The 230,686-nt window shown below is 69.8% G+C and carries 205 protein-coding genes, 5 tRNA genes, 1 other RNA gene, 1 pseudogene and 3 riboswitches (2 of these 215 cut by a window edge); of the genes and pseudogenes, 88 read left to right on the forward strand and 124 right to left on the reverse strand.

What is annotated here, in order from left to right:
- The 4 genes from ABZ833_RS16825 to ABZ833_RS16840 form a co-directional block, all read left to right on the forward strand.
- Positions 1-50: the 3' portion of a GH1 family beta-glucosidase gene (locus tag ABZ833_RS16825; RefSeq protein ID WP_361046925.1), read on the forward strand. 1,372 nt of this gene lie to the left of the window's left edge; 50 of the gene's 1,422 nt are visible here — the last part of the coding sequence; the start codon falls outside the window, past its left edge; its stop codon occupies positions 48-50.
- A gap of 102 nt (positions 51-152) precedes the next feature.
- Positions 153-1,832: an aspartate-alanine antiporter gene (aspT, locus tag ABZ833_RS16830; RefSeq protein ID WP_361046928.1), complete on the forward strand. Its 1,680-nt coding sequence runs from the start codon at positions 153-155 to the stop codon at positions 1,830-1,832.
- Positions 1,833-1,855: 23 nt separating this feature from the next.
- Positions 1,856-3,559, forward strand: coding sequence for an aspartate-alanine antiporter (gene aspT / locus ABZ833_RS16835; RefSeq protein WP_361046931.1), 1,704 nt, complete (start codon positions 1,856-1,858; stop codon positions 3,557-3,559).
- Positions 3,560-3,610: 51 nt separating this feature from the next.
- Entirely contained in the window at positions 3,611-5,260 is a 1,650-nt protein-coding gene (locus ABZ833_RS16840) for a bifunctional aspartate transaminase/aspartate 4-decarboxylase (protein WP_361046933.1), read from the forward strand.
- An 83-nt stretch (positions 5,261-5,343) separates the two neighbouring features.
- Here the strand turns inward: ABZ833_RS16840 and ABZ833_RS16845 are convergent.
- The 3 genes and pseudogenes from ABZ833_RS16845 to ABZ833_RS16855 all read right to left on the reverse strand — a co-directional run.
- A pseudogene (locus ABZ833_RS16845) lies at positions 5,344-6,231 on the reverse strand (chitinase); the annotation flags it as partial.
- 303 nt (positions 6,232-6,534) lie between these two features.
- Positions 6,535-7,920, reverse strand: coding sequence for a HAMP domain-containing sensor histidine kinase (locus ABZ833_RS16850; RefSeq protein ID WP_361046936.1), 1,386 nt, complete (start codon positions 7,918-7,920; stop codon positions 6,535-6,537).
- Positions 7,917-8,606, reverse strand: a complete 690-nt coding sequence (locus tag ABZ833_RS16855) for a response regulator transcription factor (RefSeq protein WP_249589774.1) — start codon at positions 8,604-8,606, stop codon at positions 7,917-7,919. The genes ABZ833_RS16850 and ABZ833_RS16855 overlap by 4 nt, the downstream gene beginning before the upstream one ends.
- A 78-nt stretch (positions 8,607-8,684) precedes the next feature.
- Here ABZ833_RS16855 and ABZ833_RS16860 point away from each other — a divergent pair, with 78 nt between their 5' ends.
- Entirely contained in the window at positions 8,685-9,215 is a 531-nt protein-coding gene (locus ABZ833_RS16860) for a hypothetical protein (protein WP_361046940.1), read from the forward strand.
- A 21-nt stretch (positions 9,216-9,236) separates the two neighbouring features.
- On the opposite strand, the gene ABZ833_RS16865 is transcribed toward ABZ833_RS16860, so the two are convergent.
- The gene (locus tag ABZ833_RS16865; protein ID WP_249589772.1) at positions 9,237-10,097 is read right to left on the reverse strand and encodes a fused MFS/spermidine synthase; all 861 of its coding nucleotides are present in this window, start codon (positions 10,095-10,097) and stop codon (positions 9,237-9,239) included.
- A gap of 66 nt (positions 10,098-10,163) precedes the next feature.
- On the reverse strand, positions 10,164-10,658 hold the full coding sequence (locus ABZ833_RS16870; protein WP_361046944.1) for a hypothetical protein: 495 nt from the start codon (positions 10,656-10,658) through the stop codon (positions 10,164-10,166).
- A gap of 267 nt (positions 10,659-10,925) precedes the next feature.
- On the opposite strand from ABZ833_RS16870, the gene ABZ833_RS16875 reads away from it, so the two are divergent.
- Positions 10,926-12,392, forward strand: coding sequence for a tetratricopeptide repeat protein (locus ABZ833_RS16875; RefSeq protein WP_361046947.1), 1,467 nt, complete (start codon positions 10,926-10,928; stop codon positions 12,390-12,392).
- 54 nt (positions 12,393-12,446) lie between these two features.
- Here the strand turns inward: ABZ833_RS16875 and ABZ833_RS16880 are convergent, their stop codons facing one another.
- The gene (locus tag ABZ833_RS16880; protein ID WP_361047506.1) at positions 12,447-13,040 is read right to left on the reverse strand and encodes a histidine phosphatase family protein; all 594 of its coding nucleotides are present in this window, start codon (positions 13,038-13,040) and stop codon (positions 12,447-12,449) included.
- A gap of 265 nt (positions 13,041-13,305) precedes the next feature.
- Between ABZ833_RS16880 and ABZ833_RS16885 the strand changes: the two genes are divergently transcribed.
- The 7 genes from ABZ833_RS16885 (at position 13,306) to ABZ833_RS16915 (ending at position 19,933) form a co-directional block, all read left to right on the forward strand.
- On the forward strand, positions 13,306-14,313 hold the full coding sequence (locus tag ABZ833_RS16885; protein WP_361047508.1) for a phosphatase PAP2 family protein: 1,008 nt from the start codon (positions 13,306-13,308) through the stop codon (positions 14,311-14,313).
- Entirely contained in the window at positions 14,264-15,418 is a 1,155-nt protein-coding gene (locus ABZ833_RS16890; protein ID WP_361047511.1) for a hypothetical protein, read from the forward strand. The genes ABZ833_RS16885 and ABZ833_RS16890 overlap by 50 nt, the downstream gene beginning before the upstream one ends.
- A 196-nt stretch (positions 15,419-15,614) precedes the next feature.
- Entirely contained in the window at positions 15,615-17,210 is a 1,596-nt protein-coding gene (locus ABZ833_RS16895; RefSeq protein WP_361046949.1) for a hypothetical protein, read from the forward strand.
- Complete coding sequence (locus ABZ833_RS16900) at positions 17,207-18,562, forward strand: AAA domain-containing protein (protein ID WP_361046951.1); 1,356 nt, start codon at positions 17,207-17,209, stop codon at positions 18,560-18,562. The genes ABZ833_RS16895 and ABZ833_RS16900 overlap by 4 nt, the downstream gene beginning before the upstream one ends.
- Positions 18,563-18,683: 121 nt before the next feature.
- Positions 18,684-19,049, forward strand: a complete 366-nt coding sequence (locus ABZ833_RS16905) for a hypothetical protein (protein WP_249589766.1) — start codon at positions 18,684-18,686, stop codon at positions 19,047-19,049.
- A gap of 187 nt (positions 19,050-19,236) precedes the next feature.
- Positions 19,237-19,869 (forward strand): bifunctional DNA primase/polymerase, encoded by a 633-nt coding sequence (locus tag ABZ833_RS16910; protein ID WP_361046954.1) that lies wholly within the window; start codon positions 19,237-19,239, stop codon positions 19,867-19,869.
- Positions 19,860-19,933, forward strand: a tRNA-Lys gene (locus ABZ833_RS16915). The genes ABZ833_RS16910 and ABZ833_RS16915 overlap by 10 nt, the downstream gene beginning before the upstream one ends.
- Positions 19,934-20,053: 120 nt before the next feature.
- Here the strand turns inward: ABZ833_RS16915 and ABZ833_RS16920 are convergent.
- A complete protein-coding gene (locus ABZ833_RS16920; RefSeq protein ID WP_361046957.1) occupies positions 20,054-21,334 on the reverse strand; it encodes a M6 family metalloprotease domain-containing protein in 1,281 nt (426 codons plus the stop codon).
- Between the two features lie 327 nt (positions 21,335-21,661).
- Here ABZ833_RS16920 and ABZ833_RS16925 point away from each other — a divergent pair, with 327 nt between their 5' ends.
- Positions 21,662-23,473 (forward strand): EAL domain-containing protein, encoded by a 1,812-nt coding sequence (locus ABZ833_RS16925; protein WP_361046959.1) that lies wholly within the window; start codon positions 21,662-21,664, stop codon positions 23,471-23,473.
- Positions 23,474-23,476: 3 nt separating this feature from the next.
- Here the strand turns inward: ABZ833_RS16925 and ABZ833_RS16930 are convergent, their stop codons facing one another.
- The 3 genes from ABZ833_RS16930 to ABZ833_RS16940 form a co-directional block, all read right to left on the reverse strand.
- Positions 23,477-24,574, reverse strand: a complete 1,098-nt coding sequence (locus ABZ833_RS16930; protein WP_361046962.1) for an LLM class flavin-dependent oxidoreductase — start codon at positions 24,572-24,574, stop codon at positions 23,477-23,479.
- A gap of 389 nt (positions 24,575-24,963) precedes the next feature.
- Entirely contained in the window at positions 24,964-25,701 is a 738-nt protein-coding gene (locus ABZ833_RS16935; RefSeq protein ID WP_361046965.1) for a decarboxylase, read from the reverse strand.
- A 12-nt stretch (positions 25,702-25,713) separates the two neighbouring features.
- The gene (locus ABZ833_RS16940; RefSeq protein WP_361046968.1) at positions 25,714-26,550 is read right to left on the reverse strand and encodes a decarboxylase; all 837 of its coding nucleotides are present in this window, start codon (positions 26,548-26,550) and stop codon (positions 25,714-25,716) included.
- 343 nt (positions 26,551-26,893) lie between these two features.
- On the opposite strand from ABZ833_RS16940, the gene ABZ833_RS16945 reads away from it, so the two are divergent.
- Entirely contained in the window at positions 26,894-27,850 is a 957-nt protein-coding gene (locus tag ABZ833_RS16945; protein ID WP_361046972.1) for a D-2-hydroxyacid dehydrogenase, read from the forward strand.
- 65 nt (positions 27,851-27,915) lie between these two features.
- Positions 27,916-29,319 carry an amidase gene (locus tag ABZ833_RS16950; protein WP_361046975.1) on the forward strand — a complete coding sequence of 468 codons (1,404 nt, stop codon included), beginning with the start codon at positions 27,916-27,918 and terminating at the stop codon, positions 29,317-29,319.
- Between the two features lie 25 nt (positions 29,320-29,344).
- Here ABZ833_RS16950 and ABZ833_RS16955 read toward each other — a convergent pair whose 3' ends face one another.
- Complete coding sequence (locus tag ABZ833_RS16955) at positions 29,345-29,845, reverse strand: DUF3830 family protein (RefSeq protein WP_249589757.1); 501 nt, start codon at positions 29,843-29,845, stop codon at positions 29,345-29,347.
- 175 nt (positions 29,846-30,020) lie between these two features.
- On the opposite strand from ABZ833_RS16955, the gene ehuB reads away from it, so the two are divergent.
- The 12 genes from ehuB (at position 30,021) to ABZ833_RS17015 (ending at position 41,241) form a co-directional block, all read left to right on the forward strand.
- The gene (gene ehuB / locus ABZ833_RS16960; RefSeq protein WP_361046979.1) at positions 30,021-30,893 is read left to right on the forward strand and encodes an ectoine/hydroxyectoine ABC transporter substrate-binding protein EhuB; all 873 of its coding nucleotides are present in this window, start codon (positions 30,021-30,023) and stop codon (positions 30,891-30,893) included.
- Positions 30,890-31,636, forward strand: coding sequence for an ectoine/hydroxyectoine ABC transporter permease subunit EhuC (gene ehuC, locus ABZ833_RS16965; protein ID WP_361046982.1), 747 nt, complete (start codon positions 30,890-30,892; stop codon positions 31,634-31,636). Before ehuB ends, ehuC begins: the two co-directional genes overlap by 4 nt.
- A gap of 44 nt (positions 31,637-31,680) precedes the next feature.
- Positions 31,681-32,298 (forward strand): ectoine/hydroxyectoine ABC transporter permease subunit EhuD, encoded by a 618-nt coding sequence (gene ehuD, locus ABZ833_RS16970; RefSeq protein ID WP_249593012.1) that lies wholly within the window; start codon positions 31,681-31,683, stop codon positions 32,296-32,298.
- Positions 32,288-33,100, forward strand: coding sequence for an ectoine/hydroxyectoine ABC transporter ATP-binding protein EhuA (gene ehuA / locus ABZ833_RS16975; protein ID WP_361046985.1), 813 nt, complete (start codon positions 32,288-32,290; stop codon positions 33,098-33,100). The genes ehuD and ehuA overlap by 11 nt, the downstream gene beginning before the upstream one ends.
- 187 nt (positions 33,101-33,287) lie before the next feature.
- Positions 33,288-34,046, forward strand: a complete 759-nt coding sequence (locus ABZ833_RS16980; RefSeq protein WP_361046988.1) for an IclR family transcriptional regulator C-terminal domain-containing protein — start codon at positions 33,288-33,290, stop codon at positions 34,044-34,046.
- 49 nt (positions 34,047-34,095) lie between these two features.
- Positions 34,096-34,169 (forward strand) — tRNA-Lys (locus tag ABZ833_RS16985).
- Positions 34,170-34,393: 224 nt separating this feature from the next.
- Positions 34,394-35,068: a DedA family protein gene (locus tag ABZ833_RS16990; RefSeq protein WP_361046991.1), complete on the forward strand. Its 675-nt coding sequence runs from the start codon at positions 34,394-34,396 to the stop codon at positions 35,066-35,068.
- Positions 35,069-35,079: 11 nt separating this feature from the next.
- Positions 35,080-36,297: a histidine kinase gene (locus ABZ833_RS16995; protein ID WP_361046994.1), complete on the forward strand. Its 1,218-nt coding sequence runs from the start codon at positions 35,080-35,082 to the stop codon at positions 36,295-36,297.
- Complete coding sequence (locus ABZ833_RS17000) at positions 36,297-36,932, forward strand: response regulator transcription factor (protein WP_361047512.1); 636 nt, start codon at positions 36,297-36,299, stop codon at positions 36,930-36,932. The genes ABZ833_RS16995 and ABZ833_RS17000 overlap by 1 nt, the downstream gene beginning before the upstream one ends.
- Before the next feature lie 117 nt (positions 36,933-37,049).
- Entirely contained in the window at positions 37,050-38,291 is a 1,242-nt protein-coding gene (locus ABZ833_RS17005) for a sensor histidine kinase (RefSeq protein WP_361046996.1), read from the forward strand.
- Positions 38,224-38,895, forward strand: a complete 672-nt coding sequence (locus ABZ833_RS17010; protein WP_249589749.1) for a response regulator transcription factor — start codon at positions 38,224-38,226, stop codon at positions 38,893-38,895. The genes ABZ833_RS17005 and ABZ833_RS17010 overlap by 68 nt, the downstream gene beginning before the upstream one ends.
- 156 nt (positions 38,896-39,051) lie before the next feature.
- The gene (locus ABZ833_RS17015) at positions 39,052-41,241 is read left to right on the forward strand and encodes an MMPL family transporter (RefSeq protein ID WP_361046999.1); all 2,190 of its coding nucleotides are present in this window, start codon (positions 39,052-39,054) and stop codon (positions 41,239-41,241) included.
- Here the strand turns inward: ABZ833_RS17015 and ABZ833_RS17020 are convergent.
- The 9 genes from ABZ833_RS17020 to ABZ833_RS17060 all read right to left on the reverse strand — a co-directional run bounded on the left by ABZ833_RS17020 (position 41,216) and on the right by ABZ833_RS17060 (position 49,938).
- Positions 41,216-41,497, reverse strand: coding sequence for a hypothetical protein (locus ABZ833_RS17020; protein WP_361047002.1), 282 nt, complete (start codon positions 41,495-41,497; stop codon positions 41,216-41,218). The genes ABZ833_RS17015 and ABZ833_RS17020 overlap by 26 nt on opposite strands.
- 62 nt (positions 41,498-41,559) lie before the next feature.
- The gene (locus ABZ833_RS17025; RefSeq protein WP_361047005.1) at positions 41,560-42,237 is read right to left on the reverse strand and encodes a response regulator transcription factor; all 678 of its coding nucleotides are present in this window, start codon (positions 42,235-42,237) and stop codon (positions 41,560-41,562) included.
- Positions 42,198-43,499, reverse strand: coding sequence for a sensor domain-containing protein (locus ABZ833_RS17030; protein ID WP_361047008.1), 1,302 nt, complete (start codon positions 43,497-43,499; stop codon positions 42,198-42,200). The genes ABZ833_RS17025 and ABZ833_RS17030 overlap by 40 nt, the downstream gene beginning before the upstream one ends.
- 98 nt (positions 43,500-43,597) lie before the next feature.
- A complete protein-coding gene (locus tag ABZ833_RS17035; protein WP_361047010.1) occupies positions 43,598-45,292 on the reverse strand; it encodes a long-chain-fatty-acid--CoA ligase in 1,695 nt (564 codons plus the stop codon).
- A gap of 43 nt (positions 45,293-45,335) precedes the next feature.
- On the reverse strand, positions 45,336-45,791 hold the full coding sequence (locus tag ABZ833_RS17040; protein WP_361047012.1) for a DUF3592 domain-containing protein: 456 nt from the start codon (positions 45,789-45,791) through the stop codon (positions 45,336-45,338).
- A 127-nt stretch (positions 45,792-45,918) separates the two neighbouring features.
- Entirely contained in the window at positions 45,919-46,521 is a 603-nt protein-coding gene (locus ABZ833_RS17045; protein ID WP_361047014.1) for a lytic polysaccharide monooxygenase, read from the reverse strand.
- 115 nt (positions 46,522-46,636) lie between these two features.
- Positions 46,637-47,314, reverse strand: coding sequence for a nucleoside/nucleotide kinase family protein (locus tag ABZ833_RS17050; RefSeq protein WP_361047017.1), 678 nt, complete (start codon positions 47,312-47,314; stop codon positions 46,637-46,639).
- Positions 47,301-48,479 (reverse strand): SPFH domain-containing protein, encoded by a 1,179-nt coding sequence (locus ABZ833_RS17055; RefSeq protein WP_361047020.1) that lies wholly within the window; start codon positions 48,477-48,479, stop codon positions 47,301-47,303. Before ABZ833_RS17055 ends, ABZ833_RS17050 begins: the two co-directional genes overlap by 14 nt.
- Positions 48,480-48,621: 142 nt before the next feature.
- Complete coding sequence (locus tag ABZ833_RS17060) at positions 48,622-49,938, reverse strand: peptidoglycan-binding protein (protein WP_361047022.1); 1,317 nt, start codon at positions 49,936-49,938, stop codon at positions 48,622-48,624.
- Positions 49,939-50,181: 243 nt separating this feature from the next.
- Between ABZ833_RS17060 and ABZ833_RS17065 the strand changes: the two genes are divergently transcribed.
- The 4 genes from ABZ833_RS17065 to ABZ833_RS17080 all read left to right on the forward strand — a co-directional run bounded on the left by ABZ833_RS17065 (position 50,182) and on the right by ABZ833_RS17080 (position 55,298).
- A tRNA-Lys gene (locus ABZ833_RS17065) sits at positions 50,182-50,255 on the forward strand.
- A gap of 78 nt (positions 50,256-50,333) precedes the next feature.
- Positions 50,334-51,065: a FadR/GntR family transcriptional regulator gene (locus ABZ833_RS17070; RefSeq protein ID WP_361047024.1), complete on the forward strand. Its 732-nt coding sequence runs from the start codon at positions 50,334-50,336 to the stop codon at positions 51,063-51,065.
- A gap of 304 nt (positions 51,066-51,369) precedes the next feature.
- Entirely contained in the window at positions 51,370-53,361 is a 1,992-nt protein-coding gene (locus ABZ833_RS17075; protein WP_361047027.1) for a glycosyltransferase family 2 protein, read from the forward strand.
- Entirely contained in the window at positions 53,358-55,298 is a 1,941-nt protein-coding gene (locus tag ABZ833_RS17080) for a kelch motif-containing protein (protein ID WP_361047030.1), read from the forward strand. Before ABZ833_RS17075 ends, ABZ833_RS17080 begins: the two co-directional genes overlap by 4 nt.
- A gap of 138 nt (positions 55,299-55,436) precedes the next feature.
- Here the strand turns inward: ABZ833_RS17080 and ABZ833_RS17085 are convergent, their stop codons facing one another.
- On the reverse strand, positions 55,437-56,471 hold the full coding sequence (locus ABZ833_RS17085; protein WP_361047033.1) for a glycoside hydrolase family 6 protein: 1,035 nt from the start codon (positions 56,469-56,471) through the stop codon (positions 55,437-55,439).
- A gap of 161 nt (positions 56,472-56,632) precedes the next feature.
- Between ABZ833_RS17085 and ABZ833_RS17090 the strand changes: the two genes are divergently transcribed.
- From ABZ833_RS17090 to ABZ833_RS17100, 3 genes are all read left to right on the forward strand, one after another.
- Positions 56,633-57,388 (forward strand): ANTAR domain-containing protein, encoded by a 756-nt coding sequence (locus ABZ833_RS17090; protein WP_361047035.1) that lies wholly within the window; start codon positions 56,633-56,635, stop codon positions 57,386-57,388.
- 335 nt (positions 57,389-57,723) lie between these two features.
- Positions 57,724-57,846: riboswitch (cobalamin riboswitch) on the forward strand.
- Positions 57,847-57,875: 29 nt separating this feature from the next.
- Positions 57,876-58,097, forward strand: coding sequence for a CbtB-domain containing protein (locus ABZ833_RS17095; protein WP_361047037.1), 222 nt, complete (start codon positions 57,876-57,878; stop codon positions 58,095-58,097).
- Positions 58,098-58,117: 20 nt separating this feature from the next.
- Positions 58,118-58,954, forward strand: a complete 837-nt coding sequence (locus ABZ833_RS17100) for a CbtA family protein (RefSeq protein WP_361047039.1) — start codon at positions 58,118-58,120, stop codon at positions 58,952-58,954.
- Here the strand turns inward: ABZ833_RS17100 and ABZ833_RS17105 are convergent.
- From ABZ833_RS17105 to ABZ833_RS17165, 13 genes are all read right to left on the reverse strand, one after another.
- A complete protein-coding gene (locus ABZ833_RS17105) occupies positions 58,935-59,612 on the reverse strand; it encodes a class F sortase (protein ID WP_361047041.1) in 678 nt (225 codons plus the stop codon). The genes ABZ833_RS17100 and ABZ833_RS17105 overlap by 20 nt on opposite strands.
- A gap of 15 nt (positions 59,613-59,627) precedes the next feature.
- Entirely contained in the window at positions 59,628-60,167 is a 540-nt protein-coding gene (locus ABZ833_RS17110) for a hypothetical protein (RefSeq protein WP_361047044.1), read from the reverse strand.
- Between the two features lie 77 nt (positions 60,168-60,244).
- On the reverse strand, positions 60,245-61,024 hold the full coding sequence (locus ABZ833_RS17115; RefSeq protein ID WP_249589729.1) for an HAD-IIA family hydrolase: 780 nt from the start codon (positions 61,022-61,024) through the stop codon (positions 60,245-60,247).
- Positions 61,025-61,105: 81 nt separating this feature from the next.
- A complete protein-coding gene (locus ABZ833_RS17120; RefSeq protein ID WP_361047046.1) occupies positions 61,106-62,602 on the reverse strand; it encodes an alkaline phosphatase family protein in 1,497 nt (498 codons plus the stop codon).
- A gap of 190 nt (positions 62,603-62,792) precedes the next feature.
- Positions 62,793-63,869 (reverse strand): 2-aminoethylphosphonate ABC transporter substrate-binding protein, encoded by a 1,077-nt coding sequence (locus ABZ833_RS17125; protein ID WP_361047049.1) that lies wholly within the window; start codon positions 63,867-63,869, stop codon positions 62,793-62,795.
- 32 nt (positions 63,870-63,901) lie between these two features.
- Complete coding sequence (locus ABZ833_RS17130) at positions 63,902-64,699, reverse strand: ABC transporter permease subunit (protein WP_361047051.1); 798 nt, start codon at positions 64,697-64,699, stop codon at positions 63,902-63,904.
- On the reverse strand, positions 64,686-65,570 hold the full coding sequence (locus ABZ833_RS17135) for a 2-aminoethylphosphonate ABC transporter permease subunit (protein ID WP_361047054.1): 885 nt from the start codon (positions 65,568-65,570) through the stop codon (positions 64,686-64,688). The genes ABZ833_RS17130 and ABZ833_RS17135 overlap by 14 nt, the downstream gene beginning before the upstream one ends.
- A gap of 43 nt (positions 65,571-65,613) precedes the next feature.
- Positions 65,614-66,690, reverse strand: a complete 1,077-nt coding sequence (locus ABZ833_RS17140; protein WP_361047056.1) for an ABC transporter ATP-binding protein — start codon at positions 66,688-66,690, stop codon at positions 65,614-65,616.
- Complete coding sequence (locus ABZ833_RS17145) at positions 66,687-67,397, reverse strand: phosphonatase-like hydrolase (RefSeq protein ID WP_361047058.1); 711 nt, start codon at positions 67,395-67,397, stop codon at positions 66,687-66,689. Before ABZ833_RS17145 ends, ABZ833_RS17140 begins: the two co-directional genes overlap by 4 nt.
- Before the next feature lie 17 nt (positions 67,398-67,414).
- Entirely contained in the window at positions 67,415-68,539 is a 1,125-nt protein-coding gene (locus ABZ833_RS17150) for a TIGR03364 family FAD-dependent oxidoreductase (RefSeq protein WP_361047061.1), read from the reverse strand.
- Positions 68,540-68,687: 148 nt separating this feature from the next.
- Positions 68,688-69,482: a GntR family transcriptional regulator gene (locus ABZ833_RS17155; RefSeq protein WP_361047063.1), complete on the reverse strand. Its 795-nt coding sequence runs from the start codon at positions 69,480-69,482 to the stop codon at positions 68,688-68,690.
- A gap of 89 nt (positions 69,483-69,571) precedes the next feature.
- Positions 69,572-70,450 (reverse strand): hypothetical protein, encoded by an 879-nt coding sequence (locus tag ABZ833_RS17160; RefSeq protein ID WP_361047065.1) that lies wholly within the window; start codon positions 70,448-70,450, stop codon positions 69,572-69,574.
- 737 nt (positions 70,451-71,187) lie between these two features.
- A complete protein-coding gene (locus tag ABZ833_RS17165; RefSeq protein ID WP_361047515.1) occupies positions 71,188-72,330 on the reverse strand; it encodes an ROK family transcriptional regulator in 1,143 nt (380 codons plus the stop codon).
- 98 nt (positions 72,331-72,428) lie between these two features.
- On the opposite strand from ABZ833_RS17165, the gene ABZ833_RS17170 reads away from it, so the two are divergent.
- Complete coding sequence (locus ABZ833_RS17170; RefSeq protein WP_361047068.1) at positions 72,429-73,511, forward strand: Gfo/Idh/MocA family oxidoreductase; 1,083 nt, start codon at positions 72,429-72,431, stop codon at positions 73,509-73,511.
- Positions 73,508-73,975, forward strand: coding sequence for a heme-degrading domain-containing protein (locus ABZ833_RS17175; RefSeq protein WP_361047070.1), 468 nt, complete (start codon positions 73,508-73,510; stop codon positions 73,973-73,975). Before ABZ833_RS17170 ends, ABZ833_RS17175 begins: the two co-directional genes overlap by 4 nt.
- Before the next feature lie 138 nt (positions 73,976-74,113).
- Here the strand turns inward: ABZ833_RS17175 and ABZ833_RS17180 are convergent, their stop codons facing one another.
- The 4 genes from ABZ833_RS17180 to ABZ833_RS17195 form a co-directional block, all read right to left on the reverse strand.
- Positions 74,114-74,971 (reverse strand): fumarylacetoacetate hydrolase family protein, encoded by an 858-nt coding sequence (locus tag ABZ833_RS17180; RefSeq protein WP_361047073.1) that lies wholly within the window; start codon positions 74,969-74,971, stop codon positions 74,114-74,116.
- 141 nt (positions 74,972-75,112) lie between these two features.
- On the reverse strand, positions 75,113-75,889 hold the full coding sequence (locus ABZ833_RS17185; protein WP_361047518.1) for a YidC/Oxa1 family membrane protein insertase: 777 nt from the start codon (positions 75,887-75,889) through the stop codon (positions 75,113-75,115).
- A 140-nt stretch (positions 75,890-76,029) separates the two neighbouring features.
- Positions 76,030-76,350: a DUF6412 domain-containing protein gene (locus tag ABZ833_RS17190; protein ID WP_361047076.1), complete on the reverse strand. Its 321-nt coding sequence runs from the start codon at positions 76,348-76,350 to the stop codon at positions 76,030-76,032.
- A gap of 114 nt (positions 76,351-76,464) precedes the next feature.
- Positions 76,465-77,319, reverse strand: a complete 855-nt coding sequence (locus ABZ833_RS17195) for a class E sortase (protein ID WP_361047078.1) — start codon at positions 77,317-77,319, stop codon at positions 76,465-76,467.
- Positions 77,320-77,503: 184 nt separating this feature from the next.
- Here ABZ833_RS17195 and ABZ833_RS17200 point away from each other — a divergent pair, with 184 nt between their 5' ends.
- The 4 genes from ABZ833_RS17200 (at position 77,504) to ABZ833_RS17215 (ending at position 81,345) form a co-directional block, all read left to right on the forward strand.
- Positions 77,504-78,526: an SEC-C domain-containing protein gene (locus ABZ833_RS17200; protein WP_361047080.1), complete on the forward strand. Its 1,023-nt coding sequence runs from the start codon at positions 77,504-77,506 to the stop codon at positions 78,524-78,526.
- A gap of 82 nt (positions 78,527-78,608) precedes the next feature.
- Positions 78,609-79,076: a very short patch repair endonuclease gene (locus tag ABZ833_RS17205; protein ID WP_361047082.1), complete on the forward strand. Its 468-nt coding sequence runs from the start codon at positions 78,609-78,611 to the stop codon at positions 79,074-79,076.
- Positions 79,077-79,084: 8 nt separating this feature from the next.
- A complete protein-coding gene (locus ABZ833_RS17210) occupies positions 79,085-80,047 on the forward strand; it encodes a DNA cytosine methyltransferase (protein WP_361047084.1) in 963 nt (320 codons plus the stop codon).
- Between the two features lie 125 nt (positions 80,048-80,172).
- Complete coding sequence (locus ABZ833_RS17215) at positions 80,173-81,345, forward strand: DNA cytosine methyltransferase (protein WP_361047086.1); 1,173 nt, start codon at positions 80,173-80,175, stop codon at positions 81,343-81,345.
- A 24-nt stretch (positions 81,346-81,369) separates the two neighbouring features.
- Here ABZ833_RS17215 and ABZ833_RS17220 read toward each other — a convergent pair whose 3' ends face one another.
- From ABZ833_RS17220 to ABZ833_RS17230, 3 genes are read right to left on the reverse strand one after another with little or no spacing between them, the layout of a single operon-like run.
- Positions 81,370-82,257, reverse strand: a complete 888-nt coding sequence (locus tag ABZ833_RS17220) for a DUF6339 family protein (protein WP_361047088.1) — start codon at positions 82,255-82,257, stop codon at positions 81,370-81,372.
- Entirely contained in the window at positions 82,254-83,246 is a 993-nt protein-coding gene (locus ABZ833_RS17225; protein ID WP_361047091.1) for a hypothetical protein, read from the reverse strand. The genes ABZ833_RS17220 and ABZ833_RS17225 overlap by 4 nt, the downstream gene beginning before the upstream one ends.
- The gene (locus ABZ833_RS17230; RefSeq protein ID WP_361047094.1) at positions 83,243-85,372 is read right to left on the reverse strand and encodes a helix-turn-helix transcriptional regulator; all 2,130 of its coding nucleotides are present in this window, start codon (positions 85,370-85,372) and stop codon (positions 83,243-83,245) included. Before ABZ833_RS17230 ends, ABZ833_RS17225 begins: the two co-directional genes overlap by 4 nt.
- Before the next feature lie 426 nt (positions 85,373-85,798).
- Between ABZ833_RS17230 and ABZ833_RS17235 the strand changes: the two genes are divergently transcribed.
- The 5 genes from ABZ833_RS17235 to ABZ833_RS17255 all read left to right on the forward strand — a co-directional run bounded on the left by ABZ833_RS17235 (position 85,799) and on the right by ABZ833_RS17255 (position 98,045).
- A complete protein-coding gene (locus ABZ833_RS17235) occupies positions 85,799-86,155 on the forward strand; it encodes a hypothetical protein (RefSeq protein ID WP_361047096.1) in 357 nt (118 codons plus the stop codon).
- A 166-nt stretch (positions 86,156-86,321) separates the two neighbouring features.
- The gene (locus ABZ833_RS17240; protein WP_361047098.1) at positions 86,322-91,076 is read left to right on the forward strand and encodes a DEAD/DEAH box helicase; all 4,755 of its coding nucleotides are present in this window, start codon (positions 86,322-86,324) and stop codon (positions 91,074-91,076) included.
- A gap of 5 nt (positions 91,077-91,081) precedes the next feature.
- On the forward strand, positions 91,082-92,983 hold the full coding sequence (locus tag ABZ833_RS17245; protein ID WP_361047520.1) for a UvrD-helicase domain-containing protein: 1,902 nt from the start codon (positions 91,082-91,084) through the stop codon (positions 92,981-92,983).
- The gene (locus ABZ833_RS17250) at positions 92,980-96,207 is read left to right on the forward strand and encodes a helicase-related protein (protein ID WP_361047522.1); all 3,228 of its coding nucleotides are present in this window, start codon (positions 92,980-92,982) and stop codon (positions 96,205-96,207) included. The genes ABZ833_RS17245 and ABZ833_RS17250 overlap by 4 nt, the downstream gene beginning before the upstream one ends.
- On the forward strand, positions 96,204-98,045 hold the full coding sequence (locus tag ABZ833_RS17255) for a DUF1998 domain-containing protein (RefSeq protein WP_361047100.1): 1,842 nt from the start codon (positions 96,204-96,206) through the stop codon (positions 98,043-98,045). Before ABZ833_RS17250 ends, ABZ833_RS17255 begins: the two co-directional genes overlap by 4 nt.
- Here the strand turns inward: ABZ833_RS17255 and ABZ833_RS17260 are convergent.
- Entirely contained in the window at positions 98,039-98,710 is a 672-nt protein-coding gene (locus ABZ833_RS17260; protein ID WP_361047103.1) for an ATP-binding protein, read from the reverse strand. The two genes, ABZ833_RS17255 and ABZ833_RS17260, sit on opposite strands and share 7 nt — an antisense overlap.
- Positions 98,711-98,914: 204 nt before the next feature.
- On the opposite strand from ABZ833_RS17260, the gene ABZ833_RS17265 reads away from it, so the two are divergent.
- Together ABZ833_RS17265 and ABZ833_RS17270 are read left to right on the forward strand one after the other, a co-directional pair.
- On the forward strand, positions 98,915-99,760 hold the full coding sequence (locus tag ABZ833_RS17265; RefSeq protein ID WP_361047106.1) for a helix-turn-helix transcriptional regulator: 846 nt from the start codon (positions 98,915-98,917) through the stop codon (positions 99,758-99,760).
- A complete protein-coding gene (locus ABZ833_RS17270) occupies positions 99,760-99,957 on the forward strand; it encodes a DUF397 domain-containing protein (protein ID WP_361047109.1) in 198 nt (65 codons plus the stop codon). Before ABZ833_RS17265 ends, ABZ833_RS17270 begins: the two co-directional genes overlap by 1 nt.
- Before the next feature lie 157 nt (positions 99,958-100,114).
- Here ABZ833_RS17270 and ABZ833_RS17275 read toward each other — a convergent pair whose 3' ends face one another.
- Entirely contained in the window at positions 100,115-101,398 is a 1,284-nt protein-coding gene (locus ABZ833_RS17275) for an NAD(P)/FAD-dependent oxidoreductase (protein WP_361047112.1), read from the reverse strand.
- Positions 101,399-101,575: 177 nt separating this feature from the next.
- On the opposite strand from ABZ833_RS17275, the gene ABZ833_RS17280 reads away from it, so the two are divergent.
- Positions 101,576-101,893, forward strand: coding sequence for a hypothetical protein (locus ABZ833_RS17280; RefSeq protein WP_361047115.1), 318 nt, complete (start codon positions 101,576-101,578; stop codon positions 101,891-101,893).
- A gap of 56 nt (positions 101,894-101,949) precedes the next feature.
- On the opposite strand, the gene ABZ833_RS17285 is transcribed toward ABZ833_RS17280, so the two are convergent.
- The 3 genes from ABZ833_RS17285 to ABZ833_RS17295 all read right to left on the reverse strand — a co-directional run bounded on the left by ABZ833_RS17285 (position 101,950) and on the right by ABZ833_RS17295 (position 104,999).
- A complete protein-coding gene (locus ABZ833_RS17285) occupies positions 101,950-102,474 on the reverse strand; it encodes a hypothetical protein (protein ID WP_361047118.1) in 525 nt (174 codons plus the stop codon).
- Positions 102,475-102,553: 79 nt separating this feature from the next.
- On the reverse strand, positions 102,554-103,558 hold the full coding sequence (locus tag ABZ833_RS17290) for a helix-turn-helix domain-containing protein (RefSeq protein ID WP_361047121.1): 1,005 nt from the start codon (positions 103,556-103,558) through the stop codon (positions 102,554-102,556).
- Between the two features lie 229 nt (positions 103,559-103,787).
- A complete protein-coding gene (locus ABZ833_RS17295) occupies positions 103,788-104,999 on the reverse strand; it encodes a DUF445 domain-containing protein (RefSeq protein ID WP_361047525.1) in 1,212 nt (403 codons plus the stop codon).
- A gap of 436 nt (positions 105,000-105,435) precedes the next feature.
- On the opposite strand from ABZ833_RS17295, the gene ABZ833_RS17300 reads away from it, so the two are divergent.
- Complete coding sequence (locus ABZ833_RS17300; protein WP_361047123.1) at positions 105,436-106,755, forward strand: SGNH/GDSL hydrolase family protein; 1,320 nt, start codon at positions 105,436-105,438, stop codon at positions 106,753-106,755.
- A 68-nt stretch (positions 106,756-106,823) separates the two neighbouring features.
- Here the strand turns inward: ABZ833_RS17300 and ABZ833_RS17305 are convergent, their stop codons facing one another.
- Genes ABZ833_RS17305 through ABZ833_RS17320 form a run of 4 tightly spaced genes read right to left on the reverse strand, consistent with a single transcriptional unit; the run spans position 106,824 to position 110,205 of the window.
- Positions 106,824-107,546, reverse strand: coding sequence for a DUF1707 domain-containing protein (locus ABZ833_RS17305; protein WP_361047126.1), 723 nt, complete (start codon positions 107,544-107,546; stop codon positions 106,824-106,826).
- Positions 107,547-107,555: 9 nt separating this feature from the next.
- On the reverse strand, positions 107,556-108,521 hold the full coding sequence (locus ABZ833_RS17310) for an ABC transporter ATP-binding protein (protein ID WP_361047129.1): 966 nt from the start codon (positions 108,519-108,521) through the stop codon (positions 107,556-107,558).
- A 6-nt stretch (positions 108,522-108,527) separates the two neighbouring features.
- Complete coding sequence (locus ABZ833_RS17315) at positions 108,528-109,373, reverse strand: ABC transporter permease (protein WP_361047526.1); 846 nt, start codon at positions 109,371-109,373, stop codon at positions 108,528-108,530.
- A 10-nt stretch (positions 109,374-109,383) separates the two neighbouring features.
- Positions 109,384-110,205: an ABC-2 family transporter protein gene (locus ABZ833_RS17320; RefSeq protein WP_361047131.1), complete on the reverse strand. Its 822-nt coding sequence runs from the start codon at positions 110,203-110,205 to the stop codon at positions 109,384-109,386.
- Between the two features lie 209 nt (positions 110,206-110,414).
- Between ABZ833_RS17320 and ABZ833_RS17325 the strand changes: the two genes are divergently transcribed.
- Positions 110,415-112,940, forward strand: coding sequence for a transglycosylase domain-containing protein (locus tag ABZ833_RS17325; RefSeq protein ID WP_361047134.1), 2,526 nt, complete (start codon positions 110,415-110,417; stop codon positions 112,938-112,940).
- Positions 112,941-112,950: 10 nt separating this feature from the next.
- Here the strand turns inward: ABZ833_RS17325 and ABZ833_RS17330 are convergent, their stop codons facing one another.
- The 3 genes from ABZ833_RS17330 to ABZ833_RS17340 all read right to left on the reverse strand — a co-directional run bounded on the left by ABZ833_RS17330 (position 112,951) and on the right by ABZ833_RS17340 (position 114,182).
- A complete protein-coding gene (locus ABZ833_RS17330) occupies positions 112,951-113,271 on the reverse strand; it encodes an SMR family transporter (protein ID WP_249589693.1) in 321 nt (106 codons plus the stop codon).
- 49 nt (positions 113,272-113,320) lie between these two features.
- Positions 113,321-113,390: riboswitch (guanidine-III (ykkC-III) riboswitch) on the reverse strand.
- 62 nt (positions 113,391-113,452) lie between these two features.
- On the reverse strand, positions 113,453-113,755 hold the full coding sequence (locus ABZ833_RS17335; protein WP_107101836.1) for a co-chaperone GroES: 303 nt from the start codon (positions 113,753-113,755) through the stop codon (positions 113,453-113,455).
- Positions 113,756-113,852: 97 nt separating this feature from the next.
- Positions 113,853-114,182, reverse strand: coding sequence for a DUF3618 domain-containing protein (locus ABZ833_RS17340; protein WP_361047137.1), 330 nt, complete (start codon positions 114,180-114,182; stop codon positions 113,853-113,855).
- A 154-nt stretch (positions 114,183-114,336) separates the two neighbouring features.
- Here ABZ833_RS17340 and bcp point away from each other — a divergent pair, with 154 nt between their 5' ends.
- From bcp to ABZ833_RS17365, 5 genes are all read left to right on the forward strand, one after another.
- Complete coding sequence (gene bcp / locus ABZ833_RS17345; RefSeq protein WP_249589691.1) at positions 114,337-114,804, forward strand: thioredoxin-dependent thiol peroxidase; 468 nt, start codon at positions 114,337-114,339, stop codon at positions 114,802-114,804.
- A 123-nt stretch (positions 114,805-114,927) separates the two neighbouring features.
- Positions 114,928-116,424 (forward strand): glycine betaine/L-proline transporter ProP, encoded by a 1,497-nt coding sequence (gene proP, locus ABZ833_RS17350; RefSeq protein WP_361047141.1) that lies wholly within the window; start codon positions 114,928-114,930, stop codon positions 116,422-116,424.
- Positions 116,425-116,573: 149 nt separating this feature from the next.
- Positions 116,574-117,215: an HNH endonuclease signature motif containing protein gene (locus ABZ833_RS17355; RefSeq protein ID WP_361047144.1), complete on the forward strand. Its 642-nt coding sequence runs from the start codon at positions 116,574-116,576 to the stop codon at positions 117,213-117,215.
- Positions 117,212-117,892 (forward strand): HNH endonuclease signature motif containing protein, encoded by a 681-nt coding sequence (locus ABZ833_RS17360; RefSeq protein WP_361047146.1) that lies wholly within the window; start codon positions 117,212-117,214, stop codon positions 117,890-117,892. The genes ABZ833_RS17355 and ABZ833_RS17360 overlap by 4 nt, the downstream gene beginning before the upstream one ends.
- A 20-nt stretch (positions 117,893-117,912) precedes the next feature.
- Positions 117,913-117,996 (forward strand) — tRNA-Leu (locus ABZ833_RS17365).
- Between the two features lie 65 nt (positions 117,997-118,061).
- Here ABZ833_RS17365 and rdgB read toward each other — a convergent pair.
- From rdgB to ABZ833_RS17385, 4 genes are all read right to left on the reverse strand, one after another.
- Positions 118,062-118,667 (reverse strand): RdgB/HAM1 family non-canonical purine NTP pyrophosphatase, encoded by a 606-nt coding sequence (rdgB, locus tag ABZ833_RS17370; RefSeq protein ID WP_249589689.1) that lies wholly within the window; start codon positions 118,665-118,667, stop codon positions 118,062-118,064.
- 49 nt (positions 118,668-118,716) lie between these two features.
- Positions 118,717-119,112: a hypothetical protein gene (locus ABZ833_RS17375; RefSeq protein WP_361047149.1), complete on the reverse strand. Its 396-nt coding sequence runs from the start codon at positions 119,110-119,112 to the stop codon at positions 118,717-118,719.
- Between the two features lie 129 nt (positions 119,113-119,241).
- Positions 119,242-119,985: a ribonuclease PH gene (gene rph / locus ABZ833_RS17380; RefSeq protein ID WP_361047152.1), complete on the reverse strand. Its 744-nt coding sequence runs from the start codon at positions 119,983-119,985 to the stop codon at positions 119,242-119,244.
- Positions 119,986-120,090: 105 nt separating this feature from the next.
- On the reverse strand, positions 120,091-120,324 hold the full coding sequence (locus tag ABZ833_RS17385; RefSeq protein ID WP_249589685.1) for a PTS glucose/sucrose transporter subunit IIB: 234 nt from the start codon (positions 120,322-120,324) through the stop codon (positions 120,091-120,093).
- 223 nt (positions 120,325-120,547) lie between these two features.
- Between ABZ833_RS17385 and ABZ833_RS17390 the strand changes: the two genes are divergently transcribed.
- The 3 genes from ABZ833_RS17390 (at position 120,548) to ABZ833_RS17400 (ending at position 124,385) form a co-directional block, all read left to right on the forward strand.
- Positions 120,548-121,861, forward strand: a complete 1,314-nt coding sequence (locus ABZ833_RS17390; RefSeq protein ID WP_361047155.1) for a PTS transporter subunit EIIC — start codon at positions 120,548-120,550, stop codon at positions 121,859-121,861.
- Positions 121,862-122,127: 266 nt separating this feature from the next.
- Positions 122,128-123,393 (forward strand): PTS transporter subunit EIIC, encoded by a 1,266-nt coding sequence (locus tag ABZ833_RS17395; RefSeq protein ID WP_160505266.1) that lies wholly within the window; start codon positions 122,128-122,130, stop codon positions 123,391-123,393.
- A gap of 89 nt (positions 123,394-123,482) precedes the next feature.
- A complete protein-coding gene (locus ABZ833_RS17400) occupies positions 123,483-124,385 on the forward strand; it encodes a hypothetical protein (RefSeq protein WP_361047159.1) in 903 nt (300 codons plus the stop codon).
- Positions 124,386-124,397: 12 nt separating this feature from the next.
- Here the strand turns inward: ABZ833_RS17400 and ABZ833_RS17405 are convergent, their stop codons facing one another.
- On the reverse strand, positions 124,398-125,150 hold the full coding sequence (locus ABZ833_RS17405) for an MBL fold metallo-hydrolase (protein WP_361047162.1): 753 nt from the start codon (positions 125,148-125,150) through the stop codon (positions 124,398-124,400).
- A 224-nt stretch (positions 125,151-125,374) separates the two neighbouring features.
- Here ABZ833_RS17405 and ABZ833_RS17410 point away from each other — a divergent pair, with 224 nt between their 5' ends.
- Positions 125,375-125,836, forward strand: a complete 462-nt coding sequence (locus ABZ833_RS17410) for a type II toxin-antitoxin system PemK/MazF family toxin (RefSeq protein WP_361047165.1) — start codon at positions 125,375-125,377, stop codon at positions 125,834-125,836.
- Between the two features lie 62 nt (positions 125,837-125,898).
- On the opposite strand, the gene ABZ833_RS17415 is transcribed toward ABZ833_RS17410, so the two are convergent.
- From ABZ833_RS17415 to clpS, 10 genes are all read right to left on the reverse strand, one after another.
- Positions 125,899-126,852 (reverse strand): cysteine synthase, encoded by a 954-nt coding sequence (locus tag ABZ833_RS17415; RefSeq protein WP_249589679.1) that lies wholly within the window; start codon positions 126,850-126,852, stop codon positions 125,899-125,901.
- Between the two features lie 6 nt (positions 126,853-126,858).
- Entirely contained in the window at positions 126,859-127,137 is a 279-nt protein-coding gene (locus ABZ833_RS17420; RefSeq protein WP_249589678.1) for a MoaD/ThiS family protein, read from the reverse strand.
- A 138-nt stretch (positions 127,138-127,275) separates the two neighbouring features.
- The gene (locus ABZ833_RS17425; RefSeq protein WP_336605789.1) at positions 127,276-127,377 is read right to left on the reverse strand and encodes a putative leader peptide; all 102 of its coding nucleotides are present in this window, start codon (positions 127,375-127,377) and stop codon (positions 127,276-127,278) included.
- A 69-nt stretch (positions 127,378-127,446) separates the two neighbouring features.
- Positions 127,447-128,250, reverse strand: a complete 804-nt coding sequence (locus ABZ833_RS17430; RefSeq protein WP_361047170.1) for an ABC transporter ATP-binding protein — start codon at positions 128,248-128,250, stop codon at positions 127,447-127,449.
- Positions 128,247-129,242, reverse strand: a complete 996-nt coding sequence (locus ABZ833_RS17435; RefSeq protein WP_361047531.1) for an iron ABC transporter permease — start codon at positions 129,240-129,242, stop codon at positions 128,247-128,249. Before ABZ833_RS17435 ends, ABZ833_RS17430 begins: the two co-directional genes overlap by 4 nt.
- A 116-nt stretch (positions 129,243-129,358) precedes the next feature.
- Positions 129,359-130,342: an ABC transporter substrate-binding protein gene (locus ABZ833_RS17440; protein WP_361047173.1), complete on the reverse strand. Its 984-nt coding sequence runs from the start codon at positions 130,340-130,342 to the stop codon at positions 129,359-129,361.
- Positions 130,343-130,384: 42 nt separating this feature from the next.
- Positions 130,385-130,532, reverse strand: a riboswitch (cobalamin riboswitch).
- Complete coding sequence (locus ABZ833_RS17445; protein WP_361047176.1) at positions 130,505-130,927, reverse strand: M67 family metallopeptidase; 423 nt, start codon at positions 130,925-130,927, stop codon at positions 130,505-130,507. (Overlaps the previous riboswitch by 28 nt.)
- Positions 130,928-131,010: 83 nt before the next feature.
- A complete protein-coding gene (locus ABZ833_RS17450) occupies positions 131,011-132,483 on the reverse strand; it encodes an amino acid permease (RefSeq protein ID WP_361047179.1) in 1,473 nt (490 codons plus the stop codon).
- Between the two features lie 352 nt (positions 132,484-132,835).
- The gene (locus tag ABZ833_RS17455) at positions 132,836-133,432 is read right to left on the reverse strand and encodes a DUF2017 domain-containing protein (protein ID WP_361047182.1); all 597 of its coding nucleotides are present in this window, start codon (positions 133,430-133,432) and stop codon (positions 132,836-132,838) included.
- An 11-nt stretch (positions 133,433-133,443) separates the two neighbouring features.
- A complete protein-coding gene (clpS, locus tag ABZ833_RS17460) occupies positions 133,444-133,758 on the reverse strand; it encodes an ATP-dependent Clp protease adapter ClpS (protein WP_160505277.1) in 315 nt (104 codons plus the stop codon).
- An 80-nt stretch (positions 133,759-133,838) separates the two neighbouring features.
- On the opposite strand from clpS, the gene ABZ833_RS17465 reads away from it, so the two are divergent.
- On the forward strand, positions 133,839-135,167 hold the full coding sequence (locus tag ABZ833_RS17465; protein WP_249589671.1) for a nicotinate phosphoribosyltransferase: 1,329 nt from the start codon (positions 133,839-133,841) through the stop codon (positions 135,165-135,167).
- 126 nt (positions 135,168-135,293) lie between these two features.
- A complete protein-coding gene (locus ABZ833_RS17470; RefSeq protein ID WP_361047186.1) occupies positions 135,294-135,878 on the forward strand; it encodes a nicotinamidase in 585 nt (194 codons plus the stop codon).
- A 19-nt stretch (positions 135,879-135,897) separates the two neighbouring features.
- Here ABZ833_RS17470 and ABZ833_RS17475 read toward each other — a convergent pair whose 3' ends face one another.
- Together ABZ833_RS17475 and ABZ833_RS17480 are read right to left on the reverse strand one after the other, a co-directional pair.
- Positions 135,898-136,227 carry a hypothetical protein gene (locus ABZ833_RS17475; RefSeq protein WP_361047188.1) on the reverse strand — a complete coding sequence of 110 codons (330 nt, stop codon included), beginning with the start codon at positions 136,225-136,227 and terminating at the stop codon, positions 135,898-135,900.
- Positions 136,228-136,383: 156 nt separating this feature from the next.
- Positions 136,384-138,798, reverse strand: coding sequence for an immune inhibitor A domain-containing protein (locus ABZ833_RS17480; protein ID WP_361047191.1), 2,415 nt, complete (start codon positions 138,796-138,798; stop codon positions 136,384-136,386).
- Between the two features lie 474 nt (positions 138,799-139,272).
- Here ABZ833_RS17480 and ABZ833_RS17485 point away from each other — a divergent pair, with 474 nt between their 5' ends.
- Positions 139,273-139,566: a hypothetical protein gene (locus tag ABZ833_RS17485; RefSeq protein ID WP_361047533.1), complete on the forward strand. Its 294-nt coding sequence runs from the start codon at positions 139,273-139,275 to the stop codon at positions 139,564-139,566.
- A gap of 63 nt (positions 139,567-139,629) precedes the next feature.
- On the opposite strand, the gene ABZ833_RS17490 is transcribed toward ABZ833_RS17485, so the two are convergent.
- Both ABZ833_RS17490 and ABZ833_RS17495 read right to left on the reverse strand, forming a co-directional pair.
- Positions 139,630-140,268: an RDD family protein gene (locus tag ABZ833_RS17490; protein ID WP_361047194.1), complete on the reverse strand. Its 639-nt coding sequence runs from the start codon at positions 140,266-140,268 to the stop codon at positions 139,630-139,632.
- 201 nt (positions 140,269-140,469) lie between these two features.
- Positions 140,470-142,008 (reverse strand): RDD family protein, encoded by a 1,539-nt coding sequence (locus tag ABZ833_RS17495; protein ID WP_361047197.1) that lies wholly within the window; start codon positions 142,006-142,008, stop codon positions 140,470-140,472.
- Positions 142,009-142,239: 231 nt separating this feature from the next.
- Here ABZ833_RS17495 and ABZ833_RS17500 point away from each other — a divergent pair, with 231 nt between their 5' ends.
- Positions 142,240-142,719, forward strand: coding sequence for an SsgA family sporulation/cell division regulator (locus ABZ833_RS17500; protein ID WP_249589665.1), 480 nt, complete (start codon positions 142,240-142,242; stop codon positions 142,717-142,719).
- A gap of 46 nt (positions 142,720-142,765) precedes the next feature.
- Here the strand turns inward: ABZ833_RS17500 and ABZ833_RS17505 are convergent, their stop codons facing one another.
- Entirely contained in the window at positions 142,766-144,136 is a 1,371-nt protein-coding gene (locus ABZ833_RS17505; RefSeq protein WP_361047201.1) for an FAD-linked oxidase C-terminal domain-containing protein, read from the reverse strand.
- A gap of 98 nt (positions 144,137-144,234) precedes the next feature.
- On the opposite strand from ABZ833_RS17505, the gene ABZ833_RS17510 reads away from it, so the two are divergent.
- Positions 144,235-145,776: a tetratricopeptide repeat protein gene (locus tag ABZ833_RS17510; protein WP_361047204.1), complete on the forward strand. Its 1,542-nt coding sequence runs from the start codon at positions 144,235-144,237 to the stop codon at positions 145,774-145,776.
- A gap of 555 nt (positions 145,777-146,331) precedes the next feature.
- Here the strand turns inward: ABZ833_RS17510 and nthA are convergent.
- The 4 genes from nthA to hppD are packed head-to-tail and all read right to left on the reverse strand — an operon-like array spanning position 146,332 to position 148,750.
- Positions 146,332-146,919, reverse strand: coding sequence for a nitrile hydratase subunit alpha (gene nthA / locus ABZ833_RS17515; RefSeq protein WP_361047207.1), 588 nt, complete (start codon positions 146,917-146,919; stop codon positions 146,332-146,334).
- Positions 146,919-147,197 (reverse strand): SH3-like domain-containing protein, encoded by a 279-nt coding sequence (locus tag ABZ833_RS17520; protein WP_361047209.1) that lies wholly within the window; start codon positions 147,195-147,197, stop codon positions 146,919-146,921. Before ABZ833_RS17520 ends, nthA begins: the two co-directional genes overlap by 1 nt.
- The gene (locus tag ABZ833_RS17525; protein ID WP_361047212.1) at positions 147,190-147,528 is read right to left on the reverse strand and encodes a hypothetical protein; all 339 of its coding nucleotides are present in this window, start codon (positions 147,526-147,528) and stop codon (positions 147,190-147,192) included. The genes ABZ833_RS17520 and ABZ833_RS17525 overlap by 8 nt, the downstream gene beginning before the upstream one ends.
- A 52-nt stretch (positions 147,529-147,580) precedes the next feature.
- Positions 147,581-148,750 (reverse strand): 4-hydroxyphenylpyruvate dioxygenase, encoded by a 1,170-nt coding sequence (hppD, locus tag ABZ833_RS17530; RefSeq protein ID WP_361047214.1) that lies wholly within the window; start codon positions 148,748-148,750, stop codon positions 147,581-147,583.
- Positions 148,751-148,883: 133 nt separating this feature from the next.
- Here hppD and ABZ833_RS17535 point away from each other — a divergent pair, with 133 nt between their 5' ends.
- The 6 genes from ABZ833_RS17535 (at position 148,884) to ABZ833_RS17560 (ending at position 154,011) form a co-directional block, all read left to right on the forward strand.
- On the forward strand, positions 148,884-149,354 hold the full coding sequence (locus ABZ833_RS17535; RefSeq protein ID WP_160505290.1) for an Lrp/AsnC family transcriptional regulator: 471 nt from the start codon (positions 148,884-148,886) through the stop codon (positions 149,352-149,354).
- Between the two features lie 129 nt (positions 149,355-149,483).
- Positions 149,484-150,131, forward strand: a complete 648-nt coding sequence (locus ABZ833_RS17540) for an ABC transporter permease (protein ID WP_249589660.1) — start codon at positions 149,484-149,486, stop codon at positions 150,129-150,131.
- A 73-nt stretch (positions 150,132-150,204) separates the two neighbouring features.
- On the forward strand, positions 150,205-151,413 hold the full coding sequence (locus ABZ833_RS17545) for a betaine/proline/choline family ABC transporter ATP-binding protein (RefSeq protein ID WP_249593001.1): 1,209 nt from the start codon (positions 150,205-150,207) through the stop codon (positions 151,411-151,413).
- Between the two features lie 5 nt (positions 151,414-151,418).
- Entirely contained in the window at positions 151,419-152,327 is a 909-nt protein-coding gene (locus ABZ833_RS17550) for an ABC transporter permease (protein ID WP_361047537.1), read from the forward strand.
- Positions 152,324-153,295, forward strand: coding sequence for a glycine betaine ABC transporter substrate-binding protein (locus tag ABZ833_RS17555; RefSeq protein WP_361047218.1), 972 nt, complete (start codon positions 152,324-152,326; stop codon positions 153,293-153,295). The genes ABZ833_RS17550 and ABZ833_RS17555 overlap by 4 nt, the downstream gene beginning before the upstream one ends.
- Positions 153,296-153,411: 116 nt before the next feature.
- A complete protein-coding gene (locus ABZ833_RS17560) occupies positions 153,412-154,011 on the forward strand; it encodes a helix-turn-helix domain-containing protein (RefSeq protein ID WP_361047221.1) in 600 nt (199 codons plus the stop codon).
- A 145-nt stretch (positions 154,012-154,156) separates the two neighbouring features.
- Here ABZ833_RS17560 and ABZ833_RS17565 read toward each other — a convergent pair whose 3' ends face one another.
- The 4 genes from ABZ833_RS17565 to ABZ833_RS17580 all read right to left on the reverse strand — a co-directional run bounded on the left by ABZ833_RS17565 (position 154,157) and on the right by ABZ833_RS17580 (position 159,420).
- Positions 154,157-154,963: a S16 family serine protease gene (locus tag ABZ833_RS17565; RefSeq protein WP_361047224.1), complete on the reverse strand. Its 807-nt coding sequence runs from the start codon at positions 154,961-154,963 to the stop codon at positions 154,157-154,159.
- A 111-nt stretch (positions 154,964-155,074) separates the two neighbouring features.
- Positions 155,075-155,716 (reverse strand): helix-turn-helix domain-containing protein, encoded by a 642-nt coding sequence (locus tag ABZ833_RS17570; RefSeq protein WP_361047227.1) that lies wholly within the window; start codon positions 155,714-155,716, stop codon positions 155,075-155,077.
- Positions 155,717-156,041: 325 nt separating this feature from the next.
- On the reverse strand, positions 156,042-157,838 hold the full coding sequence (locus ABZ833_RS17575; RefSeq protein ID WP_361047230.1) for a DEAD/DEAH box helicase: 1,797 nt from the start codon (positions 157,836-157,838) through the stop codon (positions 156,042-156,044).
- Positions 157,839-157,950: 112 nt separating this feature from the next.
- Positions 157,951-159,420: an MFS transporter gene (locus ABZ833_RS17580; protein WP_361047233.1), complete on the reverse strand. Its 1,470-nt coding sequence runs from the start codon at positions 159,418-159,420 to the stop codon at positions 157,951-157,953.
- 186 nt (positions 159,421-159,606) lie between these two features.
- Between ABZ833_RS17580 and ABZ833_RS17585 the strand changes: the two genes are divergently transcribed.
- Positions 159,607-159,678, forward strand: a tRNA-Cys gene (locus ABZ833_RS17585).
- A 92-nt stretch (positions 159,679-159,770) separates the two neighbouring features.
- Here ABZ833_RS17585 and ABZ833_RS17590 read toward each other — a convergent pair.
- The 12 genes from ABZ833_RS17590 to ABZ833_RS17645 form a co-directional block, all read right to left on the reverse strand.
- On the reverse strand, positions 159,771-160,295 hold the full coding sequence (locus ABZ833_RS17590; protein ID WP_283779169.1) for an AAA family ATPase: 525 nt from the start codon (positions 160,293-160,295) through the stop codon (positions 159,771-159,773).
- An 11-nt stretch (positions 160,296-160,306) separates the two neighbouring features.
- On the reverse strand, positions 160,307-162,619 hold the full coding sequence (locus ABZ833_RS17595; protein WP_361047236.1) for a molybdopterin cofactor-binding domain-containing protein: 2,313 nt from the start codon (positions 162,617-162,619) through the stop codon (positions 160,307-160,309).
- Positions 162,616-164,262, reverse strand: a complete 1,647-nt coding sequence (locus tag ABZ833_RS17600; RefSeq protein ID WP_361047239.1) for a 2Fe-2S iron-sulfur cluster-binding protein — start codon at positions 164,260-164,262, stop codon at positions 162,616-162,618. The genes ABZ833_RS17595 and ABZ833_RS17600 overlap by 4 nt, the downstream gene beginning before the upstream one ends.
- Positions 164,259-165,161: an FAD binding domain-containing protein gene (locus ABZ833_RS17605; protein ID WP_361047242.1), complete on the reverse strand. Its 903-nt coding sequence runs from the start codon at positions 165,159-165,161 to the stop codon at positions 164,259-164,261. The genes ABZ833_RS17600 and ABZ833_RS17605 overlap by 4 nt, the downstream gene beginning before the upstream one ends.
- A gap of 297 nt (positions 165,162-165,458) precedes the next feature.
- Complete coding sequence (locus ABZ833_RS17610) at positions 165,459-167,084, reverse strand: beta-N-acetylhexosaminidase (RefSeq protein ID WP_361047244.1); 1,626 nt, start codon at positions 167,082-167,084, stop codon at positions 165,459-165,461.
- Between the two features lie 130 nt (positions 167,085-167,214).
- A complete protein-coding gene (locus tag ABZ833_RS17615) occupies positions 167,215-167,523 on the reverse strand; it encodes a DUF3039 domain-containing protein (protein WP_249589642.1) in 309 nt (102 codons plus the stop codon).
- Between the two features lie 90 nt (positions 167,524-167,613).
- The gene (locus tag ABZ833_RS17620) at positions 167,614-168,165 is read right to left on the reverse strand and encodes a hypothetical protein (protein WP_361047246.1); all 552 of its coding nucleotides are present in this window, start codon (positions 168,163-168,165) and stop codon (positions 167,614-167,616) included.
- Complete coding sequence (locus ABZ833_RS17625) at positions 168,162-168,890, reverse strand: hypothetical protein (protein ID WP_361047249.1); 729 nt, start codon at positions 168,888-168,890, stop codon at positions 168,162-168,164. Before ABZ833_RS17625 ends, ABZ833_RS17620 begins: the two co-directional genes overlap by 4 nt.
- A gap of 32 nt (positions 168,891-168,922) precedes the next feature.
- Complete coding sequence (locus ABZ833_RS17630) at positions 168,923-169,504, reverse strand: hypothetical protein (RefSeq protein ID WP_361047252.1); 582 nt, start codon at positions 169,502-169,504, stop codon at positions 168,923-168,925.
- 12 nt (positions 169,505-169,516) lie between these two features.
- Positions 169,517-170,815, reverse strand: coding sequence for a putative T7SS-secreted protein (locus ABZ833_RS17635; RefSeq protein WP_361047254.1), 1,299 nt, complete (start codon positions 170,813-170,815; stop codon positions 169,517-169,519).
- Positions 170,812-171,126 (reverse strand): hypothetical protein, encoded by a 315-nt coding sequence (locus tag ABZ833_RS17640; RefSeq protein ID WP_249589637.1) that lies wholly within the window; start codon positions 171,124-171,126, stop codon positions 170,812-170,814. Before ABZ833_RS17640 ends, ABZ833_RS17635 begins: the two co-directional genes overlap by 4 nt.
- Positions 171,127-171,292: 166 nt before the next feature.
- Positions 171,293-171,901, reverse strand: a complete 609-nt coding sequence (locus ABZ833_RS17645; RefSeq protein WP_249589631.1) for a YqgE/AlgH family protein — start codon at positions 171,899-171,901, stop codon at positions 171,293-171,295.
- A gap of 245 nt (positions 171,902-172,146) precedes the next feature.
- Between ABZ833_RS17645 and murA the strand changes: the two genes are divergently transcribed.
- Positions 172,147-173,487, forward strand: a complete 1,341-nt coding sequence (gene murA / locus ABZ833_RS17650) for a UDP-N-acetylglucosamine 1-carboxyvinyltransferase (RefSeq protein ID WP_249589630.1) — start codon at positions 172,147-172,149, stop codon at positions 173,485-173,487.
- An 81-nt stretch (positions 173,488-173,568) separates the two neighbouring features.
- Here the strand turns inward: murA and ABZ833_RS17655 are convergent, their stop codons facing one another.
- The 6 genes from ABZ833_RS17655 to ABZ833_RS17680 all read right to left on the reverse strand — a co-directional run bounded on the left by ABZ833_RS17655 (position 173,569) and on the right by ABZ833_RS17680 (position 180,482).
- Positions 173,569-173,850, reverse strand: coding sequence for an HU family DNA-binding protein (locus ABZ833_RS17655; protein WP_016645140.1), 282 nt, complete (start codon positions 173,848-173,850; stop codon positions 173,569-173,571).
- Between the two features lie 295 nt (positions 173,851-174,145).
- Positions 174,146-175,579 (reverse strand): NAD-dependent malic enzyme, encoded by a 1,434-nt coding sequence (locus tag ABZ833_RS17660; RefSeq protein ID WP_361047260.1) that lies wholly within the window; start codon positions 175,577-175,579, stop codon positions 174,146-174,148.
- A 377-nt stretch (positions 175,580-175,956) separates the two neighbouring features.
- Positions 175,957-178,323: a UvrD-helicase domain-containing protein gene (locus tag ABZ833_RS17665; RefSeq protein ID WP_361047263.1), complete on the reverse strand. Its 2,367-nt coding sequence runs from the start codon at positions 178,321-178,323 to the stop codon at positions 175,957-175,959.
- A gap of 82 nt (positions 178,324-178,405) precedes the next feature.
- Positions 178,406-179,218: a zf-HC2 domain-containing protein gene (locus ABZ833_RS17670; protein WP_361047266.1), complete on the reverse strand. Its 813-nt coding sequence runs from the start codon at positions 179,216-179,218 to the stop codon at positions 178,406-178,408.
- Positions 179,215-179,799, reverse strand: coding sequence for a sigma-70 family RNA polymerase sigma factor (locus tag ABZ833_RS17675; RefSeq protein WP_249589626.1), 585 nt, complete (start codon positions 179,797-179,799; stop codon positions 179,215-179,217). The genes ABZ833_RS17670 and ABZ833_RS17675 overlap by 4 nt, the downstream gene beginning before the upstream one ends.
- Positions 179,800-179,894: 95 nt before the next feature.
- Positions 179,895-180,482, reverse strand: a complete 588-nt coding sequence (locus ABZ833_RS17680) for a CGNR zinc finger domain-containing protein (RefSeq protein ID WP_361047269.1) — start codon at positions 180,480-180,482, stop codon at positions 179,895-179,897.
- A 167-nt stretch (positions 180,483-180,649) separates the two neighbouring features.
- Here ABZ833_RS17680 and ABZ833_RS17685 point away from each other — a divergent pair, with 167 nt between their 5' ends.
- Positions 180,650-181,222, forward strand: coding sequence for an anthrone oxygenase family protein (locus ABZ833_RS17685; protein WP_361047271.1), 573 nt, complete (start codon positions 180,650-180,652; stop codon positions 181,220-181,222).
- Here the strand turns inward: ABZ833_RS17685 and ABZ833_RS17690 are convergent.
- From ABZ833_RS17690 to ABZ833_RS17705, 4 genes are all read right to left on the reverse strand, one after another.
- Positions 181,174-182,337 (reverse strand): uroporphyrinogen-III synthase, encoded by a 1,164-nt coding sequence (locus ABZ833_RS17690; protein WP_361047274.1) that lies wholly within the window; start codon positions 182,335-182,337, stop codon positions 181,174-181,176. The two genes, ABZ833_RS17685 and ABZ833_RS17690, sit on opposite strands and share 49 nt — an antisense overlap.
- A gap of 132 nt (positions 182,338-182,469) precedes the next feature.
- On the reverse strand, positions 182,470-183,816 hold the full coding sequence (locus ABZ833_RS17695; RefSeq protein ID WP_361047277.1) for a nitrate/nitrite transporter: 1,347 nt from the start codon (positions 183,814-183,816) through the stop codon (positions 182,470-182,472).
- A 169-nt stretch (positions 183,817-183,985) separates the two neighbouring features.
- A complete protein-coding gene (locus ABZ833_RS17700) occupies positions 183,986-184,702 on the reverse strand; it encodes a hypothetical protein (protein ID WP_361047279.1) in 717 nt (238 codons plus the stop codon).
- A 130-nt stretch (positions 184,703-184,832) separates the two neighbouring features.
- Positions 184,833-185,477, reverse strand: a complete 645-nt coding sequence (locus ABZ833_RS17705) for an alpha/beta hydrolase (RefSeq protein WP_361047281.1) — start codon at positions 185,475-185,477, stop codon at positions 184,833-184,835.
- Between the two features lie 50 nt (positions 185,478-185,527).
- Here ABZ833_RS17705 and ABZ833_RS17710 point away from each other — a divergent pair, with 50 nt between their 5' ends.
- The 4 genes from ABZ833_RS17710 to ABZ833_RS17725 all read left to right on the forward strand — a co-directional run bounded on the left by ABZ833_RS17710 (position 185,528) and on the right by ABZ833_RS17725 (position 192,652).
- Complete coding sequence (locus ABZ833_RS17710; RefSeq protein WP_361047283.1) at positions 185,528-186,526, forward strand: LysR family transcriptional regulator; 999 nt, start codon at positions 185,528-185,530, stop codon at positions 186,524-186,526.
- Between the two features lie 745 nt (positions 186,527-187,271).
- Positions 187,272-187,394, forward strand: a complete 123-nt coding sequence (locus ABZ833_RS17715) for a hypothetical protein (RefSeq protein ID WP_361047285.1) — start codon at positions 187,272-187,274, stop codon at positions 187,392-187,394.
- A gap of 64 nt (positions 187,395-187,458) precedes the next feature.
- Positions 187,459-192,039, forward strand: coding sequence for a DUF6531 domain-containing protein (locus ABZ833_RS17720; protein WP_361047287.1), 4,581 nt, complete (start codon positions 187,459-187,461; stop codon positions 192,037-192,039).
- 460 nt (positions 192,040-192,499) lie between these two features.
- A complete protein-coding gene (locus ABZ833_RS17725; protein WP_361047289.1) occupies positions 192,500-192,652 on the forward strand; it encodes a hypothetical protein in 153 nt (50 codons plus the stop codon).
- Between the two features lie 261 nt (positions 192,653-192,913).
- On the opposite strand, the gene ABZ833_RS17730 is transcribed toward ABZ833_RS17725, so the two are convergent.
- From ABZ833_RS17730 to ABZ833_RS17740, 3 genes are all read right to left on the reverse strand, one after another.
- Entirely contained in the window at positions 192,914-193,633 is a 720-nt protein-coding gene (locus tag ABZ833_RS17730; RefSeq protein WP_361047292.1) for a hypothetical protein, read from the reverse strand.
- A gap of 305 nt (positions 193,634-193,938) precedes the next feature.
- The gene (locus tag ABZ833_RS17735; protein WP_361047294.1) at positions 193,939-194,598 is read right to left on the reverse strand and encodes a hypothetical protein; all 660 of its coding nucleotides are present in this window, start codon (positions 194,596-194,598) and stop codon (positions 193,939-193,941) included.
- 264 nt (positions 194,599-194,862) lie between these two features.
- Complete coding sequence (locus tag ABZ833_RS17740) at positions 194,863-195,417, reverse strand: MarR family transcriptional regulator (RefSeq protein WP_361047296.1); 555 nt, start codon at positions 195,415-195,417, stop codon at positions 194,863-194,865.
- Positions 195,418-195,556: 139 nt separating this feature from the next.
- On the opposite strand from ABZ833_RS17740, the gene ABZ833_RS17745 reads away from it, so the two are divergent.
- Entirely contained in the window at positions 195,557-196,498 is a 942-nt protein-coding gene (locus ABZ833_RS17745; protein WP_361047299.1) for an EamA family transporter, read from the forward strand.
- Between the two features lie 65 nt (positions 196,499-196,563).
- On the forward strand, positions 196,564-197,211 hold the full coding sequence (locus ABZ833_RS17750) for an NAD(P)H-binding protein (protein WP_361047302.1): 648 nt from the start codon (positions 196,564-196,566) through the stop codon (positions 197,209-197,211).
- On the opposite strand, the gene ABZ833_RS17755 is transcribed toward ABZ833_RS17750, so the two are convergent.
- From ABZ833_RS17755 to ABZ833_RS17775, 5 genes are all read right to left on the reverse strand, one after another.
- On the reverse strand, positions 197,195-198,679 hold the full coding sequence (locus ABZ833_RS17755) for an RICIN domain-containing protein (protein WP_361047304.1): 1,485 nt from the start codon (positions 198,677-198,679) through the stop codon (positions 197,195-197,197). The two genes, ABZ833_RS17750 and ABZ833_RS17755, sit on opposite strands and share 17 nt — an antisense overlap.
- Positions 198,680-198,909: 230 nt before the next feature.
- A complete protein-coding gene (locus ABZ833_RS17760) occupies positions 198,910-200,223 on the reverse strand; it encodes an acyltransferase (protein ID WP_361047307.1) in 1,314 nt (437 codons plus the stop codon).
- The gene (locus ABZ833_RS17765; protein ID WP_361047541.1) at positions 200,220-202,328 is read right to left on the reverse strand and encodes a glycosyltransferase; all 2,109 of its coding nucleotides are present in this window, start codon (positions 202,326-202,328) and stop codon (positions 200,220-200,222) included. Before ABZ833_RS17765 ends, ABZ833_RS17760 begins: the two co-directional genes overlap by 4 nt.
- 131 nt (positions 202,329-202,459) lie before the next feature.
- Positions 202,460-203,158 (reverse strand): hypothetical protein, encoded by a 699-nt coding sequence (locus tag ABZ833_RS17770; RefSeq protein ID WP_361047309.1) that lies wholly within the window; start codon positions 203,156-203,158, stop codon positions 202,460-202,462.
- 230 nt (positions 203,159-203,388) lie between these two features.
- Complete coding sequence (locus tag ABZ833_RS17775; RefSeq protein WP_361047312.1) at positions 203,389-204,393, reverse strand: LysR family transcriptional regulator; 1,005 nt, start codon at positions 204,391-204,393, stop codon at positions 203,389-203,391.
- Positions 204,394-204,476: 83 nt separating this feature from the next.
- On the opposite strand from ABZ833_RS17775, the gene ABZ833_RS17780 reads away from it, so the two are divergent.
- A complete protein-coding gene (locus ABZ833_RS17780) occupies positions 204,477-205,784 on the forward strand; it encodes an MFS transporter (RefSeq protein ID WP_361047314.1) in 1,308 nt (435 codons plus the stop codon).
- Here the strand turns inward: ABZ833_RS17780 and dacB are convergent.
- The 8 genes from dacB to ftsE all read right to left on the reverse strand — a co-directional run bounded on the left by dacB (position 205,708) and on the right by ftsE (position 212,632).
- The gene (dacB, locus tag ABZ833_RS17785; protein WP_361047317.1) at positions 205,708-207,300 is read right to left on the reverse strand and encodes a D-alanyl-D-alanine carboxypeptidase/D-alanyl-D-alanine-endopeptidase; all 1,593 of its coding nucleotides are present in this window, start codon (positions 207,298-207,300) and stop codon (positions 205,708-205,710) included. The two genes, ABZ833_RS17780 and dacB, sit on opposite strands and share 77 nt — an antisense overlap.
- 108 nt (positions 207,301-207,408) lie before the next feature.
- Positions 207,409-208,224, reverse strand: a complete 816-nt coding sequence (locus ABZ833_RS17790) for a collagen-like protein (protein WP_361047319.1) — start codon at positions 208,222-208,224, stop codon at positions 207,409-207,411.
- A complete protein-coding gene (locus ABZ833_RS17795; RefSeq protein WP_361047322.1) occupies positions 208,221-208,493 on the reverse strand; it encodes a hypothetical protein in 273 nt (90 codons plus the stop codon). The genes ABZ833_RS17790 and ABZ833_RS17795 overlap by 4 nt, the downstream gene beginning before the upstream one ends.
- A gap of 180 nt (positions 208,494-208,673) precedes the next feature.
- Positions 208,674-209,062: a transfer-messenger RNA gene (gene ssrA / locus ABZ833_RS17800) on the reverse strand.
- Between the two features lie 119 nt (positions 209,063-209,181).
- Entirely contained in the window at positions 209,182-209,703 is a 522-nt protein-coding gene (gene smpB / locus ABZ833_RS17805) for an SsrA-binding protein SmpB (RefSeq protein ID WP_361047325.1), read from the reverse strand.
- An 18-nt stretch (positions 209,704-209,721) separates the two neighbouring features.
- Positions 209,722-210,903, reverse strand: a complete 1,182-nt coding sequence (locus ABZ833_RS17810) for a S41 family peptidase (RefSeq protein ID WP_361047328.1) — start codon at positions 210,901-210,903, stop codon at positions 209,722-209,724.
- A gap of 78 nt (positions 210,904-210,981) precedes the next feature.
- Positions 210,982-211,899 carry a permease-like cell division protein FtsX gene (gene ftsX / locus ABZ833_RS17815; RefSeq protein ID WP_249589606.1) on the reverse strand — a complete coding sequence of 306 codons (918 nt, stop codon included), beginning with the start codon at positions 211,897-211,899 and terminating at the stop codon, positions 210,982-210,984.
- A gap of 43 nt (positions 211,900-211,942) precedes the next feature.
- Positions 211,943-212,632 (reverse strand): cell division ATP-binding protein FtsE, encoded by a 690-nt coding sequence (ftsE, locus tag ABZ833_RS17820; protein ID WP_030788113.1) that lies wholly within the window; start codon positions 212,630-212,632, stop codon positions 211,943-211,945.
- A gap of 240 nt (positions 212,633-212,872) precedes the next feature.
- On the opposite strand from ftsE, the gene ABZ833_RS17825 reads away from it, so the two are divergent.
- Positions 212,873-213,064: a hypothetical protein gene (locus ABZ833_RS17825; protein ID WP_160505338.1), complete on the forward strand. Its 192-nt coding sequence runs from the start codon at positions 212,873-212,875 to the stop codon at positions 213,062-213,064.
- 107 nt (positions 213,065-213,171) lie between these two features.
- Here ABZ833_RS17825 and ABZ833_RS17830 read toward each other — a convergent pair whose 3' ends face one another.
- The 4 genes from ABZ833_RS17830 to ABZ833_RS17845 form a co-directional block, all read right to left on the reverse strand.
- On the reverse strand, positions 213,172-213,825 hold the full coding sequence (locus ABZ833_RS17830; RefSeq protein ID WP_361047332.1) for a hypothetical protein: 654 nt from the start codon (positions 213,823-213,825) through the stop codon (positions 213,172-213,174).
- A 271-nt stretch (positions 213,826-214,096) separates the two neighbouring features.
- Positions 214,097-215,203 carry a peptide chain release factor 2 gene (gene prfB / locus ABZ833_RS17835; protein WP_249589604.1) on the reverse strand — a complete coding sequence of 369 codons (1,107 nt, stop codon included), beginning with the start codon at positions 215,201-215,203 and terminating at the stop codon, positions 214,097-214,099.
- 200 nt (positions 215,204-215,403) lie between these two features.
- Complete coding sequence (locus ABZ833_RS17840; protein WP_361047335.1) at positions 215,404-216,642, reverse strand: serine/threonine-protein kinase; 1,239 nt, start codon at positions 216,640-216,642, stop codon at positions 215,404-215,406.
- A 141-nt stretch (positions 216,643-216,783) separates the two neighbouring features.
- Entirely contained in the window at positions 216,784-218,421 is a 1,638-nt protein-coding gene (locus ABZ833_RS17845) for a serine/threonine-protein kinase (protein ID WP_361047338.1), read from the reverse strand.
- 417 nt (positions 218,422-218,838) lie between these two features.
- Between ABZ833_RS17845 and ABZ833_RS17850 the strand changes: the two genes are divergently transcribed.
- The 6 genes from ABZ833_RS17850 (at position 218,839) to ABZ833_RS17875 (ending at position 229,486) form a co-directional block, all read left to right on the forward strand.
- Positions 218,839-222,096 carry an FHA domain-containing protein gene (locus tag ABZ833_RS17850; protein ID WP_361047341.1) on the forward strand — a complete coding sequence of 1,086 codons (3,258 nt, stop codon included), beginning with the start codon at positions 218,839-218,841 and terminating at the stop codon, positions 222,094-222,096.
- A 368-nt stretch (positions 222,097-222,464) separates the two neighbouring features.
- The gene (locus ABZ833_RS17855; RefSeq protein ID WP_361047344.1) at positions 222,465-223,859 is read left to right on the forward strand and encodes an ABC transporter substrate-binding protein; all 1,395 of its coding nucleotides are present in this window, start codon (positions 222,465-222,467) and stop codon (positions 223,857-223,859) included.
- Between the two features lie 73 nt (positions 223,860-223,932).
- Entirely contained in the window at positions 223,933-225,213 is a 1,281-nt protein-coding gene (locus ABZ833_RS17860) for a sugar ABC transporter permease (RefSeq protein WP_361047544.1), read from the forward strand.
- Positions 225,210-226,091 carry a carbohydrate ABC transporter permease gene (locus ABZ833_RS17865; protein WP_361047347.1) on the forward strand — a complete coding sequence of 294 codons (882 nt, stop codon included), beginning with the start codon at positions 225,210-225,212 and terminating at the stop codon, positions 226,089-226,091. Before ABZ833_RS17860 ends, ABZ833_RS17865 begins: the two co-directional genes overlap by 4 nt.
- 160 nt (positions 226,092-226,251) lie before the next feature.
- A complete protein-coding gene (locus ABZ833_RS17870) occupies positions 226,252-228,501 on the forward strand; it encodes a bifunctional glycosyltransferase family 2 protein/CDP-glycerol:glycerophosphate glycerophosphotransferase (RefSeq protein ID WP_361047349.1) in 2,250 nt (749 codons plus the stop codon).
- A 73-nt stretch (positions 228,502-228,574) separates the two neighbouring features.
- Positions 228,575-229,486 carry a class I SAM-dependent methyltransferase gene (locus tag ABZ833_RS17875; protein ID WP_361047351.1) on the forward strand — a complete coding sequence of 304 codons (912 nt, stop codon included), beginning with the start codon at positions 228,575-228,577 and terminating at the stop codon, positions 229,484-229,486.
- Positions 229,487-229,523: 37 nt separating this feature from the next.
- Here ABZ833_RS17875 and ABZ833_RS17880 read toward each other — a convergent pair whose 3' ends face one another.
- A protein-coding gene (locus ABZ833_RS17880) for a glycosyltransferase (protein ID WP_361047354.1) crosses the window boundary here: on the reverse strand, positions 229,524-230,686 show its 3' portion. The gene runs 22 nt beyond the window's last position; 1,163 of the gene's 1,185 nt are visible here — the last part of the coding sequence; its start codon lies beyond the right edge, outside the window; the stop codon is at positions 229,524-229,526.

Here is a 230,686-nt window from a genome sequence, read left to right on the forward strand (position 1 = left end):
CGGCGGTCGCGGCCGCCGGTGAGCTGCCGCTGGAGGGCGCCGTGGGCTGACCCCGCGGGAAACGGACCAGGAGCCGAGTGGCACCCCGGCACTCGGCTCCTTAGGTTTCCCGTATGCCACATATCGTCATAGATCAGGCACGGTGAGCGCCGGTGGGCGTACTCCGTGATCACCCCGAGTTCGCGCTGTTCATCTGCCTCGCCCTGGGCTACCTGGTGGGCAAGGTACGCGTCGGCCCCATCACCCTGGGCGGCATCTGCGGCACGCTGATCGTCTCGCTGCTGCTCGGCGCCTGGGCCAAGGTCGTCGTCTCCGACGACGTCAAGACGATCTTCTTCGCGCTCTTCATCTTCGCCCTCGGCTATCTCGCGGGCCCCCAGTTCTTCTCCAACCTCAACCGCGAGAGCCTGCGCTTCTTCGCGCTCTGCGGGATCGAGCTCGTCTGTGTCCTCGGCATCGCGCTCGGCCTCGCCAAGGCCTTCGACCTGGACGTCGGCACCGCGTCGGGCATCCTGGCGGGCGCGGCCACCGAGTCGGCCGTCGTCGGTACGGCGACCGAGGCCATCGGCAAGCTGGACGGGCTCACCCCGGACCAGATCACCCAGTACCAGGGGCACGTCGCCACCGCGTACACGGTCTGCTACCTCTTCGGCCTGATCACCATCGTGCTCTACACCAGCCAGATCATGCCGATGATGCTGCGCATCAACCTGCGGGACGCCTCGCGCGAGCTGTGGGAGAAGATGCGCGGCGCGGGCGGCGGCCTGGAGTCCGACGAGCGCCAGGCCCTGCCCGGCATGGTCGGCCGCACCTATCTGGTGACCACGGGCGACGGCAGGACCGTCGGCGACCTGGAGTCCGAGCTCGACGGCCGGGTCACCGTCGAGGCCGTCAAACGCGGCAGCAAGCTGCTCACGCCCGCGCCCGGCCTCGCGCTCACCCTCTCCGACCTGGTCCTCGTGGTCGGCCGCCGCGCCAACGTCATCGAGTCCGGGCACCTCATCGGCCCCGAGACCCCCGGCATCCCCGGCGTCGACACCCCGCTCGCCACCGCCCAGGTCGCCGTCACCGAGAAGGCGTCGGACGGCCTGAGCGTGGACGAGCTGCAGCGCGCGCATCCCGAGTTCATCAAGGACGGCGTGTACGTCACCGACGTACTGCGCGGTGATCAGCACCTGCCCGCGGCCGGCGGCACCACCGTGCGCCGCGGTGACGTGCTCACCCTGGTGGGCGCACGCTCCGGCCTGAACAAGCTGGTCGCCAGGATCGGCGCGGTCGTCAAGAACGACGCCACCGACTTCATCTACCTGGGCCTCGGCATCGCGGCGGGATCCCTGCTCGGCCAGGTCGTCGTGCACTTCGGCGACGTGCCGATGTCGCTCGGCACGGGCGGCGGCTGTCTGATCTCCGGGCTGCTCTTCGGCTGGTTCCGCTCCCGCAAGCAGACCTTCGGGGCGTTCCCGCCGCAGGCCGCCAACACCCTCAAGGACATGGGCCTGGCGATCTTCATCGCCTGTACGGGGCTCGTCTCGGGACCGCAGGCCTGGCCGCTGCTCAAGGAGTACGGGGCGCTGCTCCCGTTCGCCGGGATCGCGATGGTCCTCGTGCCCGCGACGATCTCGCTCGTCGTCGGCCGCAAGCTCCTGAAGATCGAGAAACCGCTCCTGATCGGCGCCATCGCGGGACAGCAGTGCTCGACCCCGGCCATCACCTCCGTCACCCAGGTGGCCCAGAGCTCGGTCCCGCTGCTCGGCTACACGATCACCTACGCGCTCTCGAACTTCCTGCTCCCCCTGACCGGGCCGATCCTCGTCGGCGTACTCGGCGCCTGAGACGGCGCACCGGAGGGTAGAAAATGATCGACTTCCTCAACCGGAACATCTTCCAGCCCCACCCCGAGCTGCTCGTCTTCATCACCGTGGCCATCGGATTCCTCTTCGGGAAGCTGCGCTACAAGGCCATCGGGCTCGGCGCGGTCACCGGCTGTCTCATCGCGGGTCTGCTGCTCGGGGCGCAGTTCAAGGTCGAGATCGACGGGACGGTGAAGAACCTCTTCTTCACGATGTTCCTCTTCGCCCTCGGCTACAAGGTCGGCCCGCAGTTCTTCCGGGGCCTGAAGAAGGACGGCCTTCCGCAGGTCCTCAACGCCGTCGTGGTCTGTGTGACAGGACTGCTCGTCTGCTGGGGCTTCGCCGCGATGCTCGGCTACGGCCCCGGGCTCTCGGCGGGACTGCTCGGCGGGGCGCTCACGCAGTCCGCCGTCATCGGTGTCGCGGGCGACGCGATCTCCAATCTGCCGGGGCTCAGCTCCGCGCAGGTCAAGAGCGAGTCGAACCTGGTCGCCATCGGGTACGCGGTGACGTACCCGCTGGGCACGATCCTCTGCGCGATGCTGCTCGCCAACGTCCTGCCCAAGCTCTACCGGCGCGACCTGGCCGCCGAATCGGCCGCCCTGGCCAAGGAGTTGGATGCCCCCGGCGACAACCCGGACCTGGCCGAGGGCTACTACGAGGTCGTCCTGCGCGCCTACACCCTCCAGCGCCCCGACCTCGCGGGGCGCACCATCGAGGACTTCGAGAACCAGCAGCGCGAGCTGGGCCGCCGGGTCTACATCACGCGCGTACGCAGGGAAGGGAACATCCTCGACCACGACCAGCAGACCGCCCTGCGCGAAGGGGACGTCCTCGCGCTGAGCGCACTGCGCGGTTCGCTCGTCGAGTTCGATCCCCGCACGCACATCGGCTCCGAGACCGACGACGTCGAACTCCTCGGCTACCAGACCGAGTCACTGCACGTCGTCGCCTCCGAGAAGGCCCAACTCGGCAAGAGCATCGGTGACTTGCGCCGTGAGCCGTTCATGGTCGGTGTGTACGTGTCCAAGCTGTACCGCTCGGGCGCCGAGTTCCCCTACCGGCTCTCCACGAAGCTGGAGCGCGGCGACACCCTGATCCTCACCGGGCCCAAGCGCCTGGTGGACCCGGCGGGCAAGGAGCTCGGCAAGCCCGTGCCGACGTCCTTCGCCACCGACATGCTCTGGGTGGGCCTCGGCATCTTCCTCGGCGGCTGCATCGGCATCCCGGCGCTGACCGCGGGCGGCGTGCCGATCTCGCTCTCCACGTCCGGCGGCGCGCTCATCATGGGCCTGGTCTTCGGGTGGATCCGCGGCAAGTACCCGACGTACGGGAACGTGCCGCCGGGCGCCCAGTGGTTCATGGACACCCTCGGGCTCTGCCTCTTCGTCGCGGTCGTCGGCATCAACGCCGGGCCGAGCTTCACCTCGGGCCTGTCGACGGCGGGCTGGGGCCTGCTCCTGTTCGGCGCGATCGCCACGCTGATCCCGCTGATCGTCGGCTTCCTCTTCGGGCACTACGTCCAGAAGATCCGCTTCCCGATCCTGATGGGCGTGCTCGCGGGCGGCCAGACCACCACCGCGGCGATCGGCGCGATCAACGAAACGTCCCGGTCCCAGATCCCGACGCTCGGCTACACGATCCCCTACGCCGTCGGAAACGTGCTCCTGACCATCTGGGGCGCAGTCATCGTCCTGCTCCACCACTGATGCCACAGATGCCCCCGCCCCCTGTTCCCGTACGCATGTGAGGAATGAGCCGTGCCCAAGACCACCTTCACCCGCGAGGAAATCCAGTCCTTCGCCCAGCTCAGCCCCTTCGAGCTGAAGGACAAGTTCATCCAGATCGCCCAGGCGGTGCAGGCAGACAAGCCGGGCCAGAAGGAGAAGTCCATCCCGCAGATGCTCAACGCGGGCCGCGGCAACCCGAACTGGATCGCCACAGGACCCCGCGAGGCGTTCTACGCGCTCGGCTACTTCGCCCTCTCCGAGTCCCGCCGCGTCTGGACCGCCGACGACCTCGGCGGCATGCCGGAGAAGGAGGGGTCGGGCGCGCGCTTCGACACGTTCGTGCGCCAGCACCCGGACCTGCCCGGCATCGAGCTGCTCCAGAAGTGCGTCGAGTACGCCGTCGAGCGCTTCGGCTTCGACAGGGACGACTTCGTCCACGAGCTGACGGACAGTTCGGTCGGCGACAACTACCCGGTCCCGGACCGGATGTTGAAGCACGCGGAGCAGATCGTGCGCGGCTACGTCGCCGACGAGATGTTCGACAAGAAGCCGCCGTCCGACAATCTGTCGCTCTTCGCCACCGAGGGCGGCACGGCCGCGATGTGCTACATCTTCGACTCGCTCATGAAGAACGGCATCCTGCACAAGGGCGACAAGATCGCCCTGATGGTGCCGGTGTTCACGCCGTACATCGAGATTCCCGAGCTCGACACGTACGAGTTCGACGTGACGTACGTCCAGGCCAGCAAGTTCGCCGAGGCGGGCGTGCGGGAGTGGCGCTACCCGGAGGAGGAGGTGGCCAAGCTCGCGGACCCCGCCATCAAGATGGTCTGCCTGGTCAACCCCTCCAACCCGCCTTCGCTCGCGCTGAGTCAGCGCGTCGCGGACCAGATCAAGGACATCGTCGCCACGTCGAACCCGAACCTCCTGATCGTCACGGACGACGTGTACGGGACGTTCGTCGAGGGCTTCCGCTCCATCGCCGCCGACCTGCCGCGCAACACGCTGCTCGTCTACTCGTACTCCAAGCACTACGGAGCGACCGGCTGGCGGCTCGGCGTGATCGGGCTGCACGACGACAACGTCATCGACGAGCTGATCGCGGCGCTTCCACAGGCCGAGAAGGACCGGCTCGCCAAGCGGTACGGGACGCTGACGCTGGAGCCGGAGAAGATCAGGTTCATCGACCGCCTGGTCGCGGACTCCCGTCAGGTGGCCCTCAACCACACCTCGGGGCTCTCGCTCCCCCAGCAGATGGTCATGGTCCTCTTCTCCCTCTTCGACATGCTGGAGGAGGGCCAGGCGTACAAGCGGCGGATCCGCGCGATCGTGCAGCAGCGGCTCGAACTCCTTCTGGAGGGCGCCGAGATGAAGATCTCGGACGACCCCAAGCGGGCGGGCTACTACATCGAGCTCGACCTGCTCGCCGAGGCGGAACGCGTCCACGGCAAGGACTTCGCCGACTTCCTGGAGAAGAACTACGAGCCGGTCGACCCGCTGTTCCGCCTCGCCGAGCAGACGCACGTGGTGCTCCTGAACGGAGGCGGGTTCGAGGGGCCCGAGTGGTCGGTGCGGGTGTCGCTTGCCAACCTGGACGACCTCGACTACCTGAAGATCGGGCATCACCTGCGGGCGATCTTCAACGACTACGCGTCGGAGTGGCAGGCGAGCAAGGCCTGAGCATGAGTGGCGCCCCGACCGGGTGGGGGGGATGCCGGTCGAGGCGCCGTGGGGGGCGGTGGTTCTGGTGGTTCGGGGTGGGTCTACTTGTAGGCGCCGAACGCCTTCGTGAAGGCGAGCGGCTCCTGCTCGATGGATGAACAGGTGGGCTGCGCACCGTTGTTGGCGCCGCCCTCACAGGCCTTGTCGCGGGTCGATGACCACATGGCCAGCCAGCCGAGACCCTTCTCCTCGGCGAACTTCACCAGCTGCGTGGCGTCGTCGACCTTGAAGATCTCGGTGGTGACGTCGTTCACGCCGATCATCGGGGTGACCGCGACGGCCTTCCAGGCGGCCTCGTCGGAGAGGTCGAGCGCGCCCTTGATCTGCTTCTGCGTGGCGGTCGCGGCGTCGATGGCGTACTGGCCCATGTCACCGCTGTAGGACGGCCCGTAGTCCATCGCCATGATGTTGACGGCGGAGACCTTCACGCCGTTCTTCTTGGCGTCGGCGACGAGGTCGACGCCCGGCTGGGTCAGACCCTCGGGCATGACGGGCAGCGTGAACGAGACGTCCAGGCCCTCGTGGTCCTTCTGGAGCTGCGCGATGGCCTGCGCGCGGCGGGTGTTGGCGGCGGTCTCGGGGAGCGCGGCGCCCTCGATGTCGAAGTCGACCTTCGTCAGCTTGTACTTGTCGATGACCTTGCCGTACGCCTTGGCCAGCTCGTCGGCGCTGTCGCACTTGAGGCCCAGCTCGGAGCCCGCCGCGCCGCCGAAGGAGACGCGTACGTCGCCGCCCTTGGCCCGCAGGGCCTCGATCTGCGAGGCGACCTTGTCGTCGTCGAGGCCGGTGACGCCGCCCCACAGGGGCTCGCAGCTGCCGCCGGAGGTGATGAAGGCGAGGGTGAACTCCTTGACGCCGGTCTTGTCGGCGGTGTCGACGAGGTCGTACGCGGGGGCCAGCGAAGTGTCCACGAACGGGGCGAACTTGGCGCTGCCCTCGGCCTTCGCGGTGGGCTCGGCGGGCGCCTTGCTGGCGAGCGCCGTCCCGGAGAAGGCGAAGGCGCCGCCGCCGACGAGGGCGGCGGCCGCGATGCCGCCCATGACCTTGGACTTGGTGCTCACCGTGCGCCGATGCGTGCTGCTCATCGCGTGCCTGCCTTAGCTGTGCGTGGGGGTGGGGGTGCAGCAGCACGTTAGCTTCGCGAGGGCACGACATTGCAGGCAAATGGGGCTCTGCACTGGATCTTAGGGCGGGCTTAAGGGAGCGATCGGGGGTGGTTAAGGGCCCGCCCCTTACCCCGTGGTGGCTCGCCTTCGGCGGCGTACCGAGCCTCGGTGCCCCCTGGCCCCCGGCACCGGACGCCTGCCGTCCAGCTGGATCCACACCCGGACCTCGGTCCCGCCAAGGACCGACCGCCCGATGCGGACATCGCCCCCCGTGGACTCCGCGAGCTGCCGCACGATGTCCAGGCCGAGCCCCGTCGACCCGTCGGCCCCCGAGCCCGCGCCCCGCGCCAACGCCGCCTCGGGATCGGCGATCCCCGCCCCCGCGTCCGACACCAGGACGATCACCGCGTCCTCGCCGCTGTGCACGTCCACCGCGAACGCCGACCCCTCCCGCGTGTGCCGGAAGACGTTGCCCAGCAACGCGTCGAGGGAGGCGACCAGTTCGGGGCGCGCCACCGGTATCCACACCGGCCGCTCCACCCCCGCGACCCGCACCTCACGCCCCTCGTCCTCCGCGAGCGCCGACCAGAAGGCCATGCGCTCCTGGATCACCTCGGAGGCGTCGCAGCCCGCACCGGGACCGACCGCGGCGGTCTGCGGCTTGGCGTCACGTGCCGTGCGGATGATCGTGTCGACCTCGCGCTCCAGCTTCTCCACCGCGATCCGGGTCTGCTCCGCCGCGGGACCGTCCCCAAGGGAGGCCGCGTTGAGCCGCAGCACTGTCAGAGGAGTGCGCAGGCGGTGCGACAGGTCAGCCGCCAACTCCCGCTCGTTCGCCAGGAGTTGCACCACCTGATCCGCCATCGAGTTGAACGCCACCGCGGCCAGGCGCAGTTCCGTCGGCCCTTCCGCCGGCACCCGCGCCCCCAGCTTCCCCTCCCCCAGGGACTGCGCCGCGCCCACGAGCCGCTTGGCGGGCTGCACCATGCGTACGCCCAGACGGTCCGCGACCGCCACGGACCCGATGATCAGCGCGACGCCGACACCGGCGAGCATGAGCCACGCCGTGGTCACTCCGTTGCTGACCGCGCCCTCGGGCACGAAGATCTCGACCACGGCGATCTGGCCGGAGCTCAGCGCCGTCGGCTGGAGCAGCGCGAAACCGCCCTCGACCGTCGCCGTCCGCGCCCGGCCCTCCTTGCGCGTGGTCTCCACCGCGTGCGCGTCGGCCCGCCGGTCGCCGATCTCCAGGGCGGGCGCCTTGTCGATGGCCGGCACGTACACGGCCATCCGTCCCTCGCCGCCCGCCTCGGACGTGGCGACGGCCCGCGTCAGCTGGTCGCGGTCGGTGGTGATGGAGAGCGTGGGACCCATGCCGGCCGCGTGCCGCTCGGCGTTCGAGAAGGCCCGATCCCGCGCCATCTCCTGGATGACGAGCCCGAGCGGCACCGCGAAGGCCACCACGACCATCGTCGTGACGGCCAGGCACACCTTGACGAGTGCCCACCTCACAGCGGTGGCTCCAGCTTGACGCCGACACCCCGCAGCGTGTGCAGATAGCGCGGCCGCGCGGCCGTCTCGCCCAGCTTCCTGCGCAGCCACGACAGATGTACGTCGATGGTCTGGTCGTCCCCGTAGCTCTGCTGCCACACCTCGGCGAGCAGCTCCTTGCGGGGTACGACGACGCCGGGACGCCCGGCGAGAAAGGCCAGCAGGTCGAACTCGCGCCGGGTCAGATCGAGCCGCGCGCCGTCCAGCTCCGCCTGACGGCGCAGCGGGTCGATGGCGAGCCCTCCGACCCGTATCTCCCGGCTCGGCGGCGCCTCGCCCGCCGTGACGCGCGAGCGGCGCAGGACGGCGGCCATCCGGGCCGACAGGTGCTCGACGGAGAACGGCTTGGTCAGGTAATCGTCGGCGCCGTCGTTCAGGAGCCTGACGATCTCGGTCTCGTCGTCGCGCGCGGTGGCGATGATCACGGGGACGTCGGTGATCCCGCGCAGCATCTTCAGCGCCTCGGAACCGTCCAGATCAGGCAGACCGAGGTCCAGGATCACCACGTCGAAACGGAAATGGGCCACCTCGCGCAGCGCCTCAAGGGCGGTGCCGACGCTGCGCACGGTGTGCGATGCCTCGGTCAGATGCCGGATGAGAGCGGAGCGTACGAACTGGTCATCCTCGACGACGAGCACACTTGCCATGGGCGGCACCGTACGCCATATGAGTGACCACGGTCCTCCTGGGACACCGGCGGGCCGGGTGGTGCAGTATGGCTCGCGATGCGCAGAGGACTCATACACGCAATGGCTTGGTCGCTCGCCACGGGCGCGGCGGTCACGCTCTCCTGGTGGGGTGTCCACACGGTCATGGCGGGCACCGCCTACGACCCGCCGCGTGCCGTTCCGCTGGCCGCCGACGGCGACCGCGCGGAGCCGCTCTCGTCCTCCACGCACCGCCCCGATCCGACGCCGACCCCCTCGCCGTCGAAGTCGAAGAAGCCCTCGAAGACGGCCGAGCCGCCCGAGAGCGAACCTTCGAAGACGAAGACGAGCAAACCGGGCACGCCTTCCACGCCCGCCTCGACACCCGGCAACGTGAAGAGCTACTCGTCCGACGGCGGCCGGGTCGTCTTCGACCTCGGCAAGGACTCCGCGACGCTGGTCTCCGCGACCCCGGCGGCGGGCTGGTCGGTGCAGGTGTGGAAGCAGGACACCTGGATCCGGGTGGAGTTCACGGCGGGCGCCGAGAAGGTCTCGGTCTTCTGCACCTGGCACGACCACGCCCCTGCGGTCGAGATCAACGAGTACTGACCGGGCAGTGGAAGTGCACCGTCAGCGGAACACCGAGGGCGGCGGCGCGGGCGACGCCACCGCGCTCGCGTCCGTGACCGCCGCCGCTCCCCCGCTGAAGTCGATGAGCGCCCGGCCGTGCTCGACCCGCGCCGGATGCGAGTCCCCCGCGCTGCGCCGGGTCAGCTCCGCGATCGGCAGCGCCTTGTCCGAGCCGACCAGTACCGCGTTGCCGAAGCGCTTGCCGCGAAGGACAGCCGGGTCGGCGATGAGCGCGAGCTCGGGGAAGAGCGTGGCGGCGGTGGCGAGCTGGCCGCGCAGATGCGCGAGCGGCGGCCCGTCGGCGAGGTTCGCGGCGTAGAGGCCGCCGGGCTTCAGGACCCTGCGTACGTCACCGAGGAACTCGGCGCTGGTGAGGTGGGCGGGGGTGCGCGCGCCGCTGAAGACGTCGGCGATGACGAGGTCCGCCCAGCCGTCCGGGATCTTCGCGAGCCCTTCGCGGGCATCCGTGCCGCGCACGCGCACCCGCGCCTGCGGGTCCAACGGCAGCTCGCGGCGGACGAGTTGGATGAGCGCGGTGTCGCGCTCGATGACCTGCTGGGTGGAGCGGGGCCGTGTCGCGGCTATGTAGCGGGCGAGGGTGAAGGCGCCGCCGCCGAGGTGCAGGGCCTGGATCGGCTTGCCGGCCGGCGCGACCAGGTCGGCGACGTGGCCGAGCCTTCGCTGGTACTCGAAGTCGAGATACGCCGGGTCGTCGAGGTCGACATGGGACTGCGGGGCGCCGTCCACGAGCAGCGTCCACGCACGCGCCCTGTCCCGGTCGGGCATCAGCTCGGCGAGTCCGCCGTCCACCTTCTCGACGACGGCCTGTGCCTCTTCCCGGGATCGCCTGTTCCTTGCCATCGGACCATTATCGGCGTACGCGGACGGCGCGGCCCGATGACCTTGGAGCACCGCCCCGCCTGGGGCTCAGCGACAGCTGTCGGCGGCCTCGATCGTGCGGGCCGCCTGGCCGAGCGCCGCGCGCAGGACGGCGGGGTCGGTGACCGGATCGGCCTCGTCGGGGGGCAGCAGCCAGCCGGTCCCCGCGACCGGGGGCGGCGGCGGGACGGGCTCCGGCTCGGCGTGCAGGCGCATGCCGCGGCCGAAGGTCTGCGTACACGCGCTGCCCGGCAGGTCCCAAGCGTCGGCGGTGCCCGGCGGCACCAGGAAGCCGAGGGTGTCGCAGCTCCCGTCGTGCAGGACGGGGCCGACGCTGTCGCCCGCCCCGCGGCGCAGGATGTCGACCGCCTCCAGGCCCTGGCGGGCCGGGACCGTGACGAGATCGCAGAAGCCGGGGGGCTCGGAGGGTTCGACGGGCCGGGCGCCGTGCTGTGGTGGTGCGCTACGGTCCTGGGTCGGCAGGTGCCGTGCCGTAGTCAGCGACGCCCGCGATTCGCCGTTCTCCACGCCGATCTCCAACAAGGGGACCCCTCCTCGCAAGAGCGGAAGCCGCGTCGCTCCCTCTCCTCATGGTTCAACGCGGGACGGCGTCAACAGCTACGGCGTAATGCCGCTGCAAAGGATGGCACTTCATGGCAGATCATGGGTGAGATATCCCGTTTGTAGCCAAACTCCGCGTGCCGTCCCCATCACAGCGGGTACGTTCGTGCTCCGCCGGAACAGGGGCAGCATCGCCGGATCCACAGGATGCGGCGCACTCCGGCACGATCCGTACGAGAGGGTCAGGCCATGGCGTCGTCACCGATGGCATCGTCAACTCCGTCCCCACGACCGAATCTTCTCTTCCGACACCTGCGAGGACAGCGCTCGCCGAGCGAGTTCGCCGCCGTGATCCGCCGGGCCGCTCGCGAGATCGGTGAGCGCGTCAGCTGCGACGCCCGTTACATCGGACGCGTCGAGGCGGGCGAGATCCGCTGTCCCAACTACGCGTACGAGCGGGTGTTCCTGCACATGTTCCCCGGCCGGACGCTGACGGATCTGGGGTTCGCACCCCGCTCTGCAGTGCGCGGGCGAGGGGCGCGCGCCCTGTCCGAAGCGCCCGCGCCACACACCACAGCGCCCGCGCCACACACCACGATCCAGCTGTATGAGTCTTCTCCGTCCGGGCCAACGGGCCCCGAAACGCACGAGTGCGACCCGTACGAGATCCAGAGCCACGAGGAGAGCGACGTGCGGCGTCGCGCATTCATGAGCGGCACGGCCACCGTGGCCGCCGCCTCTTTGGGGCCTTTCGGGCTCGCCTCCCAGAACCCGGCCGCGGCCACCGCCCAGCGCGGCGGCCGGGCGGGCGAGGCCGAGGTGAGCGCGGTCGAGGAGGCCGTACGGAAGATCAGGCTGCTCGACGACCGGCACGGCGCCGACGGCCTCTACCGCCGCGCAGGCGCCCCGCTGCGGACCGCGTACGCCCTGCTCGACGCGGGCACCACCCGTCAGTCGACGGCGGACCGGCTGCACGCGGGCGCCGGTGAACTGGCGATCTCCGTGGGCTGGTTGGCGCACGACTCCGGCCGCTTCGACGACGCGCGCTCGCACTACGCGGAGGCTCTCGCGACGGCCCGGATGGCCTCCGATCCGGCCCTTGAGGCACACGCCTTCTGCAATACGGCCTTCCTGGCGCGCGACTCCGGACGGCCCCGGGAGGCGGTGCGGGCGTCCCAGGCGGCCACGCGGGCCGCCCGGCATCTCTCGTCGTCGCGGCTGCTCTCGCTCCTCGCGCTGCGCGAGGCCGGGGGCTGGGCGGGGCTCGGCGACAAGGCGGGCTGCGAGCAGGCGCTGACCCGCGCGCACGCCCTCTTCGACCGTGGCCCTTCGGACGCCGACCCGGAGTGGATGACCTTCTACGGCCCCGCCGAACTGGAAGGCCTCGAGGCGCAGTGCTGGTCGGCGCTCGGCGACTGGGAGCGCGCGGCACGGCACGCACGGCGCGCGGCGGGCGTGGCATCGGCCCAGACCCCGCAGTTCACCCGGAACATCGCCCTCTACACCGCGGAGCTCGCCGACGACCTGGCCCGCGCGGGCCGCCCCGACGAGGCGGCGACGGCGGGGCTCCGGGTGCTCGGGCTCCTGGACGAGGTGCAGTCGTCGCGCATCCAGTCGATGCTCGCCACGACCGCCCGGGTGCTGCTTCCGCACCGGCGGGCTTCAGGGGTGTGCGGCTTCCTGGAGCGGCATGCTTCGCTGCCGCGGGCCGTGTAGTCAGCCGTGCGCTCCGTGGCTCTTTGACTCCGAGGCCCTTTGGCTCCGTAGCTCCTATGCCAGGTGTCCGGTGTCGTTCCACGACTCGATGGCCGGTTCTCCGTAAGCCCAGCCGAGGGTGGAGACCGAGGTCGGGTTGAGGCGGATGCGGGCGGCGAAGTCGACGCCCAGGCCGAGCCAGCGTGCGCCGATGGACCGCAGGATGTGGCCGTGCGCGAAGACCAGGACGTCGCGGTCCGCGCTACGGGCCCAGGCCACCACCTCGTCCGCGCGGGCCGTGATCTGCTCCAGGGTCTCGCCCCGGGGGACGCCGTCGCGCCAGATGAACCAACCGGGGCGTACGCCCTGGATGTCGGCCGGGGTCATCCCCTCGTAGGAGCCGTAGTCCCACTCCATGAGCGCGTCCCAGGTGGTGGCACGGTCCCCGAAGCCGGCGATCTCGCAGGTCTCCCGCGCACGCGCGAGGGGGCTGGTGCGCACCTCGGCGTCCGGGAGGCCGTCGAAGGGGGCCCGGTGCAAACGGTCGCCCAGGAGCTTCGCGCCGTTGCGGCCCTCTTCGAGGAGCGGGACGTCCGTCCTGCCGGTGTGCTTGCCGGACAGGGACCACTCCGTCTGTCCGTGTCGGGCCAGCAGGATGCGCGGTGCCATGTCGAGCCTTTCCGGGCCGACGGTCGTCGTCATCGGTCGAGACCATCAGCTGTCATAGAGCGAATTCTGTGGACAGACAGCTGTCCGTACCCTCCATCATCACTCACCCGCCATGTCGCGATCACTCGTGCCCGCAAGGAGCAACCCGCTCGTCGATCTCTGCGTCTAAGACGACCGGGGACCGCCGCAGCGCGCTCTCGCGTACGCCGTAAAGTGAGGCGGCGGCGAACACCGCATGACCAAAAACGGATGGGGGACCGACCGGATGCCGCAGACCGACACTCCGGGCACTGGGGGCATCAACGGGCTTCGGCTTCGCTGGTGGACGGAGCTGCCGCTGATCGTGCTGGTGTACGCCGCGTATTCGGCGGGACGGCTGGTGGTGCGCGGCGACGTGGCCGCCGCCGTCGACCACGGAGTCGGCATACTCCGCGTCGAGCAGTTCCTGCGCATCAACGCCGAGCACCCGCTGAACCGTCTCTTCACCGCCCAGTCCTGGATAGGTGTCCCCGCGGACTTCTGGTACGCGTCGCTGCACTATCTGGTGACGCCCCTGATCCTCGTCTGGCTCTTCCGCAGCCGCGCGGTCCACTACCGCGCCGCACGCGCGTGGCTGATGATCTCCACCCTGATCGGCCTGGTCGGCTTCACGCTCCTGCCGACCTGCCCGCCCCGCCTGCTGAGCGAGGGGTACGGCTTCGTCGACACCATGGCGCAGTACAGCGACTTCGGCTGGTGGGGCGGCGAGGCGAGCGCGCCGCGCGGGCTCGGCGGCATGACCAACCAGTACGCGGCGATGCCGAGCCTGCACGTGGGATGGGCGCTGTGGTGCGGGGTGATGCTGTGGCGTCACGGCCGTTCGCCGCTGACCAGGGTCGCGGCGGTGGGCTATCCGCTGATCACCACGATCGTCGTGATGGGCACCGCGAACCACTACTTCCTCGACGCCGTCGCGGGCGCCGTGGTGATGGGCCTCGGGCTGCTTCTCGTACGGCCGGTGCTGCGGCTCGCGGACCGGGTGAAGGCGAGGGTGGGACTGCCGCTCACTGCCGCGCGGCCTTCGTCGGGGGTCGTGGCGGGGGCGCACTCGGCGTCCGTCGCGGGCGCGCCGTCGGCCTCGTCCGCCCCAGAGTCCTCAATTGTCAGTGCTGGGTGCCAGACTTCGGCGGGTGAGCGAATTCCCCGGCCGCGCAAGCGGCCTGCCGAGCCAGGCGCCGAGCCGAGTGCCCGACCCGCCGAAGCGGGGGACAGCACTCCGACAGCGGCTCGCTGAGCTGCGCGGCCCTGACGTCCCGGCGCAGCCGCTGGACGCCCGCGCGCTCGCGGCCCTCGCCGCGAATCCGGGGTGCCAGAGGCGGGCGCTGCTCGACGGCGCGGGCGTGGACAAGGCGACGCTCGCGCAGTCGCTCGGCTCGCCCGCCTCCTTCGGGCAGTCGCAGTTCGCGTTCATGCGGGGCAACGCCTTCGAGGCGAAGGTCAAGGCGGACGGCGGCGCGGAGCTGCTGCGGCTGGTGCACGGCAGGCTCGGGGGCGGCCCTGAGCCGGTGCCGGGCGAGTCGTCCGTCCCGGAGCTCTCCGCGGTGGGCCCGGAAGGCCGCGCGGCCCGCACCTCTCTCGCCCTGCGCGAGGCGACGTCGACGGAGGGCTGGACCCTCCTGGACCACCCCATGCTGGCGCTCGACGTCGCCGGGACCCCCGCCTTCCTCGAACCGGACGCGGTGGTGATCCACCCCGACGGCACCTGGACGGTCGTCGAGATCAAGTCCTTCCCGATGATCGACGGCACGGCGGACGCGGCGAAGGTGGGCGCGGCGGCGCGCCAGGCCGCGGTGTACGCACTGGCGCTTGAGCGGGTCGCGGCGCACATGGACCCGGCACCCCGGGTCCGCCACCACGTGCTCCTGGTCTGCCCCAAGGACTTCTCGAACCTCCCCACGGCATCCGCGATCGACGTCCGCAAGCAGCTCTCGGTGACGAGGCGCCAGCTGGGCCGCCTGACCCGCATCGAGGACATCGCGGCAGCGCTGCCGGAGGGCACGACGTTCGACGTGTCCCGCCCCGCCGCCGACCTGACAGCAGCGGTCGAATCGGTCCCGGCGACGTACGCCCCCGAGTGCCTGGCCGCCTGCGAACTGGCCTTCCACTGCCGCGAACGCTCCCGCGAGGAGGGCGCGGTGACCTCCCTGGGCCGTTCGGTGCGGGGCGAACTGGGCGGCCTGACGACGGTCGCCGGGGTCCTGTCGGCGGCGAACGGCACATCGGGCGATCCTGCGGATCCGGCGGTGGCGGCACTGAGGAGGGCGGCGGCGCTTCGGGCCGAGGCGTTGTCTGGCGTGGGCGCCTCAGGCGGGGACACGGCGGGAGGCACGCCGTGCTGACCGCGTCTGCGACGCGCCCGCCCGGCACGCACCACGGCCGGTGCCCTACGGCGCCCGTCCTCTTCTTCCCGCCCACGCACCCCCTGGCCGGTCCTTCGGTGAGCGGACGTCGCCGGGTGATCGGGTGGGCGGGTGGGGAAATTCCGCCGCGAAGCGGCGGGCTCGTAGCCCACAGCCCGCAGGGAGGGACAGCCCAGTGTCACTGATCGACAACCTCGCCCGCCTGGAGGCGGTCACCACCGGCCGCGCCCAGCCCAGAGCAACGACCCGGCACCGCCACCTCTCCCAGCGGCCCCTCGTCCTCGTCCCCCTCACCACCGCCGGTGAGGCAGGCGCCCCGCTCGGTGCCCTCGTCGGGACCGAGCGGACCTCGCCCCGCGTCCTCTTCGTCCCGCAGCCCCGCGACCGCGACCTCCGCTTCACCTTCCTCGCCCAACTCGCGGACACCGTCCTGGAGTACGTCGACTCGTACGCGGAAGACGTCGAGGCGGCGGAGCGCAACGAGACCGACCCGGAGACCGGGAAACGCGTCAAGGTGGAGGTCGAACTCTGCTCGGACGCCCCGCAGTTGATCGTCCCGAGCCGCGCAGGCATCGACTTCGTACGGCTCATCGGACGCTCCACCCGCTTCCGCCGCACCGCGGAGCAGGACCCGGAGACGCCGTATCCCGCCCCGCCCCGCGTCCCCCTCCTCGGCCGCTGGCTGACCCACTTCGGGGAGCGGGCCCGCGTCCCCGGCTCCTCCCTCCTCGTCGCCATGACCGAGCTGCTCTCCCGGCACTGGGCCACTGGGCAGAGCAGCCTGGAGGACCAGCACCTGGGCGCCCTGCTCGCCTGGATCGAGGCCCCGGAAGGCGCCTCCGGAGCCGACGCCGCGCTCCACGCCGAGCTGGCGCGGGACAAGGACGGCCAGCTGCTCTGCCCGCCCGCGGGTCCCGCCACCGACCCGGCGTTCGACAACCGCCTGCTCGCCCCGGCCATCGAGCGCTACGACCGCGCGCGCGGCACCCTCGCCACCGCCGAGGACGGCATCCAGGCGGACGCCCGCCTCGCCGAACTGGCCGCGGCCGAGCGGGAGATCCGCTCCCTGATCGAGAGCAGAACCCGCCCCACCTGGGACGCGGTGTGGCGCGGCCTCGACGCGCTCTGCACGCTCCCCGAGGCCCCGCACGCCGCCGACCGCTGGACCCGCGACCGCTGGTCGTTCACCGGCCACCGGGACCGCGTGACGGCGGGCGAACCCCCGCAGCCCCGCGTCGACGACGCGGTGACGGCGGCGAACAAGCTCGCCACGCGCGAGCGCGAGCAGGCCAGGCTCGAGGCCCAGGAGGCGCTCGACGACCCCCTGGTGATGGCCGGGCGCCGGCTCGCGGGCGAGGCCTTCGCGGGCGAGGTGACCGAGGTCGTCATGGCGTACAGCGAGGGCAAGAGCCCGAGGCCTCGCCCCCTGGTCACGGTCCGCACGGACGACCACCCGCACCTGGCCGAGCGCGCGAAGGTGTACCGCTCGCTCCAGGGCAAGCCGCAGACAGCCGAGTTCGTCACGTACGAGGGCGAAGGCAGCGGCGCTTCCGTCGTCCTGCGCATCACCGACAAGATGGGCCGCGGCAAGGAGCCGGAGCCCGGATCCCTGCCGGAGAAGGGCGACCGGATCTGCTGGACGCTCTTCGAGCACGAGCAGCGCGGCGGCCCCAAACTGCCCGAACCCGAGGCGACTCCCTGGACCCACGGCGGCCCGCCGGGCGAGGCAGCCGAGCGCCCTGACCCCGTGACGCCGGAGGACACCCTGTGAGTCCGACCGCCCCCTTCGACCGCGCCTCCTTCGACCCCGGCGCGGCGGCAGGCCGCGCCACGGACGCGATCCTGCACGACACGCTGCACGGCGCGCACCGCGGCGTCGTCGTCGACTCGCCGCCCGGCGCGGGCAAGTCGACCCTGGTCGTCCGCGCGGCCCGCGAACTGGCCGCCGCAGGGCGCCCTTTGATGGTGATCGCACAGACGAACGCGCAGGTCGACGACCTGGTCCTGCGCCTCGCCGAGAAGGACCCCGAGCTGCCGGTGGGGCGCCTGCACAGCAGCGACCCGGACGCGTACGACAAGGCCCTGGACGACCTGCCCTTCGTCCGTACGTCCACGAAGGCGGCCGACCTCGCCGGGCTCGACGTCGTCGTGTCGACGGCGGCGAAGTGGGCGCACGTCAAGGACGTGGAGCCCTGGCGGCACGCCATCGTGGACGAGGCGTATCAAATGCGCTCGGACGCGCTGCTCGCCGTGGCCGGGCTCTTCGAGCGGGCCCTGTTCGTGGGCGACCCCGGCCAGCTCGACCCGTTCTCGATCGTGGGCGCCGAGCAGTGGGCCGGTCTCGCGTACGACCCTTCGGCGAGCGCCGTGACGACGCTGCTCGCGCACAACCCCGAACTGCCGCAGCACCGCCTGCCGGTGTCCTGGCGGCTCCCGGCGTCGGCGGCTCCGCTGGTCTCGGCCGCGTTCTATCCGTACACGCCCTTCCGCAGCGGCACGGACCACGGCGACCGGACGCTCAACTTCGGTGTTCCTTCGGACGGTTCGGGCCCCGACCGGGTGATCGACGAGGCGGCGGAGTCGGGCTGGGGCCTGCTGGAACTGCCCGCGCGGAACACGCCACGGACCGACCCCGAGGCCGTACGCGCGGTGGCCCAGGTCGTCCGGCGGCTCCTGGACCGCGGCGGCGCGGCCACCTCGGAGCGCGGCCCGGATCCCACTCCCCTGACGGCCGACCGCATCGCCGTCGGCACCGCCCACCGCGACCAGGCGGCAGCGGTGCGGGCGGCCCTCGCGGCACTCGGCGTCTCGGACGTCACCGTGGACACCGCGAACCGTCTCCAGGGCCGCGAGTTCGACGTGACGGTGGTCCTGCACCCGCTCTCCGGCCGCCCGGACGCCACCGCGTTCCACCTGGAGACGGGCCGCCTGTGCGTCCTGGCGTCCCGCCACCGCCACGCCTGCATCGTGATCTGCCGCGCGGGCGTCAGCGAACTGCTCGACGACCACCCGTCGACGGAACCGGTCCAACTGGGCGTCACGGTGAAGTTCCCGGATGGCTGGGAAGCGAACCACGCGGTCCTTGCCCGCCTGGCGGAGCACCGCGTGGCGTGGCGGCCCTAGGCCGGGCGCGGGCACACGGAAATCCAGGAACCCCCGCAGCCCAAGGCCCACGGCCCCCTTGCGCGGCAAGGGAGAATGGAAGACGGCCCCACGGCCGGAAACCGTACGAGGAGGAAGAACCATGGCGGAGCCCGAGCGGCCCCGGACCGAGCAGCGTCTGCGACCCGCGCCCCTGCTCTTCGAGCCCGCGGAAGCAGTCGCCGACCCGGAGCACTTCTTCGACCTGGAGTCGATGGAGGACCCTCGGGAGCTCCTGGCCCGCGCCACCGAGCTGACCCACGCCTTCCGTGCCGCGACGGACCGGGCGGTCGAGTTCCAGGCGATCGCGGCCGCCCAGCTGGCCGACCCCCGGCGCTTCGACCGGCTGACGCCCGCGGCGATCGCCGAGCGCGCGCAGTGGACCGAGGACTACGCGAAGAAGATGGTCGAGTTCGGCCGGGATCTGCTGCGCGGGGCCGGTGCGGGCGGCGGCGGTCCGGAGGCCTGAGATCTGAGGCCCGAGGTCCGAGGTCCGAGGTCCGAGGTCCGAGGGGTATAGGACAAGGCTCTTCCCGCTCCGCAAAAGATCACGGGGCATATGCCACGAGGGCAAGGTACTCCCTCGCACCCCCTGTTGTCCCCATTTCTGGCAACTCTCAGAAATGGAACCTTCACTACCGGTAGATGTAGTCGCCATGAGCAGCACGCGACTCCACCCGGACCCCGCCCCTGTCGACGTCCAGGACATCTCCGACGTCACCACCGAGGGAGCCGCCTGGCTCGCCTCTGCGGAAACGTATCCGCGCAGCGCTCTCGCCCACTGGCGCAGCCGGCCCAGCGCCCCGGCCGTACTCCCCTGCGGCTCCGTGTTCGACGTGGTGAGCGTCCCTGCGGTCTTCGGCCGGCGGATGCTGGACCGGTTATGGGACGAGGGCCCCGGCTCGGGCCCCGTCGCGGCGCACCGCGGTCGCATGCTGCTCTTCACCGCCCCCGGAACCGCCCAGCGACTGCCCTCGCTCCTGGAGTGGGAGGAGTGGGGCAGCGCCGTGCCGAGCGTGCTCTGCCACGGCACGGGGGACGCCGTGACCGTGCCGCCGATCACCCCGGAACACCGGGACTCCCCGCAGCCCAGCCGCCTCGAAGGGCACCTCGAATCGCGCTGGCTGGTCGCCCCCGACGCCCGGCATCCCTGGCTTCCGGGACCCGAGGTGGCGCTCTGGGCCTGCGTCCGCGCGGCCCGTGCGGCGGCGGGCTCCACGGTCCGTATATCGATTTTTCCTGGCGGCGATCAGAGTGCTAAGGTCTACGACGTCAGCAGGCGCCGCTAGCTCAGTTGGTTAGAGCAGCTGACTCTTAATCAGCGGGTCCGGGGTTCGAGTCCCTGGCGGCGCACAGACAGAAAGAAGCCCCTCGCGGAAGCGAGGGGCTTCTTTCATGTCCGGCGCCACCCCGCACCGTGCGCCACCGCACCGTGCACCACCGCACGATGCGCCACCGCACAGGGCGCCACGCTCACCCCACCGACACCTTCACCGTCCACGCCCCCGTCGCCGTACGCCCCTCGACCTCGATGCGTACGCCCTCGTCCGGCACCGTGAAGCTCTCCCCCGCCCCCACCGGCGCGTCCGCGAGCGCCGGATACACCGATTCGCCCCAGCACGCCTCCGAGTCCGGGTGGGCGTCGATGACCTCCACCGGGCCGCCGCCGGACGGCGCCTCGTTGCGTACGCGATAGGCGAGCACCCCTTCGCTGCAGGTCGCGTGGTCGTTGCCCGCCGCGCTGCGCGCCTCGATGGCGATGGCGCTGCCGCGGCCCGTGCGGACGACCGCCAGCTTGGTGCCGCCGACGCCCCCGCGCGCGGGCCGTACCGCGAGCGGCTCCAGGGTCAGCCGCCGGGCCCCGCCCTCCACACACACCACCTGCCGCTCGTCCAGCCAGCCGAGCTTCCATTTGTGCCAGCCGAAGAGGTCGGGCGAGAGCCCGAACTGGCTGCCCATGACGTCCCAGTCGCCGACGTGCGTGTCCCAGTCGCCCTTGCCCTCCGTCGGCCGGTGGTAGAGGTCGGGCAGGTCGAAGACGTGGCCGGTCTCGTGGGCGAGGACGTTGCGGTCCGGCGGATGGCGCTCGAAGACCGTGACGATGCGCTTGATGTCCGCGCCATCGGCCCGCATCGGCCGGTCGAAGTTGACGACCTTCGTCGCGTCCGAGTCGACGCCGGGCGCGTCGGGGTCGGCGACGAAGTAGACGACGTCGTACCGCGAGAAGTCGACGTGCGGATCGGCCGCGGCCACCGCGTCCCGCAGATAGGCGCTGCGCCGGGCCGGGTTCCAGTCGCGCTGTATGGCGTACGAGGTGGAGTGGTCCGGCATCTCGACCCACTTGCGCTGCGGGTGCGGGCGCAGTGCGAACTTGCCGTAGGAGGCGCGGTCGAAGAACTGGCTGGTGGCGGGGAAGTAGTCGGCCGCCAGTTCCTCGGGGGCGCTCCGGGGCGGGGAGTCGGGGAAGGAGAGGAAGACCATCACCGCGTCCAGGGTCCGGTCCGGGCGCGGATAGGCGCCGTTCCAGGTGTCCAGGCCCTCCGAGTGATGCGCCGGTGTGCGCTGGAGCGCGCAGGGCACCCCCGAGCTCTGGGCGATCGCGGGGCCCGCGACGAGCCCCGTGGCGGCGAGTGCGGTCAGGGACGTGAGGGCGGCGGCCGCGCTGCGCAACCGGGGTCTCTCCCCTCCACGGGTGAGTCCCCAGGGGGGTAGCTGACGCGGCACGTCGACCTCCGGGTGCGGATTACGGGGCATCCCACCCACCCTGTGTTGATTTATTCAAATATGCCCTGTTCGCCTGACCCAGCCGGGTGACGAGTGGCTCCCCGAGTGCTCACGGAACGTCACAAGTGGTCGCCGGGAAGGTTGAGTGGCAAAGGAAGCGGTACTGGCATGAGCAGAAACGATCTGCCGCCGGCCGACTGCCAAACCCATGCCGGGCATGCACGTGTCCTATGCCGGACACGGGCGCCACGCGACACCGCGCTGTGGCTGGATGCGCCGTCGGGCCAGCCCCTATGATCGGCACACTTTCCTGCGCGGGCCCGGCCTCGCCGAACAACTGCACTGCGGGAGCAAGTGGTGAACGGAACGTCTGAAGGCCAAGCGCCCACAGCGGTCACAGCACCCGACCTCGCCAGGGCGCCCACTACGGAGCGTCGCAATCCGGGGCAGCTGCCCGATCACCGGGCCGCTTTTGCCGCCGCCCCCCTCGCCCTCGGCGTCGTGGACGGCGAAGGCCTCGTCGTCGACGCCAACGACGCGCTCGCCGAGCTGCTCGGCGCGGCCCCTGACGAGCTGACGGGACGCCTCGCCGCCGACCTGGTGGACCTGGCGTCGGACGCCCGCACCTGGCACGCGTACCGCGAGGTGCTGCGCGGACGCCAGGCGAAGCTGCGCTGCACCCGGCGCCTGAAACACCCCGACGGGCACTCCCTGTGGGTGCAGATCACCGTCTCGCCGATGCCCGGCGCCCAGGACCGCACGGTGCTGCTCGCCGCCACCGACATCAGCGCGCGCCGTGAGCTCCAGGCCCGGCTGCGGCATCTGCAGATGCACGACCCGGTGACGCGGCTCCCCAACCGCAGCCTGTTCTTCGAACGCCTTGCCGCGGCGCTCGAAGCGGGTGCGTACGACGACACGGGCACCGGCCGGATCGGCCTCTGCTACCTGGACCTCGACGGATTCAAGGCGGTCAACGACACGCTTGGCCACCGGGTCGGCGACCGGCTGCTCACCGCCGTCGCGGAGCGGCTCACGCGGTGCGCCGACGAGGCCGGCCACGGCAGGGCGGCCGCGCCGCTGGTCGCGCGGCTCGGCGGCGACGAGTTCGCGCTGCTCGTGGAGGACTCGACGGGCACGGACCAGCTGGCCGACCTCGCCGACGCCGCGCTCAAGGCGTTGCAGGAGCCCTTCGACCTCTCCGGCCAGCGGCTCTCCGTCTCGGCGTCGATCGGCGTCGTGGAACGACGCGCGGCCGGGACCACCACGACCTGCCTCATGCAGGCCGCCGACACGACGCTCTACTGGGCGAAGTCGGACGGCAAGGCCCGCTGGACGCTCTTCGACCCCGAGCGCAACGCCCACCGCATGACCCGTCAGTCGCTGTCGAGTTCACTGCGTCCGGCCGTCGAACGCGGTGAGTTCGTCCTGGACTACCAGCCGCTGGTGCGCCTTGAGGACGGCGGCGTGCGCGGGGTCGAGGCGCTGGTGCGTTGGCAGCATCCGCACTTCGGCCTGCTGACGCCGAATCGGTTCATCGGACTGGCGGAGGAGGACGGTTCGATCGTGCAGCTCGGCCGCTGGGTGCTGCGGACGGCGTGCCGCCAGGCCCGGCAGTGGCAGCTGGAGAACCCCGGGCGGCCGCCGGTCTTCGTGAGCGTCAACGTCGCGGTGCGCCAGGTCTGGGACTCGGACCTGGTCGCCGACGTCGCCGACATCCTCGCCGAGACCGGACTGGCCCCCGAACTGCTCCAGTTGGAGCTCACCGAGTCGGCGGTGATGGGCTCGGCGGGCCGCCCGCTGCAGGCGCTCCAGTCGCTCAGCGACATGGGGGTACGGATCGCCATCGACGACTTCGGCACGGGCTACTCGAACCTGGCGTACCTGAGCAGGCTGCCGGTCTCCGTCCTGAAGCTGGACGGATCCTTCGTCCGGGGCTTCCAGTACGACGCGGAGGCGGGCGAGGCGCACATCAACCCCGCCGACGAGGTCATCGTCGAGGCCCTGGTGCAACTCGCCCACCGGCTCGGTCTGACCGTCACCGCGGAGTGCGTGGAGACCACGTCCCAGGCCGCGCGGCTGCGGCGGATCGGGTGCGACACCGGGCAGGGGTGGCTGTACTCCCGCCCGGTGGCGCCGGATCGTATCTCCGCGCTGCTCGCGGCCGGTTGACGGTTACGCGCGCGGCAGCCCGTACGCGTCGGCGATCAACTCGTAGGAGCGCAGGCGCACGTCACCGCTGTGCGCGTTGGCCGTGATCATCAGCTCGTCGGCGCCGGTGCGCTTGGCGAGGTCGTCGAGGCCGGTGCGGACCTGGTCGGCGGTGCCGTAAATGACGTTGGAGTTCCAGCTGTTGACGAACTCCCGCTCCATGTCACTGAATTCGTACGCCTCGGCCTCTTCGGGGGTCGGGACGAGCCCGGGCTTCCCGGTGCGCAGCCGGACCATGTTCAGGGCGGCGGCAAGAACCTGCCGCCGGGCTTCCTTCTCCTCATCCGTGGCGAGGGCCGACACACCGATGAGGGCGTACGGGGCGTCGAGGACGGCGGAGGGCTTGAACGACTCGCGGTAGAGGTCGAGCGCCGGGATCGTGTTCTGCGCGGAGAAGTGGTGCGCGAAGGCGAAGGGCAGACCGAGGACTCCGGCGAGGCGGGCGCTGAACCCGGAGGAGCCGAGCAGCCACAGGGGCGGGCGGTGCGGGGACTGGACGCCGCCGGGTGAGGTGGCCTGGATCGGGCCGGGGACGGCGTGGATACGGCTGTACGGGTGCCCGTCGGGAAAGTCGTCGTCCAGGAATCGCGTCAGCTCGGCGAGCTGCTGGGGGAAGTCGTCGGCGCCTTCGTTGAGGCGGTCCGTCCTGCGCAGGGCGGCGGCGGTGGCGCCGTCCGTGCCCGGGGCACGCCCGAGCCCCAGGTCGACACGGCCGGGGGCCATCGCTTCCAAGGTCCCGAACTGCTCCGCGATGACGAGAGGAGCATGATTCGGCAGCATGACGCCGCCGGAGCCGAGCCGGATGCGGTCGGTGTGGGCGGCGAGGTGGGCGAGGATGACCGCGGGTGAGGAGGAGGCCACTCCCGGCATGGAGTGGTGCTCGGCCACCCAGTAACGGTGGTATCCGCGCCCTTCGGCCAGCTTGGCGATGTCCACGCTCTTCTTCAGGGCGTCGGTGGCGGTGCGCCCCGCGCCCACGGTCACCAGGTCCAGTACGGAGAGCGGGACCGGCGCGCTGCCGTGCCGCTCGCCGCGGATGTCGTCGCTCGGGTCCACTGTCACGGGGGCCTGCCTCCTGCTGCGCGGTGCTTGTGCGGTAATTCGTGCTCCGCAGGCCCAACAGGAGGGGGGCTCCGCTTTATTCCCCGGCGGGGCCGGCCCCTTGCCCCGCGGGCCCCGCTGCACGAACAGACCTCTCCCACCCACCCGCCCGTTCACCCCGCATCCACCCCTGACCGAACAAGCCTTTCCCGCCCACCCGCCCGATTGCCCCGGGGTGTCTTGCCTGCCTGGCGGGGGGTGGGCTGCCACCGGACGATAGCGAGGACGGACATACCGGCACGGCCCCGCCCCCACAGACGGACAAGCACCGCAGCACGCACGCCCCCGCAGCCGGCCCGGCCCCGCCCCCCAAGACGGAGCAGCACCGCACCCGCACGCCCCAGCCGCGCCTACTCGCGGACCTGCACCACCGGCTCCTTCGTGAACAGTGCGCCCAGTGATGGCGCGTTCACTCGGCGGGTCGCCAGGCGCAGTGCCTCCCAGACCGTGACCTGGTTCGCCGTCAGGATCGGCTTGCCCAGGTCGCGCTCCAGGTCCTGGACGTACGCCGCGGTGTGCAGGGCCGTGTCAGGGAGCAGGATCGCCTCCGCGTCGGGGTGGTCGCCCGCGTGGGCCATGGCCCTGACCTCCTCCCAGCCCCACGTACCCACCTCCGCCGCCGTGATGATGCCGCTCCCCTGCGTCGACACGACCTCCGTGCCGGACGCCTTGAGGAACGAGGCGAAGAGGGAAGCGACGTCCTCCGGGTACGTCGCAGCCACAGCGACCCGCCCCGCGCCCACCTCACGTACCGCGTGAGCGAACGCGAAGGACGTACTGGACGCCGGCAGGCCCGCCGTCCGGGCCAGGGTGCGGACCTGGTCGTGCGCGCCCTCCCAGCCGAAGACGAAGCTCGCGCTGGTGCAGGCCCACACCACCGCCTCCGCCCCGGCCAGGCGCAACTCCTCGACCCCGGCAGCGAGCCGATCCGCCGATCCCATCTCAAGGAGCGCGTCGACCCGGTGCGCGTCCTCGCCGATGTCGGTGTGGACGACCTGCAGCCGGACGTCGCTCCCGAGCATCTGCTCCATGCGGGGGTAGTCGTCCTCAGCCGAGTGACCCGGATAGAGGAAACCAAGTGCGGTCACTTCCAGCCTCCTTCAAGGCAGCGGTGGTGGTCCTTCGGGCAGGCCCTGGGGCGGATCGAGCGGTACCACACCGGGCAGCTCGCCCGGCCCTGCGACCGGGCCCGCGCCCGGCCTGGCACTCGGATTGATCAGCGCCTGGTAGGGCCCTACGGCATGGGTACCCAGACGGCGCAGGGCAGACCACATCGTCACCTGGTTCGCGGAGATCACCGGCATCCGCAGCTCGGCCTCCAGCTGCGGAATGACGTCGTACGTCGCGAGGTTGGTGCAGCTGATGAAGAGCGCGTCGGCCCCGCCGAGCACCGCCCGCCGCGCCATGTCCGCCACGTCCTTGTACGGCACCTTCCAGATGTGCCGGGTCAGGCCCAGATAGGCGCGGCCGGTGACGGACACACCGGATTCGGCCAGATACTCCTCGAGCGACTGCGTCACCGACCAGGTGTAGGGCGTGACGAGCGCGATGCGCCGCGCGCCCAGATCCTCGAGCGCCTCGAGCAGCGCGCCCGACGTGGTGACGGCGGAGACCGCGCCTTCGCGGTGCATGGCCTCGCACATCGCGCGCTCGCCCGCGATGCCGCCGACGAAGCTGCCCGACGTACAGGCGTACGCCAGAACTTCCGGCTCGGCGGCGCTCAGAGCGCGCACCGCCTCGGCCAGTGTTTCGTGTTCGCTGACGAGTCGTGCCAGGTCAAGGCTTACCTCGACGGGCACGTACGGAGTGCGTGTCAGGTGAAGGGAGACCTCGTCCGGCACCCAGCGCCAGAGCTCTCGATCGAGGGCGAAGTCAAAAGGGGCGACGACACCTACACCGCGTTGAGGGTGTGGTCCGCCGAGGAAAGAGACGTCCATGAGCAGGCCCCAAGTTCGTGCGTGCGTGCAATGGAGGGACCGGCCGGGGGCCGGGAGATGCGTAGCCGGCGACGCGCCGGGACGTCGGGACGGGGCAGAAGGCGCCAAGAAAGCGCTACAGAGAGTGCTACGGCCTCGTACGGAGAGTACTCAGTCGTGGGGTGCTTGTGATAGAGCACCTCTGTTGACGAAGGTAGTTTCAGGTGCGAGCGTGGTCAATCCGCGCATCTCAGACGGCTCTGGCCGACACAAATCTCAGGGAAGCGGACTCTCATTGCGAAACGGTTTCTCCTCGATGTCCGAATCAATGTCTGATCCAATGCCTGATCGGATGTCTGATCCGATGCCCGATACAACCGTTCTGGTCCTCGACGCCCCCTCCCCCGCCCCGCCGCCCCGCCTCGGCAGCCTCACCGGACGCGCCCGGATCCTGCACGCGGACGCGGACACCCTGGCGGCCCAACTCCCCCAGGCCGATGTGCTCCTGGTGTGGGACTTCCTCTCGGACGCGGTACGCCTGGCGTGGCCCGGCGAGGGGCGAAGGCCTCGCTGGGTGCACACCGCGAGCGCGGGCGTCGACCGCCTCATGTGCCCCGAGCTGGCCGCCTCCGACACGCTGGTCACGAACGCCCGCGGCGTCTTCGACCAGCCCATCGCCGAGTACGTGGCCGCCCTCGTCCTCGCCATGGCCAAGGACCTGCCGCGCACCCTGAAGTTCCAGGGCGAGCGCACCTGGCAGCACCGCGAGACCCAGCGGGTCGCCCGCACGCGCGCGTGTGTCGTGGGTTCGGGGCCGATCGGGCACGCCATCGTGCGCATGCTGAAGGGGCTCGGGATCATCACCGCCCTGGTGGGGCGCAGCGCCCGCCAGGGCGTCCACGGCCCCGACGAACTCGACCGGCTCATGGCGCGCGCCGACTGGGTGGTGTGCGCGGCGCCGCTCACGGACGACACGCGCGGCATGTTCGACGAGCGGCGCTTCGGGATGATGCAGCCCTCGGCGCGCTTCATCAACATCGGGCGCGGCGCGCTCGTCGTGGAGGACGATCTCGCGGCCGCCCTGTCGAAGCGGTGGATCGCGGGTGCGGCGCTCGACGTCTTCGAGCACGAGCCGCTGCCCGCGGACAGCCCGCTGTGGACGGCGCCGGGGCTGATCGTGTCCCCGCACATGAGCGGCGACACCGTCGGCTGGCGCGATGAACTGGGCACACAGTTCGTCGAGTTGTACGAGGAGTGGGCGGCCGGGCGGCCTCTGTCCAACGTGGTCGACAAGAAACGTGGGTATGTACCCGGGAATTGATCTCCCCGGGCAGCGCTGATCACTCCCCGAGTCAGAGCGTCACTTCCCTCCCCTGAGGAGCGTGCATGACCGAGCTCACGGATCTCACCGCGGTACAACTCGTCGACGCCTATCGCAAGGGCGAGTTCAGTCCGGTCGACGCGACACGGGCAGCCCTGCGCAGGGCCGAGGAAGTGCAGCCCGCGGTGAACGCCTTCGTGCGCATCGATGCCGAGGAGGCCCTCGCGCAGGCCGAGTCGAGCGCCGAGCGGTGGCGGCGCGGTGAGCCGCGAGGGCTCCTCGAGGGTGTCCCCGTCTCGGTCAAGGACATCCTGCTGCAGCGCGGCGGGCCGACGCTGCGGGGATCGAGGACCGTGCCCACGGCGGGCAGTTGGGACGAGGACGCGCCGTCGGTGGCGCGCCTTCGCGAGCACGGCGCGGTGTTCATCGGCAAGACGACGACGCCCGAGTTCGGCTGGAAGGGTGTCACGGACGGCCCGCAGAGCGGGATCACGCGCAATCCGTACGACCCTTCGCGCACCGCGGGCGGCTCCAGCGGCGGCAGCGCGGCCGCCGTGGCGCTCGGCGCGGCGCCGGTGTCCCTCGGCACGGACGGCGGCGGCTCGGTGCGGATCCCGGGCTCGTTCTGCGGGATCTTCGCGCTGAAGCCGACGTACGGACGGGTGCCGATCTACCCCGCGTCCGCGTTCGGCACGCTGGCGCACGTCGGTCCGATGACGCGGGACGCGGCGGACGCGGCGCTCCTGATGGACGTCATCAGCGGCCCCGACTGGCGCGACTGGTCACAGCTCGGTCCGGTGGCGGGCAGCTTCCGCGCGGGTATCGAAGGCGGCGTACGCGGTCTGCGCATCGCCTACTCACCCTCGCTCGGCGGTCAGGTCGCGGTGCGGCCCGCGGTCGCCGCCGCGGTGCGGCAGGCGGTGGAGTCCCTTGCCGCGCTGGGTGCGTACGTGGAGGAGACCGACCCGGACTTCACGGATCCGGTGGAGGCGTTCCACACGCTGTGGTTCAGCGGCGCGGCGCGGGTGATCCAACACCTGCCGCCCGACCGGCGGGAGTTGCTCGACCCGGGGCTGCGGGAGATCTGTGCGCAGGGCGCCCGGTCCAGCGCGCTCGACTACCTTGCCGCAGTTGACGTACGCATGGAGCTCGGCCGTCGCATGGGCCGCTTCCACCAGACGTACGACCTCCTGATCACACCGACGTTGCCGATCACCGCGTTCGAGGCGGGAGCGGAGGTACCGAAAGGTTCCGGCCATCGCCGGTGGACGGGGTGGACGCCGTTCACGTACCCCTTCAACATGACGCAGCAGCCGGCCGCGACCGTCCCGTGCGGGGTGGACCGGGAGGGGCTGCCCATCGGCGTGCAGATCGTGGCGGCGCGGCACGCCGACGCGCTCGTCCTGCGGGCCGCGCACGCGCTGTACGAAGCGGGCGGCGCGAGGATCGCGCCGCCCGCCACTGACTGAACCCGCGGGAACCCGCGGGCGGGACCTACGCTCTGCGGAAATTCAGCGTCTCGCCCTGCGCGCCCGCGCGCCACAGGTCGTTGCAGGCCTCGGCCATCTGGTCGAGGCCTTCGACCACCTGGCCCCAGACGATGCCGGGAACCCAGCCGACGTCTCCGTTGAGCAGCAGGTTGTTGCGCTCGTAGAACAGGGCGAGGTCCACGACCGTGGCGCCCGCCTTGACGTCCGCGGCCGGTTCGTACCCATAGGCCTGCGTGCCCAGCTGCGTCCCGTTGAAGGAGAAATAGCAGAGGTCGCCGGGAATGGGGGTGACTGTCGGATTCTCCAGGGGCGGCTCGCGGTCCGCGAAAGCCGGAAAGAGGGCGTAGATCTCATTGCGGGCGTACTTCGCGTGATAGACGTCCTCGCTGAGCGGAAGCGCCTCCCACACCGCCGCGCAGGTCAACGGGGCCCGGTCGTCGAGCAGCTTTGCCGTGCACTGAACTCCCCGCTTGGCGAGGGAGACTTCGATGAATCGGTCTGCCATGTGTCCCATGCTCCTCCCTGGGTCAAGACCACAACGATTGCATCAGGGGCTGAAATTGGCCCGCATATCTTGCGTCGAGTCGGGTAGCCGCGCGCCCATGGCTCCACCACTTTGGAACGACCCAGAGAGCAATGAGACAGAGAGCGCCCGTGCCCACGGCACGGGACCGAGTGCGGTGCCCCGGAACACAGGGGTCCGCCGACGATCACTCCTGTTCGGCGCGGCCGCGGTAGGTGCGGTGGGCGCGCTCGGCGCGGCGGGCTGCAGCAAGGTCCCCACGGGGGACACGCTGGCGCGCCTGAAGTCGCAGGGGACCGTACGGCTCGGGATCGCGGGAGAGGCGCCGTACGGGTACATCGACGAGGACGGGGCGTTCACCGGCGAGGCGGTGAAGCTCGCGAAAACGATCTTCGAGCGCCTGGGTGTCCCCAAGGTGCAGCCGGTGGCGACCGAGTTCGGCTCGCTCATCCCGGGTCTGAACACGCAGCAGTTCGATGTGGTCTCGGCCGGGATGTACATCAACAAGGACCGCTGTCAGCAGGTCATCTTCTCCGACCCCGAGTACCAGATGCTGGACTCCTTCATCGTCCGCAAGGGCAACCCGAAGAAGCTCTTCAACTACCAGGACGCCTTCAAGGCGAAGGCGAAGATGGGCACGGGCCCGGCCTACGCGGAGATCGACTACGGAATCGCCGCGGGCTACGGGCGGGGGGACATCTCGATCTTCCCGGACCCGGTCGCGGGCATGAACGCCGTCGAGTCCGGTCGCATCGACTTCTTCGCGGGCACCGCCCTGACCGGCCGTGAAGTGGTCCGCAAGAGCACGAAGGCGGAGGCCACCGAGGCCTTCGCACCCATCGTCGACGGCGAGAAGCAGATCGACGGCGGCGGCTTCACCTTCCGGCCCACCGACACGAAGCTGCGCGACGCCTTCAACGTGGAGATCCACAAGATGAAGAAGAGCGGCGAGCTCTTCCGCATCCTGAAGCCGTTCGGCTTCACCAAGGACGAGATGACCACGCTGACCGCAGAGGAGCTGTGCAAATGACAGCGGGACTGTGGGAACACTGGGTTCTGCCCGGTATCTGGATCACCATCCAGCTGACGATCTACAGCGCGGCCCTCGCGACCGTCGTCGCCTTCGGCATCGGCATGGCCCGCACCCACCGGCTGCGCACCGTGCGCTTCCTGGCCGGGTTCTACACCGAGGTCTTCCGCGGCACCTCTTCGCTGGTGCTGATGTTCTGGATCTTCTTCGTCCTGCCGCAGCTGGTCGGCTGGGCACTGGTCCCGATGTGGGCGGCCGTGCTCGCACTCGGACTCTCCTACGGTGCGTACGGCGCCGAGATCGTGCGTGGCTCGCTCAACTCGGTGACACCGGCACAGCGCGAGGCGGGGGTCGCGTTGAGCTTCAGCCCGGCACAGCGGATGCGTCTGATCCTGCTGCCGCAGGCCATCCCGGAGATGATCCCGCCGTTCTCGAACCTGCTGGTCGAGCTCCTCAAGGGCACCGCCCTGGTCTCGCTGCTCGGCATCGGCGACGTGTCCTTCGCCGCGAACCTGGTGCGCCTGGCGACCACGGAGAGCGCCGAGATCTACACGATCACCCTGGTCATCTACTTCGTGATCGCGTTCCTGCTGACCCGCGGGATGCGTTCGCTGGAGCGTAAGACCAAGGCCGGGATCGGACAGAGGCCCGAGCCGCGAGGCGGCCTGATGGGCAAGCTCAACTTCCGCCAGCAGCTGGCGACTTCTCAGATCCCGAAGAGCTCAGGGGGCGGTGGCGCGTGAACAACGGAACTGACAAGTGGGACTGGGGTGCGGTCTCCGACTTCATGCCGCACTTCTGGGACGGCGTCCTGGTCACCCTGCAGGTGCTCGCCCTCGGCTCGCTGATCTCGTTCTCGCTCGGCCTGGTGTGGGCGCTCCTGTTCCGCGCCCCCAGCCGCTTCGTGCGGTGGCCGGTCGGCATCGTCACCGAGTTCATCCGCAACACCCCGCTGCTCGTGCAGCTCTTCTTTTTCTTCTTCGTGCTGCCGGACTGGGGCATCCAGTTCTCCGCGCTGACGACCGGCACCATCGCGATCGGCCTGCACTACTCGACGTACACCGCGCAGGTCTACCGCGCGGGCATCGAGGCCGTGCCCGAGGGGCAGTGGGAGGCGGCCACGGCGCTGAGCCTGCCCTACCGCCACACGTGGACCGCGGTGATCCTGCCGCAGGCCATCCGGCGCGTGATCCCCGCGCTGGGCAACTACGTCATCGCGATGCTGAAGGACACCCCGCTGCTCGCCAGCATCGGCGTCCTCGAACTGCTGCAGCGCTCGCGCCTCCAGGCGGCGGAGACCTTCCAGTACACCGAGGCCCTGACCGTCGTCGGCATCGCCTTCATCGTCATCGCCTATCCGTCCTCCCTCCTCCTCCGAGCTCTGGAGCGTCGTCTTGTCGTCTGAAAGCACCCCCAAGGAAACGACCAATCCGGCGGTGGACGGCAGCGAGCTGATCCGCTTCGACAAGGTCACCAAGAGGTTCGGCTCGAACACCGTCCTCGACGAGCTCGACTTCTCCGTGGACTCGGGCAAGCACGTCACGCTGATCGGCCCCTCCGGATCCGGCAAGACCACGATCCTGCGGCTGCTCATGACCCTGATGAAGCCCGAGGAGGGCACCATCAAGGTCGGCGGGCGTTATCTCACGCACGAGGAGAAGAACGGCAAGCTCGTGCCGGCCGGCGAGAAGTACATCCGCGAGGTCCGCAAGAACATCGGGATGGTCTTCCAGCAGTTCAACCTCTTCCCGAACATGAAGGTCCTGCGCAACATCACCGAGGCGCCGGTCCAGGTGCTCGGCCTGTCCAAGGACGAGGCGGAGCAGCGCGCCCGCGAGCTGCTCGAACTGGTCGGGCTCACCGAGCACATCGACAAGTACCCGAACCAGCTCTCCGGCGGCCAGCAGCAGCGCGTCGCCATCGCGCGCGCCCTGGCGATGCGCCCGCAGGTGCTGCTCCTGGACGAGGTCACGTCCGCGCTCGACCCCGAGCTGGTGGCGGGTGTCCTCGACGTCCTGCGGGACATCGCGCACACCACGGACATCACGATGCTCTGTGTGACCCACGAGATGAATTTCGCCCGTGACATCTCGGACCAGGTCCTGATGTTCGACTCGGGCCGGGTCATCGAGTCCGGAACCCCGGAGAAGATCTTCACCGAGCCGGAGCACGAGCGGACCCGGGAGTTCCTCAGCGCGGTCCTGTGACCGTGCACCGCAATCAGCCAGGCCATGGCCTTGGGTGGTGACACTGGCATATGCCAGGGTGGCGCGTTCCTGCTGACAAGGCCGGGGCGCGCCACCAATCTCGTCAACAGCCGCTCCATATGGGGCCCTTGGCGGCTATCGTGGGACGAGCCCAGCTGTCCGGAACCGTTCCACGCAGGGGGAAGCCGTGGCGCTGAAGCACGAGCCGACCACGCCGCAGCACTCGGTACAGAGCGCCCTGCGGGTGCTCGAAATCGTCTCCAAGCACGACACCGGCGTGACCGATGCCGAGCTCGCCCGGCAGATCGAACTTCCCGCCCCTCAGCTGGCCGCCCTGCTGCGCATGCTGCGCCGCGAGGCGTACATCGAGCAGATCGCCGACGGCGCGTACGTCACCGGTGAATCCCTCGCCCGCCTCGGCTCGGCCCAGCGCCGCGACCAGACGCTGCGGGACAAGCTCAAGGTGACGCTCGACGGGCTGCGCGACTCGATCGGCGCGGCCGTCTACATCAGCCGGTACGAAGACGGCGAAATCAGGATCACCGACTTCGCGGACGGCCCCCGCACCCCGAAGGTCAACGAGTGGGTGGACTTCCGCTCCTCCGCGCACGCCAGCGCGGTCGGCAAGAGCCTGCTGACCCAGCTCGACCTGAACGGCCGCAGGGACCACCTCTCCCGCCACAAGATGGCCCGCCTCACCTCGCGGACGATCACGAACGAGCGGGTCCTCCTGAGCCACCTCGCGGCCCAGCCAGCCACCGTCCCGGTCCTGGACCTCCAGGAGTACGCGGTCGGCACGGTCTGCGCCGCCGTCCCCATCACCGCGGGCTCCGCGGTCGGCTGCCTCGCGCTGTCCCTGCCGGTGGAGCACGCGCACCGGCTGCGGGAAGCGGCCGAGACGCTCAATCGCGGGGCGGCACCGGTGCTGCTCTCGCTGGCGATCTAGGGCGGTCCTGAGCACCCTCCGGGACCAGGTATTATTTTTGAGTCAGCAGGCGCCGCTAGCTCAGTTGGTTAGAGCAGCTGACTCTTAATCAGCGGGTCCGGGGTTCGAGTCCCTGGCGGCGCACTAGCGATTAGGTCGCTGACCTGGGGCTTCTCGGATTTCCGAGAAGCCCTTTCGCGTTTCCCGGAACCCCTTCGGAAGCCTGCGGGAACCTTCGGAAACCTGCGGAAAACCCCACCCTGATCGACGGCAACCCGCATACCGCCGCCGCCCCACGGTTTCTAGCGTTGCTGATGAAGCCCGGCGGCTGTGCCACAGCCGCCGCCCCGCCAGCTTGGAGAAACCGCATGGATCTCGTGACCCTCGCCCTCCCCCAGGAACCCGCGGGCGGCATAGCGGGCTGGGCGGCCGACCTCGTGGACACCATGGGCGGCCCGGGAGCCGGTCTCGCCATCGCCCTGGAGAACCTCTTCCCGCCGCTGCCCAGCGAGGTGATCCTGCCCCTGACCGGCTTCGCCGCCGGACAGGGCGTGATCAGCCTGGCGTCCGCGCTGTTCTGGACCACGCTCGGCTCGGTGGTCGGCGCCGCCGTCCTGTACTGGATCGGCGTGCTGTTCGGCCGTGAGCGCATGCACGCCATCTGGGCCAAACTGCCGCTGGTCAAGGGCTCCGACCTGGAGCGCACCGAGAAGTGGTTCGCCAAGCACGGCACCAAGGCCGTCCTCCTCGGCCGCATGGTGCCGATCTTCCGCAGCCTCATCTCGGTCCCGGCCGGTGTGGAGCGCATGCCCCTGCCGGTCTTCCTGTCCCTGACCACCCTCGGCAGCCTGATCTGGAACTCGGTCCTCGTGATGGCGGGGTACTGGCTGGGCGACCAGTGGGACGCCGTGGAGACCTACGTCGGGTTCCTGTCCAAGGCCGTCCTCGTCCTGGTCCTCGTCGCCGTCGCCCTCTACGTGATCAGGCGCGTCCGGTCCAGGAAGCAGTCGGGCGATCTTGCCGCGTCAGGGCGGCGTCACTAGTGTCGGCAGGTGTGAAGGCGGATCTGGCAGGTACGGACAGCCATCGTCTTCCGTCGCCGCTCGATCCACGGCCGTGGGACGGTGCCCCGCCCCCGTCGAAGCCGACGGCGCGCCTCCTGAGGGGCGCCGGTGTCCTGCTCAGCTGCTTCACCGCCCTCCTCGGCCTGCTGTACTTCATCCTGGCCGGCGCCCTGCTCGGCGCCTTCCTGCTGTGGCCGCGCACCCGCGGCCGGGCCCACTCCCTGCTCGCCTCGGGGGCCCGCAGGCTCACCGCCATCGAGCGCGCGAGGCGCTCGGTCTTCTTCCACGACAGATTCCCTGAGCACCACGCCTCCGACCAGCAGGTGCTGCGCTACCTAGCGGCCCGTACGTACGCCGGGCTGCTGTGCGGCGTCGTGGTCGCACTGCTCGTCTTCGGGGCCGTCCTGGCCGGGCTGCTCGCCGCGGGCGTCGCCCGGTCCACGCTGACCTGGCGGGAGCTGCTGACCCAGGTGGTGCTCGGCGGCGTCCTGCTCTTCCTCGACGTCCAGGGCCTGAACTCACTGGCCGCCCTGGACGCGCGCCTGGCCCGCGAGTGCTTCGGGCCCTCCGAGCGCGAGCTCCTGGAGCGGCGCATCCAGGAACTGGCCGCGAGCCGCGCCGCGGTGGTGCAGGCGGTGGACGCGGAGCGGCGGCGCGTCGAGCGCGATCTGCACGACGGCGTCCAGCAGCGCCTCGTGGCCCTGGCCATGCTGCTCGGCCGTGCCCGCCGCGGCAAGACGCCGGAGCAGTCGGACGCCCTCCTGGAGCAGGCGCACAAGGAGTCCCGGGACGTCCTCACCGAACTGCGCGAAGTGGCCTGGCGCGTCTATCCGTCGGCTCTGGACAACCTCGGTCTGCACGAGGCGCTCGGCGGGGTCCGCGAGCGGTGCGGCATCCCGATGAGGATCGAGTACGACGTTCCCGAGCCGCTGCCCGCGGCCATCGAGACCGCCGCCTACTTCGTCGTGTCCGAGGCCGTGACCAACGCGGCCAAGCACGCGTCGGCCCAGGACATCTTCGTCAGCGTCAAGGGACACGGCACCTACCTGGCCGTCCTGGTCCGCGACAGCGGCGTCGGCGGCGCCGACCCGGCGGGCAGCGGTCTGACCGGACTGCACAGCCGGGTGGCCGCGCTCGACGGCAGACTGGACGTCCACAGCCCCTCCGGGGGGCCCACCACCATCACCGCGGAGCTGCCGTGCGCGTAATGCTCGCCGAGGACTCGACCCTGCTGCGCGAAGGGCTGATCCGGCTGCTCGCCGAGGAGGGGCACGAGGTGCTCGCCGGGGTGGGTGACGCCGTATCGCTGCTGCGTGAGGTGGAGGCGCGGACGCCGGACATCGTGGTCACCGACATCCGGATGCCCCCGACCCACACGGACGAGGGGCTGCGCGCCGCGGTGGAGATCCGCGAGCGCTGGCCCGGGGTCGGCGTGCTCGTGCTCTCCCAGCACGTGGAGCGCAACTACGCGGCGCAGCTGCTCACTCCGAACGCCGAGCGGGTCGGCTATCTCCTCAAGGACCGTGTCGCGCAGGTCGACGAGTTCCTCGACTCGCTGGAGCGGATCCACGCGGGCGGCGCCGCCATCGACCCTGAAATCGTAAGGCAGTTGGTCATCCGCACCACGCACACCGACCCCCTCTCCCGCCTCACGCCCCGCGAGCGCACCGTCATCGAGGCGCTCGCGCAGGGCCACACCAACGCGGCCATCGCGCAGAAGCTGCACATCTCGCTGAGCGCGGTCGAGAAGAACCTCAACACGATCTTCGACAAGCTCGACCTCTCGCGCACCACCGGCTACAGCCGCCGGGTGCTCGCGGTGCTGCGGTACCTGGAGTCCTGAGGACCCTGCGGAGAACCGCAGACGCCTTCGCCCCGCACATATCCCCCGCACCGGTGAGGACAGCGCCGCCGGGCCGCCGCGATACTGGCACGGCCTCCTGCCCCGAGGAGCCCGCCGATGCAACGTCCCTTCCTCGCCCTGTCCCGGCTGCGCACCACCCACACCGCCCACCCCTACGTCGTGGACACCGCGCTCGCCGCCCTGGTGCTCTTCGCCGTCTCGCTCCAGTTCCTCTTCCCCGACGAGGGCGGCGACCCGCTGAGCGCGGCGGGGTTCGCACTCGGCGCCGGGACCGCGGCGCCGCTGATCTGGCGGCGCCGCGCGCCCTTCGCCTGCGCCTGCGTGATCGCCGTCTTCACGCCCGTCATGGCGCTCTACCACCGGCCGCCGCCCGACGTCTGCTTCGGCGGCATGGTCGCCCTCTACACCGTGGCCGCCCTGAGCACGCCCCTGAAACGGCGCGTCATGCTCGCCGGTTGGCTGACGGGGGCCGCCGTCACCATGGCCTTCAAGGAGCACTCCGAGCCGTACGAGTACCCCTTCCACCTGCTCAGCCTCATCAGCGCGTACGCCCTGGGCGCCTTCGCCCGCGTGCAGCGCGCGTACACCGCGGCCCTGGAGGACCGGGCCCGGCGCCTCGAGCGGGAGCGCGCCACCGAGACGGCGCGTGCGGTCAGTCAGGAGCGGTCCAGGATCGCCCGCGACATGCACGACATCCTCGCCCACGCGGTGAGCCTGATGGTGGTCCAGGCCGAGGCGGGGCCCGTGGTCGTCCGCAGCGATCCGGACCGCGCGGTGGGGGCGTTCGAAGCGATCGCCGGCGCGGGGCGCGACGCGATGGTGCAGTTGCGGCGGATCCTGGGTGTCCTGAGGGAGTCGTCGGCGCCGGACGCCGGACGGGCCCCGCAGCCGACGCTCGCGGCGCTCCCGGAGCTGACCGCACTGGTCGAACAGGCTGGACTGCGAGTGGAGTTGACGGCAGAGGGACAGCCCCGTCCGCTCCCGCCCGACGTCGAGGTGGCCGCGTACCGCATCGTCCAGGAGGCGCTGACCAACTGCGTCAAGCACGCGGGTGCGGCGACGGTGACCGTTCAACTGACCTGGTACGACAATGAGTTGCGGCTGCTGGTCCAGGACGACGGAGCCGGTCTCTTTGCCGCGCGGGGCGCGGGCCACGGCCTGGTCGGCATCCGGGAACGCGCCGCCGCCTGCGGTGGCACCGCCGAGGCCGGGAACGGACCCGATGGTGGATTCCGTGTCGCCGTCACGCTGCCCACGGCATCCTTGGGGGATGAGCATCCGGGTGGCGGTCGCCGACGACCAGGAGCTGGTGCGCAGCGGCTTCTCCATGATCCTTGAGGCACAGCCCGACATCGAGGTGGTGGCGGAGGCGGGTGACGGCGCCGAGGCGGTGGCGGCGGTGCGCCTGCACGCCCCGGACGTCATCCTCCTGGACATCCGCATGCCGGGGATGGACGGCATCGAGGCGGCCCGCCAGGTGTGCGCGCAGTCCAGCTGCCGGGTCGTCATGCTGACCACGTTCGACCTCGACGAGTACGTGTACGAGGCGTTGTACGCGGGGGCGAGCGGCTTCCTGCTCAAGGACGTCCGCAGGGACGACCTGGTGCACGCGGTGCGGGTCGTGGCGGCCGGTGACTCCCTGCTCGCGCCTTCGGTGACGCGGCGCCTGGTGGCGGACGTGGTCCGGCGCCGCCGCACGGAGTCCGACGCCCCTGCCGTGTCGCCCGCCGAACGCCTCTCGGTGCTCACCGCCCGCGAGGAGGAGACGCTGCGGCTGCTTGCCCGGGGGCTTTCGAACGCGGAGATCGCGGCGTCGTTCGTGGTCAGCGACCACACCGTGAAGACCCATGTCAGCAACGTCCTGTCGAAGCTGGGGCTGCGGGACCGGGTGCAGGCGGTGATCTGCGCGTACGAGACGGGGCTCGTGGTGCCGGGGAGCTAGGACCTCTCACCGACCTGCCGCCGCCTCCCCCGCCCGACGGAGGCCTACCCCGCTCGGGGGAGAGCGCAAGACCGCCCGCCACGGCGATCCGCCACGCGCGGCGGAGGGCGACGCTGAGGGGCGACCCGGACCCCGTCCATGGAGGAGGCAGAGCCCATGTTGGCCGCCCTCGCCCGCACAGCGACCCGACGCCCCCGAACCGTCGTCCTCATCTGGCTCCTTCTCCTCGTCCTGGGTCTCGGCTTCGGCACCCGGGTCTTCGGCGACCTGACGTCGTCGGTCGAGGACGTCCCCGGCAGCGAGTCCGTCGTCACCGGGGAACGCCTGGCCGAACTCACCCCGGACGGTGAGGACTTCAGCGCCACGGTGTCGGGTCCGGCCGTCGAGTCCCCGCGGGTCCGCGCGCAGGTGGGCGACGCCGTGGCCGACGTACGGAGGCAGCCGGGCATCGCCCAGGTGCCGGATCCGTACACCACCCGAGGACTTGTCGCCCAGGACGGCAAGGCCCTGCTCGTCCCCGTCGTCCTCAAGGGCGGCCTCGACGACGACGCCGAGGAGGAGGCCGTCGGCGACGCGGCCGACCGCCTCCGTGAAATCACCGCCGGTGACGTGGCCGTGAGCGGCGGGCCGCTGCTCGGCGAGCAGATGGGAGGCAGGGCTCAGGAGGACGTCGCGCAGGCCGAGTTGATCACCCTGCCCGCCGTACTGATCGTCCTCCTGCTCATCTTCGGCGGGCTGCGGGCCGCCGGGCTCCCCCTCCTGGTCACCGTGAGCGGCGTGGCCGGTGCCTTCCTGACCCTCTACGGCTTCAGCCAGTTCACCGAGATCTCCGTCTACGCCGTCCAGATCGTCACCATGCTCGGCCTCGGTCTCGCCGTCGACTACGCGCTCCTGATGGTGATCCGCTTCCGCGAGGAGCGGGGGAAGGCGCAGGAGCGGGGGAAGACGCAGGACGTGGCGCAGGCCGTGCACGCGACCGTCGCCCACGCGGGACGCACCGTCCTCTTCTCCGGCCTGACGGTGGCCATCAGCCTGTCGGGGCTCGTCTGGTTCCCCAGCCCGTTCCTGCGCAGCATGGGCCTGGCGTCCGGTGCGGTGGTCGTCGTCGACATGCTGGCGGCGCTGACGCTGCTTCCGGCGCTGCTCGCCCTGTTCGGCGGCAAGATCGCGCCGTCGGGGACGAAGTCCGCCCCGCGGAAGGGCATCTGGCGGCGAGGCAGCAGCACCAGGGGCGCACCCGCCCCCGAACCCGGCGCCTTCTTCGCCCGCCTCGCCCTCTTCTCCGCCCGGCGCCCCCTGGCCGTGGCCGGCACCGCCGTCGCCGTGCTCACCTTCCTCGCGCTGCCCGCCTTCGGGATGCGGATCAACATCGGGGACGCCCGGCAGCTCCCGCACGACACCGAGGCGCGGCAGCTGTACGACACCGTGCGTGAGCACTATCCGGCGGGGACGGACACCGACCCGGTCCAGGTGCTCATCGGGCCCGGCGCCGAACCCGACTGCGAGGACAAGATCCGGGCCCTGCCCGGGATCAGGTCGGCCGACAGCGAGCGGCTCTCCGACGGCACGGTCCTGCTGGAGCTGACGCCGACCGGTTCCGTCGACGGCCCCGCCGCCACCCGGCTCGTGGAGCAGGTGCGCGACCTGCGCGGCGACGAGCCGGTCCGGGTCACCGGCAACGCCGCGAGCCTCGTCGACTTCCGTTCGATGCTCGCCGAGCGCGCGCCCTGGGCCGTACTCACCGTCCTGGTCGCCCTGTTCGTCCTGCTCTTCGCCTTCACCGGCTCGCTGCTGCTCCCGCTGCGTACGCTCGCCACCACCCTGCTCAGCCTGGGCGCCGCGCTCGGCGTCGTGGTGTGGGTGTTCCAGGACGGGCATGGCGCGGGGCTGCTCGGCGGTGAGGGGCTCGGGGCGCTGAGCCTGACCGCGCCGCCGCTGATCATCGCGATCGCGTTCGGACTCGCCATGGACTACGAGCTGTTCATCCTGTCCCGGATGCGGGAGGCGTGGCTGGAGACCGGCGACCACCGTGCCGCCACCGTAGAGGGGCTGCGCCGCTCGGGCCGTGTCGTCAGCTGTGCGGCGCTGCTGCTCGCGATCGTCTTCGGCGGCTTCATGACCGGCGGCTTCTCACCGATCCTGCAGATCGGGCTCGGCCTGACGCTCGCGGTGCTCATCGACGCGACCGTGGTCCGGATGTTCCTCGTCCCGGCGACGATGACGCTGCTCGGCCGCCGTGCCTGGTGGGCGCCGGCGCCGCTGCGGAGGATCCATCAGCGGTACGGGCTGCGCGAGGCGCCGACCGCCGCCCGCGTGCCGGTCAGGCAAGCACCACCCAGTCCATGAGCAGCGCGGCCACCAGGCCGACGGCGAGGAGATAGCTGCCGAGCCGGGTCCGTCCGCGCCTGCTGAGCTCGATCACCAGGCCGCAGAGGACGAGCAGCAGCCCGTACACCCCCACCACCAGGACGGACGACCGGCTCGCCAGGCGCACGGCGAGCACCACGGCCGCCGCGGCCATCAGCACCGAGGCCGCGGCGATCCGTATGCGCCGGGCCTGGCGCGGCGTGAGGCCTGCCCGTATCTGGTCTGACGTGCTCATGGTTCAGGATCGTAATCGACAGACCGGTGGCCAGTGCACGCTTTCCGGGCTGTCCGGGCTGCTCAGGCCCTCAGGTACGCGAGGACGGCGAGCACCCTGCGGTGGGTGCCGTCCGCCGGCGGCAGGTCGAGCTTTCCCAGGATGTTGCCGATGTGCTTGCCCACCGCGGCCTCGCTGACGACGAGTTCGGCGGCGATCGACGCGTTCGACCTGCCCTCGGCCACCAGGCCGAGCACCTCGCGCTCGCGCGGCGTGAGCTGTTCGAGGGGGTCGCGGCGGCGCCTGATCAACTGCCGTACGACTTCCGGGTCCACGACCGTGCCGCCCGCCGCGACCTGCGTCACCGCGTCGGCGAACTGCTCGACCTGGCCTACCCGGTCCTTGAGGAGATAGCCGACGCCGGTGCCTTCGCCGGTGTCCAGGAGCTCGGCGGCGTACGAACGCTGCACGTACTGGCTGAGCACGAGGACCGGGAGCTCCGGCCGTTCGGCACGCAGGGCGAGTGCGGCGCGCAGGCCTTCGTCCTGGAAGGTGGGCGGCATGCGTACATCGGTGAGGACGAGGTCCGGTTCGTGCTCCCCGACGGCGGCGCGCAGCCCCTCCGCGTCGCCGAGCGCGGCGGGCACCTCGTGTCCGAAGCGGGTGAGCAGGCCGACGAGACCTTCGCGGAGCAGCACGCTGTCCTCGGCGACGACGATCCTCAGTCGGTGGTGAGGGCTCGGGGTTGCTGGGATCGGCACGGGATCTCCACGGACAGTACGGTCGGGCCGCCGGGCGGGCTGGTGACGGTCAGTGTGCCATCGAGCACCGCGATGCGGTCCGCCAGGCCGGTGAGACCGGTGCCGCGGCCGGGATCGGCACCGCCCTTGCCGTTGTCGCGCACGTCGATGCGGAGGGTTTCGTCCTCATGGCGGGCGGTGATGTGCGCGCGGGGGGCTTCGCTGTGGCGGGCGATGTTGGTGAGGGCCTCGCGAGTGGTGAAGTACCCGGCGGATTCGACGGGTTCGGGGAGCCGGGGCAGGCCGTCCAGGTCGGTGTCGACGGGGATCGGGGAGCGTTCGGCCGCGTCCTCGATGGCGGCGGCGAGACCGTAGTCGACGAGGACCTGGGGGTGAATGCCCCGGATGAGCTCGCGCAGTTCGGTCAATACGTTCCCCGCCTCGTCGTGGGCGGTGGCGAGCTGGGCGGCGAGGGGGCTGCCGGGGGTGACGTCGAGCCGGGCGAGGCCCAGGGTCATGGTCAGCGCGACCAGGCGCTGCTGGGCCCCGTCGTGCAGGTCCCGCTCGATCCGCCGCCGTTCGGCTTCGAAGGCGTCGACCAGGCGGGCCCGGGAGCGGGTCACTTCTGCCAGCTGAGTGGTCAACTCGGCCTCGCGCGGGGCGAGGAGGAGGCGGGCAAGCGCGGCGCGGGCGGTGGCGTAGGCGCCGAGGGGATAGAGGAGCGGGGCGAGCAGGGCCAGACCGAGGAGGGCGGTGGCGAAGGCGTGCGGATAGTCGCTGACGAGCCAGAGCTTGGCGGCGCGGATCTCGCCGCCGTCCAGGGCGAGTTGGGCCGGGGCGCCGATGAGGAGGGCGGGGGCGCCGAGGGTGCAGGCGAGCACGAGGAGGTCGAGGGGCCACAGGACCAGGGCGAGAAGCGCGGTGTACGCGAGCTCGCGCCAGGTGGCCTGCTCCTTGACGCGCAGCTTGAACCAGGCGGGGATGCCGGGGGCTTCGGGGGTCCGGTGAGGGGTGGGGGCGGGGGGTGCGGGGTCGACGAGGGTGAGGCGGCGGCGTTCGAGGGCGGCGACGGGGATACCGGCGAAGGCAAGAAGACCGAGAAGGGGGATCCCGACGAGTACGACGACAAGAACCCCGCCGAGGAGGGCCAGGGCCAGCGCGCCCACGAGAACGAACATGCCGAGCAGCACGCCCCCGACCAGGTACGCCACAGCCCTGCCGGGCGCGCTGCTCCCCAGATAGCTGCGCCGCCCCAACGCCACTCTTACGCTCTCCCTGGCCATGGGGCCCACGGTATGCCGGGGGGGGGCGGGCGGGGCCGACTACCGGGTAACGGGTGGGTGGGCGGGAAAGGCCTGTTCGTGCAGGGTCGGACGCGGGGTTACGCGCGGGTGGGCGGGAGAGGTCCATGCGAGCCCGGCAGCAACCCCTCCCGCCCCTGGGCCCGGTACTGGCCCAGCAGCGCGGACTCGTCCGCCGGGGTGAACCGGCGGTACGCCCCCGCCCCGGGGTCAGGACGCCACCACACAGGATCCCCGCAGCGAAACCCCTCCCCGCGCAAGGCGGCCCGCGCCACCTTGTTGGTGGCGGTCACCGGCATCTCCCGAGCCACCCGCACAAAGCGGGGCGCCATCTTCGTACCCAGGTCCGGCTGCGACAGCAGGAATTCGGCGAAGGCCAGCGGAGAGAAGGACACCCCCGCCCGCGGACACACCGCAGCCATCACCTGGTCCCCCGCCACAGGATCCGGCACCGCGTACACCGCGACCGCCGCCACCCCCTCCCACCGCGCGAGAATGCCCTCGATCATCGCCGCCGCCAGGTTCTCGCTGTCCACCCGGAGCCGGTCGTCCGTGCGCCCGGCGAAGTAGAGAAACCCCTCGCCGTCCCGGTAGAAGAGATCCCCCGTCCAGTACCACCCGTCCCGAAGCCGCGCCGCATCCGCCTCCGCGTTGCGCCAGTACCCCTCGAAGGGCGTCCGGCCCTTGTTCACCAACTCCCCTATCGCCTCGTCCCCGTTCAGGAGCCGTCCGTCCGCCGCGAAGACGGCGGGCGGGCACTCCTCCCTCGTGACGGGGTCCACCACCGCCAACTCGTCCCCCGGCGCCCCGCGCCCGATCGCCCCGCCCGGCGTCCCCGGCGTCCGCTGGATCGCCGCGCCGCCCTCCGATGAGCCGTACCCCTCGACGAGCCGCACCCCGAACCGCTTCTCGAAACGCTCCGCGTCCACCGCCCCGGCCTCCGTGCCGAACCCCATCCGCAGGGGGTTCTCCGTGTCGTCGGGCCCCTCAGGCGTCGCCAGGATGTACTGCACCGCCCTGCCCACGTACGTGAAGTACGTGGCCCCATAAGCCCGTACGTCGTCCAGGAACGCCGAGGCCGAGAACCGGCGCCGCAGCGCCACCCCCGCCCCGCCCGCCAGCGCGGGCGCCCAGTCCGCGATCACCGCGTTGCCGTGGAACATGGGCATGCAGATGTAGTGGACGCCCTCCGGCCCGAGCCGGAAGTGGCTCACGAGGGACTGGCCCGCCGCCGCGAGGCGGCCCTGGCTGCAGATCGCGGCCTTGGGCGCCCCCGTCGAACCGGAGGTGAAGTAGAGCAGCATGCGGCTCGCCGGTGTCGCCGCCCGCGATATCTCCGGGCGCGCTTGTGCGTAGGGGGCGAGCAGCTCGGCGTACGCGTCCGTATCCGTCACCAGGATTCGTACGCCCGGGAGTTGGAGGCCGTCAAGGAGCGGGAGGTGCGCCCGCTCCGTGATCAGGACCCGGCACTCCGTGTGCACGATGTCGCGGGCCAGTTCCGCACCCCTGCGCGTGGGGTTGATGCCCGCAACCGCCGCACCCGCGAGCGCCGCCGCACTCAGCCACAGCGGGTACTCGGGGGTGTTGTCGAGCAGGACGCCGACGTGCGGCTCGGCCCCTCTCGGCAGCAGGTCGGCGAGGAGCGCCGCCCTGGCCGCCGCGCCCGCCGCGACCTGGTGGTGGGTGAGTTCCTGGTGCTCGAAGCGCAGCCCGGGGCGGTGGTCGCCCCAGCGGGCCTGCACGAGTTCCGCGACGGTACTCCCGGTGGACTCCATGGCCGCGCACCATAATTGATGGGCCGTCAGATTTGGAGGGTGACTACGGAAGGTCTGACCCGAACAGGTCGTTTGCCGACACCGTGAAGTAGACGCAGAAGGCGAGCATGACGGCGAGGAAGCAGAGCTGGCCGATCGTGCTCGCCGCGTTCTTGACGGGACTCGGCGCGTGCGCCGTCGCCTTCTCGGGGCGGTCGGCCGCGTAGTGCACGGTGACGAAGTCGCCCTCGATGGTCGTCGCGGGGCCGTTCTCCTCCTCGAACCTGACGGGGCGGCCCGCGGACGGCGTGAACTCGTAGACGTGGTGCAGCGTCGTGGTGGTGTGACTGCTGTCGCTGTGGCGCCTCGTCGTGGTGTACGTACGCAGGCAGCGCGCCTCCGCCGTCAGGCCGCTCGCCCACGCCTGCCTCAGCTCCAGGGCGCGCCTGATCACCTTGACCGCCATCACGATCGCCACCGCGGCGATGAACACGGGCACCGCGACGAACATGAACTCCATGACTGTCCCCCGATAGTCGGTGTTGCTGGGCGTTGCTGGGTATGGCCGTTCTGCGCACGCCGTCCCGGTCGTGGACGGCGTGCGCAGAACCTACCCGCGGGGAGTGCCGTGGAGCCTCAAGCCCTGCTCAGAACTTGACGTCGGAGCAGGCGTAGAACGCGTTCGCCGTGTCGTGGACCGTCCACACCGCGACGATCACGTGGTGTCCGCTCCTGCCGCCGGGAATCGACCCGGAGTGCGAGAGCGTGGCGGGCGGCTGCTGTCCGTTGTAGGGGACGTCCAGGAACGGGGTGGTGTCGAGCGCGGCCCGGGTCACCGGCTTGCTCTCGTCCCAGCCCTGCTTGGTTATGTAGTACTTGAAGTCGGTGGTGCGGTGGCGTGCCGTGAACTGCCACCGGAAGGTGTAGTTCTGACCGGCACTCACACTGGTCGTCGGCCAGGCGCCGCCGCCCGGCGCCTTCGGCTGGTTGAGCGCGTCGAAGCCGCTGACGCCCGCCGAGCAGATCTTGCCGTCGGCCGGACCGGAGGCGGGAAAGCCCTTCGGACCCTCGACGCTCTGGGGTTCGTACTGGATGGAACCGCAGCCGCTCACCGTGCCGTTGGCACAGTTGATCTGGCGGCTTGCAGGCAGATCGGTGTAGCCGTGACTGCTCGCTCCACCGGACGAGAGCGCGAGGGCCCCGAACGTGGTGGCGCCGAGCATGGCCGCGTACATCTTCTTGTTTCGCATGCTGCCGCTCCAGGGGAAACGTGGGGGTTCCGTGAACCGTGCGCGCGCCTGCGGCACTGCGGATGCAGTGAGAGCAGTGGGTGCAGCGAGTGCTGCGGTCTAGACCAAGCCCAGATTATGGGCGGTAGTTGAACATGTCCATACCAATAGTGGAGACGATCCGATCGCAGCGCCGGCGCGACTTCTCCACGAGGTCACCGTTGGGGCTGTCGTTCGTCGCCACCCACTCGGCCGCCCCGTCGGCCGTCCGCCCGCCCGCCAACTGGCGCTCGACAAGGCGCAGTTGTCGTACCTCCGCAGGTGCCTGCACGTACCAGCACTCCCCCATGAGCCGCCGCGCGTCGCGCCAGCCGGGCAGATCGCAGGCCAGGTAGTTCCCCTCGGTGACGACGAGACGGGCGCTCGGCGGCACACGGTGACGGGCGGCCACCGGCTCGTGGAGCGTGCGGTCGTAATCGGGTACGTAGATGTCGTGCCCGGTGTCCTGGAGCACACGGGTGAGCAGCGCGACGTATCCGCGGACGTCGAAGCTCGGCTCCGAACCCTTGCGGGAGGTGAGGGAGAGCCGCTCCAGCTGATCGTTCGAGAGGTGGAAGCCGTCGAGCGGGAGATACGCGGCGCCCTCGCCGATCTCCGCCACCAGCGCCCGCGCCAACGTCGACTTGCCCGCGCCGGGCGGCCCCGCGATCCCGAGGAGGGTGCGGGGCCGGTCCGCGGTCAGCCTCCGGGCGTCCCGGGCGAGGGCCGCGAGGGTGGGGGTGTCGTGGTCAGCGGTGTGGTCAGCGGTCTCCATGCCCCGTATAGAACGCCACCGTCAGGTCCTTGACCAAGGCCTTGCGCTCGTAGTCGTCGAGCTCGACCAGGCCGCGGGTGGTCAGCCGGGTCACCGTGTCCTCGACGGAGTCCACCACCGAGGTGAGCACGCTGTCGCGGTGCCGTGCGTCCAGGGCGGCGACCCGGCGCAGGCGCATGGTGTCGGCGATCTCGGGGGCGTACTCGATCCGGGTCGGCTGGGCCGAGAAGATCTCGATGCCGACCGGCTCGGCCTCCACCGCGAGCATCCGGGTCAGCGCGTCGCCGACGGCGTCGGCGTCCCGCAGGGTCGGGGTGTCGTCGTGGAAGGCGTCGGCGGGAAGGCGGGACAGGACGCGGGCCGTCGCCGCCTCGACGCACTCGCGCAAGTACTCCTGGTGGTCGGCGACGCCGAGCGTCGCCCGCGCCGCGTCCTTGACCCGCCAGACGACGAGGACGACGACCCGCAGCGCGACCCCGCCCCGGTCCACCGCGGGCATCGGCTCGCTGCGCCAGTGCCGCAGGCGTACGTCGACGCGGCGGCGCAGGAGGAGCGGGTTGACCCACATCAGCCCGGTGCGGCGGACGCTGCCGCGGTACCGCCCGAAGAGCGTGAGCACCCACGCCGTGCCGACCCGCCCCCGCGCCAGACCCCCGAACCCGAACAGCGCGAGCGCACCCGACCCGGCGAGCGAGGCCCACTGCGCGAGGCCGAGCCCGGCGTACGCGTCGTCCTGGTCGGACCAGGGCAGCCCCGCCGCCTGCGCCACCGGCTCGGGCAGCACCCCCGCCCACCACAGCGCGGCCGCGCACCCGGCGACGCCCGCGGCCCCGCCGAGCACCCCGACCGCACCGGGCAGCACGGACGCGGGGCGCTCACCGAGGGACGGGTCGACCTCGGGCAGGGGGCGGGCCACCGGAGGAGCGGGCCGCCGGGCGGTGCGCGGCTGCTCCCCCGTGCCCTGCCTGCGCCGCACCACGGCGGGCGGCAGCGACACCCCGGGCTCACCGGGGTCGTCACGGAAGAGCAGGTGGATGGGGATCTCGGTGGTGGCCTCGCTGTGGATCAGGCGCGGCGGACGGGCGGGCGTCGAGTCGGGGGCGCCGGCGACCTGCGGTTCCTCGGGCTGGGGGGTCTGTGACCGTGATGCCGCTGTCGCACTCATCCTTGCCTCCGCCTCATACGTGCCTCGATCTCATACGCAACCCGGTCACATCCGTGCCCTGGTCCCACTCGCGCCCCAGTCACACCAGCGACCCGGTCACATCTGCGCCCCGACCTCACTCGTGCCGCTCCACTCACCAGGCTCATGCGAACAACCGCCGCCAGGTCTCCGGCCCCGGATACCCGTCCGCCGCCGCCCCTCGCCAGCCCTGCGCCCGCTGGAACGCCTCGACGTTGCGGCGGTCGCTCTCGCTCCAGCGCGGGCCGGGCCCCTGGGCGTAGTGCTTGCCGAAGCCCTTCTTCACCAGCTGCCTGCCGAGCTTCTCGACCGAGGGGCTGGACTGGCCGGGGCGGAACACCCCCCGGCCGGGGTACGCGGGCGCCTTGCCCTGCGTGCCGCCCGCGCCCGCCCCCGCCCGGGGGATGTCACGGCCCTTGCCCGTCATCAGGTACGACCAGGTCGCGGGCCCCGGCAGACCGTCCGCGTCCGCGCCGGTCCAGCCCTGCGCCCGCTGGAACGCCTGCGTGGCCCTGCGGTCCGCGTCGCTCCAGCGCGGGCCGGGACCGGACGTGTAGAAGCGGGCGCCGCCCCTGCCGACCAGAGCCTTGCCGAGCTGGGTGACGTACTTGTTGTCGGCGCCGGGACCGAACGAGCCCGCGCCGGGGTAGCGCGTCCCCGTGCTCGGCCCCGAGCCACCCGGAGCTCCCCCCTTCACCCCCTTGTAGCGGTACGCCAGATAGCGGCTCCCATTGCTCCAATAGGCATAGGGAGTCGTCCGCTTGCGAGCGCTCGGGCGGGCCTGTTCGTACGCGACGTATTGCGTGTGCGCCGCGTTGGCCCAGCCGCCGAAAATCGTCACGTGCGAACCCTTCTCGGGGTTCGCCGGATTGTGGAAGAGAAGGATGTCGCCGGGTTGCAGCTGGCTCTTCGTAATGCGCACCGCGAACGCGGAGAGGCTGCCCGTCCATTCATTGCCGCCGAGATTCCAGGCCATGGAGACAAAGCCCGAGCAGTCCTGCCGGTAACCGTCGGACCAGTACGTGTCCATGCTGTACGGCACCTTCGCAGCGACCCACTTCTTGGCGCGGGCGAGGATCGCGGCCCGCGTCGTGCTCCGCGCCGCCGACGTCGCGGGGCCCGGGGCGCCCGGCGTTCCCGGCGCTCCGTGCAGCGCGCTCGTGTCGCCCTGCGGACTCCCGGGTACCGGGTCCTCGTCCAGCGGAGCCCCCTGAATGCCCGGGGTCCCGGGGGCCGCCGCCGCGGGAAGCGCCTGGCCGCCGCCGAGCACGGTGCCCGCGGCCGCGGCGATGACGAGGGCGCGCCGCGCTCCGTGCGCCGCCGGGTGGCCGCCTTCTCGTACGGGAAGTGCGTGGGTCATGGCGCGTCGCCAGTGAATACATCCGGGGCAGTCGCAGTCGCTCTCGGGATCGAATTCCTCGAATACCGGAGCAACCTCCATGCGATTCCCCTCACACTCCAGGAAAGAATGCCTGCGTCGCATCTGCACAGTCGTCAGCTTCTCAACTGTCGGGCGATATCGCATGTTGACGGTCCGAATGATGGATCCGCCCCGCATTCGCCTCCCCCGCTGCCCCCGGGGCCACTCCCGGGCCGCTCCCGGCAATGCGGCTCCGCGCGCCCGCGCGGGCCGGGATGGTCCGGAGCACCCGCCGGAGTCCGGTAGAGTTCTCCAGGTCAGCGCGCGCCGTTAGCTCAGTTGGTTAGAGCAGCTGACTCTTAATCAGCGGGTCCGGGGTTCGAGTCCCTGACGGCGCACAGACAGCGAAGGCCCCCCGTTCACGCGGGGGGCCTTCGTCGTGCCTCCACCGGCGCGGGTACCGCTACCGTTGCGCCATGGCGCGCGACATACAGGAGCGGATCAAGAAGCTCATCATCGACCAGCGGCTGCCCTCCGGCGCCTCTCTGCCCACCGAGCCCGAACTGATGGAACGCCTCGGCGTCAGTCGGAACTCCGTGCGAGAGGCCCTCAAGGCACTCCAGGCGATGGGCATCGTGGAAATCCGGCACGGTTTCGGCACATATGTCGGACCCATGTCGATGGCTCCCATGATCGAGGGCCTCACCTTCCGGACGGTGGCGGGCCACTACCGCGGCGAGGACAGCCTGCTCCAGCTCCTGGAGCTGCGGGAGGCCGTGGAGACCGGGCTCATCGCGCGCCTCGCCGGACGTATCCCGGACGCGGATCTGGCCGAACTGGACGCTCTCGTCGACCGGATGGACAGCGAGACGGCGGCGGACGACGGCCGCAACGGCCGGCCGGGCGCGGTTCACACCGAAACCGACCGAGCATTTCACGCCACTCTCTACCGCTGTCTGCGCAATCCACTGCTCGGCGAGGTCCTCGAAGCGTTCTGGGACGCCTTCCACAACGTACGAACCGACCTGGTGGACGTTCCGCACGACCCCAAGGTCACCTGCCGCCAGCACCGGGAGATCCTCGACGCGGTCAGATCCGGCGATGTACTGCGGGCCGAGCGGGCGATACGGGAACACTTCGGTAATATTCGAACGCGATTGACCGCTCCCGCCTCAACAGGCAACTCAAATCGCTCGTATGACCGGTAAACACCTTGTTTCGCTCTTGCGATCATGGCAACGGGCGTAGAACCTTGTGCTGGAGCCACTGGCTCTCATGAGGCAGGCGGTGCGGGGCAGTTGGGGGCCCTGCCGACCGGCGCCCACGGGGGAAGGGACGGGGGGTCCCTTTCATGAATGGATGCCGAGGGGGGCATCATGCAACCGGAAGGTAGCTGTTCCATGTCTAAGGGGACGGTGGCCTGCCACTGATGCGTCCGTGAAGGTCGAGGGGGATCTGACCGGGCGGAAGGACCAACGAACACGCGGGGGACCGCGTGCGGGGGGATGACTCATGACGTCGACGCCGACGGGCGCCCGGCCGAACGACCCGTCAGAGACGACCCAGCTGCGGGTGCCATCGCACCGTACGGGCGGGTTCCGGCGTATCAAGAAGGCCCTGCCGAGGTACGACTACGAGCACTACAGCCGTCTCGCGGGCCCGCTGACGCAGCCTGATCCCACCAAGCCGTACAAGGTGCAGTACCGCTCCCTGCTCTCGCAGGAGCCGCACCGGATCAGAGCCGCGCTGATGCTGGGGGCCGCGCCGCTGCTCTCGCTCGTGCTGCTCGCCTGGCTGCTGCAGCCGACGCACTGGACGAAGCGTGACTACGTCGCCAACGACTGGCTGCCCACGCTCGACATCGTCATGCTCGTCTCGATCGGTCTGATCGAGTTCTTCCGCTGTATGAACGTGCTCTCGAACGCGCACGCCACGCTCGTCGCCCGTGACCCGATACCCGTGGTGCCCGAGACCGGCACCCGCGTCGCCTTCCTCACCTCCTTCGTGCCCGGCAAGGAACCCCTTGAGATGGTCACGAAGACGCTGGAGGCGGCCGTCAAGATCCGCCACCGCGGCCTCATGCACGTCTGGCTCCTCGACGAGGGCGACGACCCCGCCGTCAAGGAGGTCTGCCAGCGGCTCGGCGTGCACCACTTCTCCCGCAAGGGCGTCGCGAAGTGGAACATGAGCAAGGGCCCGCACCGCGCCAAGACCAAGCACGGCAACTACAACGCCTGGCTGGACGCGCACGGCAGCGACTACGACTACTTCGCATCGGTCGACACCGACCACGTCCCGATGCCCAACTACCTCGAGCGGATGCTCGGCTTCTTCCGCGACGAGAACGTCGGCTTCGTCATCGGCCCGCAGGTCTACGGCAACTACGACAACTTCATCACCAAGGCCGCCGAGTCCCAGCAGTTCCTCTTCCACGCCCTGATCCAGCGCGCGGGCAACGCCTACGGCTCCCCGATGTTCGTCGGCACGAGCAACGCCGTACGCATCAGCGCCCTGAAGCAGATCGGCGGTCTGTACGACTCGATCACCGAGGACATGGCGACCGGCTTCGAGATCCACCGGGCCACGAACCCGAGGACCGGCAAGAAGTGGAAGTCGGTCTACACCCCGGACGTGCTCGCGGTCGGTGAGGGCCCCAACGCCTGGACGGACTTCTTCACGCAGCAGCTGCGGTGGTCGCGCGGAACGTACGAGACCATCCTCAAGCAGTTCTGGAAGGCACCGTTCTCGCTGCCGCCCGGCCGGCTCTTCAACTACACGATGATGGTCATCTTCTACCCGATGTCCGCCATGAACTGGATCCTGGCCGCGCTCTCCTGCGCGCTGTTCCTGGGCATGGGCGCATCGGGCGTGAACATCGACCCGACGATCTGGCTGATGCTGTACGGCAACGCGTCGGCGCTGCAGATCGGCCTCTACATCTGGAACCGCCGCCACAACGTCTCGCCGCACGAGCCCGAGGGCTCCGGCGGTATCGCGGGCATGGTGATGTCGGCCCTGTCCGCACCGGTCTACGCACGCTCCCTCCTGGACGCCGTGCTGCGCCGCAAGAGCAAGTTCGTGGTGACGCCCAAGGGCGATTCGGCGAGCCCGGACACCCTGTTCGGCACCTTCCGGATCCACCTGTTCTTCATCCTGGTCTTCGCCGGTTCGATGGCCGCCGCGTTCGTGTTCGACCACGTCCACCCGGCGATGATCATCTGGGCCACGTTCGCCCTCCTGATCACGGCCGCGCCGATCTTCGCTTGGCGCTGGGGCATGCGGCAGGACAAGAAGAAGAGCAAGTCGCGGCACGGGGGAGGTCCTTCGGGGCCACCGCCGGGCGGGGGCCCGACGGTGCCGCAGCAGCGCGACGGCGAGGACGCCACAGCACAGCTGCCGCAGGCGCATCAGAGTCCGCAGGCACCGCACGCCCCGCAGCAGAAGCCCAGCTGGGCGGCGAACGACCAGACCATGCAGATCGCCCTTGGGGGACGTAAGAAATGAAGGACCGTTCCAGCCGCCGCCGCGCCCGCCGCATAGCGATAGGCGCGGCGGTGGTCATAGCGCTGGCCGGGATGAACGGCCCGTGGCTGTGGCGCGTGGGTTCGGAGAAGTACCACGACTACAAGATCAACAAGCCGGAGTACAAGGCCGACAACGGCCACTGGCAGGTCGTGAACTTCCCCGAGGAGTACCGCCAGAACACCATCCACGCGGCGCTCCTGCACACCGGCAAGATCCTCCTGGTCGCCGGCTCCGGCAACAACCAGAAGAACTTCGACGCCAAGAAGTTCGACACCCGCCTGTGGGACCCGGTCAAGAACACGATCAAGAAGATCAAGACGCCCGTCGACCTCTTCTGCACCGGCCACACCCAGCTCGCCAACGGCAACCTCCTGATAGCCGGCGGCACCCAGCGCTACGAGAAGCTCAAGGGCGACATCACCAAGGCCGGCGGCCTGATGGTGGTGCACAACGAAGACCCGGACAGTCCGATCACGCTGCCGGCGGGCACGAAGTTCACCGGCAAGAAGAACGGCAAGACGTTCGTCTCCAAGGACCCCGTCGTCGTCGAGCGCGCGAAGAAGGTCTTCGACAAGCAGACCGGCGCGTTCGTGCGCAACGAACCGGGCCTCGGCCGGGTGTACGTGGAGGCGCAGCAGAGCGGCACGAAGCACGAGACCGGCACGCAGGACAACTACCGCGTGCAGGGCCTCAAGGGCGCCGCCACCCGCAACACGTACGGCATCGCGCAGAAGCTCGCCCTGGACAAGAAGGACTTCCAGGGGATCAAGGACGCCTTCGAGTTCGACCCGGTCGCCGAGAAGTACATCAAGGTCGACCCGATGAACGAGGCCCGCTGGTACCCCACGCTGACCACGCTCTCGGACGGCAAGGTGCTCAGCCTCTCCGGCCTCGACGAGATCGGCCAGCTGGTCCCGGGCAAGAACGAGCTGTACGACCCCAAGACCAAGAAGTGGACCTACACCAAGCAGGTCCGCCAGTTCCCGACCTACCCGGCCGTCTTCCAGCTGCAGAGCGGCAGGCTCTTCTACTCGGGCTCGAACGCGGGGTACGGCCCTGACGACGTCGGCCGCAAGCCCGGCACCTGGGACCTGGAGACCAAGGGCAGCTGGAAGGGGATTCCGGGGATGAGCGACCCGAACCTCCTGGAGACCTCCAACACGGTGGAGCTGCCGCCCGCGCAGGACCAGAAGTACATGGTGGTCGGCGGCGGCGGTGTCGGCGAGTCCAAGAAGTCCAGCAAGAAGACCCGCATCGTCGACCTCCTGGACGACAACCCGAAGTTCGAGGACGGACCCGAGCTGGAGAAGGGCACCCGTTACCCGCAGGCCTCGACCCTGCCCGACGACACGGTGCTCATATCCGGCGGCTCCGAGGACTACCGCGGCCGCGGTGACTCGAACATCAAGCAGGCGCGGATCTACGACGCCAAGACCGGCAACATGCGGCGGGTCGCGGACCCGGAGGTCGGCCGCAACTACCACTCGGGCTCGATCCTGCTGCCCGACGGCCGCGTGATGTTCTTCGGCTCCGACTCGCTCTACTCCGACAAGGCCAACACCAAGCCCGGAGAGTTCGAGCAGCGCATCGAGATCTACACCCCGCCGTACCTCTACCAGGGCTCGCAGCCCACGCTCTCCGGCGGTCCCGAGGAGATCAAGCGGGGCGGGTCGGGGACGTATCGGACCCAGCACGCCTCGTCCATCAAGACGGCCCGCCTGATCAGGCCGAGCGCCTCGACGCACGTCACCGACATCGACCAGACGTCCGTCGCCCTCGACCTGAAGAAGTCGGCGGACGGCGTCACGGTGACGATCCCCAAGGAGCGGAGCCTGGTGGAGTCCGGCTGGTACATGCTGTTCGTGACGGACGACCAGGGCACCCCGAGCAAGGCTCAGTGGGTCCACATTCCGTAAGCAGCGCCCCGTAAGGGGCGCGGGGAACTGCGCGCTCAGCGCGCGAAAAGCCGCAGTCGCATCTGCCGTGATCCTGGCAAATGCGACTGCGGCTCTTTCGTGGTTGCTCGCGCAGTTCCCCGCGCCCCTGACGGGGCGCTACTTGGCGCCCTCCGCCAGCTTCAGCGCGTACTCGGGCCACCAGGCCCCAGCCTTCGGGCCACCCCGGCAGGTTCCGTCGGACTCACCGGGTCGCTTGACCCACAGATACGCGTCGACCAGCGGGTCACCCGTCTTGGTGGTGGGCGCCTCGCCGAGCGCGCGGCCAGGCGGGTTGCACCACGTGTCCTTGCCCTTGGTGTACGCGCCGTTGCCGTTGCGCGCGGTGTCGATGACGAACGGCTTGTTGCCGATCTTCGCCGACAGCTTCTTGCCGAACTCCGTGCTGGCCTCGGTCGTCTGGAAGTTCGAGACGTTCACCGAGAAGCCGTCGGCCTGCTCGACGCCCGACCACTTCAGGGGCTCCCAGAGCGAGTCGGGGTTCTTCCAGCCCGCGTTGCCCGCGTCCAGGTACACCTTGGTGTTCTTCAGGGACTTGAGCTTCTCGATGGCGCCCTTGAGGAGGTCGTACCGCTCCTCGTGAAACTCCTCCGGCGTGCAGTTGTCGACCATGTGGAGCACCGCGTCCGGCTCCAGGATGACCGTGGCGTTGCGGTCACCGATGCCCTTCGCCACCTGGTCGATGAAGGTGCGGTAGGCGTTGCCGTCGGCCGCGCCGCCGCCCGAGTACTGGCCGCAGTCGCGGTGCGGGATGTTGTAGAGGACCAACAGGGCGTCCCGGTCGGCCTTCTGGGCGGCCTCGGTGAAGCCGCGCGCCTGGTCCTCCGCGTTCTCCGGGATGATCCACTCCGCGACGGGCTGTTCAGCGATCTTGCGGATCAGCTCGGCGTCGTCCTTCTTGCCGTCCTTCTCGTACGTGGCGACCTGCTTGGCCGCGTTCCCGTCCGGGTTGACCCAGTACGGGTCGGTGCCCTTCGGCTGTTGCTTGACCGGGTTTCCCGACGACTCCTCGTTGCCCGAACCGTCATCGGAGGAGCACCCCGACAGCAGCAGCGCAGCCCCCGCAAACGCCGCCGCAGCCTTCACCCCCCGGGCCGCGATCCGATGACCGCGGCCGGTGCCTTTGTGGTACATCCACTCCCCCTTGGGTGCACTGTCCGATTCTCAATCCTGACATACGCACTCCCGGCCCACGAGGCCCGCCCGTCCGCTGCGGAGAGCTGTTGGATACCTGTTACAGCGCGGCGCCCGGGGGTAGGCGCAGTGCGCGGGGTGGCGCTCTTGGGGAGGAGATCATGCGGGATCACACCTCTGAACTACGGCTGGCCCAGGTCCTGGTGGAGACCACCAATACTCTGGACGACGACTTCGACCCGGAGCGCTACCTGAGCCGGGTCGCGGGCCACTGCGTGGAGCTGCTCGACGCCACCGCCGCCGGAGTCATCTTCGACGGCACCGGCACGCCGGGGGTGGCCGCCGGAGGCCACCCCCGGGACCTGGCGCTCGACCTGCTCGGGGCCCAACAGAGCGGTGGGCCCTGCGTGGAGAGCCTCGGCACGGGCCTCGCGGTGCCGCCCGTGCGGCTCGCGGCGGACGAACCCGCCGACCGCTGGCCGGAGTTCACGGCGCTGGCCCGCCGCCGCGGCATCGGGATGACGTACGCGGTCCCGCTGCGGCAGCGCGAGACACTGCTCGGCGCGCTGAACGTCTTCGTGCCCGAGAACTCCCGGACCCGCCACACCGACGGGGAGTTGCGTCTGGCGCAGGCGATCGCCGACGCCGCCGCGGTAGGTCTGCACAACCACCGCGCCTACACGGAGTATCGGGTTCTCGCGATACAGCTCCAGGGCGCTCTGACCAGCCGTATACGCATTGAACAGGCCAAGGGCATACTCGCCGAACGCTGGCACACCGGCGTGGACGAGGCCTTTGACGCGCTGCGGCGGTACGCGCGCAGAGAACGCCTGGTCATGGAGGTGGTCGCCACCGAAGTGATCAAGGGATCGCTCGACGACGCCGCACTGCGCGGCAGTTGGTCCGAACCTTCCTGACGGCCACTCCGAGGACCATCATCACCTGCGATGATCACAGAGAGAAAGCGGATCACGACTTGGCGTCAATCCACCCCTAGGCTGCGGCGCTCATCCGTTCTAGAGTCGTCACAACGGCCCAAGCCCCCGGCCTGATCGTCCATCCCGCACATGCGGGGTTGGCCACCGAACCTCCCGCGCCGGCGCCGGGTTACTCCCGCAGCTCGTGCGCGCGCGGTCGAGGACCAGCCCGGTCGACGGCTCCGGGGGGAGCGGGCCGCCGACCGGGCCGGGTTGTCCTGATACAGGTTCCATTGACAGTGTCCATGACCAACTGGGACTCTCCGGGCGACAAGTCCATACATCGAGGCGATGGTTGACAGGAACCCGGTGCGATTCCGGGGCGGGCCCGCCACTGTGACCGGACGCCCGCCTGGCGTGCGGGAGTCAGGAACTGAGCCGTCGCACTCCTGCTTCGGGGCGTGGAAACCCCAGAGGAGGCTTCGACATGTCACTGCACACCGCGGCATCGGGCACCGAAAGCACGGCGGTCCAGGCCGCCACGGTCCGCACCCGCGACTGGCTCATCGCCTCGGCCGCGGTCATCATCGCGCTGATCGCGCTCTACGCGGTCTTCTTCGACAACGGCTCGCTGATCTCCGCGACCGGCAGCTATCTCCACGAGTTCGCCCACGACGGCAGGCACCTCTTCGGTGCCCCGTGCCACTGACCGGGGACGGACACGGCGCCATGCCATCCCCTGCGTCCTCTCCCCCGTCGTCACCTGTCCTGCCCCTGCTCGGCCGGGGTCTCGTGGCGGGAGGAGCGGCGGGCCTCGCGGCCGGTCTCTTCTCCCTGCTCCTCGCCGAGCCGCTGATGGACCGGGCGATCCGCGCCGAGGAGAAGCGCGCGGCGGCCGAGGAGCACGCGCACGGTGCCGCTCAGGCAGCGCAGCACCACGAGGAGCTGTTCACGCGCTCCACGCAGCACGCGGGGCTCGTGGTCTCCGCGGTCGTCGCCGGTCTGGCCATCGGCGTCCTCTTCGCCGTGGCGTACGCCCTGGTGCACCGCCGCGATCCGCACGCGGCCCCGTGGCCGCGGGCCCTCGCCTTCGCGGGAGCCGCTTTCCTCGCCGTTTCCCTGCTGCCCGGTCTGCGCTACCCGGCGAACCCGCCGGGCGTCGGCGACTCGGGCACGGTCGGCGAGCGCCAGGCGCTGTGGCTCGCCTCCGTCGCGATCGGCGTCCTCGGCATGTTCCTGGCCCGGCAGGTGTACGTACGCCTGTCGGCCAGATCCGTACCGGTGCGGCAGATGGCGGCGGCCCTCACGACGGTCGCCGTCCTCGCCGCGCTCTTCCTGCTCCCGGACAACCCCGACCCGGTCCCGGTCGACGCGACGCTCCTGTGGGATTTCCGCGTCCTCTCGGTCGCCTCGCACGCCCTGTTGTGGGCCGTGTTCGCGGCGGTCTTCGGAGGCCTTGGCCTGCGGGCCGTCCGGGAAGGGGCCGCAAGGGGTGTCACCGTGGGCGCGAGCGCGGCGGGAGTGCCCTCGCGCCCCGGCGCCACCCCTACGGCCCCACCCCGGTGAGGTAGGCGGACACCACCACGTTCGCCGAGTACGTCTTGCTCGCCCGGTCGAACGTGCCGCCGCACGTGATCAGGCGGAGTTCGGCGCGGCCCTCCTCGTGGGGGCCGTACGCCTTCTTCGCGTCGAAGCGGTCCCTGCTGAGGACCTGGACGTCGTCCACGGTGAACTCCGCGACCGAGCCGTCGTCGCGGGCCACCCGGACCTTCTCGCCCGGCCGCATGGCGCTGAGGTCGTAGAAGACCGCGGGGCGCGTCTCGGTGTCGACGTGGCCGACGAACAGGGAGGTGCCCGCGGCGCCGGGGCGTGCGCCGCCGCCGTACCAGCCGACGGAGCCCGCCTCCTCGAACGGCGGCGGATCGATGGCGCCGTCCTGATCGAGCCCGCGGACGACCACGGGTGCCCGCACCTTCAGCGAGGGGACATCCACGCGCTGCGGCTTGGCGGCGCCCAACGGCTTGTGCGCGTCCGGGAGTTCGACACCGAACGGCCGGCCCACCGCGGCGACGTCACCGGTCGTGGGCTCCGAGACACCGCCGCGTACGTCGGTGATCTCGCTGCCCCACAGCCAGAGCCCCACGAGCAGCAGCGCCCAGGCGACCCCGGTGAGGAATCGCCCGTGCCCGGCCGGCTGCCCCGCCGGCTTCTCATGGCCCGACACGTCGGCCGCCACCCGTCACTCGGAGCGGCGCCGGCGGACGCTGCGGAACGCCACGGCCACGGCCGCCACCCCGGCGAGCACCAGGCCGATCACCGCGTGCCGGGTGCCGGGCCCCGTCTCCTGGCTGTGCGCGGCAAGCTGCGCGGTGCCGCCGCCGCCCGCGCGGACCGGCGAGACGGGCTCCTGCTGGTGCCGGCCGACCTGGACGGTGCCCACGCCCTGGTGGGGGTGGCCGTCGCAGATGACGGTCACGTCGTACGAACCCTCGACGCCGTCCCTGATCTTGGCGGAGCCGTTCAGCGCGTACTTGTCGCCGTCCCTGCCGGTGAGCTTCGCGTCCCCCGTGAACGCGCCGGACCCGGCCGACCCGGTCGTCCCGTCACAGCCCGTGACGCTGATCTCGACCTTGGCCCCGGGGTCCGCGCTGGACGGCGTGACCGTGGCATGCACTTTGCCTTCGTCGTGGGCGTGCGCGGGTGTGGTGACGACGACGGGGAGCGCGGCGAGGACAGCCGCCCCGGCTATGCCACGCAGGGTGAGTGTTCCTCTACGCATCGTGAACCTCCTGTTTCGAGGTTCACGCGCGTCGCCGTCCCACGCCTCCCGTGTGCGGCAAACGGGTGGTGCGCGCGTCAGACCCGGTCGACGAGATCAGCGATGGAGTCCACGACGTTCGAGGGCCGGAACGGGTGCTGATCGATGTCCTTCCGGGAGGTCAGACCCGTGAGCACCAGGAAGGTCTCCATACCGGCCTCAAGACCGGCGAGGACATCGGTGTCCATGCGGTCGCCGATCATGGCACTGGTCTCCGAGTGCGCGCCGATGGCGTTCAGGCCCGTGCGCATCATCAGGGGGTTCGGCTTGCCCGCGAAGTACGGGTTGCGACCGGTGGCCTTGGTGATCAGTGCCGCGACGGCCCCGGTCGCGGGCAGGGGCCCCTCGGTGGAGGGCCCGGTCTCGTCCGGGTTCGTGCAGATGAAGCGGGCCCCGCCGTTGATCAGCCGTACGGCCTTGGTCATGGCCTCGAAGGAGTACGTACGGGTCTCGCCGAGGACCACGTAGTCCGGGTCGTGGTCCGTCAGGACGTACCCGATGTCGTGCAGGGCGGTGGTGAGCCCCGCTTCGCCGATGACGTACGCCGTGCCACCGGGCCGCTGGTCGTCCAGGAACTTCGCGGTGGCGAGCGCCGAGGTCCAGATGTTCTCGACGGGCACTTCGAGACCCATGCGGTTCAGGCGGGCCTGGAGGTCGCGCGCGGTGTAGATCGAGTTGTTCGTCAGGACCAGGAAGGGCTTCCCGGACTCCCGGAGCCTCTTGATGAAGGCGTCGGCGCCGGGGATCGGAACACCCTCGTGGATGAGCACGCCGTCCATGTCGGTGAGCCACGATTCGATGGGCTTGCGCTCTGCCATGGGGTGCACTCCTGCGGTCTCCGTTGAGCAAGGTAGCTGGGGGGCGCCGGGACAGCTCTGTGCCGACGCCCCACAGCCTAATCAGGAAGCGGTGATCGTGACCCCGTCGATCACCCAGTACCAGTTGTTGCCGCCGGTGTACCGGAAGCGGACCTGGGCCTTCTTGGCCCCCGCGGGCACCTGGAGGGCGATGTTCTCGACGACGGAGGGGGTGTCCGCGGTGTACGTCTTCACCGCGACCGGGGTCCCGCCGTCGTACGAGACGAGCACCTCGCCCTTCTGCGGGGCCTCCTGGCGGTAGTACGTCGTGTACGTGAGGGTGGCCCGCGCGCCGCCCCGCACGTCGTACGCGGGGCTGACCAGCGTCGAGTCGAAGGTCCCGGAGAAGGTCTTGTCGGTCCACTCGTCGCCGTCCGCGACCGCGAAGACGTTCCGGGCGCGGATGTTGAGCTCGCGCTGCTGGTCGCGCTCGGCCTTCGTCCAGAACTCGTCCGTGGTGAAGGACCAGCCGCGCCACTCGGTGATGCCGCCCGTGCCCATCTTCGCGTTGTCGACGCTCCAGCCGCTCGGCGGTGTGTGCGTGAAGCCGATGACGCCGGAGCCGATGCCGGTCTCGTCGACGGGCCCGGTCAGCTGCGGGCGCAGGGCGTCGAACGCGTCCGGCTTCGGCTGCTGGATCGGGCGGCCGTCCAGGCCCCAGGCCGGGTCGATCGCGATGCCGAGGTGGGCGAGCGCGCTCGCGGCGATGTCGGGCATGCGGACGTCGTGGCGGACCGAACCCGCCGTGACCGTACCGCCGGTGGCGATCATGAAGGTCTGGCGCTCGGGCCAGCTGGAGCCGCCGTGGCCGCCTGGGTCGGTGTGCCCGTGGTCGGCGGTGATCATGATGAGCCAGTCCTCGGAGCCGTACGTGGGGCGGGACTTGACCTCGGCGACGATCTGCCCGATCTGGGCGTCGGCGCCGTGGATCGCGTCGAGATAGGCCTGGCCCGCCGCGCCGCTGTCGTGGCCCGCGTGGTCGATGTTGTCGAGCTGGACGAAGACCGCGTCGGGGTTGCCGCTCTTGACCTCGGCGACGGCGCGGGTGGTGGTGCCGGTGTCGTACTCGGCGCCGGGCGTGGAGACCCGGGTGTCGACCTTCGCCGAGAAGATGATGTCGGTGATCGGCGCCCAGGAGGCGACGGCGTACGTCCGCAGGTTGGGCTTCGCGGCCTCGATCCGGGTCATGAAGTCCGGGTACGCGGCGAGGTCGTGGCCGGTGAAGTCGTTGTTCACGACCTTGTGCTTGTCGGGCCAGACGCCCGTGATGAGCGTCGACCAGCCGGGGCCGGACGAGGTGGGCGCGAGCGGGTTGGCGTAGATGCTGCTCGGCGCGGTCAGACCGGCGCTCATCAGGCCCTTGAGCGCGGGCGCGTCGGCGTCCTTGATTCTGCTGAGCAGCGCGCCGTCCAGGCCGATCACCAGGACCTTCGGGGTCTTGGCCGCGGCCTTGGCGACGGCGGCGAGGGGCCCTGCGGACACCGCGAGGGCTGCGGTGGAGACAAGGAGCGAGCGGCGGGATATGCCGTGCGACGACACGTGGTCCTCCGAGGTTCGTAGGGGGCTGGCGCACCTTGGTGCACACCAACGCCCCTGGAGATCCAGGGGCGTTGGGTCCATACCCGTTATCTTTTCGCTACCGAACACCCCGGGGCCAGGGGTCGACGGTGAACTCTCGTGAAACCAGGTGAACTTGAGGTCGAATCCCGCCGGATCCCGGCGGGACCCGTCAGCTGCCGGTGGCCGACTTCCAGTCCTCGACGTACGTCTGGAGGTTCTTGGAGATGTCGGACCAGTCCGGCTCGAAGATCTCGACCCCGTCGACGATCTTGTCCAGCGCGACCGCGTTGGCATCGGTGGCCTTGATGTCCTTGCGCGCCGCGAAGCCGCCGCCGATCTCGCTGACCTGCTGCTGGGCCTTCTGGCTGAGCAGATAGTCGAGGAACTTCTTGGCGTTGGCGGAGTGCGGGGCCTTGTTGACCAGGCCGGCGGCGTAGGGCAGCGCGAAGGTGGTGGGCTTCTTGCCCTCCTTCGCCGGGAACCAGATGCCGAGGTTCGGCATGTCCTTGGACTGGGCGTAGTTCATCTGTACGTCGCCGTTGGCGGCGAGGAGTTCGCCCTTGTCGACCTTGGGTGCGAGCTTGCCGGTGGAGGCGGAAGGACCGACGTTGTTCGTCTGGAGCTTCTTCAGGTAGTCCATGGCGGGCTTCTTGCCGCCGAAGTCGTGCATGGCCTTGATGAGCACGGCGGTGCCGTCGCCCGCGACGCCGGGCGTGGAGTACTGGACCTTGTCCTTGTACGAGGATTCGGTGAGGTCCTCCCAGGTCTTGGGCGCCTTGGAGCCGCCGAGCTCCTTCTTGTTGTGGATGAAGCCGAAGTAGTTGTTCACGACGGAGGTCCACTTGCCGTCGGTGGCCTTGTCGGCGCCGTCGACCTGGTCGGAACCCGCGGGCTTGTAGGCCTGAAGAAGGCCCTTCTCGTCGGCCTGCTGGATGAACGGCGGCAGGGTGATGATGACGTCGGCCTGCGTGTTGGACTTCTCGCGGACGGCGCGCTGCACCATCTCGCCGGAGCCGCCCTCGACGTAGTTCACCTTGATGCCGGTCTTCTTCTCGAAGTCCTTGAAGACCTGGTCGTACCAGCCGTCGCCGTTCTCGCCCTTGAGGCCGTCGGCGCTGTAGACGGTGACCTCCTTCGCGTCGGAGGCGGAGGAGTCGCCGCCGCAGGCGGTGAGGGACCCTGCGAGGACGAGGCTGCCGGAGACGGCGGCGAGCGTGCGGGTGCGGGTACGGGTGTGACGCGACATGACGTTTCGTGCTCCTTCGGGGAGGTTCGGGCTCAGCGGTAGGAGGCGCGCGTGCGGATGCGGGAGACGCCGAAGAGGACGAGCAGCGTCGCCGCCATCAGGACCACCGCGACGGCGGCACCGGTGAACAGGGAGCCGCGGTCGGTGGCCGCGTAGATCTGCACGGGCAGCGGCATCCAGTCCGGCGGGTAGAGCATCATCGTGGCGCTCAACTCGCCCATGGAGAGCGCGAAGCAGAGGCCCGCTGCCGCGGTGAGCGACGGCAGCAGAAGCGGCAGCTTCACCTTCCACAGGACGTACGAAGGCCGGGCACCGAGCGATGCGGCGGCCTGTTCGTACGCCGGGTCGAGACGGACGATGGCAGCCGAAACCGACTGGTAGGCGAACGCCGTGACAAGAATGGTGTGCGCGAGGATCACGATCCAGCGGGTGCCGTTGAGGATCATCGGCGGCTTGCTGAACGCGACGAGGATCGCGAGCCCGACGACGACGGAGGGCACGGCGACGGGCAGCATGAAGAGGGTGTCGAGGACCCGCTTGCCCCCCTTCTTCAGCGAGGCGGCGGCGAGCGCGGCCCAGGACCCGACGGCCAGCGCGAGCAGGCTGGCGCTGACGGCGGTGACCAGGCTGGTGGTGAGCGCCTTGAGCGAGTCCCCGCGGGTGGCGGACGCGTAGTGCTCCGAAGTGAATCCGGAGGGAAAGGCGCCGGACCAGTGCGAGGAGAACGAGGCGGCCAGGATCACGAGAAGAGGAAGGGCGAACAGAGGCAGAAAGAAGACGAAGAAGAGAACCCAGGTGGCCCACTTCCCCTTGCGGCTATGCACCAACACGACGGCTCACCACCCGGTAGAGGCTGTAAAGACCCACGGAGATCGCGATGTTGACGACGGCGACGACACAGGCCGCCGGATAGTCCGACTCGAGAATGGCCTTGCTGTACACGAGCATGGGAAGGGTCGTGACCCCCTTCGCTCCGGTGAAGAGAACAATCCCGAATTCGTTCAGACACATGACGAGTACGAGGCTGCCGCCCGCGGCGAGGGCGGGCAGCGCCTCGGGCAGGATGACCCGCCGGATGATGCGGCCGGGCTTGGCCCCGAGACTCGACGCGACTTCCAGCTGTGCGGTGTCGATCTGTGAGAACGCGGCGAGCAGGGGGCGCATCACGAAGGGCGTGAAGTACGTGATCTCGGCGAGGAGAACGCCCCACGGGGTGGTCAGGAACTGAAACGGCCCCTCGGCGGCGCCTGTCGCGTCCGTCCACATTCCGTTGGCCATGCCCTTGGTGCCGTAGATGAACAGCAGGGCGAGGGTGATGAGGAAGGACGGAAAGGAGAGAAAGACGTCGATGAACCGGGCGACGGCTTTCCCTCCCGGGAACGGCACAAAGGCAATGATCAGCGCGAGCGCGAACCCGAGCACGAGACACCCGACCGTGGACCCGACGGCCAGCCACACGGTGGTCCCGAGCGCCTCCCGAAACGCCTCGGACCCGAAGACATCGGAGTAGGGCTGAAGGGAGGTCCCACCGGTATCGGGCTGAACGGACTGCTGGACGACGAGGGCGAGGGGGTAGAGGAAGAAGAGGGCGAGGAGGGCGATGGGGGGCAGGGCCCAGACGAAGCGGGGTATCTGTCGCCGCGTACCTTCTGGCCGTCCTGGCTGTGGGCAGGCGTTCCGCACGGCGGGACGGGTGGGCACAGCCCCCGATGCAGGGCCACTTTTCACCAGGCGCTCACCAGAGCTAGCCATCGGTCACCCCCGCACCCAGCAACACCGCGTCCTCGGGCGCGAAGTGCAGCGTGACCGAGTCACCGATACCCGGCGGCGTCCGAAGCTCCCGAAGGTCCGCCTTGACCCGCTCCCCACCGACATCCACGTACAGCCGATGGGTAGCCCCCCGCCACTGCACCTCATCGACAATCCCTGTAAGGGCGTTGGGACCGTCCCCCAGACCGACCAGATGCGGCCGCACACACAACGTGGCCGTCACCCCGGCGGCCACCTCCCCGGTGTCGACCTTCAGGTCGGCGCCCCCGAACGAGACGCTGCCGGACCCCACCCGCACCGGCAGCAAATTCGCGTTCCCCACAAAAGAAGCCGTGAACTCGGTCCGAGGCGCCCGATAAAGCTCCTGCGGAGTCCCGCAGTCCCGCAGCCGCGCCTTGTCCATGACGGCAATCCGATCCGCCAGGGTCAAGGCCTCCACCTGGTCATGGGTGACGTACAGAATGGAGACGTCGGGCAACTCCCGGTGCAGCCGGGCGAGTTCACCCAGCATCCCCGACCGCAACTGCGCGTCGAGCGCGGAAAGCGGCTCGTCAAGCAACAGCACCCCCGGCCGGATGGCCAACGCCCGCGCGATGGCCACCCGCTGCTGCTGCCCCCCGGAAAGCTCCCGGGGAAACCGCTTGGCGTAAGAAGCCATGCCCGTCATTTCCAGCGCCTCGGCGACCCGCCCCGGAATCTCGGACTTGGCGACCTTCTGCGCTTTCATGCCGAAGGCGACGTTGTCCTGGACCCGCATGTGCGGGAAGAGCGCGTACTGCTGGACGACCATCCCGATCCCCCGCTGATGCGGAGGAAGGCCGGTGACATCGCGCTCCCCGATGTACACCCGCCCTGACGCGGGCCGCACGAACCCGGCGACGGCCCGCAGCGCGGTCGTCTTGCCCGAGCCCGAGGGGCCGAGCAGGGCCATGACCTCGCCGGGCTCGACGGTCAGGTCGAGCGAGTCAAGGACGGTGTTCCTGCCGTAGGCGACCGAGACGCTCTCGAAGCGAATACCGCTGCGCACGCGCGTGGGGGCGCCACCAGTCATCGGTCAACACCCCTGAGCAGAGCGGGCAGTTCGGCGACCGAAGCGAGAACATCCGTGGCCCCCGCACCCCGCAGCGCCTCGGCGTCATGCGCCCCGGTGAGCACACCGGCGACCACACCGGCCCCGGCCCGCACCCCGCTCTTCATGTCGTACGCCGTGTCGCCCACGACGGCGACCTGCTGGACGCCGTCCACCGCGCCCGTCCGCAGGAAGGCGCTCAGGACCATGTCCGGGTAGGGCCGCCCGCGTCCGCCCGCGTCGGCGGGGCACAGGGTCAGCTCGACCAGGTCACGCCAGCCCAGCGCGTCCAGGATCGCGTCCTGCGTGACCCGGGCGAACCCGGTGGTCAACACCACGGTCAGGCCAGCTGACTTGAGCTCCTCGACGGCTTCGCGCGCGCCGGGTATCGGCGCGATCAGACCCCCGTCGACCAGCTCCCCGTACGCCTTCTCGAAGGCCACGTTGCCCCGCTGGGCAAGGACCTCGTCGCCGAAGAGATGCCGGAAGACGGAGATCTTGGACTCGCCCATGGTGGCGCGTACGTAGTCCAGCTTCTCCGCGTGGTCGGCCGAGCCCGGCTCGACGCCGAGTTCCCGCGCGGCGGCGGCGAAGGCCTGCTCGACGAGACCCCCGTCGGCGACAGTGGTCCCGGCCATGTCCAGAACCACGAGACCGATGCTGCTGTGTGCGGTCGGCTTTGCGGTCAACTTCGCGGTCAACTCCCTCACCATCCCAACTCGTCGGCGGTCTTCTCCGCGATCGCGGGCGAGCACGTCATGCCGCGCCCGCCGGGCCCGGTGACCAGCCACACGCCCTCGCGCACCTGCTGCCGGTGCACGACGCGGGTCGTGTCGACGCACTGCGCGTACACCCCGGCCCAGCGCCGTTTGATCTTCGGCAGCGGGCGGCCGAGGAAGCCCTCGACGACCTCGGTGAGGTGGTCGTAGGGGTCTTCGAGGGTGTCGAAGGCGAAGGGGTGCTCGTACTCGTGGGTGTCGCCGATGGTCAGGCCGCCGTCCTTGCGCTGCACCATCAGGAGCTGCATCTTGTGCGCGGCGGCGGTCGGCGTCTGCGCCTGTCCGGCGTTGAGCGCGTCGAGGGCGTCCGACGTGTACGCGGGGTAGTAGCGGAAGCTGTCCGCGTCGGCGACGGAGGTGGTGAGCGCCTCGCCGAGGGGCTCCGTCTGCATCATCTGCAGCCGCACGCGCCGCACCGGCAGGTCGGGGCCCGCCACTTCCCGCACGAGCCCGCCGAGCCAGGCGCCGGTGGCGAGCACGACGACGTCACCGGTGTGTACGTCACCGTGGTCGTCCCGCACCGCGTTCTCGCCGACGACTTCGCGGACCTCGCGACCGGGCAGGAAGGTGTAGCGGGGCGAGGCCAACAGCACTTCCCGCAGCCGCAGTTGAGCGACCCGCGGCTCCACCGCCGCGTCGCGCTCGCACCACAGCCCCGCGATGAAGTCACCCCGCAGGGCCGGGTTGAGGGCGCGGGCCTCGTCGGCGTCGAGCAGCTTGTAGCCGCGGGCCGCCGCGTCGGGGCGGGTCAGGGCGGCCTCGGCGACCGCGCGCTCGCGTTCGTTGCGCACGAGGGTGAGGGAGCCGTTGGCCCGGAAGCCGATGCCCTCCACCCTCGCGCCTATCTCCTCCCACAGCTCGCGGGCCCGCAGGGCGGTGTCCAGCTCCTCGCCCCCGGCGCGGCCGCTCACCCATATCTGCCCGAAGTTGCGCAGCGAGGCCCCGCGGGCCTCGCTCTCGCGCTCGATCTGTACGACCTCGTGGCCGCGTTCCACTGCGTGCCAGGCGTGCATGGTTCCCACCACGCCGGCTCCTACGACGATGACTCTCACGACGGCAACGCTCCTGGGGACGAGTGACCCGCTGTCGTCCTGTCGGCAACGGGACGGTGAACTGCCACCCAAGGTTGGCCTAGACCCGTTACGTTCTCGTTATCGGCCTGGGTCGTTCTGCCTCGACCCCCTTACGAGGGAGGGGAGTTCAGGATCCGCCGTTGCCCAGGTGGGTGGTGAAGGAGAACCGGTCGCCCCGGTAGAGGGTGCGGACCCGCTCCAGCGGGTGCCCGGAGGTGTCCCGTGAGACGCGGTGGATCAGGAGCATGGGCAGCGCGGGAGGGGTGCCGATCAGGAGGGCCTCGCGAGGGGTGGCGAGGACGGTCTCGATGCGTTCGTCGGCGTCGCCGAAGGAGATGCCGAGCCGGTCGCGGAGGTAGGCGTAGAAGGAGGAGTCGGGCTCGAACTCCCGGTCAAGGGCGGGCACTCGGGCCACGGAGACGTACGTGCTTTCGAGCCCCACCCGCTCGTCGTCGGCGAGCAGCACACGCTCCATGTGCCAGACGGGCTCCCCCTGTTTGACCCCGATCTCGGCGGCGAGGGCCTCGGGGGCGGGGAACCGGTCGAGGGAGATGAGATGCCGCCCGGGGGTACGCCCTTGCCGCCGTACGCCCTCCGTGTAGCTCGCGAGGGACAGCGGCTGCTCCAGCTTGGGGCCCGCGACGACGGTGCCGCGCCCCTGCCTGCGCAGCCGCCCTTCGAGCAGCAGCTCACGCAGCGCCTGCCGCACGGTCTCCCGCGCGACCTCGTACCGCACGGCGAGATCCCGCTCGGTCGGCAGCGTCTGCCCGTCCCCCAACTCCTCTATCAGGTCGGCGATCCTGGCCTTCACCGCGTAGTACTTCGGGATGCGGCCGTGCTCGGGGATGCCGGAGCGGATGGGGGCGCCGGGGGCCTGGTCGAGCAGGTGCGCGGGAGGGTGCGGGGAGTTCGGGTTGTCCACGCAGGGATGTTCGCAGACGTACGTGAACAGGTAGGTGAACGGAGGGTGCCGGGCGGGCGGGCCGGTGACCGAGGGGGCGCGTGCCCGGCTCAACGCCGCCGCGAGGCCCGCAGTCTCCTGGTCCCTACGACGAGGGCCCAGCCCCCGGCGAACAACGCACCGGCGACGGCACTGACGCCGAGCAGGGCGCGGGGGCCGGTGGCGGCGAGTTCATCGGCTTCATCGCTGTACGAGGACCCTCCGGCGTCGTGGCGCTCACGCCCGCCGTCGCCTCCGTCCCGCCCGCCGTCGCTTCCCTCGGACTCAACGTCGGTGCCACTGTCCGCGTCTGTATCGCCACCGCCATCGGCATCGCCACCCCCATCGCCATCAATGCCGAACGGATAGTCGTCCGACTCGCCCACCCAGTCGCCGTCGTCGTCGCGGCGCTGGACGACGGCGGCGGAGATGACGGCGTGCTCGGAGCGGGCCTCTGAGGTGAAGGAGAGGCGCACCTTGACGGCGCGGGTCCGCCCCGCCTTGACCGTGAACCCGGGGAATCCGTCGTCGAAGACGCCGACGTTCTCGTCCCGGTCGGTCCGCTCGAACTCCACGGGGCGCCAGCGGGAACCGGCGCGGAACTCCAGCTGGATCTGCCGGGGCCGCAGCTCGCGCTCCTTGTCGACGACGACGACGACCGGGTGGATGTTGCCGCAGGTGCCACGGGTGGTGTTGGCCAGCTCGACGGACCAGCTCCGGTAGCCGCCCCCGGCCTCGTAGGTGGGGGGCCCGCCCTTGATCCGCGTCCCGATGGGGAAGCCGCTGCCGTTGGGGGCGGAGCAGGTGGGGGGCTGGGCCGAGTGCGGCCGCTGCACGGTGGCCGCCGCGCCGCCCATGGGCACCCCTCCCGCGGCTGTCGCGACGGGCGCGAGGGCGGCGGCTGCGGCAACGGCGGTGACGCCGGAGGCGAGAGAGCGGCGAAGTCGCATGGAGGGCCTTTGCTGAGCGCGGAGGGGCGGGAGCTTGAGCGGGGTCCATAAGACAGTGGGCATGGGCCGCGACCATGCCACGCACCCCCGGCCCCACCGGGCCCGCCACAACCCAGTACCGCCGACTGGACCGCGCAAGTCCCCCCTATCAGCCGACTTTCCGTTAATTGCGATTGCCGGGGTCTGGTGCTTACCCCGAGGGCGGGGACGGGGGGGCTGCTTGCCCGAAGGGCCAAGGATGGGAGCCGCTCGCCCGGGGGCCGGGGCTGCGACCTGGCCCCGGCACCGCGCGGTGCAGCCCCCGGCCGGGCGGCCGGCAGCTCCAGTGGCTGAGGACCCGCACCATGTTCCGGCAGCCGGACAGGGCAGGCTGCCGGGCCGCCGCTAGTTCCAGTCGCCCGGATCCGGCGCTGCGGCCTGTCCCGGTAGCCGAGGGATCCTGCCCACTCGGTGACCGGGCCGCCGCTGCCGAGGCCGCCGACAATTCCAGTCGCCGGACGACCGCCTTCCCGGCCGCCAGGCCACCGTCGCCAGGCCACCGTCGGCGCCGGTCACCGGAACGGCCGCCCGTTCCCGCTGCCAGGCGACGGCTGATTCCGCCCAGCCCGAGACACCCCCGGATCCGCCGGGCCTGGCGCGCCGCCAACTCCGCCCCGGTCGGGAACACCGCCCCTCCCGCCGGTCGGGAGCCGCGCCCCCAGCCAGGCAGCCCCTACCCCCCTCCCGCCAAGCAGCCCCTAACCCCGCCCAGCCGTCGGAAACGCCACGTCCGCCCGCCCGAACAGCGGCGCGAGCACCAGTTGTGCGGCGCCCTCCGCGACGCCCCGTTCGCCCCCGGACGCGACGGCGACCGGGACCTCCGTGTCCCCGCCGCCCCGCCGGGCGCGTGCGGTGACGACGGCTCCCACTCCTCGTACGAAGCGCTCCTCGTCCGCGAGGACGGCCCGCCCGCCCAGCAGTACGAGATCGATGTCGAGCAGGCTGACCAGGTTGCCCGCCCCCGCGCCCAGGACCCGCGCCGCCTCGTCCAGATCCCCCCGCGCGACCGCCGCCAGGCACAGCGCCTCGATGCAGCCGCGGTCTCCGCACCCGCACTCCGGGCCGTCCAGCTGGATCACCTGGTGGCCGAACTCGCCCGCTCCGGTCCGCTCCCCGCGGTAGAGGCCCCCGCCCAGGACCAGGCCCGCGCCCAGTCCCGTCCCCAGGTGCAGGTACGCGAAGGAATCCGCCACCCCGCCGAGCGCGAGCCCCAGCGCGGCGGCGTTCGTGTCCTTGTCCACGACGACCGGCAGCCCAAGCCGCCCGGCGAACGCGTCCCGCAGCGGAAAGCCGTCCCACGCGGGAAACCCGGTCACGCGGTGCAGGACCCCGTCGGAGTGGTCGAGCGGGCCCGGCAGCGCGACCCCGACCCCGAGCAGCCCCGCATCCACCGGGGCCCCATCACCCCCCGGCACCCCAACCAGCTCACGCACCACCCCCACCGCCACCTCGACCACCGCCTCCGCGCCCTCCCCGAACTCCAGCGGCGCCCGGCGTTCCGCGACCACGTGGCCCGTCAGGTCGGCAAGGACCGCCGTCAGTTCGTCGCGGTCCAGGTGGAGGCCGACCGCGTGCCCTGCGTCCGGGACGAGGCGCAGGAGCGTGCGCGGCTTGCCGCCCGTGGACGCGCGGCGGCCCGCCTCCGCAGCGAGCCCCTCCGTACGCAGCCGCGCGGTGATCTTACTGACGGCCTGCGGCGTGAGCCCGGTCCGCTCGGCCAGTTCGAGGCGGCTTATCCCGGCCTCGCCCGCCGTGCGCAGCAGGTCGAGCACGAGGGCGGCGTTGTGCCCACGCAGCGCAGGCAGGTTCACTCCGGCGCCCGGCCTGCCACCGCTACCGATGCCGCTTCCGCCCGCCGCCCTCGCCGTATCAGTGCTGTTCACACCCCCATTGTCACTCGCGCTTGCGCTTTGGCAACAGCGTTGCTTAAGTGGAACGCATGACTGGTACAGGCTCCCCTCTGCGCGTGGCCCTCATCGGATACGGCCTCGCGGGCTCCGTCTTCCACGCCCCGCTGATCGCCGCCACCGAGGGCCTCGTCCTCGACACGGTCGTCACGTCGAACCCCCAGCGGCAGGCCCAGGCCCGCGCCGAGTTCGGCGACGGGCTGCGTTTCGCCGCGTCGGCCGACGACCTCTGGGCCCGCGCCGACGAGCTCGACCTGGTGGTGATCGCGTCCCCGAACAAGACGCACGTGTCGCTCGCGACCGCCGCCCTCAAGGCAGGCCTCCCGGTCGTCGTGGACAAGCCGATCGCGGGCACCGCAGCCGAGGCCCGCGAGCTCGCCGCGCTCGCCGACGACCGCGGGCTGCTCCTCTCCGTCTTCCAGAACCGCCGCTGGGACAACGACTTCCTCACGCTCCAGAAGCTCGTCGCCGACGGCGAACTCGGCGACGTATGGCGCTTCGAGTCCCGCTTCGAGCGGTGGCGTCCGCAGCCCAAGGGCGGCTGGCGCGAGTCCGGGAACCCCGAAGAGATCGGAGGTCTTCTCTATGACCTCGGGTCCCACGTCGTCGACCAGGCCCTCGTGCTCTTCGGCCCCGCGCAGTCCGTGTACGCGGAGTCCGACGTCCGCCGCCCCGGCGCCGAGGCCGACGACGACACGTTCATCGCGATCACGCACCGGGGCGGCGTCCGCTCGCACCTGTACGTCAGCGCCACCACGGCCCAGCTCGGCCCGCGCTTCCGCGCGCTCGGCTCGACGGCGGGCTACGTGAAGTACGGCCTCGACCCGCAGGAAGCAGCCCTGCGCGACGGCAAGCGCCCCACGGACGAGGAGAGTTGGGGCGAGGAGCTGGAGTGCATGTGGGGCCACGTCGGCTCCGGCGAGTCCCCGCTGACCGGCGGCGGCACCCCGGTCCAGACGCTGCCCGGCGCCTACCCCGCGTACTACGCGGCGATCGCCGACGCCCTGCGCGGCACCGGCGAGAACCCCGTCTCCGCGTACGAGGCCGCATCGGCCCTCGACGTCCTGGAGGCGGCACGCCGCTCGGCCCGCGACGGTGTGACGGTGGTCGTATGACGACGCCCGCCGCACCGACAGTAGAGGAGCTGGAGACCCAGGAACTGCGCCTGGTGCTCCCCCACTTCACGTACGAGGACGCCTGGGCACTCGGCACCCTCCTGGTCGATCTGGCCCGCGAGCGCCAGGCCCCGGTGGCCATCGACATCACCCGCGGCGGCCAGCAGCTCTTCCACGCGGCCCTGCCGGGATCGACCCCGGACAACGACGCCTGGATCGCCCGCAAGCGCCGCGTCGTGGAGCGCTACGGCTGCTCGTCGTTCCTGGTCGGCACGCGCTTCCGCGCCAAGGGGACGACGTTCGAGGAGTCCTCGCGCCTGGACCCGGACGTGTACGCGGCGCACGGCGGCGCGTTCCCGATCGCGGTGCGGGGCGCGGGCGTGATCGGCACGGTGGTGGTCTCGGGCCTCCCGCAGGCGGCGGACCACGCGCTGGTGGTCGAGGCGCTGGAGCGGTTCGCGTAAGCCGCGGGTACGCCCCGTCAGGGGCGCGGGGAACTGCGCGCCCAGCCACGGCACACCCGCGGACGGCGTCGATGGAGGACCACTCCACCGACGCCGCTCCGGGGCGCCACGAATCCGCCGCGCCCCCGCCCCGGAGGGCTACGCGTCCTTCAACTCCTGGCGCTGCCTGCCGAGCCCCTCGATCTCCAGCTCCACCACATCACCGGCCCGCAGGTACGGCTTCGGCTCGGGGTGCCCCATGGCCACGCCCGCCGGCGTACCGGTGTTGATGACGTCACCGGGGTACAGCGTCATGAACTGGCTTACGTAGCGCACCACTTCGGCCACCGGGAAGATCTGCTGGGCCGTGGTCCCGTCCTGCTTCAGCTCGCCGTTGACCCAGAGCTTCAGGGACAGCGCCTGCGGGTCGGGGACCTCGTCCGTCGTCACCAGCCACGGGCCGAGCGGGTTGAACGTCTCGCAGTTCTTGCCCTTGTCCCAGGTGCCGCCGCGCTCGATCTGGAACTCGCGCTCCGAGACGTCGTGCGACACCGCGTACCCGGCGATGTGCGCGAGCGCCTCCTCGTCGGACTCCAGGTAGCGCGCGGTGCGCCCGATGACGATCGCGAGCTCGACCTCCCAGTCGGTCTTGACCGACTTGCGCGGCACGAGCACGGTGTCGTCGGGACCGACCACCGTGTCCGCCGCCTTGAAGAAGATGACGGGCTCGGCGGGCGGCGTGGCCCCGGTCTCCTTCGCGTGGTCGTGGTAGTTGAGCCCGATGCACACGACCTTGCCGATCCGGGCCACCGGCGGCCCGACCCGCAGCCCCGCCGCGTCGAGCGCGGGCAGCTCGCCCGCCTCGGCGGCGGACCGGATCCGGTCGAGCGCGTCCGTGTCGGCGAGCAGCGCGCCGTCGATGTCCGTGACGGTCCCTGACAGGTCCCGCAACGTGCCTTCGGCATCGAGCAGCGCCGGGCGCTCGGCCCCCGCCGTACCGACTCGCAGCAGCTTCATCGTCAATCTCCCTTGGTCGAGCGCGCCCGGTCCGTCCTGACCGCTCGCGTGGCCCGGCCGATGGGTTGCGGCCATCGGAGGTTTGGAAGATCCTCCAATCTCACGGTCCATCCCGCAAGACCCTGTTCACAGACCGGACCGTTACCCAGCAGTAGCCAGCGCACCCGCCCCGGCGGCCCCGTACGGCATGTCGCGGTAGAGCACGGCACGCTCGACCGCGCTCCAGGTCGTGCTGGTGACGACGTACAGCGCGGCGGCCAGCGGCACGAAGGCGACGGTGAACAGCGTCATGAACGACATGAACGGCATGACCTTGGTGATCGCGCCCATGCCGGGCACCTGCTGAGCGTCGCTGCCACCGGCAACGGGCGCCGCCATGGCCATCTGCTTCTTCGTACGCCGGAAATTGAAGGTCGCGACGGCGGCCACGATCGCGAAGAGGCCGAGGTAGACGAGCCCCTGCGCCCCGAAGACCCCGCCGTCGGCGAGCGCGTCCGCCCACCGCCCGCCGAGGGGCGCCTCGAACAGCTTGTGGCCGAGCAGCGCGTTGGCTTCCCCACCGATGCTGGAGTTCGAGAAGAGGTGGTAGAGCAGGAAGAACGCCGGGAGCTGGAAGAGGCTGGGCAGGCACCCGGAGAGCGGGGAGACCTTCTCCGCGCGGTGCAGCTCGAGCACGGCCTTCTGCAGCTTCTCGGGGTTCTTGGAGTGCTTCTTGCGCAACTCGGCGATCTGCGGCGACAGCTTGGCGCGCGCCTTCTGGCCACGGGCCGAGGCCCGCGACAGGGGGTGGACGAGGAGTCGTACGCACGCGGTGAACAGGACGATGGCGGCGGCCATCGCGGAGCCGTGGAAGACCGGTTCGAGCAGGTCGGCGATGGAGCCGACCAGATCGGCGAACACGGACATGAAGTCGGACAGGAAGCCGAACATGGAGAAACCCTCCGGGGTCTCGTCGTGCCGAGGAAAAGGGGCTGGTGCTCTTTTCGGCGTGACGGCCCGCGGAGGGTCCCAAGGTGTCGCTGGAGGGAGAGAGCTGGTGAAGCTGGTGCAGCTGTCCCCTACGCGGCCGTCATGACGAGACGGCCCGGTGCTCGGGGTCGCCTGCGCCCGGCGGCGTCGGGATCGCGCTGCGGCAGAAATGCCGTGCGCTTCTCGCGGTCGCGCATGGCCGTACGCACCCGGGTGCGGGGCACGGCGGGGGCGCAGCGCGCGGCGATCAGGGAGCAGACGGCGAGCGCGGAGCTCGCGGCGGCGGTCGCGGCGAGCGCGACGGCCGCGGTGAGGCTGCTCGCGTCGAGGAGGACGACCTCGACGAGGAGGAAGAGGAGAACGCCGGTGGGACGGAGGGCGGCTTTCCAGCTGCGGATCATGTCCTGCATCGCGTCCCGTCCCCCCTCTCCTTGAGTACCTCGCCGATACGACGTAACGCGTACTGCCGTTATATCGCGTACTGCCGTTATACAGGATCGGCCTCGGCAGCCGTAGGGGTCGCCCTACCGGGGCCGCATGGACCGCAGCTTCCCCCAGACGATGAGCCGGTACTTCGAGGTGTACTCGGGGGTGCAGGTGGTGAGGGTGATGTAGTACCCGGGAGAGCTGTAGCCGTGCCCGGCCTTCACGAGGCTGCGGGGGACGGCGCGGATGACGCCGCTGTCGCGGGCGGAGGTCTGGGCCAGCGTCTTGTCGACGACGTAGGTGTAGACGGCGGCCTTGGTCTCGACGACCAGCTCGTCCCCGTCGCCCAGGCGATTGATGCGGCGGAAGGGTTCGCCGTGGGTGTTGCGGTGCCCGGCGAGCGCGAAGTTCCCGCCCTGTCCGGGCTGGGCGGTACGCGGGTAGTGCCCGACGTACCCCTTGTTCAGTACGGCGCTCTTGCTGACGCCTTCGGCGACGGGCACCCGTATCCCGATGCGCGGGATGCGCAGGACGGCGTAGGCCTGGTCCCAGTCGGGCGTGGGGGCGGGGCGCTGCCGCTGGGCCTGCCCGGAGGCTTCACCGGCGCCTGCACCGGCACTGCCACCGTCACCGTCACCGTCGTCTGAGTCACCCGGGTCGGGCCGGGACTCGGGGGCGGGGCTGGGGCCGGAGGCGGGCTCGTCGGCATCGGACGAGGTGGAGGACGGGTTCCCCCACTCCCGCTCAAGGGCCTGGACCTTGCGCTCGGCGCCTTCGCGGGCCTGCCGATTGGTCCACCAGAGCTGATGGGCGACGAGAAGCAGCAGCACAAGCCCGCAGGTGACGGCAGCTTCGGCGCCGCCCCACAGAAGCCGGGCGCCGCGCCCCCGTCGACTCCGCGCCCCCTGCACGACAACAGGGACCCTCCCCGCCCGCTCGACCCGCTCCCGCACGCCGGCACCTCCCGTCCCAAGAGGGCGGCAGGCTAAGCCCAAGCCCGCCAACAAGCCATGGCGCCCGCACGACGGCACCACGACGACAGCACGACGACAGCACGAAAGTGCGGCCACGCTGATCTGCCCTGATCTGCACGGCAACCCTGCTGCAACGCACCCACTCGGCAGTACGGTGTCCCGTATGCGCCCCGACACGCCTGCCGACCACATCGCCGAAGCCGAGCGCCTGGAGCGGACCGCCGGCTTGTACCCCGAGGACACCGAGCACCTGCTGCTCCAGGCCGCGGCCCACCTGGAACTGGCGGGCGAACGCGACCGCGCGACCACGCTCTACGACCGCCTGCTGGCCCCCGACGCCCCGCACCCGGCATCGGCCCCGATCCTCATCCGAGCCCTGAAGGCCTCGAACCTCTGGGAGTACGGCCACGAGGCGGAGGCAAGGGCGATCATCGACGGCGTACGGGCTGCTGCGCCGCGCGACCCGGCCCCGTGGGTGATCGTGGCGGAGTCGCTGGAATCGCACGACGAACTGACGCAAGCGCAGGAAACCTTCACCCAGGCCCTGGAACTCCTGCTCCCGCCCGGCGGCTCCGGCGGCGCCCCGTCGTACGAGCAACGCCCCCTGCTCTTCGGCCGCCACAGGGTGCGCCGCTTGCTGGGCGCGGAGCACGACGCGTGGGACGCGATGGCGGACGAGGTCTCGACGTCCCCCGTCCCCCTGGACGAACTGCACGACCCGAAGCGAATCTGGTCCCTCGGCTCGGACAACCCCGCGGAACTCCGCGCGGAAATCTCCCGAATCCAGGCGGAGTTGGGCTCGTACAGGGAAGCTCTTTCCCGCCCCTTCCCGGTGGCGGTCCTGCACTGGCCGTCAACGGAACTGGAAGAACTCCTGACGGCGTACCCGTCCCTGGAATCCGAATACCCGTCCCACGAAGCGCACTTGTCGACGATAGAGGAATCACTGAGGGAACTCTCAGCCTCCGGCACCCCGAACCTCGGCATCGTGACGGGAACGGTCCCGTCGTACGAGGCCTTCGCGGCTTCTGAGGGCGCGCAGCCGACGGAGGTGTCACTACTGCCGCAGTACGCGACGACGCTGGCCGCGCGGGGGCGGGCTGTTGGGTGGCCGCCGGAGGCGGGGGCTGAGTGTTGGTGTGGATCGGGGGCCACCTACAGCAGGTGCCACGGCGAGGAGAACTGAGCAAGCCCTCACAATTCTTCCGTACCCCGCTCGGGATACAGACAAGGCAGACTGCCAAATCGCTGAGCGCCAGGACGCCCGGATGCGAGAGACGAGAGACGTGAGCAAGGCGAAGCCGTCCTCGCCGGCCATCTCCGCCAGAATGAGCCGCCAGGCCAGGCGGGACACCGCGCCCGAGCTAGCCGTGCGACGCCTTCTCCACGCTGCCGGGCATCGCTACAGCCTCAACGTGCGCGTGCCGGACATGCCCCGCCGGACCATCGACATCGCTTTCCCCCGCGCCAAGGTGGCCGTCTTCCTCGACGGCTGCTTCTGGCACGGCTGCCCGGAGCACGCGACGCAACCCAAGGCGAATGCGGAGTGGTGGCGGACGAAGCTCGACCGCAACATCGCGCGCGATCTGGAAACAAGCGAACATCTGGCCGAATCTGGATGGATCGTCCTACGGTTCTGGGAACATGAGGCGCCCGACAGGGTGGCGAGACGGGTGGCAGCGACCGTCGAGCGGCAGCGCCGGGGAAGACAACAGCGGAGCGACGGGGGCAAGTAGTGAGCGGCATGAGGTTCGTGGATGTCTGTTCCGGCGGCGGAGGGCTGGCCCTGGGCCTGTCACAGGCAGGCTTCGAACCGGTACTGCTCCTGGACGACAAGCCGGTGGCCTGCGAAACCCTCCGGATGAACAGGCAGGCGTGGAACGTGCTGCGATCAGATCTCCTGGACTTCGACCCTGTCGATTTCCAGGAGACCTATGACGTGGACCTCCTGTCCGCCGGCCTTCCCCGGGTGAAGTCCTCAGCGACTGCGAAGCGCGTGGAAACCGGTCTCGAACTGCGTCTCCTCAAGGCTGCGGTCTATCTGGCCCACGCTGTACAACCTCGCGCTCTACTGATCGAGAACGTACCGGGCCTCGTCGATGACGAGGCGTTCGACGAGGTGCGGGCCTTCATTCAAGGGGAGCTCAAGCACCTCGGCTACGGATTTCACTGGTTCATCCTCAATGCCGCGGATTTCGGTGTCCCGCAGGACCGAAAGCAAGGCGTGCTCGTCGCGTTGAAGCAGGAGTTCTTCGACAGCTTCCGGCAGCCGATTCCCACTATGACCGATCATGTATCGGCAGGTCAGGCACTTCTCGCGTCGATGTCCGCACGAGGTTGGGCGGAGGCCGAAGCATGGGCTCATCAGGCGGACCAGGTCGCGCCGACGTTGGTGGGCGGCTCGGAGAATCGTGGCGGCGCCGATCTCGGACTGACCGGCACCAAGAAGGCGTGGGCCCGTATGGGGATCAATGGAGGCGCACTCGCTGACGAAGTGCCCGGACCGGACGGAGTCCAGGAGTCGGACACCTCTGGTTCCCCGCTGAAGAAGATCACGGTGGAACAGGCCGCCATCCTCCAGTCCTTTCCCGCCGACTGGCGCTTCGCAGGGAAGAAGACAGCCCGCTACCGTCAGATCGGCCATGCCTCGCCGCCGCCCGTCGGCAAGGCCTTGGGTCTGGCCGTCGCCGAAGCTCTGCGGGCCTGAGCCACGGCCGCATCCATTCCTCCCGGCACAGCGGTACTGGCATGACCATCGTCCACCGCCGGCTACACTTCGATCCCATGACCCCCGCACCTCATCGACCACTCCTACCTGCGGATTTCCACATCGTGGATCTGTTCGCCGGGCCTGGCGGCCTCGATATCGCCGCCACGATCCTGGGAGTGGAGAGCATCGGGGTCGAATGGGACGACCCGACCCGCGCGACGCGTACGGCGGCCGGTCTGCGAACCACCAGCGAGAAGGATGTCGCCGAGCTGGGCCCCTGTGATCCCGAGGTCGTGGACGCCAACGTGCTCACCGGTGGCCCGCCGTGCCAGACCTTCTCGGTGGCGGGGAATCGTGAGGGGCACGAGGCGCTGGAGGATGTGAAGCGTCTGGCCACACGCTTGGGTGGGCACGAGGACGCTGCCGCGTTCGAGGCAGCGTGGAAAGAGGTGAAGGCCGAGACCGACGCCATGTCCGACGAGCGCACCGGGCTCGTGCTCCAACCGCTGCGCTGGATCATGGAGGCCAAGCTCAAGCGCGAGCGACCCTATGACGTCATCGTCCTGGAGCAGGTACCGACCGTTCTGCCGGTGTGGAAGCATTACGTCGGCATTCTCAGGGCTGCTGGTTACGCTGCTGACGCTCAAGTCCTGAACGCCGAGGAATTCGGTGTCCCGCAGACCCGTCGGCGCGCTGTACTGATCGCCAGGTACGACCCGACGGACAAGAAGCAAACCGTCGAGTTTCCCCAGCGGACTCATCAGCGATACCGCCCAGGGGTCGATCGGCTTCCGGAATCACGGGAAGCCGAACATGACCAACAAGAGGCCCTGTTCACCAACGCCGACACCGTCCCGATCAAGCGTTGGACAGCGATGCAGGATGTCCTTCTCGACAGACCTGCCGACTTCGAGGTCGTCTCCAACTACGGTTCGGGCGGCGACCCCAAGAACCGCGGCCGCCGCACTTCCGAGGAACCGGCGGCAACGGTCACCGGCAAAATTCGACGCAACCGCGTCTATCGCCTGAAAGCCACCAAGTCCGGGGAGAAGGTCGTCGGCAAGGAGCTGGATCGGCTCAGCTTCGAGGAAGCAGGCCTTCTCCAGTCCTTCCCGGGGGCGTACCCCTGGCGATCCACCGATGTGGCCCAGCAGATCGGCAACGCCATTCCACCCCGTCTGTCGCTTCACATCTTGAGCTGCGCGCTCGGATTCGGGCGGCCGGAGAAGGAACAGCTGAAGAGACTCGCGGAGTGGAAGCCCCCGGCCGTCGATGGACCTGCCGAGGGCGCCTGAGGAATCGGGGCGGGCAGGGTCCGATCAGGCGCTGTCCTCCCCGACCGGCTCCTTCCCCCGTACTGGCGCGTCGGCGAAGAGCTCCGCAAAGTAACCGGCCAATGTCTCCACCGAGTTGTCGGGGGTCTGTTCCTCATCCGGACCCTCCGGAAGCTGCTTGCGGGGTACTGCCGTGGCCGACTCGGAGGCCTCGATCCAGTCACGCAATGGCGCGGCGTCACGCTCGATGTCCGGGGCAATGACGTCGTACATCAAGGTGGCCGCGGACGTATTCACCACACGAGCCAGGGCGTTGACGTCACGGCCGGTGCTCACGGTGCCGCGCTCGATAAGACGCACCATGGCCTGGGCCGTCGGCCGATGGTCGATGGCGTCGAGGCGCAGAGTGGTGTTGAGCATGTCCTGATTGGCGCAAGCGGTCACCACCGGGCCGTAGTCGGGACCGTTCCTGAAGAGCTCGGCCGCCCACCACAGCCGGGCGAAGGCCTGCGTGTAGTGCGCCCCACGGAACCGAAGCGGCGCGACCTTCGGTGCGCCCTCCTTGGGTTCCGACATATGACGCCAGACGACGTAGTCAGGAGCAACCCCAAGTGCCAGGTAGTTCCACAGTCTCCGGTCCGCGGCCTCACGGCGGTCGAGTCTCAAGGCGGCATGGAGCCGAGGGGCCAGCCACGCATCGGCCTGGGTCGGCTTGGCATCCCGATACTTGTGCATCGCGTCGTCGACGAGATCGCGCACCGGGTGCAGCGCTGCCCGGGCTCCCGCATCGGAGACGGGTTCAGCCACCTTGTTGAGCGCTATGGCAGGCACGTCCTCCTTGCCGGTGAGCAACCCCTCGGTGAGGTACTGGGCAGCGTTGAGGTCGGACAGCAGTGCCAGGCGTTCGGGAAGGTTGGACGGCTTGTGGGTCATGCGTCGTTCCCCTGGTGGTGGCGGTCCAGACCGCGGATGGTGGTGGACAGGGCCTTGGGCACGTCAGCCCTGCGAGTGGCTGCGAAGTGGATGCGGGGTTGAAGATCGATCCAACCGGACGTTCCTGTACGCCGACGATGAACCTCACGCAGCCCCTCTTCGAGGGGGCGGTTGGGCACGACGTCCGGGAGCATCTCGCGAAGCACCTCACCACGCCAGTCCTGGGGAAAGAGTGGCGTACCGTCGTCCTCGATCTCGAGGTCCCCGATGGCCGTGTGGAAGACCGCGGTCCACACATCCGTGCACATCTGTGCAATCAGCAGGTCACGAACCAGGCCCTCCACGGAAGCACTGTTGCCGCCGAGGAGTTCCGTGATGCCTTCGAAGTCGACGTTCACATGCACGGCGGGCACGTCACCGGACGTGTCCACAACCCACGGCACATCCTTGAAGGGGCGCAGCCACTCGGGCCCCTCGCGGAAGCCGACTTCGATGACGTCGAGTTCGCGCTGCCTGAGCGGGATCTCGGACGCCAGGTCGACGATCCACTCCTTCGCCGACGTGGCGATCACGCGGCCCGGCACACCATCGACCGTGGCGATCACGTGGACGGACAGAGCGGCACGGTCGAGGTGGTCCGCTCTCCACAGGTCCAGCGAGCCCGACCACTCCCGCCCGCCTTCCGTCCTGGACTCCAAGCGGACAACGGTCCGCGCGTTGGTGGCTTTCTCCGTCAGTACCGCCACGACGGACACATCGCGCCAAGGGCTGTCGGGTTCGGTGGCCCTGGCCGGAATGGTCGCCGACAGCTTCAGCCGAGCGCTCTCCCAGTCGTCCTGATCCACCCGCCCCAACGCAACCACCTGCTCGACGACAGAGAACGCGCTGGTCTCGAGTGGCTCCCGGCTCTCGCCGGGCACCTTCACCTCCACCGCCGTAACACGCAAGGACACGGCACCGCTGAGGCGCTTGTACGGGTAGGCCTTCACGCCTTGTCCCCCTTGCCCGTGTGGAGTTCGACGACAAGGCTGGTGAGTTCGGCTTGTACCGGGTGGGTCGACACGTTGGTGACGCCCCTGAAGGTGGCTCGCCTTGCGCCGGGAGTGAAGTGCAGCATGCCGTCCACGAATTCACAGTTGTGCACGGCTACGAGCTCCGACCAGGTCACCACGGGGCGAGGCCCGGACCTCACGTCCAGCTTGGCAACCGGGGCGAGATGCCAGGCCTCGCCCCCCCGGGGAACCTTCACCTCGGCGGTGATCCGCCAGGCGCCGTCGGTCCCGACATGGGCGTCCAGTTCGTCCAGTACGGGAAGGTCGCCGGTAACGGCGGGCCGAGCCGGCCGCTTGCCCCCCACAGCAAGGCGCTTACGCAGACGATCAGTGCTCGCGCGTCGCTTCTCCTTGGGTGCCGCGACGAGTTCACGTACGGCGTTGTTCGCATCGCGGGTCAGCGTGGCGATCCTCCGGTACGCGGAGGGCGAGTACCGCATGCGCAGTTCCTCCGTCTGACCCCACTTGTCGTGCTCGGGGGGCTCGGAAACACGCAGGAACGCCTCGGCCTCCTCGGCGAAGGGGGCATCGTCCCCGGCCGCGCACCCGGCGAGAAGCACCGCTTGGAAGGGGTCGGTACCCAGCTCCAGGGCGGGGACGGAGTTCGCTCTGACCGTCATGCGGTTGCCCCGCATCATGGCCACGGTGTTGTGGGGCTTCGGGTCGTCGTCGTCCTCCACCCTGGTCACCAGGAGGACCGCCCGATGCTCCCCACCGCTCCTTCGGCCCTCGCGGCCGGGCACATTCAGCGGAACCGTCGTCATGGCCACCTGGCCCGATTCGGTCAGACGTTCCACGGTCGTACCTTCCAAGAAGGCTTGCAGCGCCCGGGCGCGCGAGGGTTGGGCCTCATGCGGGTCGATCCGCTGCTCCGGGATCAGCTCCATGCCATTACGCAGCGTCCGAACCGATGCCTCGAGCAGCGGCTGACTGGCGCCGCCTGCAGTCATGGCGGCCCAGAAGTCTCTCCCAATGGCCTCGACGAGCCGCTCATGCATGCGATGCACGCTGTCGTCGTCCTCGCTCCCCACAGCCTCAGCGGTCGAGGAGGGGTCGGCGAGGCTTGCCACGTCATGGGCGCCCACGATCAGGAAGGAAGTGCCGGGTTCGCTGCTCTCCCGTGTGAGGTGCAGTCGTTCGACCATCGCCTCATCGCCCCACCACGAACGGGCGACGTCCTCGCCCTCCACGTCCGGGTCCGGTTGGCCGAACCAAGCGGGCCCGGCATAGGACTTGTCGTCGACCTCGCGCCATGGCAGGTCGAGCCGCCCGATGAGACGTCGCTCGGTCCGTCCTTCATGCGGCTCGGACAGCGTGGAGTTGATGAGTACGAGGCCGAGCCGACTGGTCGCCCAGAGCGTCGCCTTGCCGAGTCCGTACGAACCACCAGCGCTGCTCATCGACTTGTGACTGTCCAGCTGCCGTCGGACGACCGCCGCGAACCGGCCGGTCTCGTAGTCGTCCCCGGTCAGACCGGACGCGTTGTAGTCGTCGACCCGCAGCAGCACCAAACGGTCCCGCGTGTACATCTCATGCAGCCCGGCAGCAATGACCCTGCCGACCTTCTGGTCCTGAGCTGCCGCCGACTCAAAGTGCGGGAAGAGGGCGTCCCAACCGATCGCCTCACGGAATCGGGCGAGACTCTCACCCGTCAGCTCCTCGAGCGTGTACCGAACGCGGACCGGTTGGTTGTTCCCGGTCAGTCGCTCGTCGAGGCTGTTCTGGGTAGCCTCGCGAGCCAGGACTCCGACGTCCGCCTCGAAGGCGAAGGCCGCTGCGTTGCCGAACTCTCGACCGCCATCGGCGTACGCGGGGCGGTGGCACCAAATGACGGGCCGACCGACCAAGGTGTCGGTGGTTCGGCTGTGGATCGTTCCCAGGTCCGTGCCGAGAGCATCCGCGATCTTCCTGATGGTCTCGTCCCGAGGTGTGGCACGCCCGGTGATCCAGGCCGAGACGGCAGCTCGGGTCACACCCACGGCCTCCGCCAGCTCCGTCTGCGTCTTCCTGGCCCTCTTCAACTGGCGGGCCAGCCAAGGCCCGAAGTCTTCCCCACCATCCACGGCGCCCACTCCTCAGGTACTGCCAGCGTTGCGAAGCCCACTCTACCAGGGCCATTTGACATGGGAGGGATTTGTACAACACTGGTTGACAGCCCGGCGGGCAGCGGCGGACAGTACCTCCGGAGGGACGGATGTCACCCTTACCCCCTTGATGCATCAATGCCCGCTTCGTCCGAAAGGCGCCTCGCTCGCCAAGGCTCGCACCATCGAGGAGCGCGCTGGGCACACCGATTTCGTCTTTCACTGCAAAAGCCTTGAAACGAAGGGGAGTTCGGCCCTAGGGTTCGAATTCTCGACCGAGAATCAACCACCCCACGGGAATCACCTATCGAGGGGGCTTATTCGTCATGCCCTTCCCCGTTGGAGCTCTGCAATGCGCGCCACCCGTCCCTTAGCGATCATCACGCCCAACGGATCGAGGATCCCGTGCCCGACAGCTTTGAAACCGATGATTCTTCCCTGGAAGAAATGCGGAGGATCATCGCCGAGTACGACGCCTGCGAGGGCCAGGAGAGCAAGTCCGAGTATTTGATCCAGCAGCGAATCACTCTCGGAGTCATCGGGGCGTACCGCAAGACAATCGAAATCATCGATCGCAGGAAGGTTTCTCCCCCGACCGCATCCAGCACCCCCGGAACCTCACACCGCCGCAGCCACCGCCGCCGCTCCCGCCGTATTCCGACGAGCCCTCCCGGGCATCCGGGCACCCATGACCGTTCGCGCCGGAACCGGCGTGGCCGGACACGCGTCACCGTCATCATCATCAGGTTCGATCTGCCGTAACCAGCACGCCTGTCAGGCCCGGGGTCTATCGTCGTCAAGACTGCCGGTCGCGCCATCCCTGACGGCTCGACCGGCCCCGCTCTGCACCCCGCGTTCCGCCCTCAGCCAAGAGAAAAGGGAAACCGTGAGTCAGCGCAATACGGCGGACGCTTCGGAGTCCTCGCCCGTGATCAAGAAGATCGTCGAGCAATCCGCGCGAGTACTGGAAACCTATCGCGTCGATCCTGGACTGATCCAGGAGCATGCGAATGGCGAACGCCGTATCACGCAGGGAGGGTACGGGGATCGACAGCTCTTCGAACTGGTTCAGAACGCTGCCGATGAAATCGCGAACGACCCGGGCGGTACGATTCATTCCGTCCTCACGGAAACTCATCTCTACTGCGCGAATGAAGGAACACCCGTCACCCCCGAGGGCGCCGAGACGATCCTTCGTATGAGCGTTTCGAAAAAGAGAGGCGGTCAGATCGGTCGCTTCGGCGTCGGCGTGAAATCCGTTCTCGCGATCACGGACACACCTCAGTTCTTCAGTACCGACACGGACCACTCCTCCGACAGTTCAACAATCTTCGGGTTCGGCTTCGATCGTGAATGGGCCTTCTCGAAGATCAGCGAGGCACGCGGGGCAGCCCCCGGTACAGAGTTCGAAGCCCCTGTCCTCCGCATGGCCCGGTCTCTCGATGTGGCGAAGGAGCGAGGGGGCGACCCGGTCCTCGACGAACTCCTCGGCTGGGCGACCACAGTGGTGCGACTTCCTCTGACCGCCGGGGCGACGAAGCGGCTCGCCGGCGACATGCACCAGGGCGACAAGGCGAGCGTGCAGAAGGAGTTCCCCTCCCGATTCCTCCTCTTCTCGCACCACGTCGGAACGGTCGTACTCGAGGATCGCCGCGCCATGCCCCCCATCCGTCGTGTCATCAAGGTCGAACACGAGGGATTCCGGCACACGATCCACGAGCAGCGCACCGGACAGCAGGCCTCGCGGACGGACTGGAAGGTGTTCACCCACGCACACCGCCCCACCGAGGCCGCCCGGCGCAGCGCCGGCGAGATGCATGACCGGGGAACCATCGACATCGCTTGGGCCGTGCCCGAGTACTCCGGCGACAAGCTGTTGACCGCACCGCGTGGGCGCGGCGAGTTCTGGTCCTTCTTCCCGACCAAGTACCCCATGACATTGAGCGGCGCTCTCAACGGCGCGTGGAAGACGAACGAGGACAGACAGAACCTGCTGGATGCCAGTCCGTTCAATGAAGAGATCATCCGAGTCGCGGCCCGCTTGGTCGTGGAGTCGCTGCCCCACCTCACTCCTCCGCAGGACCCCGGCGCCTACCTCCCCCTGCTCCCCGGGCGAACGAAGGAATCGGAGACGCTCAACTGGGCCGACCAGCAACTGACCGAGCAAGTCTGGGAGATCGCGGCGCAACGCCCCTCTCTTCCCGACCAGGACGGCGTTCTGCGTATCCCTCGGGACCTCCACCTCCACCCGGACATGGGTAAGCGGGGGAAACTGAAGGCCCAGTGGCTGGACTTGTGGAACGCCTATCCGGGCAGGCCGGCCGACTGGATCCATCCCTCGGTCGAGGCTGCCGAAATCCGCTCCGGCAAGGTCGAGCACATCATCGCCGCGGCAAAACAGGAGCGCGCCACGGTCCGCGAGTGGCTGGAGGCGCTGGTGGCCGACGGCTCGGCCGACGCCTCGGCCGTGGCGATCCACATCCTCGCCGAGATGATCAACGATGCCTCACCGTTCGCCGACGAGGCACGTACCGCCCGCATCGTGTTGACCGAAGAGCACGGCCTGGTCGCGCCAGTCGCAGGCAAAGTGTTCCGGCGGACCGTGCAGGACGGCCTCAAGGACGATCTCGTCTACGCCGATGCCAAGCTCTCGGCGGATGTGTCTCTCCTCTCTGCCCTCAACGTGATCGGCATCCGTGAAGCGGATGCCCGCGGGCGCTTCGTCGGCGTGCTCGAGCAAGGGTTCGCCCGCTACTCGGACCAGGACTGGACCCGGTTCTGGGAGCTCTTCCACAGCGCCGGAGGCAGCCACGTCACCACCGAGGTGCGAGCCCGGGTTCCGCATCCGCTGGAGACCTTGTACGTCCGGACCAAGGACGGCCGCTACCACCGCATGCGGGACTGCATGATCCCGGGCCGGGTGGTGCCGGGCGACGGGTCGCGTGACGTCTCAGTGGCCGTGGACATGGGTTTCCACTCCGACGACATGGCCGTCTTCCGCGAGTTCGGCCTGCTCGATCGCCCGACCGGCGGCTACCGCCCGGAGGACGAGCCCTGGTTCGACGAATACCGGACGGCGGTCTTCGACGCCTACTGCCGAACGCTCGACAGCAACGCCAGTCGCCCGCAGATCTCCCGCCTCAAGCTGGAGGGCGCTGCGATCGGTGGCCCTCTGCATCTCCTCCCCCTGCTTTCGGACGAAGGAAAGGCAGCGTTCGTCAAGGCTCTCCCGGACGAATCCGTGATCGACGTCTGGACCCGCCAGTTCGGGGCGCAGGCCGCCACGCGGAAGCCTGTTGCGTCCCCGTTGCGATGGATGGTGCGCCGACACGGCCTTGTGGAGACCTCGAAGGGTGTCATGCGTCTCGCGAACGCGGCGGGCCCACAGCTGAAGGCCTACAGCGACGTGCTGCCGGTCGCCGACATCAGCCCGGAGAAAGCTCGCAAGCTGCATCTTCCGGTCGTCGTCGACGATGTGCCGGAATCCCAGTGGGAGCAGCTGATGGAGGAGCTGCTCAGGAGTGAGGACGACACCTTCGTCGGACGCACCTACGTGATGCTGACCCGCCTTCAAGTGGGTTTCCCCGAGGACTCCTTGACCCGCTGCCGCGTCGGGATGGAGTGGGACACGCGAGAGGACGGCGAGATCGCGGTAGCCGCAACGTCCGACGAGTACCGGGCTCTGCGGGCCGAACAGCTCCCGGCCCTCCTCGCAGGAACTCCGGAGGATGCCGAGCTGATGATCGGCCAGTGGGGCATGCTGCGCTACTCCGACGTCATCAGCAAGGAGACCCAGCGCGTCACCTCCGGCGAGCCCATTTTGCTGAGGGATGAATTCCCCGCGCTCCGCCAGCGGTTGGGCACTTCCGTCAACAACTTCAACCTGCAGTACTGCTCGGAGCTGGAGGAGGTCGTGCGCACTCCCAACGGGATGCGTGCCACACCGCTGAAGAGCGCGCTGGAGGGCACCACCGTGCTCGTCCTCGCCCCGGCGGACCGACTGACCACCCTGACCGCGGCGGACCGTGAACTCCGTTGGCGACTGGGCAAGGCCGGGTGCCAGGCGGTTCTCGAAGCACAGGATCGGCAGGAGCAGGATCAACAGCTTCAGGATTCGCTCCGCGCCGTGCGGGAAGCCGCATCCGTCGTGGACAAGCTGGAGCTTCTGATCGGCGCCGACGCACTGCGTGCGGGACTACCAGCAGGGCTGTTCGCCAGCGAGCAGGCGGACATCGGCGGTGCGACGCCTTCGACTCAGCGCATCGCGCAGATGGCGTACAACGCGCATGGTGACGGAGTGCTCCAGGTGCACGCCAAGGACCTGGCCGCCGCATACCCCAGCCATGCGCCCTCCTCCTTCACCGGTGCGACCCGCGCCGTGACGTTCGTCTCCGATCTGGGCTTCCCTGACTCGTTCGCCGGTGTTCGCGCCCCCTCGTTGGCGCCACGTGTCGACGTCGACGGCCCGACGGAGTTCCCCCGTCTCCACGACTACCAAGAACGCCTCGCCACCAATGTCTTCGCCATGCTGGACCGGATCTCTCCTCAGCGCGGCATGTTGTCCCTTCCCACCGGCGCGGGAAAGACCCGGGTGGCCTCCGAGGCGGTCATCCGCTGGATCAAGCAGGACGGGCAGCTCGACGGCCCGATCCTGTGGATCGCACAGACCGAGGAGCTTTGCGAGCAGGCAGTGCAGAGCTGGCAGTTCGTATGGTCGAAAGTCGGGGCCGACAGCCCTCTGGCGATCAGCAGGCTCTGGGCATCGAACGAAGCCGGGCCCATCGGCGATCGCCCGCACCTCGTCGTGGCCACGGATGCCAAGCTGCGCGTGTCGCTCGACACCCACGCATACGCCTGGCTACGGAAGGCGTCCCTGGTCATCGTGGACGAGGCCCACGTGGCGATCGCCCCGCAGTACACGGAAATCCTGGCGCTGCTCGGCCTCACGCACTCGCGCACCGACCGCCACCTGCTGGGTCTCACCGCGACCCCCTTCCGCAACACCAACGTCGACGAGACGAAGCGGCTGATCCAACGCTTTGGTGGCCGCCGGTTGGACGAAGGCATCTTCACTTCGAACGACCCCTACTCCGAACTGCAGGAACTCGGCATGTTGGCCCGAGTCACACACAAGGAACTGACCGGTGGTTCGATCGAGTTGACGCGTGACGAGCAGGATCGCGCCGATCAGCTGAGCGTGCTCTCCAAAGCCGCGGAACAGCGGCTGGCCGACGACAACGATCGCAACAGGCGCATCATCGACGAGATCCTTGCCATGCCCGAGCGCTGGCCCGTCCTGGTGTTCGCCACGTCCGTCGGCCATGCCAAGTTCCTCGCGGCCAAGCTCAACGACAAAGCCATCACCGCAGCGGCCGTCGACTCCACGACCTCCCCCACCGAACGCCGACGGCGCATCGACTCGTTCCGGCGGCGACAGACCCGCGTCCTCACCAACTACGGGGTCCTTACTCAGGGATTCGATGCTCCCGCCACCCGAGCTGTCGTCGTGGCACGCCCCACGTACAGCCCGAACATGTACCAGCAGATGATCGGACGTGGCCTCCGTGGGCCGCGCAACGGCGGCGAGGACACCTGCCTGATCCTCAATGTCAGGGACAACATCAAGAATTACGACAAAGCCCTGGCCTTCACCCGGTTCGAGCACCTGTGGAGTGCCAAGTGACGAGCATGTACGCGGACAGTCCCGCTCTCACCCCGGAGCAGCAAGCAGTCGTCGATCAGCCCTGGGACGCACGGGTCCTGGTGACGGCCGGGGCAGGCGCGGGCAAGACCCACACCCTCGTAAGACGTCTCGACGCCCTGGTGAGCCGCGAGGAGGACGCTCTGGAGGCGGGCGAGATCCTCGTACTCAGCTTCTCGCGTGCCGCTGTGCGCGAGCTACGCGTGCGGATCTCCGCCCACGGCCGACAAGCCCGGCGGGTCCGAGCCCAGACCTTCGACTCCTGGGCGTACGCACTGTTGACCAACGCCTACCCCGACGAGGAGTGGAGCCGCTACACCTTCGACGAACGCATTCGCGAGGCTGAAAGAGCGATCACCAAGGGTGCAGTGGAGGCCGGGGAGCTCGGCGCGCCGGCACATGTGGTCATCGACGAGGTCCAGGACCTGGTCGGCGACCGTCGGAACATGGTGGAGACCTTGCTCGACCGGTTCCAGGACAGCTGCGGCTTCACGGTGGTCGGCGACAGTGCTCAGGCCGTGTACGGGTTCCAGGTAGCCGATCCGGATGCTCGGGCCGCCGAGACCAACTACTTCTTCGACTGGTTGCGCGTCTCGTACTCCGATGATCTCGTCGAACTGCATCTGTCGGCCAATTTCCGTGCCCGAAGCGAGGAGGCCCGTACGGCACTGTCCGTGGGCCCCACACTTCACGGGCTGCCATCCGACCCTTCCGAGGCAGCAACGGTGGGCGAGTCCGCGTACCGGCAGCTACGGGAGCGGCTTCTGGCCTGCCCCGATTTCGGCGAGCTCTCCGCCCCCTTCGTCGTCGGATCACTCAATGACTATCCGGGTACGTGCGCGATCCTCTGCCGGGACAACCGACAGGCGCTGGTCCTGACGGAGACCTTGTTCCAGCAGGGTGTCCCCCATCGCCTCCAACGCTCGCTCCAGGACCGCCCGGTACCAGCGTGGGTAGCCGGCCTGCTGAGGCGGACCGGATCCGCCACCCTGAGCGAGGATCGCTTCCGGGAGATTCTGTCCGAGGCCGGGACATCGTCCGATGTCGATCCCGCGCCCCTTTGGCGATCTCTGCGGGGTGCCGCACGCGCGTCGCGCGGCCTGATGGACATCGCCGGTGTACGCAGGCTCATAGTGGAAGGCCGATTTCCCGATGACCTGGCCGCCGCCGAACCCTCCCGGCTCGTGGTCTCCACGATTCATCGCGCGAAGGGCCTCGAATTCGATCGAGTGATCGTCATGGAGCCCGCTGCCATATCCGAGTTGAGCAAGCAACACACGCACCTCGACCCGGCGGCCGAGGCGCGGGCCCTCTACGTTGCGATGACACGCCCTCGGGAGGACCTCTATCGGGTTGCCGCGCCGAACACCGCAGTGATCCGCCGCGACCGGGCCATCAACCGCTGGTATGTGGGCGGTTGGAAGTCGTACGCGCGCCACGGCATCGAGGCGACCGGAGGCGACGTCTGCCGCGAACATCCCCCGGGCACGGACGGTTTCGACTTAGACCCACGGGCGGTACAGGAGCACCTCACCGGCTCTGTGCACACCGGTGATCCGCTCGTCCTGCGGCGTCTGCACGATCTACGGTCCGATGCCGACCAGAGTCCCCCCTACGCCGTGTACCACGAGGGGATGCCGGTCGGCCTGGTCTCGAAGAAGTTCCGTATGGATCTGTACTCGTCCCTCAAGGTCAGCCGTAACTGGGAGGTTCGCTGGCCATCAGCGATCACTGGATTCCGCGTCGACACCGTCGAGGCCGTGGCCGGAAGCGTGGCCTCCGGGGTCCGCGCCGGGCTCGGGGAACACGGCGTATGGCTGTTGCCGCGCATGACCGGGCTGGGGCGCTACACATCGGGCGGCCACGCCCAGGAAGGGAACGACCGATGAGGCACGACGGTAAGGGCCATGCAGCGCACTACGCGGTCCGGGACGGCTTGGTCGCCCAGCTGCGCCGGGACCTGCTGGGTCCCGGCGCCGAGGACGAAGTGCTGGCCCACGATCCTCCGATCACCGCTTATCCGATCGGCGTGCTGTTCCCACGGGGGGCAGGCGAGGCCGCCGAGGAGGAACTCGTCTCCGACAGGGCCGAGAACGACGGCGTCGACGACACCGCCGTGCTGAGGAGCAGGGACACCGAGGATCCCACCCCCGACATCGGGATTTCGCTGGCCAACGACCGCCGACCGTCGTCGATGGGGCTGACCTTCGCGGTCGACCCCCGGGTGTCCCGGACCATCGTCGTCACGACCGAGGCCGCCGCGTACGACCCTGTCGACGCGGAGGGACGTCCTGTAACCGCCAAACGCGCCGAGGCGCGCAGCACCGCCGACCAGAGCGAGCGCTGGCGGCGGCGCCCCTTGAAGTTCCCTCCCGTCACAGTTGACGTGACCGACTCCCTTCCGCGACCTTCGGAAACCGTGGCAGACGGTGTGAGCGTCCGTGCACTGGTCCGCGCTCCATCGCTCGACGGCACCGTCACCGTCACGATCTCGTTGGTCAACGAGCGACGTGTCAGTGAACGCGAACTGCAGGATGCTTTCAGCCTGTTCCAACCTCGCCTCACCGTCAGCACCCCCGCCGGAGAGCGCGCCTTCGTGGAGAGACAACCCACTTCCAAGGCCGTCGACGCCGAGCAGGCCACCAGCAGACTGCTCCACCGGCACGCGCCCACGTTCGCGACCGGACACGGATGCGCGGCCGACTGGGACTGGACGCCTCCCCCCATTGGATCCCCGCTCCTCGACCGTGCCGCGATCGACCACGTCCGGACCGAGTTCGTTCCCGCCCATGAGGTTCTGCTGACCGACTCCAACCCGGAGATCGACTCCTCGGCCCTCACCATGCTCGGACTTGCGGCCCGCCCGGACGCCGAGATCCTTGCGGCCCTCGAAGGCCTTCTCGTGGGTTATGCGGAGTGGATCGACCGGAAGGCGGCCGAGGCGGAGGAACTGGTCGGCACGCCGTTCGAGACACCCGCCCGGGAGCAGATCGAACTGTGCGGTGTGGCCCTTGATCGGATGCGACGAGGTATCCGACTCCTGGCAGACCTGGAAAGACCGGAGATCATGCGAGCGTTCAAGCTCGCCAACGAGGCCATGGCCCAGCAGCGGGCCCGTAGCTCATGGGTGAAGGACGGCCGTACAGGCACGCCCGACCTGTCGTCGGGTCGCTGGCGCCCCTTCCAGATCTCCTTCGTGCTGCTCTGCCTCGAAGGGATCGTCGACCCCGAACACGAGGACCGAAGGACCGCTGATCTGCTCTGGTTCCCTACCGGTGGTGGCAAGACCGAGGCGTACCTGGGCTTGATCGCCTTCACCACTTTCCTACGTCGCATGCGACTGCGGGCGCATGGAGCCGGTGTCACCGTGCTGATGCGATACACGCTGCGGCTGCTGACCCTGCAGCAGTTCGAGCGCGCTGCCATCCTCATCTGTGCCATGGAGCAAATGCGGATTGCGGACCAGGAGTTGCTCGGAGACGAGCCGATCTCCATCGGAATGTGGGTCGGCCAGTCCTCGACCCCCAACAAACTGGACGTAGCAGCGGAAAGCCTGGCGGAGCTCCGGAAGGGCAAGTCCCTCCAGGAGAAGAACCCGGTCCAACTCCACGCCTGCCCCTGGTGCGGCACCCGCCTAGACGCCCACCAGTACGAGGTGGAAGAGGAAGCGCGCCGCATGCACGTGCGCTGCCCCGACCTCGCCTGCGACTTTCATGACGGGCTCCCGGTCCACCTGGTCGACGACGCCGTCTACGACGCCCGCCCCACTCTTGTGATCGCCACCGTGGACAAATTCGCGTCCATGCCCTGGCGAGAGGAGACGGCGGCGCTCTTCAATCGGGACCGAGCGGACGGCACGCCTCCTCCCGAACTGATCGTCCAGGACGAGCTCCATCTCATCTCCGGCCCGCTGGGCACTCTCACCGGACTGTACGAAACCGCGGTGGACGCCCTCGCGGACCGACCAAAGGTGATCGCCTCGACCGCGACCATCCGGCGGGCGAGCGATCAGGGCAATGCGCTGTTCGCCCGCTCGGTCTCACAGTTCCCTCCGGCCGGACTGGACTCCAGGGACTCCTGGTTCGCCGTGGAGACAGCCCGCGAGAGCAAGGCGAGCCGACAGTACGTCGGTCTGCTCACCCCGAGCACGAGTCAGTCGACCCTGCTCATCCGGACCTACGCGACGCTGCTGCACCACGCGATGAACACCGACACTTCGGAAGAGGTGCGTGACGCCTATTGGACCCTGGTCGGCTACTTCAACAGCCTCCGGCTGCTGGCGGCCGCCGATCTGCAGGTCAGAGACGATGTCGAGGCATATCTGGAGTATCTGGCCGAGCGCGACGGCACCGGCAAGCGGCTCATCCAGGAGATGACAGAGCTCACCAGCCGGGCCACCTCCAGTGAGATCCCCGCCCGCCTCAAACAGATCGAGAGGCGGTATCCGGACGATGAGACGGTCGATGTGCTGCTGGCAACGAACATGATCTCCGTCGGTGTCGACGTGGACCGTCTCGGACTGATGGCCGTCATGGGTCAGCCTCAGACCACCGCGGAGTACATCCAGGCGACCAGTCGAGTCGGTCGGAGCCACCCTGGCCTCGTTGCGGTCATGCTCAATTCAGCACGTTCCAGAGATCGTTCGCACTACGAGAGCTTCCTGCACTATCACTCGGCGCTCTACCGCGAGGTGGAGTCGACCTCGGTGACTCCTTTCTCCGCCCGCTCCCGTGATCGCGGACTCCACGCCGTAGTCGTCGCTCTCGCCCGCATCCTGATCCCTACCGCCCGCCCCAACGATGGAGCGGGGCGCATCGACGAGTTCCAAGGCGAACTCCGACGGGTGATCAGACCCATCCTGTTGGAACGCGTGCGGGGAGTCGACGACGAGGAGTACGAGGCGACCGCCCGCGCCTTCGACGCGTTCGTCGACTGGTGGGTCGGGGAGGCAGAGGCGCACGGTGGCCTCTACTACGCACCGATCCGCGGGAAGAGGATCCCTTCCCTTCTCTGCAATTTCGACGACGAGTCGAGTGGCAACGGCTGGCAGACCTTGTGGAGCCTGCGCGATGTGGACGCAGAGACGGCACTGTTCATGGAGGCATCCCGATGACCCCGCCCCCCGCCCGACGCCGCCGTGGCTCAAGCGCTCCCGAACGCAGCTACCCCCGACGCGGCTCCGTCCGTCGAGCACAGATGATCACGACGTACGGCGTCGGCTCACTGATCGCCGTCGAGAACGAGTCCTTCATCGTGGCAGGCACCGACTCCTGGAACATCGAAGAAGCCCCCGTGATCCAGGAGCCCCGGCTCGCGCGAGTACTCGGCGTGCGGTCCTTCCGCCTGCCTCCCGCTTCGGACGACACCAGTAAGGACGGCGTTCGAGTACGCCGTTTCCCTCTCTGGCATTCCTGCCCGAGCTGCGGCTCCCTTCAGCATGTCCGGGGCTTCAATTCTCCCCCGGGCAAGAACGAATGCGGCGACTGCCAGGAAGATCTGGTCCCCTCGCGCTTCGTCATGGCCTGCGCCCACGGGCACATCGACGACTTCCCGTATTGGAGGTGGGCGCACCGTGGAAACCGCGCGGAGGGAGCGACGGGCCACTGCGGGGGCGAGATGCGCCTGCGGACCAGCGGCCGGACCGCTTCGTTGCGCTCCATTGTCATCTCGTGCACCTGCGGCATTCCCGAGGTCTCGATGGAAGGGGCATTCCGACGCACCGCGTTGGCCGGCCTCGCAGTGCGGTGCGAGGGCAAGCGACCGTGGCTCAAGGACGCACCCACTGAATTCTGTTCCGAACAGCCCCGTACCCTCCAACGCGGTTCGTCCGCGGCCTGGCTACCGATCGTCAAGTCCGCGCTCTCCATCCCCATCCCACCAGGGAACGATGGTCTGGCGGACCGCCTCGCGCCCTACCGGGACGACCTCCGCAGTCTCGATCGCTCCGAGATCCCCCTCTATCTGAAGATCCAGACGATGCGGGATGGTGTCGAGCTCCCTGCGGACGCGGTACTGGCCCTGCTTGACGCCGAGCAGAACGATGGCGCGGGAGGTGAGCAGGGAGCCAACAGCGAAGAGGCGTATCGCGCATTGCGCAACCAGGAGTACGCCCACCTGCGCAGCGGTAACCCCGAGGGTGAGGGAAACCAGCAGGAGCAATTCGTCTGCGAGCCACCGGCCACCCAATCGGCAGACCTGGCGCACCTCGGTCTGACCGGTCCGATGCTGGTCAAGCGGCTGCGTGAGGTCCGGGCCCTCAAGGCGTTCTCCCGGGTGGAGGCCCCGGACACCAACGCAGAGGTCCACGAGGCTCGGTTGTCCCTCGCCGACCTCGACTGGCTTCCCGCCATGGAGGTCCAAGGCGAGGGGGTGTTCCTCCGCGTCGATGCAGAACGAATCGACTCCTGGGCACGGAATGTGGCGGTCGCCGCCCGGGTGGAACGCATGCGGAGCAACCATCAGCGACAGCTCCGCGAGCGGGCCTCGGATCCTGCGGCCGCGCCGGAGTCTCCTGCTACCCCTCGCTTTGTGTTGCTCCATACGCTGGCGCATGCGCTGATCAACGAGTGGAGCCTGGACGGCGGTTATCCGGCCGCAGCGCTTCGGGAACGCCTCTACTCGGGCGAGACGATGGCCGGGGTGCTCATCTACACCGCGACAAGCGACTCGGCAGGGAGCCTCGGTGGCGTTGTCGCCCAAGGCGAACCCGAGCGCCTGGCCACTACCTTGCGATCCGCCCTGCACCGCGCGGGGTGGTGCTCCGCCGACCCGCTCTGCATCGAGTCGGAGGCAGGCGGAGCAGGCAGTGTCAACCTCGGCGCCTGCCACGCTTGTGTCCTGCTGCCCGAGACGAGTTGCGAGCTGAACAATGCGCTGCTCGATCGGGCCCTGCTCGTGGGCACTCCGGAAGACCCGTCCATTGGCTTCTTCCGGGATGCACTGGCTCACTGACCGATCGCCCATTCGGCCTCCTCCACCTCGGCCTCGAAGTGGAGCTGTGCTCGATCCAAGGCTTCGTCCGGATCGCAGTCGTGGGCCCGAAGCCAGTGGAGGAGGTCTGCGATCACATCGATCGCGGCCTCTTCCGCCACTGCGGTACCGAGCCTTGAGCGCGTTCTGTTCCTCGAGCCCCTCACACCCCCATAACTTCTGATCACCGTCTCGGCCCTGCCGACATGGGGACAGATCAGGTGCCCGTTCGGCGCACCGTCCCCAGTGGCCAGCTCGCACCACGTCACCTTCGAGTCCGCTCCCGGTAGCACCCCCCACCTTTCGGCAAGCTCATTCACGAGGGCCACCCCGCGCCCGGCTTCCGCGTCCCGTTCCGCTGCGACAAGAGTGGGGAGCACCCGCGCGTCCGGGTCCCGGACTTCGATGCGCACGAACGGCCCACGCATCGACAGCCCCAGAACCGTCGGCGTACCGATCCCCACATGCTCGATGACATTCGTAACCAGCTCGCTCACGCACAGCTGCGCTGCATCGACCACATCCGGCAGCTCCCACTGGACTAGATGCAGTCGAACGATGCGGCGCAGGGCCGCCACCTCCCCGGGTTCCGCGAGGAATGCCAACTCCCATCCAATACGCGGGACTCCACGACCGTTTTCTCCCATGAGCGTGCAACTCCCTTTAGTCGGATCGACGTCACTGCATGCATTTCCATCAGCACTCAGGGTTGCAGTGAGAGTTCCAAAATGGAACTCTCACAAGGAACTTCAGGGAGCACGCAGCCACTTCGCACGCCCCCGGCGCATGCAACCTTGCCCAGGGCCCGCCACGCGGGCACGCTCGTTGCGATCAACACGAAGGGCCGGACCATGCCAGTCGGACCAACCACCCGCCGCCGCCAACTCGGCGCGGATCTGCGCCGCCTGCGCGAGCGCAAGGGGCTGACCCTCGAAGAAGCCGGCACGCGAGTCGGGATCTCCAAGGCCACCCTCAGTCGGTACGAGACCAAGGAGGGGGCCGTCAAATGGCCTGCGGTGGACGCCCTTTGCCGCGAGTACGACACGACGGACGAAGAGCGCGGTGCTCTTGTCGAGCTCGCGAAAGGGGCCAAGATCCAGGGGTGGTGGCGATCCCTGGCCGACCCCGTCCCAGATTCGATGAACCTGATGCTCACCCTTGAGGACGAAGTGACACGAGAGGATCACTACGCCTGCATGTACGTCCCCGGTCTGCTCCAGACACGGGCATACGCCGAGGCTGTCCACCGTGCCTCCGAAATGCGCTGCGACGAGCGAGAGGTGCAGCACATGGTGGATATCCGCATGAAACGGCAGGAGCTGTTGACGCGCGATGAACCGCCTCATATCTGGGCCATCGTCGACGAGGCCGTCATCCGCCGCTGTGTCGGTGGCAAGCACGTGATGCGGGAACAGCTTCAGCAGCTGCTGGATCTGGCAGCTGCACCCCATGTGACGCTGCAGATACTGCCGTTCGCCGCCGGCGCCCATGCGGCAGCAGTCGGGAGTTTCGTCGTACTGCGCGGCCCCACACAGGAGTTGGATGTGGTCTACGTGGACATCCTGGGCGGCGGACTCTTCATGGAGAAGCAGCCGGAACTCGAGCGCTACACCTTGGCGTTCGATTACCTCCGCGCCCAGGCCCTGGATCTGGCAACATCCACAGAGACCATCCGTCGAACACTGAGGGAACTCTGATGGATCACGAGCAGCGGCTCGACTGGTTCAAGTCCTCCTACAGCGGGGGAAGTGGCACCGAGTGCGTGGAGGCAGCGTTCACTTCCGGCTCTGCTCGTGTACGCGACTCCAAGGACCCCGACCTCCCTCACCTGGCGGTGCGCCCGTCCTCGTGGTCCCGCTTCATAGAGGCGTTGCAGACGCAGGGCCTGCATTAGCCCGAAAAAACAGGACAGACGCCCGGCCACCTGTTCCTGGGTGCGCACTTCGCGACTGGTCCATGCCGCGGGACCTGGCCGAATGGTCCGTCACCCTGCGCTCCCGGTGGAACGCAAGCTCTGACCGAGCTCCGGCAAGCCTGGCCCCCAGCGGGACCTACCCCACCCGCTCATCCCACTCAATCCGATGCTCGAACTGCCAGGCCCCCCAAACCGCTCCCCCAGCCCCGCCCACCTTCGTGGCCACCGGCAGCAGCGCGTCGCGCAGCGCCCGGCTCAAAGGTCCCGCCGGCTTCGGCGTTGCTGTGCGGGCCGCGGCCGATGTGGCCGTTGCCGTGGCCGTCGTGTGTTTCAGGATGCGGTCCACCCGGGGGCGGCGCAGGGACTCGTATGCCTTGAATGCCTTGCCTACCGGCAAGTCCCTCAGGCAGCGGGCCAGTTGTACCGCGCCCTCCGAGGCCAAGGAGGCGCCCTGGCCCGACGTCGGGGACATCGCGTGTGCCGCGTCTCCGATCAGGATCATGCGGCCCCGGCTCCAGGTCGGGACGGGAGGCATCGTTTCTGTGGGGCCCGTGATCAGCACGTCATCCGGGGACGTGTCCGCCAGGAGGTCGGGGGCCGGGGTGCGGTCGTCCGTGAAGGCCTCCCGCAGGCGCTTCAGCCACTCCCCCGCGCCCACCGCCTGCGCCTCCGCCTGCGTCAGCGGCTCGCGGTGCGGCAGGGTCACGGACCAGGCCGCCGACGCGTCGTCGAAGATCTGGTACGCGAAGTACGCCTTCTTGCCGTAGCACATGTACAACACCCCCTCCGTGGAGGGGAGTTCCGTCTTGGGGACTCGTGCCGTGAAGGTGAGCGTCCCCGCGTAGTGCGGCTTCGGGAAGGACGGGTCGATCAGCGCTCGTACCGTCGAGCGCAGACCGTCCGCGCCGATCAGGATGTCCGCCTTCGCCTGCGAGCCGTCCGAGAAGCGCGCCGTCACGCCCGTGCCCGTGTCCGTCGCGTCCAGGAGGCGCTTGCCCTTGTGGACGGGGATCCCGCGGCTCGAAGCCTCCGCCTCGATCGCCTCGTGCAGCTCCGTGCGCCAGACGAAGCACGTGGCGGGAAGGTCGGCGGGCGGGGCGAGTTGGGCCAGGTGCCTGCCCGTCCAGCTGCGCAGGGCCAGGGCCGTCACCGGGGTGCCGATGGTGCGCACCGCCTCCGCCGCGTCGATCGCCTCCAGCGCCTGCTGGCCGTTCGGGGCGATCGTCATCGCACCGCCCCGGCCGCCGCCCCGGCCACCACCGCCGCCACCGCCCCGGGCCCCCGAATGGGCGTCGTACGCCTCGTACACCCGTGCCTCGATGCCCGCCTTGTGCAACGCCATCGCCGCCACCAGGCCTGCGACTCCACCCCCGATGACCAGGGCGGTTCGGGTACTGGAGGCAGTGGTTCGCGCGGTCATCTCTACTATCGGTCCCTCGTCGGCTGCGCCTTCGAGCGCGCCGCGGATGCGCAGCGCACACCCTCACCAACCTACGTGGCGCAGACCCCCTCGCCGCAAGGCTTTCCAGGCGCGTTAGCCTCGGGCCGCAGGCGCATTGAGGACGTATCGGCTGGAAGCCGTGGAAGCGAGGCAGGCATGGCGCAGGTACCGGCAGCAGCAGTGGCCGTCACGGGGATCGTCGGGGGATACGCCGTCGCCCGGTGGAGCAAGAAGCGGGCCCTTGGTGGCGTCGTCCTCGCCGCCGCGGGAGCCGCTGCCGCTCAGCAGTGGCGGCAGAGCGCGGGCGCGAAGACCGCCGCCGCGCTCAGCGCCACGTACGTCGCCGCCTTCGCCGGGTCTCATCCGCTCGCCAAGAAGGTCGGGGCCTGGCCCGCGGTCTTCGGTGTCGCGGGTGGCGTGGGGGTCGCGTCCTGGGCGCTCGCCGATCGCCGCCGACAGGCCACGGCGGTCTGACCCCGCTCAGGCCACGGCGGTCTGACCCCGCTCAGGCCACGGCGGTCTGGCCCCGCTCAGGCCTCGCTGTCCCTGAACAGGCGCGCGAAGCCCGCCACCGCCAGCACCCCAGCCCCCATCACCAACACGAAGAACCCCCACGCCAGCGGCCACACCGACGCGTCCGGCTCCGGGTGGCTGTCGAAGGAGACGTACATCAGCGTCGCCGGTGGACCCGCCACGAGCAGCAGCGCCAGGCCCAGGCGGTCGCGGAAGCCGAAGTAGGCCGCCAGGGACAGCATCGAGACGGCCAGGGCGGTGATGCCAAGGGCCGTCACCGGTGAGGTCTCGTTGATCGCGCCCGGTGTCTCGGGGCGGTTGCGCAGGTCCCAGGGGAGGCAGAGGAGGTACGCCGCCGCTGCGAGGGCGGCGCCCAGGGCGCGGGTCAGCCAGCGCCGCAGGGGTGGGCTGCCCGGCAGCTCCGTCAGCAAGGGCGTCAGCAGCTTCCGCGCACTTTTGAGGCTCAGTTCGTGGCGCGGGCTCATGCGCCGACCTATGCGCTGCCCCATACGCGGGCTCATGTTCATCGACTTTGCCGTCATGGGGACGAGCCTGCCGACCCAGCCATGGGGCGCGACAGAGTACGCGTACTCAGACCGGGTGTCCTCAAGGGCAGGACGGTCAGCCTCTCGTCCCCCTGAACGTCATCCGGTACGCCCCCGGCGACACCCCGAGCCCCGCCTGGAAGTGCTGCCTCAGCGACGCGCCCGTGCCGAAGCCCGCCTCCGCCGCGATGCGGTCGACCGTGCGGTCCGTCTCCTCCAGGAGCTCGCGGGCCCGGTCCACGCGGCGCTGGGTCAGCCACTGCATCGGCGTCAGGCCCGTCTCCTCGCGGAAGCGGCGGCTGAAGGTGCGGACGCTCATGGACTCCTGCTCGGCCATCCCGGCCAGCGTCAGGGGCTCCTCCAGACGTTCCTGGGCCCACTCCCTCGCCCGGCTCGTGGACGTCAGGCGCGGCTCCGCCACCGGGCGCCGGATGTACTGGGCCTGGCCGCCCTCGCGGTGCGGGGGTACGACGGTGCGGCGTGCCACCTCCGCCGCCACCGCCGCGCCGTGGTCGCGGCGGATCATGTGCAGGCAGAGGTCGATGCCCGCGGCCTCGCCCGCCGATGTGAGGACCGCGCCCTCGTCCACGTACAGGACGTCGGGGTCGACCGTCACGCCCGGGAACGTGCGGGCGAAGAGGTCCGTCGAGAGCCAGTGGGTCGTTGCTCTGCGGCCGTCCAGGAGGCCTGCCGCCGCCAGGGCGAAGGCTCCTGTGCAGATCGAGGCGATACGGGCACCGGCGCCGGTGGCGGACCCGAGCGTCCTGGCGAGGGCGGGCGGCAGCTCACCCGGCCTCAGCGACTCGTCCTGTTCGTGCGAGGCCGGGACGATCACTGTGTCCGCGGCGGCCACCGCTTCGGGGCCGTGCTCGGCGTAGACGGGGAAGTCCGCGTCCGTGCGGATCATGCCGGGAGTCAGGGCGCAGGTCGTCAGTTCGTAGAGGCGCGTGCCCCGGGGCGAGCGTGCGTTGCCGAACAGTTGGTGGATCAGGCCCAGTTCCATGGGCAGGACACCGTCTCTGACCAGGACCGCCACCCTGTGGGGGTGCTCCTGAGGGTGCTCCGCTCCCTCTCCGCTCATGTCCGGATCTTCCCACCCGGCCCCTTACTCGGCCCACCTGCTTACCCCGCTTACCCCGCCTACCCCGCTTCCGCCTTCGCCTCCGACGGCGGCCTGCTGCTCCCGCGGCCCTGACGACGGCTCTCCCGGCGTCAGGAGAGCTCCTCCAGAGTGCCCAGCAACGGCGCCCTCACGCGCGCCGGAGCCGCCGGGCACCCGCCGGGCACCCCGTGGGCACCCCGTGGACCGCCTACGCCCCCAGCAGCCGCGACACCGCGTAGATCGCGAGCCCCGCCAACGCTCCCACCACCGTGCCGTTGATCCGGATGAACTGCAGGTCGCGGCCGATGTGGGCCTCGATCTTCTTCGACGTGTGCTCGGCGTCCCAGCCCGCGACCGTGTCGGTGATCAGGGAGGTGATCTCGTCCCGGTACGTCGTCACCACGTACACCGCGGCGCCCTCGACCCAGCCGTCGACCTTCTGCTGAAGCCGGCCGTCCGTCGCCATCCGCGCGCCCAGCGAGAGCAGCGCGGCCCGCACCCGCAGGCGCAGTTCGCTGCGCTCGTCCTCGGCGGCGGCCACGATCATCTGGCGCACCGCCGACCAGGCGGAGGCGATCAGGTCCTGCACCTCGCCGCGGCCGAGCACCTCCCGCTTGAGGCGCTCCACGCGCTCTCGGGTGTCGGAGTCGGACTGCAGGTCGGCGGCGAAGTCGGCGAGGAAGCGGTCGACGGCGCCGCGCGCGGGGTGCTCGGGCATGTCCCGCATCTCGGCGAGGAAGCGCAGCAGCTCCTTGTAGACGCGCTCGCCGACCTTCTTGTCGACGAACCGCGGGGTCCAGCCGGGTGCGCCGCCCTGGACGGCGTCCATGACCGACTCGTCGTGCTCGACCAGCCAGTCGTGGGCGCGGACGCAGACCAGGTCCACCACCCGCTTGTGGCCGCCGTCCGCGACGACCTTCTCCAGCATCTTGCCGATGCCGGGCGCGATCTCCTGGGCGTCCGCGCGGCGCGTGATGGCCTCGCCGACGACCGCCTGGACGTCCGAGTCGCGCAGGACCGTCAGGGCGCCGCGCAGGGCCGTGGCCAGTTCGGCCGTCACCCGGTCGGCGTGTTCGGGATCCGCCAGCCAGGTGCCGAGGCGGCTGCCGATGCCCACCGCGCGCAGTCTGCCTCGTACGACATCGGATGAGAGGAAGTTCTCGCCCACGAAGTCGCCGAGGGACGCGCCCAGTTGGTCCTTCTTGTTCGGGATGATCGCCGTGTGCGGGATGGGCAGGCCGAGCGGGTGGCGGAAGAGCGCCGTCACCGCGAACCAGTCGGCGAGCGCGCCGACCATGCCGGCCTCGGCCGCCGCGGCGACATAGCCCGCCCAGGCTCCGGCGCCGGAGTTCTGCGCCCATTTGGCCAGGACGTAGACGAGTGCGACGAACACGAGCAGGCCCGTCGCGGTGATCTTCATCCGGCGGACGCCGCGCCGCTTCTCCTCGTCGGCGGGGCTGTACGTGAAGCCGCCGCCCGCGCCGGGGCCGCCCGTTCCGGAGCCGGGCGTTCCGGAGCCGGGCGTTCCGGAGCCGGGCGTGACGCGGCTTGAAGGACGGGGCTCACGGGCATGCTGCCCGGCAGCACCCGCTTCCGCCGCATCCTCCGGAATTGATCGATTCGTGCGTTCCACTCACTCCACCTGACCCGTTCGCGTGGTTCGCGGCGTCCTCATCCGTATTGTCCCCGTCCCTGTGCGTCCCTTCCTGACCGACTCCTGGAACGGACCACAAGTTCCCGGCGTCTGAATGGTCGGAGGGGGGCAGTGTCGGCCGCCTCACGGCCCATGACGCATCATGGGGTGATCACATCGGAGCCTCGATCAGGCTCCCCCTGCTCGAGGAGACACAGCCCGCATGACCAAGCGTCACGGTTATGCCCTGCTTGCCGCGGTCCTCGCGGTAATAGTGGTGATTTCCGCCGCCATATACCTCGGTGTATCCACCGACGACGGATCTCAGGACACCATCAGCGCGGGGCCCCGCAGCCCGCGCAACTCCGCGGCGCCCGCCTCCGCGGGCACCTGGGTCGGTACGTGGGCCGCATCCCCCGCGGCAGCCGAACCAAACACGCACCGCAACGGCTTCGCGGGCCGCTCCATCCGCAACGTCGTGCACACCAGCGTCGGCGGCGACAGCGCCCGCATCACCCTGTCGAACCTGTACGGGCAGCAGCCGCTGAGCATCACCCACGCCTCCATCGCCGTGGCCGTCGGGTCGAACAACCCGGCCGCCGCGCCGGGCACCCTGCGCCGCCTCGCCTTCAACGGCAACACGTCCGTGGTGATCCCCGCGGGCCAGCAGGTGATGAGCGACGCGGTCAGGCTGCGCGTGCCGCACGACGTCGACCTCCTGGTCACGACGTTCTCGCCGACCCCCTCGGGCCCGGTCACCTTCCACCCGCACGCGCGCCAGGTCAGCTACATCGCCGAGGGCGACCGTACGGAGGACCCGAACGGCGCCGCGTACACCCAGCAGAGCACCTCCTGGCGCTACCTCTCGGCCGTGGACGTCCTGAGCAACGAGTCGAACGGCACGGTCGTCGTCTTCGGTGACTCGCTCACCGACGGCATCTCCTCGACCATGGGCGCCAACGCCCGCTGGACCGACACCCTCGCCGACCGCCTGCGCGACGAGTCGGGCGCCCCGCGCTACGGCGTCGTGAACGAGGGCATCAGCGGCAACCGCGTCCTCTCGGACGGCAACGGAACGCCCGCGGACAACCCGAGCGGCCTCTCGCGCTTCGACCGCGACGTGCTCGACCGGTCGGGCATCAAGGCCGTCGTCGTCGCACTCGGCGTCAACGACATCCTGCGCAACCCGCACCAGAACAACCCCGACCGCATCGTCGAGGGCCTGCGGGAGCTGACGCGGCAGGCGCACACGCGCGGGCTGCGGGTCGTCGGGGCGACCCTGATGCCGTTCGGCGGCCACCGGGGGTACGAGCCGGGGCTCGAGAACGTGCGCCAGGGCGTGAACGAGCAGATCCGTGACGGCAAGGTGTTCGACGAGTTCGTCGACTTCGACCGGGCGCTGCGCGATCCGTACGACCCCCGCAAGCTGCGCGGCGAGTACGACTCGGGCGACCACCTGCACCCGAGCGACTCGGGCTACCGCAAGATGGCGGAGACGTTCAACCTGACGCACCTGCGGGGATCCGCGGCCGCCGAGCTGTAGTCGGCCGCCGAGCCGGGGCGCACCCCCCCGGCTCATCCCCCTGGGTCAGTCCCGCTCATCTCCCTGGGTCAGTCCCGCTCCTCGCGCCTGCGCGAGTGCAGCTCGTGCCGCCCCTCGCGCCGCTCCAGGCGCTCGCGGCGGCGCTCCTCCTTCAGGCGCAGCTTCTCGGCCCTGCGGATCTTGCGGTCCACGCCGACGCCGCCCATCAGGGCGAAGCCCTTGACGACGACGCGGGGCGAACCGGGGGTGCCCTCGCCGGTCGCCTTGTCGTCGAAGCCGCCCATGAAGCCGAAGCCCTTGACCAGGACGTTCATCTCCGGCGGCACGATGACCTGCATGCCGCCCATGACGGTCCAGCAGCGGATCTCCACGTCGCGCTCCGTGAACCGCGCCTCGCGCAGGTCGATCTCGCCGCCGCCCCACACCGCGATCCCGTCGAACTGCCGGCCGACCACCCAGCCGCCCTTGCGGCTGAAACCGCCCCAGAAGGCGAAGCCGAGCTTCGACGACGGTTCGCCGCTCACCATCCGCTCGGACCAGTCGATGGCGTCGGGATCCTGGCTCACCGGGCCCTTCACCATGGAGATCTTGGCGCCCACGTCCGGCAGGTCCCGGGTGATCGGCTCAAGCTCGCCGTACGTACGTGCCTTGTACGTCGCGTCCAGGCGCTCCTCGAACTCCTCCATGTCGAGGCGGCCCTCGGCCACGGCGTCACGGAGTCGTTCGGCGACGCGTTCACGGTCGGCGTCGGCCGCCCTGAGGTCCGGGAGATGAGGCTGCTCGTCGGTCATGCGAGCAGCCTACGAGGTCGCCTTCTCCGCGTACATCTTGGCGATGACCGCCTCGATGTCGGGTTCCCTGACCGAGAGGTCGACCATCGGATACCGCTCCGCGACCCGGGCGACAAGCGGAGCTGCCGACTCCGCCGCAGGGAAGGCCAGCCACTGCCGCGGGCCCTCCACCCTCACCACCCTCGCCGACTCCACCTCGATGGGCGGAAGTTCACGTTCCAGGTCCACGACCAGGGTCCGCTCGCTCTCGCCCACCTCGTGCAGACCGGCAAGCGCGCCGTCGTACATCAGGCGGCCGTGGTCGATCACCATCACGCGCTTGCAGAGCTGCTCGATGTCGGTGAGGTCGTGCGTGGTGAGCAGGACCGTCGTGCCCGCCTCCGCGTTCAAGTCCCGCAGGAACTCCCGCACTTTGGCCTTGCTGATCACGTCGAGGCCGATCGTCGGCTCGTCCAGGTACAGCACCTCGGGATCGTGGAGCAGCGCCGCCGCGATGTCGCCGCGCATCCGCTGACCGAGCGAGAGCTGACGCACGGGGACGTCCAACAGGGCGCCCAGCTCCAGGAGTTCGACGCAGCGGTCGAGGTTCTCCTTGAAGCGGGCGTCCGGGATCCGGTACATGCGGTGCATCAGGCGGTACGAGTCGATCAGCGGCAGGTCCCACCACAGGGTGGTGCGCTGGCCGAAGACCACGCCGATGCGCCGCGCCAGGCGGGTGCGCTCGCGGGACGGGTCGATGCCCGCCACGCGCAGCCGCCCTCCGCTGGGCGTCAGGATGCCGGTCAGCATCTTGATCGTCGTCGACTTGCCCGCGCCGTTCGGCCCGATGTAGCCGACCATCTCGCCGCGCGGCACGGTGAAGCTGATGCCGTCGACGGCACGCACCTCGTGCTTCTCGCGCCGCAGGAAGCCGGTCTTCTTCCGTACGTCGAAGACCTTCTCGACGCCGTCGAGCTCAATGAGGTCTGATTCCACGGCAGTTCAGCTCCCTGTGCTGCGGTACGAACGAAGGCCCGTGCGCCAGGCGAGGCCCGCGAGTGCGAGGAGGACGGCGGCCACGAGCGGCGGCGTGAACGCGACCCACGTCGGCAGGTCGAGCGGATAGGGCCGGCCGAGGACGTACAGGGCGGGGATCCAGTTCACGAAGGCCAGCGGCAGGATGAACGTGGCGCCGCGCACCAGGTCCTTGGCGAAGACGGTCGGCGGGAACTGGAGCAGCGTGGTGCCGCCGTACGTGAAGGCGTTCTGCACCTCGGCCGCGTCCTGCGCCACGAACTGGAAGGCCGCGCCCGCCACGAACACGGCCGCGAAGATGCCCGCGCCGCAGAGCAGCATCAGCGGGACCATCAGGACCTTCAGCGGGGTCCAGGCGATGTCCAGGACCACGAGCGCGTACACGAGGACGAACCCGCCCTGGAGGAGACGCCCGACCCTGTGCAGCCCGAAGCGGTCGGCGGCGACCTGTGCGATCACCGGGGCGGGCCGCACCAGGAGCGTGTCGAGCGTGCCGTCGCGCACCCGCTTGCCGAGCCGGTCCATGGACCCCAGGGAGAGGTCGGCGAGCCCGAACGAGGTGCATGAGGCGCCGTACAGGAAGGCGATCTCGGAGAGCGAGTAGCCGCCGAGCCGGTCCACCTGGGAGAACATCAGCAGGATCGCCGCGAAGTCGAAGGCGGTCACCGCGAAGTTGCCGAGCGCCGTCATCGCGAAGGAGAGGCGGTAGGCCATGAGGGAGCGGATCCACATGGCGGAGATCAGCCGGTAGGCACGAAGCCCGTCCCGCACCTGCGTGAGGCCATGTCGCTTCCGCGTGAGCCCGTCCCGCATCCGTGTCAGGTCAGCCACCCTGGACCACCACCCGTCGCGTGGCCACGGCCTGCAGCAGCCGCCCGGCCGTGAGCAGCGCCGCGGCCCAGCCGATCTGGAAGGCGTACGTCTGGAGCAGGTCCACGCCCGTGTGCTTGCCGAGGAACACGTCGGCGGGCACCTGGAGCAGCGCCGACCAGGGCAGGGCGCGGGCGATCTCGCCCAGGGCGCCGGGGAAGACGTTCAGCGGGAGCAGCATCCCGGAGAAGAAGGTGCCCGCGAGCATCGCCACCTGGGTGGTGCCCGCGCCGTCCATCAGCCAGAACGCGGAGAGCGCCACCAAAAAGCGCAGCGCGAAACTGACAAGGGCGCCGAGGAACACGGCGAGCAGGAACGCCAGCCAGCGCAACGGCTCGGTGGGCAGGGCCAGGTCGAAGATGAGGGCGCCGACCACCATCGGCACGACACCGCGCCCCAGGAGCTGGAACAGGGCCCTGCCCAGGTCGGTCGCGAGCCACCAGAGCTGCAGGTCGGCGGGCCGGTACAGGTCGACGGCGATGTCTCCGGTGCGGATCCGCTCGATCAGCTCGCCCTCGAAGCCGCCGCCCATCAGCGCCATCACCGTGAGCAGCGCCTGCCCCAGCCAGACGAACGTCAGTGCCTGCGACTGGTCGTAGCCGCCGAGGCCGGGCCGCTCGTCCCAGAGCGCGATGTAGGTGTAGGCGAGGATCAGCCCGAAGACGGTGTTGGTGAACACCCCGGCCAGGGTCGCCGTCCGATAGGTCGCGTACCGCCGGAAGCCTCCGCGGGCGACGGCCGCGTACAAGCGGAACCGTCCTGTACGCACACGCATCCCCTTTAACGAGAGTCTTGACGACAGCCTTGACGAGAGCCGTGCCCGTTCCGGGCCAAAGAGACGGAGCCTAGTGCGGTCGTCATCGCTCGTGCCAGGCATTTTCGGCGCACGGCGCGTGCCTGGCAGGGAACGCATGAAGCGACAGTGTGCAATGGGTCGTACGAGGCGTACGTGACGTACGACGCGAAACGGGAGTTCCACGAGACATGAGCAGCGACGAGCCGCAGCAGCAGGGCGCCAAGGGACCAGAGGGCTGGGCGCCCCGCGAACCCGTGGACACCCCGGCCGACACACCCGAGAGCACCCCCGACGCCCCCGACGCCGCCAGTACGCCTGAGGGCGCGGCGGACGCGCAGGACACTGACGGCGACAAGGGCACGGGCAAGAAGGGCAAGAAGAAACGCCCCAAGCGCAAGGGCTGGCGGCGGATCTTCCCCACCTGGCGCATGGTGCTCGGCGGGTTCATCCTGCTGATCCTGCTCTGCGTCGGCGGCTTCGTCGCGGGCTACATGATCGTCGACATCCCGCCGGCCAACGCGGCGGCCACCGCGCAGAGCAACGTCTACCTCTACGCCGACGGCAGCCAACTGGCCCGCGACGGCGAGGTCAACCGCGAGAACGTACCGCTGAGCCAGATCCCCAAGAAGGTCCAGCACGCCGCGCTCGCCGCCGAGGACCGGGACTTCTACAGCGAGTCCGCGGTCGACCCCAAGGCGATGATCCGCGCCGCCTGGAACACCGTCACCGGCAAGGGCAAGCAGTCCGGTTCGACGATCACCCAGCAGTTCGTGAAGAACTACTACCTGGGCCAGGAGCAGACGATCACCCGCAAGGCGAAGGAATTCTTCATCTCCATCAAGCTGGACCGCGAGGTGAGCAAGAACGACATCCTCGCCGGGTATCTCAACACCAGCTACTTCGGACGCAACGCGTACGGCGTGCAGGCCGCGGCCCAGGCCTACTTCGGCGAGGACGTCAAGGACCTGGACACCGCGCAGGGCGCCTATCTGGCGACGCTCCTCAACTCGCCCAACGCGTACGACGTGGCGACCCACCCGGAGAACAAGCAGCGCGCCGAGGGCCGCTGGAACTACGTCCTGGACGGCATGGTCAAGGAGGGGTGGCTCAGCGCCGCCGAACGCGCGAAGACCAAGTTCCCGACGCCGAAGGAGGCCAAGGGCGCCTCCGGCCTCTCCGGGCAGCGCGGTTACCTCGTGCAGGCCGTCGAGGACTACCTGACGTCCAACGACATCGTCGACGAGGACACCCTGGCCAAGGGCGGCTACCGCATCACCACCACCCTCCAGAAGAACCGCCAGGAGGCCTTCAAGGAGGCCGTCGACGACCAGGTGATGTCCAAGGTCGACAAGGACGCCCGCAAGGTCGACCGCAACGTGCGCGCGGGCGGCGCCTCGATTGACCCGGACACCGGCAAGGTCGTCGCGATGTACGGCGGCATCGACTACACCAAGCAGTACGTCAACAACGCCACGCGCCGCGACTACCAAGTGGGCTCCACCTTCAAGCCGTTCGTCTTCACCTCGGCCGTGGAGAACGGCTCGGTCACCCAGGACGGCCGCACGATCACCCCGAACACGATCTACGACGGCACCAACAAGCGCCCGGTGCAGGGCTGGGACGGCGGGACGTACGCCCCCGAGAACGAGGACGACGTCAACTACGGCAACATCACCGTCCGCGCCGCCACCGACAAGTCCGTCAACTCCGTCTACGCGCAGATGGCCGTCGACGTCGGCTCGGACAAGGTCAAGGACACGGCGATCGCCCTCGGCGTCCCGGAGTCCACCCCCGACCTGACCGCGTCCCCCTCCATCGCGCTCGGCCCGTCCACGGCCTCCGTCCTGGACATGACGGAGGCGTACGCGACGCTCGCCAACCACGGCAAGCACGGCACGTACACGATGGTCGAGAGGGTCACCAAGGACGGCCAGGAGATCGAACTGCCGGAGAAGAAGACCGCGCAGGCCGTCAGCCGCGAGGCCGCCGACACCACCACGTCCATCCTGCAGAGCGTCGTCGACGGCGGCACGGGCACGGCGGCGCAGGCCGCGGGCCGCCCGGCGGCCGGCAAGACCGGCACCGCGGAGGAGGACCAGGCCGCCTGGTTCGCGGGCTACACCCCCGAACTCGCCACGGTGGTCTCCGTGATGGGCCAGGACCCGGACACCGGCGCGCACACGCCGCTGTACGGGGCGCTCGGCCAGCCGCGCATCAACGGCGGCGCCTACCCCGCCCAGATCTGGGCGCAGTTCACCAGGGACGCCCTGGAGGGCGAGCCGGTGCGGGACTTCGACCTGGAGCTGGAGGAGGGCGCCGACGTGCCGGAGATCCCCGACCCCACGGACGTCGAGCCGGACCCGGCGACCGGCGGCGCGGCCACCGGCGGCGACGACGACACGCAGGGCCAGGACCAGGGCCAGACCCAAGGTCAGGACCAGGGCCAGACGCAGGGCCAGGACCAAGGGCAGACCCAGGGCCAGGACCAGGGGCAGACCCAGGGGCAGGATCAAGGGCAGACGCAGGGCCAGACGGACGGCGGTGCCACCGTCGACGGCGGAACGGCCGACGGAGGCACCACCGCCGATCCGGGCGCCGCCCAGGGGCAGACAGACGGCTCCACCGCCGACGGCGGTACGGGTGCCGACGGCGGAGCCCTGGGCGGCCTGACGGACGGCTCGGCCACCAGAAGGCGGGGCGAACCCGCCCAGTAGCCGGTGGGTGCTAGTGCCCCGAGGTCGCCTTCAGACCCACGACGGCCACGAGCAGCAGCACGACGAAGAAGATCCGGGCGGCGGTGGCGGGCTCACCGAGCACCATCATCCCGACCACCGCCGCACCGGCAGCACCGATGCCGACCCACACGCCGTACGCCGTACCGATGGGCAGCGTCTTGGCGGCATGGGAGAGCAGCAGCATGCTCGCGACGATCCCGAGGCCGGTGAACACGCTCGGCCACAGCCGGGTGAACCCCTCGGTGAACTTCATCCCGATCGACCAGCCCACTTCGAGCAGACCGGCGACGATCAACAGAACCCAGGCCACGACGGCACCTCCGACACGTAGAGACGCGAGATCGCGTCACTTGAATGGGGGTGCGTCGTCTTTGCGGAAACCCGGTACGGCGCGTCTCGTCGGGGTCCTTGAAAGGTAGCAAAGAACGCGCAAAAGGGGCTGGTGACGATGGTCACCAGCCCCTTCCGTACGTCTGTGGACCGCTACAGCGCTACAGGTACAGCCCGGTCGAGTCCTCGGAGCCCTCGAACCGGTCGGCGGCCACGGCATGCAGGTCGCGCTCGCGCATCAGCACGTACGCCACGCCCCGCACCTCCACCTCGGCCCGGTCCTCGGGGTCGTACAGGACCCGGTCGCCCGGCTCCACCGCGCGCACGTTCTGCCCGACGGCGACGACCTCGGCCCAGGCCAGACGCCTGCCGACCGCGGCGGTCGCGGGGATCAGGATGCCGCCGCCCGACCTGCGCTCGCCCTCACCTGTGTCCTGCCGCACCAGCACGCGGTCGTGCAGCATGCGGATGGGCAGCTTGTCGTCGTGGGTGCTGTGTCCCTGGCTCTTGGCGCTCACGCCCCGAACCTACCTGCCAACGGCACGCCCGTACGATGCCGGGTCAGCGCTTGCGGCGGCGCGAACTCACCGTGAGCAGCCCCACGAGCCCCACGACCACCAGCGCCACCGGCACGACGCGCTCCAGACGCGGCGCACCGTCCTCGGTCACCAGCTGGCCCCGCACGTCCGAGATGACGCGATTGGCACCGACGTACACCCGGCCGAGGGAGTTGTCGACGCCCGCGACGACCTTGGCCTTCGCGTCACCGACGATCGTCTTCGGGTGGACCCGCACCCCGATCTCGTCGAGCGTCTCGGCGAGCGTCTCGCGACGGCGCTTGATGTCCGCCTCGATCTGCGCCGGGGTCCTGATATCCGACGTGTCCGACACCGCGCTGCCTCCGTGGTCGTGTCCGGCTGTCTGTTCTTCTGTACGTATCGCCGACAGTCTGTCAGCTCCGGGCGCACCGCACCCCACGGCACCCCTATTACCCTCGACTCCGTCACCACACGTTTTACGAGCACCCTGTGCGAGGAGACCGAAGATGAGCGAGCGACTCACCCCCGGCGAGACGGCCCCGGCCTTCACCCTGCCGGACGCGGACGGCAAGGACGTCTCCCTGGCCGACCACAAGGGCCGCAAGGTCATCGTCTACTTCTACCCGGCCGCCCTCACCCCCGGCTGCACCAAGCAGGCCTGCGACTTCACCGACAACCTCGACGCGCTCGCGACCGCGGGCTACGACGTCATCGGCGTGTCCCCGGACAAGCCGGAGAAGCTGGCGAAGTTCCGCGAGCAGGAGAACCTCAAGGTCACCCTGGTCGGCGACCCCTCCAAGGAGACCCTGGAGGCGTACGGCGCATTCGGCGAGAAGAAGCTGTACGGCAAGACCGTGACCGGCGTCATCCGCTCCACGATCGTGGTCGACGAGGCGGGCAAGGTCGAGCACGCGTTCTACAACGTCAAGGCGACCGGCCACGTGGCCAAGATCATCAAGGACCTTGGCATCTGACCCGCGCCTTCCCGCCCCACTCACATTGTGACGAACGCCCCCTTCATGGGGGCGTTCGTTTGCGTCGTCGATGTTCGAGCAAATGATGCCAGGAGGATTGTTCGCAGAACGGAAGGACTACCCATGGCGGCCCACGACGAGGCAGAGGCCGATACAGAGGCTGTGAAGCGCCACCGCACCCTCTTCCGAGCCGCCAAACGGCGCGCGAATCCACCGTTGCGCCGCACGGACATCACGGTCACGGACGATGCCGCGGTCAAGCGGGCGGTCAAAGCGGCCTCGCTCGGAAACGCCATGGAGTGGTTCGACTTCGGCATCTACAGCTACCTGGCCGTCACCATCGGCCACGTCTTCTTCCCTTCCGGGAACGAGACGGTCCAGCTGATCTCCTCCTTCGCGACCTTCGCGGTGTCCTTCCTCGTGCGGCCCATCGGCGGCATGGTCTTCGGCCCGATGGGCGACAAGATCGGCCGTAAGAAGGTCCTCGCGCTGACGATGATCATGATGGCGATCGGCACCCTCGCCATCGGCCTGATCCCGTCCTACGCCACGATCGGCTTCTGGGCCCCGGTCCTGCTGATCTTCTTCCGCCTCGTGCAGGGCTTCTCCACGGGCGGTGAGTACGGCGGCGCCTCCACCTTCATCGCCGAGTACGCCCCCGACAAGCGTCGCGGCTACTTCGGCAGCTTCCTGGAGATGGGCACCCTCGCCGGCTACACGGGCGCGGCCGGCCTGGTGCTGATCCTCAACTCGGCGCTCGGCTCGGCGACCATGGAGTCGTGGGGCTGGCGCGTCCCGTTCCTCGTCGCGGGCCCGCTCGGCCTCGTCGGCCTCTACCTGCGGCTGAAGCTCGACGAGACGCCCGCGTTCCAGAAGATGGAGGACGCCACCTTCCACTCGGCGTCCGAGGGCGCCTCCACCGTGGAGACCACCGCCAAGGGCGACCTGGCGAAGATCTTCACCAACTACTGGCCCACGCTGATCCTGTGCATCGCCCTGGTCGGCGCGTACAACGTCACCGACTACATGCTCCTGTCGTACATGCCGACGTACCTCTCGGACGAACTCGGCTACGACGACTCGCACGGCCTGCTGATCCTCATCGGCACGATGGTGATCCTGATGCTGATCATCAGCCAGGTCGGCAAGCTCTCCGACCGCTTCGGCCGCAAGCCGCTCCTGATGACGGGCATGGTCAGCTTCTTCGTCCTGTCCATCCCGGCGTTCCTCCTGATCAAGCAGGGCAGCCTGATCGCGGTCTCCGGCGGCATGCTGCTGCTCGGCCTCTCCCTGGTCTGCCTCCTGGGCACGATGTCGGCCACGCTCCCGGCCCTGTTCCCGACCTCGGTCCGCTACGGCTCCCTGTCGGTCGGCTACAACATCTCCGCCTCCCTCTTCGGCGGCACGGCCCCCCTGGTCATCACCTCCCTGATCAGCATCACGGGGACGGACATGATCCCGGCGTACTACTCGATGGCGGCGGCGCTGGTCGGCATAGTGGCGGTGGCCTGCATGAAGGAAACGGCCCAGAAGCCCTTGTCCGGCTCGCCCCCGTCGGTGGAGACGAAGCAGGAGGCAGCGGAACTGGTGGAGGCGGCAGCCCCAACCCCGAAGTTCTGACCCCTCCCCCTCCTCACCCGCATCCCGGAACGGCCCGCCCCACTCGAAAGTGAGGCGGGCCGTTCCGTATTTCGGACGTGACGGTCCGATTGTCGGTTCGTTGGCCCGTACGAGGCTGCGAACAGGCGGCCGGATGCGGAGGGGAAATCATGCCGGTCAGTGCGTACACCAGGGAGCGCCTGGAGGAGGCTGCCAAGTCATCGCGGACGTTGTCCGAGGCGCTGGGCAGATTGGAGGTGGACCCGAAGAGTTCGACGCGGAGGTACATCCACCAGCGGATGAAGAAGCTGGGGGTAGATACGTCCCACTTCGAGCGGGAGGGGGCTCGGTGGACCAGGGAGGTCCTCGAGCCTGCTGTGGCCGCCTCGAAGAGCGTGAACGACGTGTTGCGGTACCTGGGGATCGAGGTCGTGGGCGGCCACCACACGCACATCGCGCGCCGCATCAAGGCGTACGGCATCGACACGTCGCACTTCCAGCAGCCGTCCCGGACCGGCGTCCCCAAGCAGCGCCGCACGCCGCATCAGATCCTGGTCGAACAAGAGCCGACGACGGCCCGGCGCATGCAGAGTGACCGGCTCAAGCGGGCCATGACCGAACTCGGCGTCGTCGAGCGGTGCGCGATATGCGGAACGGATCCGCTGTGGCGAGGACATCCCCTGGCGCTGGAGGTGGACCACATCGACGGTGACTGGCGCAACAACCGGATGGAGAATCTGCGACTGCTGTGCCCCAACTGCCACGCGACCACGGATACTTACCGGGGCCGGGCCAAGGGACGACGGTCATGAGCGAGCCGGTCCGCTACACGCGGGAACTGCTGGCACAGGCCGCCGAGAGCTGTTCCAGTATCGACGAAGTCATCGCCTTTCTGGGCACGCGCCCTTACGGGAGCCTCCGCCGTCATCTGTTCACGCGGTTCGACCACTTCGGAATCGATGTCTCCCACCTTCCACGTCCACGGCGAGGGCACACCAGACCTTCCCCCGAGGAACTTCGGCAGGTGGTCTCGCAGTCCTCATCCATCGCAGGAGCACTGCGCATGCTGGGGAAGGCGGCGAACGGCCGGCCATACGCACTGTTCCGTCGCTGGGTGGACGAGGACGGACTGGACACCTCCCACTTCCTCGGTCAGGCCCACCAACGGGGCAAGCCAGGAACGACACCTCTGAAGACGGCAGCGGACGTGCTCGTCAAGCACGACCGTCAGCGCCGCACCAGGACCGTCTTCCTGCGTCGAGCGCTGAGCGAGATCGGCGTCCCCGAGCTGTGCGACGGGTGTGGGACCCCGCCCGAGTGGAACGGGAAGCCCATGACGCTGGAGATCGACCACATCAACGGCGACTGGAGCGACGACCGGCGCGAGAATCTGCGGCTGCTCTGTCCCAACTGCCATGCGATCACCAGTACCTGGTGTCGCGGAGGCCGCCGTGCACCCATCGGGGTCCGGAGACTAAGCACCGCCTGACCGGTAACATGACTGGCCATGCGGCCGTGGCGGAACTGGCCTACGCGCAACACTTAGGATGTTGTGGGAGAAATCCCTTGAGGGTTCGAGTCCCTCCGGCCGCACGCCTTCGTTTCTAAGGCCCGGCTCGCGCACCCCGCGAGCCGGGCCTTCGTCGTCCGTGCATCCCTCAGCCCAACAACTCCCGCACCACAGGCACCAACGCCCGAAACGCCTTCCCCCGATGGCTGATCGCGTTCTTCTCGGCGGCTGAGAGCTCCGCGCACGTGCGTGTCTCGCCCTCCGGCTGGAGGATCGGGTCGTAGCCGAAGCCGCCCGCGCCCGCGGGGGCGTGGCGCAGTACGCCCCTCAGTTGGCCTTCCACCACCCGTTCCGTGCCGTCCGGCAGGGCCAGTGCCGCCGCGCAGGCGAAGTGGGCTCCCCGGTGGGTGTCCGCGTCGATGTCGCCGAGTTGGGCCAGGAGGAGGTTCAGGTTCGCGGTGTCGTCGCCGTGGCGGCCTGCCCAGCGGGCGGAGAAGATGCCGGGGGCGCCGCCGAGGACGTCCACGCAGAGGCCGGAGTCGTCGGCTACCGCGGGGAGGCCGGTGGCCTGGGCCAGGGCGTGGGCCTTCAAGAGGGCGTTCTCGGCGAAAGTGACGCCGGTTTCCCTGACGTCGGGGATCTCGGGGTAGGCGTCCGCGCCGACGAGGTCATGGGTGAGGCCTGCGTCGGCGAGGATCGCCTTGAGTTCCGTGATCTTGCCGTTGTTGCGGGTGGCGAGGATGAGGCGGGTCATGCCCACCAGTATCCGGCCTGCCCCGGGTGCTACGGCCCTGCCCCGGGTGCTACGGCGTGCAGACCTTCGTCAGTTCGCCGGCCGCGTCCGTGATCGGGCTGAGGTCGGGGGTCGCGTCGCCGTTGTCGATGGACGTGCGGACGTTGGCGACGGCCTTGTCGAGGTCGTCGACCGCCTTGTTCACGTCGGTGTTGTCGGTCTTGTCGCCGATCTCGTCGATGTTCTTGTCGATCTTGTCGAGTGCCTCGTCCGCCTGCGTGGGGTCGTCGCCCGCCTTCTCGACGGCCTGCTGGAGGTCGGTGACGCTGTCGGCGATGGCGTCCGCGGTCTGGACGCAGTCGAGGGCCTTCTCGACTGCGCTGCAGCCGACAAGTCCGACGCCCGCCGGTACGGCGATCAGTACGGACGTGATGGCGATGGCGATACGGCGGTGACGCGCGGCCATGCGTGGATCCCTCCCCGGGTGCTGACACAGGCGCACGGCATTGCCCGTGCGCCTGTATCGGTAAGAACGCGTGTGGGGGGTCCGATGGTTGCCTCTGCCGGCCGCCCAGTTGGTTGTCCGCCCCGCTGACTACTGCTGCGTGGCTTCGAGCGCCTCGCGCTGGAACGCGGCCAGGTCCTCGCAGCCGCCGACCGCGAGGTCGAGCAGGGCGTTGAGTTCCTTGCGGTCGAAGGGCTCGGCCTCGGCGGTGCCCTGGACCTCGACGAAGCGGCCGTCGCCGGTGCAGACGACGTTCATGTCGGTGTCGGCCTTCACGTCCTCCTCGTAGCGCAGGTCGAGGAGCGGCACGCCGCCGACGATGCCGACGGAGACGGCGGAGACGGTGTCGGTGAGGGGCTTGCGGCCGGCCTTGATGAGCTTCTTGCCCTGGGCCCAGGCGACGGCGTCGGCAAGGGCCACGTACGCGCCGGTGATGGCGGCGGTGCGGGTGCCTCCGTCGGCCTGGAGGACGTCGCAGTCGAGGACGATGGTGTTCTCGCCAAGCGCCTTGTAGTCGATGACGGCGCGCAGGCTGCGGCCGATGAGGCGGGAGATCTCGTGCGTGCGTCCGCCGATCTTGCCGCGTACGGATTCGCGGTCGCCGCGGGTGTTGGTGGAGCGCGGCAGCATCGAGTACTCGGCCGTGACCCAGCCTTCGCCGCTGCCCTTGCGCCAGCGCGGGACGCCCTCGGTGACGGAGGCGGTGCAGAAGACCTTGGTGTCTCCGAAGGAGATGAGGACCGAACCCTCGGCGTGCTTGCTCCAGCCGCGTTCGATGGTGATCGGGCGGAGCTGTTCGGGGGTGCGGCCGTCGATGCGGGGCTGTGAGGACATGCGGCTGAGCCTATCCGCACCTGGGTGAGTGGCCCGTCCCCGCCGCATGGGTGAGGGACCCTTCCCCGTTGCCGGGCAGGGTCCCTCACCGGTGCGTTCAGCGACTCACATCATGTCTTCGATGTCCGCGGCGATCGGGTCCGCGTCGGTGCCGATGACGACCTGGATCGCGGTGCCCATCTTGACGACGCCGTGGGCGCCTGCGGCCTTCAGCGCGGCGTCGTCGACCTTGCTCGGGTCGTGAACCTCGGTGCGGAGGCGGGTGATGCAGCCCTCGACCTCTTCGATGTTGTCGATGCCGCCGAGCCCGGCAACGATCTTCTCAGCCTTGCTGGCCATGGTGTTCTCCCTGTTCCTAAAGGACGCGGCCTCACCACACCGTAGGTCCGCTTTGTCACGGTAACGCACGGTTGGAGCATCTTCGCGGGCGGTTACGTCACTCGTACCCAATGATGACGATCAAGGTGTCATCTCTGTGGGGACGGCACCGCACCCGTTCCGCAACTGGTCTACACCAGTTTTCAACGACCGCCAAACCTGGCTTGTTCCGGAGGGGACGCCGATGAGTTCCGAAGCAGCAGCGGTGCCGCAGAAGAAGTGGTGGGGCGGTCTTTTCCAGGGCCTGCAGAAGATGGGCCGCAGCCTCCAGCTCCCCATCGCCGTCCTGCCTGCCGCCGGCATCCTCAACCGCCTCGGCCAGCCGGACGTCTTCGGCGCCGACGGCCTCGGCTGGGACAACGTCGCCAAGGTCTTCGCGGCGGCGGGCGGTTCGCTCCTGGACTCCACCCTCGGTCTGCCCCTGCTGTTCTGCATCGGTGTCGCGATCGGCATGGCCAAGAAGTCGGACGGCTCCACCGCCCTCGCGGCGGTCGCCGGTTTCCTCGTCTACTACGCGGTCCTGCGCGCCTTCCCCGACGGCTGCCCCACGGACACCACCTTCGGCGGCGCGGGGATGTGGGGCGGCGTCTGCGTGGCGGAGGACGGAACGGTCGCACAGGCCCCGTACCAGAACCCAGGGGTCTTCGGCGGCATCGTGATGGGCCTGCTCTCCGCCTGGTTCTGGCAGCGCTACCACCGCGTGAAGCTGGTCGACTGGCTCGGCTTCTTCAACGGCCGCCGCCTCGTGCCGATCATCATGGCCTTCGTCGGTCTGGTCTTCGCGGGTCTGTGCGTGTGGATCTGGCCGCCCGTCGGTGACGCCCTGACCAGCTTCTCCAAGTGGCTCGTGGACCTCGGCTGGCTGGGCTCGGGAATCTTCGGCGTGGCCAACCGCGCGCTGCTCACGATCGGCCTGCACCAGTTCCTGAACACGTTCGTCTGGTTCCAGTTCGGCGACTTCACCAAGCCGGACGGCACGATCGTCCACGGTGACATCAACCGCTTCCTCGCGGGCGACCCGACGGCGGGTCAGTTCACGTCGGGCTTCTTCCCGATCATGATGTTCGCGCTCCCGGCCGCGGCCCTCGCGATCACGCACGCGGCCCGCCCCGAGCGCCGCAAGGTGGTCGGCGGGCTGATGCTGTCGGTCGGCCTGACGTCGTTCGTCACGGGCATCACCGAACCGATCGAGTACTCGTTCCTGTTCATCGCCCCGGCCCTGTACGCGATCCACGCGGTCCTCACCGGTGTCTCGATGGCGGTGACGTGGGGCCTGGGGGTCAAGGACGGCTTCAGCTTCTCGGCGGGTCTGATCGACTACGTGATCAACTGGAGCCTGGCGACCAAACCCTGGCTGATCATCCCGATCGGCCTTGTCTTCGCCGCGGTGTACTACGTCCTGTTCAGCTTCGTGATCCGCAAGTTCGACCTGCATACGCCCGGACGAGAACCGGAAGAGGAAGCGGAAGCACTGGACGCGGAGCAGACCAAGGCTTAGCTCCAGCAAGGGCTGAGCCCACGCCCCCGCACACAGCCACATACGGAAGACCCTCGGACTTCGGGTCCGGGGGTCTTTTGCCGTTCATTTCGCGTTATGGCCGACCCCACAAAACTCGTGGGTTCCTTACGTCACCTTCACCGTGCTACAACAGGTCTACACCACTAATTGGTGTAGACCACGCGGCTCTCGCCGCGGGACCCCCGGAGACGCCGCCGTCCCCCTCTTCCATGTCCTTGGCGGCGCCTTGCCCACTGGAGGAAGTTGTGTCCACGGCCAGTGCCGCCCCCGCGGCCGACAAGAAGAAGGGCGCAGGCGCGATGGCTGTCATGCAGCGCATCGGCCGCAGCCTCATGCTGCCGGTCGCCGTGCTGCCCGCAGGCGCCCTGCTCATCCGCCTCGGCCAGCCCGACATGCTGGGCCGCGAGTCCTTCCCCGAGTTCATCACCAAGATCGCCACCTTCATGGCGGCCGGTGGCAGCGCGATCATCGACAACATGGCGCTCCTGTTCGCCGTCGGCATCGCGATCGGCTTCGCCAAGAAGTCGGACGGCTCGACCGCTCTCGCGGCCGTCACCGGCTACCTGGTCTTCCAGAAGGTGCTCGGCACCTTCACGGACAAGAACCTGCCGAAGGTCGCCACGGCCGTCGACGGCAAGGTCGTCATGGTGGACGCGCCCGTGGACGCCAAGGTCCTCGGCGGCGTGGTCATGGGCATAGTCGTGGCCCTGCTCTACCAGAAGTTCTACCGGACGAAGCTGCCCGACTGGGCGGGCTTCTTCGGCGGCCGCCGCCTGGTCCCGATCCTCTCCGCCTTCGCGGGTCTGTTCATCGGCATCATCTTCGGCTACATCTGGCCGGTCCTCGGCACGGGTCTGCACAACTTCGGTGAGTGGCTGGTCGGTTCGGGCGCGGTCGGCGCGGGCATCTTCGGTGTCGTCAACCGTGCGCTGATCCCCGTCGGCATGCACCACCTCCTGAACTCCTTCCCGTGGTTCCAGGCCGGTTCGTACGAGGGCAAGAGCGGCGACATCGCCCGCTTCCTCCAGGGCGACCCGTCCGCCGGACAGTTCATGACCGGCTTCTTCCCGATCATGATGTTCGCCCTCCCCGCGGCCTGCCTCGCGATCGTCCACTGCGCGCGCCCCGAGCGCCGCAAGGTCGTCGGCGGCATGATGTTCTCCCTCGCGCTCACCGCCTTCGTCACCGGCGTGACCGAGCCGATCGAGTTCACGTTCATGTTCATCGCCCCGGTCCTGTACGCGATCCACGCGGTTCTTACCGGTGTCTCCATGGCGCTGACCTGGGCGCTCGGCATGAAGGACGGCTTCGGCTTCTCGGCCGGTGCGATCGACTTCTTCCTCAACCTGGGCATCGCGACCAAGCCCTGGATGCTCGTACTCGTCGGCCTCTGCTTCGCCGCGGTCTACTACGCGATCTTCCGCTTCGCGATCACCAAGTGGAACCTCCCGACGCCGGGCCGCGAGTCCGACGAGGAGCTCGCCGAGCTCCAGAAGGCCGAGGCGAAGTAGGCCTCAGCCTCACTTCAGGACGAAAGCCCCGCACCGTTGAGACCAACGGTGCGGGGCTTTGTCCGTCTCGTCCGCTTACCGTCGGATACATGACGACCCCCCGCATCCTCGACCTCGACCGCGACCAGCTCTCCGCACTCCGCGGCCGCGCCCTGACCGCGTCGGTCGCCGCCGCCGAGGGCCGCACCATGGTCGGCGAGGTGTTCGCCGACCGGGCGGCCCTCGTCCCGATGCCCGGCATGCCCGGTGTGCACAACGCCGAGCTCGTCGCGGCCTTCGGCGCCGACATCGTCGTACTGAACCTGATCGAGCGGGCCTGGGACGGCGAGCGGCTCGACCTGCCCGGTCTCGGCACGTTCACGTCCATCGCCGAGCTCGCCGCCTTCATCGGGCGGCCCGTCGGCATCAATCTGGAGCCCGGCGACGTCCCCGAGATCCGCCGCGCCAAGCCCGAGTACGCCCGACGGCTGATCGACATGGGTGCGGCGATGCTCTGCCTGACGGCGAATCCGGGGACGGGCGGTTCGTACGAGGGTCTGGCGCGGGTCACGGAGGAGCTGCGGCAGGGCCTCGGTGACGACGTCGCGCTCTGGAGCGGCAAGATGCACCACGCGGGGTACCCGGAGCGGGTCACCGCCGCCCGGCTCACCTCGCTCGTGGACGCGGGCGCGGACGGCGTCGTCATGCCGCTGCCCGGGACGCTGCCGGGCGTCACCAAGGAGCTGGCCGCCGAGGCGGTGGCCGCGGTGCAGGACGCGGGGGCGGTCGTGATGGGCGCGATCGGCACCAGCCAGGAGGGCAGCCACGCGAACGTCGTGCCGCAGCTGGCCCTGAACGCGAAGGAAGTGGGCGTCGACGCGCACCACTTCGGGGACTCCTACCTGCCGGGCATGTGCGACCCGGAGGTCATGTACGCCTACTCGGTCGCGATCCGCGGCCGCCGCCACACCTGGAACAGGATGGCGCTGGGCGGCCGCGGAACCAGGCGCTAGACCGCTGGATCGTCAGATCTCGTAGCTCCGGCCGGGCGACGCGAGTTCGACCGGTCCTTCGTACGCCGTCCGCGCGTCCGCCAGGTTCACCTGGGGGTCGGTCCACGGCGGGATGTGGGTGAGGACGAGGCGCGCCGCCTTCGCGCGCCGGGCGGACTCGCCCGCCTCACGGCCGTTGAGGTGCAGGTCGGGGATGTTCTCCTTGCCGGCGGTGAAAGCCGCCTCGCAGAGGAACAGGTCGGTGTCGGCGGCCAGTTCGTCGAGCGCGCCGCTCACGCCGGTGTCTCCCGAGTACGTGAGGGACTTGCCCCCGTGCTCGACGCGGATGGCGTACGCCTCGACGGGGTGGCGCATCTTCTCCGTGCGGACCGAGAAGGGGCCGATGTCGAACGAGGCCGGCTTGACGGTGTGGAAGTCGAAGACCTCGCTCATCGAGGAGGCCGACGGGGTGTCGGCGTACGCGGTCGTGAGGCGCTGTTCGGTGCCCTCGGGTCCGTAGACCGGGATGGGGGCGCAGCGGCCGCCGTCGTGCCGGTAGTAGCGCGCCACGAAATAGGCGCACATGTCGATGCAGTGATCGGCGTGGAGATGGCTGAGGAAAATCGCGTCGATGTCGTAGAGACCGACATGGCGCTGCAGCTCGCCGAGGGCACCATTGCCCATGTCGAGAAGCAGCCGGAAGCCGTCGGCCTCGACGAGGTAGCTCGAACAGGCCGAGTCCGCGGACGGAAACGACCCCGAGCAGCCGACGACGGTGAGCTTCATGGAGCGGAAACCTCCGGGGGCGAAACGGGGGTTGTGCGGGGGCCTTGCGGGGGCTCGCGAAGAGGCCTGCGTCAGGCTCTTCGAGGAGTTCTGCGATCCGTCGAGCGTAAGGCGCAAAAGGTCCGGTCGCTCCTCCGTCGTGGGCCGTTGTGGGAGAACTCACCTGCGGTGTCACCGGTTCGGGGGGCGCGCGGGGCGGGGTGCGCGCCGGTACCGTCTGCGGTATGGATACGTCGTGGTGGCTCGCCCTGGCCGCTGTGGTGGTGCTCGCGATGGTCGCCGCCGTGGTGGACGGCCGGGGGCGCAGCGACCGCGGACCCCGCGGTCGGACCACCCGTCCGCCGAGCCGTCCGCGCGGGCCGCGGCGCAGGCTGCCCGCGCCCGAACCGGCCGAGATCTGGTGGGCGAAAGTGCCCTACGAGGACGGTACGGGCGAGAAGGACCGGCCCTGTCTCGTCCTTTCGGTGCGGGGCGAGAGCGCGGTCGTCGCGAAGATCACCAGCAAGTACCACGACGAGCGGGCCGGGGTGATCCCGCTGCCGCCCGGTTCGGTGGGCGACGCGCGGGGGCGGCCCAGCTTCCTGGAGACGGCCGAGCTGCGGGACGTTCCGGTGTGGGAGTTCCGCAGGCGGGCGGGGATCGTGGATCCGGCGCTGTGGGACCAGGTTCGGTACTTGGCGGGCTGAGCAGCAGAACGCCGGACGGGCCGGATGTCTCCGGCCCGTCCGGCGTTGATGCGGATCTGCTGCTACGCCCAGAGTTGGCCCTGCAGTGTCTCGATGGCCGCCTCGGTCGTCTCGGCGGTGTAGACGCCCGTCGAGAGGTACTTCCACCCGCCGTCGGCCACGACGAACACGATGTCGGCGGACTCCCCCGCCGCCACCGCCTTCTTGCCGACGCCGATCGCCGCGTGCAGCGCGGCCCCGGTGGAGACCCCGGCGAAGATGCCCTCCTGCTGGAGGAGCTCGCGGGTGCGCGTCACCGCGTCCGCCGAGCCGACGGAGAAGCGGGTGGTCAGGACGGACGCGTCGTACAGCTCGGGGACGAAGCCCTCGTCCAGGTTCCGCAGGCCGTACACGAGGTCGTCGTAGCGGGGCTCCGCGGCGACGATCTTGATGTCCGGCTTCTGCTCGCGCAGGAAGCGGCCCACGCCCATGAGCGTGCCCGTGGTGCCGAGGCCCGCCACGAAGTGGGTGACCGAGGGGAGGTCCGCGAGGATCTCCGGGCCGGTCGTCGCGTAGTGCGCGCCCGCGTTGTCCGGGTTGCCGTACTGGTAGAGCATCACCCAGTCCGGGTGCTCGGCCGCCAGCTCCTTGGCGACGCGTACCGCCGTGTTGGAGCCGCCCGCCGCCGGGGACGGAATGATCTCCGCGCCCCACATGGCGAGGAGCTCACGCCGCTCCTGCGAGGTGTTCTCCGGCATGACGCACACGATGCGGTAGCCCTTGAGCTTGGCCGCCATCGCGAGCGAGATGCCCGTGTTGCCGGACGTCGGCTCCAGGATCGTGCAGCCGGGCGTCAACCGCCCGTCCTTCTCCGCCTGTTCGACCATGTGCAGCGCCGGGCGGTCCTTGATGGAACCGGTCGGGTTACGGTCCTCCAGCTTCGCCCAGATGCGGACGTCGTCGGAGGGCGAGAGGCGCGGCAGGCGGACGAGGGGCGTGTTGCCCACGGCCGCCAGCGGGGAGTCGTAGCGAGGCATCCGCGATCAGACCATGCCGCCGGCCACGGCCGGGAGGATCGTGACGTTGTCGCCGTCCGTGAGCTTGGTGGTGATGCCGTCCAGGAAGCGGACGTCCTCGTCGTTCAGGTACACGTTCACGAAGCGGCGCAGCTTGTCGCCGTCCACGATGCGCTCGGCGATGCCCGCGTGCCGCGAGTCGAGGTCGGTGAAGAGCTCGGCGAGGGTGTCCCCGCTGCCCTCGACGGCCTTGGCGCCGTCGGTGTAGGTGCGGAGGATGGTCGGGATGCGGACCTCGATGGCCATGGCTGGGGGCTCCTGTCGGGAGAAGTCACGTGGGTGGGCGCGCGGCGGCCCGGTCGTGCGGGTGCGTCAGTTCGAGTGCGTAGGCAGAGGCGTTACGCGCAGGTGGCGCCGCGGCTCACGGCCGTACGGCGGCGGCTGTCAGCGCGAACAGATCGCGCTGGAGAGCCTGCACAAATCGACGTGCAGACGCGCAACGAGCAGCATGCCCGGCATCTTGTCGCTCACGTCGTGGGGAACCATGCGGTCATCGTATCGATTCCCGGTCCGGGTTCTGGAATGTGATCTCACATGGTGGATGGAATGCGTCCATCACGTGGATGACGGGAGGCGTGGCCCCGCTGTGGGCAGGTAGGTGACCGTCGGGGCGCCCGTGGCCGGGTGCACCGCGACCTCCGCTGTGACTCCATACACATCGGCGAGGAGCTCGCTGGTCAGGACCTCCTTCGGCGGTCCCGACGCGACCAGGCGGCCGGCGTCGAGCACGTACAGACGGTCGCAGTAGTAGGCCGCCAGATTGAGGTCGTGCAGGGCCAGGAGATTCGTCGTGCCGAGGTCGCGGACCAGGGAGAGGATCTCCAGCTGGTAGCGGATGTCCAGGTGGTTGGTCGGTTCGTCGAGGACGAGGACCCCGGGCTGCTGCACCAGCGCCCTCGCCACGAGCGCGCGCTGGCGCTCGCCGCCGGAGAGCCCGGCGAAGGTGCGGTGGGCGAGGTCCGCCGCGCCGACCCGCTCGAGGGCCCCGTCGACCAGGACGGCGTCCCGCGCGGTGTCCGCCTCCCAGAAGCGCTTGTGCGGGGAGCGGCCCATGGCGACGATCTGCCGGACGGTGAGCTCGAAGCCGGTGTGCCCGTCCTGCGGGACGGTGGCGATGCGCCGTGCGCGGTCCTTGGCCGAGCGGGCCGCGAGGTCGTCGCCGTCCAGGAGCACGCGGCCGCCGGTGGGCGCGAGAGTGCCGTAGACGCAGCGCAGGAGGGTGGTCTTGCCGCTGCCGTTGGGGCCGACGAGGCCGACGGTCTCGCCTCGGTCGGCGTGCAGGGTGACGTCGTCGACGAGGGTCTTCTCACCTGTGCGGTAGGAGAGGGATTCGGTGCGCAGGAGGGCCGGGTCGCTCATGCGGTGGCCTCCGTACGGTTCCTTCGCAGCATCCACAGGAAGAACGGGCCGCCCGTCAGCGCCGTCAGGACGCCGACCGGGATGTCCTGCGGCGCAGCCACCGTGCGCGCGGCGAGGTCGGCGGTCACCAGGAACACCGCGCCCATCAGGGCCACCACTGGCAGGAGCGCCCGGTGCGCGGCGCCGACCAGCATCCGGGCCGCGTGCGGCACCATCAGGCCGACGAAGCCGATGGCTCCGCTGTACGCGACGAGTACGCCGGTCAGGAGCGAGGCGAGGACGAAGACGGCGGCGCGGAAGCGGGCCGTGTCCAGACCGAGGACGGTGGCGCCCTCCTCGCCGACCAGGAGCAGGTCGAGGGGGCGGGCCAGGACGACGAGCAGCGCCGTGCCCGCGATCAGGGCGGCGCCCGGCAGGGCGAGCATGTCCCAGCGGGCGCTGCCGAGGCCGCCGAGCGTCCAGTACAGGACTTCCTTCAGGTGGTCCGCGCTGTCGGCCATGATCAGGATCAGGCTGGTCAGGGCGGAGAGGATGTACGAGACGGCCACTCCGGCCAGGATCAGGCGGCCGGTGGCGAACCCTCCCCCGCCGGACCTGGCCAGGGTGTAGACGACGAGCAGGGAGAGCAGCGCGCCGACGAAGGCCGCGGCCGGGATGGTGACGGTGACGGACACGCCCGCGCCGATGCCGAAGGCGCTGCCGAGGACGATGACGGCGACGGCTCCCGCGGACGCTCCGGAGGAGACGCCGAGGAGGAACGGGTCGGCCAGCGGGTTCCTCACCAGGGCCTGGAGGACGGTGCCGATGACGGCGAGCCCCGCGCCTACGGCTGCGCCGAGCAGGACCCGGGGCAGGCGGACGTCAAGGACGATCGTGCGGAACGGGGAAGGCTGTGCCCCTCCCGTCAGGATCTCCAGGACGTCAGCCGTGGGGATGCGGACCGACCCCAGGGCCAGGCCCGCAACGACCGCCGCCGCGAGGGCCACCAGCAGCCCGGCGACGACGGTGCCGTAACGGAGTCTTCCCCTGCCCCTCGACCGGTGGCCGTCGATCACCGGCTCCGCCGAGTTCGTCCTCAAACGCCGGACGGGCTGAACCCCCTGCCCCTTCACAGCTGGTCCGCCAGCTTGCTCACCGCCGCCGGTGCCCGCACCCCCACCACCGCGTCCGACAGCGGAAGCACCGCGAAGCGCTTGTGCTTGATGGCGGGGACGTCCGCGAGGACCGGGTCGTCGAGGAGGCGCTTCTTCTTCTGGGCGACCGTCGTGCCGCCGTAGTCGAGGATCACGATCACCTCGGGCTTGCGGTCGACCACCGACTCCCAGGACGCGTCGCCGAAGGACTTGTCCAGGTCGGCGAAGACGTTGCGGCCGCCCGCCCGCTCGATGATGTCGTTGCCGATGCCACGGCCGCCCGCCGTGAACGCGGTCTTGTCGCCGCTGTCGTAGACGAAGACCGGGAGGGGCTTCCTGGACTTCAGCTTCTTCGCGGTGGCGGACAGTTCGCCCTTCGCCGCGGCCACCCACTTGTCCGCCCGCGGCCGCACACCGAACGTGCTGCCGACCTCGCGGACCTCCTTGTAGACGTCGTCCATCGAGACCGCCCGCTTCGCGCAGCCCTCGACGTTGAGGCGGCTCTCGATGCCGGACTTCGCCAGGGCCCCGCGGCTGCGGCCCTCGCCCGCCAGGAAGGCGCTCGCGTAGCCGCCGTAGACGTAGTCGGGGTTGGCGGCAAGGAGCTTCTCGTAGGAGGGGTACTCCTTGGCGAGGACGGGGGTGTCCGCGTACGCCTTCGCGTACTTCGGCAGGACCTTGTCGTCCAGGTACGCCGTCCCCGCGAGGTGGTCCTTCAGGCCGAGCTCCAGCATCACTTCCGTCGCGTGCTGGTTCATCGTCACGGCGCGCTTCGGGGGTGCTTCGTACGTCGTCTTCACGCCGCAGTTCGTGACCGTGTACGGGAAGCCCTGTGTCTTGGACCCCGGCTTCGCCTCCGAGCCGCCGGAGGAGGAAGAGGTGGACGAACACGCTGCCAGCGGGGCCAGCAGGGCCGCGGCGATGAGCACGCGTATGTGTGCGCGAATGGGGCGGGGCATGGCTGAGCGCCTCCTCCAGGGGATTCCGCGTCCCCTGCGTCGTGGGAGAAGAAGGCGGCAGGTCAGTTCCTGACTGCCCCACCCGCGGAGGGTGGGGTCACAGTGGCGGGACCGTGCCGGATTCGCACCGGCTTCCTGGGTCCTGCCGCCTCAAGGTGAAGCTCAGTATGCCTGGACGATCTCGACCTCTTCCTCGGTGACCTCGCCGTCGACGATCCGGAAGGAGCGGAACTGGAACTCGCCCGCGCCGTCGGTGTCGGCCGTGGAGACCAGGACGTAGTGGGCGCCCGGCTCGTTCGCGTACGTGATGTCCGTGCGCGAGGGGTACGCCTCGGTCGCCGTGTGCGAGTGGTAGACGATCACCGGCTCCTCGTCGCGGTCGTCCATCTCGCGGTAGAGCTTGAGGAGGTCGCCCGAGTCGAACTCGTAGAACGTGGGCGAGCGGGCCGCGTTCAGCATCGGGATGAAGCGCTCCGGGCGGCCGGTGCCCTCCGGGCCCGCGACCACACCGCAGGCCTCGTCGGGGTGGTCCTGGCGCGCGTGCGCGACGATCTGGTCGTGGAGGGCCTGGGTGAGGGTCAGCATGGCAGCCAGGATAAGCAGAAGGGCCGACCCGTACCGAAGAGTGGTACGGACCGGCCCACATGCTGGGATCAGGCGTTACGGCACTACTTCACCGCGTCCTGCGGCTCGGCCTCGCCGCCGCCCGACGGCTGCGCGTTGCCGCGCTTCTGCATGACCAGGTAGCCGACGCCGAGGATCAGGGCCCAGACAGGAGCCGCGTAGAGCGAGATCCGCGCGTCCTTGTCGACGCCCATCATCACGATGACCATCGCGATGAAGGCGAGGGCGAACCAGCTCGTGTACGGGGCTCCCGGCGCCCGGAAGGTGGACTGCGGCAGCTCGCCGCGGTCGGCCTTGCGGCGGTACTTGATCTGGCAGACCAGGATCATGATCCAGGCCCACATGCCGGAGATGGTCGCGAAGGAGACGACGTAGTTGAACGCCTCGCCCGGCCACTGGTAGTTGATCCACACGCCGACCAGCATCAGTGCTGCGGAGAAGGTGGTGCCGACCAGCGGCAGGCCGTTCCTCGTGAGCTTGGTGAAGAACTTTGGGCCCTGGCCGTTGAGCGCCAGGTCGCGCAGCATGCGGCCGGTGGAGTACATGCCGGAGTTGCAGGAGGAGAGCGCGGCCGTCAGGACGACGAAGTTGACGATCGCGGCGCCGACGCCGAGGCCCATCTTGTCGAAGGCGGCGACGAACGGCGAGACGCCCGGCACGAACTCCGTCCACGGCACGACCGAGAGGATCATGATGAGCGCGCCGACGTAGAAGACGGCGATGCGCCACGGCACGGTGTTGATGGCCTTGGGCAGGACGGTCTTCGGGTCCTTGGACTCGCCCGCGGTGACGCCGACGAGCTCGACGGCCAGGAAGGCGAACATCACGATCTGCAGCGTCATCAGCGTGGAGCCGATGCCGTTCGGGAAGAAGCCGCCCTGGTCCCACAGGTGGGTCACGGAAGCGGTGTCACCGGCGTCGGAGAAGCCGATGGTGAGGATGCCGAGGCAGATCAGGATCATGCCGATGATCGCGGTGACCTTGACCATCGAGAACCAGAACTCGAGCTCGCCGAAGAGCTTCACGGAGATCAGGTTGGCGCCGTACAGGATGACCGTGAAGATCAGCGCGTAGGCCCATTGTGGAATGGAGTCGTGCGTCCAGTACTGCATGTACTGGGCCGCCGCCGTGACTTCCGTGATGCCGGTGACGACCCAGAAGAGCCAGTACGTCCAGCCGGTCACGTACCCGAAGAACGGGCCGATGAATTCACGTGCGTACTCCGAGAAGGAGCCCGACACGGCGCGGTACATGAGCAGCTCGCCCAGGGCCCGCATGATGAAGAAGATGACGAGGCCGGCGATGGCGTACGCCAGGATGAGGCTCGGGCCGGCCTTGTGAATGGCCTTGCCCGCACCGAGGAACAGGCCGGTGCCGATGGCACCGCCGATCGCGATCATCTGGATCTGCCGGGCACCGAGCCCGCGCTGATAACCCTCGCCTGACGAACCGGACGAACCGCCCGCTCCGTCGGCCTCATTGCCGTCGTGGTGCTCTTCGACCTGCACTGAGGTCATGGTGACGCCTTTCTCCACGCTAGATCCGTGCCCGCAGTCTGCGTAATGGCCACGGATCAGGTCCTGATCCCCCCGGATATGGATGGAGTGCTACCGGCGGTCTGCCGGCCCGAGCGCCACCGGTGACATGGGTGGCGTCACCGAGTGGTCGTGAAGATTTATCACGGCCGCAACAGTGATCGGCCGAGCCGCGTGTGGCCCATGCCACGAGAAGAACCGGACAAAATTCCCTCGCCGCATCAAAGACGGGCAGCCGAGTAACACGATCGTTATCCGGATTTGAGCGTCCGATGAGCGAACGGAAGGTAACCGCTGCTACATACAACGACTTTGCGCGGCCCGGGTGTGACTTCTAACCGATGAGCGTGCCGACCAGCGTCTCCTGCAGACCGCCCAGCCAGAGGTAGGCCATCACCATCGGCTTGCGGGGGTCCGAGTCCGGCAGCTGGAAGAGCACGTCCGTGTCGTCCTCGTCGGTCACCTCGAGGCGCGCGCCGATCGCCAGGCGCAGGTCGTTGAGCGCGCCGAGCCAGTGCCGCGACTCGTCGGCCGACAGCTTCAGCACGGCGCCGCCCTCGCCCTTCGACGTCAGGGCGTCGAGGCAGCGGATCACCACCAGGGCGTCGTCACGTTTCTTGGCCCGCAGGTCGTTCTCGGTGAAGCGCCTGAACTCCGATGAGTACGCGCGCAGTTCGTCCTCGTCGGCCTTCTCGCTGCCGGGGCCGCCGTACGCGTCAGGAAGCAGCCGCTTGAGAACCGGGTCGGTGGGCGGCTCGCTCGGCCCCTCCGCGAACAGCTCCGCGAGGGGGTCGTCGGATGCGTCCTCGGCCGGGCCCGGCCCGATCAGCTCCAGGAGCTGCACGGCGAGGGAGCGGATGATCGAGATCTCGACCTCGTCGAGCGCGACGGCGGCGCCGCCCCCGGGAATGGCTTCGAATTGTCCTGGCATCAGATGCGTCGCTACTTCCGGTCCTGCTGGAGGGTGGCCCACAGCCCGTATCCGTGCATGGCCTGTACGTCGCGCTCCATCTCCTCGCGGGAGCCGGTGGAGACGACGGCCCGGCCCTTGTGATGCACGTCCATCATCAGCTTCGTGGCCTTCTCCTTCGAGTACCCGAAGTAGGACTGGAACACATAGGTCACGTAACTCATCAAATTGACCGGGTCGTTGTGGACGAGCGTGATCCAGGGGACGTCGGGCTCCGGGACGGCGAACGTCTCTTCGTCCGATTCCGGGCGGGTGATCTCTGCGGGAGCCGTACTCACTTGTCCCATGCTGCCACCCGCAGGGGGCCCTCGCACAAATGGGCTCACGAAATCGTCAGAGTGACGAGATGCGGGGTAGCATCCTTCGTATGAACACAGCGGACCTTGGGCTGCCGGTGGATGTTCCGTCGACAGCGCTCTTCACGGATCACTACGAGCTCACGATGCTGCAGGCCGCGCTGAAGGCCGGCACCGCCGATCGGCGCTCCGTCTTCGAGGTCTTCACGCGCAGACTGCCCGAGGGGCGCCGCTATGGAGTGGTGGCCGGAACCGGCCGGGTCCTGGACGCCGTCGAGAACTTCCGCTTCGACGCCGACGTCATCGGATTCCTGCGCGAGCGCCGTGTCGTCGACGAGGCGACCTTGGAGTGGCTCTCCTCGTACCGCTTCAGCGGTGACGTCTGGGGCTATCCGGAGGGCGAGGTCTACTTCCCCGGATCGCCGATCCTGCGCGTCGAGGGCTCCTTCGCGGAGTGTGTGCTCCTGGAGACGGTGATCCTCTCCATCCTCAACCACGACTCGGCGATCGCGGCCGCCGCGTCCCGGATGGCCTCGGCCGCCGGTGAGCGCCCGCTGATCGAGATGGGCGCACGGCGTACGCACGAGCTGGCGGCCGTCGCCGCCTCGCGCGCCGCGTACGTCGGCGGCTTCACCACCACGTCCGACCTCGCCGCAGGGTTCCGCTACGACATCCCCACGGTCGGCACGTCGGCCCACGCCTTCACCCTTCTGCACGACAACGAGCGCGACGCGTTCCAGGCCCAGGTGGACTCCCTGGGCCCCGGCACCACGCTGCTCGTCGACACGTACGACGTGACCGAGGCCGTCCGCACCGCCGTCGACATCGCGGGGCCCGAGCTCGGCGCCGTGCGCATCGACTCCGGGGACCTGCTCCTGGTCGCGCACCGGGTGCGCGACCAGCTGGACGAGCTCGGCGCCACGAAGACGAAGATCGTCGTGACCTCCGACCTCGACGAGTACGCCATCGCCTCGCTCGCGGCGGCGCCCGTGGACGCGTACGGCGTGGGCACGCAGCTCGTCACCGGGTCGGGGCACCCGACCTGCTCGATGGTCTACAAGCTGGTGGCCCGCGCCCACTCGGCGGACGTGAAGGCTCCGCTGGAGCCGGTGGCCAAGAAGTCGCTCGGCGCCAAGTCGTCCGTGGGCGGCCGCAAGTGGGCCGCGCGGCGGCCCGACGAGCACGGGGTGGCCGAGGCCGAGGTGATCGGAACGGGCGCCGTGCCGGTGGAGCTCGCCGACCACCAGCTCCTCGTCGAGCTGATCAAGGGCGGTGAGGTGGTGGCGCGCGAGCCGCTCGACACCGTGCGCGACCGGCACGCGGCGGCACGGGAGCGGCTCCCGCTCTCGGCGACGCAGCTTTCGAAGGGCGAAGCCGTCATTCCGACGGAATACGTCTGAGGTGCGCCGGAGTGAAGGAGGGGGCGTTCGAACGCCCTCTCCCGCAACTCGGTTGAAGTCTCTACGCTCGGTTCATCCGGCCGAGTCCACCACGCCTACGAGTCTTGCCTAGCCGAAGGACACCCGATGCGCCGCGCTCTGATCGTCGTCGATGTGCAGAACGACTTCTGCGAGGGCGGCAGCCTCGCGGTGGCCGGAGGGTCGGACGTGGCCGCCGCGATCACCGAGCTCATCGGGCAGGCGCCCGCGGGCTACCGGCACGTGGTGGCCACCCGCGATCACCACATCGACCCGGGCGACCACTTCTCCGACCAACCGGACTTCGCCCACTCCTGGCCCCCGCACTGCGTGGCGGGCACGGAGGGCATCGGGTTCCACCCGAACTTCGCACCGGTCGTCGCGTCCGGCGCCATCGACACGGTCTTCGACAAGGGTGCCTACTCGGCCGCCTACAGCGGCTTCGAGGGGGTGGACGAGAACGACGTCCCGCTGGCGGAGTGGCTGCGGGCCCGGAAGATCACCGACGTGGACGTGGTGGGCATCGCCACGGACCACTGCGTGCGCGCCACCGCCCTGGACGCGGTGCGGGAAGGATTCGGCACGGTGGTCCTGCTCGACCTGACCGCGGGTGTCTCCAAGGAGACGACCGAGCGGACCCTTGAGGAGCTGCGGGCGGCGGGCGTGGAGCTGACGGGCAAGCCGGTGGTCTAGCTCGGCCGTTTCCGTGCGCTCACACCTCGGATGGGCTGACGCCCGGTCTCTGCCGCTTCAGGGCTCGGATGGGATGCCAGAGCTCAGCGGCAGCGTCCGGCGCCGTACGCCATATCAGCCCGTCCGGGTGATGCAGGACCGCCGTGATCTCGTCCGGCGTCGGAGGCTCCGCGTTGCCCCGCAGATAGACGGCACGCATGCCGAGGTTCCGCAGGCGCGTCAGCGCCCTAGCGCGGTTCACCGCGTGGACGATCATCCGGACATTGCCGCCGCCCGCGGACGGGCTCGGCAGGGTCAAGGCCACCACCACACTGCCGTTCGGCAGCTTGCTGAAACCTCCTGCGGACATGGCTGGTCACACCCCCGTGAGACGTCGCACGGGGTCCTCGACCGGAACAGCCGGACCCCGTGTCAATAAGAAATCCACAGGACGCACCTAAACACGATCGGCCGCCGCCCGCTAGAGGGCGACGGCCGATCATGGCTTGACCTGCGAAAACGCTAGTTACTTCTTAGAGGGGCCCACCTGGACCGTGATCGAGGAGCCATCCTTCGGCTGCTTGACGATCTTGATCTGGGTGTTGGTGTCAGTGACCTTGACACTTCCCGTGCCGTTCTCCTTGTACCAGTAGGTGCCCTTGTGGTCGTCGAAGACCGGGACGCCCTTCTGGGACTTGATCTTCAGCGCGACGTCCGCGTTGTGGAGCGTGAACTTGTCGGTCGCGAACTTGCTGAAGGGCGCGTCGAACGGCTGGATCTTGTTCCGCAGCAGGGTGCCGTCCGCCCACTTGAGCGGCTTGGCGTGCGCGTCCACCGGCAGGATCAGACCCTCGCCGGGGTGCGCGCTGGTGTTGTTGTCCTTCTGCGAGGTGTCCCACTGCCAGACCATGAGGCCGGTCTGGTACGCGTAGTGCTCCACCCAGTCCGGACGGGACTTGGAGAAGCCGAAGTTGTACGGGCCGACCTTCAGGGTCTTGTCGTACGACACGTACTGCCGGTTCTCGGCGAGGTAGTACTGGTCGTAGTTCTTGGTGAAGGACTCGCCGATGCGCGAAAAGCCCTTCGCCGTCCAGCCGTTGTCGTCGCCCTCGGCGCCGTCCTCGAAGAGCTTGGCGCCGTCCGCGGTGACCGCGAGCGCGTCGGCCGCGAAGCCCTTGCCGCCCGCGCCGCCGTCCGTGGAGTACCGGAAGCGGACGTCGATCTTCTTGCCGGCGTACGCGTCGAGCGGGAACGCGAGCTTCTTGTACGCGCCCGAGGCACCGGTCAACGCGGGCTTGTCACCGGCGTCGCGCGGGATGGCCTTGCCGTCCGCGGTGCCGTCCACGGGCGTCCAGTTGGCGCCGCCGTCGGTCGAGACCTCGGTGTAGAGCCAGTCGTAGTTGGCCTCGATGTCCCACCAACCGTCAAGGCTCAGCTCGGCCTTGGACTTGCCGGTCAGGTCGACCGAGCGCGTCAGGGTGTTCTTGAGGTCGTCGCCCTGGTCGCTCCACCACTGCTTGGAGCCCTCGGTCGGCTTGGTCACCGTGGTGGTGACGGCCTTCTTCGGCAGGTCGACGACGAGCGCCTGGCGGTGGCGGGTGTTGTACTCCGAGACGCCCAGCTTGTGTTCGGAGGTCGTCGCGGCCTTGGCCTTGGCGTAGTCGAGCCAGCCCAGCTGGAACTTGTCCCAGGCGGTCATGTCGCCGGGCAGGTCGCCGATGGCGTCCTTGCCGGTGCCGAGCCAGGATCCGGCCGACATCAGCGACCAGAAGCCGACCGAGTTCTCGCCCTTGCCCGTGGTGTCGTACAGGTCGGGCAGACCGAGGTCGTGGCCGTACTCGTGGGCGAAGACGCCGAGGCCGCCGTTCTCCGGCTGCATCGTGTAGTCGCCGACCCAGATGCCCGAGTCGCCGATCTGCGTGCCGCCGGCCTTGTTCTCGCCGGGGCCGGTCTTGCCCGCGTCGCTGCCGTACGCGTACCAGCGGTGGGCCCACAGGGCGTTCTCGCCCTCGGCGCCGCCGCCGGCCGACTCGTCCTCGCCCGCGTGCACGAGCTGGAAGTGGTCGATGTACCCGTCGGACTCGTTGAAGTTGCCGTCGCCGTCGAAGTCGTAGCGGTCCCAGAGGTCGTACTTGGCGAGGTCCGCCTTGATCTGGGCGTCCGTGCGGCCCTGGGCCTTCTGGTCGGCGGTCCAGGCGGTGACGCCGTCCTTCACCGCGTCCCAGACGTTGGCGCAGTTGGTGTCGCCGCAGTAATTGGAGCCGTACCGCGCTTCGTTGTAGTCGACCTTGACCCAGTCGGAGACCTCGCCGTCGACCGAGTAACGGCCGGAGGAGGTCTTCTCGTAGTAGGTCTTCAGGGAGTGCTTGGTCTTGCCCTTGGCGTCCTTGCCCTCACCGAAGTAGAGGTCCTGGAAGTGCTTCTGGTTGTAGTCCTTCTGCCAGGCCGTGCTGTTGTCCTTCGCACGGTCCGGCTTGGCTATCTTGTTGTGCGCCGGGCCGGGCTTGCCGCCGTACTTCTTGACCGGCGCCTCGGGGCCGTCGGGACCGTCCGGGTCGAACATGGTGGTGTCGTCCACCTTGTCCCCGAACTCCACCAGGATCGTGAAGATCTTGTCGGTCTTCTCCCGGCCCAGCTCGACGTACTTCTTGTCGTCGAGCTTCACGACCTGGGAGCCGCCGCGCTTCTGCACCTTGGCGTCGCCCGCGACGACCTGCTGAAGGGCCGCCTTGCGCTGCTGGGCCTGCTGCTTGCTGAAGGGCCCGTCGAGGTCGTGGTCGACCTGCGCCTTGGCCCTGCCCGGGTCCTGCCGGTCGATGGCGGGAGCTCCGGTCGGCCCGCTGTCCTCGGCCGATGCGGTGGCTGCCGAGAACGTGGCGGCTGCCGCGGCCATCGCCACGGCAGCCGCGGTGGCTCTGAACGTCCGTCTTCTGACTGTCACTTGATGCTGTCCTCCCCCGCGTCCGCGCGAAGGCGGGCCGAGGTCCCGGTCGGAGGAGGTCCGCGCGCGATACGCGTCACAAGTGACGACATTGGACCGGAGATACGGAAGAAAAGACAGACCTTGACTTGAACAGGCCAAGTACACTATGCAGGCCCACGGATCCGCTATCCGGACGGGCACGCCCGCCCGTCGGCATGGTCAACAGGCGCGTTGCACCGTCCACTTGATGGACGTCATGAACCCGTGCGCCCCCTGTGCTGCGGCACCGTGGGTTAGGTCACGCTTACCGCCCGTTCCCGTCGGGCATGCAGCGGAATAGAGTCAATCGACGGTGCGCTACAGGGCGCGGCGACACTTCTCAAGTCGGCGCCACCGAGCACCCTTTGATTCGTATACAGCTTCACATTGGGCTCGACCACCCCCGCATCCGCTGTCCCGAGGACGGATTACGCCATGCCTCGTCCCATGCCGCTGCCTCGTCCGACCCCCGCCCAGATCACCTACGGCACCCTGACGGTCGTCTGCTCGACGCTCGCCATGCTGCTGCTCTCCCAGACGAGTTCGGGGATCGGTGTCGCGGTGATAGCCACCGCCGCGCTCGGCCTCGGCTTACTCGTCGCGATGACGGTCCCCCAGCCAAAACCCGCGGCCTCACCGGCCACGCACGTCACCCCCGCCGCCCGCACCGCCGACGACCGCGTCCCGGCCCAGCGCGCCGCCGCTCCCGCGATGGCCGAGTCCGTACGCGAGCCGGCGGGCCCGTAAGGATCACGAGCCCGCCGGATCTGCCGCTGTCGCTGCTGCCGCCACAGCAGCGGTCTTCGGTCGTCAGCCGGTGCTGACCACCACCGTCTTGGCCGCCTTGTCGTGCAGGCCCTGCTTGTAGGGCTTGTCGAAGAAGCTCCAGCCGCCACAGATCGCTGTCCAGATGCAGGCACAGCAGAAGGCGAAGGGCAGCCAGAGAACAGCCGCGCGGACGAGCGCGGTCTGCAGGGTGGGCGTCGCCCCGTCATTGAGGTTCGCGACCCGGAGACCCAGCCACTTCTTGCCCAGGGTCTGACCTGTCCTGGAGATCATGAAGGTGTCGTACGCGATGTAGAGCACGGCGGCGAGCAGGGACTGGCCGAAGCTCTTTCCGTACTCGACCTCGTCCGGGTCGACGTCGAACTCGTTCGTGCCGAAGGCCCAGGAGAGCAGCCAGACGACCACGCCGACGATGATCATGTCCAGGATGCGGGCGAGGGTGCGCTTGCCGCTCTCCGCCAGGGGCGGCATGCCGGCGAGGGGGTCACCGGCTCCGCCGTAGGGGTCCCCGCCGCCGCTTCCGCCGTACGGCGGGGGTGGCGGGGGTGGAGTGCCGTAAGGGGAGCCCGAGCCGCTGTCCTGCGGAGGCTGCGGGGGCTGCTTCCTGAAGGGGTCGTTGTCGTCGTCGGGGGGCGGCGGGTATTGCGGCGGTTCGGTACTCATGCAGCGAGTCGACCGCGAGGGGGCCGGATTCGCATCCGGCGAGCGGCTGACTGGGTTAAGACGGTTTCTGGCGCAGGGGCCTTGGGCGCCGTCATCACCGGCTCCGCCGAGTTCGTCCTCAAACGCCGGACGGGCTGGAACTGCACGGCCGGGCTGGATGTATCCAGCCCGGCCTGCGGCGTCCGAGGAGCGCAGAGAAAACTAGCCCGCCACAAACGTTCCCGCAGCCTTGTCGTGCCAGCACTGGCGCCACGGACGGTCGAACACGCACCACAGGACGCCGACGACCCCGATCACCAGGACGCCCGGCACCACATAGACCAGCCACCGCTTCAACGCAGACCCGAACGTCGGCGTCTCGTGCTCCTCCATGTCCCGCACCTGAAGTCCAAGGACCTTCTTGCCCAGCGTCCGCCCCCACTTGGCCGTGGGCAGCACCTCGTAGAGGACGCCGAAGAGAAGCAGCACGCCCAGGACCATCCCCAGGTACCCCGCCGTGGTGCCGTCGAGCAGCCACACGGTGACCTTCTCGCCGGACAGCTTCGCCGCGTCGATCTTGCTGTCCACGTGATCGGCGGCCTTCGTGCCGAGCGGGAGCGCCGCGGCCCCGGTCACGGCCACGAGGACGACCGTGTCGATGAGCCGCGCGGCAAGACGCCTGCCGAGGCCCGCGGGCCGCCCCGCGGCCTGGTTCTGCGCCATCGCCAGGAAGGGGTCGTTGGCCACCGGCTTCCACGGCACGACGGGCTGCTGCTGGCCGTCCCCCTCGGCGAGCTGGTGCACCTGCTGCGCCCACGAGGGCGAGCCGCCACCGGGCCCCGCGGTCACGGGCGAGGCCGCGCCACCCGGCGCACCACCCTGCTGCGGGACGGTCGGCTGAACGGGCGCAGGCGCGGGAGCAGGGGCGGGCGCAGGGGCGGGCGCGGCGGCCTGGGGAGGCACGGCGGCCTGCGGAGGCGCCGGAGTCTGCGCCGCCGTGCCGGAGGACGACTTCGGGCGGAGCGCCCGGATCGCCATGGTGCCTTCGGTGGCGGGCGAGGCAGCGGCGGGGCGCACCGGCCCCGAGGGCCTGCGGAACGTCACCGTGCCCTCGGCCGGGGGCTGCTGGTCCTTCGGCGGCGCAGCAGGAGTACCTGACGTACCTGACGAACCAGGTGTACGAGGCGTGCCTGCCCCGCCCGACCCGCCCGGCTTGATCGCCCGGATCTGCACCGTGCCGGGCCCGTTCGTCCCCGGCGAATTCGTCTCCGGAGAAGGGGAAGCAGACGGGGAAGCGGGCGGGGTGTCCCCCGGGGTCGATCCGCTCGGCACCCGAGGGTCACGCGGGTCCCGCGGATCCCCGCCCCACGAGACCCGGCGCTCCTGCTCGCCCCCGAGCCCCGTCTGCCGAGCCGCATCGGCCTGCCACGCGGAGGCGGGTTCGGGCCTGCTCCCGTGCTGCGAGGCCTCGGCGTCACCCGCACCGGCAGCACCGCCCGCACCGCCCGACGCCTCGGGCGCCGGCATGGGCTCCTCGTCGAAGAAGTGCGGTCCCGTCTCCTCCGCCGGGGGCGTGGACGCGGACGCGGGGCCCGCCCCCGGAGGCGCGGGGAGCGATTCGCCGTCGGTCGGTGCGGGACGGCTGGTCCCTGGCACCCAGGCCGCGCCGTTCCAGTACCGGACATATCCGGGAATGGACGGATCGGGGTAGTAGCCTTCGCGGGGCCTGTCGTCGCCTGGGGCCGGAGTTGGGGCGCTCATGTCCGTCGTCCCGTATCTGCTCGGGGGTCTTTTAGAGGTTCCACATCTATCAGACCTCTGCGTCCCCCTGTGCGTCTCCTGCCCTACAGACCACTTTCCGGGCACAGTTCAACTACGTATCGACTACGTACGGAAAAAGTTTCCGGAACCCGCGTAATGCTCCGCGCCCACCGCGCTCTCTCCTTGCACGGGCCCGCTCCAGGGCTCCGAACAAGGAAGGAACGCACCGACATGCACACCGTGGTGGAACGCGAGCTTGAGCTCAAACTCGTCCTCTCGCCGGAACGCGCCATCCCCGTCCCGGCCCGCCTCACCTACCGCACCGACGACCCCTACGCCGTCCACATCGCCTTCCACATCGGCACCGAGCACCCCGTGAACTGGACGTTCGCCCGCGAGCTGCTGGTCGAGGGGGTGTTCAGGCCCTGCGGCCACGGCGACGTCCGCGTCTGGCCGACCAAGGTCGAAGGCCGCAGCGTCGTCCTGATGGCGCTGAGTTCACCCGACGGTGACGCCCTGCTCGAGGCGCCCGCGCCCGCCGTCTCCGCCTGGCTCGAGCGCACGCTGCGGGTGGTCCCTCCGGGCTCTGAGGCTGAGCGGCTCGGCATCGACGACGGCCTCGCCGAGCTGCTCACGCCCACCACGGGCCGCGTCGACGAGCTCTGGCTGCGCGACCCCTGGCCCTCCGACGAGTCCAAGGACGGTGAGTGAGCTCCGCCGCCACGGGGGCGAGAGCGGAGCCGCACGTAAGCCGGTGTCAGAACAGCTTGCCGGGATTGAGGAGGGAGAGCGGGTCGAAGGCCGCCTTGATGGCGCGCTGCATCTCCACGCCCACCGGGCCGATCTCGCGCGCCAGCCACTCCTTCTTGAGGACGCCCACGCCGTGCTCGCCGGTGATCGTGCCGCCGAGTTCGAGGCCGAGGGCCATGATCTCGTCGAAGGACTCACGGGCACGGCGGCCCTCGTCGAGGTCTGCCGCGTCGAAGCAGACGGTGGGGTGGGTGTTGCCGTCGCCCGCGTGCGCGCAGACGCCGATGGTGAGGCTGTATTTATCGGCGATGCGGTCGACGCCTTCGAGCATGTCGGCGAGCTTCGAGCGCGGCACGCACACGTCGTCGATCATCGTCGTGCCCTTGACGGCCTCGAGCGCGGTGAGCGACAACCGCCGTGCCTGGAGCAGCAGTTCGGACTCCGCCGCGTCCTCGGCAGGGACCACCTGGGTGGCGCCCGCCGCCTCGCAGAGCGCGCCGACGGCCGCGAGGTCCGCGGCGGGGTCCGAGGTGTCGAAGGCGGCGAGGAGCAGCGCTTCGGTGGTCTCGGGCAGACCCATGTGGGCCAGCGCGTTGACGGCCCTGATGGTCGTACGGTCCATCAGTTCCAGGAGTGAGGGGACGTGCCCCCCTTCCATGATCTTGCATACGGCGTCGCAGGCGTCCTTGGCCGAGCCGAACTCGGCGGCCAGGACCAGCTGTTGGGGCGGCTGCGGCTTCAGGGCGAGGGTCGCGCGGACCACGATACCGAGGCTGCCCTCGGAGCCGACGAACAGGCGCGTGAGGTCGTAGCCCGCGACGCCCTTGGCCGTGCGCCGTCCGGTGCTCATGAGACGCCCGTCGGCGAGGACGACGTCGAGCCCGAGGACGTACTCCGCCGTCACCCCGTACTTCACGCAGCACAGGCCGCCCGATGCGGTGCCGATGTTGCCGCCGATGGTGCAGGTCTCCCAACTCGACGGGTCCGGCGGGTAGTAGAGACCGTGTTCGTTCACGGCGCGGGAGAGCGTGGCGTTGACGACGCCGGGTTCGACGACCGCGATCCGGTCGACGGGATTGATCTCCAGGATGCGGTCCATCTTGACCAGGGACAGCACGATGCAGCCCTCGCTGGCGTTCGCGCCGCCCGAGAGGCCCGTGCGGGCGCCCTGCGGGACCACCGGGAGCCGTAGCTCGGTCGCCGTGCGCATGACGTGCTGGACCTGTTCGACGGTGCGCGGCAGGACGACGACGGCCGGGGTGCCCGCGTCGCAGAAGCTCGCCATGTCGTTCGCGTACGAGGCCGTGATGTCGGGGTCCGTGAGGACGGCCTCGGCGGGCAGGCCCTCGTGGAGGAGTTCGATGAGTGTGCGGCTCATGATCACAGCCTCGCACCCGGGGCCATCGGTGTGAACCCGTGTGCGACGCCGGTCCGCATGCCGGGATGTGCTCTTCATATTGACGCACAGTGAGCGTCATGGAGATCGAGACCGGGTCCGAGTCCGTGACCCAGAAGGAACAGCGTCCACCGCCCGCGCCCGCCGTGTGGAGCGAGTCGCCGCGGGGCTCGCGCCGCTCCCCCGTCGTGCGCCGGGTGCTGATCGCCTCGGTCGCCGGGTGCGTGGTGCTCGGCGGGGTCCTGGTGCTGCGGCCCGGCTCGGGCGGCAAGGCGGCGCCGCCCGCCCTCGGTCCCGCAGGGCGTGCGATGGCGGCGGCGGGGGCCGGGGCTCCCGCGGCGCTGCCGGACCTCACGGTCCTGATCGGGGAGCGGGAGGCGCACGTGCGCAGGCATCCCGGGGACGACCAGTCGTGGGCGGTGCTCGGGGCCGCCTACGTCGAGCGTGGCCTGCGGACCGCGGACTCCGCGTACTACCCCAAGGCGGAGGAGGCCCTCCGTACGTCCCTGAAGACGCGGCCGGAGGGGAACGCGGACGCCCTGACGGGCATGGCGGTGCTCGCGAACGCGCGGCACGATTTCCGCGGGGCGAAGAAGTGGGCCGAGAGCGCGGTGAAACTGGCTCCGAAGCGGTGGTCGACGTATCCCGCCCTGATCGACGCGTACAGCGGTCTGGGCGACGCCAAGGGTGTGGGGAGGGCCCTGGAGACCCTCCAGGAGCTGAACTCGGGCGCTCCCTCCGTGATGGCCCGGTCCGGACAGGTCTACCGCGACCGCGGCTGGCGCGAGGACGCGGCTTCGAAGCTGATGGACGCGGCGGCGCTGGCGGAGGGGTCCGCGGAGAAGGCGGTGTGCCTGTACCGGGTGGGCGAGCTGGCGTGGGAGCGGGGCGAGCCGGCGGAGGCCCTGCGCTACTACGAGGCGGCGCTGCGCTCGGACCCCGACCACCATCCCTCCCTCGCCGGGAAGGGGCGTGCGCTCGCGGCTCTCGGCCGTACGTCGGAGGCGCTGCGGGCCTATCAGAACGCGCTGGTGAGGCAGCCTGCTCCGGAGTACGCCCTGGCGCTCGGCGAGTTGTACGAGTCGCTGAAGCTGGGCCCTGCCGCACGGGCGCAGTACGACGTGCTGCGGGCCCGGGTGAAGCAGGAGGGGGTCAACGGCGTCAACGACGAGCGGATCCTCGGCCTCTTCGAGGCGGACCACGGGGACGCGGATGCGGCGGTGGAGCGGCTGCGCGGGGAGTTCAAGCGCCACGGCAGTCCGGAGGTGGCGGATGCGCTGGGCTGGGCGTTGCATCGGGCCGGTGAGAGTGAGGAGGGCCTGAAGTACGCGACGCGGGCGACGGACAAGGGGCCGCGGAGTGCGGTGTTCGCCTATCACCGGGGAGAGATCGAGCGGGAGCTGGGCCGATACGGGGCGGCGCGGCGGCACATCGGTGAGGCGCTGCGCCTGAACCCCTCCTTCTCGCCGCTGCTGGCCCCGGCCGCCCGCGAAGCCCTGGAGGCCCTGGGCGACCCCCCGGAGGGCGGTCCGGCCCAGATGTACGCCCCGGCCCCACCACCCCAGGCGGCGCCCCCGGCCTCGCCCCGCCCCAGGCCGACGAAGCCGGCCCAGCAGGGCTGACCCTGACCTACGGTCGTCGGCGGAACTACGCCTGCGGCTCCCGCTCCGGCTGACGCCACCCGGCACGGACCTCCCACCCCTGCCCGACGGCAACCAGCACCCAGCTGCCCCCCTTCGCCTGCGGGCCACTCACACCCTGCCCCGGCGCTCCGCGCCGGTTCTCTCCCGCCCACCCGCCCATTACCCCGCAGGCCATCCGGGGGGGCAAGTAGGCATCCGCCCACCGAAGCGCGCGCCGACGGCTGGCCACCTGCCGCACTGCAACCAGCACCCGGGTGGCCCCACTTCGTCTGCGGGTCGCTCATACTCTGCCCCGGCGCTCCGCGCCGGTTCTCTCCCGCCCACCCACCCATTACCCCGCAGGGCAATCGGGCGGGTGGGCGGGAAGCATCCGCCGCGAAGCGGCAGGGCAGAGGGACGCGCCGCCCCACCAGTCCGCGCCGCGGGGTGAACGGGTGGGTGGGGAGCATCCGGCGCGAAGCGGCGGGAAAGGGGGGCCACCGCCGCAGAAGAACACGCTCACCGCGCGAAGCGTTGGCCAAGGCCCCCGGCCAGTTACAGCGGGGCCGTGCCGATCAGGGCGTTCCGGGTGATCAGGTCTGTCAGCGCCCGTTCCGGGAGCGATTCCGTGGCAGCGGGGCGGCGGGGCAGGACCATGTAGCGGGTCTCCGCGCTGGAGTCCCAGACCGTGATCTCCGTGTCCAGGGGTACCCCGAAGCCGAACTCCGCAAGGACCGCCCGCGGTTCCCGCACCACCCGCGAGCGGTACGCCTCGCTCTTGTACCAGCTGGGGGACGGACCGAGCAGCCGTACCGGATAGCAGGAGCAGAGGGTGCAGACGATGACGTTGTGGGTGTGGGCGGTGTTCTCCACCACCCGGAGGCGCTGTGGCTGGACCCCGCCCGCCGCGTAACCCAGCTCCGCCACCGCCGACGTACCGTCCGCCAACAGCCGCTCCTTGAACTCCGGGTCCGTCCACGCCCGAGCCACCACCCGCGCCCCGTTCAGCGGCGTCGATCCCGCGAGGAACGCGTCGAGCGCCTCGTCCAGGGCCGCGCCCACGACCACCCCGCGTTCCTCCAACAGGGTTTCCAGGCTTCGCATCTGACGGGAGATCAGCGCATCCGCGTGCGTACCGGACATCAGTCGCCCTCCGGTTCCAAGTGGCTCTCCCACAGGTCGAGCACCACCCCGTGCTCCCCCTCGCCCCACAGCTCCGTGGCGGCGAACCGCACGGCGTACACCTGCTCCACCGGCGCGTCCCCGCGCCCCTGCGCGCTGACGTCCGCCAGCGGGTGCCTGCCCTCGGGCTCGATCACCACGCCCCGCTTGCCCCGGGCGTACCGCGGCAAGCGGGTGTGGTGGGTCGGGTCGTGGTGGACGGTGCGGACGCGGGCGCCCGCGGCGAAACGGTCAGCCATGCGACTCACCGCCGCCACCGGCACCGTCAACGTCACCGCCACCGTTCAGCCGGGCGTCCAGCTCGGCCGCCGTCACCACGCCCTTGCGCACCAGCAGCACCCGGATCGCGTGGAACCACCGCTCGTAGTACGACGCCGCCAGGTACTGTGCCGGCGGCATCGTCTCGACCGCGTCCCTGAACTCGTCCAGGTTGTAGACGCCTTCGCGCACCAGCGCACTGTTGAGCGCGAACACCCGCGCCTCCCAGTCCGCGTGGAAGGGCTCCGTGTCGTCGGTGGTGTCGATGGGCCCGAAGCCCGTCATCCCGCCGACGTCGTTGATCCTGGCCATGCCCGCACTCTAGCCAGCAACCCTCCGGGCCGCCGCCCTGGAGATTGCCCCCTTAGAGATTGCCGCGCTTCTCCTGCTCCCGCTCGATCGCCTCGAACAGGGCCTTGAAGTTGCCCTTGCCGAAGCCCATCGAGCCGTGCCGCTCGATCATCTCGAAGAAGACCGTCGGGCGGTCCTGGACCGGCTTGGTGAAGATCTGCAGGAGGTAGCCGTCCTCGTCGCGGTCGACGAGGATCTTCAGCTCGCGCAGGGTGTCGACGGGGACGCGCGTCTCGCCCGCCCACTCGCCGAGCGTGTCGTAGTACGAGTCCGGGGTGTCGAGGAACTGGACCCCCGCCGCGCGCATGGTGCGTACGGACTCCACGATGTCGTTCGTGGCGAGCGCGATGTGCTGGACGCCCGCGCCGCCGTAGAACTCGAGGTACTCGTCGATCTGGGACTTCTTCTTGGCGATGGCGGGCTCGTTGATCGGGAACTTCACCTTCAGCGTCCCGTCGGCCACCACCTTCGACATCAGCGCGCTGTACTCCGTCGCGATGTCGTCGCCCACGAACTCCTTCATGTTCGTGAAGCCCATGACCTTGTTGTAGAAGGCGACCCACTCGTTCATCTTGCCGAGCTCGACGTTGCCGACGCAGTGGTCGATCGCCTGGAAGGTCCGCTTGGCCGGCGGCTCGACGATCGGCGACGCGGCCTTGAATCCGGGCAGGTAGGGGCCGTCGTAGCCGCTGCGGTCGACGAGCGTGTGGCGGGTCTTGCCGTACGTCGCGATGGCGGCGAGCACGACCGTGCCGTTCTCGTCCTTGACCTCGTACGGCTCGGTGAGGCCGCGGGCGCCGTGCTCGACGGCGTACGCGTACGCGGCGCGCGCGTCCGGCACCTCGATGGCGAGGTCGACGACTCCGTCGCCGTGCTCGGCGACGTGGCCCTCGATGAAGTGGCCCCAGTCCGTGGAGGCCTTGATGACGGAGGTGAGGACGAAGCGGGCCCCGCCGTTCGTGAGGACGTAGGAAGCGGTCTCGCGGCTGCCGGTCTCCGGGCCCGAGTACGCCACGAGTTTCATGCCGAAGGCCGTGGAGTAGTAGTGCGCCGCCTGCTTGGCGTTGCCCACGGCGAAGACGACCGCGTCCATTCCCTTGACCGGGAAGGGATCGGCCTCGCGCGCGGTGTCGGGGGTGCCAGAGGTAGCCGACGTGTGTTGGGTGTTCGCGGTAGCTGCCATGTCCGCAGGCTCCCGCCGTATCGCAAGATGCGCAATAGTTTGCGTATTCAGTGGGCAATCTGCCCAGCGGAAGGTCAGGATGGGCGGGCTATCTGTACATGATGACCACCCCAGGAGCGGAGACGAGCACGCCATGACGATCGATCATCTGGACGGCAGGCTCATCGTGCTGCTCGCCCGCGAGCCCCGCATCGGTGTCCTGGAGGCGTCACGGCGCCTGGGCGTCGCGCGCGGCACCGTACAGGCCCGGATGGACCGCCTTCAGTCGAACGGAGTCATCCGCGGCTTCGGCCCGGAGGTCGACCCCGCGGCCCTCGGCTACCCCGTCACCGCCTTCGCCACGCTGGAGATCAAACAGGGCCAGGGCGCCGACGTACGGGCGCATTTGGCCACCGTCGCCGAGGTCCTCGAACTGCACACCATCACCGGCCACGGCGACATGCTGTGCCGTCTCGTCGCCCGTTCGAACGCGGATCTCCAACGTGTGATCGACCGGGTGGTGGGTTTTGATGGCATCGTCCGGGCCTCCACGGCGATCGTCATGGAGAACCCTGTTCCGCTGCGGATCATCCCGCTGGTCGAACAGGCGTCAGAAGACACCTGATGCGGGTAGGTAGGAAAGCGAACAGACGAACAGGCACAGCGCAGTACGGCCCCACGACGTACGCAGCACGCGGGCGCCGGGAGACTCCCGGCGCCGTCTGAACCGCGCCTGGGCGAGGTGAGCAGTTCAGTGAACTTCTGGGACTACCTCGGCAACCGCCACCAGCAGTTGCTGACGGATGCCTACCAGCACGCCAGCGCAGTCTTCCAGTGCATGGTCGTGGCGACCGTCATCGGAGTACTGATCGGCGTCATCACGTACCGCAGCGAGTGGGCGGGCAATCTGGCCACGACCGCGACCTCCACCCTCCTGACCATCCCGTCGCTCGCCATGATCGGTCTGCTGATCCCCGTCGTCGGACTCGGAGTCGCACCGACGGTCATCGCGCTGACCCTCTACGGCCTGCTCCCCATCGTGCGCAACGCCATCGTCGGCCTGCGCGGCGTGGATCCCTCGCTGGTCGACGCGGCGAAGGGCATCGGGATGTCGCGCGCCGCCCGGCTCCTCAAGGTGGAGCTGCCGATCGCCTGGCCGCCGATCCTGACCGGCATCCGCGTCTCCACGCAGATGCTGATGGGCATCGCGGCCATCGCCGCGTACGCGTCGGGCCCCGGCCTCGGCAACGAGATCTTCCGCGGCATCGGCTCGCTCGGCAGCAAGAACGCGCTCAACCAGGTGCTCGCGGGCACGCTCGGGATCATCATCCTGGCGCTGCTCTTCGACGCCGCGTACGTCCTGATCGGCCGCCTGACCATTTCGAGGGGTATCCGTGTCTGAGACCACCGCGACTTCCACCGACGGGGCGACGGCCGAGGGCGCGGCGGCCCCGAACGCCACCACGGGCGCGACGATCGAGCTGGAGAACCTCACCAAGCGGTACGCGGGCAGCAACGACCCCGCGGTGGACGCCGTCAACATGGAGATCAAGGCGGGCGAGATCGTGATCCTCGTCGGCCCGTCGGGCTGCGGCAAGTCGACCACGCTGAAGATGATCAACCGGCTCATCGAGCCGACCAGCGGCCGCATCCGCATCGGCGGCGAGGACGTCACCGACATGGACCCGGTGAAGCTGCGCCGCAAGATCGGCTACGCGATCCAGTCGTCCGGGCTCTTCCCGCACATGACGGTCGCGCAGAACATCGCGCTCGTGCCGAAGATGATCGGCTGGGGGAAGTCGAAGATCAAGAACCGGGTCGAGGAGATGCTCGACCTCGTCGGGCTCGACCCGGCCGAGTTCCACGGCCGCTATCCGCGCCAGCTCTCCGGCGGTCAGCAGCAACGCGTGGGCGTGGCAAGGGCGTTGGCGGCCGACCCGCCCGTCCTCCTGATGGACGAGCCGTTCGGCGCGGTCGACCCGATCACCCGCGACCATCTCCAGGACGAGCTGATCCGGCTCCAGCACGAGCTGCACAAGACGATCGTCTTCGTCACGCACGACTTCGACGAGGCCATCAAGCTGGGCGACCGCATCGCGGTGCTGCGGGAGCGCTCGCACATCGCGCAGTTCGACACCCCCGAGGCCATCCTCACCAACCCCGCAGACGACTTCGTCTCCGGTTTCGTGGGAGCGGGCGCGGCCCTGAAGCGGCTCAACCTCACCCGCGTACGCGACGTGGAGATCGCCGACTTCGCGACGGTGACCGTCGACGACCCGCTCCAGGACATCTTCGACAAGCTGCGCTCCAGCGGCACGAACGAACTGCTGCTCCTCGACAAACGCCGCCGCCCCTACAAGTGGCTGCGGCGCGGCGACCTGATGCGCGCCAAGGGTTCGCTGGCCCGCGCGGGCACCCTCGTGCACGACACGGTCACCCGCGACGCCACCCTGCGCGACGCGCTCGAAGCGGTCCTCACGGACAACGCGGGGCGCGTCGCGGTCACCGGGCGGCGCGGCGAGTTCACCGGCGTCGTGGACATGGAGACGCTGATGAACTCCGTGCACGAGATGCTGGAGGCCGACCGGCTCGACGCCGTGGAGCACCAGCACGAACTCCAGGAGCAGCGCGCCCTGTTGACCCACCACGAGCAGGAGGGCGACGGAGGGGCGGCGAAGGCGTGAGCGGCATCCCCGGGAGCAACCCCCGGATCCCCGACCACAAGCCGTCGCCCGACGACGGACCCGGCCCCAGGCCGGACGGCGAGCACGACGTCAAGGGCCATCACTTCCGTGACACGGGCGAGGCCGAGCCGGAGTCCCCGCCCTCGGCGGCGGAAACGGTGGCCACCGGCCGGGCGCGGCGGATCGGCTGGCAGAAGCTGACCATCCTGCCCGCGTTCCTCGCGCTCATCCTGCTGCTGACCTGGTGGTGGTTCGAGCAGGCCGACCTGGACGCGATCTCGAAGAACGCCCTGGCGGACGGCAATGTGTGGCTCAGGCTCCGCCAGCACATCCAGCTGACGGCGATCTCCACCTTCTTCGTGCTGATCATCGCGATCCCGCTGGGCATCCTGCTGACCCGCAAGAAGCTCCGCAAGGGCGCGCCGGTGGCAATGGCCCTGGCCAACATCGGCCAGGCGACACCGGCGATCGGTCTCCTCGCACTCCTGGTGATCTGGATCGGCATCGGCGAGAAGGCGGCCCTGATCGGCATCATCATCTACGCCGTCCTGCCGGTCCTCTCCAACACGATCGCGGGCCTGAACGCCAACGACCCGACCCTCCTGGAGGCGGCGAGAGGCATCGGCATGTCGACGTGGGGAGTCCTCGGCAAGGTCGAACTCCCGCTGGCCGTACCGCTGATCCTCGCGGGCGTGCGCACCGCGCTCGTCCTGAACGTCGGCACGGCGACGCTCGCCACCTTCGGCGGTGGCGGCGGGCTCGGCGACCTCATCACCACCGGGATCACCAACCAGCGCATGCCGGTGCTCATGCTCGGCTCGATCCTGACGATCGCGCTCGCGCTGCTTGTGGACTGGCTGGCATCACTTGCCGAACTGGTCCTTCGTCCGCGCGGGTTGGAGGTCGGGTCATGAGGGTGACGTTGCGTACGGCGGCCGTCGGTGTCGTGGGCGGGGCCCTGCTGGTGAGCTGCGGGCTCACCAGCGGCAGCCCGATGGTGGACGACGTCAAGCCGGGCACGATCGGCAAGGGGCTCCCCCTGAAGGGCGCCGATCTCACGGTCACGTCCAAGGAGTTCACCGAGCAGCTGATCCTCGGCGCGATCATGGGCATCGCCTTCGAGGCGGCCGGCGCGGACGTCCTTGACCGGACGGGCATCCAGGGCTCGATCGGCGCCCGCGAGGCCGTCAAGGGCGGTGACGCGGATGCCATGTACGAGTACACGGGCACCGCCTGGATCACGTACCTCGGCAACTCCGATCCCATCGACGACCCGCAGAAGCAGTGGCAGGCGGTGAAGGACGCGGACAAGAAGAACGGCGTCACCTGGCTGCCGCCCGCCGAGCTCAACAACACCTACGCGCTTGCCATCAACCAGAAGAACGAGGCCAAGTACAAGCCGAAGACCCTCTCGGACGTGGCGGCCCTGTCGAAGAAGGACCCGAAGGCGGTCACGCTGTGCGTGGAGAGCGAGTTCTCCTCGCGCGAGGACGGTCTGCCGGGCATGCAGAAGGAGTACGGGATGAAGATCCCCAACTCCAACATCACCAAGATGGACACCGGGATCATCTACACCCAGGTCTCCAAGGGGTCGTGCACGTTCGGCGAGGTCTTCACCACCGACGGCCGCATCAAGGCGATGAACCTGTCGGTGATGGAGGACGACAAGCACTTCTTCCCCAACTACAACGCCGCGCCGGAGATCAACAGCAAGGCCCTTGAGGAGTTCCCGGAGATGGCGGAGGTCCTGGAGCCCATCACGAAGAAGCTGAACAACACGGTGGCCCAGGAGCTCAACTCCAAGGTGGACGTGCAGGGTCAGGATCCGCATGAGGTGGCGCTGGACTGGATGGTGCAGGAGGGGTTCGTGAAGGAGGGGTAGTCCGCTCCGGGTGGTCCACTCCGGGTGGTCCGCCCCCTTCGGACCTCCGAAAGTTGCAAAGACTCCGTTGCAGAGAAAGCGTTGCAACGGAGTCTTTGCATGTCTACGCTGAAGCCATGACGGACGGCACGACAGAGCCCGAGGCCCGGAAAGTCCACACCCTCACCCCCCGCTCGCTGCGAGGAATCGCGCATCCGCTGCGCATGCAGTTGCTCATCGCGCTGCGCCGGGACGGCCCCGCGACCGCCTCCCAACTGGCGGACCGGCTGGGGGAGTCCAGCGGCGCGACCAGCTATCACCTGCGCCAGCTGGCGGCGCACGGCTTCGTCGAGGACGCCCCCGAGCGGGGCAAGGGCCGCGAGCGGTGGTGGCAGTCGGCGCACCAGGGGACGCGGCTCGACGAGACGCTCATGAACGACCCGGACCCGACGGTGCGCGGCGCGGTCAGCGTCTATCTCCACGAGGTCGCGACGTTCCACGCCGCGGAGGTCTCCACCTGGATCGGCACGCAGCACGACTGGCCCAAGGAGTGGTCGGACAGCTCGGACCTCAGCGACTACACCCTGCGCCTGACGCCCGAGCTCACCGCCGAACTGGGCGGCAAGATCAATGAACTCATCGAGAGCTACCGCCCGTTGGCGGTCGACCAGGACACTCCGGGCTCCGCCAAGGTGCGCCTGCACACCCACGTCTTCCCGACGCACTACACCGAGTGAAAGGCCTCAGCCATGCACTCCGACGTACACCTGCTCCTGCACCACGCCCGAGCCGCCGAGCTGCACGAGGCGCCCGCACGTCCCCCGTACCCCCGCCTGCGCACTCAACTCGGCTGGACCATGGTGGAGTTAGGGCTGCGCCTGGTCAGCAGCTCGGAACCTTCCCGCCCCGCTCCAGGGAACGCAACGCGTCGACCGTGCCCTTCAGTGTCGTGACCGGGATCAGCCGCAGGCCCTTCGGCAGCTCCGCCTGAGCGTCCGAGCACTCGGCCTTGGGGACCAGGAACACGCTCGCGCCGTCGCGCTTGGCGGCCTGCGTCTTCATCGAGACACCGCCGACCGGGCCGACCTTGCCGTCGGCGGTGATCGTGCCGGTGCCCGCGATGTTCCGGCCGCCCGTCAGGTCCCCTCCGCTGCCGTTGCCGTCGAGCAGGTCGACGATGCCGAGCGAGAGGAAGAGGCCCGCGCTGGGGCCTCCGATCTTGCCGAGGTCGACCTTGACCTTCACCTTGTCCGTGCCGTCCACGCCGTTGTCGTCGAGGTAGGCGAGGGCGGACTGCGTGGCCGTGTCCTGCGACTTCTTCATGTCGCCGAGGTTGTGCTTCTCGACTTCCTTCACGTTGTCGCCGGTGGGGTACACCGAGTCCTTGGGCATCACGGAGCGGTCCGTGCGGAACCAGCCGTCCACCACGTCGCTCAGGCTCACGTCCATGTCGGGCCCCGTGGCCACGATCGTCGTCATCCGCAGCTGCCCGCTCGTCTCGCGGGTGGGCGCACCGCTGATCGTGATGACCCGCTTGCCCTCGCTCTCGCCGAGTACGTTCGCCGTCGACCCCGGCTGGGCCACGGCGAACGGCAGCGGCGCAAGGGCCGTGACGGCGAGCAGGGCGACCACGGGGACGGCACAGACGGCGAGGGCCTTGGGGCGCGTGAGGCTGGAGAGGGAGAACACGGGATCAATCTAACGTGCGAGGGAGTGGATCAGCCCGTCCGGCGTTTGAGGACGAACTCGGCGGAGCCGGTGATCTACGGCGCCCAGGAGAAGCGGCTCGCCCGCGCGGCCTCAGCGCAACGCATCGGCGACCTCGCGGGCCGCGTCCACCACCCGTGGCCCCACCCGCTCCGGCACCGAGTCCGACAGCATGACGACGCCGACGCTCCCCTCTATCCCGGTCACGCCGACCAGTGGCGCCGCGGCCCCGCTCGCGCCGGCCTCCAGCTCGCCGTGCGTCAGCGCGTAGCCGGGGTCGGTGGCGAGCCCCTGCCGGGCGGCGAGTATCGCGCGGCCCGCGGCGCCCCGGTCCAGGGGGTGCCGGAAGCCGGTGCGGTAGGCCACGTGGTAATCCGTCCAGGTCGGCTCGACGACGGCGACGGCGAGTGCCTCGGCGCCGTCGACCAGCGTCAGGTGCGCCGTCGCGCCTATGTCCTCGGCGAGGGAGCGGAGAGCGGGCAGCGCGGCCTCGCGCACCAGCGGATGCACCTGGCGGCCGAGGCGGAGCACCCCGAGGCCGACCCTGGCCCGGCCGCCCAGGTCACGGCGGACCAGGGCATGCTGCTCAAGGGTGGCGAGCAGGCGGTACACCACGGTGCGGTTCACACCGAGCTTGTTCGAGAGCTCGGTGACGGTGAGCCCGTGGTCGGTGTCGGCCAACAGCTTGAGGACACGCAGTCCTCGGTCGAGCGTCTGGGAAGTCTCCGCGGTCACGACGCCCACTCCTTAGGTGAGGGTCGACGGCCCCTTTACGCGGCGGTTGCGTCGCCGGTCCCGTGGGCGACGCGCGTCAGAGGCCGCCGGTCGGAACTCCGGCTGCGCTCCGCGGCGGCGCTGCCACGGGGCGTGTACGTTGCGGGGACAGTAGCGAGGCCGTCCCGCTCAGCGGAAGACTCCGTCCAGAATCCGGGCACGAGACCGGTTGTTAGGGGCGCAATGCCCCATACGCGGGGCACGTCGGCAGGGGTGTGCACGACTCCCGCACACGGCATCCGTACTTGGAACCCACCCCTCCTCCCCCGCCCGGAGAGGACCCGCCCTACTTCATGCGGGTGGCCCACTCCCCGACCTTCGCGATCCGCTGCCGCAGCTGCCCGGCGGTGGCCTCCGCGCTCGGCGGACCGCCGCACGTGCGCCGCAGCTCGGTGTGGATCACTCCGTGCGGCTTCCCGCTCTGATGGGAGTACGCGCCGACCATCGTGTTGAGCTGCTTGCGCAGTTCGAGCATCTCCTTGTGGGAGACCACGGGCCGCCGCTCGGCGGGGAGTTCGAGAAGGTCCGCCTCCTCGTCGGGCCGCTTCTTGCTGTGCGCGATCTGCCGGGCCTGCCGCTTCTGGAGCAGCATCTGCACCTGGTCGGGTTCGAGGAGACCGGGGATGCCGAGATAGTCCTGCTCCTCCTCGCTCCCCGGGTGGGCCTGCATGCCGAACTCGGCGCCGTCGAAGAGCACCCGGTCGAAGACGGCGTCGGACTCAAGGGCCTCGAAGGAGAACTGCTCCTGCTCGCCGGTGTCCTCGTCCTCCTCCTTGTTCGCCTCGTCCATCTCCGCCTCGGACTCGGCGTAGGGGTCCTCTTCCCCCTCCTTCTTCGGCTTGTCGAGCACGTGGTCGCGCTCGACCTCCATCTCGTTGGCGTGGCCGAGGAGGTCGGGGACGGTGGGCAGGAAGACCGACGCGGTCTCGCCGCGCCGCCGGGACCGCACGAAACGGCCGACGGCCTGCGCGAAGAAGAGCGGGGTGGAAATGGTGGTCGCGTACACGCCCACCGCGAGGCGCGGCACGTCGACACCCTCGGACACCATGCGGACCGCGACCATCCACCGGTCGTTGCTCACGGTGAAGTCGTCGATCCGCTTCGAGGCACCCGTGTCGTCGGAGAGGACGACCGTGGCCTTCTCCCCGGTGAGCTCGCGGATCAGCTTGGCGTACGAGCGGGCGGAGTCCTGGTCGGACGCGATGACGAGGCCACCGGCGTCCGGGATGGCCTTCCTGACCTCCGTGAGGCGCTGGTCGGCGGCCTTCAGGACGTTCGGCATCCACTCGCCGCGCGCGTCGAGCGCGGTGCGCCAGGCCTGCGAGATGGCGTCCTTGGTCATCGGCTCGCCGAGCTTGGCCGCGATCTCGTCACCGGCCTTGGTCCGCCACCGCATGTTGCCGGAGTAGGAGAGGAAGATGACGGGACGGACGACGCCGTCGCCGAGCGCGCTCCCGTATCCGTACGTGTAGTCGGCGGCCGACCGCCGGATGCCGTCGTTCCCCTCCTCGTACGCGACGAAGGGGATCGGGTTGGTGTCGGACCGGAAGGGCGTACCGGTGAGCGCGAGCCGCCGTGTCGCGGGCTCGAAGGCTTCGAGGCAGGCCTCGCCCCACGACTTCGAGTCACCGGCGTGGTGGATCTCGTCGAGGATCACCAGGGTCTTGCGCTGCTCGACGCGGTTGCGGTGCAGCATGGGCCGCACGCCGACACCGGCGTACGTGATGGCGACGCCCTGGTACTCCTTGCTGAGCGGCCCCGCGCTGTACTCCGGGTCCAGCTTGATCCCTATGCGGGCCGCGGCCTCCGCCCACTGCTTCTTCAGGTGCTCGGTCGGCGCGACGACCGTCACCTGCTGCACGACATGGTGGTGCAGCAGCCAGGAGGCGAGCGTCAGCGCGAACGTCGTCTTGCCGGCGCCGGGTGTCGCGACGGCGAGGAAGTCACGTGGCTGCTCCTGGAGGTACCGCTCCATCGCGCCCTGCTGCCAGGCACGCAGCTTGTTGGCGGTGCCCCAGGGGGCGCGGCCGGGGAAGGCGGGAGAGAGGTGGTGGGAGGCGGAGTTGGCGGCGGTGGTAGTCACGGTCTCCGGTTTTTTTGCAGCTCGGGTACGTACGACAACCGGGCCACCCTACCGGTGATGTGTTGACGCGCGGCTGATGACAATGCGGGGTCCGGGGCGGGTGCGACGGGTGTCACACGGCGCCTGGGTCCGTGCGTTCCTTCAGGCGCGTCCCCACCCACGCCCCCACCAGGGCGACCGCCGCCATCGGCAGGAACACGGCGACGAAGGCCCCCGGATGTGAGCCGCCCGCCCCGCCCGCGCCGTGTGTCGCGCCCACCATCCCGCCGCCGAGCGCGGCGAAGGCGGCGCCGCCGACGGCCAGGAGCAGGGCGTTGGAGAGGCCGTCGGAGATCTGCAGGGCCGCGGAGTTCGAGCCCGCGTCCTTCGGGGGCGAAAGGCGCAGGAGCAGCACGCTCGTGGACGCGATGACCATGCCCATGCCGAAGCAGCCGAAGGCCCAGGCGACGGCGACGATCCACACCGGCACGGCGTGGATCAGGACGCTGGGCGCCGCGGCGATGGCGGCGGCGACGAGCACCATGCCGACCAGCATCAGCTTGCTGCGGTGGGGCTCCATGCGGGGCCGCGACTGTACGTAGGAACCGAGCGCCCAGGTAGCACCGCCCACGGCGAGCGAGAGCCCCGCCATGGTCGGGGTGAGTCCGCGCTCGGCGACCAGCATCAGCGGCACGAAGGACTCGGCGGCGATGAACGATCCCGCGGCGATGCCCCGGAGCAGGACGACGGAGGGCAGGCCCCGGACGGCCCGGTAGGTGCCGCGCGGCAGCAGACCGAGGACCGCGGGCACCAGCACGACCGCGCCAAGGACGGCGGGCAGCAGCGAGAGCCAGCGCAGGTCCTGCCCCGCGTACTGGAGAAGTCCCGCCCCCAGCGAGATCCCGAGCGCGAGCCGGATGCGGCGGCGGTCGAAGGCCTCGACGGGCGCCGAGGGGTCGACGGGCCCGGAGGCCGTGCGCCGTATCGCGGGCAGCGCGAGGGCGAGCGGCGCGAGAACCAGGACGGGGATCCCGACGAAGACCCACCGCCACCCCAGGTGCTCGGTGACGGTCCCGGAGACCAGCGGCCCCACCACGGACGGCACGACCCAGCTGGCCGCGAACGCCGCGAGGATGGACGGCCGCAGGTGCTCCGGGTAGGCCCGGCTGACGACCACGTACAGCGCGACGATGACGAGACCGCCGCCGAGCCCCTGCACGGCACGGCCGAGGATGAACATCCACATGGCCCCCGCGGTCCCGGAGAGCAGCAGCCCCGCCGCGAAGGCCGCGATCCCGGTGGCCAGCGGCCCGAGCGGCCCGCGCCGGTCGGCCCACTGCCCGGAGAGCACCATGCCGAAGAGGCTGGTCGTGAAGTACGCGGAGAAGGCGAAGGCGTAGAGGGAGACGCCGTCCAGCTCACGGGCGGCCACCGGCATCGCGGTCCCGACGGCGGTCGCCTCGAAGGCGATGAGCAGGACCACGGAGACGATGCCGAGGCTGAGCGCGCGATAGGGCGGGCGCAGCACTCCGCCCTGGAGCTCGGACGGCGGGAGTATCGGGGCGGCTGCGACGTCGGTGTCGCGGGGTTCCAGGGCGCTCATGACGGCCAGCGTAAGGGGCGTGGCGGGCTGTGACCCCTGTCCGGAGGTGGGAGACGGCTGGTCCCTTGGTCGTACGACCGCTCCCGCCGGTTCATGAACGGGGCATGGCAGTCCTGTTGCGGCCGGGCCCCATCCCTTGAGGGGCCGGTTCCGGGCGCCTAGGTTCAAGGGGTCGAGTTCAAGCTCGGCCGTGTGCCCGAGTGGCTTAGGGGCTGGCCTGCAAAGCCAGTAACGCGGGTTCGATTCCCGCCACGGCCTCGGCGATCGAGGGGTGGTCCCGTCCGGGGCCGCCCCTCGATGCGTTGCCCTCGGCGCGTTGCCCTCGGCGTGTGGCCCTCAGCGGCCGTCGGCTAGACCCGCGCCTCGTCGAGCCCCGCGAGAATCGCGTCCACCGTCTCCTCGACCGTCAGGTCGGAGCTGTCCAGCCAGAGCCCGATCCTCGGGGTCGTGGACCTCAGCCCCGTGTCCAGGTCCTCCACGGTCCACGCCCCGTAGCCGGTCTTACCCCGCCCGGCCTCCCTGGCAGCGACCGCGTCCGGCCTCGGGGCGAGCACGACGACGTGCACGGGTCGCGTACGCAGCAGATCCACGTACGTCTTCAACTCCTCGCCCAGGATGACGTCCTGGACCACCGCGACGAAGCCCGCGGCGGCGTACGCGTCGGCCGTGGACGCCGACAGGCCGTACCGCAGCCGGAGTTGGGCCGCTGCCTCGTCCGAGGCCCCGGGCTCGTACTCCTGGCCGCCCGACACGATCATCCGGCGGAAGACGTCGCCCCGCACATGCGCCGCGCGCGGCAGCCGCTCGGCGAGGGCCTGCGCCACCGTGGACTTGCCCGAGGCCATGATGCCGGTGATGACGACGACCCCGCTCAGGGCCTGCGCCGTCACGTCGCCACCGCCGCCTGCGGGCGGATCGGCAGCCTGTTGACCGGCCGCCCGGTGGCCGCACGCACCGCGGAGGCCACCGCCGCCGGAGTCGTCACGACCGGCACCGCGCTCGCCGCCTTCGCACCGAAGGGCGCCACCACGTCCCGCTCCTCGACCAGCTTCACGATGCGGATGTCGGGGGTGTCCAGGGCGGTCGGGAGCGCATAACCCGTGAGGTCCGGGTGGCGGACCAGGCCGCGCGGCGTGCGGAGGTTCTCCGTCAGCGCCGCGCCGACTCCCTGCGTGACGCCCGCCTCGATGCGCACCTTCAGCTGGGTCGGGTTCAGGATGCGGCCCACGTCCTGGGCGACCGCGAGCTCCACGACCCGTACCGAACCGATCTCGATGTCCACGTCCACGACCGCGCGGATCGCGCAGAACGCCATGCCCACGAAGGCATCGCCCTGGCCCGCCTCGTCCAGGGGCTCGGTCGGGTGCGGGCGGCACTGGGCCGTGGCCCAGAGCTCCTTGCCGTCCATCGCCTCGGTGACGGTCGTGCTCAGCACCCCGTCGTACGAGGTGATCTTGCCGTCGGTGATCTGGAGCAGCTCCGTGGACATCCCGAACTTGTGGGCCAGGGGCTGGAGAAGCTGCGTGCGGACCATCTTCGCCGCGCGCTCCACCGCGCCGCCCGACACCCACGTGTGGCGGCCGTGGCAGCTCGGTCCCGCAGGGGGCTGGTCCGTGTCCACAGGAGCCACCCGGACGTCGTCGATGCCGAGGGTCTCCTGGACGATCTGGCGGGCGAGCGTGGAGAAGCCCTGGCCCGTCTCGACCGCCGCGCAGATCACCGTCGCGACGCCGTCGTGCACCTTCACCGTGGCCGTGGAGACCTCGTCCGTGCCTTCGGCGCCCAGGAGTTGGACCATGCCGAGGCCGTAGCCGACGCCCCGGCGCACCGCTGCGGGTTCACCCGCACCCTCGGGGCCGCCGGGCAGCAGCCACTCGTCCTCGGGGGTGTCCTTGGGCAGCTCGGGCAGCGGGAAGTCCCGTACGGCGGCGAGGAGTTCGGCCACCGGGGCCGGGCAGGTCACCGTCTGCCCCGTGGGCAGGATGTCGCCCGTGGCCATCGCGTTGCGCAGCCGAAGCTCCGCCGGGTCGATGCCCAACTTCTTCGCGATCTTGTCCATTTGGGCTTCGTACGCCGCGCACACCTGCATGGCACCCTCGCCCCGGACATGTCCGGACGGCGGGTTGTTGGTGCGGACCGCCCAGCCCTCGATGAAGGCGTTCGGGACGACGTAGGGACCGCAGGCGAAGGAGACGGCCGCGGCGAGCGCGTCCGACGAGGTGTCCGCGTAGGCGCCCGCGTCGAGCAGGACCTGCGCCTCCACCTTCACCAACTTGCCCTCGGCGTCCGCGTGATGGCGGTAGCGAAGGAGCGTCGGGTGGCGGTGGGCGTGGCCGAGGAAGGACTCCTCGCGGGTCGCCGTCAGCTTCACCGGGCAGCCGGTGGTCAGGGCGAGCAGGCCGAGCGGCAGGTGGAAGCTGGCGTCCTCGCGGTCGGCGGTCGCGCCGGGGACGCCGGTCACGACGACCTTCACGATCTCCGGGTCGATGCCGTAGCAGGACGCGGCCATGTCGCGGTCGGTGTGCGGGTCGGTGGAGGCGATGTACAGCTCCACTCCCCCGTCGGGACGCGGCACCGCGAGCCCCGCCTCCGCGCCGATCGGCGCCGGGTCCTGGCGGCCGATGCGGTACAGGCCCTCGACGACGAGCTCGCCCGCCGCCTCCGGGTCGCCGTGCCGCAGCGGGATGTGCCGGATCAAGTTGCCGTCGGGGTGCAGGGGTTCGGCCGCGAAGGCCTTCTCCGGGTCGGTGACCGGCTCCATGACCTCGTACTCGACGAAGATGGCCGCGGCGGCCATCCGCGCCGTGTCGGGGTGGTCGGCGGCCACGGCGGCGATGGGCTCGCCGTGGTGGCGTACGACATCGGAGGCGAAGACCGGGCGGTCCGCGGTCTTACGCCCGTGCAGTGCCTCGCCCGGCACGTCCTCGTGCGTGACGACGGACCGCACGCCCGGCATCTCGCGCGCCTGGGACGTGTCGATCGAGAGGATGCGCGCGTGCGCGTGCGGCGAGCGCAGGACGGCCGCCCAGAGCAGCCCCTCCGCCCACAGGTCGGACGCGTAGGGGAAGGTGCCCTCCGTCTTGGCGCGGGCCTCGGCGGACGGCAGCGACGTGCCGATGCCGTGCGGCAGCGGCTCCGGGCCCGGCTGCGGCTCCACTGCGGTCGCGGTGTTCGTGCTCCCCGCGGCTTCGTTGCTCACGCCTGGCCTCCGTCCTGGCCGTACGGTCCTTCGTACGTTCCGTCCTGCGCCGTCGGGTTGACTCCTCCGGCGCCGGGCCCCGCCTGGTGCGGAATGCGCGGCTCGCCCGGCTGGTCACCCTGGGCCACCGGCTCGGCCGCGGCCGCGGACGCCTCGCGCTCGGCGACCACTTCCTGCACGGCGTCGAGCACGCCGCGGTAGCCGGAGCAGCGGCACAGATTGCCGCACAGGGCGCGGCGGGTCTCCAGGTCGGACGGGGCGGGGTTGCCTTCGAGCAGGTCGTGCAGGGTCATCGCCATGCCCGGTACGCAGAAGCCGCACTGGACAGCACCGCAGGCGGCGAGCGCCCGCTGCACGTCGGAGGGTCTGCCGTCGACGGCGAGGCCCTCGACGGTGCGCACCTCGCTTCCGGCGGCGGTGGCCGCGGGCACCAGGCAGGAGGCGACGAGCCGGCCGTCGACCTGGACGTTGCAGGCACCGCACTCGCCCTGCGAGCAGCCGTCCTTGGCGCCCGCGAGGCCGAGGCGCTCGCGCAGGACGTAGAGGAGGGACTCGCCGATCCAGGCGTCGGTGACGGGGCGGTCGGCGCCGTTGACGCGCAGGACGTAGGAGCAGAGGGGGTGTTCGTCGGAGAGGGCGGTGGCGCCGGCGGCGGGCTCGGGGTCGGGGTCGGGGTCGGTTTCGCCGTCGGCCTCGGCTTCGGGCTCGGCCTCCGCATCGGCTTCGACGCCCGCCTCGGCGCCTGCCTCGACGTCTGCTTCAACGCCTGCCTCGGCGTCCGCTTCGACCTCGACCTCGACCTCTGCCTCGACCTCGGCTTCGGCTTCGGGCTCCGGCCCGGGCTCCGGTTCTGCGGGTGCCTCGGGGGCCACGGGCGTCACGGGCTCTTCGGGCACCACGTGCATCTCAGGAGCGACCGGCGGCTCGGGGACGAACGCCTCCGGAGGCACGACGTGCTCATGATGCTGCGGCTCGACGTGCTGCTGCGGATGCGGATACTGATGCGGCTCGGCGTACGCCTGCTGCGCGGGCTCCGACCACGGCGCGCCCGCGCCCGCACCACCGGTCGCCCACGGAGCCGCGGCGCCGCCCGGCAGCGTCGCGGGCGGCGTACCGCCACCCCACTGCGCGGCGAGCGACGACGTGGTGAACTCGCCCGACTCGTCCGGAAGATCACCATTGGCCACGGGAATCGACCACTGCCCCGTGACATCGGCGGGGGCAGGGGCGGCGGGCGCGTGGCCCTCCGCCTCGTGGAAGCTCCACTGCCCGGTGGCCCGGGGGTCGTACGCGTGCTCCTGACCCCCATGGGCCTCCGGGGCCCCATGGGCCTCCTGGGCCGACGGCTCGTGCACGCCGCCCGCGTCGGGCCACTGCACGTTCTGGACGCCGGTGCCCATGCCGGTCACCTCGGGCGGCATGGCCCAGACGCCCGTGGCCGCCGGGTCCGTGGCATCGGCCGTCGTCGGGGTGACCGTTATCTGCGGCGGCACGTAACCGTGGCCGGGCGCGGCGAGGGGCGAGTGGTCGAAGGAGTCGAGGGCGCCTTCCGGCAGCTGCACGAAGGCCGTGGCGTCCGAGTCGTACTCGCCCTGCGGATGCGGCTGCCAGCCGCCGTTGTTGTTGTTCTGGTCGTCGCTCACGACAGCGCCCTCCCCAGTGCTCGTCGGGCCAGCGCGGCGACGGTGCGCCGCAGGTGCAGTACGGCGGGCGACAGCGGCTGCGGGGAGCCGTCCTGCGCCGGAGGCTGGTCGGGGATGCACGCGGCGGCGACGTACTCGCCGAAGGCGGTGAGCGCCTCCGGCACGATCGTCCGCCCGCCGTCCCAGTCGATCAGCGAGGCGACCCACTGCTCGGCCTCCAGGGGCCGCAGCGGCATCGGCGCGACGGCACCGACCGCGCAGCGCACACCGCGCCGCGCCGGGTCGAGGACGAGCGCGACGGAGGCAAGGGCGCGGCCGGGGCCCGTGCGCCCTGTCGCCTTCAGGAAGACCTGCGGGGCGTGCAGGAGCGGCAGCCGTACGAAGCCGATGAGCTCGCCGGGGCGGAGCATGTCCATCCCCGCGAGCAGGTGCGAGACGGGGACCTCGCGGCGTGCGCCGCCGGGGCCCGCGATGATGAGGACGGCTTCGAGGGCGGCCAGGACGGGCAGGGTGTCACCGGTCGGTCCGGCCGTGGCGATGTTGCCGCCGAGGGTGCCCGCGTTGCGGATCTGCGGGGGTCCCGCGGCGCGCGCGGCCGCGGCGAGCGCGGGGATCAGGGCGGCGAAGTCGGGCCGCCCGACGCGTGCGTGGGTGAGGCCCGCGCCGAGCAGCGCGTGACCGTCCTGGTACTGCCAGCCGCGGATCTCGCTGATGCGGCCGAGGCCGACGAGCGCGGCGGGGCGCAGGAGACCCGCGTTGACCGAGGCCATGAGGTCGGTGCCGCCGGCTACGGGCACGGCGGCGGGCATCGCGGCGAGTGCCTCCACGGCCTCGTCCAACGTCCCAGGCAGCTTCGCCGTCTGCGCGGTCTGCGCCGCCTGCGGTGCGTGCGTGGTCAAAACCGGCTGCCCCTTCCCGATGCCCGGCGGCTTTCTCGCCGTTCTCACCGTTACGCCTGTTCCGCCGTACGGTACGTGCTCACAGCCCGGACGTGGCAACTCTGGCACATCTTCCCCGGCCCCCGGCGCGGGGGTCCGCTAGGAGCCATTCGTCCCCAGACCTGGGGGATGTGCCGGTTTCACACGCCCTTGGCGGTCAGCGGGAATTGCCACTCTTCGGTGACCCTTGTACGACTTTCGTCCGGCTGCCCACGCTCGCAGCGCGGGCAGCCCGGCACACGGACGATCGGGTGCGCCTCACACGTTCGGGGGCGCCCCGTCGATCGGGCGTCCGAGCACACCCGGCCGCTTCTGCCACGGCAACGGGCCGCCGGGCGGGCGGTAGTCGACGCCGAGTGCGTCAAGTCGCGCGTAGTGCGGGGTCATTCGCCGCTCGAAGTCCGCGAAGTCGCGCTCGGCGGGTGCCGGGAGCGTGCTCCAGGCGACCTCGGCGAAGGCCGCGAGGCGCGGGAACACCTGGTAGTCCACACGTGCGTGGTACTCCATCACCTCGGTCCAGACGTTGGCCTGGGTGCCGAGCACGTGCCGCGCCTCGTCCTCGGTCAGCTGCGGGGGCAGCGGCTCGAAGCGGTAGACGTCCTCGAGGGTGCGGACGAAGCCGATGGGCGCGGGCTCGTCGGGGCCGCCGTCCTGCCGGTGGTCCAAGTACACCTGCTGCTCGGGGCACATGACGACGTCGTGACCGGCCTTGGCCGCCGCGATGCCACCCCCGTACCCGCGCCAGGACGACACGGTGGCTCCCTCGGCGAGACCGCCCTCCAGGATCTCGTCCCAGCCGATGAGCCGGCGCCCGCGCGCGGTCAGCCAGGTGTCGAAGTGCCGGATGAACCAGCTCTGCAGCCCGTCCTCGTCACCGACCCCCAGCTCCTTGATGCGGGCCTGCGCGGCGGGCGACGCCTTCCACTGGTCCTTGGGACATTCGTCTCCCCCGACATGGATGAAGGTGGAGGGGAAGAGCTCCAGCACCTCCTCGAACACCCCCTCGTAGAAGCGCAGGGTGTTCTCGGTCGGGGCGAGGACATTGAGGTTGACGCCCCAGGTGTCCCAGACGCCGAGCGAGGAGGTGTCGACGACGTCGGTGTTGCCGAGCTCCGGGTAGGCGTGGATGGCGGCCTGCGAGTGCCCGGGGATGTCGATCTCGGGTACGACGGCGATGTGCCGCTCATGGGCGTACGCGACGATCTCGCGGATGTCGTCCTGCGTGTAGAAGCCGCCGTGCGGGGTGTCGTTCCACAGCTCGGACGCGCGGTGGCCCCACTTCGAGCGCGGCCGCCACGAACCGGCCTCCGTCAGCTTCGGGTGGCGCTTGATCTCGATGCGCCAGCCCTGGTCGTCGCTGAGGTGGAAGTGGAAGACGTTCAGCTTGTGGGCGGCGAGGAGGTCCAGATAGCGCAGGACGCCGTCCTTGGGCATGAAGTGCCGGGCCACGTCGAGCATCATGCCGCGCCACCGGAAGCGGGGGCTGTCCTCGATCAGGCACCCCGGGACGGCGATCGGGACCCCCGGCCGCAGGGGGGCGCGGCGGAAGGCCTCGGGGCCGATGAGCTGGCGCAGGGTCTGCGCACCCCAGAAGACACCGGGGGCGGCGCCGCCGACGATGCCGATGCCGCGCTCCCCCACGGTGAGGCGGTACGCCTCGGGGGCGAGGGAGTCGTCGATCTCCAGCGAGACGGCGCCGCCATCGGCGCCCCCGCCGGGCGCCAGGGGCAGGCCGAGCGCGGCACCGAGGGTGGAGCGCAGCCAGCGTTCGGTGGACTCTGTGCCGGGTGCGGCGCGCAGCACGGTCGACGGGTCGAGGAGAAAGCCTTCGGTGTGCGGTCCCTCCGCGCGTGCGGGCGCGGGGATGAGTTGCTCAAAGGTCATGCGGCGAATCTGCCACGCGATTGCACAACGCAAAAGGGGCGTTGCGGTACACGCAACGCCCCGCCGCGAAGAGGGTCATGGACCGCGCCACAAGGCGTGGCAGGTCAGCCCGGGAGGCTGCCGCGGGAGGCTACTTCTTGCCGCCGCCCTTGCCGTCCTTGCCGCCCTTGTCCTTGTCGCCACCGGCGCTCATGGACTCGTAGATCTCCTTGCACATGGGGCAGACGGGGTACTTCTTCGGGTCGCGACCCGGCACCCAGACCTTGCCGCAGAGCGCGACGACGGGCGTACCGTCGAGCGCGCTCGCCATGATCTTGTCCTTCTGGACATAGTGCGCATAGCGCTCGTGGTCGCCGTCACCGTGCGACACCTGTGGCGTCGGCTCTACGAGGGTCCCCGTACCTGCCCCGCGCTCGGGCTCGGGCTCAAGAGTGCTCATGGCATCCAAGGGTACCTACGCCCGGCGGTTACGGGCATCGCCCGGGACCCGGAGCCCGCGCGGAACGCCCACCGGATCAGCCACCCGCGTTCACTCCACCCACCGCAGGGAGTACGCGATCGCCTCGCACAGATCACCCATGGGCCCCTCCGTGCCGCTGAGCGGCACGGAGAACGCGAGCAGCAGATAGCCCACACCGCCCGGCATCCGCACGTGGAAGTCCAGCGTCGTGTCCGTCGTCGCACGGACCGCGTCGCCGGCAGGCAGCTCCACCGCCTCGACCCGCGAAGCGTCCCCCCTGCGCCGGGCCAGGGTCTGGGCCAACTCCCCCACTTCAGGGGCGAGCCCCGGCGGCGTGGGCAGCAGCGAGACCATCAGCGATGCGGGGTAGGCCGTGCCCTCGGGCGTCTCGGTCTTGAGGTAGAACTCCAACGCGCCGTCCGCCGCGCCGCGTTCGGCGATGTTGCGCAGCGTCGTCCACAGGGACCGCCGCACCTCTTCGGGCGCGCTCCCGCTCCCGGACTCGCGGTCCACGAAGGTCTTCAGCTGGCCGCGCCACCGCTCCTGCGTCAGGTCGACGCGGAACCAGTCGCGGGGCACGAGAATCCGGTAGTCCGACGGCGGCGCCACGGTGTCGCTCACGCGTCCGTGTCCCGGTCCGGGATGATCAGCGGCTCGCCGTCCGCCTCGAACAGGCGGATGCTGCTCACTATGTTCCCGAACATCGTCGAGAACTGGTCCCAGCCGACCTGTGTGGGTGTCCCCAGCTCCATCACCAGGGTGGTCCCGTTCGGCAGAGGGACGTAGACGCGGATGAACGACGTCGGGATCCTGATGCCGTCCGGGGACTCGGTCAGCTCACCGGTGACCTTGTCGACGCGCGTGCCCACGCAGGACACCGCGGGGCCGCACGGCAGCAGGATCTCCCTGACCTCGCCCGCGTCGTCACGGCGCAGGCTGGACGCGATCGCCGCGAGGGGGTCCGCGTCCTCGTCCTCGGGGCTGTCGACCAGGGCCGCGTAGACCGTGGCGCTGCACGGGTCGTCGCCGACGGCGCCCACGGCGATGGCCGCGTACTCGGCCCCGGCCTCCAGCAGGTCGTCGATGCCGAGCGCGCAGATGACCGCGAGCTTGAGCATGTCCTCGTCCTCGGCACCGGGCAGCGCCTTCGCCGCGAGCTCCTCCAGGAGGCGGGCCCCTTCGTCCTCGTCCTCCTCGTGCAGGGGGAGGTCGTGGAAGATCTCCGGCATCACCCAGCGGACGTGGATGCCGTCGGAGTCGATGCGGGCACCGGCGTCGGCATCGGGCCCGGCGTTCTGCGCCGGGATCGTCGCCTCGAACCGCAACGGCTCGTAGGGAGGGGCCACTGGGGAGGCCGTGGCTGCTGGGGATTCCGTGGTCACTTGGCGCCGTTGCTTTCCGGGAGCGGTGGGATGGGGAGTTCGGGGGCCTCGGGGAAGAACTTCCGGGAGGTGGCGTACATGCCGTAGTACGGGTAGAGGCGGGGGATGTCGGCGCCGCCCCTGCGGGCGATGCCGACGATCTTCCGGTAGAGGCGGACCCTGCAGCGCATGTTCCGCAGGGTCGGATCGGCCACATCGGGGCCGCGCAGACGGTAGGCAACGCCGATCGAAGCCAGCAGGAGCAGTGCGTCCACGCAGAAGAAGGCGATCTGGAACGGCCTGGGCCTCAGGGACGCGACGAGATCCCAGAACGGCCATGCCCCGACCCCGAAGACGAGCAGCGGCACGGCGAGGAAACAACCGACGAGGCTCCCCTTCTCCGTGTCCCGCCGCCGCTGGAACATCAGCCGGTGCACGGCCCGGTCGTCGAGGAAGTCGAACCGCACGGCACGCCCGTACGCCTCGGCCGCCTCCCGTGCCGCGGGCACGGCGGAGATGACCGACGACGGAACCAGCTCGTGCTCGGTCCCGCTGTCGTCGACGAACGTGCCGCGCCCCAGGGCGTGGTGGTCGATCATCCGCCCCGCTCCTTACCCGGCCGGGGCCAGCGAGGAGTGGAACGACGACGAGGAAGGGCTCGGGCTCGGACCCGGCCTCGGGGACGGCGTGGGCGTCGGCGTGCCCGGGGTCGACGGCGTGGTCGGCGGCGCGCTCGGCCTCGGTCCCGGACCCGGGTGCGGGGTGATGGGGTGGGTCTTGCCGTCGTCCGGGCCCATGGCCTCCTTCATCCGGAGGATGGACTTCACGTACAGGTTCCCCAGGGCGGCACCCTTGATGTAGCGGGTGACGACCTCCGGGTTCCAGCCTCCGGCCGGCAGCTTGGGCGTGGTGATGCCGCGCTTGGCGAGCATCTTGGACGCGAAGCCGACGCCCTTGTTGATGTTCTTCACGGCAAAGCCGTTGGTGAACGCGCCCCAGACGCCCTTGCCCGCCCCGGCGAGGCGGGCGCCCTTGGCGGCGGCGGTGAGCCCCTTCAGGGCGCCGAGCCCGGGGATGATGCCGAGGACGTCGACGCCTATCGCCAGCAGGTCGAGTTTCCCGCCGCGCGCGAAGACGTCGTACAACCGGCCGGACAGGGCCGTGGCACTCATCGCGGCCCCGACGCCGACCAGGACGATCGCCAGGGTGCCGCCCGACAGGACGATCGCCGCGACGAGCGCCGCCACCGCGAGGACCGTGGCCGCGGCCGTGAACCAATCGGCGTGATCCGCGATCCAGTTCATGAACCCGCCCGGGTCACGCACCCCGTCGTGGTGGATCACGTTCTTGATCTTCTTGGCCGCCGCGCTCGCGGCGTCGTCACGGATCTCGACCGCTTCCATGATCTTGCCGCGGTGCTGAGCCATGATCGTCGTGGCGTCGTCGCGCTTCTTCTGCTGCTTCGTCCGGTCGACCGAGTCCTCCTTGGAGGAGGGCACCGTCCCCTCGGTCTTGTCCAGCTCCTTGAGCGCGGCCTTCTGCTCGACCTCCGCCTTGCGGAACTCCTCGAGGGCCTTGTCCGCCATGCGCTGCGCGCGGTGCAGCTCGCTGGCGTACTCCTTGGACTCGCCTTCCCTGACCTTGGTGCCCAGGGCGTCGGCGGCCTCGTCATAGCGGTCGAACGCCTTCTTCAGGCGCCCCGCAGTGTCACCCGCGACCTCGTGGAAGGCGCGCCCCGCGTCACTGTCCCAGCTCTCGACCGACGCCAGCGCCTTGATGTTCCGGGCCTGCTTGTCGATCTCCTCGGCCATGCCGCGCAGCTTCTTGCCCAGGCGCGCGACCTCGTACGGGTCGCCCGGCACGGGATCGGAGTCGTAGAGAGGAGTCCAGTCGCTCGGCCGCCCGCTCACTTCGCACCCTTCTTGTCGCTCTTCTTCGCGTCCCGGAGCGCGTTGGCGAGCTCGTGGTCGATGTCCTCGTACGCCTTGGCCGCATCGGCGGTGATCTTGGCGAGGTTCTCGATGTCCTTGTTCAGCTTCTTGCGCGTCTTCTTCCAGGTGCTGGAGAAGTCGTCGAAGATCTCGCGCAGCTTGTCGCTGCCCAAGTCCTTCTCGTAGCCGTCGGAGGGGTCGCCGTTCTCCTTGAACTCACGGTGGATGCGGTAGAGCGACTCCGAGCAATCCTTGATGAGGTCGAGGTCGTACCTGGTCCTGTCCGACACGGCTCAGGCCCCCCACGCGAGCGAAGCCGCCATGAGGGCAGGCAACTTGGGCGGATTGCGGCGCTTCACGGTCAACCCCCGAATGCAAGATGGCAAGTACGCGTCAGGACGCTATCCGTGTGACTCGCGGTTGCGCCACTGAGAACCGTCTTGGGGCGCTGACCTGTCAGTTAAGGGATGGATCATCCGGATACGTCGCCACCATCGCCAGCTCGCTCCGCTGCCTCCGCAGCACCGCGCGCCACAGTCGCTCCGGGTCCGGGGACGACACGTCGCCCGGCTCGGACTCCACCACGTACCAGGCGCCCTCGACGAGCTCGTCCTCCAGCTGCCCCGGGCCCCAGCCCGCGTACCCGGCGAAGATCCGCAGGGAGCCGAGCGCGGGGGCCAGGAGTTCAGGGGGTGTGTCCAGGTCGACCAGGCCGATCGCGCCGTGCACGCGGCGCCAGCCGATCGGCTCTCCTCTGGCGGGGCGCAGCCGGGATCCGGGGGACGCGCCCTCCTCGCCGGGGATCACCGCCACCCCGAGCGCCGAGTCGAGCGAGACGGGGCCGCCCTGGAAGACGACTCCCGGCGCCCCGGCCAGATCGCCCCAGCCCTCCAGGATGTCCGCGACGTCCACCGGCGTGGGCCGGTTGAGGACCACGCCGAGTGAGCCCTCCTCGTCGTGGTCGAGGAGCAGCACCACCGCGCGGTCGAAGTTCGGGTCCGCCAGGGCAGGCGTGGCCACGAGCAGCCGCCCTGTGAGCGAGGACACCTCGGTCATGAACGACATGATCCCGCATCTTTGCCCCGCGGGGGGAGGCAATGCCCGTACAGGAGTGAATGCAGCTCAGGGGCGCACAGGCGCGTCCGGAGCGCACACTTTCGCCGGTGACCCGGAGTGTCCGGTTCCGAACGGTTCGTGTTGTCGCGAACTCCTGACGCGGTTTACGCGTCCTCAGCCTTACGGAAGGGGGGTACGCGCCCATTACGCTTGCCCTTTGGTCCACCCGTCCATCCAATCGGAACGCGAGATTCATGACCGTCACCGACGATGTACTGCTTGTCCACGGCGGAACCCCGCTGGAGGGCGAGATCCGTGTCCGCGGCGCGAAGAACCTCGTGCCCAAGGCCATGGTCGCCGCGCTGCTCGGCAGCGCTCCGAGCAGGCTGCGCAATGTCCCCGACATCCGCGACGTCCGCGTCGTACGCGGACTCCTGCAGCTGCATGGCGTCACGGTCCGCCCCGGTGAGGAGCCGGGCGAGCTGGTCATGGACCCCTCGCACGTGGAGAGCGCCAACGTCGCGGACATCGACGCGCACGCGGGCTCCTCGCGGATCCCGATCCTGTTCTGCGGGCCGCTCCTGCACCGCCTCGGCCACGCCTTCATCCCCGGCCTCGGCGGCTGCGACATCGGCGGCCGGCCGATCGACTTCCACTTCGAGGTGCTCCGCCAGTTCGGCGCCACCATCGAGAAGCGCGAGGGCGGCCAGTATCTGGAGGCCCCGCAGCGGCTGCGCGGCACGAAGATCCAGCTGCCGTACCCGTCCGTGGGCGCCACCGAGCAGGTCCTGCTGACCGCCGTACTGGCGGAAGGCGTCACCGAGCTCTCGAACGCCGCCGTCGAACCTGAGATCGAAGACCTCATCTGCGTCCTGCAGAAGATGGGCGCGATCATCGCTATGGACACCGACCGGACCATAAGGGTCACCGGTGTCGACAGCCTGGGCGGCTACGACCACTCCGCCCTCTCGGACCGCCTGGAGGCCGCCTCCTGGGCTTCCGCGGCCCTGGCGACCGAAGGCAACATCTACGTCCGCGGCGCCCAGCAGCGCTCGATGATGACGTTCCTGAACACCTACCGGAAGGTGGGCGGTGCCTTCGAGATCGACGACGAGGGCATCCGCTTCTGGCACCCGGGCGGCTCGCTCAACGCGATCGCCCTGGAGACGGACGTGCACCCCGGCTTCCAGACGGACTGGCAGCAGCCCCTGGTCGTCGCCCTGACGCAGGCCGCGGGCCTCTCCATCGTCCACGAGACGGTCTACGAGTCCCGGCTCGGATTCACCTCCGCGCTCAACCAGATGGGCGCACACATCCAGCTCTACCGCGAGTGCCTGGGTGGCTCGCACTGCCGATTCGGCCAGCGGAACTTCCTCCACTCGGCGGTCGTCAGCGGCCCCACGAAGCTCCAGGGCGCCGATCTGGTCATTCCCGACCTGCGCGGCGGCTTCTCGTACCTCATCGCGGCCCTGGCGGCGCAGGGGACGTCCCGCGTCCACGGCATCGACCTGATCAACCGCGGCTACGAGAACTTCATGGACAAGCTCGTGGAGCTCGGCGCGAAGGTGGAGCTGCCCGGCAGGGCGACGCTGTAGTCCGCCTGACAGCACCCTGACAGCACGCAGAAGGGGCGGCCACCCAACCGGGTGGCCGCCCCTTCTATGTACTGCCTGAGGCTACTTGCCCTTGGCGGCTTCCTTGAGCTTGGAGCCCGCCGAAACCTTGACGCTGTAGCCGGCCGGGATGTTGATCGGCTCGCCGGTCTGCGGGTTCCGGGCGGTGCGAGCGGCACGGTGGGTGCGCTCGAAGGTCAGGAAGCCGGGGATGGTGACCTTCTCGTCGCCCTTGGCAACGATCTCGCCGACGGTCTCGGCGAACGCGGCCAGCACGGCGTCGGCGTCCTTGCGGGTCACCTCGGCGCGGTCGGCCAGCGCGGCCACCAGCTCACTGCGGTTCATGTTTGTACTCCCGTGTTCTTCTTGCCGTTGAGGCGTGCCACGCGGCGGAGCCGCATGATGGGCACAGCGAAGCCGATGCTGCCAGGGTCCTCGGTCAGGCCCCGGACCCGGGTCCGTCATCCGGACCCTCGCGCCCAGAAAGGCATCCTGCCCCCACCTGCGGCGGGAAAGCCAATCCGGGGCCCCTGGGGGTCACACGAAAAGCTTCACCGCCCCTGGAAGGTGGCAGTCGGGGGCGCGCTTCCACGCCACCCTAGAGGGCCCTGAGGACCCCTGCGTTCCGCGACGCGCCGTACTACTGGGCCGTGGCGCCTGTCACAGCCACCCCAGCCGCCTTCGCCGCGGTGCGCACCGCATCGGCGACCGCGCCCGCGACCTTGTCGTTGAAGACGCTGGGGATGATGTAGTTCGGGTTGAGCTCGTCCTCGGCGACGACGTCCGCGAGGGCGCCTGCCGCCGCCAGCATCATCTCCGTGTTGACGGTGCGCGACTGGGCGTCGAGCAGGCCGCGGAAGACGCCGGGGAAGACCAGGACGTTGTTGATCTGGTTCGGGAAGTCCGAGCGGCCCGTGGCCACGACCGCCGCCGTCTGGCGGGCGATCGCGGGGTCCACCTCGGGGTCCGGGTTCGCGAGCGCGAACACGATGGCGCCTTCGGCCATGGCCGCGACGTCGTCGGCGCCCAGGACGTTCGGAGCCGACACGCCGATGAAGACGTCGGCGCCGACGACCGCTTCCTTGAGGGTGCCGCGGGCGCCCTCGGGGTTGGTGTTGTCGGCGATCCAGCGCAGCGGCGAGTCCGGCGCGGCGTCCACCAGGTCCTCGCGGTCCGCGTGCACGACACCGTGGATGTCGGCCACCACAGCGTGCTTGACGCCCGCCGCGATGAGCAGTTTGAGGATGGCCGTACCGGCCGCGCCCGCACCGGACATGACGACCCGTACGTCGCCGATACCCTTGCCCACCACGCGAAGTGCGTTGGTCAGCGCGGCGAGCACGACGATCGCGGTGCCGTGCTGGTCGTCGTGGAAGACGGGGATGTCCAGGGCCTCGCGCAGGCGGGCCTCGATCTCGAAGCAGCGCGGCGCCGAGATGTCCTCGAGGTTGATGCCCGCGAAGCCGGGGGCGATCGCCTTCACGATCTCGACGATCGCGTCCGTGTCCTGGGTGTCCAGGCAGAGCGGCCAGGCGTCGATGCCGGCGAAGCGCTTGAAGAGGGCCGCCTTGCCCTCCATGACGGGAAGCGCGGCCTTCGGGCCGATGTTGCCGAGCCCGAGAACGGCCGAGCCGTCCGTTACGACCGCAACGGAATTGCGCTTGATGGTGAGGCGGCGCGCGTCCTCGGGGTTCTCGGCGATCGCCATGCACACGCGGGCCACGCCCGGGGTGTAGATCATGGAGAGGTCGTCACGGTTCCTGATGGGGTGCTTCGACTGCATCTCGATCTTGCCGCCGAGGTGCATCAGGAACGTACGGTCGGAGACCTTGCCGACAGTGACGCCCTCGATGGTGCGCAGCTGCGCGACGATCTCGTCGCCGTGCGTCGTGGAGGTCGCCGCGATCGTGACGTCGATCCGGAGCGCCTCATGGCCGGAAGCCGTGACGTCGAGGCCGGTCACCGAGCCTCCGTGGGACTCGACGGCCGTGGTGATCTGGGAGACCGCGGTGCCGCTCGCGGGCACCTCCAACCGGACCGTGTTCGAGTAGGAGACGCTGGGCGCCGTTGCCATGGCCGACTTCCTCTGCTTTCACCGTGTTGCTCTTGCCGTCCGATCGTCGCACCTACCACTGAGTACGTGGTAGCCGCCTCGGATTGCGAACTTTTCGTTCACCGGCTTTTCGGAAACTAGTTTCCACCATACGAGAAGTTGGGGGACGCCGGTAGGGGGAAACGGAAACCGGTGGTTGAAACCGAAAGAGGCCCTCGTCACGTGGTGACGAGGGCCTCTCCCTACGTTGATGACACCGACCCGCCATGCTCGCCTCGCGGCAAGTGGTCGCTCGTAGCGACGAAGGTTGGGCCCGGGGGCTTGGATCGGGCCGGTGCCACATCAACGGTAACAAACGATCCCCGTAAGGCAATTCCCGTCCCGACAAGTCTCTGAAGTCATTCTCGGAGCAGGTCCGGAACCCCGTCCCCGTCCGGGTCGTCGCGCTCGCCGGACAGGACCGTCAGCTGCTGCGTGGCGCGCGTCAGCGCCACGTACAGGACCCGCAGGCCCGCCGGGGACTCGTCCGCGATCTCCGCGGGCGAGACGACCACCGTCGCGTCGTACTCCAGGCCCTTGGCCTCCAGGCTGCCGAGCGCGACCACCCGGCCGCCGAGCCCGTCGAGCCATTTGGCCGCCTGCTCGCGGCGGTTCATCGCCACGACGACGCCGACGGTGCCGTCCACCTGGTCCAGCAGCCGCGCCGCCTCCTCGCGCACCGACGCGCCGAGGTCCCTGTCGCGTACGACGGCGAAGCGTGGCTTCACTCCCGTGGACCGGACGGCTGACGGCGACTCGGAGCCCGGCATGGCGAGCGCGAGCACCTTGGCGGCGAGGTCGGCGATCTCGGCGGGGTTGCGGTAGTTGACGGTGAGGGTGAAGCGGCGGCGCGGGCGGCTGCCCAGGGCCTCGTCACGGGCGGCGGCCGCCTCGTCCGGGTCGGACCAGGAGGACTGGGCGGGGTCGCCGACGATCGTCCACGTGGCGTGCCGGCCCCTGCGGCCGACCATGCGCCACTGCATGGGCGTCAGGTCCTGGGCCTCGTCGACGATCACGTGGGCGTACTCGGTGCGCTCCGCCGCGAGCCGCTCGGCGCGTTCGCGCTGGGACTCCTCGCGCTGCGGCATCAGTTCGTCGAGGCCCGTGAGCAGGTCGAGGGGGTCGAGATCCTTCTTCTTGCGGGGCTTGGGCGGCGTACCGAGGATCGACTGGAGCTCGTCGATGAGCGCCACGTCGTGCACCGACAGGGCGTCGCGCTTGAGGGACCGGGCGACCTTGCGGACCTCGCCCGGGTTCAGGACACGGCGCGCCCAGCGTCCCAGGCGCCGCTCGTCGCCCATCGCGGAGAGCACGGAGCGCGGGGTGAGTTCGGGCCACCAGGCGTCGAGGAAGCGGATGAAGTCGTCCTCGGAGGTGATGTCCTCGTCGAAGGACGAGCGCAGCTCGGCGGCGAGCTCCGGGTCGCTGTGCCGGCCCGCGGAGCCCGACTGCGACCACAGGGCGTCCAGGAGGAGCTTGCGGGCGCGCGGGCGCAGGAGGTTGACGGGGGCCGTGCCGCTGAGCGCGTTGCGGCGGATGCGGCCCAGGGCGTCGGCCTCCAGCTCCAGGCGGCGGCCGAAGGCGACCACACGCAGCCGCGTAGGCGTCTCGGCGGGGGTCTGGGGCCCCTCGTCGTCGTCCTCGTCGCCGAAGTCCCCGAAGGACAGCTGGCCGCCCTGTGCGGGAGCCTTGGCCGCTGCGCCCGCCCCGCTCTCCAAGGCGCCCCGTGCCGCCTTGCGCAGGACGTGCAGCATCCGGGACGAGCCCTTGACCCGGGCCACCGCGGGCGAGTCGTAGACCGTGGCCTCCACCGCGCCGGACGCGTCGTCGGCCAGCGCGCCCACCGCACGGATCGCGACCTGGCCCTCCTCGCCGAGGGAGGGCAGCACGCCCTCCGTGTAGGCCACGAGCAGCGGGGTCGGCGAGACGATGAGGATGCCGCCCGCGTACCGGCGGCGGTCCTGGTAGAGCAGGTAGGCGGCGCGGTGCAGGGCCACGGCGGTCTTGCCGGTGCCGGGGCCGCCCTCGACGTACGTCACCGAGGCGGCGGGGGCGCGGATCACCATGTCCTGCTCGGCCTGGATCGACGCCACGATGTCCCGCATCGTGTGGCTGCGGGCCTGACCGAGCGCCGCCATCAGGGCGCCGTCGCCGATGACGGGCAGGCTCTCGCCGTTCAGGGTGGCCGTGAGCTCCGGGCGCATCAGGTCGTCCTCGACGCCCAGGACCTTGCGGCCCTTGGAGCGGATGACCCGGCGGCGCACGACGCGGCCGGGGTCGACCGGCGTCGAGCGGTAGAAGGGCGCCGCGGCCGGGGCCCGCCAGTCGATGACGAGCGGGGAGTAGTCCGCGTCCAGGACGCCGATGCGGCCGATGTGCAGGGTCTCGGCGATCTGCGCGGTGTTGTTCTCGCTCACCGCGTCCTCGGCGGGCTCGACCGACGTGTACGCGCCGTCCGGGCCCTTCTTGCCGTCCTTGCCGAGCAGCAGGTCGATCCTCCCGAAGAGGAAGTCCTCGAACTCGCTGTTGAGCCGGTTGAGATGCACCCCCGCGCGGAACACCTGCGCGTCCCGCTCGGCGAGCGCGCCGGGCGTGCCGACCTGGGAGCGCTTGGCCGCGTCGGTCATGAGGAACTCGGCCTCGTGGATCTTCTCCTCGAGACGCCGGTAGACCTGGTCGAGATGTTCTTGTTCGACGCTGATCTCACGGTCGCGTACGTCGGCCACCGAGGCCCCTTTCCGGACGTGCAGCTGCCCTATTGAGCAGCCGTCTACCGTACGCGAAAGGGGACCCCTCTGTGCACTTCTCCTACGCGTCGACCTCCACCAGACGGTCGCCGTCGAGGGTGGTCACCTCGAAGTGGTCGATGTCGTTGCGGTCCATCGCGGCTCCCCCGTGGACGTACAGGGGGCTGCGGGCCCATTTGTTCGGGCTGTCCTCGATGCCGTATCCCCACTTCGGGACGGACCAGGTGGTCACCGTCTCCTTCTCGCCGTCCTTGCCGACCGCGACCAGGGAGCACTTGAGCGGGCCCTTCACGTTCTTCAGCTCGAGGACCGTGTGCGTGCCCCAGGCCTTCTTCTCCGTGCCGACCGTGGCGCTGACCTTGGTCTTCGGGTCCGTGGCCTTGATCTTGTCGTCCATGTGGTTGAAGAAGGCGTCCTCGGCGGGGCTCGTGGGATGCGGCTCGCCCGCCACGTCCGTCGTACCGCCGCCGTCGCTCACCGCGAGGACCGTGAGCGGCCCGCCGACGATCAGCGCCGCCGCGGCGGCCACGAGATACATGCCGCGCCTGCGCTTCTGCGCGCGCTTGACGGAGACCTCGTCCACGAGCCGGTCCGCGAGCCGCGGGCTCGGCCTCGCGGCGAGCTGCTCACCGATCTCCGGTACACCGCGCGGCACACCGCGCGCGTCCGGGAAGTCCGCGAGCGCGGCCAGCATCGGCTCCATGCCGGAGAACTCCTCCAGCTGGTGCGCGCAGAACGCGCAGCCCGCCAGATGGGCCTCGAAGGCCGTCGCCTCCGCGTCGTCCAGGATGCCGAGGGCGTAGGCGCCGACGGTCTCGTGCACGTCGCCCGCTTCCGCATGGCCCCGCGCGTCATGTCCGTAGGACTCGTTCATGCCGTCACCCCCCGCTCCTCGAGCGCCAGCTTCATCGAGCGAAGCGCGTAGAAGACCCGCGAACGCACCGTCCCACTGGGTATACCCAGTGTCGCGGCCGCCTCATTGACCGTACGCCCCTTGAAGTAGGTCTCGACAAGTACCTCCCGGTGCGCGGGAGTCAGGTCGTCGAGCGCGTCCGAGAGAGTCATCAGCCACAGCGCCTTATCGATCTCGTCCTCCGCGGGGATGACCTCCAGCGGCGACGGATCGACCTCCTGCGGCCGGGCCTGCCGGCTGCGGTGGCCGTCGATGACGATGCGCCGGGCGACCGTCACCAGCCAGGGGCGTACCGAACCGGTCGCACGATTGAGCTGACCGGCGTTCTTCCAGGCACGGATGAGCGTTTCCTGTACGACATCTTCGGCGCGCTGCCGGTCTCCCGCCACAAGCCGGAGCACATAGGCCAGAAGTGGACCCGCGTGCTCGCGGTAGAGGGCGCGCATCAACTCCTCGTCGGGTCCGTTGCGTTCAGGGACCAGGCGATGTCGGCGAGGACGTTCCTGCGGGCGCTCATCGGCCACGGCGGAATCCTTGCGCACGTCTGCCTCCGGTGTCCGCTCTTCGTCTTGGCTGGCTCACCGGGGATGTACGTACACCGGAGCGGCCGCGTTCAGCCGTGCCCGAAAGTTTTCGATCAGGCCCGCGCGAGTGCCGCCCTGCGCCGGTGTCTGGCCACCCGCTCGCGGTTGCCGCACACCTCGCTCGAGCACCAGCGGCGGCGGCGCCCGCGGGACGTGTCCAGGTACACGATGGGGCAGTTGTCGCCCTCGCACTGGCGCAGCAGTGCACGCGCGACGGGATCGGTGAGCAGGTCGACGGCATCGCGTGCCACCACGGCGAGCAGGGCCGCACAGCCGGGGTCGCCGTCCAGGGCGCGCACGAGGCTGCCGTCGGGGCGCCGCACGGCGCGCGGGGCCGGCGGCGCCGTCGCCGCGAGGGCGTTGACCCTGGCCAACGCGGCGTCGGCGGGCCGCCCTTCGAGTTCGTCGAGCACCAACTGCCCGACGTGCGCGCGCAGTTCACGGAAGGCGACGAGCCAGACCGGTCCCGCTCCCGGCAGGGCCGTGTGATCCGGGATGAGCCCGGCGCCCGCGAGCCAGGCAAGGAGCCGGTCCACGGAGTCGAGCCGTTCCACGGGATGGTTCGTCGCCACGAGGTCCAGACAGCTCCGCCCGGAGTCGAATCGCAGCTCGTACGTGGCCGGGTCCATGCCCAGTGCCATGCGCCTGTCACCGCCTTGTGGGGTTACCGGTGAGTGCTCCCCCTTACAGTGCCTCGCCTTGGGCGGGCGCGGAACCCCTGCCACCGCGCATGACGTGAGACGCGCGCTTATGGGGGCGCGCTTCGGAACCATGGTCCGGGGCCCGTCCGGCCGGTTGACTCGGACCCATGAGAGACAACCGAGGGACGAACCAGCGGGGACAGGGCAGTGCCGGGGCCGTTCTGGGGGCGGCCGTCGTGACCATGGGCCTGATCTCCGGAACCTTCTACATCTTCGCCTGCGGCGTCATGCCCGGCCTCGGGCGCAGCGACGACCGCGTCTTCATCGAGGTCATGCAGAACATGAACGACGCGTTCAACAATCCGGTCTTCTTCGCGAGCTTCTTCGGGGCGCTGCTCTTCACGGCGGTCTCGGCGTGGCAGCTGCGCGGGACGAGCTCGTACCGGTGGGTGCTCGCGGCGCTCGTCGTCTACCTCCTGGCCTTCGCGATCACGTCGGTCGTGAACGTGCCGCTGAACGACGAGCTCGCGGACGCGGGCGACCCGGCGAAGATCTCCGATCCGGCGGCCGTGCGCGAGAAGTTCGAGGACACGTGGCTGGCCTGGAACGTCGTGCGGACCCTGCTCTCCACCGTCGCGATCGGCCTGCTCGCGCGGGCGCTGGTACTGCGGGGCAGGGACGCCAAGGCCCGTCAGTCGGAGTACTTCGACCCGGCGGCCGGATCGAGCGCGAGCCGGTAGCCCCGCTTGACCACCGTCTGGACGAGCTTCGGAGCCCCAAGTGCCGTACGCAGCCTGGCCATCGCGGTCTCCACGGCGTGCTCGTCACGCCCCGCGCCGGGCAGCGCACGCAGGAGCTCGGCGCGGGAGACCACCCACCCCGGGCGCCGTGCGAGCGCCCGCAGCAGCGACATCCCCGCGGGCGGGACGGGCCGCAGCTCGTCGTCGACCAGGACGGCGTGGCCGCGGATCTCGACGCGGTGCCCCGCGATGGGCAACGTACGGGCGCGGGAGGGCAGTTCCTGGCACAGGGTCTGTACGAGGGGGCCGAGCCGGAAGCGTTCGGGCTGCACCGTGTCGACGCCGCGGGCCTGCAGCGGCAGCGCGGTGACCGGGCCCACGCAGGCGGTCAGGACGTCGTGCTGGAGGGCGGCGAAGAGCTCGATGGCCATGCCGCGGTCCTCGGCGCGGGCCAGGAAGGACGCGGCGGCGGGCGCGCTGGTGAAGGTCAGCGCGTCGACGGCGCGGGCGACGGTGGCGTCGAGGAGCCGGTCGACGGGCGCGAGGTCCTCGGGCGGCATCCACCGGTAGACGGGCACGCCGACGACCTCCGCTCCCGCGGCGCGCAGCGACTCGACGAAGCCGGGCAGCGGTTCGCCGTGCAGCTGGAGTGCGATGCGCTTGCCCTCGACACCTTCGCCGAGCAGCCGGTCGAGCACCTCCGCCATGGACTCGGAGGAGGGCGACCACTCCTCGGTGAGCCCGGCGGCACGGATGGCGCCCTTGACCTTGGGCCCGCGGGCGAGCAGCTCGACCCCCCGCAGACACCGCAGCAGCGCGTCGCCGAACCCCCACCCGTCGGCGGCCTCGACCCACCCACGGAACCCGATCGCGGTGGTGGCGATCACCACATCGGGCGCGTGGTCGATCAACTCCTTGGTCGCCGAGAGGAGTTCACTGTCGTCGGCGAGCGGAACGATGCGCAGTGCGGGCGCGTGCAGGACGGTGGCGCCACGCCTCTGGAGCAGCGCACCGAGCTCGTCCGCGCGCCGGGCGGCGGTGACGCCGACGGTGAATCCGGCGAGGGGAACCTTCTGGTGACCGTTCTGCTGACCGTTCTGAGGGGTCGCGTGCATGGCAGCTGCTCTCGTCCCGCTAGTACTGCGCGATTGTGTGGTCCGGGGTTGGACGAGCCTGCCAACAGCCCGTGACAACCCCGGATCATCACGATGTCGTACGTGTTACACCAGCGTACGACCGCCCCTTCCTCACACCTGCGCGTACGTGAGCTGGGGCTTCGTCTCCGCGTCCTCGGTCTGCCCGGAGTCCGGGACGGCCGCGGGGCGGCGAAGGTATACGGCCCACGTGACGCAGAAGCACGCCGCGTAGAAGGCCAGGAAGGCGACGAAGGCACCGGTCCCCGACCCCACGGTCTGGAAGGACTGCCGGAAGGCGAGATTGATCCCGAGCCCGCCGAGCGCGCCGACGGCGCCGATGAGCCCCATGGACGCCCCGGACAGCCGCCGCCCGTAGGCCGCGGCGGCCTCCCCGCCGAGCCCCTTCTGAAGGGCCTTGGCCTGGAAGATCCCGGGGATCATCTTGTACGTGGACCCGTTGCCGAGCCCGGTGAGCACGAAGAGCACGACAAAGGCGGCGACGAAGAGGGCGAGCGACTCCCGCATGGAGGCGACGACGACCACGGCGGTGGCCGCGCCCATCCCGACGAAGTTCCACAGCGTGATGCGGGCCCCGCCGAACCGGTCGGCGAGCCGCCCGCCCACGGGCCGGATCAGCGAGCCGAGCAGCGGCCCGATGAAGGTGACGGCGGCGGCCTGGAGCGGCGTACGGCCGAACTGGGTCTGCAGCACGAGCCCGAACGCGAAGCTGTACCCGATGAAGGACCCGAAGGTCCCCACGTACAGGAAGGCCATGATCCAGGTATGGGCGTCCCGGACGGCCTCCTTCGCGGCGCCGGTGTCGTTCTTCACGGTGGCGAGGTTGTCCATGAAGAGCGCGGCGCAGAGGGCGGAGACGAAGATGAAGGGGATGTAGATCCCCAGGAGCACGCGCGGCCCGCCGCCGGCCCCGATGACCGCGAGCCCGGCGAGCTGCACGACGGGTACGCCGATGTTGCCGCCGCCCGCATTGAGCCCGAGCGCCCACCCCTTCTTCCTGAGCGGGAAGAAGGAATTGATGTTGGTCATGCTGGACGCGAAGTTGCCGCCGCCGACGCCGGTGAGCAGGGCGCACACCATGAAGGTGGTGTAGGAGGTCCCGGGCTCCATGACGACGAAGGCCGCGACGGTCGGTACGAGGAGCACGCCGGCCGCGATGATCGTCCAGTTGCGCCCGCCGAAGCGGGCGACGGCGAAGGTGTACGGGACGCGGGCGACGGCCCCGACGAGGGTGGCCATCGACACGAGGAAGAACTTCCCGGCGGGATCGATCCCGTACTCGGGCCCCATGAAGAGCACCATCACGGACCACAGGGTCCAGATGGAGAACCCGATGTGCTCCGAGAGGATCGAGAACACCAGATTCCGCCGGGCGACCCGCTCGCCTCCCTCCTCCTCCCAGAACTTCACGTCTTCCGGGTCCCACCGTTGGATCCACATGACAGACCTCCGCATCTCCACAGCCGGCGACTGATGGCCCCGAAGGTAGAGAGGGCGGGTTTCAGTCCTGTGGCACGCGGTGACCGGCGGGGAACTTCGCTCTCACCTGGGGGTCAGGCGGACGGTGAGGGCCCCTCGCGGGGAGGCGTCGGCGGAGGTTTTGCGCAGGTCAGGCCTTGTTCACCCACGGGAGTACGTCACTGCCGCCACCCTTGTCCCACTTGAGGGTCACCTCGTCGTTGGCCTGGGTGAGATCGGCCGAGATGTACTTCTCGTCGTCGCCGGTGCCGCACTTGAGGGCGATGCGGAAGCCGTTGCCGCCCTGCTCCTGACCGAGCCCCATGCAGAGCCCGTCGCCACCCGCGTCGATGTACGAGACCGAGTGCTTGCCCTTGCCCTGCCCCGAGGTGAGCTTGGCGCCGACGGTGAGGGTCTTGGCCTCGTCGTTCTGCCACTGGCCCTGGTAGCCGGTGTCTCCGGCGGGCCGTTCGGCATCGGCGTCGGGATCGGCATCGGTCGGATCGTCGAGGGGGTCCTCGGTGGCGGGATCCGGTGAGGGCGCTTCGGTGGGCTCCTCCGTGGACGCATCGGACTCGGAGGCGGAGGGACCGGCCGAGGCGCTCTTGTCGGCCTTCGGCTTCTGGTCGTCGTCGCTGTCGCCGCTGGTGGCGAGGAAGATGCCGCCGCCGATGAGCGCGGCGATGACGACGACGGAGCCGACGATGAGGGCGACCTTGTTCTTGCCGGGGGCGCCACCGGGCGGAGGGGGCGGCGGGTAGCCGGCGTACTGGGGGTCGGGTTGACCGAAGGGTTGCTGGCCGTAGGGCTGCTGGGGTTGCTGGCCGTAGGGGCCCGGGTGGGGCTGGGCGGGCGGCGGCGCCTTCATATGGGTTCGGATCCCCTCCCTGTCCGGCCCTTCACAGAGCCCAGCGGAAACCCCCTGCCCCCGCCCACCCCCAACATCCACCACGCGGCATCGGGGGCACAAGGGCCACCAGTGACGGCCAGAGCCGCGTTCACGGCGTACGCGCGGTCATCCGCACCCTGGGGTCGAGGCACCAGTCGAGGACGGACGGCCAAGGACCGTAGCCCGCGTCCAGGTCCAGATGAGCCCCGCCGGGTACGACATCGGTGTCGAGGCCGAGCGGCAGTCCGTACTCCCCGGCCGCGCCACCCGGGCAGTACGGATCGTCGTCCGCGGCCACGAGCCTGGTCTCGCCCGCAGCAGCCGCGACCTGCTCGGCGGTGACCTTCGGCGGCGCGAACCCCGCCACCTCCTCGTACCCGGCGAGGACTTCGGAGGACGGCGGCGCGACCAGGAGCACCCGGTCGGCCCGGACACCGCCGCGGGCGACGGCGTGCAGCCAGAGCAGCACGGCGAGGCTGTGGCAGACGATGACGCGTTCACGCCCGTCGCCGGCCTCGCCCTCCTGCGCAAGGAGGTCGTGGAGCTGCCCGAGCCACGTCTCCAGTTGCGGATCGTCCGGCGCCGGAAGCTGGGGATAGGCCACGCGCCCGCCGCGAGCGGTCAGTTCGCCCGCGAGCCAGCGCTGCCAGTGCCCTTCGGGCCGGTGGTTCTGCCACCCGTGGAGGATCAGAAAGGAGGAGTGCGAGGCCCGAGACGAGACCGAGGCCGAGGTTGTACCGGTGCTGGAAGTCATGACGGAATGCTCGACGCCATCAATCCATCAGGTCCAGTTAATGTTTCTGGATGGAACAGGTAAGCGGGACCTTCACCATGGATCTGCGCCGCCTCAGCGCACTGCGCGAACTGGACCGCAGAGGCAGCCTGGCGAAGACGGCAGAGGCCATGCATCTGACCCCGTCCGCCGTGTCCCAGCAACTCACCGCCCTCGCCCGCGAGCTGGGCGTCCCGCTGATCGAGCGGAAGGGGCGGGGCGTGAGGCTCACGGGCCAGGCGAGGGTCGTGCTCCAGCACGCGGATGTGATTGCCGCGCAACTGGAGCGTGCGCGAGCGGAGTTGGCCGCCTGGGGCGAGGGTCGACGAGGCACGCTCACGATCGGCGGCTTCTCCAGCGCGATTTCGGGCCTGCTGCCCGCGGCACTGAAAGGTCTCTCCGAAACACACCCCGACATCGACATCGCCGTGGTGGAGTCTGAGCCGCCGGACCTGTTCACGAGCCTGGACGCGGGCGACATCGACATCGCGGTGGCCGTGGACTTCGCGGCGGCGCCCCCGTTCACGGACCGCAGATACGTCCGCACGCCCCTGCTCACAGACATCCTGGACATCGCACTGCCGGCCGGACACCGCCTGGCCGACCTCCCCCAAGTCCCCCTGCGCGAACTGGCCGCCGACCCCTGGATCGTCGGAGACGCCCGAAGCTGCTGCGGGGCGGTGACGCGCTCCGTCTGCGCGGCGGGCGGCTTCACCCCGGAGATCCGCCACGCGGTGAACGACTGGCAGTCACTGGCGGCGCTGGTGGAGGCGGGCGCAGGTGTGGCCCTCGTACCGCGCCTGGTCCAGCCCCTGCACCGCCCCGGCGTGACCCTGCGCGCCCCGGAGGGAGACGCCCCGGTCCGCCATGTCTTCGCGGCGGTCCGCACGGGCGCCGAGAACGACCCGGTACTGACGGCAACACTGGCCCACCTGACAGCGGCCGCACGTCACGCAACGACGTCGGCCGGGCACCCCACAGGCACCCCCACCTCGACCCACAACAACTTCCCCCCACTGCCGAACAGCTGATCCCCAAGCGGCCAACCGCCCCCAGGCGTCCGCGCACTGCCGTACGAGGAAGAGGCCACGCCCACTGTCGGAGCCCACCGGCACGGGCACACCGAACGCACCGGGAGGCTTGTCGAAGGGGGGATTTGGGGCTGCTGTCCCACACCCCGACACGAAGCCGCCCGACACGGACGGACCGCAACCGCAGTGGGGCGGGCCCGTAGGCGATGTCAGCCAACTCATTGCCCTACAGGCTAGGGCGGATCGTTCGCATGACAGCATTTGCACCATAGGTATCGTCAGTTGCTCTGAGGCGCCGTCGTCACAGTTGGAGTCGGACGCCCGTTGCGGTTCCGATCACAGCAAGCGCCGCGCTCTTGCTGACCGGATGCGGATCCGGCCACAACGGTGACGACTCGTCCGACAAGATCAAGGGCACCGGGGGTGAAGACATGGACACTTCGGACACCGCCGCCGCGTCGGCGAAGCCGGACGGGGCCAAGCGGACGGAGATCAAGCTGCCGAAGCCCATCCAAGTCGACATCGCCGGCTGGACGCACAACGATCCCAAGCCGCAGACCATCCAGGATGATGGGAGAGACCGGCTGTGCGCAGAATACGCCGCCATCATCGCGGCCGATCCACAGGACAGCGCGCTGAGGTTCTACAGCTCGGGCGCCCCCTCAAGTCTGCCCCCGCCTGGGTCAGGGCGTACAAGGATCTCGGTCTCAAGGGACGGGTCCGCGTCTTCGATCCCCACGTACATATGGGCAACGAAGGATTCGACGTCCTCTTCCGCTGTGTTGACGAGGACTACACGATGAACCTCAAGATCCAGGAGATCCAGTCCATCAACCACGGAGCGGCAACTGACAGCTGTGCGCCCTGATTCAACAAGGCTATACAAGTGGGGGATTTGAACAGTGTCGCAACGTCCAGCGGACTGGCATGTCTTGGATCTGGAGAAGGATCCAACACCGGGAGATCCGCATCGGGTCCGGAACCTTGCCAAGAACCTGCACGATTTCGCCGACGATGTCTCGAAGGTGTTGCGGGACATCAAGGGGATGGCGGGTGAGGACGCGATCCTCACCTGGGCGGGCAAGACCGCTGAATCGTTCACCTCGGAGTTCGAGGATGCGCCCGGCAAGCTGAAGAAGCTCAAGAAGAGCTACGAGATGGCGGGCGACGCCCTCTCCACCTACTGGCCCGAACTGGAGCGCGCCCAGGCCCTGGCCGACAAGGCCCTGGTCAAGGGCCGCGAAGCGCAGGGTGACCTGTCCTCCGCGCAGACCCGGCTGACCTCCGCGGACTCGTGGATGGACAAGGCGGGCAAGGAAGCCGACAAGTACAAGGACGACAAGGACAGCGGGAAAGACGTCCCCAAGCCCGACCCGGACAAGGTCAAGGCCGCCACCCGCAACGCCAACTCCGCCGAGAAGGCCCAGAGCGCCGCCAAGTCCGACGTCTCGGCGGCGAAGTCCAACCTCGATGCCGCGAAGAAGATGGCCGAGGACGCGCGCAAGATGCGCGAGGACGCGGCAGGCACGGCGAAGAAGAAACTCGAAGACGCCTCCGACGCCGGTATCCAGAACCGCAAGTGGTGGGAGGAAGTCGGGGACTGGGTCACCGACAACTGGGACACCATCGTCGCCGTCTGCAAAGTCGTCGTCGCCGTCCTCGGCATCATCGCCATGATCATCGGCGGGCCCATCCTCGGCGCCATCGTCCTCATCGCCGCCCTCGTCGTCCTCGCCGACACCCTCAACAAATACGCCAACGGGGAAGCAGGCCTACTCGACGTCGCCTTCGCCGCCCTGGACTGCATCCCCGGCATGAAGGGCCTCACCTCCCTCCGCGGCCTCGCCAAGGGCCTCAAAGGCCTCAAGAGCGGGCTCAAGGGTCTCAAGTCGGCACGCTCGGCACTGAATGGCGTGGCAAAGGGTTCCTACGATCGACTCAAGACGCTGGTCAAGGGGTGCGGTGACCCGGTAGATGCAGCCACTGGCTACATGTTCCTCGAAGCCACCGACATCAGCCTGCCTGGCACCCTGCCGTTCGCCTTCATCCGCCGTAATTCCTCTGGCTACCGCACCGGCTGGTGGTTCGGCCCCACCTGGGCCTCCACGATCGACCAGCGCCTGGAGGTCGATGAGCAGGGCATCGTCTTCGTCACCGAAGACGGCATGCTCTTGGCCTATCCGCATCCTGAAGGCCCGGGCAGCCCGGTCCTACCTGAGTCCGGGCCACGCTGGCCTTTGGTCCAAGCCGACAACGGCGGCTACCTCATCACCAACCCCGTCATCGGCCACAACCGCCACTTCGCCCCGCCCACAGAAGGCTTGGCGCTTCTGTCACGCGTGTCCGATCGCAATCACAACACCATCGACTTCGATTACGACGCTGAGGGCACTCCGCTCGCGATTCGTCACAGCGGCGGCTACTCCCTCAAGCTCACTGTCAACGATGGCCGAGTGACTGCGCTGTCCATGGATGGGGCGCTAAGCGGCGGATCGCGCATGGCTGTCAAACAGTACGACTACACCGATGGCGACCTCACCGCCGTCACCAACTCCTCCGGGCTCTCCCTGAAGTTCACCTACGACGAGCAAATGCGCATCACTTCGTGGGAAGACACCAATCACAGTCGATACGAGTACGCCTACGATGCCCAGAACCGCTGCACCGCTCAGGGAGGCGCCGCCGGGCATCTCGCCAATTCCTTCGCCTATGAGCTTACGGACCCCGCATGGCCCGACTGCCGTATCACTGAGGTCACGACTTCCGAAGGCTCCGCTTCCCGCATCGTCATCAACGACCGATGCCTGGTGGTTGCCGAAGTGGACCCACTCGGCGGCATATTTACGACTGCGTATGACAACAACCAATACGTGTGTGCCACGACGGACCAGGTCGGCCACACCACTCGCGTCGTCAACAACGAGCTGGGACAGCCCACCGAAGTGACGCGGCCTGATGGGGCAGTCGTGCGCGTCACCTACAACAATCTGAACCTGCCCACTGCCATTGAGCAGCCGGACGGCACGACCTGGTCGCACACCTACGATGAGCGAGGAAATTGCACCTCAACGACGGACCCAGCAGGTGTCACGGCTCGAACCACTTACACCGCTACAGGATCCCCTGCCACGGTGACCAATCTGCTGGGACACACCACGCAGGTGCGTTGCTCCCCGGCCGGCCTGCCCGCCGAGGTTGCAAATCCATTCGGTGGCGTCACCACCTGGGAACATGATGCGCTGGGCCGTCCCATCGTCATCACCAACATGCTGGGCCAGACCACGCAATTGGGTTGGTCGACCGAAGGGCAGCTCCTGCACCGCGTTGCTGCAGACAGCACTCACGAGGAATGGACGTACGACGGTGAGGGCAACTGCACCAGCTATACCGATCAGCTGGGCCAAGTAACCCGATTCGAGTACACCCACTTCGATCTGCTCGCTTCCCGCACGGGGCCGGACAACGCTCGGTACGCGTTCACCCATGACGCAAGCCTTCGGCTGACCCAGGTCATCAATCCTCAGGGGTTGATGTGGGATTACATATACGATGCTGCCGGAAATCTCGTGGGTGAGGCCGACTTCGACAACCGCACCGTCACCTACACACGTGACGCTTCCGGGCAAATCACGTCCCGCGCTAATCATTTGGGACAAGACATCAGGTTCGAGCACGATGAACTCGGGCACATCATCCGCAAGGAATCTGCCGGGGTTGTCACCACGTTCGAATACGACCTGCTCGGCAATCTGACTCGTGCCGACAGCCAGGGTTCCTCGATCGTCCTGGAACGCGATCGTCTGGGGCAACTTATTGCTGAGACAGTGGACGACCGCACGATCGCCTACACCTACGATGAGTTTGGTCGCCGCACGAGCCGCACCACCCCCAGCGGAGCCACCAGCATGTGGCAGTACGACGAGATGGGGCAGATTTCGCGCCTCACCGCCTCGGGGCGCTCGATCGATTTCGACCGCGACCTTGCTGGCCAGCAGCTCGGACTTCGTTTTGGGAATGGCATCGCCCTGTCCAATTCCTTCGACGAGACAGGACGCCTCACTAGTCAAGCGATAAAAGCGGTGGACGGGAATACCGTTCAACGCCGATCATATCGCTACCGTGCCGACGGCAACCTCACCGGAATTATGGACCACCTGTCCGGCCCTCAGCAGTTCGACCTGGATGCAGCGGGCAGAGTGACAGCGGTCCATGCCCGAGACTGGCATGAGGCCTACGCGTACGACGCGTCCGGAAACCAGACTCACTCCCATTCGCCCATCACCCACCCCGGGCACGAGGCCAACGGCCCGCGCGTATACACAGGGACCCAGCTCACTCGTGCCGGGAACGTACGTTATGAACACGACAGGCTTGGTCGCACTACCCTGCGCCAAAAGACGCGTCTATCCCGTAAGCCAGACACCTGGCATTACGAGTGGGATACAGAGGATCGACTCGCGTCCGTCATCACCCCGGATGGCACTCGATGGCACTATCGATACGATCCTCTTGGGCGTCGCATCGCGAAGCAGCGCCTCACCCCTGAAGGTGAGGCAATAATTGAGCAAACGGTTTTCATCTGGGATGGCACAACGATGTGCGAGCAGACCAGCGTGTCACCTGCGCTACCTCGCCCCATTACGCTGACTTGGGACTATCAGGGAAATACCCCGATTTCTCAGACAGAGCGCATTGCCACCGATACCCCTCAAGAGGAAATAGACTCACGCTTCTTCTCTATCGTCACTGACCTGGTCGGAACCCCGACTGAAATGATAGATGAGAACGGTGACATCGCGTGGCGATCTCGAAGTACGCTTTGGGGGACCACCGCATGGAATACAAACAGCAGCACGTACATACCGCTGCGATTCCCTGGACAGTACTTCGACCCTGAAACCGAACTCCACTACAACTACTTCCGCCACTACGATCCAGAGACTTCCCGTTATCTAACCCAAGATCCCCTGGGCCTCGGCCCCGCCGATAATCCATCAACCTACGTACACAACCCTCACACCTGGGTTGACCCCTTGGGGCTTGCAGGCTGCAAGCCTTCCCTAGGAGAGCGCCTAAAGGGACTCTTCGGGGGCGGGAGGACATCCGATTCTCCGGCGGTGCCTGACACGGCCCCTGCCGAGCCTCCACGAATGTTGAACCCGGCTCCCCCAGGCATGGGCAGTCCAGCAACCCTGTACGGCCCCTTCCATCGCCTTTCCTCACCCACACAGACCAGAGAAGTCACCGATCAGGTGATCCAGTCAGGGGAACTTTGGGGCCGCACATCACGCTTCGGCGGTGACGAAATGGTTCAGGCTCACGTAGGCCCGCTGCCCGAAAATGCCCGCCCAGGAAGCTTCGAGTTCTACACCTCCGTCGCCCCCAAGCCGGCGAAGAACTCGCCTCCGGGCTACGCGGGATGGGAACTTGGCAAGCAGCCCGGTGTCCAACACGCCCAGAGCAACGGTGAAGACTTTGCTCGCATCCCAGTCTTCGTAACTCAAGTGAGATGATTATGGAACGTATCCCTGCAGTGCAATTCCAAGGGACTCCGCAGAAATACATTGCGCAGCTTGACGTTGCAACAGAGTCAATCGAGTCCACATGGGGGGCCCATGAGGTGACCTATGACGACCTCGGCCCGTGGCTTACGTTTTCATTCTCTCTTGAGGATGGAACACTGACAGCCTTGGTCAGAGAAGTAGAAAACGCTCCGCACCCCGGGTACATTTTGACAGCGATCGGCGATCGCCCTTCTTCTGAGATCCTTGAGAATTTCATCTCCGAAGCCGGTATGGACTCAGAGTCCGTTCTCCACGCGTCGGACGAGTGAGGCGTTTCCAAGTCTTTCGAACTCTCGTGAGCGCCAGTCAAGACAGGCTCGCAGCGTGTTGCAATGCTCGGGACGGTGGCCATAATATCCGACCCCTGTCCGGCGCGGATCTTGGAGATGTCCTCGGCGAAGGTGGTGTCGTGGACGAAGTGGAGCCGGTTCTCGATGGCCCATTGCGAGCGGACGATCTTCGCGATGCACTCCGGGAAGGCGCCGCGGCTGGTCCGATCGGTGACGCCGTCGACGGTCTCGGGATTGCGCTGGCGATCTGCAGCACACTCACCAACGAGTGACGGTTACCGCACCGATGCCGCGGATCAGCCAGCGCAGCCAGCCGCTGCGGCAGTCCCGCGAGTGCGCGGTGCTGCCACTGCGGCTTACTCCATCGCGAATCTCGGTGGAGCTGCGGGATCCCCCTTTGGAGAGACCTCGACAGGAGACAGCCGGAGAGGGACGAGGTGCAAGACCGAATCCGCTGACACGCCACCAACCACCCCGCGCCACCGCGACTTTCCTGCAGCCACCGCAGCTTTGCACCTCTCGGCAGGGGGCGCTCACCGGTTGACGGACTGGATCTCCTCGACTGCCACCGGCTGATCCGCGCCGAACTCGCCCTCGGGGAGGTCGCCGCCCTCGCCGTTGGTGCTGGTCCAGCTGATCTTCCAGGTGACGGTTGCCTGGAGGTTGTACGAGTCGTCACCGGAGGACCGCAGGTACTGCACGCCGCACGGCGGCAACGTGTCCGCGGGAGTGCCCTTGGCGCGGGGCTCGCCGATCTTGCCGTCCTCGATGGGGCACTCTCCCGAAGCGGGGTAGGTCTCAGCGTCCGCTGTTCCCGGCTTGATGGAGAGGGACATGGGCTCAGCGGTCGCCGTCGCGGAAAGCCCCGAGCCCGGGATGCTCGCGGTGACGGAGACCTTCTTGAACTTCGCCTTGTCCAGCCAGACCCAGGTCGGGAGATTGACCTTCGTCGTTCCCTCGGGTGCCATCGTGATCTCGGTGCTGGGGACGGGCAGTTCGTCGTAGGCGTACTCGGCGAGGATCTTGGGGGAGACCGCGAGCGGTTCCTTGGGTGTGTCGCCCGTGGGCACCCAGAAGGGCATCCTCTTGCAGGAGTTGGCCTCGGGGTCGTCCTTGCGCTTTTCGTTGACGGCCGCCGCCCAGAACTGTCCCTCACCCTGCTTGTCGAGGTTGTAGTTCTTGTAGGGGCGGCCTTCCTTGAAGTACATGTCGAACACGCCACCCACGGCGTCGCCGATCCCGAATACCTTCATCCCCCGGATCGCTTTTACCGTGGCCTGGATCTGCTTCGGGGAGTAGGCGGGCTCGTACCAGCAGGCAGGTGGATCCCAGTTGCTGTTCGCGGGTGTGAGCGTGCCCGTCTTGGCGGTTTCCCGAGCGCCGTTGACAGTCGTCTGAATCTTCGTCTCGACGCTGAGGTTCTGGTCCTGACGTCCGGCCTTGGCCTGTGGAGCAGTTACCTGCGTTCCCTTACCACCGGAGGCATACGCGGTGCTTGGCCCCATGGCGACGATCAACACGAGAGGAGGCACGAACCGACGGCTCAACCTGCGCTGGGTCACGGCATGCACCGCTTCGCCGCCGACGTGGTCAACACGCTTGTGGTCTGCCAGACGCCGTCCTCGTTCTTCTCCAGACGGGTGTTGTAGAAGCCGTAGTCCTGCTCGGACCCCGGGATCGACCTGTCTACCTTGCCGGTCTTGCGATCCTTGGGGTACGTCTTGCTCGTGTCCTCGCAATACGTCACCACGGCGGCGCCACCCTTGAGGAACGTGACCTCGCGGTCGTAATACCGGGTGGTCCCGACGAAGGTCTTGCCCCTCTTGTAGAAATCCTGAACGTAGTCCGCAGCAGACAGCAGCGCATCGCCCGACGAATAGAACTTCAGCGCCGGATGCTTCTCGGCATCGACCGTGATCGCCTCGTCAAGCGAGGCGATGCGCCGCTCGTTGTCCGCGAGGACCGCGTCCTTCTTCGCGTCCCCCGTCTTGCCGCCCTCAAAGACGTACTTCACGTCCTTCGGCAGCTTGATCTCCGGCCGCTCGACCCCGTCGTCGGATGCTGTCGGAGACGGCGACTCTCTCTTCTCGCCGGACTCGGCACCCGCGATCTTGTCGTTCTCCTTGGAGTCGCCATCGCCTCCTCCGCAAGCAGAAAGCGAAAGAACTGCGGCAGCAGTAAGGGTGGCCGCTGCGAGCAGGGTGGGTCGGCGATTCACGGTCAGCTCCTGATGAGACGAGGGTTCCCTGGAGTGAACCAAGCTATCGATGAGGGAAGGGCGACGTCACGTCGAGGGTCATGACCAGCGGGACATAGAAGGGCATAGCGTCCACACCTCGCTACCGTTGGCGCATATTGATCGCTCAGCGCTGCACGACCCTCACCAACAGGCATGGGCCATGACGCCTCTTCGCCCTCTTCGCCCTTTGAATCCGCGAAGCCGCCGGACACTTGGCCAGCAGGGGCCCGCGCACCCCCGGGCTCACCCCAGATGTGTATCCCCCAACGAAACCAACAACCGCCGCAACGCCCCATCCAGCGCCAGCCGGTCCTCGGCCGACAAAGCGGCCACCATCCGCTCCTCGTTCGCCACGTGATCCACCACCGCCCGGTCGACAAGATCCAGACCCGCCTCCGTCAGGCGGACCTTGATCGCACGGCGGTCCGCCGGGTCCGGGTGGCGTTCGATGAAGCCCTTGCGTTCCAGCTTGTCCAGGCGGTTGGTGATCGCGCCTGACGTCACCATCGCCGACTTCAGGAGGCCGCCCGCCGTCAGTTCGTGGGGGGCGCCCACCCTCCGCAGTGTCGCCAGGACGTCGAACTCCGCGAACTCCAGGCCGTGTTCGGCGAAGATCGGCTTCATTCCCTTGCTCAGCAGGTGGTCCGCCCGTTTGATGCGGCCCACCAGGGCCATCGCGTCCAGGCCCGCCGCGTCCATGTCCGGGCGCTCGCGGTGCCACTGGGCGCGCAGCTCGTCGATGGCGTCGGCGTCCGCCGCAGTCGCCGTCGCCGTCGACACCACCTCGGGGTCGGTCATTCCCGCACTCCTCTCTCGGCGGCCCGCCCCGGCCAGATATCTCAATGTTCAGATACTTGACGTTCGCGGACCCAGGGTTCATATTTATCTCAACGTTGAGAATAACAGCGTTCAGGGGAAACCGAGGGGGAGCCGCATCATGTCCATCAGCAGCCCGCGCGTCCGCACCGCACACCAGCCGACCAGCCAAGGCCGCCCCAGCCCCGCGCCGCGCAGCCGCGCCCTCGCCGCCGCGGGCCTCGCCGCCATCGGCCCCGCCACCTGGGGCACCACCTACGTCACGACCACCGAACTCCTGCCCCCCGACCGCCCCCTCCTCGCCGCGGCCCTGCGCGCGCTGCCCGCCGGGCTCATCCTGCTCGCCCTCACCCGGCGGCTGCCCAGCGGTGACTGGTGGTGGAAGGCGGGGGTTCTCGGGCTGCTCAACTTCGGGGCCTTCTTCCCCCTCCTCTTCTTCGGCGCCTACCACCTTCCCGGCGGCGTCGCCTCGACCGTCAGCGCCGTCATGCCGCTGCTCGTCGCCGGCTTCGGGGTCGGCGTGCTGAAGGTGCGGCCCACGCGCCGGACCTTGGCCGCCGGGCTCGTCGGAGTCGTCGGCGTCGCGCTTCTCGTCCTGCGCGGCAGCGCATCCATCGACCTCGCGGGGATCGTGGCCATGCTGACCGCCACCACCCTGATGGCCCTCGCCGTCGTACTCAGCAAGCGCTGGGGGCGGCCCGAAGGTGTCTCCCTGCTCGCCCTCACCGGGTGGCAACTCACCGCGGGCGGCCTCGTGTTGGCTCCCATCGCCCTCGGCTTCGAAGGCCTCCCCGACCACTTCACCGGCGCCAACCTCGCCGGGTACGCCTACCTCGGCATCATCGGCACCGCCATCGCGTACGCCCTCTGGTTCCGCGGCATCGAGCGGCTGCCCGCCTCGTCCGTGTCGTTCCTCGGGCTCACCAACCCGGTCGTCGCCACCCTCGCCGGACTGCTCCTCCTAGGGCAGACCCTCACCCTCTGGCAGGTGGGCGGACTGGTCCTCGTCCTGGCGAGCGTCTTCGTCGGGCAAGGCCGCCGCACCGCCCGCAAGCACGCGTAGACCAACCCATCAACCCATCAAACCGACACACACCCCGCACCCCCGCACCCCAAGGAGCAACCGCCATGCGCATCACCGTCTTCGGAGCAGCCGGAAACGTCGGCAGCCGCGTCGTCACCGAAGCCCTCACCCGCGGCCACGACGTCACCGCAGTCGTCCGCGACCCCGCACGCTTCGGCGAACTGCACCCCGCCGCCACCCACCGCACCGGCGACGCCGGAGTCCCCGAGCACGTCGCCGAGTTGAGCGCCGGGCAGGACCTCGTGGTGAACGCCACCAGACCCGCCCCCGGCCGCGAGGCCGAACACGCCGCCATCAGCCGGGCGTTGCTCGCCGGACTCGCCCGCGTCGACGGCGTACGCCTGATGATCGTCGGTGGGGCCGGGAGCCTGACCGTGCCGGGCAAGGCAGGCGTCCTCGCCATCGACGATCCCGCCTACGTCCCCACCGCCTGGCGGCACATCGCCCAGGCCTCCAACGACCAGTTCGACGCCGTCCGCACCGCCGACACCGCGGTCGACTGGACGTATCTGAGCCCGTCCGCCCTGCTGGAGCCGGGCGTGCGCACCGGCACCTACCGGCTCGGCGCCGACGAGTTGATCGTCGACGCCGAGGGCAGTTCCGCCATCTCCATGGAGGACCTGGCGGTGGCGCTCATGGACGAGGCCGAACGCCCCAAGCACCACCGCACCCGCTTCACCGCGGGGTACTGACCGCCCGCTCGAACTGCTGGTTGGCGCCCGTACCACAGGTCCACTGGACCAGGCGGGCGCCGTCGGCCGTGGAGTCGTCCTTGACGTCGAGGCACTTGCCGCTGTGCCGGGAGACGAGCCGGTAGGTGTCGTCTCCCGGTCCGTCTCCCGGCCCGTCCCCCGTCCCGTCTCCGCGCTCCTCGAAGCGCCACTGCTGGTGCGCGCCGGAACCGCATCGGTACTGGTTCACGAAGGCCCCGTCCCCGGTGGACTCGTCCGCCACGTCCAGGCACTTGCCGCTGTGCTGCGCCAGGACGCGTACGTATCCGTCGCCCGCGTCCTCCAGACGCCACTGCTGGTTGAGACCGCCGTCGCAGGAGTACTGCGTGACGGCCGCGCCATCGGCGGAGGAGTCGTCGGAGACGTCGAGGCACTTCCCGCTGTGCCGGGCGGCGAGGCTGTAGTGGGGTCCGCCTCCCACGCCCTTGACCGTTCCGGCGTCGGTGTCGACGGAGATCTGCGGGTACCACGGCAGGCTCATGGTGGTCCTGGTCGGGAAGTCCAGCGGCGCCCAGACGTACTGGGAGTCGTTGACCGTGCCGCCCATGGAGTTGCCCCAGCGGTCGCCCATGTAGAGGTAGGAGGTGCCCGAACTGCCCTGCACGGGAAGGACGTACGCGGTCTGGGAGCCGTACGCGGTCGCGTCACCGACCTCCTTCATCTCCGACCAGGGGCCGGTGATGCTGGTGGCGGTCGCGTACTGCTGCTGGTTGGGGTACCAGCCGCTGGTGCCCGAGGTCAGCATGAAGTAGACGCCGTCGCGCTTGAACAGTGCCGGGGACTCGCGGTGGTGGGCCGGCCAGGGGTTGGCGACCTCCTTGTCGAAGCCCGTGTAGTCGGCGGTCAGCCGGTAGATGAAGAGGTCGGCGTTCTCGCTGCCGGACGAGATCTGGTACGCGGTGCCGTCGTCGTCCTTGAAGAGCGTCATGTCACGGGACGTGGTGCCGCTCGGCGGCCGGAAGCTGCCCTTCCAGCTGTAGTCGCCGTCCACCGTGTCGGAGACGGCGACCGCGGTGCGGGACTCGGTGTAGTCCTTGCCGTTCTCCTTGTGCATCCACATGACGAACTTGCCGGTCTCGCTGTTGTAAATGACCTTGGGGCGCTCGATGTTGGCGACGGAGAGCTCCGGATCGCTCTCCTGCGTCAGGACGTTCTTCCTGAACTCCCATGTCTTCAGGTCGGAGGAGCGGTAGACCGAGACGGCCTTGAAGGTGTTGTCCGCGTGGCGGTTCTCGCCGAACCAGTAGTAGAAGTCACCCACCTTGACGGCTCCACCGCCGTGGGCGTGGACTCCGGCTCCCGTGGTGTCCGTGAACTGGGTCCCGTTGGTGACGGTGACCGGCGCGGCATGTGCCGGGAGGCCGGCGGCAACCAGCCACACCACGCTCAGGATGGCGGCCAGTAAGGGTCTGCGGGCGCGTCGAAACATCGAAGGTCCCTTCTTCGAAGGTGGGGATGGACGCTCTCAGTGACGCTCTTCAGCGTTCCTAATTGTTGAGTCCTGTTGATGTCTGTTGAGGGACCGTAGATGTGCCCGATGTTTGCGTCAACACTGTGTGCGAAATTGGTCTGTTGGCCGTTCTCGCGCACCACAGACGAAGAGGGCTGACCACCAGTCGTCCTGGTGGTCAGCCCTCTGTGATCGCCCGGCCGGGAGCCTCAGCCCCGGTGTGAACCGCCCCGTGGCCCGCCTCGCGAACTGCCTCGCGAACCGCCTCGCGAAGGCGCCGCCGCCGAGCGCCGCGACTTCGCCCCGTTGGGCCACAGCCTGGGGCTCCGCTTCGCCGCGAAGTCCTCGATCCAGCCCACCGCCATCACCATCAGGCCGATCAACGGCCAGACCAGGACCGTCATCCACAGCATGTACGTGGAGTCCAGCGCCGAGCTCCAGCGCTCGTCCTCCATGAACGGCAGGTCGTACGCCATGTCGATGATCGGCACCGTGGCCATGATCAGCAGGTTGTGCCAGAGATAGATCGTCACCGCTCGGTTGTTGGAGAGGGTGATGAGCTTGTCCCAGCGCTTCAGGCGGCCCGGCAGCTCCTGCCACGAGGGCGAGTACTGGAAGAGGATGACGACGAAGCCGAAGGACCACGCCGCCTGGGCGAGGGGGATGTCGTTCAGGTCCCAGCCGTCGGGGCCCAGATGGCCCGACGCCCACCACAGGCCGAAGGCCATGATCAGCGCCGAGACCGACACCGCCACGTAGCGCGGGACGCGGGCGAGTACGCCCTCCTGGTGGGCGATGCCGAGGACCCAGCAACTGCCGTACACCGCGAAGTCCGAGACCGCGTTGCCCGTCTCACCGGGGATCTTGACGATCTCCGTGGCGAGCACCGCCGTCAGGGCGAGCGGCGCGAACAGCGTCGCCCACGGCACCTTGCGGAACGCCCACAGCAGCAACGGCGAGGCGATCACGAACCAGAGGTACGCGCGGATGTACCAGAGCGGTCCCGCGGCCTGCGCCGGCCAGGTGTCCTCCAGGAGGCCCGCCTTGTCCCCGATGTGCCAGGGGAAGGGCGGGGCGCCGATCGGGAAGACGTAGTTGACCATGCTGACCAGGCCCCACGTGTCCCCGTGGTCCGGGTCCTTGGTGACGTTCCAGCCGCCGTAGAAGAGCAGGAACAGCGCGACCGCGCTGAACGCCCACATGGGCGGGAGCAGTCGGCGTATTCGGCCTCGGATCACGCCCCACGCCGGGCGCTTCAGGGAGCGGGCCATCAGCGCGCCCGCCAGGGCGAACATCACGCCCATGGAGGGGAAGAGGATCGTCAGCCAGGCCCAGCCGAACAGGTGGTAGATGACGACGCGGACCAGGGCGAGCGACCGCAGCACGTCGAAGTAGCGGTCGCGGCCCGGCTTCTTGGGCGCGGCCGGGGCAGCGGGGGCCGGGACAGGTGCGGGGCCGACCGGGGTCACCGCAAGGCCGGGCGGCGGCGGCACCTGGGGCAGCGGCTGCGTGGGATAGGTCATGCGACGGGCCTCCGGTCAGGGCTGCCCGTCCGCTGTTGCGGAATCGAGGGCGGCGATCCGAGGACCCCCGTGCGCCGGAGCTTCTGCCAGCGAAGGCGGCCTCCGGTCAGGGCGGTGATCCAGGACTGGAGCAGCACGACGTACATCAGCTGCCGGTAGAGAATCTGCTGGAGGGGCAGCGAGATCAGATGGGTCATGCGCTCGCGGTCGAGCCGGAAGGCGTACGCCGCGCACACCGCCTGGACGGCGAGCACGCCGAGCCACGCGGCGATCGTCTTCTGGGTGGGGCCGAAGAACAGGCCGTACAGCAGGAAGACGTCGATCAGGGGTGCCAGGAGCGGCGCGAGGACCATGAAGAGCGACACCAGCGGCATGCCCACCCGGCCGAAGCGGCCCGATGGGCCCGACTCGATCAGCGAGCGGCGGTGCTTCCAGATCGCCTGCATCGTGCCGTACGACCAGCGGTAGCGCTGGGACCACAGCTGCTGCACCGTCTCCGGCGCCTCGGTCCACGCGCGCGCCTTCTCGGCGTACACGACCCGCCAGCCGTCCCGGTGCATCGCCATGGTGATGTCGGTGTCCTCGGCGAGCGTGTCGTCGCTCATGCCGCCGACCCGCTCGAGGGCCGAGCGCCGGAAGGCCCCCACGGCGCCGGGGATGGTCGGCATGCAGCCGAGCATGTCGTACATCCGGCGGTCGAGGTTGAAGCCCATCACGTACTCGATGTGCTGCCAGGCGCCGATCAGCGAGTCCCTGTTGCCGACCTTCGCGTTGCCCGCGACGGCGCCCACGCGCGGGTCGCCGAACGGCTGCACCAGCTCGCGCACGGTGGACTGCTCGAAGACCGTGTCGCCGTCCATCATCACGATGAGGTCGAAACGGGCGTTGGCTATGCCGCGGTTGAGCGCGGCGGGCTTGCCCGCGTTCTGCTGGCGCACGACGCGTACGTTCGGCAGGCGAAGGCCCTCGACGATGAGCGCGGTGCCGTCCGACGAGCCGTCGTCGATGACGATGATCTCGATGGGGTGGTCGCTCGTCATGAGCGAACGGACCGTGGCCTCGATGCACTTGGCCTCGTTGTAGGCGGGCACGAGGACCGACACCGGTTCGGTGATGTCCGGGCCCCAGCGGAAGCCCTTCCTGCGCACCTTGCGCGCGTGCACCGCGGAGAGCAGCAGCATCAGGCCGAAGCGGAGCATGACCAGCGAGCCGATGACGGCGAGGGCCACGACGAGTACGCCGGTGATCTTCTCCGATGCGCCGACCAGGAAGACCCAGGCCTTGCCCTTCCACAGATCTATGCCGGTGACCGGCGCGTGCGCGCTGGGCGAGTCCAGGGCCTCGGTGAGGTTCGTGAAGCGGTAGCCCTTGTCCTGCAGATCGGGCAGGAAGGTGTCGAGGGCGGCGACGGTCTGCGAGCGGTCGCCTCCGGAGTCGTGCATCAGGACCACGGCGCCGTTGCCGTTCTTGGGCGTGGCGCGGCGGATGATCTCGGCGACGCCGGGGCGCTTCCAGTCCTCGCTGTCGGTGTTGTTGACGACCGTGAGGTACCCGCGGCTGCCGATGTACTTCGTGACCGGCCAGGACTTGTTGTCCATGGCGTCGGAGAACGAGGAGTAGGGCGGGCGGAAGAGGGAGGTGCGGATGCCCGCGGCGCCCGCGAGGGCGAGCTGGTTCTGCGAGAGCTCCCAGTCGATGCGGCTGGAGGACTGGTACGACAGGTCGGGGTGGTTGAACGTGTGCAGGCCGACCTCGTGGCCCTCGTCCACCATGCGCTCGACCAGGTCGGGGTAGCGCGAGGCCATCGTGCCGGTGACGAAGAAGACGCCGTGCGCGTGGTGCTTCTTCAGGACGTCGAGGACCTTGGGGGTCCACTCCGGGTCCGGGCCGTCGTCGAAGGTCAGCACGAGCCGGTGGCGGGGGACGCTCAGTGTCTCCTCGTGGCCGCCGCGCGTGTCGATGACCGGGCCGCCCTCGAGGACCTTCTCCGGGACCTTGCCGGTGCCCGCGGGCGGTTGGATGCGGTGGTCGGCGAGGATCTCGCTGTGCGTGTAGCCGCGCAGCATGAGCATCGCCATCAGGGCGACCAGGAGGAGCAGGGGCATGAGGTAGCGCAGGGGGACCCTGCGCCGCTTGGCGCCGCGGGCGGGCTGCGCGCGGCGTCGGCCGCCACCGCCCCGGGGCTGGGCGTGACTGTTCCTGGAGCCGGCTGACCGGCCCCTGTTGGTGCGGGAGTTCATCGCTGTGCGCCCTCCGAGGGCTGCTGGCCAGCGCTTTGCGGAGAGAGGTTGCTGACCGCCTGGGCGCCATGCGGGGACTGTGTGTCGGCGGCGGGCTGCACCGCGGGGACTTCGCCGCCGCCTCCGGCCGCGCCGCCCGGGGTCTCGGTCGACGGGTCCGGGTCCGGCGTCGTGGGGTCGTCCGTCGGGTCCGGGTCCGGGTCGGGCTTCGTGGGGTCGTCGGTCGGGTCCGGGTCGCCGCCGTCGTCCGTCGGGTCGGGGTCGGGGTTGCCGCCGCCCGTGGGGTCGGGGTCGGTTGTTTCGCCGGGCTTGTCCTTGCCGTCGTCCGGCTTGGCCGGGTCGGCGGAGCCGTCGTCACCGGTCGCGGGGGCGGTGGTGCCGCTCTCCGACGCCCCGGGAGACGGTGTCGTGCCGGGCGAGGCCGAGGGGTCGAGGGAGTCGGCCGGGCGGTCCGGTGTGTCCACCTTGCTCGCCGGCTTCTCGTCCTTGGGACCGATCGGCAGCCAGGGCGCGCTGGAGTTGCCCGAGAGCAGGGTGCCCACGATCATCACCGCGTACACGGCGCAGGCTATGCCGACGAGCACGCCTATCCGGCGGTACCTCCGGCTGCGGCGGCCCGTCTCGTCGACGAAAACCGGCCCGTCAGGCGCGTCCTGGTCACTCTCGGCGGCCAGATCCGCCAGCTGTCGCCCCACCCCGTCGATCTGAACGGTGACCTCGTTCGGATCATGGGTGTGTTCCGGTAGGGCATCTTCTCGCCAATTGTCCATGCGTACGCACAACCCCCCACATAACCTGAATCGGGCGCGCACGACTCCGGACAACTTGCCGTCGGACCGGGCCCCCACCCGATCCGAGCGCCCCCCTATCACACTGCGCCCGGACCATGAATGTAGCGCACAGGGGTGACAGTCGTACTAATCCTTCAGTCCAGGCTCATCATGATGAGTGCATCTGTGGCCGGAACCCACCCGCCTTCAGGCCTGCGCAGCCACCCCTCGGCGGCGGAGAGCTCGGCCGCCGCCGCGCGCAGAGCGTCGACACCCGGGTGCACAAGCCCCTTTCTCCACACCAACGACACAGGCGACAGGGGCACGGGGTCGATCAAGGGCCGCAGGACGGACTCGGGCATGGCCGGAAAGTCCACCGCGACGAGCACGGGGGTCCGGTTCTTGGCCATGATCCGCCCGAACTCCTCGACGCCCACCGCCAGGGGCGCGGGCGGCGCCACCGCGATCCCGCGTCCCTCGAAAAGGCGGTGCGCCAGGTCGGTCCACTCCAGCGTCCGGGGGTTTCCCGCACCCGCGTACACGCTCTCCCCCGCGAGCGCGCCGAGCGGCACCGCGTCCAGCTCGGCCAAGGGGTGCCCCAGCGGCAGCAGCACCGCCATCGGCTCGTACCGCACGGGCTGCTGGGCGAGCCGCGCCCGCAGCGCCGGTTCGAGCCCCGCGTACCGCCCGAAGGAGACGTCGAGCCGTCCCGCGACGATCTCGGCCGCGGCCCCGGTGAGTCCGCTCTCGAAGCGGGCCATCAGCTCGCACTCCGGGGTGAGTTCGCGGGCCCGCTCCAGGATGCGCCCGCAGATGAGCCCCGGGCTGTTCAGGTCCACGAGCAGCGGGCGGGCCGTGCCGCCTGAGCCCCCGCCCCGCGCGAAGGCGGCCGTCAGGTCGTCCTGCGCCTCAAGGACCCGCCGCGCGTACGGCAGCAGCCGCTCCCCCTCGGCCGTCGGCGTGACCTGCCGGGTGGTCCGCACGAACAGCTCGGCCCCCAACTCCCGCTCCAGGCGGCGCACATCACGGCTGAGCGCCTGCTGGGCGACGTAGAGCCGGGCGGCGGCCCGCGTGAAGTGCAGCTCTTCGGAGACGGCCACGAAGGCGCGCAGGAGGCGGGGGTCCAGGTCGCGCGTCGGTAGGCGGGGCTCGGCGGTCATCCCGGGAACTTACAACGGAAGTGCGTGAGTCGGGCCGCAGAAGGTGTTGGACCCCACACCACCGCCCCGGTGAGGGTGATCCCATGCCGTCCGCCGAGCCCCCTGCGTCCCGCCGCCGCAATCCGCCCGCCGAACCCCCCGCACCCCCCGCACCCCGAAGCCGCAACCCCTACGCCCGCCTCTTCCTGATACCCGGAGCCACCGCCTTCACCATCGGCAACCTCATCGCCCGCCTCCCCATGGGCATGTTCAGCGTGAGCGCCGTCATCATGATCGCCGGGGCGCGCGATTCGTACGCGCTCGCCGGCGCCGTCACCGCGACGGGCCTCGCCGCGACCGCCGTCGTGGCGCCCTGGACGGCCCGCCTCGTGGACCGCCACGGCCAGGCGCGGATCGCCGTCCCGGCCACCGCCATCGCCGCGCTCGGCTCGCTCTCGCTGCTCCTGTGCGTGCACCACGGAGCGCCCGACTGGACCCTGTTCGCCTCGTACGCCGCGACGGCCACGACCCCCAACACCGGCGGCATGTCCCGCGCCCGCTGGGCCCACCTCCTGAAGGGCGACGAACGGGCCGTACACATCGCCAACTCCTTCGAACAGGCCGCGGACGAGCTGTGCTTCATGCTCGGCCCCGTGCTCGCGGCGTTCCTGTGCGGGGCGCTCTTCCCGGAGGCGGGCACCCTCATCGGAGTCGTGCTGCTCCTGACCGGCGTCCTGCTCTTCGCCGCCCAGCGCTCGACACAGCCGCCGCCCCGGGGACGTACGACCACGAAGGAGAAATCGCCCCTCCACGCGCGCGGGATGCCCACACTGCTCGCCGCCTTCCTCGCCACCGGCGCCGTGTTCGGCTCGATGGAGGTCGTGACGATCGCCTACGCGGACACACAGGGGCACAAGGCCGCCGCGGGCGTGATCCTCGCGCTCCAGGCCGCGGGCTCCTGCGCGGCGGGCCTCCTCTACGGAACCCTCAAGCCGAGCGGGCCCCTTCACCGCCGCCACATCCTGTGCGCCGCCGCGATGGCCGCCCTGATGACGCTGCCGCTCCTGGCCGCCGCGCTCACCGGCTCGCTCCTGGTGCTCGCCGGGGCTCTCCTTGTCGCCGGAATGGCGACGGCCCCGACGATGGTCACCGGCATGACCCTGATCCAGCGGCGCACCCCCGAGGGCCGGTTGAACGAGGGCATGACCCTCGCCGTCACCGGTCTCCTCGGGGGCATCGCGTGCGGCGCCGCGGGCGGCGGCTGGGTGGTGGAGCACATCGGCACCGCCCAGGGCTACGCGGTCCCGGTCACCGCCGCGTGCTGCGCCCTGCTGCTCAGCATCGCGCAGGCTTGCGCCACGAGCACTCCAGGTCCCCGCTCGGCTCGGCCCCACGCTGCGAGCGCGGCTTGACCAGGACGGCCTTGTCCTCGGTCGACTTGGCGAGCGTCACGACGATCGCGTCCTCAAGGGCCTTCACCGAAGAGGGCAGGTAGTTGTTCAGGATGATGCTGAACACCAGCTCACGCCCGCCCGCGTCCTTCACGTACCCCGAAAGAGCGGACGCCCCGGTCAACGACCCCGTCTTCGCCCGTACGTTGAGGGCCGCCGGCGTCCCGCACATCCGTGTGCGCAGGGTGCCGCCGACGAACTTGTCGGGGTCGCAGGCCACCGGAAGCGACTTGTACCAGTCGGCGTACCAGGGCTCGCCCTTCGCGGACAACAGCAGCTTGATCAACTGATCGGCGGGCACGTTGTCCTTGCGCGAGAGCCCGGAGCCGTCGACCTGGCGCAGCTTGCCGGGATCGACACCGGCCGTCTTCAAGTAGGCGCCGATGGCCGCGAGACCGTCCGTCCAGTTCCCCGGCCGTCCGGTCGCCTTGTGGCCCATCGCCTTCGTGAGGTTCTCCGCGTGCATGTTGTTGGAGAGCTTCATGAAGGGGATCATCAGCTCCTTCAACGGCATGGAGTCGTGCGACGCGAGCTGCCGCGCGCCCTTGGGGGTCGCGAGCCCGGCCCTGGTCGGCCCGCTCACCTTCACCCCGTGCGCCTTCAGGGCGTCCCGGAAGATCGCGGCCGCGTACCCGGTCGGCTCCCAGACGGCGATCCACTCCTTGGTGGCGTCACCCCCGACGGGGACGGTGCCGGTGACGGTGATCGTGTTGGTGCCGTGCTCACGCTCGATGGTGAGTGTGTCCTCGCCGCCCGCGGCGACGGTCCTGGCGGTGTTGTCGACCTCTACGTAGTCCGTCTTCGGGGACACCGTCACCTTCGGCCTGTCCCCGGCCTTCGCGCCGGGCGTGGCCTCGACGATGACCGTCCCGGTGTCGTAGTCGGTGTCCGGGGCGACGCTCAGCGCGGAGATCTGGGCGGCGTAGTACGCGAACTCGTCGTCCCCGGCCCAGGTGTCGCCGATCCGCTTGGCGTCGAACCGGGTGTCGTCCGCGACCAGGCGCCCCGAGACCCGCCGGACGCCCGAGTCGGCGATCTTCGCGGCGAGTCGGTCGTAGTCCTTGGCCAGCGTCGTCGGGTCGCCGGTGCCGCGCAGATAGAGATCACCGGAGAGCACACGGCCGTGCTGCTTGCCGTCGGTGAGCACATCGGTGGTGAAGCGGTGGTCGGGGCCGAGCTCCTCCATGGCGGCCGTCGAGGTGAGCAGCTTGGTGTTGGAGGCGGGCATCAGGCGCCCGCTGGGCAGGTGCTGGTAGAGCACGTCACCGGACGCGGCGTCGGCGACGACGACGCTCGCCGCGCCGCCCTCCATCCGGGGATCGCCGAGGATGGTGTCGATGGCTTCGGGCAGGCCGCTGCGGTCGGAGTCCGCCCCGGCGGGCGATCCTGCGGAGAGGGTGGCCGCCGCGACACCGAGCACGGCGGGCCAGATCCAGTGGCGCATACGGGCGTTGACGCGTCTCACGGGTCTACTCATGACCCAGGAGCATCCCGGACTCCGGCGCCCCGCGACAGACCCCACTCCGGACACGCGCCATGTGGCGCCGCCGGGTGGACCGCCCGCCGGGGGCGCCGCGGTCCGCCGTCAGTCCGGTGCGTCGGGCGTGCGGCGGCACCGGGGCAGCAGCGAGGCGAGGAGCAGGACGGCCGGTGCGGGGTCGGCGGGTGTCACGCCGTTCCGGCGGCAGACCAGGGCGTCGGGGTCACCTGAGGGCTGCTGGAGGCTGTAGCCGTCGGGGCAGTTGGGGCCCGCGTCGCCCGCCTCGCCCTTGGGCCCGCGCTCGCCGCGCTCACCCCGCGGGCCCGCGGGGCCTTCGGGGCCCGACGCACCGCCCGCGCCGTCGGATCCGTTGGCGCCGTCGGCGCCCGGGGGCCCCGCCGCCCCGGCGGGTCCTTCCGGGCCCTGTTGTCCGTCCGAGCCGTTCGCACCGTCCGCGCCGTCCGCGCCCGCGGCCCCGGGCTCCCCCGCCTCGCCGGACGCTCCCTGCTTCCCGGGCTCTCCCGCGTCGCCGGAGTCCCCCTTCCGGCCGCCCGCCCCCGGCGTCCCCTTCTCGCCCGGCTTCCCGTCCTCGCCCTGCGAGCCGGTGGCACCGGGCGTTCCGGGCTCCCCCGAGGGCACCCGCACCCGGTTCAGCAGGTCGTCGACGGCATCGGAGGGGTCGGGCGCGGCAGGGGTGTCGCCGTGGGAGCGGACCTGCGCGCGCAGGGTCCGTACGTCCCGGGCCAGGGTGGACACGGCCTCGCCCCGCCGGTCCGCCTCGGTGGCGAGCTGGTCGGCGCGGCGGTCACCCGCGTCGATGCGGGCCCAGAGGAGGGCGGCGACACCGCAGAGGGCGACCAGCACGCAGACGAGGAAAACACTGCGCCAACGGCGGGCCAGGAGACGCTCGAGCTGAATCACGGAGTGCCTCCGAGCCGTTGATTGTCGATGAGCAGCCGGGCGATCTCGCTCTGGTCATGGACGTGCAGAGCGTTTAACTCGGCGAGTTTCGTGTCGCGTTCGGCGACCTGGCGCTCCAGCCGGTCACGCTCCGTCTGGAGTCTCTCCGTCAGGCTGGAGTATCCGGTGAGCGCGTTCTCACCGCGCTTGCCGAGATAGGCCACGACTGCCGCGCCGAGAACCCCGAGGCTGGCGAGAAGGGAACCTAAGAGAGTGACGGTGGCATCCAAGCGACTGCCTCCTGCACTTGCGTACTCAGCCGGGCTGCTGTTCCGCCCGGCCGTTGGGAACCTGCACTCGGATGCAGTAACGAGTCACATGCCCAGAGGATGTGCCCGGACGTTCCGTGTCCCGCACAACGGAAAAAGCCCCCTGGCCGCTGGCCAGAGGGCTTTAACCTCACATGGGAATTGTGGAGATGGCGGGAATCGAACCCGCGTCCAACGGTGCAAAAGGAGGGCTTCTCCGAGCGCAGTTCGCTTCGATTTTCTCGGCCCCGGTGATCTCGCGAACAAGTCTCCGACGGGCCCAGTCACTGTTTGATTTCCCATCGAACCCCGTGACCGGGCTCGATGGTTTAGTTCCCTAAATTATGCCAGGGTCCGGGTCGGGAACACCCCCGGGCTGACACCCATTAAGGGTCCTTCACTCACTGCTTATTAGGCAGCGAGGGCGAAGGACTGGGAATCGCTCTTGGAATTGGCGATTATTGGTTGCGACAGGTGGTTTACGAGATCATTGTCGCTTCCTCGGCTCGCTTCCCCTACTTCGACATCCGCTGTCGAAACCGATCATCCCCATGTTGTTTTTTCAATCTGCGCCCCGGCTGTGCGGGGCAGTGCCCATCGTACGTGACCAACGCACGCCGGGGCCAGCCAATTCCCGCGCGGCCCGCCAGGACCCACGGGGACCCGCGGGCTAGGCGCTGCGCTGGCGCCGCTTTGCGGCCTCGATCGCGCGGTTCGTCTCGCGCAGGTCCTGCTTCTCCTTGAGCGTCTGGCGCTTGTCGTACTCCTTCTTGCCCTTGGCAAGCGCGATCTCGACCTTGACCCGGCTGTCCTTGAAGTACAGGGCCAGGGGCACGATCGTGTGACCCGTCTCCTGGGACTTGGACTCCAGCTTGTCGATCTCCGCACGGTGCATCAGGAGCTTGCGCTTGCGGGTGGCGGAGTGGTTGGTCCACGTGCCCTGCACGTACTCCGGGACGTGGATGTTGTGCAGCCACGCCTCGCCGTTGTCGATGTGCACGAAGCCGTCCACGAGGGAGGCCCTGCCCATCCGCAGCGACTTGACCTCGGTGCCCATGAGGACGAGGCCGCACTCGTACGTGTCAAGGATGTGGTAGTCGTGCCGCGCCTTCTTGTTCTGCGCGACCATCTTTCGGGTGGGGGCCTTCTCAGCGGCCTTCGCGGCCTTGCGCTTTACCTTTTCCTTCGCCATAGTGCGGCCATTTTCGCACTACGAGGGGGGTCCGAGGCCAGTCAATACTGTCTCGGCCCGCGTCTCGGCGCCGTCCTCGACCTCCAGGTCCGGCGTGATGCCCCGTCCGTCGACCGCCTGACCCGAAGGTGTGCGGTAGTGCCCGACCGTCAGCTCGGCCACCGAGCCGTCGGGCAGCCGGCTCGGCATCTGGACCGACCCCTTGCCGAAGGTCTTCGAGCCCACCACGACCGCGCGGCCACGGTCCTGGAGGGCGCCCGTGAGCAGCTCGGCCGCGCTCATCGTGCCGCCGTCGACCAGCGCGACCACGGGTCTGGTGGTGTCGCCGCCGCGCTCGGCGTGCAGGGCCTTCTGCCGGCCGCGCACGTCGTACGTCGCCACGAGGCCGCCGTCGACGAGCCCGGAGGCCGCCGTGACCGCCTCCGACACCAGGCCCCCGGAGTTGCCACGCAGGTCGAGCAGGATCCCGGCACCCTTGGGGGCGTCACGCACCGCGGAGCGCACGCGCTCGCCCGTGCCCTTGGTGAAGGACTCGACCTTGATCATGACGGCGCCGCCCGCGAGCTGCGTGACCGTGACGGAGTCCGTGGACAGGCGCGCCCGGTGCAGCGTCTCGCTCCACGCGCGCGTGCCCCGCTCCAGGCCGAGCTCGACCGGGGTGCCCGCGCGGGCACCGCGCAGCAGGGACACGACCTCGGTGACGGGCAGACCCGCCACGCGCTTGCCGTCGATGCTCCTGAGCTGGTCGCCCTCGCGGATGCCTGCCTGCTCGGCGGGGCCGCCGCGCTGGACCCGGGACACCTCGATGCGCCCGTCGGCCGCGCGCCTGGCCCAGAGTCCGACGCCGGTGTACGCGCCGTCGAGGGCCTGCTCGAACTCCTGGTACTCCCCGGGGGAGTACACCGAACCCCAGCGGTCGCCGCTGCGGCTGACGGCGTCCTCCGCGGCCTTCTTGCCGGACTTGCCGTCGGCCATGGCCTCGGCCGCGGCATCGGCGGCTTCGTCCGCGGCGTCACCGGACGCGGCGACGGAACGGGTGGAGGGAGCGGGCGACTTCCGGCCCTCGTCGGCCACCTCGCTCCAGGAGCCGGTGGCCGCGCCGGTGGCGAGCACACTCGCGAAGACCAATGTCAGGGTCGCCCCGCGGCGAATACGGCGGGGCCGGGAGAGCCGGTCGCAGAACCGGTCGGGGCCTGACATGCCGGTGAGTCTAGGACAACGAAGGGCGCCGTACGGTCGGTTGAACCGTACAGCGCCCTTCCTCACAGGCGGGTCTTGTCACACCTTGAGGTACTTGCGCAACGCGAAGAACGCCGCGAGCGCGGGCATCAGCAGGCTGATAGCGAGCACCAGCGGCAGCTTGGTCAGGACCGCGTCCCACCCGATGAAGTTGATCAGGCTCAGCTTCTCGGAGAGTGCGAGGCCGTGGTCGATGAGGAAGTACCGGCCCACGAGGAGCATTCCGCAGGCGACACCGCCGCCGATGAGACCCGCGACGGCGGCCTCCATGATGAACGGCATCTGGATGTAGAAGCTGGACGCGCCGACGAGCCGCATGATCCCGGTTTCACGTCTCCGGCTGAACGCGGAAACACGCACCGTGTTGACGATCAGCATCAGCGCGACGACGAGCATCAGCGCCATCACCGCGAGCGCGGCCCAGTTCATGCCGTTGAGCAGCTCGAAGAGGTTCTCCAGGATGCCCTTCTGGTCCTGCACCGACTGCACGCCGTCACGCCCGGAGAAAGCGGTCGCGACCACCTGGTACTTCTCCGGGTCCTTCAGCTTGATGCGGTACGACTCCTGCATCTGGTCCGGCGTGAGGGAGCTGGACAGCGGGGAGTCGCCGAACTGCTCCTTGTAGTGCTTGTACGCCTCGTCGGACGATTCGTACTCGACCTTGTCCACGACGGGCATCTTCTCCAGGTCCGTCTTGACCTGGTCCTTCTGCTCGTTCGTGACCGCGCCCTTGGCGCACTTCGGGTCCTGCTCCGCGTCGGCCTTGTTGCAGAGGAAGATCGATACGTTGACCTTGTCGTACCAGAAGCCCTTCATCGTGCTCACCTGGTCGCGCATGAGCAACGAGCCGCCGAACAGGGCGAGCGAGAGGGCCACGGAGACGATGACCGCGAAGGTCATCGTGAGATTACGGCGGAGACCGACGCCGATCTCCGACAGGACGAACTGGGCGCGCATGGCTCCCTTTCAGTGGATCAGTGCAGTGGATCAGTACGGGTCGTCAGTGCTGGTAGCCGTAGACGCCGCGCGACTGGTCGCGGACGAGACGGCCCTTCTCCAGCTCAATGACCCGCTTGCGCATCTGGTCCACGATCTGCTGGTCGTGGGTCGCCATGACGACGGTCGTGCCGGTCCGGTTGATCCGGTCGAGCAGCTTCATGATGCCGACCGAGGTCTGCGGGTCGAGGTTGCCGGTCGGCTCGTCGGCGATCAGGAGCTTCGGGCGGTTGACGAACGCGCGCGCGATCGCCACGCGCTGCTGCTCACCGCCGGAGAGCTCGCCGGGCATCCGGTCCTCCTTGCCGCCGAGACCGACGAGGTCGAGGACCTGGGGCACGGACTTGCGGATCTCGCCGCGGGACTTGCCGATGACTTCCTGCGCGAAGGCGACGTTCTCGCCGACGGTCTTGTTCGGAAGGAGCCGGAAGTCCTGGAAGACGGTGCCCAACTGGCGCCGCATGTGCGGCACCTTGAAGTTGGAGAGGCGGGCGAGGTCCTTGCCGAGGACGTGCACCTGGCCGTGGCTGGTGCGCTCCTCGCGGAGGACAAGACGCAGGAAGGTGGACTTTCCGGAGCCGGAGGAGCCCACCAGGAAGACGAACTCGCCCTTCTCGATCTCCAGGGAGACGTCCCGGAGGGCGGGCCGGGTCTGCTTGGGGTAGGCCTTGGAGACGTTGTCGAATCGGATCACGGATGCACCACGGGTCGCCGGGGGTAGGTGAGCGTGACCATACGCGAAGCCGGTACGCGAGCGCAGTCAGCGTCCTGAGTTGCGCGAATTGTCGCGGATATACCACGGAACGTAACAGTCGGAAACCGACGAGGACGGGCGGGCCGCGCCGAAATTCGTGGAAGCTGGCACAGTGGTAGGGGGAACGGTTGCGTTCCCCCTAGCGTTGGGCAGGCTGTAACTGTGCGGGAGGAGGAGCGCATGACCCATGACAGGTTGGTGTGCGCGAACTGCGCGGGGCCCGTGAGTGAGGGCCGCTGCCCCGTGTGCCGGGCCAGCCGCGAGCGCTTGCAGCAGGAGGGACCGTTCGGCGGTCTCAGCCCCGCGGCCCTGATAGGGGTGCTCGTGGTGCTGATCGCGGCGGTGGCCCTGCTGGCGCACCAGACCGCTTAAGCGCGCCCGAGGCGCGCGCCAGGACACCAGAAGGGCCCGAAGCTGGCTGCTCCGGGCCCTTCTGTCATGTCATGCGCCGCATCCGTGACGCGAGGCTCGCCCTTTTATCAGGCGGCTGCGCCGCGGTTGCCGACGAAGCGCGGCAGAACGCGGAAGCCGATGCCGCCGGCGATCATCGTCGCGGCGCCGATCAGCAGGAACGTGGTCTCGGCGGCGCCCGTCTCGGCGAGCTCGCCCTTGTCGGCCTTGTCACCCTGCTCGACCGGGGTGGAGCCGGTGTCGGTCAGGCTGTCCTTGCCCTTGCCCTGCTCGACGGGGTTGGAGCCGCCGTCGGGGTCGTTGTCGTTGCCGCCGGTGCCGTTGCCGTTACCGGGGTCGCTCGGGCCCTCGGTGGGCTCGCTCGGGTCCGTCGGGTCCGTGGTGGGCTCCGTCGGGTCCTCGGTGGGCTCCGTGGGCTCCTCGGTGGGCTCGGTCGGCTCCTCGGTGGGCTCCGTGGGCTCCTCGGTCGGCTCCGTCGGCTCCTCGGTGGGCTCCGTCGGAATCTCCGTGGGCTCCTCGGTGGGCTCCTCGGTCTCGTCGTCGCCGATGCCGACGTCGACACCGATGCCGTTCTCGTCGGCGCTGGCGCTGGCCTTCGCACCACCGAGGTCGACACCGACGTCGAGGGCCGAGGCGGCACCGGCGGCGGTCAGCGAAGCACCGGCGGCGATCACCGCTCCGGCCGCTATGCGTGCCACGCGGATCCGCGTCTTCTTGGTCATCTGGCTGCTACCCCCAGTAGCTGAATCGTCAGTGAGGCAGCGCCCGGGACTGCGTTTCGTCAGGAGCGCTGAATCCGCCCCCACAGATCACACGCGCCCCAGAGATACGCATGCCGCTCGCTAGCCTTTCCAGTTTCCCCAGACACGTCAAGGTCGTTGCGCGCGCGATGTCTGAAATAGCAGGAGTTGACCGGCCTACGGAGATGTGACTGTGACGTAAAAGGCAACTGCCGCCTCATGGGCGGCAGTTGCCTTGTCGATAAAGCGGCGCTTACTTCTCCTGCTGCTTGCGCCAGCGAATTCCCGCTTCGAGGAAACCGTCGATCTCGCCGTTGAACACGGACTCGGGGTTGCCCACTTCGAACTCCGTGCGCAGGTCCTTCACCATCTGGTACGGGTGCAGGACGTACGAACGCATCTGGTTGCCCCAGGAGTTGCCGCCGTCACCCTTGAGGGCGTTCATCTTCGCCTGCTCCTCCTGGCGGCGGCGCTCGAGGAGCTTGGCCTGGAGGACGTTCATCGCGCTCGCCTTGTTCTGGATCTGCGAGCGCTCGTTCTGACAGGAGACGACGATGCCGGTCGGCAGGTGCGTCAGGCGGACCGCGGAGTCGGTCGTGTTGACGCCCTGGCCGCCGGGGCCCGACGAACGGTAGACGTCGATGCGCAGCTCGGACTCGTCGATCTCGATGTGGTCCGTCTGCTCGACGACCGGGAGGATCTCGACGCCCGCGAAGGAGGTCTGGCGGCGGCCCTGGTTGTCGAAGGGCGAGATGCGCACGAGGCGGTGGGTGCCCTGCTCGACCGAGAGCGTTCCGTAGGCGTACGGGACCTGGACGGCGAAGGTGGTCGACTTGATGCCGGCCTCTTCCGCGTACGACGTCTCGTAGAGCTCCGTTTTGTAGCCGTGGCGCTCGGCCCAGCGCAGGTACATGCGCTGCAGCTTCTCGGCGAAGTCGGAGGCGTCGACGCCGCCGGCCTCCGCGCGGATGGTGACGAGCGCCTCGCGGGCGTCGTACTCACCGGAGAGGAGGGTGCGGACCTCCATCTCGTCCAGCGCCTTCTTGACGGCCGTGAGCTCGGTCTCGGCCTCGGCGCGGGTGTCCGGGTCGTCCTCCTCCTCGGCCATCTCGAAGAGCACGCTGAGGTCGTCGATACGCCCGCGCAGGGCCTCGGCCTTCCGCACCTCCGCCTGGAGGTGGCTCAGCTTGCTGGTGATCTTCTGTGCCGCTTCCGGGTCGTCCCACAGGGACGGCGCGGCCGCCTGCTCCTCGAGCACGGCGATGTCTGCCCTCAGCTTGTCGAGGTCCAGGACGGCCTCGATCGACTCCATGGTCGAGGAGAGGGACTTGAGCTCTTCGGATACATCGACGACTGCCACGGGTCCAGCCTAACGGCTGAGCGCAAGCGGTCTTTCCTCACGGCTACGGCTCACTGGTTGCCTGGCTGGGGCTGGAGCGGTCCTGCGGGCCGGTTCGGGGGCGCTCCTGTCCCGGCGCTTCGCGCCAGGACAAGGGGCCCGCAGGCGGGGCGCGCCGCCCGGTAACCCCTTGGTGCCGGGGTGGAGGCTGGGCCGCAGGGCTACGGCGCCGTCGGGGAGGAGTTTTTCGTGTCCTGGGGTGTGGCGTCCGCGTCGTCGCCGTTCGTGGCCGCCCACGTGCCGATCCCGGCGGCAGCCACCAGCACCGCCCCTGCCACGCCGAGCGTGATCCTGCGGCGGCGGGCCGATGCGCGGTGGCGGGCCGAGCCGGGGCGGGCCGCACCCGAGGCGCGGGGCGCGCGGGCCGTGCCCCTCGCGCCCCCGGCGAGCTCGTCGGGGCCAGGGACGCGCATGGAGGTGTGGGTGTCGCGGTTCGAGTCGGGCGTGGTCGCTCCGGGGACGAGAGGGACCGCGCCGCGGCGAGGGGCGCCGGAAGCCGGCTCCGGCGCGGGCTCCTCCTCCGCCTCCTCCGCGAGCGGCTCCGTGTCCGGCTCGTCGACGTCCAGCGGCGGCATCCCCGCCACCAGCGACTGCAGCTCCCGCAGCCGCGCCGCGAGCTCCGAGGCCCGCAGGCGCGACGCCGGTGCCTTCGCCAGGCACTGGACCATCAGCTGCCAGAGCTCGTCCGGGATGCCGGGGAGGGGGACCACGGTCTCCGTCACGTGGCGGCGCAGGACCGCCCCGGGGTGGCCGCCGCCGAACGGAGTGAAGCCCGCCAGGAGTTCGTACAGGACCGTCGCGAGGGCGTAGATGTCGACGGCCGCGCGCGGAGGCAGGCCCTCGATGATCTCGGGGGCGAGGTAGTCCGGCGTACCGATGATCTTCGTCGCGCGGGTGCGGCGCGGGGAGTCGATCAGCTTGGCGACGCCGAAGTCCGTGAGGAGGGCGGGGTGCGAGCCGCCGGGGCCGAGCGGGCCCTGCATGTCGAGGAGTACGTTCTCCGGCTTCACGTCACGGTGCACGATCCCCGCCGCGTGCGCCGCCGCGAGGCCGTCGGCCACGTCCGCCACGATCGCCACCGCCGCTTCCGGGGCGAGGCGCCGCTCGCGGTCGAGGCGAGTGCGCAGGTCCGTGCCGCGGACCAGGTCCATGACCAGGGCGAGGTCGTTGCCGTCGACCACCAGGTCGTGGACGCCCACCACGCGCGCGTGGTCGAGGCTGAGCAGAGCCGTGCGCTCCTGGACGAAGCGGCCGACGAGCTCCTGGTCGGACGCCAGGTCCTCGCGCAGCAGCTTGATGGCGACGGGACCCTCGGGTCCCTCGCCGAGCCACACCGTGCCGGCGCTGCCCCGACCAAGGATCTGGTGGGCGGTGTACCGGCTGCCGATCTTGCGTGCCAAGACTGCTCCTACGGATGCGTGTTGGCGACAAAGCTACGCGGCCTCGACGCCAACCTTCACTCCAGGAGCAGAAATCACCCCGCAGATGTCGACAAATCCCCAGAGTCGGGAGGGGATTCGCCCATCACTGACCGGGGACCACTAATTGCCGCCCAGTTTCCCTATCCAGCCGGAGGCCGTGTCGTACCAGTCAGTCAGCTGTTCCCAGTAGCCCTTCGTCGTGCCGATCCACTCCTGGAGCGGGCTCAGCTCCCAGACGAGCCAGCTCGCCACGAAGAGGATGATCAGCGTGAAGAGGCACCCCTTGAGGCAGCCGAGACCCGGGATCTTCATCCGGTTCGGGTTCGAGCCGCGCTGCCTGGGCTCGCGCGGCGGCCGTCCGGCGGGCGGCTGCTGGGGCGGCGTCTGCTGCGGCGGCGCGTACTGGCGCGGCTGCTGCTGGGGCTGCGGGGCGTACTGCTGCTGGGGCTGCTGACGCTGCTGCTGCGGCGCGTACTGCTGAGGGCGCGGCTGCTGCTGCGGCTGCTGGACCTGGCGCTGGGGGCGGCGACGGCGCAGCGGGTCGTCGTTCGGGTCGAGATACGACTGGACCTGCGTCTGTTCGTTGCGGTCGCGGGCCGCCCGCATCTGGTTCTGCCAGGGGTGCGGGTCGTTCGGGTCCGCGCCGGGCTGGTTCGGCGGCACCGGAGGCATGACGGCCGTCGGGTCGGCCGCACCGCGGTTGCCGCCCGCGTCTCCCGCGCCGGGACCGGAGCCGGTGCTCTGCATGACGCTCGTCGCCGCGTTCGGGTCGTACGACCCCGCGTTGCTCGGCAGGACCTGGGTGGGGTCGGCGGCGCCGGCCGTCCCCGGGACCGTGGCGGGCGCCGGGTCGGGCATGAGGAGGGCGCCGACGCCCTCCGCCGCGGCGATCTGCGCGCTGGACGCGTGCACGCCCACGCCGTCCGCGACGGCCCGCAGGCCGCGCGCGAGGTTCTCGGCGCTGGGGCGGTGGTCGGGGTTCTTGCTGAGGCAGCGCTCTATGACCGTCCACAGGGGGTCCGGGACCGTGGAGGGGCGGCGCGGTTCGGCGCTCAGGTGCTGGTGCAGGACCTCGAGGGCCGAGCCGCCGCCGAACGGCGGGCTGCCGGTGACGAGCTCGTACAGGAGGATGCCCGCGCCGTAGATGTCGACCGCGCTGGTCTGCGGGCGGCCCTCGGCGGACTCGGGCGCCACGTACGCGGGCGTGCCGACGAATTCGTGGGTGCGGGTCAGGCCCGGGGAGTCGGCGAGGCGCGCGATGCCGAAGTCGGTGAGCATCGGGTGCATCGAGCCGTCGGCGTCCTGCTTGAGCAGGACGTTCGCGGGCTTCAGGTCGCGGTGCACGACTCCGTCCGCGTGGCTCGCGGCGAGGGCGTCGGCGATCTGGGCGGTCAGGAGGGCCGCCCCGACCGGCGAGAACGGGCCGTTCTCGCGGAGATAGCGGTGCAGGTCGGGGCCCTCGACCAGGTCCATGACGAGGGCGAGGAGCTCGCCCTCGACGACCAGGTCACGGGTCCGCACGATGTTCGGGTGCGTGAGCCGGAGCAGGACGGAGCGCTCGCGCAGGAAGCGCATCACGATGTCCGCGTCGTTGGCGAGCTCCTCCTTGAGGACCTTGATCGCGACGGTCTCGCCCGGCTGGCCGGGAACGGCCGCCTCGGCGCCCGCGGTCTCACGCTGGCGGGCTCGCCAGACGGTGCCCGTGGCGCCGCGCCCGAGCGGCTCCTCGAGCAGGTACTTGCTGCCTACCGGCCGCACGTCATGCTCCCTGCTGATCTGGCTGGTCTGTCCGGACCCGGCTACCCGCCGGAAGGTGTTCCGACCCACTGTAGTGCCGCCGAACGGGGCACCGGCCGGTCACATTCCGTGCCGGCCGCCGGGTGACCGGACTGCTGTTCGGTGGAAAGACGCCCCACCGGGGCCGTTGGTTGCCGATGGGCGGCGAATTGACCTTCCTCACCCCGCGGTGACCGGCGATCGCAACGGTCCAAGCAGGCACTTTTCCGAGCAGAGCCGACCAATCAAGATCACTTACTGGTGGCCGCCGGGCGTGTTGTCAGCGGCAGGTGCGAAGATGCCTATCTGTTACTGGCCGACGTGGCCGTGTGCGGTGGGGGGAATCACAGCGCGAGTCCCCGTGCCCTGCGGCAAGGGCAGAAGGGACCGCTGACGGCGATGCAGATCCGGCTGACCGTCCTCGGGCCGCGCAGCGGCCAGACCGCCGAGCCCCAAGGCCGTCCTGCCGCGCCGCGCGGCGCCTGTGACGTGCTGGTCACCGCCCCTGCCGGGACCGCGCTCGCCACGGTCGCCTCGGGCCTCGCCGCCGCCGTCGCGGGCGGTGACGGACCCGTCGTCCTGTACGCGGAGTCGGAGCGGCTCGACGCACAGCGCTGCACACTCGGGGAGCCCCCGCTGATCGACGGCGCGGTGCTCTCGCTCGGCTCGCCCGCCGAGCCAGGACCCGAACTCGCGGGAGCAGCCGCCCAGTTGCACGTGGTCGCGGGCCCCGACGCGGGCGGCGTGCACCTCCTGCACGGCGGCCAGATCCGCGTGGGCCGCTCGGCGGACGCGGACGTCCCGCTGGACGACCCTGACGTCTCGCGGCTGCACTGCGCGGTGACGCTCGCCCCGGACGGCCAGGTCACCGTCACGGACCTGGGATCCACGAACGGCACGACGGTGGACGGCCGCGAGATCACCGACCGCCCGGTGCGCCTGCCCCCCGGCTCCCTGCTGCGGCTCGGCGAGTCCGCCCTGCGGCTCACCGCGGGGGACGGGACGGGCGGCGCGCTGCCGACGGCTCCGGACGGCGAGGGGCACGTGCGCGTGCGGGTCACCGCGAGCGGCGACGCCCCGCAGAACGACCCCGGGAACGACCCCAGGAGCGCTCCCCCGGAAGCGGGCCGCACGACGCCCTCCGAGGGCACCCACCATGCGTACGGATCGGCCGGCTGGGGCGCCGCGGGCGAGGGCGGCCAGGCGGCTGCGTACGGCCAGGCGTCCCTCACCGATGTGCCGCTCGTGCCGCAGCAGGGCGGCGCCCCGGACGCCGAGAGCACCCGCACCGGCACCCCCGCGCGCGGGACGACCGTGCCGCGCGGCCTGCGCAAGCGAAGCGGCCTCTCGGCCTGGGCCCGGCGGCTCACGGGTGCCCGTGACGACGAGCACGGCCCGGCCGGCCACGAGGACGACGTGTACGGCACGGGGAGCGAGGCCGCGTCCCCGCAGCCGGCGGGCCCCACCCCCGAGGACCTCGCGGTGGCCGCCGCCGCACGGACCCCGGAGTCCTGGCCCGATCCCGCGGCCCTGCTGCTCACGGCGCTCGGTCCCGGCCCCCGGCTCTGGGAGCGGGGCCCCGGCCACGCCGAGGCGCTCGCGGTCCGGCTCGGCACGGTCGACCGCGCGGCCCCTGACGAGCGCGGCCTGCTGCCCGCCGTCCCCGTGACGGTCAGCCTGCGCGAGGCGGGCGCGCTCGGCCTCGCGGGACCGCGCGAGCGGCTCACGGGGCTCGCCCGTGCCGTCGTCGCCCAGCTCGCGGCGCTGCACTCCCCCGACGCCCTGGAGATCGTGCTGCTCAGCACGGACCGCGCACGGCCCACACCGGAGCGCGCCGCCGAGTGGTCCTGGCTCGGCTGGCTCCCCCACCTGCGGCCCATGCACGGCCAGGACTGCCGCCTCCTCCTCGCCTACGACCGCGAGCAGGCGGCCGCGCGTACGGGAGAGCTGCTGCGGCGCCTCGATGATTTCGTGGCGGACAGGGCAACGGCTGCCGCCCCCGACAGCTCTGCCGAAAGCTCTGTGGACGCCGGGCCCCGCACCGTCGTCGTGGTGGACGGCGACCCCGGTTCCGCCGGGCTGCGCGAAGCCGTGGTGCGCCTTGCGCGGGAAGGGGCCACCGCCGGGATCCATGTCGTCTGCCTGGCCGAGACGCCCGCCGCGTCACCCGCGTCGCCGGTGTCCGCCACGTACGAAGCGGCCTGCTCCGTGTCGCCCGCCTTCCGCGCGTGCGGCGCCGTCGCGCTGCTCAGCGGCGACGTGGCCACCGCGCTGCGGCTGCTGCGGACCGCTGACGGGCGCCCCGCGGGGCACGGCACCGTCGCCGCGGTGGACGCGGTGTCGCAGGCCTGGGCGGAGCGGTTCGCCCGCGCCCTTGCGCCTTTCCGTACGGACGGGGCGCCCGGCGACGGCCACGCGCGCGTGTCTGCTCCCTTGCCCCAAATGGCACGGCTCCTGGACGAGTTGGGGCTCGCACGGGCCACCCCGGCCTCCCTGATGGCGCGGTGGGCCGCGGCCGCCGATGATCCCGAGGCGCTGGGCGGGCGGGCCTGGACGGCGCTCGGGGCGGGGCCGCGGGGTCCTGTGGTCGTGGACCTCGCCGCCGAGGGCCCGCATGTGCTGGCCGAGGGCCCTTCGGGGAGCGGGCGTACGGAGCTGCTGCGCTCCATCGCCGCCTCGCTGGCCGCGGCGGAGCGGCCGGACCGGCTCGGCATGGTCCTCATCGACGGGCGGGACACCACGGGGAGCGGCGGCAGCGGGACGAACGGGGCGAACGTCCGGCTCGTCGAAGGCCTCGCGGTCTGCATGGACCTGCCGCACGTCACGACGCATCTCGCCGCCAACGACCCTGTCCGCATGCGGGAGTTCGCCCAGTCCCTGACCGCCGAGCTGAAGCGGCGGGCCGAGTTGCTGGGGCGGCTCGGGTTCACGGAGTGGCATGCGCAGGCGCCTCCGGCCGGTGGGAGTGGCGGAGTCGGTGCGGGCAGCGGGGTCGGTGCGGGCAGTGGAGTCGGTGCGGGCAGTGGAGTCGGTGCGAGCGGTGCGGGCAGTGGGGGTGGCGGGGGTGATCTTGATCCGCCGCCGAGTTCCACGATGCGGCTGCGGCCTGTCGCTGCCGCCCGTAAGGGGGTGGAGCCGGGGCCGCCGTTGCCTCGGCTCGTCGTGCTCGTCGATGACTTCGACGCCCTGCTCTCGCCTGCGCTGGGGTCGCCGGGGCGGCCTGCCGCGGGGTCTGTCGTGCGGGCGCTCGAGGCTGTGGCCAGGGACGGGGAGCGGCTCGGGGTGCATCTGGTTGCCACCACGGCGCGCAGTGAGCGGACTCCTGAGACGGAGTTGGGGCGGCGGGCCGCGCTGCGGGTCGTGCTGGACGCGGTTGCTCCCGGGCCGGAGGAGCCTGCTCCCGGGCGGGGGGAGCTTCGTACCGCCGAGGGGCGGGTGAGTCCCTTCCAGGCGGGGCGGGTCACTGGGCGCATTCCTCGTACGTCCACGGTGCGGCCCACGGTCGTTCCGCTGGAGTGGGAGCGGATGGGGGATCCGCCTGCGCGGCGGCCTGTGCGGGAACTCGGCAATGGGCCGACGGACTTGGCGTTGCTTGCCAGTGCGTTGGAGCGGGCCGCGCGGTCCGTCTCTGCGGATCAGGTGCCGTCCCTTCTGTAGTTGCTGCACTGCTGCGGGCATCGGGCGCCCTGTTGATCTGTGCCCCGCAGTGGTGCGTTGTGCCCACCCTTCCCCAAGCTCTCGGCTTCGCTCGAGCAGGGGAGGCCCCAATCGCCCTGCGGAACGCCTGCCCACAACGGGGACGACCGGCTGCTTGTGACAGGGCGGGCCGCCTGCCCACAACAGGGACACCTGGAGCACCTGCCCACAACGGGCGCGGCCCGCAGCAAAGACGTCGCAGCTCATGACGGCACGTCACAACGCCATCACGATCAACCAGTTGTCATGGTTGGCGCTCTTGCCGCCTCTCCCCGCGCGGGCGTAGACAGGCCGCACGGGACACGTCGGGGCAGAGAAACGGGGCAGTGATGCGCAGCAGTCTTCGTACACGCAGGGCACCGCAACACCGGCGTACCACAGCCAAATTCGCCGCGGCATGCGTCGCGGGCGCGCTCGCGCTCACCGTCACCGCATGCGGCGGGGACGACAGCGGCGACAACGACGGCGGGGACAAGGACGGCGGCAAGGAGAGCGCCGCCGCCGTTCAACTGCCCAAGCTGGACGGGCAGACGGTCTCCGTCGCCGCCGTATGGGGCGGCTCGGAGCGCAAGGTCTTCCTCAAGGTTCTCGACGAGTTCGAGAAGCGGACCGGGGCCAAGGTCACCTTCGTACCCGCCCAGGACCCGATCATCAGCTTCCTGGAGTCGAAGGTCGCGGGCGGGCAGCCGCCGGACGTCGCGATGCTGCCGCAGGTCGGCGCGATCGAGCAGGCCGTGGAGAACAAGTGGGCCAAGCCGGTCGGGCCCGAGGCGCAGAAGCAGCTCGACAAGAACTACTCGCAGGGCTGGCAGGACCTCGGGGCCGTCGACGACAAGCAGTACGGCGTGTACTTCAAGGCGGCCAACAAGTCCCTGATCTGGTACAACACCCAGGTCTTCGACAACGCGGGCGCCAAGGCGCCCAAGACCTGGGCCGACTTCATGAAGACGGCCCAGACCGTGTACGACTCCGGCGTGCCGCCGGTCTCGGTCGCGGGCGCCGACGGCTGGACCCTCACCGACTGGTTCGAGAACATCTACCTCTCGCAGGCGGGCCCGGAGAAGTACGACGATCTCGCGGAGCACGAGATCAAGTGGACGGACCCCTCCGTGAAGGAGGCGCTGACCACGCTCGGTGAGGTCTTCGGCAAGAAGGGCTTCGTCGCGGGCGGCGCGGACGGCGCGCTGCAGACCGAGTTCCCCGCCTCCGTGAAGCAGACCTTCACCGGCGGCGACCAGCCCAAGGCGGGCATGGTCTTCGAGGGCGACATGGTCTCGCTGCCGATATCGGAGACGAAGGCCGAGATCGGCACGGACGCCAAGGTCTTCCCGTTCCCGGCGGTCGGCAGTGAGTCCCCCGCGGTCGTCGGCGGTGACGCCGCAGTGGCGCTGAAGGACAGCAAGGGCGCCCAGGCGCTCCTCACCTTCCTCGCCTCGCCGGACTCGGCCAAGATCTGGGCGGAGGCGGGCGGCTTCGTCTCGCCGAACAAGAACCTCGATCTGGCTGCGTACCCGAACGACGTGCAGCGGGGCATCGCCAAGGCGCTGATCGCTGCGGGCGACGACATCCGCTACGACATGTCCGACCAGGCCCCGCAGGCCTTCGGCGGCACGCCGGGCAAGGGTGAGTGGAAGGCGCTGCAGGACTTCCTGAAGAACCCGAAGGACGTCGAGGGCACGCAGAAGGCGCTGGAGACGGCCGCCGCCAAGGCCTACAAGGACTGACGCGGTGGCGTCCGCGAATGCCGGGGGCACGCCGAACGTGGCGCTGCCCCCGGATCCGAAACCGCGCAAGAGCGTGACCGGTACGCGCAAATCCGTGGCGGTGCTCTTCCTCGCACCCGCCCTGGTGCTGCTCGGCGCGCTCGTCCTCTACCCCATCGGGTACTCGGTCTTCCGCAGCTTCTTCGACAAGTCGGGCGACTTCACGGCGTTCGGCAACTACAAGACCCTGTTCACGGACGACACCATCCTCACCGCGATCAAGAACAACGCGATCTGGGTGGTGGTCGCCCCGACGGTCGCGACCGGTCTCGGCCTGATCTTCGCCGTGCTCACCGAACGGATCCGCTGGGGCACGGCGTTCAAGCTGGTCATCTTCATGCCGATGGCGATCTCGATGCTCGCGGCCGGCATCATCTTCCGGCTCGTGTACGAGTCGGACCCCGAACGGGGTGTGGCCAACGCCGTCTTCGTGGGGGTGCACGACACGTTCGCCGAGTCGTCCGCCTTCCCGCAGGCGCATCCCAGTACGGAGTCTCCGCTGAAGTCGGCGGGCGGCGGCGCCTTCATCACGCGCAAGGCGGTCAGCGCGGGCACTCCGGTGGCCCTGCCGCTGACCGGTGTCGCGCCGGACAACATGCCGGACGACGCCAAGTCCGCCACGGCCGCGAAGCCGGACCCCGGCAAGGTCACCGGCACGGCCTGGCAGGACTTCACGCGCGGCAAGGGCCGGGGCGAGGTCAACGCCCCGGACAAGGCCGAGTTCGGCTATGCCGGGATCACGGTCGAGGCCGTCAAGGACGGCAAGGTCGTGGCATCGGCCAAGGCCGCGGGCGACGGCACCTTCGCCCTCCCCAAGGAGGCCGACGGGGCCCAACTACGCTTCCCCGCATCGAACTTCCGCGAGCCGTACAACGGCGTGGACTGGCTCGGCCCGTCCCTCATCACGCCCGCGGTCATCGGCTCGTACCTGTGGATCTGGGTGGGCTTCGCGATGGTCCTGATCGCGGCCGGTCTGGCCAGCGTGCCGCGTGAGCTCCTGGAGGCCGCCCGCGTGGACGGCGCCAACGAGTGGCAGGTGTTCCGCAGGATCACGGTGCCGATCCTCGCGCCGGTGCTCGCGGTGGTGGCGGTCACGCTCATGATCAACGTACTGAAGATCTTCGACCTGATCTTCATCATCGCGCCGAACTCCTCGAAGGACGACGCGAACGTCCTGGCGCTCCAGCTCTACAACTCCGCGTTCCTCGACAAGGATTCGGGCGTGGCGAGCGCGATCGCCGTGCTGCTCTTCCTCCTCGTGATCCCGGTGATGCTCTTCAACGTGCGGCGACTTCGGCGGGAGGCTCGGCGATGACCACCCAAGTCGAAGTGGTGAAGGCGAAACCGTCGCTGGGCGGGCGGATCGCCTCCGTCCTCAGCGGCAGCCTCGTACGCGCCTTTCTCGCCGTCATCGCGCTCTTCTGGCTGGTGCCGACGGTCGGTCTGCTGCTCGGCTCGCTGCGCAGCTCGGCCGACATGGCGGAGAGCGGCTGGTGGAAGGTCTTCTCCACGCCGTCGCAGATGACGCTCGACAACTACACGAACCTGCTCAAGGACGAGACGATCACCGACTCGATCCTGTCCAGCATCATGATCACCGTCCCGGCGACGCTGCTCGTCGTGATCATCGGGTCCCTCGCGGGGTACGCCTTCGCGTGGATGGAGTTCCCGGGCCGCGACTGGTGGTTCATCGGCGTCGTCGGGCTGCTCGTGGTGCCCGTGCAGGTGGCGCTGCTCCCGGTGTCGAAGATCTTCGGCGCGATCGGCATCTTCGAGACGACGGCAGGCGTGGTCGTCTTCCACGTGGCCTTCGGCCTGCCGTTCGCGATCTTCCTCCTGCGGAACTTCTTCGCGGAGATCCCCCGCGAACTCCTGGAGGCGGCACGCCTGGACGGAGCCGGTGAACTGCGGCTCTTCTTCCGGGTCGTGATGCCGCTCGGCGCGCCCGCGATCGCCTCGCTCGGCATCTTCCAGTTCCTCTGGGTCTGGAACGACATGCTGATCGCGCTGATCTTCGCCGACTCCGAGAGCCCGCCGATCACGGTCGCGCTCCAGCAGCAGGTGCGGTCCTTCGGTGACAACGTGCAGATCCTGGCGCCCGGTGCGTTCATCTCGATGGTGATCCCGCTGGCCGTGTTCTTCGCGTTCCAGCGGCAGTTCGTGTCCGGGGTGATGGCGGGCGCGGTCAAGTAACCGGCCGTCCACGGCACAGGCGCATACGTTCGGTGAGTGAGGCGGCCCGCCACCTGGGCCGCCTCACTCGTGTCCATCCCCCGTATGCCGCATATGGCGTAACTCGACCGGCCGCCGGGGCGTTGCCGGGCAGTAGCCCGCGCCGACCCATGGATGTGCCTTGCCCCGGTTCAGTGTCATCGTGCCCGTGTACAAGGTGCAGGCGTATCTGCACGCATGCCTCGAATCCGTCCTCGGTCAATCGTTCACGGACCTCGAACTGATCGTGGTCGACGACTGCTCACCGGATGCGTGCGGCGCCCTCATCGACGAATGCGCGGCCCGTGACACCCGGGTGAAAGCCGTCCACCTCAAGGAGAACGTCGGCCTCGGCCGGGCCCGCAACGCGGGCATGGAGCACGCGAGCGGCGACTACCTCATCTTCCTGGACAGCGACGACACCCTCACCCCGGACTCCCTGCACGCGATCTCCGACCGCCTCAAGGAGACGGACGAGCCGGACGTCCTGATCTACGACTACGCGCGCACGTTCTGGTCGGGCGAGGAGATCCGCAACCAGTTCCATGGCCTCCTGAGGGAGGACGGCGACACCCCCTTCCGCCTCAGCGACCGGCCCGGCCTGCTGCGGCTCCTGATGGTCGCCTGGAACAAGGCCTACCGCCGCGACTTCATCGAGCGCGAGGGCTTCACCTTCCCGCCCGGCCTCTACGAGGACACGCCCTGGACGTACCCGGTCCTGATGAAGGCGGGCTCGATCGCCACCCTCGACCGGGTCTGCGTGCACTACCTCCAGCGCCGCCGGGGCAGCATCCTGCGCACCACGACCCGCAGGCACTTCGAGATCTTCGATCAGTACGAGCGGGTCTTCGCGTTCCTCGACGAGCACCCGGAGCTGTCGGCGGCCTGGCGGCCCCTCCTCTTCAGGCGGATGGTCGACCACCTCTCCACGGTCTTCACCAAGCGGGACCGCCTCCCGCGCGGCAGCCGCCCCGAGTTCCTGCGCAAGGCCCGCACCCACTACCGCCGCTACCGCGTCCCCGGCGCCCGCCCGCGCGCCCGCACCCGGCTGCGGCACGGCCTGGTGCGCCTGGGCACGCACCGCACCTACCGCACCCTGTGGACGGCGCTGCGCCTCAGGTCCAGGGCCAGGCGGTACGCGGCGACCGCGCGGCGCCGCGCCAAGGGCGCCGTCCTTCAGCTGCACTACCGGATCCAGCTGCGCCTGCCGCTGCGCGCCGACCGCGCGGTCTTCTCCTCGTACTGGGGGCGTGGCTACGGCTGCAACCCCGGCGCCCTGGAAGCCGCGCTGCGCGAGCACGCCCCGCACATCCGCACCGCGTGGGTCGCCGACCCGGTCCACCACCACACCCTGCCGACGGCGACCCGCAGGCTCCGCCCCGGCACGGCGGCGTACTGGAGTGCGCTCGCACGCTCCAAGTACCTCGTGAACAACGTGAACTTCGACCGCAGGCTCGTCAAGCGGCGCGGCCAGATCATGATCCAGACCCAGCACGGCACGCCCCTGAAGCTGATGGGCCTCGACCTCCAGGACCGCCCGGCCGCCGCGCGGGACATGGACTTCGCCGCCCTCATGCGCAACGCCGACAAATGGGACTACGTCCTGTCGGCGAACCGGCACTCGACGCTTGTGTGGGAGCGCGTGTTCCCCGCCTCGTTCACGACCCTCGAGTACGGCTACCCGCGCAACGACATCTACCAGCGGGCGAGCTCGGCCGACGTGGCCCGCCTCCGCGAGTCCCTCGGCGTCCCCAAGGGCGCCATCGCCATCCTCTACGCGCCCACCCACCGCGACTACCGCCACTCGCAGCTGCGCTCCCTCGACCTGGAGCGGATGCTGCACAACCTCGGCCCCCGCTTCGTCGTCCTGACCCGCGCCCATCACTCCTACGGCGCACCTCTGGTGTCCTCCACGGACCGCCTGATCGACGTCTCGGACCACCCGAGCGTCGAGGCCCTCTGCCTGGCATCGGACGCCCTGGTCACCGACTACTCGTCCCTGATGTTCGACTACGCCAACCTCGACCGCCCCGTCGTCCTGCACGCCGACGACTGGGAGGCGTACGAGGCGGCCCGCGGCACCTACTTCGACGTGCGGGAGTTCCCGCCGGGCGCGGTCGCGCGCAGCGAGGACGAACTCACCGACATCTTCGCCACCGGCCACTGGCGCGGCTCGCGCTCGGCGCAGCTGCGCGCCGCGTTCCGAGACCGCTTCTGCGTGTACGACGACGGGCGGGCCGCTGAACGAGTTGTGAGGCATGTGGTGCTCGGTGAGGCAGGGGGTCTACCGTCTGTGGCGCCACTGGCGGACCGGCACCCGGCGCCGGCCGCGGGGGTGGCCGACGAGCCGCTGCCGCGGGCCGACGTCTCCCGGCCCACTCACCGCTTCTAGCGAACGAACCGTGCTTCTGACGGCCCTGCGCGTACGGCGCGCTGTCCTCCTTCCCCCATCCCCGGGACCAGACATGCAGAACGCTTCAGCCACCACGTCCGCGACCGCCACCGCGACCGCCACCGGCCAGGACTCCGGTCAGCTGCCGCGGCCGGGCAGGCTCTCCGATGTGAAGGGGTGGTTCCATCCGGTCGACCAGGTGCTCTTCGACTGGATCCTGAGCCGGCAGCTGGAGCGCGGCCAGCAGGGTGATCTCCTCGAGCTCGGCGCGTACCTGGGCAAGAGCGCCATCTTCATGGGTGCGTATCTGCGCGCGGACGAGACCTTCACGGTCTGCGACCTCTTCGACTCGCCCGCCCCCGACGAGGCCAACTCCGCCGAGATGGGCCGCTCGTACGCCACGCTCACGCGCCGCGCCTTCGAGGCCAACTACCGCTCCTTCCACGACGGTCTGCCGCAGATCGTCCAGGAGCCGTCATCCGGGATCACCGCGCACGTGGAGGCGGACAGCTGCCGCTTCGTGCACATCGACGCCTCGCACCTGTACGAGCACGTGCACGCGGACATCGCCGCCGCCCGGGAGGTGCTCGGGCAGGACGGGATCGTCGTGCTCGACGACTTCCGGGCCGAGCACTGTCCGGGCGTGGCCGCTGCGACCTGGGGCGCGGTGGCCAGCGGGCTCAAACCCCTGTGCATCACGGCCACCAAGTTCTACGGGACGTGGGGCGACTACGACGCGGTCCACGCCGATCTCGCCGCGTTCCTCAAGAGGCGCGACGACATGTGGCACGGCGCCGAGGAGGTCGCGGGCTTCCCGATGATCCGGATCAGCGGCAAGAAGGCGAAGCCGCCGGAGCAGCCGGTGTCACGGCACGCGGACGAGGCCGCCCCTCGGCCGACCGCCCCCGCCACGCCACCCGCCGGCGCCGGAAGCCGGGCCAGGGGCCTGCTGTCGTCGCTGCTCGCGCGCTCGGGGCGTTCCTGACCTCGGACGGGGCCGCTCCGGGCGGCCCCGTCCGCGCTCAGCGTTCGAGCAGCTCGAACAGCGCTTCCCAGCGCTCAAGCACGCGCGCCTCGGAGAACCGCTGCACGTTCATCCGGGCCCGCTCCCCCATCGCGTCCCGCAGCCGCGGGTTGCCGGTGAGGCGCAGGAGGCGGTCGGCGAGGGCCTCGATGTCGCCGGCGGGGGCGAGCAGTCCGTCCTCGCCGTGGCGCACGATCTCGCGTACGCCGGGTGCGCAGTCGAAGGCCGCGCACGGCACCGCGCTCGCCATGGCCTCCATCAGGGCGAGCGGGAAGCCCTCGCCGCGCGAGGACTGCACGAACAGGGAGCTCTCGGCGAGCACACCCGGCACATCGCTGGTGCGCCCCCGCCACTGAACCGAACCGTCAAGCCCCAGGCGCGTGCACTGCCGCTTGAGGTCGGCCTCGTCCGCGCCCGCTCCGTAGATCCGCAGCGTCCAGTCGGGGCGCTGCGGGGCCACGAGCGCCCAGGTGTCGACGAGCATGTCGACGCCCTTCTGGTCGGCGAGCCTGCCGATGCTGCACACCACCTTCCCGTCGCGGGGCGAGGGCACCGCGGGGAGGTGGGCCAGGGCGTTGGGCATCGCGCCGACGTTGTGCATGCCGTCGGTGATCCAGTCGTCGGCGTCCTCCTGGGTGAGCGCGAGCCAGCGGTCCACGGAGGGGTAACTGCGCCTGACCGCGCGGTAGCGGTGGCAGGCGCGGGTGTAGGCGTACGACTCGTGGCTCATGCCGATGATGCGCAGGCCCGCGGTGTCCGCCTCCCTGATCCACTCCATCGGCCAGACCTGCGTGACGATGGCGACCGCGCCGGGGCGTGCGGCGCGGAAGAGCTCCGAGAGCCGGTCGACGGTGCGGCGCTTGGCGGCGATCCGTGCCGACTCGCGGCGCCGCGCCACCACGTTGAGGCGGCCGAGGCCCCGCGCCGGGCGCGGGGTCTGCGGGTGCTCGCGGTAGAGGCTGGTCACGGGGTAGCCGAGGTCGTCGGGGAGCACCAGCTTCAGCTCGGCCTCGTGGACGCCGATGACGTGCACCCGGTGGCCGTTGCCCTGGAAGAGCCGGGCCATCTGGTGGGCCCAGGCGGTGACGCCGCCGAGTTCGTCGACGGTGTTCGCGACGAGGAAGAGGTCACGGCTCTTCGTCGCTGTCGCGAGCTTCGTCG

Origin of the sequence: Streptomyces sp. NPDC047525 (genome assembly GCF_040643025.1) — a bacterium.
GTDB classification, from domain to species: domain Bacteria; phylum Actinomycetota; class Actinomycetes; order Streptomycetales; family Streptomycetaceae; genus Streptomyces; species Streptomyces durmitorensis.

Coding starts and splice junctions, on each gene's coding strand:
- ABZ833_RS17055 (WP_361047020.1), bottom strand. CDS start 48,479: ATGAGTGCGACAGCGGCATCACGGTCACAGACCCCCCAGCCCGAGGAA.
- ABZ833_RS17475 (WP_361047188.1), bottom strand. CDS start 136,227: ATGTCCGCAGGAGGTTTCAGCAAGCTGCCGAACGGCAGTGTGGTGGTG.
- ABZ833_RS16885 (WP_361047508.1), top strand. CDS start 13,306: ATGCCGCAGACCGACACTCCGGGCACTGGGGGCATCAACGGGCTTCGG.
- ABZ833_RS17035 (WP_361047010.1), bottom strand. CDS start 45,292: ATGGAGTCCACCGGGAGTACCGTCGCGGAACTCGTGCAGGCCCGCTGG.
- ABZ833_RS17685 (WP_361047271.1), top strand. CDS start 180,650: ATGAGAGACAACCGAGGGACGAACCAGCGGGGACAGGGCAGTGCCGGG.
- ABZ833_RS17440 (WP_361047173.1), bottom strand. CDS start 130,342: ATGCCCCGCCCCATTCGCGCACACATACGCGTGCTCATCGCCGCGGCC.
- ABZ833_RS17305 (WP_361047126.1), bottom strand. CDS start 107,546: ATGACCGACGAGCAGCCTCATCTCCCGGACCTCAGGGCGGCCGACGCC.
- ABZ833_RS17125 (WP_361047049.1), bottom strand. CDS start 63,869: ATGTCGCGTCACACCCGTACCCGCACCCGCACGCTCGCCGCCGTCTCC.
- ABZ833_RS17765 (WP_361047541.1), bottom strand. CDS start 202,328: ATGCCCCTGCTCCTCCTGGTCGCCCTGATGGCGATGCTCATGCTGCGC.
- ABZ833_RS17250 (WP_361047522.1), top strand. CDS start 92,980: ATGAGGCACGACGGTAAGGGCCATGCAGCGCACTACGCGGTCCGGGAC.
- ABZ833_RS17555 (WP_361047218.1), top strand. CDS start 152,324: ATGAGGGTGACGTTGCGTACGGCGGCCGTCGGTGTCGTGGGCGGGGCC.
- ABZ833_RS17325 (WP_361047134.1), top strand. CDS start 110,415: ATGAGCAGCGACGAGCCGCAGCAGCAGGGCGCCAAGGGACCAGAGGGC.
- ABZ833_RS17520 (WP_361047209.1), bottom strand. CDS start 147,197: ATGGCTGACCGTTTCGCCGCGGGCGCCCGCGTCCGCACCGTCCACCAC.
- ABZ833_RS17690 (WP_361047274.1), bottom strand. CDS start 182,337: ATGCACGCGACCCCTCAGAACGGTCAGCAGAACGGTCACCAGAAGGTT.
- ABZ833_RS17290 (WP_361047121.1), bottom strand. CDS start 103,558: ATGAGCGGAGAGGGAGCGGAGCACCCTCAGGAGCACCCCCACAGGGTG.
- ABZ833_RS17210 (WP_361047084.1), top strand. CDS start 79,085: ATGAGGTTCGTGGATGTCTGTTCCGGCGGCGGAGGGCTGGCCCTGGGC.
- ABZ833_RS17260 (WP_361047103.1), bottom strand. CDS start 98,710: ATGGGAGAAAACGGTCGTGGAGTCCCGCGTATTGGATGGGAGTTGGCA.
- ABZ833_RS17410 (WP_361047165.1), top strand. CDS start 125,375: ATGGATACGTCGTGGTGGCTCGCCCTGGCCGCTGTGGTGGTGCTCGCG.
- ABZ833_RS17245 (WP_361047520.1), top strand. CDS start 91,082: ATGTACGCGGACAGTCCCGCTCTCACCCCGGAGCAGCAAGCAGTCGTC.
- ABZ833_RS17510 (WP_361047204.1), top strand. CDS start 144,235: ATGGAGATCGAGACCGGGTCCGAGTCCGTGACCCAGAAGGAACAGCGT.
- ABZ833_RS17580 (WP_361047233.1), bottom strand. CDS start 159,420: ATGAGCGCCCTGGAACCCCGCGACACCGACGTCGCAGCCGCCCCGATA.
- ABZ833_RS17060 (WP_361047022.1), bottom strand. CDS start 49,938: ATGGAGGTTGCTCCGGTATTCGAGGAATTCGATCCCGAGAGCGACTGC.
- ABZ833_RS17680 (WP_361047269.1), bottom strand. CDS start 180,482: ATGGCACTGGGCATGGACCCGGCCACGTACGAGCTGCGATTCGACTCC.
- ftsX (WP_249589606.1), bottom strand. CDS start 211,899: ATGCGCGCCCAGTTCGTCCTGTCGGAGATCGGCGTCGGTCTCCGCCGT.
- ABZ833_RS17535 (WP_160505290.1), top strand. CDS start 148,884: ATGACGATCGATCATCTGGACGGCAGGCTCATCGTGCTGCTCGCCCGC.
- ABZ833_RS17040 (WP_361047012.1), bottom strand. CDS start 45,791: ATGGAGTTCATGTTCGTCGCGGTGCCCGTGTTCATCGCCGCGGTGGCG.
- ABZ833_RS17825 (WP_160505338.1), top strand. CDS start 212,873: ATGACCCATGACAGGTTGGTGTGCGCGAACTGCGCGGGGCCCGTGAGT.
- ABZ833_RS17470 (WP_361047186.1), top strand. CDS start 135,294: ATGCGCCGCGCTCTGATCGTCGTCGATGTGCAGAACGACTTCTGCGAG.
- ABZ833_RS17615 (WP_249589642.1), bottom strand. CDS start 167,523: ATGAGCACTCTTGAGCCCGAGCCCGAGCGCGGGGCAGGTACGGGGACC.
- aspT (WP_361046931.1), top strand. CDS start 1,856: ATGATCGACTTCCTCAACCGGAACATCTTCCAGCCCCACCCCGAGCTG.
- ABZ833_RS16945 (WP_361046972.1), top strand. CDS start 26,894: ATGCCCGATACAACCGTTCTGGTCCTCGACGCCCCCTCCCCCGCCCCG.
- ABZ833_RS17080 (WP_361047030.1), top strand. CDS start 53,358: ATGAAGGACCGTTCCAGCCGCCGCCGCGCCCGCCGCATAGCGATAGGC.
- ABZ833_RS17415 (WP_249589679.1), bottom strand. CDS start 126,852: ATGCCTCGCTACGACTCCCCGCTGGCGGCCGTGGGCAACACGCCCCTC.
- ABZ833_RS17375 (WP_361047149.1), bottom strand. CDS start 119,112: ATGGCCGCGCGTCACCGCCGTATCGCCATCGCCATCACGTCCGTACTG.
- ABZ833_RS17430 (WP_361047170.1), bottom strand. CDS start 128,250: ATGAGCGACCCGGCCCTCCTGCGCACCGAATCCCTCTCCTACCGCACA.
- ABZ833_RS17865 (WP_361047347.1), top strand. CDS start 225,210: ATGACCACCCAAGTCGAAGTGGTGAAGGCGAAACCGTCGCTGGGCGGG.
- ABZ833_RS16920 (WP_361046957.1), bottom strand. CDS start 21,334: ATGCCCCGTAATCCGCACCCGGAGGTCGACGTGCCGCGTCAGCTACCC.
- ABZ833_RS17455 (WP_361047182.1), bottom strand. CDS start 133,432: ATGCCAGGACAATTCGAAGCCATTCCCGGGGGCGGCGCCGCCGTCGCG.
- ABZ833_RS17205 (WP_361047082.1), top strand. CDS start 78,609: ATGCGAGAGACGAGAGACGTGAGCAAGGCGAAGCCGTCCTCGCCGGCC.
- ABZ833_RS17645 (WP_249589631.1), bottom strand. CDS start 171,901: ATGTCGTTCATGACCGAGGTGTCCTCGCTCACAGGGCGGCTGCTCGTG.
- ABZ833_RS17450 (WP_361047179.1), bottom strand. CDS start 132,483: ATGACCTCAGTGCAGGTCGAAGAGCACCACGACGGCAATGAGGCCGAC.
- ABZ833_RS16905 (WP_249589766.1), top strand. CDS start 18,684: ATGGCGGAGCCCGAGCGGCCCCGGACCGAGCAGCGTCTGCGACCCGCG.
- ABZ833_RS17300 (WP_361047123.1), top strand. CDS start 105,436: ATGACCAAGCGTCACGGTTATGCCCTGCTTGCCGCGGTCCTCGCGGTA.
- ehuD (WP_249593012.1), top strand. CDS start 31,681: ATGCCGCACTTCTGGGACGGCGTCCTGGTCACCCTGCAGGTGCTCGCC.
- ABZ833_RS17390 (WP_361047155.1), top strand. CDS start 120,548: ATGAGTTCCGAAGCAGCAGCGGTGCCGCAGAAGAAGTGGTGGGGCGGT.
- ABZ833_RS16880 (WP_361047506.1), bottom strand. CDS start 13,040: ATGGCACCGCGCATCCTGCTGGCCCGACACGGACAGACGGAGTGGTCC.
- ABZ833_RS17190 (WP_361047076.1), bottom strand. CDS start 76,350: ATGCAGGACATGATCCGCAGCTGGAAAGCCGCCCTCCGTCCCACCGGC.
- ABZ833_RS17810 (WP_361047328.1), bottom strand. CDS start 210,903: ATGTCAGGCCCCGACCGGTTCTGCGACCGGCTCTCCCGGCCCCGCCGT.
- ABZ833_RS17850 (WP_361047341.1), top strand. CDS start 218,839: ATGCAGATCCGGCTGACCGTCCTCGGGCCGCGCAGCGGCCAGACCGCC.
- bcp (WP_249589691.1), top strand. CDS start 114,337: ATGAGCGAGCGACTCACCCCCGGCGAGACGGCCCCGGCCTTCACCCTG.
- ABZ833_RS17445 (WP_361047176.1), bottom strand. CDS start 130,927: ATGCTGACCCTCACCCAGGCCCTCCACGACCAGATCGTCGCGCACGCG.
- ABZ833_RS17265 (WP_361047106.1), top strand. CDS start 98,915: ATGCCAGTCGGACCAACCACCCGCCGCCGCCAACTCGGCGCGGATCTG.
- ABZ833_RS17200 (WP_361047080.1), top strand. CDS start 77,504: ATGCGCCCCGACACGCCTGCCGACCACATCGCCGAAGCCGAGCGCCTG.
- ABZ833_RS17400 (WP_361047159.1), top strand. CDS start 123,483: ATGACGACCCCCCGCATCCTCGACCTCGACCGCGACCAGCTCTCCGCA.
- ABZ833_RS17560 (WP_361047221.1), top strand. CDS start 153,412: ATGACGGACGGCACGACAGAGCCCGAGGCCCGGAAAGTCCACACCCTC.
- ABZ833_RS17700 (WP_361047279.1), bottom strand. CDS start 184,702: ATGAAGGCGCCGCCGCCCGCCCAGCCCCACCCGGGCCCCTACGGCCAG.
- ABZ833_RS17855 (WP_361047344.1), top strand. CDS start 222,465: ATGCGCAGCAGTCTTCGTACACGCAGGGCACCGCAACACCGGCGTACC.
- ABZ833_RS16950 (WP_361046975.1), top strand. CDS start 27,916: ATGACCGAGCTCACGGATCTCACCGCGGTACAACTCGTCGACGCCTAT.
- ehuC (WP_361046982.1), top strand. CDS start 30,890: ATGACAGCGGGACTGTGGGAACACTGGGTTCTGCCCGGTATCTGGATC.
- ABZ833_RS17755 (WP_361047304.1), bottom strand. CDS start 198,679: ATGTTTCGACGCGCCCGCAGACCCTTACTGGCCGCCATCCTGAGCGTG.
- rph (WP_361047152.1), bottom strand. CDS start 119,985: ATGTCCTCACAGCCCCGCATCGACGGCCGCACCCCCGAACAGCTCCGC.
- ABZ833_RS17170 (WP_361047068.1), top strand. CDS start 72,429: ATGACTGGTACAGGCTCCCCTCTGCGCGTGGCCCTCATCGGATACGGC.
- proP (WP_361047141.1), top strand. CDS start 114,928: ATGGCGGCCCACGACGAGGCAGAGGCCGATACAGAGGCTGTGAAGCGC.
- ABZ833_RS17875 (WP_361047351.1), top strand. CDS start 228,575: ATGCAGAACGCTTCAGCCACCACGTCCGCGACCGCCACCGCGACCGCC.
- ABZ833_RS17425 (WP_336605789.1), bottom strand. CDS start 127,377: ATGGTTCCCCACGACGTGAGCGACAAGATGCCGGGCATGCTGCTCGTT.
- ABZ833_RS17255 (WP_361047100.1), top strand. CDS start 96,204: ATGACCCCGCCCCCCGCCCGACGCCGCCGTGGCTCAAGCGCTCCCGAA.
- ABZ833_RS17030 (WP_361047008.1), bottom strand. CDS start 43,499: ATGGCCAGGGAGAGCGTAAGAGTGGCGTTGGGGCGGCGCAGCTATCTG.
- ABZ833_RS17420 (WP_249589678.1), bottom strand. CDS start 127,137: ATGGCCATCGAGGTCCGCATCCCGACCATCCTCCGCACCTACACCGAC.
- ABZ833_RS16855 (WP_249589774.1), bottom strand. CDS start 8,606: ATGGCAAGTGTGCTCGTCGTCGAGGATGACCAGTTCGTACGCTCCGCT.
- ABZ833_RS17335 (WP_107101836.1), bottom strand. CDS start 113,755: ATGCTGCACGACCGCGTGCTGGTGCGGCAGGACACAGGTGAGGGCGAG.
- ABZ833_RS17075 (WP_361047027.1), top strand. CDS start 51,370: ATGACGTCGACGCCGACGGGCGCCCGGCCGAACGACCCGTCAGAGACG.
- dacB (WP_361047317.1), bottom strand. CDS start 207,300: ATGAGTAGACCCGTGAGACGCGTCAACGCCCGTATGCGCCACTGGATC.
- ABZ833_RS17490 (WP_361047194.1), bottom strand. CDS start 140,268: ATGAGTACCGAACCGCCGCAATACCCGCCGCCCCCCGACGACGACAAC.
- ABZ833_RS16865 (WP_249589772.1), bottom strand. CDS start 10,097: ATGGCAAGGAACAGGCGATCCCGGGAAGAGGCACAGGCCGTCGTCGAG.
- ABZ833_RS17160 (WP_361047065.1), bottom strand. CDS start 70,450: ATGCGACTTCGCCGCTCTCTCGCCTCCGGCGTCACCGCCGTTGCCGCA.
- ABZ833_RS17705 (WP_361047281.1), bottom strand. CDS start 185,477: ATGACTTCCAGCACCGGTACAACCTCGGCCTCGGTCTCGTCTCGGGCC.
- ABZ833_RS17500 (WP_249589665.1), top strand. CDS start 142,240: ATGCACACCGTGGTGGAACGCGAGCTTGAGCTCAAACTCGTCCTCTCG.
- ABZ833_RS17670 (WP_361047266.1), bottom strand. CDS start 179,218: ATGAACGAGTCCTACGGACATGACGCGCGGGGCCATGCGGAAGCGGGC.
- ABZ833_RS17045 (WP_361047014.1), bottom strand. CDS start 46,521: ATGCGAAACAAGAAGATGTACGCGGCCATGCTCGGCGCCACCACGTTC.
- ABZ833_RS16910 (WP_361046954.1), top strand. CDS start 19,237: ATGAGCAGCACGCGACTCCACCCGGACCCCGCCCCTGTCGACGTCCAG.
- ABZ833_RS17610 (WP_361047244.1), bottom strand. CDS start 167,084: ATGACCTTTGAGCAACTCATCCCCGCGCCCGCACGCGCGGAGGGACCG.
- ABZ833_RS17760 (WP_361047307.1), bottom strand. CDS start 200,223: ATGACCTATCCCACGCAGCCGCTGCCCCAGGTGCCGCCGCCGCCCGGC.
- ABZ833_RS17465 (WP_249589671.1), top strand. CDS start 133,839: ATGAACACAGCGGACCTTGGGCTGCCGGTGGATGTTCCGTCGACAGCG.
- ABZ833_RS17275 (WP_361047112.1), bottom strand. CDS start 101,398: ATGACCGCGCGAACCACTGCCTCCAGTACCCGAACCGCCCTGGTCATC.
- smpB (WP_361047325.1), bottom strand. CDS start 209,703: ATGGCGAAGGAAAAGGTAAAGCGCAAGGCCGCGAAGGCCGCTGAGAAG.
- ABZ833_RS17175 (WP_361047070.1), top strand. CDS start 73,508: ATGACGACGCCCGCCGCACCGACAGTAGAGGAGCTGGAGACCCAGGAA.
- ABZ833_RS17730 (WP_361047292.1), bottom strand. CDS start 193,633: ATGAAGGTATTCGGGATCGGCGACGCCGTGGGTGGCGTGTTCGACATG.
- ABZ833_RS17405 (WP_361047162.1), bottom strand. CDS start 125,150: ATGAAGCTCACCGTCGTCGGCTGCTCGGGGTCGTTTCCGTCCGCGGAC.
- ABZ833_RS16940 (WP_361046968.1), bottom strand. CDS start 26,550: ATGGACGTCTCTTTCCTCGGCGGACCACACCCTCAACGCGGTGTAGGT.
- ABZ833_RS17360 (WP_361047146.1), top strand. CDS start 117,212: ATGAGCGAGCCGGTCCGCTACACGCGGGAACTGCTGGCACAGGCCGCC.
- ABZ833_RS17710 (WP_361047283.1), top strand. CDS start 185,528: ATGGAACAGGTAAGCGGGACCTTCACCATGGATCTGCGCCGCCTCAGC.
- ABZ833_RS16860 (WP_361046940.1), top strand. CDS start 8,685: ATGCGCAGAGGACTCATACACGCAATGGCTTGGTCGCTCGCCACGGGC.
- ABZ833_RS17495 (WP_361047197.1), bottom strand. CDS start 142,008: ATGAGCGCCCCAACTCCGGCCCCAGGCGACGACAGGCCCCGCGAAGGC.
- ABZ833_RS17140 (WP_361047056.1), bottom strand. CDS start 66,690: ATGACTGGTGGCGCCCCCACGCGCGTGCGCAGCGGTATTCGCTTCGAG.
- ABZ833_RS17090 (WP_361047035.1), top strand. CDS start 56,633: ATGCGGGATCACACCTCTGAACTACGGCTGGCCCAGGTCCTGGTGGAG.
- ABZ833_RS17355 (WP_361047144.1), top strand. CDS start 116,574: ATGCCGGTCAGTGCGTACACCAGGGAGCGCCTGGAGGAGGCTGCCAAG.
- ABZ833_RS17285 (WP_361047118.1), bottom strand. CDS start 102,474: ATGACGGCAAAGTCGATGAACATGAGCCCGCGTATGGGGCAGCGCATA.
- nthA (WP_361047207.1), bottom strand. CDS start 146,919: ATGTCCGGTACGCACGCGGATGCGCTGATCTCCCGTCAGATGCGAAGC.
- ABZ833_RS17295 (WP_361047525.1), bottom strand. CDS start 104,999: ATGAAGATCACCGCGACGGGCCTGCTCGTGTTCGTCGCACTCGTCTAC.
- ABZ833_RS17775 (WP_361047312.1), bottom strand. CDS start 204,393: ATGACCGCCGAGCCCCGCCTACCGACGCGCGACCTGGACCCCCGCCTC.
- murA (WP_249589630.1), top strand. CDS start 172,147: ATGACCGTCACCGACGATGTACTGCTTGTCCACGGCGGAACCCCGCTG.
- ABZ833_RS17525 (WP_361047212.1), bottom strand. CDS start 147,528: ATGGCCAGGATCAACGACGTCGGCGGGATGACGGGCTTCGGGCCCATC.
- ABZ833_RS17660 (WP_361047260.1), bottom strand. CDS start 175,579: ATGGCAACGGCGCCCAGCGTCTCCTACTCGAACACGGTCCGGTTGGAG.
- ABZ833_RS17085 (WP_361047033.1), bottom strand. CDS start 56,471: ATGTACCACAAAGGCACCGGCCGCGGTCATCGGATCGCGGCCCGGGGG.
- ABZ833_RS17655 (WP_016645140.1), bottom strand. CDS start 173,850: ATGAACCGCAGTGAGCTGGTGGCCGCGCTGGCCGACCGCGCCGAGGTG.
- ABZ833_RS17385 (WP_249589685.1), bottom strand. CDS start 120,324: ATGGCCAGCAAGGCTGAGAAGATCGTTGCCGGGCTCGGCGGCATCGAC.
- ABZ833_RS17695 (WP_361047277.1), bottom strand. CDS start 183,816: ATGTGGATCCAACGGTGGGACCCGGAAGACGTGAAGTTCTGGGAGGAG.
- rdgB (WP_249589689.1), bottom strand. CDS start 118,667: ATGACCCGCCTCATCCTCGCCACCCGCAACAACGGCAAGATCACGGAA.
- ABZ833_RS17180 (WP_361047073.1), bottom strand. CDS start 74,971: ATGAAGCTGCTGCGAGTCGGTACGGCGGGGGCCGAGCGCCCGGCGCTG.
- ABZ833_RS17010 (WP_249589749.1), top strand. CDS start 38,224: ATGAGCATCCGGGTGGCGGTCGCCGACGACCAGGAGCTGGTGCGCAGC.
- ABZ833_RS17505 (WP_361047201.1), bottom strand. CDS start 144,136: ATGAGCCGCACACTCATCGAACTCCTCCACGAGGGCCTGCCCGCCGAG.
- ABZ833_RS17780 (WP_361047314.1), top strand. CDS start 204,477: ATGCCGTCCGCCGAGCCCCCTGCGTCCCGCCGCCGCAATCCGCCCGCC.
- ABZ833_RS17280 (WP_361047115.1), top strand. CDS start 101,576: ATGGCGCAGGTACCGGCAGCAGCAGTGGCCGTCACGGGGATCGTCGGG.
- ABZ833_RS17750 (WP_361047302.1), top strand. CDS start 196,564: ATGCGCATCACCGTCTTCGGAGCAGCCGGAAACGTCGGCAGCCGCGTC.
- ABZ833_RS17745 (WP_361047299.1), top strand. CDS start 195,557: ATGTCCATCAGCAGCCCGCGCGTCCGCACCGCACACCAGCCGACCAGC.
- ABZ833_RS17110 (WP_361047044.1), bottom strand. CDS start 60,167: ATGCGTAGAGGAACACTCACCCTGCGTGGCATAGCCGGGGCGGCTGTC.
- ABZ833_RS17050 (WP_361047017.1), bottom strand. CDS start 47,314: ATGGAGACCGCTGACCACACCGCTGACCACGACACCCCCACCCTCGCG.
- ABZ833_RS16875 (WP_361046947.1), top strand. CDS start 10,926: ATGGCGTCGTCACCGATGGCATCGTCAACTCCGTCCCCACGACCGAAT.
- ABZ833_RS17830 (WP_361047332.1), bottom strand. CDS start 213,825: ATGACCAAGAAGACGCGGATCCGCGTGGCACGCATAGCGGCCGGAGCG.
- ABZ833_RS17320 (WP_361047131.1), bottom strand. CDS start 110,205: ATGCGTGTGCGTACAGGACGGTTCCGCTTGTACGCGGCCGTCGCCCGC.
- ABZ833_RS17070 (WP_361047024.1), top strand. CDS start 50,334: ATGGCGCGCGACATACAGGAGCGGATCAAGAAGCTCATCATCGACCAG.
- ABZ833_RS17095 (WP_361047037.1), top strand. CDS start 57,876: ATGTCACTGCACACCGCGGCATCGGGCACCGAAAGCACGGCGGTCCAG.
- ABZ833_RS17100 (WP_361047039.1), top strand. CDS start 58,118: ATGCCATCCCCTGCGTCCTCTCCCCCGTCGTCACCTGTCCTGCCCCTG.
- ABZ833_RS17315 (WP_361047526.1), bottom strand. CDS start 109,373: ATGCGGGACGGGCTCACGCGGAAGCGACATGGCCTCACGCAGGTGCGG.
- ABZ833_RS17740 (WP_361047296.1), bottom strand. CDS start 195,417: ATGACCGACCCCGAGGTGGTGTCGACGGCGACGGCGACTGCGGCGGAC.
- ABZ833_RS17020 (WP_361047002.1), bottom strand. CDS start 41,497: ATGAGCACGTCAGACCAGATACGGGCAGGCCTCACGCCGCGCCAGGCC.
- ABZ833_RS17115 (WP_249589729.1), bottom strand. CDS start 61,024: ATGGCAGAGCGCAAGCCCATCGAATCGTGGCTCACCGACATGGACGGC.
- ABZ833_RS16990 (WP_361046991.1), top strand. CDS start 34,394: ATGGATCTCGTGACCCTCGCCCTCCCCCAGGAACCCGCGGGCGGCATA.
- ABZ833_RS17000 (WP_361047512.1), top strand. CDS start 36,297: ATGCTCGCCGAGGACTCGACCCTGCTGCGCGAAGGGCTGATCCGGCTG.
- ABZ833_RS17220 (WP_361047088.1), bottom strand. CDS start 82,257: ATGACCCACAAGCCGTCCAACCTTCCCGAACGCCTGGCACTGCTGTCC.
- ABZ833_RS17715 (WP_361047285.1), top strand. CDS start 187,272: ATGGGCAACGAAGGATTCGACGTCCTCTTCCGCTGTGTTGACGAGGAC.
- ABZ833_RS17270 (WP_361047109.1), top strand. CDS start 99,760: ATGGATCACGAGCAGCGGCTCGACTGGTTCAAGTCCTCCTACAGCGGG.
- ABZ833_RS17005 (WP_361046996.1), top strand. CDS start 37,050: ATGCAACGTCCCTTCCTCGCCCTGTCCCGGCTGCGCACCACCCACACC.
- ABZ833_RS17630 (WP_361047252.1), bottom strand. CDS start 169,504: ATGATCGACCACCACGCCCTGGGGCGCGGCACGTTCGTCGACGACAGC.
- ABZ833_RS16955 (WP_249589757.1), bottom strand. CDS start 29,845: ATGGCAGACCGATTCATCGAAGTCTCCCTCGCCAAGCGGGGAGTTCAG.
- clpS (WP_160505277.1), bottom strand. CDS start 133,758: ATGGGACAAGTGAGTACGGCTCCCGCAGAGATCACCCGCCCGGAATCG.
- ABZ833_RS17015 (WP_361046999.1), top strand. CDS start 39,052: ATGTTGGCCGCCCTCGCCCGCACAGCGACCCGACGCCCCCGAACCGTC.
- hppD (WP_361047214.1), bottom strand. CDS start 148,750: ATGGCAGCTACCGCGAACACCCAACACACGTCGGCTACCTCTGGCACC.